This window comes from Sphingomonas sp. GW821-FHT10F11 (assembly GCF_058809095.1).
Genome location: NZ_JBXASH010000001.1, coordinates 336,597 through 563,715 on the forward strand (window position 1 = coordinate 336,597; position 227,119 = coordinate 563,715).

Consider the following 227,119-nt stretch of genomic DNA (forward strand, 5'->3'; position numbering starts at 1 on the left):
GGCCGCCGCGGGCGCATCGAGCAGGATGACGCTGCCGTCGCACAAGGTGGCAATCGCGACCGGGGCGGTCGCCGCGCTGACGTCGATGGTGACAAGCTCGGCGCGGAAATGATCGGCCTTGGGATCGGCATCCTCGGGCGCGAAGGCCGGCGCGTGATCCTTGACCGGTTGCGAGGCCAGGCGAAGATCGGAATCGAGCCGGAACAGGCGCGGGCTGGCGGCATCGAGCAGCCACACCCCCCGGTCGCAGGTCGGGGCGAGCGATGCGGGGAAGATGCCGGAGGGCAATGTCATGCGCTCCGGCGCGCCGCCGCCGACCAGGTCGAAGCGGAGCAGCCCGCCAGCCTCCGCGCCGATCGTGCCGACGACCAGGAAATCGCCGGTGGTGACCGCAAGGCCGGCAAGGACCTCGTCAACCGGGGTATCCGGGGCTGCATCGGTGAAGGCGCGGGTGACGCGGCGGGCGCGCGACGCGGACGGCCAGAAGGGCGTGACCCGGCCGTCGCCAGCAGAGCGGACCAGCAAACCGCGGCGGTCGTCGGCGACGACATAGAGATTGCCGTTGCGATCGGCGGCGGCGTCGCGGTGGTCGGCGGCGGTGAAGCGCTGCTCGCCGGGGGTGTCCGCGATTGGCTGTACCATGGGCAACAAAGTGAGCTGGCCGCTCACCTTGTCGAAGGCGGGGAAGAGTGAGCTTGCGGTGAGCTCTTCCCATTGATCCTTTAGCGGCACGGCATCGGGCGTGGCGCTGGTGCACACGCCCCAATCGTCCTTGCCGAGCAGCAGGTGGAAGCGGGAGCCGTTGACGTTCATCAGCAGGTCTCCGCCAGGATCGGAACCGGCAGGCGGCCGACACCGATCGACGGCGTCGCAGTGGCGCCGCGCAGCACGTCGAGGGGAAGCGGCGGGCCGGCGACTACGGAGATGCCGAGGATCTCGGGCAGCTGGAGACCGGACAGATCGACCGAATCCGTGCCCGGCTTGCTACCCTGGGCGAGGAGCACATCGGCGACTTCGACCACGCCGGCGGCACGCGCGACCTCGGCGAGGAGCGCGCGGGAGTGGACCGGGCGGGCGAGCGGCCAGCCGCGCAGCGCCGGGTCGATATCCGGGCCGTAGAGCATCGGCAGTTGCGGCATCGGCGTGGTCGGTGCGGGCAGCGGGCTGAGATAGACCTTGATCCGCGCCTTCACTGCCTCAACCACCTCGGCCACGGCATAGCCGCCAGCGACCTCGATCCCGATCGAGATCCAGATACCGACATAGTCAGGGCCGCGCAGCACCAGCTCGGTGGTGACCAGCCGGCGCGGGTCGAGATAGCTGCACAGGGCGTTGAGGAACGGCCGATCGGCGCGGGGGGCCTCGGGGTGGTTGGGATCGCGCGTCGGGATCGCCATCAGCGTCACCGCACCCGGGGCGGAGCCGATCGTCAGCGGCGCGATGTCGGGATGTGCGGCCGGCAGGATCTCGACCCGGCCGATCGCCACGCCGGGCGTGCGCCAGGCGATCGCGCGGAAATCGTCGGCGGTGACCAGCCGGTCGCGGTGCGTGATGAAGCGCGGAATCTGCTTTTCGGCGGCGGCGACGCTTTCCGCTTCGGCGCCGCCCCAGGTGGGAGCCGGATTGGTCGCGCTGACGCCGGCGGGGAGCATCGGCCCGGCCTTGAGCATGTACGCCGCGACATTGCCCTCGGCACCTTCGGTGCAGGCATAGCTGGCGTAGAGCGCTTCGCCGAGGCGCGGGCGGCGGCCGGTGAGGCCATCGCCGAAGCGGATCAGGCCCGCTTCGGCGTCGCAGGAGAAGACCTCGACCGGATCGCCCATGTCGGGCGCGCCGGTAATGGGCAGTTCGGGCCCGGCGGCGCGGAGATCGTCGATCTCCTTCCAGTCGTGCCGGTCGTTGTTCTCGATGCTCGTCACCATCACCGATCCGGCGAGCACGGGTGACTGGCGAAGCTGGCGTGCCTGGTCCGGCGTACCGTCGCCCGGGGCGAGCTGTTCGGCGCTGATCAGCAATTGCTGGCGAATCTGCGCTGCGTTGACTCCAATCCAGCGGAGCTTGACGTCGGTGCTGCTGCCGGAGCGGACACGCAGCCAGGTGACCAGTCGGCCGGACACGTCGGGTGCGTCGACTGCCGGTGGCAGATCGCCGACGCCGGCCTCGAGCGGATCGAGATTGTCCCAATAGTCGATGCTTGCGCCGGCACCGGGCAAAGCCAGCTCGACGATGCCGGGTTGAGTCAGCGGATCGAAATCGGCGCGCGCGGTGAGGCGCACATAGGTGGGGGCAGGGCGGCCGGTTTCGTCGAGCGTCACCGGACCGGGACTCGGCACTTCGAAGCGGAGCAGGCCGTCGGCAGCGGGCGGCGGGGTGCCGGGGCGGGCGACGATCTGTTCGGCGCCCTGATCGGGCATGAGGCCGAGCGAGAGCGTGCGGCCGGCAAGCTTGCCGCGCAGATCGTCCCAGCCGCCGGGGTCGGCCTGGGTGACCTTCTGGTCGTCCTTGCGGCCGAGCAGTGCGACCCACAGGCTGTGATCGACCGTCTGGGCAAGATCGACGCCTTCACCGTTCACCACCTCGACCGTCTCATAAAGGGTTAGGGTCTGGGGTACCGGCTTGTCGTAGGAGGCGTAGAGCAGGGCGTAATAGTCCGTCTGCTCCTGGGTCGGCGTGATCGGCCGGCGCACATAGAATCGGGCCTCGACCGGCAGCACGTCGAGCGACGTCGCGGTGCGGAAGGGGATGGTGCCGGCGAACAGCTCGCTGCCGCGCGGGACCATCAGGGTCTCGGCCGGTGCGCGTTCATTGACGAAGGCGGCAAGGCCGCGTGCTTCCCGTGCCGGGGCGAGCGGCACGCCGAGCAGCTGGAGGAATTTGGCGCGGTTGCGCTCGGGGATCTGGTTGGTGCGGTAGAGCAGGCTCTCGGTGACATGGGCGAAGAGCTGGATCAGCGTGACGCCCGGATCGGACTGGGTGAAGTTGGTCCACTCCGGGGTGTGCGACGGAATGCGCGCGATGAGCTCGTCGACCAGCGCCTGGTAGCGCCGGTTGTCGGTGGGGGGGACGGGGAGCGGCATCCGATCCTCCTCAGCTCGTGGCCAGCGGGACGTCGATCGCGACGCGCTGGGCAGCGCCGGTCGCGACGAGGCGATAGGTGATGGTGGCGATCGCCGTCTCGGTCGCCTTCGCGTCGGCGGCGACATCGACTGCCTCGACGGTGATGCGCGGCTCCCATTTCTTCAGCGCGGCATCGATGGCGTGCGCGATACGGGCATGAGTTGCGGCATTGTTCGGTTCGAACAGGAAGGCGTTCAGGCTGGTGCCGAAACCGGGCAGCTGGACGCGCTCGTTCAGATCGGTCCGGAGGATGACCGCGATCGATTCCTGGATGTTGCGCTCGCCTTGCGACCAGAGCATCCGGCCGGCGGCGTCGACGCGCGGTGGGAAGGCGATGCCTTTGCCGAAGGGACTGCTCATCCGCCGCTCCCCTTCCCCTTGAACTTGGGCACCGGGAAACAAAAGGCGAGGAACGGCATCCAGCGGAAGATGAAGTCGAGCAGGCTGACGATGATCATCAGCAGGATCAGCGCGCAGAGCGTGACGATCGGGATCGAGAGCGAGCAGATCATGCCGATATCGATGCCGTTGCCGTTCTTGCAGCCGCCGCCGTCGCCGGTGTCGATCTCCTTGTGCAGCGGCCAGGGCAGGACCTGCAGAACGAGGTCGATGAACCCCATGCCCTTGGCGCGCTGGACCTGGCCGCAGAGCATGTCGGACAGGACGAAGGCAGTGCCGCGCGCGTGCTTGCGCAGGCCCGCGGGGCTGGTGTCCATCGGCAGGCTGATTCGCACCGGGCGCGCCGGGGCGTCGGGATCGAAGAAACTGGCCAGCTCGAACGGGGTGCTGGGCTGGGAGAGCACCGGCGGGTGGACCGGGCCGCAATCGGCGTTGAGATGGACGAAGCGCAGGCGGAACTGGCCGGTATCGCCCACGCTTTCCGCCATGGTCTGGGCGAGCTGCTGAGCGAAGGGTAGCGGGCGGGCGGTTACCTCATCGCCAGTGTCGAGCGCGCGGGCGACGAGGACCGTGAGCTTGTCGACCATGTTGACGTCGAACGGGCCCGGCACCGGTGGCGACACCAGCGATACGGTGAGCGCGTCGATCTCCGCATCCGGCGCGGCGCCGGGATTGGCTGGCGGTAGGCGACGAAAAGCGCCGGCGGCCTCTAGCCCGTTACCCAACCCATCGCTGGCGATGCCGCCGAGGAGATAGTGGAAGGCGGGCCATTTGGCGCGATCGTCCTTGTGATCGCGATATTGCGTCTCGACGCCTTCGAGCAATGCGGCGACGCCCGGCTTGTCGATCTGACGGAGCGCCTCGGCGAGGCTGCGGACATGTTCGGGGCGGCCAGTGTTGAACGCTTCGTTGGGCTTGAAGCCGCTGTCGAGCTTGTCGCGCTCGGCGGTCGACATCTGGCCCGAGAGCCACGTGTAGAGCGCAAGCTTGTCGCCGGAAAGCGAGCCGGGCGATGCCTGGCGCACGGCTTGGGCGACGCTCGGGAGATGGCGGTCGAGAAAGGCCATCAGGTCCAGCAGGAGCAGCCAGCTCTGCGACTGGTAACCCCAGTTGCGCTTGCGAATGCTGAGCTGTTTGTTGGTCGGCGTCGCCTTGCTGTCGGTATCCAGGATGAGGTCGCTGGCCGCTTTCATCGCCGCCTGGATCAACGCCTTCCACGGTTCGGCGAAGTCGATCTTGAACTCGGTGGTGCGCGCCAGCTTCGAATTGCGTGGCGGCACGGACGCAGCACCAGCGAGCGCCTCGGCCTGGCCTTCGACCAAACGGCGTGCGGTGCGGGTGATCGTTGCGCTCAGATATTGCTCTCGGCGGCCGACCGGGATGAGGCCGCCCCACATCGTCCGCTTCAGACCATGGCCGTCCTGATGGGCGAGCGGAAAAGCGGGCAGGCGCTCCTCGCCCGGCACGAGCACACCCTCATCGCCTTCGGCGACGCGCTGCCAGCGCGCGCCGGTCGCGTCCTTGACGAAACCATATTCGTACAAGGGGCTGCCGGGCTGGGCGTCCTTGGTCGCTGGCATCAGGCGGCGCAGCACGAAACCGACCTGTTCGTGGCTGCCGGCGAGCTTGCGATCGGGAAGGCCGGGGATCGCGCACGCGAGCGTCGCCGCAGCGACATAGAAACGCTGATGGGCGGGCTGATAGAGTTTCAGGCGCGGCGTATTGGCCGGGACTGCCGCGATCGGCTTCGGCGCGCGGCCGAGGCGGGTCTTGAGCCGGGCGAGCTTCAATGGCGCGGGAAGCGGCACGCGCTCGACCAGATCCTCGGTCCGATGGTCAAACTGGGGCGAACGCCAGGTTTCGTGGCGGGCGACATGATCGGTCAGCGCGCCGGGATCGGTTTCGAGCAAGCCGAGCAGCTGCTCCATGAACTCGTCATTGGCGAAGCGCAGGATGGTCGGCGCCCGGCCGGGCGAGGCGGCGCCGCGCCACATCGGCCGCGGCGCGGCCCAGGTGAGCGGATGGGCGAGCGCGGTCACCAGATATTCCCCGCGCCCGGCGTGTAGCTGGCCGAGACGATACTGTTGGTGATGATGGTGTCGGCCTGGAGCACGCCGGAGAATTTGGACATGCCGGCATCGACCTGGACCATGCCGGCCGAGATCGCGACCTGCGAGGCATTGACCGTCACCTTGGCCGCCGCGGTGACGGTGATCCCCGCGGTTTCCAGCTTGATCGAATTGCCGTTCGAATCCTCGATATCGACTGCGCCGGGGCCGTCCTTCAAGGTGACCTTCTGGCCGCCAGGGGTTTCGAGGATCAGCTTCTCCTGCCCATTGCTGTCGTCGAGCGTGACGGTGACGCCGTTGCGCGACTTGATGACCTTGTGGTTGTTCTGGCTGCTTGCGCTTTCCGGCGGGGAGTCGGTGCCGTTCCACAGGCCGCCCAACACGTATGGGCGCGCGGGATCGCCATGTTCGAACGCGACAAGCACTTCATCACCGACATCGGGCATGAACCAGCTGCCGCGATCCTTGCCGGCGAACAGGGTAGCCATGCGCGCCCAGGCCTCGTACCGGCCGCCGGCTGAATCGGGGCACCAGGGCAGGGTGACCTGTACGCGGCCGGTGCCATCGGGATCGGAGATGTCGATCACCGTCGCGGGCGCGACGCCGTACCAGATGCCGCCCAGGCCGAACGGCATGCGCTCGTCGAGCTGGGCCTGGCGGCGGTCGCCTTCGAGGAGGGTCAACGCGTTCACAGCGGCTTGATCCCCGGGCGGTTGCAGCGGAATTCGGTGCGCGCGCCGTGCTCCGGGTCGTAGAGATGGGTGACCGAGATCGCGCGGTAGCTGCCGTCGAACAGCGGGCCGAGGCCGGTCAGGTCGAGCTTCACGCCGGCGCGAAGCTTGGGATCGGTCTCGCAGGAACCTTCGCCGGTGACGAACCCCCGCGCCATGTGGCGGTAGCTGGCCTCGGCGAGTTGCTTCGCCTCGTCGGCCGAGCGCGGAACGCCGTGCGCCAGGGTGTCGACTCTTTCGCCGAGCGCCTTGACGAGGATGTCGCCGCCGGCGGTGTCGCCGTTGAGTTCGGACTCGATCGCCGATTTGGCGCCCTTGTGACTGACGCCCTTCTTCTCGCTCACGTCCCAGCCAGAGACGACGACGCCGCTCCGCTGATGCGCAAGATCGGCGAGCACGCTGAACGAGCGTAAAGTGCCCGCCCAGGCGAGCTTCACGCCCTCCTGGGTGCGCGCCGGGGCGGCATGGAGCGCCGCGCCCTGGATAAAGATGTCAGCGTCGAAACGCCGCGCGATATCGAACAGGAAAGCGAGATCGGTCTGGTTGAGCTGGGCGAGCAGCGGCACCGCCGGGGCCTGGGTATCGACCTGGGCATCGAGGCCGTGTTCCCGGGCGACTTTCCGCACCACATCGCCGAGCGAGGATTGGGCGAAGCAGCGCGTGCGCCGGGTCATGCGCAGATCCTGCAGCCGGTCCTCGGCGAAGACGGTGATGCGCGCGGCTTCGCCTTCGGGGAAATCGGCGGCGATGCCGGTGATGCGGCCTTCGAACAGGACATCGGAATCGCCGATGCCGACCTTCAGCTTCTTGCCGAAATCAAGGGTCTTGCGATCGAAATACTGGAAGCCGGGCTTGTCCTCGCCACCCCAATTGCCGAATGAAATCTCGGCCCGCGCCATGCCTTCGATGCTGTCGCTCAGCTCATAGCGGAGCAGGCTGGCCTCGAGCTGCGCATTGCGCTTGCCCTCGATGAAGATCGAGGGCCGCGCAGGACGCATCGGCAAACGGGCGACGTCAGCGCTCATCGCGGCCAGACACGGGCGGCACGGATGGCGACGGCACGCATACGCCGCCGGGTTTCATGCGGGCGCGGTTCCTGCTGGGGGCCGGCATCGCCCTTGGCGTCATTGGCCGGTTCCCCGGTCGCTTCGAATTCGTCGATGACGACCGCCATTTCCCGCTCCTCAATTGATCGACAGTTTCGGGGACGACAGCGAAACCGCGGCGCCTATCTCGAAGCTTGGCGGCGCAATCGACGCGCTGACGCCGAAACCCACTCCGACACCGAAGCTGGCACCGCCACCAAAGCCCACGCTGCCGCCCACGCCGACGCTCGCGTCGAGATCGATCAGCGCACCGGGCGACATGCGCAGCGGATCCTCGACATTGTTGGCGGCGGCGACGCCCTGCCAGTCATCCTTGCCGGCCGCGCCCGCCATGTTCTGGAGGCTGGTATTCTGCGGCGCCGGGGTGAAAGGGCGCTGGCCGGGGCGCGACGGCACCGTGCCGGGGTCGTCGAACTTCGAAACCAGGATCTTCTGCTGCGCGAGCGTCAGCGTCACGCTGGCGCGCAACGGCTTGCCCGAGGGCGAAAAGAATTCGAGGCTTTCCTCGAGCCCCTCGACCATGCCGTCGAAGATGAACGAGCCCCAGGAGAAGCGGGTGCCGGGCGGCGCGAGCTTCTTCTTGTCGGTTTCAGCCTCCTGGGGCGTCATGAAGAACAGGATGTCGGCGGTGAGGCGGCGGACATCATCGACCGGGTTCTGGGCCATCGCGGTCACATCGAACCAGAGCGTCAGGGCCAGTTTCGTCGTGCCCGCGCCGACGAACTGGCGGCCGGCGGTACCTGCCTTCTGGTCACCGCCCTTGGGCTCGGCGACCTGGTTGGCGAAGGTGACCTTCATCGATTCCGGATTGAACTGGACGAAGACCTTCTTGCCGCCGGGCTTCTCGATTGAGAGGTCCTGCTTGAGTTCGATCATCTGGGCCCTGACGAGAACCTGCTCGCTCATTTGGCACCTCCCGCCGGTGCCGGCATGGCGAGCTGGAGCTTTTCATAGGCCATCGCGAATTCCTCGATCGCGATGGTGCCGTCCTTCGCGTTGAGTGCGGGGGCCTTGATCTTGGCGGGAATGCAGCGGCTGAGCTGGAAGCGCGCGCGTTCGGTGCTGCCGTCCTCGGCCAACATCACGACCTCGGCATTGGCGCGCAGGAAAGGATCGGCGATCGAATCGGCAAACCATTTCCAGAGATCGAAATTGTCGGTGAAGCCGCGCTTCAGGGTGAGGTTGGCGTAGCTGATGGTGCCGGGCACGCGGTATGCGTGATCATTGGCGCCACCCGAGCGGATCGTCTTGAATTCCTGCGTGATCTCGAGCCCGTCGCACTCGGCGAAGCTTGCCTTGACGAGCGGATCGCTTTTGCCGTCGGGATAGATCTCGACCGCGAAGTTGAAGGCTGTGAAGGGGCGCACTGCGTCGACCATCACGCCTCCTCGAGAATCGAAAGCCGCGCGCCCTGCTGGACGAGGCGGAGGGTGAGGAAACGGATCGGCTGGGACGGAGCGACGCCGACCTCGACGACCAGGCGGCCCGCGTCCATATCGGCATCGCTCTGCTGCACGGCGACGCGGAAGGATTTTTCAGAACTGGCGCCAGCAAAGGCGCCGCGCTGCTGCAGGTCGTCGAGCGTCTCGATCAGGCTGCGCTCGACCGCGCGGCGCAGCGCCGGGCCATTGGGTTCGAACACATAGGTCATGCCGCGGCGGAGCAGGGTGCGGCGGAGCAGCATCATCAGTCGGCGGACGTTGATCGGGCGCCACTCGCGCTCGGGCGAGAGCGTATCCGCGTCGTGCAGCGTGAAGCCAGCCGGTAAATGGCGGATCATGTTGACGCGGGCGTGGTCGAGCGCGAGCAGCTCAGGTTCGGGCAGCGATGGATCCAGCCCGACCACGTCCATCAGCGGATCGTTGGCGGGGGCGATCCAGGCGCCGCGATGGCGCGCGCGCGCCGCCATCAAGCCGGCGACGGCACCGTCGGGTGGCGCGGACAACAGGCCAGTGCCAGTCCGCGCGACGAGCCAGGGATGATAGACCGCGCCATGCGAGAGAAGGCGGGCTTCGTCCGCACCGAGCTGGCCCGTCGACCCGGCACCCGGCGCGAGCGTGGCGAGCGCGCGGGCATGGCCGGCGGCATCGGCGGTCCGGAAATATGCGGGGAGCGACAGGATCGCGAAGAAATCGCCATTGGCGGCGGCGATGCGCAGGATGGCCGTATGGAGCGCGGCGAGGCGCGGCGATTTGAGCCCGGCCTTGGCCGCCGCGAAACGTGCCTTGCGGAGCACCGCCTTGACGGCGGCATAGGCCGATACGTTTCCGTCGAGTTCGAAATGCAGGCGATAATAATGCACTCCCTGGGCGCGTCCGGTGACGGGATAGGATGAGACGTTCTTCTCGCGGAGCAGCTCGACCGCGTCAGTGAACTCCGGCTGGGCGGCCTCCTCCAGCACCGCGACACTACCGGCCGGTCCAGGAGACCAGGACAGAGTGAAGTCGTCGGTGGCGACCGGATTCTGCAGCGGATCGAGTTCGGGTGCGGCGAGCAGGCGGGTCGTGCAATCCAGGAACCCGCTGAAATCCGGCTCCGCCAGCTCGGGTACCGCGGGGGGCGGGCATCCGCCCGAATGATTGCGCCAATTGGCGAGGACCGGGGAGCCCGGCGCGGGCGGCGGGAAACTGTCCCCCATGCTGTCGAGTTCCCAGCCCGGCTGGGTGGCGTCGGGAACGGCGAGCAGGCTCGGTTCGGGGAACAGGTCGCCCTCGATGTCGAAGGCGGCGTGAATACCGAACACGCGTTGTTCGCCGAGATCGCGGATCGCCTGGACTCGTTCGACCAGTGCAGGACCGCGCAGATCGGCGAGGCGGGGATCGAGGAAGATTCGCTCGTCGAAGCGCGACAGCCCGTCGCGGACCAACGGGTCCTCGGACCGGGGCAAGGGCCCGCACGGCTCGGCAAAGTCGGCATCGAGCCCGACCGGCAGCCAGGCGGAGCGCAGCGCCAGGCGATCGGTCGCGGTAAAGGCGGGCGTGCCGAACCGCGCGGCGATCTCGGCGAAACCTGAATCGCCATAGGCAAGGGCGATGCGATCGCTTTCTTCGCCGGTGATGGCGAAGCCGGGGCGGATCGCCGCGGTACGGTTGGTCCGCTCCCGATGGAAGAGATCGGCATCGACAAGGTCCTGGATCGCTCCGGCCGCCTCAGGGGCCAGCCCGAGTCCGGTATGGACTCGATCCGCGCCGGGGCGATGCTCGGCAATGTCGATCATGACCTTCGACGCAGCGAGCGGCCCGCCCGGCATCCGCGACGCCACCTGCTGCCATGCGGGGCCGAATGCCTTGTTGTCCTGGACGGCATCGACACGCAGGGCATCGATGCGCAACCAATCGGCCTCGCCCTGATGCTGGAAACGCACCCATTGGCCGCGCGCCAGCGGTATATTCTTGTCGGCGAAGCTGAGCGTACAGACCGTGCCCTCGGTAAGGCTCGCTTCAAAGCTGCCCGCCTCGCCTGCGATCATGGCATGGCCCTGCTTGACGACCGCCGGACCTTCTTCGGCCTCGACGATGCGGGCGAACGAGGCGATCCACATCGCCATGACATCGCCGTCCGCCAGGCGCACCACCTTGGCATAGCGTTTGACGAGGCCGCTACCGCCGGTCAGCTCGATCAGATCGCCGGGGGCCAACACGCCTGGATCGGCGAAACGCAGGCCGTAGCGCAGCTTGCCTTGCCCCGCGACGGCGACTGGTCGGCGCGAGAGGCGCGCCGCGAGCCGCATCTCATCCGACCAGGAGCCGAGGCTGGCGGCGCTCAGCCTGGCCGGCAGGATGATGCTGGCATTGTCGTCGATGACGGGGAGCCGGCAGAGCAGACCGGGCATCAGGAAGCTGCCCGCGGACGCGGGACGCGATCCCGCATCAGGAGCGCCCAGCTCGGCGGCGCGGCTATCGGCCAGCTCGGTCGTCTCGGCGAGGCGGATCGCCCAGCAGCGTGTGCCGCCATTGGAGAAGAAGGCGCGGACCGCAGGCGCCAGGTTGCCGGTCAGCCGGCGACCGCCTTCCTCGTCATAGGCAAGTGGGCAATCGCCACCGAACACCGCCTCGTAGGCGGCGACGCTCGATACGGCGATCGCGACGTGGCAGGGCCCGCGCTGCGCGAACCCCGCGAACACGGCGACGTCCATGCGCGGCAGCGCCTCGGCAATTGGAGCCGGGGCGATGTCGACGCGGATGCCGGGAAGGGCGTCGCCGGCGAACATGGGTTATTCCATCTCCAGCCGCTCGTAGGCGATGACCAGCTCTTCCATCGCCACGTCGGTGCCCTTGGCGTTCAGCGGGCCGCTGGTGTGCTTGATGATGCGCGCGCGCAGCAGCTTCCACACCTGGACGTCCTGGGTATGGTCTTCGTTTTTCAACGTGATGGTGACCGTACGCAGCGCTTGCTGATCGCCGTTGCGGATCTGATCGAGCCATTTGTAAAGGTTGAGCGAGCCGATCACGCCGCGTTTCATGGTGACGTCGGTCGACTTGTTCATGCCGGTGATCTTGACCACCGAATTTTCCTTGCTGTTGCCAAGCCGAAATTCGGAGACGGTGACTTCCATCCCGATGCCACTGATTTCCTGGAAGCCTGCTTGCGGGCTTTCGGGGTTGCCGTCGCCCAGGTCGACCAGGAAGTTGAACTGGACATATGGGCGATCTGCTCTCAGCACTGCCATGACAATGACCCCTTATGACTTGCGGTCGGCCGTCCACTGGCCGATGCGGAAGATGACGAATTCGGCGGGACGCAGCGGCGCGACCCCGACCAGGCAGATCAGCCGGCCGTTATCCAGGTCGTTCTGGGTCATGGTGGAGCGGTCGCATTTCACGAAATAGGACCGTTCGGGCTTGTCGCCGAGCAGCGCGCCGGACTGCCATTCGTTGAGGAGGAAATCCTCGATCGTGCGTCGCACGTTCGCCCAGAGCCGTTCGCCATTGGGCTCGAACACCGCCCATTGGGTGCCCTTGTCTATCGAGCGTTCGAGATAAGCGAAGTATCTGCGAAGGTTGACATATTTCCACTCAGGATCGGAACTCATGGTGCGCGCGCCCCAGAGCCGCATGCCGCGCCCCTCGAAGAAGCGGAAGCAGTTGATCCCTTCGGGATTGAGCACTTCCTGCTGGGCCTTGTTGATCAGCTTCTCGAAGCCGAGCGCCAGGGTCACGACCTCGTTGGCCGGCGCTTTGAAGACCGCGCGCTCGATGTCGTTCCGGGCATAAATGCCCGCCACGAAACCCGATGGCGGGAAGTAATTCTCCTGCCCGGTGTTCGGATCGATGGTCCGGATCCAGGGGTAATAAAAGGCCGCGTGACTGCTATCGAACATGGCGCGATAGGCTCGAACATCGGCGATCGACTGACCCTTGATGCTGTCGAGCACCGCGATGCGATATTGCATGTGCTCGGCATGGCCGATCAGCGCGTTGGCGATCGCCTGGGCGTTGGTCTTGGCCGCTAGCGCGTAGGTCGATCCGGGGGCGGCGACGATCGAGATATCCTCGACATCCTCGAACGCCTTGAGCCCCGACTTGCGATTGGTCGTCTGATCTTCCTCGCCGGCATAGGCATCCAGGCCCGGTACCTCGCCGTCCTTGCCCCCGGCCAGGAAGAACACCGCATCGAGGAAGGGGGCCTTGCCTTCGCTGCGCGCCTTGGCCGCATCACTGCCAGTGCCCTCGAGATCGGCAATGACGAAGCGGTTGTCCGCCTTGTTGGCCGAAAGATAATCGGAGGCGATCTTGGCGCCGTTGCGCGGTGGATTGTCGTCGCCCGCAGTGGCGAAGATGTCGGCCGCGGCCTTGGCGCGCTCGGTCGCCTCTACAAGCGCGGCGGCGGTCGCCGCCTTCGCGTCGATCGCAGGCTGCACCAACGGGAGCGCCAGATCGATCTTGGCCTGGGCGGCGTCCACCTCAGCCTGGGCGGCGACGACGGCCGCGTCGAGATCGGCCTGGACGTCGCCGGGTTGAGGATTGGCCTGATGATCGAGCGCGGTGGTCAGTTTGCCGTCCGCAATACCCTTTTCGGTTTCAGCGTCGGTGACCGCCTTGTTGGCGGCGTCGAGCGCCTTCTTCGCGTCCTTGTCGGCCTTGTCCGCGTTGGTCTTGACCAGATCGGCCGCCGTCTTCTCCTCCTGAGCCTGGGCCAGGGTCAATGCGGCGATGACGATCGGGATCGAGCGCGAGGCTGACAGATTGGCCGGCTCGGCCGCGAAATAGTCGAAGATCGAATCGGGCGCACCGGCGGTCTTGTGACCGCGGTCGAGCGCCAGATTGGCCACGGCGAAGAAGGGAAGGCCGGGCTCGCTCGGCTCGACATAGACGCTTGCCGTAATGGTACGGATGGTGGCGTTGGTTTCGGCGAGATCCTGCAGTTCGAACTTGCTCGAGCCGTCCTTGTTCTCGAAATTCCACAGGTCTTTCTGAATGTCGTAGGAGATGAAATAGATGCCCTTCTTGGCATCGTTGCCGACATAGACGGTATCGCGGTCGAACGACGAGCGCAGGATCGCCTTGTGCTTGCCGCCACCGATGGGCTCAAGCACCAGCCGGTTCTGGCTCACCCAGAATTGCAGCCGCACCCGGGCCTCACCCGCCTTGCCGGGGAAGCGGGCGCGGATGGCGACATTGGCCGGCGGGACCAGCTTGCCGGCAACTTTCGCGCAGGCGGTGTCGAGATCGCCCTGGAACGCGCGGGCGACATAGAGCCGCTTGCCGCCTTCCTCGAAAAAGGCGCGGACCGCGCTCCACATGTAATTGTCGAGGGTCGTACCGACGAACTCGAGCTGCTGGCGACCGCCATAGATCCGCTCGAACTCGACGAGCGAGGTGATGACGTCAGGCTCGATGTCGATCGGCCCGTAGCGCGTCGCGCCGACGAACCCGGTGGTGGTGGTGCTGACACCTTCGATCGACTTGGCCCGGTAGGAGACTTCCTCCACGAAGACGCCGGGGGCGAGATATTCAGGCATGGGCAGTCTCCTCGATCAATTCGGCTTGAGGTAGAGCGTTGAGAGACGCACGTTCGCCGACTTCAGCGACACGAGCGTGAGCGGGCGGCCGAGCGTGAGCGGCTGGCCGGGCAGGGGATCGTCCTTCCCGAGTTGCTTGAGGGCGATGCGGGGCGGGCTGGAAAGCTGGCCCAGGATTGCGTCCAGACCGGGCTGATCGTCGGCCAGCTCATCCCAATAGACGGCGATCTCGGCAGTCCAGGTGACCTCGTCCCGACCCTTGGCCGCTTCCACAGGGGTCTGGGTGGGAAGCGCGGGATAGGCGCCGACCGCGGCGATCGAGCCGTTCGCGCCGGCGATGCCCAGCGCGATGATCCTGCTGTCGACGGTGACCGTCATCGCGGCCCAGGCGGCGGGCTTGTCGGACCCATCGGCCTGGCGCTCGGCAAGCTGGGCGCGGACCGTGGAACGCGGCCCCGATGCGGCCCGGGCGATCGTTGGGAAGAGCGGCAGATAGTCGGGCTTGTAGGCCGCGGGTGCGTCGGCCGGCAGCAGGGGAGCGATCTTCGCCTGGTCAAGTGCCGCCCAGCCCGGCCAGACCAACCGACCGCGCACCGGCAGTTTCGCCTCGAACCGGATCGGCAGGAAGCGGCGGAACGGATCGTCGACTGATATCTTGAAGCTGCGCGCCTTGGCGGGCCAGTCGGCGGGAGTTCCGGCGAGCTCCAGACCAAGTCCGGGCAAACGGGGTGTCATCCAGGTGCCGCTGGGCGTCGGCCCGAGCGTCGCACTGCGAAAGGGACGTTCGGCATCGACGATGCGCACTTCCAGCCCGTCGCCGACAAGGCCGAGGTCCGACGTGTCGCGGAAGGCGAAACCAAGCGGGACATGCCGCACCAAGCGATCGGGCGAGACGAGGACGAGCGTCATATCGCCTCCTCGGCCATGCCGACGCCGAAGCCGCGTTCCAGCACCTCGCCATTGTCGTCGAGCGCCTGATTGCTGTCGATCAGCACCATGCGGACGAGATAATTGACGAACAGCGGGTGCTTGCGGATGCGATCCCACATGTTCAGCTGGTCGGCGAGGGCGAGCGGATCGCAGACCAGGTCGACATCCTCCTCGACGGTGAAGATGTCGTCCTCGGTGAGATAGTCGTTGAGCTGGGCGGCGGTGATCGTCCCGGCATCTTCCAGCGCGCGCATCAGCCAGCCGAGCATACGCAACTGCTTTTCCGCCGAGGAAGCGACCGGGATGATCAGGAAGCTGAGATCGATCGGCAGCGAGGGCCTGAAACGGCGCCCGAAAATGTCGACCCGTGGCCCGCGGGCGCGGCGCTGCGTGTTGATCGTCACGCGCCAGGGCAGGATCGCGAAGCCGTCGCCGGTCAGCCCCTTCTCCACCTCCTTGGCCTGGTACATCTCGACGGTGAGCGTGTTGAAGGCATCGCGCGGATAACGTTCGCGGATCAGGCCGCGGATCGCGGCGGCAACCGCGGCGATGGCCTGATGCTGGGCCATCAGCCGGCCCGCGCCACGGCGCGGATCGCATCGGCGAGCCCATGCTCGCCCCCGGCGGTGAAACGCCATCCTTGCCGGTCGACCCGATACAGGCTGCCCGCTTGCCCATCTTCGCCGATCGCGACCACGCCGATATGCGGCGCCTCGACGATCGCCCGCAGCGCGACCGGGAAATCGCGCATCGCCGCCTGATGAAGGACGACAACATCCACGTCCTCGATCCTTGTTTCGGCATCGGGGGTATCGGGCGAGGCGACGGGCTGAATCAGTTCGATATCCTCACATCCGGCGAGCGCGCCGTGCAGCGCTGACCTGACCATCGCGGTGGAGGCGCCGAGCAATACGCGGATCGTCATTGCGCACCCCTTCGAGGTCAGGGAGGCAAATTAGGCCGATGTCGGCGCGGCGCGCATGATCCCAAGGGTGGGGAGGAAGGCCCGGGTCGACGGGCCGGGACAAGGACCTGGGAGGAGGTCCGGGAGGGGGCCCGGGAGCGGGGCCGGACCTGCGCCCGAACCGATGGTCCAGTCCATTTGGTCTATAATGTCGCATTCATGCAATTGGTCGACGGAGAGTCGACGGCATCGCGACAGAGAATCGTCGAAAACACCGTATTGATCTTAAATCCAGTTTCCGAATGCCCGGATCGGGACTATAATCGCCGTTGCCTAGTTGCTGGGAGTTTCCTTTGCTCTTTCGTGACAGCCAAGGCTTGTTCTTGGCTCGGTAGGCCGTGCGCTGCGTGGACAACTCAGCGTTAATCGCGATGTTGGGGGACAGGATTTTCTCTCCCGGCGAGTATTGGTCCGGCCCGCCACGGCCGATCGGCATTTTCGAAAGCCGGCCGGAGCGGCGCAATATAAAGGAGTTCACGGATGGAGCGCCATCGCGACGGCGACGCAGGCAGCGGGAGGCGACCGGCCGCGCTCGTGGTGAGCGACGTCCTGATCTATCGCGACGGAATTGCCGCGGGACTGACGCGGATCGGCGACCTGGAGGTGGTGGGCGCCATCTCGGCCGAGGACCTTTCCGGCGCGCTCGCCCTGAACAGGGTGGAGATCGTGTTCGTCGATATTTCCCGTGAACGCTCGCGCGAGGCGGCGCGGGCCGCACGGGCATTGTCGCCGCCTGTGCTGGTGATCGGCTTCGGCATGACCAGCGAGGATGAGGGCCTAGCGGGGGCGGAAGCGGGCGTGACCGCGTTCGTCGACCATGATGGGACGATCACCGACCTGAACCAGGCGGCCAAACGCGCGCTGAGCGGGATCCCGGTTTGTCCGCCGCAGCTCACGACGCGCCTGTTGCAACGCGTCGCGCAGGTCGCGGCGCGCGGGCGGCCCGAAGGCGACGCGCATCTGACGCGCCGCGAGCGCGAGATCGCCTCGCTGGTGGAAGAGGGGATGTCCAACAAGGAGATCGCCTGCGCGCTCAACATCAGCCCGGCTACGGTCAAGAACCATGTACATATGATCCTGGACAAGCTGAACCTGCCGCAGCGGCGCATGTTGATGCTGTCGCAAGTCGCGCGGGGCGGCCGGGCGGGGCAGGGGGTGTACGATTCGACCGTGGCCTGATGTGGCGCGGTTCGGTCAGGGCGCCTGTGGGGCGGGATTCCCATAGGCGGCGAAGAAGACGCGGACGCCCTCGGCCGCGTGGCGGCGGAGCGCCACCGGCCCCGGGATCGCGGCATCGCCCAGGAACATGGCCCGGTTCACCGGTTCGCCCATCAGCAGCCAGTTGAGGTGAGAAGCGGCGGCCTGCGGATTCTCGATCGACAGCAAGCCGCGATCGGTCCAGCGGGCAAGGGCTGACGCCAGACCCGCCACGGCGCGCCCGGGTCCGCCCTCCTGCAACGCGCGGCCAAGTTCCGGGAAACGGCCCGCTTCGCCGATGACGAGGCGGCGGAGCTGCATCAGCCGCGGGGTGAGGACCACGAGGAGCTGCCGCTCGGCATAGGCTCGTAGCTGTTTCTCGGGATCGTCCAGCTCGCCCATATCCGCGATCTCGCGCTGGACGATATCGCCGGCCGCGCCGGTCATGCTGGTGACGATCGCGACGAACAGCGCCTCCTTGCTCGCGAACTGCTTGTAGACCGTCTGTTTCGACACCGCCGCCCGCGCGGCGACCTCGTCCATGCTGGTGCCGAGATAGCCCCGGTGCAGGAATATCTCGGTGGCGGCATCGAGGATCGCCACACGTTTGCGATCGGTGCGGCTCACCGGGTCGATCTCGGTCGGTTCAGTCGTACGCGCCATCGTCTCCAGCCAATCGGGTTCGGTTGACTCTTGGTACTAGACAGTCCAGTTCTATACAAGATCGGAATGGAGAGTTGGATGAGCGTGAAACAGCCGGAGCCCCTGACAATGTCGTGCCGGTGCGGTGCGGTTGAATTCGAAGGCATAGGCAAGCCAATCATGAGCGCCGCCTGCTATTGCGCGAGCTGTCAGGAAGCGGGCGCGCGGATCGAGCGGCTGGCCGATGCCCCGCCGGTGCTCGAAGCCGATGGGGGCACTGCTTTCGTCCTGCACCGGAAGGACCGCATTCGCTGCACCAGGGGCGGCGAGCGGTTGGAGGATCATCGCCTTTCGCCCGCCGCGCCGACCCGGCGGGTAGTGGCGACCTGTTGCAACTCGGCGATGTTCCTCGAATTCAGCAAGGGCCATTGGCTGAGCCTGTATCGCAGCCGGGTCTCGGGAGATGCGCCGCCGCTGGAGATGCGGGTAATGACCCGCGACCGGCGCGAGGGCCTGGTGCTGCCCGACGACTTGCCCAATTACGCGACCCATTCGGGCAAGTTCATGTGGAGGCTGCTGGCCGCCTGGGCCGCGATGGGCTTCCGCGCGCCTGCCGTCGCGGGTCTGCGATCGTGACCGCGTCGGCCAAGGTCCCGATGGAGAACCCCAACAGCCCTGACCGGCCGATCCGGGTGGATGCGGACAAATATCAGGCGATGCGCGACGCCATCCTGGCGGTGCTGCCGGCGACGGTGCCCGGCCTGACGGTGGCCGAAACGAAGGCGCGGCTTCTGCCCTTGTTGCCGGAGGCGCTGTTCCCCGGCGGGGACAAGGCCGGCTGGTGGCTGAAGGGCGTGCAACTCGATCTCGAGGCGAGGCGCCTGATCGCGCGGGAAGAGAGCAAGCCGCTGCGCCTGCACCGGCTGTAGGGCGACCCGCGCCCTCGTCGCCATTTCTGGATATGGTTCTTCATTGCCCTTTTGCCGGTACGGCTGCAGCGGGCTGAGGGCTTTTTGCGGAAGTTATGGTGGACGCACTTGGGCTCGAACCAAGGACCCGCTGATTAAGAGTCAGCTGCTCTACCAACTGAGCTATGCGTCCATACCGGGCAGCGAAAGTGGCGCGTTGGAAGGCGCCGCCGCATCGGGGAGGGCGCCCGTTAGCACCCGTCGCCAGAGTTGCAAACCCTTTTTTTGCCCGCTCGTCTCGCTGGCCCTACCAGCGCACCGTCTGGCGGTTCTGGCGATCGATCGACATCAGGATTCCGATGCACAGCATGATCGTCATCTGCGACGATCCGCCGAAGCTGATCAGCGGCAGGGGAACCCCCACCACCGGCGCCAGGCCCATCACCATCGCCATGTTGATCGCGACATAGAAGAAGATCGTGGTGGCGATGCCCGCCGCGGTCAGCCGGGCGAAGCGGCTTTGCGCGCGGAGCGCGACCATCACGCCCCATTGGATGATGATCATGAAGGCGATGATCAGCCCGATGCCGCCGATCAGGCCCCACTCCTCCATCATCGTCGCCAGCGCGAAATCGGTATGGCCCTCGGGCAGATAGTCCAGATGGCTCTGAGTCCCGTTGAGGAATCCCTTGCCCAGGATGCCGCCCGATCCGATCGCGATCTTCGACTGGCTGATATGATAACCGATGCCGAGCGGGTCGCTCTCCGGGTTGAGGAAGACGAGGATTCGGTTGCGCTGATAGCCGTGCAGCACGAAATTCACCGCGAGCGGGATCGCCGCCCCAAGCGTCAGCGCGGCGCCGATGAACAGGCGCAGGGGCACGCCGGCGAGGAACATCACGGTCGCGCCGCCGACCACGATCATCAGCGCGGTGCCGAGATCGGGCTGTTTCATGACCAGCGCGGCCGGGATCAGGATCAGCACCGCTGCCGGCCAGATCGCGCCGAAACGCCGCGTCTCGTTGGGCGGCAGCGAATGGTAGAAGCGGGCGGTCGCGAGCACGATGAACACCTTCATCAGCTCGGACGGCTGCAGGCGGATGATGCCGAGATCGAGCCAGCGCTGCCCGCCGCCGCGCACCGCGCCGATCAGCTCGACCAGGATGAGCATGACGATCAGGCCGACATAGGCCGGGATCGCCAGCGCCTGCCATGTAGATTCGCGCACGCGCGACAGCACGACCGCGCCTGCCAGGAAGACGAAGAAGCGGATGCCCTGGATCAGCGCCCAGGGGCGTAAGCTGCCGCCTGCCGCGGAATACATCACGAGCAGCCCGAACACCCCGATCCCGAGCACCAGCAGGATGATCTTCCAGGGGAGCTGCGCCAGCGGCTCGGGAACGAAGTTGAGGCCGCTCACCGATCGGTCTCCGTCGATCCGGTCTCGGCGACGCCCGCGCCGGCCCGGGTAGCATTGGCAAGCGCCTCGGCGCTGGCATCGGCGGCTTCGGTCGCGGCCTCCACTGCAGGGGCGTCGGTCGGCGCCGTGGCGTTGATCTCGGTCGCTGCGCCGACGGTCGGCGGAGGCGCGTTGGCGGCCTCTCGATAGGCGGCGCCCTGCGCGGCCATGCGAGTCTTGATGTCGCCACCCCAGGTCGGTTCGACCTCGGCGAGACTCGCCACCGCGCGCTCGCGGTCGAGCAGATAGGTCAGGATGTCGCGCCCGATCATCGGCGTGTCGAGATTGCGGATGAGATGGGCATTGTGCTCGAGCACGACCGCGGCGGCATAACGCGGCTTGTCCGACGGCGCGAAGCAGATGAACAGCGCATGGTCGCGCATCTTGAAGGGCAGGGCGGCATTGTTGAGCACGCCGCTGCGCCGCTCCGCCATCGAGATGCGGCGGACCTGCGCGGTGCCGGTCTTGCCCGAAATGGTCATGCCCGGAATCTGGAGCCGCGACGCGCCGCCGGTCCCGCCATCGTTCACCACCGCGAACATCGCGTCGCGGATGATGTCGAGGTGCTCGGGCGCAACGTCGAGCGGGGCAGCGGGGTGGACCTTGTCCATCAGGATGCTCGGGGTGAGCGCGCGGCCCGAGGCGATGCGCGAGGCCATCACCGCGAGCTGAAGCGGATTGGCGAGGACATAGCCCTGGCCAATCGACGCGTTGAGCGAATCCGCGACCGTCCAGTCCTGCTTGTAGCGCTTGAGCTTCCAGTCGGGATCGGGGACCGTGCCGTAGCGCTGCGATCCGAACGGCAGGTCGTATTTCTGCCCCAGGCCGAGCTTGCGCGCGACCGGCGCGATGCGGTCGTAGCCGATGTCGCGCGCCATCTGGTAGAAATAGATGTCGCAGCTCTGCGCGACGGCACGGCGCATGTTGACTCCGCCATGCCCACCGCGCCTCCAGCAATGGAAGGTGCCGTTGCCGACCTTCAACGCGCCCGAGCAATTGACCGACTGGTCGGGATGGACGCCCGCCTCGAGCAAGGCGAGCGCGTTCATCGGCTTTACGGTGGAGCCTGGCGGATAAAGCCCCTGCAGCACCTTGTTCATCAGCGGCACGTGATCGTCGTCCGACAGCATCTTCCATTCGAGATGGCTGATCCCGTCGGAAAAGCTGTTGGGGTCATAAGCCGGCATCGAGACCATCGCGAGCATCTCGCCGGTCGCGACATCGATCACCACCGCCGAGCCGGAATTGGTGCCGAGGCGGCGCGCGGCATATTCCTGCAAGCCCGCATCGATCGTCAGGCGGGCCGTCCTACCAGGCTCGTCGGGCCGGGTCGCCAGCTCGCGGACCAGCTTGCCGCGAGCGGTCACCTCGACGCGCTTGGCGCCGGGCTTGCCGCGCAACTCGGGCTCGAGCGTCTTCTCAAGGCCGTCCTTCCCCAGCTTGAAGCCGGGGGTGACCATCAGCGGGTCCTTGGTCTTCTGATATTGTTCGGCCGAGGCGGCGCCGACATAGCCGGTCAGATGCGCGACCGCGGCGCCCGCCGGATAGCTGCGCGCAAAGCCGCGCGACGGCGCGACGCCGGGCAGCTCGGGCAGGTGCACGCTGACCGCGGCGAACTTCTCCAGGTCGAGATTTTCCGAAACCTGAACCGGCTGGAAGCCGACCGCGCGTTTCAGGTCGGTCCTGATCCGGTCCATCTCCTCGGGCGGGAGATTGAGGATGTCGCGAAGCAGGCCGAGGGTGCGGTCCTTGTTCTCAAGCCGGTCGGGGATGATATCGACGCGGAAATCGGTGCGGTTGTTGGCGATCGGCACGCCGTTGCGATCGACGATCCAGCCACGCCGCGGCGGGACCAGAGTCATGTTCACGCGGTTGCTTTCGGAGAGCAGGCTGTAATGCTCGTTCTCGGCGACGGCGAGCCAGGTCATGCGGCCGGCGAGCAGCAGCCCGACCGCTGCCTGGCCGGCGCCCAGCACCAGCGCGCGGCGCGAGAAGCTGTAGGTCTGCGTCGCCTCGGTGATGACGCGTGTTGGCTGGTTCATTCGCCCCCGCGCTTGTAGTCAAGCCAGGCGCAGAACCGCGCTACCAGAGGGAAGAGCATCGTCGAGATCACGATCTGGAGCAATAGCACGGTATCGACATGAGCGCCGATAGGGGCAGCGACGAGCCGTCCCGCGATGAGGCAAAAGCCGATCGCGCCCGATGCGATCAGCCAGTCCTGCCAGAAATCGCGGAACACCAGCCTCTGGTCGATCAGGTCGATCATGAAGAAGCACAGGGTCCAGAGCAGCATCGCATTGCCCAGCGGCTGGCCGCTGACCAGGTCGTCGAAGAAGCCGAGCGGCAAGGGCGCCCAGATGCGGAACACGTCGGGCCGGGTCAGCCGCCAGCCGAGCAGCATCATCAGCCCGAGCGGCGGCAGGAACGGGAAGGTCGCGACGAACGGCCAGGTCGTGATCAGCGAGGCGAGCAGCACCGACAGCGGCGGCAGCAGCCGCGCGGCCGCGGGCGGTGGCGCGGCGTCGAAGGGGCCGCGGGCGGGCTGCCTCATGGCGCGGGCGTGGCCGCCGGGGCCGCGACGGGCAGGAAGGCCTGCTGGACGAGCGCGAAATCGAGCGTGTCGGGCTGGGCAAAGGTGCGGGCGAGCGCCGTGTCGCGCGCCCGCTTCAGCACCCGCGCGACCGGGATGTTGGGCGAATAGATGCCGCCGGTGCCCGAGGTGACGAAGATGTCGCCTGGCTCGAACCCGACATTGGCGAGCGAGGCCGAGCGGATGTCGAGCAGCCCGTCGCCGCGGCCCGCGGCCAGCGCGGGCAGGCCGTCACGGGTGCGGCGCACCGGCACGATGCTTTCCGGATCGGACAGGAGCAGGACTCGGGCGGTATTGGGTCCGGCTTCAAGGATGCGGCCGATCAGGCCCTCGGGGCCGCGTACCGGCTGGCCCGGCTTCACGCCCTGCCACGACCCGGCATTGAGCACGGCGAAACGCCGCGTGCTCGATGCCGAGGAGCTGACCAGCCGCGCCGCCACCACCGGCTCCGGCGAGCGCTCGCGCAGCCGTAGCAGTGCCTGCAGCCGGCGGTTATCGTAGGAGAGGGTCCGGGCGCGCATCAGCAACGCATGATTGTCTTCCAGCTCCTTGCGGAGCTGCGCATTCTGCTTGCGCACGCCGATATAGTCGGAGGCCGAGGAGGGGATTGAGGCGATGCCCCGACCGATCGCCGCGATGCCGGACGAGATGGGGGTGGTCACCTCCGCCACGGTTGCGCGGAGCGCGGCGAAGGCGGGGGGATCGAGAGTCGCCAGGGCAAGCAGGACCGCGCCGACAAGCGAGCCCGCCACGGCGATCACATATCCCAGGAATAGGCTGTATTGCGCCCGCCGCGAAAAACCCGGGCGCCGGTTACGAGACGGCGCCATATTCCCCCTCACAGAAGGCCCGGCGCCGCCCATCGGCACCGGGGCCTCATCATCTGATCACGCGCTGTGCAGCACACCACGGAACACCGGATCCTCGAGCGCGCGGCCCGTGCCCAGCGCAACGCAGGTCAACGGGTCGTCGGCGATCGTGACCGGCAGGCCGGTTTCGTCGCGCAGCACCTCGTCGATGCCTTTGAGCAACGCGCCGCCGCCGGTGAGCACGATGCCCTGATCGACGATGTCCGCCGCCAGCTCGGGCGCGGTGTTCTCGAGCGCGATGCGCACGCCTTCGACGATCTGGCCGACCGGTTCCGAGAGCGCTTCAGCGATCTGGCCCTGGTTGATCTGGATTTCCTTCGGCACGCCATTGACCAGGTCGCGGCCCTTGACGTGGATGGTGAGGCCGATGCCGTCTGGCGGCGGCTTCGCCACGCCGACTTCCTGCTTGATGCGCTCCGCGGTCGAATCGCCGATCAGCAGGTTGTGGTTGCGGCGGACATAGGAGACGATCGCTTCGTCCATCTTGTCGCCGCCGACGCGGACCGAGGTGGTATAGGCGAGGCCACGCAGCGAGAGCACGGCGACTTCGGTCGTGCCGCCGCCGATATCGACGACCATCGAGCCGATCGGCTCGGTGACGGGCATGTCGGCACCGATCGCGGCCGCCATCGGCTCCTCGATCAGCCAGACCTGCGAGGCGCCGGCGTTGGACGCAGCGTCGCGGATCGCGCGGCGCTCGACCGAGGTCGAGCCCGACGGCACGCAGATCACGATCTGCGGCCAGCGCATGAAACGCCGCTGCCCGCCATGAACCTTGTGGATGAAGTGCTTGATCATCTGCTCGGCGACATCGATGTCGGCGATGACACCGTCGCGTAAGGGGCGGATCGCCTGGATGCTGTCCGGGGTCTTGCCCATCATCAGCTTGGCGTCGTCGCCAACCGCCTTGACGCGCTTGACGCCGTTGATCGTCTCGACCGCGACGACCGACGGCTCGTTGAGGACGATGCCGCGTCCGCGCAGATATACCACCGTGTTCGCCGTCCCGAGATCGATCGCCATATCGTGCGACATGAGTCTGAAGAAACGCGAGAAGAAGGCCATTGATCGTTCCGTTCCAGGCCGGCCGCTTCTAACGGTCCGGCAGTTCGCACTGTCCGCTTGCTGCACCTGTGATGGCCCGGCCAGAGTGGGAAATTCCACGCTCTGTTTGCCGAGTAGATGCGGGTCGCGGGATGCCGTCGCTTGGGCTACAGCCACATCCATGTCAATACGCCGTCTGCCCGAACATCTCGTCAATCGTATCGCCGCCGGTGAAGTGGTGGAACGCCCCGCCAGCGCGTTGAAGGAACTGGTGGAAAACGCGATCGACGCGGGCGCCCACCGGATCGCGATTCGTCTCGTGAGCGGGGGCACCGACCTGATCGAGGTGACCGACGACGGATGCGGCATGACGCCCCCCGATATGGGCCTTGCGCTGGAGCGGCACGCGACCTCCAAGCTGCCCGACGAAGCGATTGAAAACGTTGCAACGTTGGGATTTCGCGGCGAGGCGTTGCCCTCGATCGCGAGTGTGGCGCGGCTGACGCTGGAAAGCCGGGTGCGCGGGGCGGAAGGCTGGTCGCGGGTGGTCGATAACGGCGTGCTGGTGTCGGAGGGGCCCGCCGCGATTCCCCCGGGCACGCGGGTTCGGGTCGAGGCGCTGTTCGAGCGGGTGCCGGCGCGGCGCAAGTTCCTGCGATCCGCCCGGTCCGAATATGCCGCGAGCCTCGATGTGGTGCGCCGGCTCGCCATGGCGCGGCCTGACATCGCCTTCAGTCTCGAGCATGACGGCCGCCGATCGCTGTCGGTGCCGGCGGGCGAGAGCCTGCCCGACCGGGTCGCCGCGCTGACCGACCGGGCGCTGATCGACAATGGCGTGCCGATCGACCTGGAGCGCGAGGGGCTGAAGCTGGGCGGGGTCGCCGGGCTGCCGACCTTCAACCGCGGCGTGGCGGATCATCAATATCTGTTCGTCAATGGCCGGCCGGTGAAGGACCGGCTGCTCGTCGGCGCGGTGCGCGGCGCCTATGCCGAATTGCTCGCGCGCGACCGGCATGCAGTGGTGGCGCTGTTCCTCGAGGTGCCGGCCGACATGGTCGATGTGAACGTCCACCCCGCCAAGACCGAGGTGCGCTTCCGCGAGCCGGCGATGGTGCGCGGCATGATCGTCAGCGGTCTGAAGCGCGCGCTCGACGAAGCGGGGCATCGCAGCGTGCAGCGGCCGAGCGAGACGGCTTTGGCCGCGTGGCAGCAGGAGCCGATGGCACCCGCATCGCCGCAGCTCTGGGAAGACCGGCAGTGGGACAGCAGGCCGGCAGCCGGCCAGCATGCGGTGTTCGAACGCCGCCCAAGCTTCATCGCCCCACCGATGGCGCGGGCTGAGCCGGCTTATGCGCCGCCGCCCGAGACGATATCCTTCCCGCTCGGCGTGGCGCGCGGTCAGGTCGCCAAGACCTATATCGTCGCGGAAGCCGAGGACGGGCTGGTGCTGGTCGACCAGCATGCCGCGCATGAGCGGCTCGTGCTCGAGCGGATGCGCAAGGCGATGGCCAATGGCGGCGTCGCCGCCCAGGCGCTGCTGCTGCCCGAAGTGATCGAGCTGGACGAGCCGGCCTGCGATCGGCTCGAAGCGCGCGCCGCGGAGCTGACCGAGTTCGGGCTCGACCTTGAGCGCTTCGGCCCGCGCGCGATGCTGGTGCGCTCGGTGCCGGCGATGCTCGGGCAGAGCGATGTTACCGGCCTGGTCACCGACCTTGCCGACGAGCTGGCCGCGTTCGACGAGGCGTTGAGCCTGAAGGAACGGCTCGATCATGTCGCAGCGACCATGGCGTGCCACGGATCGGTGCGGGCAGGGCGCATCCTCTCGGTCACCGAGATGAACGCGCTGCTGCGCGAAATGGAGATCACACCGCATTCGGGCCAGTGCAACCATGGCCGCCCGACCTGGGTGAAGCTGGCGCATGGCGATATCGAGAAGCTGTTCGGACGGAAGTAAACGCACCGGAAGGGGGCACGATTCTTCCAGCATTAAAGCTAATGTGAGAGTCGATCAACGCTATCAATCGCGTTACGATATTTACCACCGATTCAGCCGTCAGGCTATCGTTTCCGATCAACGCTCTCGTGGCAAAGAGCAGACGGTTGAATAGTGTGGCAGGCAGTATTTCACGATTTCTTGCGCAATGTGAGAGTCGCTTAAGTAATGCTCTATATATCTTGGCGATTGTTTTAGTCTCTGAAATCTGAATCGTCATGTCATGGCCTTCGGAATCGCGAACCCGCATCTCGGGGCAGGCATGATATCCGACCGGGCGGCATGTTGAATCGGAGGACTCAGGTCCTTCGTCTCCGCGATCGACTGGGCCCTCCGATACCCGTAGCCTGCCGGCCTGGCCGGCGAACCGATATGGCGGTACGACGAACGCCTATCGGTCGGACAAAAGGGGATAGCGTGTCGACCTTGAGGAAGCTCTGGCAGGCCCTCCGCGGCGCCCGTGCGATGCGCAAGGCGGGAATCGGGCCCGAGCCGCATGACCGCAGGCTTCCGAAGCCGAATTGGGTGAGGGACGCAGCCCAGCTCGATGCGTTGATCGACAAAACGGGTTTTGCCGCTTCAGCGCCAGAGATCCGTCGCCGGGCCGAGCCTTGCCTCTATCTCTTCGAGACAGGCAGGGCGCCGGACGCGCCGATCGGCGCGACCCGGTTCGGTGGCGTGCCCGATCTTCCTCCGGACATGCCCTGGCCGGGCGATGCTGCCGGCAACCCGTTGCGCTTCTACGCGCAGATCGCTCTGTCGGGCCTAGCCGGAACGGTGGTCGCGGACATGCTTCCGGCATCGGGTCTGTTATCCTTCTTCGTGAGCCCGCTTGACCTCGATCCGGATCCGATCGCCGTGTCGGCCTTGCTGACCCCCGACGGCAAGCCGCTGGTGCGGCGAGAGCCGCCCGCGGACCGCGAGAAATTCGACTATCCGAGCGTCGTGACATTGAATCCCGTGTCGGTCGCGTTCGAACCGGGGCTGTCCTTTCCCACCTTCGATTTGCGGTGGCTGGAAACGCTCGAACGGGCCAATCCCGATGGCGATATCGATGCCCTCACCGAAGGGTTGCAATCGCCGGTCGGTGTGGTGGGACAGATGCTGGGCTATCCAAGCTGGAGCGAGGACGATCTGCGCGAGGAGCTGTATTTCGACGACGTCGGTCGTCCTGGCGCGCAACGCCTCCGGCTTTGGACCAGTTGGGAGGATTGGGAGCAAGCGAAGACGATGAGCTCCAGGTTGCGCGGCGGCACGATCTATCGGCCCTGGCAGGCGAAAGACGACGGGAACATGCGCTGGATTTTGGAGAATGAGGCCGAGATAACCGAGGGCGTTGAGCAATGGCGCGCGCTGTTGAGCATCGAATCCAACAAGACGATGGACCTCTGGATCAACGACGCCAACGCGATTTATTTCCTGACACGTGCCGAGCGCCTGCGCGAAGGCGATTTTTCAGCTGTTCGCGCGACGACGGCCCAAAGCTGATCGCGGCGATCGTTGCACCGTTGCGACAGGGGCGCAGAAATCCTGCCCAAGCCCGCTTTCGTTCTGAGGATCAAACGCCTACATCGCCCGTCCCATGTCCCGCCCCAAGCCCCCTGTCTTCGAGAAAACCAAGATCGTCGCCGAGAACCGGCGGGCGCGGTTCGATTATGCCATCGACACCGTCTATGAGGCCGGCATCGCGCTGACCGGCACCGAGGTGAAGTCGCTGCGCAGCGGCACCGGCTCGATCGCCGAGAGCTATGCCGAGGTGAAGGACGGGCAGGTCTGGCTGATCAATTCGAACGTGCCCGAATTCAGCCATGGCAACCGATTCAACCATGAACCGAAGCGCGCCCGTAAATTGCTCCTTCATGAGCGCGAGATAAACAAGATGCACGGCGCGGTGGCGCGCGAGGGCATGACCCTGGTGCCGCTGATGATCTACTTCAATTCGAAGGGTCGCGCCAAGGTGGAGCTGGCGTTGGCGAAGGGGAAGAAGGATCACGACAAGCGCGCGACGATCAAGGAGCGCGACTGGAAGCGCGAACAGGGGAGGATCATGCGTGATCGTGGCTGACCGGCCCGGCCTTTCCTCGCGCGTTGCCGAATGGTGGCGGCGCACCATGCCGACGCGTGAGAGCATGGAGCAGAATCGCCTGCTCCGGCCGGTGGCGCACCGCGTGCTCGCGCCTGCGCTGTGGCGCTTCACCCGCCGCTCCGTGCCGCGCGGCGTCGCGCTCGGCATGGTCACTGGCATCCTGTTCCCGGTCGCCCAGATCGCCTTTTCGGCGGTGCTCGCGCTGCCGATCCGCGCCAATATCCCGGTTGCGGCGGCGATGACCTTCATCACCAATCCGTTCACCACGCCGCCTTTGTGGGTTGCCGCCTATTGGATCGGCAAATGGGTGCTGCATCTCGATGCGCAGGTACCGGGCGCGCCGATCGCCACGCAGGTGGCGGCCAATTCCGGCTGGCTGCACTGGCTGCTCTCCACCGCCGGGCCGGCGACGATCGTCGGCCTGTTCATCATCACGCTGACCTTCGCCGTGGTCGGCTATGCCGTTGCGGCGCTGGGCTGGCGCTGGCGCGTCGCGCGCAAATGGCGGAGTCGCGCGCACGCTCGGCGGAAATAACGGACGGCCTGCTGTCCTGAAATTGACTGGGCGTGTTATCGACTTAGAACACGACGCATTCCCCTCCTTTTCAGGATGCGACATGCGCAGATCGTCCTTCGCCGTATTTCTCCTCTCCGCGACCATGCTGGCCGGCCTCTCCGCGGCGAGCCCGGCACCGCAACCCCAGGCTGCCGCCGAGGCCGCGGCAGCACCGGTGGCCAAGCCCGCCTTTGGCGATTTCGGCGTCGATGAAGCCGGAATGGACAAGCGGGTCCTGCCGGGCGACGACTTTTACGGCTATGTGAACGGCATCTGGGAGAAGAACACCCCGATCCCGGCCGACAAGGCGAATTACGGCGCGTTCGACGGGCTGCAGGACATGTCGCGCGAGCGCACCCATGAAATCCTCGAGGCGGAGAAGGCTCGGCCGGAGTCGAAGATCGGCGCGGCCTATGCCGCCTATCTCGACACGGTGGCGATCGAAGCGAAGGGCCTGGCGCCGATCAAGCCCTGGCTCGACCGGATCAAGGGGCTGAAATCCAGATCGGGCTATGCCGCGCTGGTTGCCGAGGCCGATATCAACGGCGTGCCCGTGCCCTTCCTCGCCGGGGTGGGTCAGGACGCCAAGGACCCTGAGCATTATGCGCTGCAGATGCGCCAGGGCGGCCTGGCGCTCGACCGCGACTATTATCTCGCGACCGAGGGCAAGCTGGCCGAGGCGAAGACGGCCTATCAGGCGCATATCGCAAAGATGTTCACCCTGGCGGGCGAACCCGATGCCGAGGCGCGCGCGAAAGCGATCGTCGATTTCGAGACGGCCATCGCCAAGGTGAGCTGGAGCAACATCGAGAATCGCGACGCCAACAAGACCTATAACAAGATGCCGGTCGCGAGCCTGAAGAGGATCGCCCCGGGCTTCGACTTCGCCGCCTATTTCAAGGGCGTCGGCACCCCGGTCGATACCGTGATCGTGGCGCAGCCGACCGCGGTCGCCGGGATCGCGAAGCTGATCGCGGAAGCGCCGATCGGCGTGCTGCGGGATCAGCTGCTGCTGCGCTCGCTCGACGGCTATGCGGCGGTATTGCCCAAGGCGTTCGACGACGAACGTTTCGCGATGTTCGGCACGGTCATTTCGGGCACGCCGGAACAGGCGGACCGCTGGAAGCGCGCGGTCGACCATGTCAGCGGTATCCTGACCGACGATGTCAGCAAGCTGTACGTCGCGAAATATTTCCCGCCCGAGACCAAGGCGGCGGCCGACGCGATGGTAAAGAACATCATCGCGGCGATGAACGTCCGGATCGACAAGCTGGAGTGGATGACGCCGGAGACCAAGGTCAAGGCGCACGCCAAGCTGGCCGCCTTCACGCCGCGGATCGGCTATCCGAGCCAGTGGCGGGATTATTCGGCGCTGAAGATCGTGCCCGGCGACGCCTTCGGCAATGCGCTGCGCGCCAACCAATGGGCGCATGAGTATAACGTCAAGAAGCTCGGCAAGCCGATCTATCGCTGGGAATGGGGCCTGACCCCGATGACGGTGAACGCCCAGGCCAACCCGACGCTGGTCGCGATCACCTTCCCGGCCGCGATCCTGCAGCCGCCCTTTTTCGACCCCAAGGCCGATCCGGCGGTCAATTATGGCGGCATCGGCGCGGTGATCGGTCATGAGATGAGCCATCATTTCGACGATCAGGGCGCGAGCTTCGATCTGACCGGGCGGCTGACCGAATGGTGGACGCCGCAGGATGTGGAGAATTTCAACAAGCGCACCGACGCGCTGGTCGCCGAATATGACGCCTATGAGCCGCTGCCGGGCATGAAGCTGAAGGGCAAGCTGACGCTTGGCGAGAACACCGCCGATCTCGCCGGGCTCAGCGCCGCGTACGACGCCTATCATGCCTCGCTGGACGGCAAGCCGGCACCGGTGATCAACGGCTATACCGGCGACCAGCGATTCTATCTGGGCTGGGCACAGGTGTGGCGGCGCAGCTATCGCGAGGCGGACATGCGCAACCGGCTGCTGACCGACCCGCACGCCCCCTCGCAACAGCGCGCCTGGATCGTGCGCAACCTCGATCCCTGGTATGATGCGTTCAAGCCCAAACCGGACGAGAAACTCTATCTGACGCCGGAGCAACGCGTTCGCATCTGGTAGTGTTTCGGCAAGGTCGGAGCGATGGCCGCTTCCAGGTCATCGTCGATTCCTCTCCCCGTCATGCCGGACTTGTTCCGGCATCCACCGTTCCGCGGGCTCGCAAGCCGTTATGGTTGCGGAACCGTGGACCCCGGAACAAGTCCGGGGTGATGGAAGGGTAAGCCGTTCGAATTCCACTCTAGCCCTTGACGGCTCGCCCGCGCGGTCCAAGACAAATCTCGATGGCAAGCCTTCCCGTTTCCTCCGCATCGACGCTCTCGCCCGCGCGCGGCGCGGCGCTGATCGCGGGCGCGTGCGGGCTGGCGGCCGCGTTGCTGATCCTGGCCGTGGTCGGCAATCTCCCGGTCGCCGCCGGCTTCCTGGCGACGAGCCTGGTGATTGCCGGCGCACTGCTGCTGTTCCGCCGGCTCTTCCTGGCCGGCCGGGCCGAAGCCACCGAGCCCGACTGGAGCGTCGCGCGCGCTCTCGCGGCAAGCAGCCCGGAGGCGGTGGCGATCACCGACCGCGCCGGGCGGCTGGTGTGCGCCAACGACCGCTACGAAAGCCTGTTCGCCGGTTTCCCGACACCGCCCGCCTTGCCGGTGGACGAGGCGGGGATCGGCGACCTGAGCGCCGCCGGCCGCGCGGCCTGGCGTGACGGCGCTGCCTCGGTCGGCCGGCTGCTCGCGCGGGGCACGCCGCTCAGGGCCGAGATCGAGCGGGCAGGGGCTGACGACGACCTGCTCGTCTGGCGGTTCCGCGGCGTCGAGGCACTCGATCTCGCGAGCACCGTCGAGGGCGTGATCGGCGGCCCGACCGGCGACCGGCTCGCCGCGGCCGGCATCATGGCGGCGTTGATCGGTCCCGACGGCCGGATCCGCGCGGCGAATCGAGTCCTGCGCGCCCGGGCGATGGGGCATGAGGAAGGCGCGGTCGCCGGCCGCGATTTCGCGCGTTTCCTGATCACCGACAGCCATGGCCTGGTGCGGTTCGAGCGCGAGGGGTTGAGCGGCAGCCCCTTGCGCGTGCTGCAGGTGCCGTTCCTCGACGGCGACGACGCGCCGATGCTGGTGGTGATGCTCGACGAGGAAGGCGGCGCGAGCGAGCCGGCGATCGGCGCGAGCGCCAGCGCGCATGTGCGCAGCCTGGTCTCGCTGATGCCGTTCGGCATGGCGCTGGTCGATCGCGACGGCCGCTTCCTGCAGATGAACGACGCGTTCGCGCGCGCCGCGCAGGTCGATGCCGGATCGCCGCCGCTCTATCCGGGCGATCTGCTGGTCAAGGAGGACAAGGGCGTGGTCGCCGACGCGATCCGCCGCTTCGCCAACGGGGCGACTCATTCGACCGATCTCGCGGTGCGGCTGAAGGACCATCCCGACGAGCCGGTCGCGCTATCGATCGCCGGCGCTCGGGGCTTGGGCGATGCGGCGGTGCTGCTCAGCCTGAAGGATAACAGCGAGGAGACGCGGCTGAAGCGCGAAGTCGCGCAGGCGACCAAGATGCAGGCGGTCGGCCAGCTCGCCGGCGGCGTCGCGCACGACTTCAACAATATCCTGACCGCCATCATCGGCCATTGCGACCTGATGCTGATGCGTCATTCGCCCGGCGACAGCGATTATGACGACATCCAGCAGATTCGCGCCAATTCCAACCGCGCGGCGAGCCTGACGCGGCAATTGCTCGCTTTCTCGCGCCAGCAGACCCTGGTGCCGCAGGTGCTTCAGCTGCCCGATGTGATCTCCGAAGTGTCACAGCTGCTCAAGCGATTGCTCGGCGAGACGGTGACCCTGACGGTGAAGCATGGCCGCAACCTCGGCCCGGTGCGCGCCGATCCGGGGCAGCTCGAACAGGTCGTGGTCAATCTCGCGGTCAATGCGCGCGATGCGATGCTGGCGAAGGATCCCCGCGGCGGCGGCACGCTCTCGATCCAGACCATGGCGGTGACCGCAGTCGATGTTCGGCGCATGGGCTCCGACATCCTGCCGATCGCCGATTATATCGCGCTCGAAGTGGCCGATACCGGCGGCGGCATTCCGGTGGAGATATTGCCCAAGATCTTCGAACCCTTCTTCACCACCAAGGAAGTGGGCAAGGGCACCGGGCTCGGCCTGTCGACCGTCTATGGTATCGTCAAGCAATCGGGCGGCTATATCTTTGCCGACAATCGGGACCAGGGCGCGGTCTTCACCATCTACCTGCCCGTCCACACCGCGCCGCAGCCGGCCAAGGCGGCAACACCCGCCAAGAGCAGGGACAAGCCGACCGATCTCTGGGGCACCGGCACGATCCTGCTGGTCGAGGACGAGGACATGGTGCGCACGGTTGCCGAGCGGGCATTGGCGCGGCAGGGCTATACCGTGCTGACCGCGGAGAATGGCGAGGTCGCGCTCGACCTGCTGGCGCGCAACGAGCGGCCCGACCTGCTGATCTCCGACGTGGTGATGCCGGTGATGGACGGGCCGACCATGGTCCGCCAGGTCCGGTCGCGCTATCCCGACCTGCCGATCCTGTTCATGTCGGGCTATGCCGAGGAGCAATTGCGCAGGTCGATCGACCTCGACAATGTCTCCTTCTTGGCCAAACCCTTCTCGGTTCAACAGCTTGCCGAGGCCGCGCGGGACGTGCTGGCGGCGAAATGACTTGGCGGCGGGGCGCGGGGACGATTATGGAACGGCGATGAGCGGGCCGCAGAATATTCTGATCGTCGAAGACGAACCCCTGATCGCGATGATGCTGGAGGATTTCCTCGACGTCCTCGGCAAGACCATGGCCGGCACCGCCGACACGGTCGCCGACGCGCTGGCGCTGATCGAAGCGGGCGGGGTGGACGCCGCGATCCTCGACGTGAATCTGCGCGGCGGCGAGAAGAGCTGGGCGATCGCCGATGCGCTGACCGCGCGGGGCATTCCCTATATCTTCGCGACCGGGGGCTCGACCGACAGCCTGTCGGAAGCCTATCGCGACCGGCCGACTCTGCCCAAGCCCTTCACCATGGACGCGGTGTCCAAGGCGCTCGATTCGCTGGGTTAAGCGATCCGTTCCGGCACTGCCGCCGCATCCTCGACCAGCGACTGGGCGGGCGCAACCGCTTCCCAGGGGAACACGAACCAATCCTTGTTGAAGGTCCGGTCGATCGTGCGGGCGCGGTACTCGACCTGTTGCGCCGAGCTGACATTGTCGATCAAGGTGGCGAAGCGGATGCTGCCGGGCACGGCGCCGGCCGCGCTCAGCACCTCGCGCAGATGGCCGATGGTACGACCCGAATCGTTGATGTCGTCGAGGAACAGCAGCCGCTCGCCGGCCTGGGTACGGCGTGCCAGCCTGGCCAGCGGTTCGTCGGCGAAATCCTTCACCTGGCTCGAATAATCGACCGAGAGCATCGGCATGCCGGTCGCATGGCTGAGATAGACCGCGGGGGCGAGGCCGCCACGCCCGATGCCGATGATGAAATCGGGCTTCCAGTCGTCATCGGCCAGCAGCGCGGCGAGCGTGTGGACAGCGGCGACGAAGTCCTCGTGCGGGATATCGGTGAAGACGGTCATTGGCTTGCCTCCATATAGGCGTCGAGACTGGCCAGATGCGCCGCCACCGCATCGTCGGGCAGGAAGGAACCGAGGAACGAATTGCGCGCGAGCAGCGCCAGGTCCTCGCGGTCCAGCCCGCGCGCCGAGGCGGCCGCGCGATAATTGTCGGCGATATAGCCCCCGAAATAGGCCGGATCGTCGGAATTGATCGTGGCGCGGAGACCCACCCTGAGCATGCGGTCGATCGGATGATGGGCCATGTCGTCGACCACGCAGAGCTTCAGGTTGGACAGCGGGCAGACCGTCAGCGTCATGCCGGTACGGGCAAGGCGCGCGGTGAGCACCGGATCCTCCAGGCTGCGATTGCCATGGTCGAGCCGGTCGATGCCGAGCAGGTCGAGCGCCTGATAGACATAATCGGGCGGGCCTTCCTCGCCGGCATGCGCGACGAGGCGCAGGCCCCTGGCGCGGGCGGCGGCGAACACCCGGGCGAATTTCTCGGGCGGATGGCCGAGCTCGGACGAATCGAGCCCGACCGCGTCGATCCGGTCGAGCCAGGGCTCGGCCGCTTCGAGCGTGGCAAAGGCTGCCGCCTCGTCGAGATGGCGCAGGAAGGAGAGGATCAGCCTGGAGGTCATGCCGTGCCGGGCCTTCGCCTCGGCCATGCCGGCGAGCAGCCCCTCGATCACCGTGCCGAAGGCGATGCCGCGATCGGTATGGGTCTGGGGATCGAACATGATCTCGGCATGGACGACACCGTCGGCCGCGGCGCGATCGAAATAGGCCAATGCCAGGTCGTGGAAATCCTGCTGCGTCTGCAGCACGTTCGCGCCGGCATAATAGATGTCGAGGAAATCCTGCAGGTTGGAGAACGCGTAGGCGGCCCGCACCTCCTCGACGCTCGCAAACGGGATTGCGATACGGTTGCGCTCAGCCAGCGCGAACATCAGTTCGGGCTCGAGACTGCCCTCGATATGAAGGTGGAGCTCGGCCTTGGGCAGGCCGGCGATGAAATCATGGTCGGTCATGCTGCTTCATTGCCCGGGGCGGGCAGGGGGGCAAGCGCGGTTTTCGTCTCAGCCGCGGTATCCAGTGCCGGCAATGCGCAATGTGAAGTCGTCGCAGAGATAGGTTTCCTGGACCTGGCGATCAAAGCGATCATGCACGCCCCAGAAAGCCTCTTTGCTGTTCACTCGACTATATTCCGCTTTGATGTTTCTGAAACACATCATGCTGCCGATGAGGCCGCTGCCATATGGGCTATAATCGGAATATTGACAGAAGAGACAGCTCTTGATGCTGGTTCCAGCGGGAAGCTGGCGCGCGAGATCAAGCAACTCATCTTCAAAAAAACCGGTATTGCCGGAAGATAGCAGGCGAAGATCGGAGAAGGTCAGTGCCAATTTCAGCGATTCGTTGCTGATCCCGCCATGCGGTGCCGGCTTTCGAGCACCCAAATGGAGATCGACCTTCAGGTCAGCCACTGTGTCGATTCCCTCCACGAGGATCGGAAGCGGCATCGTCAGCGAGATATCGCACGCGCAGAGACTATTGGAGGCGGCGAATCCAAGCAGCGACGCGGCGGGAATCTCTGGATCCGGATCGAGACTATCGAATGATTCGCCGCGAAACGTCACACCGAGGACCGTCATGGTGAAAGCTTCACCGTCATTGGTGAAAACGGCCGGAAATGTGCCACGCTCATCGGCATAGGAGCCTTGATAGATAGCGAATGGGGCTTCCTCAGGATGTACACCGCCAGCCATGTCGTTCCATCGCGCCTGATTGCTGAGGAGGCGAGCCTATTCGGCGCACCCCGGTGGCGGCCTAGCACGGATTAGTCGCGATAGCGGAACGATGAATGCGCGTGCCCCACGCCTGCTTACAGGCTTGATGAACGGCGGAACAAAAAAAACTCGTTCCCCACTTGTTCCAAGAGAACAAACCATATACGGAGCTTCCAACACGCATTGAATGCACGATGTGATCAGTCTAGCGACGGAGGCTCCAGTGGCGGCATCTTTGAAGGTCATCGACAACAAAATGGCAGTCTCCAACGACAAGGCGAGTTCAGAGCGCGCCAAGGCACTCGACGCGGCGCTCGCACAGATCGACCGCGCTTTCGGCAAGGGCTCGGCCATGCGGCTGGGCTCGAAGGAAACCATGCAGGTCGAGGCGATCTCGACCGGTTCGCTCGGGCTCGACATTGCGCTCGGCGTGGGCGGCCTGCCGCGCGGCCGCGTGATCGAGATCTACGGGCCGGAAAGCTCGGGCAAGACGACGCTGGCGCTCCACGTCATCGCCGAAGCGCAGCGGGGCGGGGGCACCGCGGCGTTCGTCGATGCCGAGCATGCGCTCGACCCGGTCTATGCCAAGAAGCTCGGCGTCAACATCGACGAGCTGATCGTGTCGCAGCCCGACACCGGCGAGCAGGCGCTCGAGATCGTCGACACCCTGGTCCGTTCGAATGCGATCGACGTGCTGGTGGTCGATTCGGTCGCGGCTTTGGTGCCGCGGGCGGAAATCGAGGGCGAGATGGGCGACAGCCATGTCGGCCTTCAGGCCCGGCTGATGTCGCAGAGCCTGCGCAAGCTGACCGGCTCGATCAGCCGTTCGCGTTGCATGGTGATCTTCATCAACCAGCTGCGCATGAAGATCGGCGTGATGTACGGCAACCCGGAGACCACGACGGGCGGCAACGCGCTGAAATTCTACGCCTCGGTCCGTCTCGACATCCGCCGCACCGGCCAGATCAAGGACCGCGAGGAGATCATCGGCAACACCACCCGGGTGAAGGTCGTCAAGAACAAGGTCGCGCCGCCGTTCAAGCAGGTCGAATTCGACATCATGTACGGCCAGGGCATCTCGAAGATCGGCGAGATCCTCGACCTCGGCGTGAAGGCCGGGCTGGTCGAGAAATCGGGTGCATGGTTCAGCTACGACAGCGTCCGCATCGGCCAGGGCCGCGAGAATTCGAAGACCTTCCTCAAGGAAAATCCGGAAATGTCCGATCGCCTGGAAAAGGCGATCCGTGCCCGCACCGACAAGGTCGCCGAGGAGATGATGGCCGGTCCCGAACCCGAGGACGATGACGGCGATCTCTGAGACCCGACTTCACGCGGCGTTCCCCCGTCGCAAAACCCGGAAAGGCCCGCCCGCGTCGGCGGGCCTTTCATATTTCGGGGCCTGAGATTTCGGACTGGGGCGCGCCCCTTCGCCATGCTGGTTCGCCCGGGGGATGCGGGATAGAGCGGTTCCAGCGTGGCTTGATCGCGCTGGCGTGGAGACAAAAGCATGACGAGCGCGAACGACTGGTCGGGTTCGATCGGCGATGTCTGGGCGGAGGAATGGCCGCAGACCGATCGCTGCCTCGCCGGGCTGGCGGTGCATCTCAACGCGGCGATCCTCGACATGGCGGCCCCGGGCAGCGTAACGATCGTCGATATCGGCTGCGGCGCGGGCGCGACGAGCCTGGCGACCGCCACGGCACTGCCCGATCGGCCCGTGGTCGGGATCGATATCTCGCCCTCGCTGGTCGCGATCGCCACGGAACGCGCTGGCGGCCTGGGCAATCTCTCCTTCCGATGCGGCCCGGCAGAGGATCACCTCGCCGATCTTGCGCCGGTCGACCTCATCGTTTCGCGCCACGGCGTCATGTTCTTTCCCGATCCGGTCGCGGCCTTTTCGGCCTTGCGGTCCGGGACGGTGCCGGGGGCCGGCCTGGTCTTCTCCTGTTTCCGGCCGCCCGCGCTCAACCCATGGGCAACCGAACTCGTTTCCGCCGTCGCGGGGGAAATGCCGCCGCCTCCCACAGGCTATGTGCCAGGACCTTTCGCCTTTGCCGATCCCGATTTCGTGCGGGCTGTACTGGGCGCGGCGGGATGGTCGCGGATCGACGCCAGGCCGGTCGATTTCGCCTATCGTGCCGGGCAGGGGCCCGATCCGGTCGGCGCCGCGCTGCGCTTCCTGCAACGGATCGGCCCGGCCGCGGCGCTGCTGCGTCAGGCCCCCGTGGAAGAGCGCGCGGCAATGCTGGCGCGCGTCGAAGCGGTCATCGCGCGCCATCGTTCCGGCGATGCCGTGGATTTCCCCGCCGCGGCGTGGTTATGGTCGGCACACAACGACATATGAGAGAGGATCGCCCGTGACGATCATCGTCCACCATCTCGAAAATTCCCGTTCGCAGCGGGTCCTGTGGATGCTCGAGGAGCTCGGCATGCCCTATGAGGTCAAACGCTATGAGCGGAACAAACAGACCATGCTTGCCCCGCCCGAGCTGAAACAGGTTCATCCGCTCGGCAAATCGCCGGTGATCGAGGACAGCGACGACGGGAGGATCATCGTCGAGACCGGCGCGATCATCGAGTATCTGGTCGAGAAGGCCGATGGGCAGCTCGGCCCGCAGGCACACCGCGATTCGGTGCTCCGCTACCGCCAGTTCCTCCATTATGCGGAAGGGTCGATGATGCCGCCTTTGCTGGTGCTGCTCGTGGTCAACCGCATTCCGTTCTTCGGCAAGAAGGCAGCGAAGCGCATCCGACCGATGATCGACGTGCATCTCGACTATGTCGAATCCGAGCTGGCGCAGCGCCCCTGGTTCGCCGGCGAGGAGATCAGCGGCGCCGACATCATGATGAGCTTCCCGCTCGAAGCCGCGCGCAGCCGCGCCGGGCTCGACGGCTCCCGCCCGCACACCATCGCCTGGCTCGACCGGATCCATGCCCGGCCGGCCTATCAGGCGGCGCTCGCCAATGGCGGACCTTACGCATACGCCTGAGCGGATTGATTCAACTTCCCGCGGGATCGTTGCAGAATAGGGGCTGCTCGGAACCCTCGGGAACCGGCGGGCTCTTTCTCATTGCGATAGGTTCCGAATTCCCTGTTCGGCCCGGGATTTTCCCTGTTATCCGGGTGCCAATTCCCTGTTATCGGCCCCGGAACAGGGAATTTACCCGCCGCTACAGCACGCCCTTTGACGGTGCGTGCGGCGGTTCGATCTCCGCCGGCTCGACCGGATCGAGATCGCCCTCCCATTTCGCCACGACACTCGCCGCGATCGCGTTGCCGACCACGTTGGTGGCGGAGCGGCCCATGTCGAGGAAATGGTCGACCGCGAGGATCAGCAGCAGCCCGGCCTCCGGGATCTTGAACAGCGACAGGGTCGCCGCGATCACGACCAGGCTGGCGCGCGGTACGCCGGCGATGCCCTTCGATGTGACCATCAGCACCAGCAGCATGGTGATCTGCTCGCCGATCGAGAGATGGATGCCGTACGCCTGGGCGATGAACAGCGACGCGAAGGTCATGTACATCATCGAGCCGTCGAGGTTGAACGAATAGCCGAGCGGCAACACGAAGCTGCCGATCTTGGGCGGCACGCCGAACCGGTCGAGCGCCTCCAGGGTGCGCGGATAGGCGGCCTCGGACGAGGCGGTCGAGAAGGCCAGGATCAGCGGATCGCGGATATAGCGGACGAGGAGCGCCGTGCGCTTGCCGATGAACAGGAAGCCGATACCGATCAGCAACAGCCAGAGCAGCACCAGCCCGATGTAAAAAGTGAGGATGAAATAGCCGAGATCGGCGAGCACGCCGGGGCCGCGTTCCGCCAGCGTGCTGGCGACGGCGGCGAACACCGCGAAGGGTGCGAACCGCATCACATAATTGGTGATCTGCAGCATCACCGCGACCAGCCCCTCGAGCGCGCGCACCAGCGGGGCTGCCTTGTCGCCGACCGCCGTGATCGCGACGCCGACGAACACCGAGAAGACCACGATCTGGATGATCTCGTTGGTCGACATCGCCTCGATCATCGAGGCGGGCACGACGTGCGTGACGAAGTCCTTCAGGTTGAAGGCGGTCTTCACGATCCCGGCATCGGCGGTCGCGGGCGGGATCGGCAGGCCGAGTCCGACGCCGGGCTGAAGCAGGTTGACCAGGATCATGCCGAGGGTCAGCGACAACAGGCTCGCGCAGATGAACCAGGCAAGCGAACGCAGCCCGACCCGGCCGAGCGCCCCGGTATCGCCCATATGCGCGATGCCGACGACGAGGGTGGAGAAGACGAGCGGCGCGATGATCATCTTGATCAGGCGCAGGAACAGCGTGGTGATGATCGAGAAATAGCCGGCGATCTTTTCGAGCGACGCGGCGGAAGCCGGCGTGCCGTCGTCGATCGCAAGATGCAGGCCCCAGCCCACGACAAGGCCAAGCACAAGGCCGATGATGATGTAGAGCGTAAGGCGCTTGGCCATGAAGATGTCCCCGGAATTTGCGCGGCAGGGAAGGGGATTGCAGCGGCGCGGTCAAGCGTCTTATGTCGGTGGATGGCGATATCGAAGGAACCGCGCGCATGAGCCTGCTCCTCTTCGCCTTGCTGCAGGCAGCGCCGCTGCCCGCCCCGGAATACACGCTTTCCGTGCAGCCTGACGGTATGGTCGGCATCGTCATCGAAACCCTGCCCGAGAGCAAGCTGGCCGAAACGGAGATCGAACTCGATGTCGCTGCCGAGAAATATTGCGCCGACAAGAAGGCGGTCAGGGGCGAGCTGAACTACGATCAGGCCATCGACAGCAACGGCAACACCAGCCCCACCATCACCAACCTGCACGTGACCTTCCGCTGCGAAGCGGTCGCGCCGAAACCATAACCGGACCCGACACATCATGCTGATCACACGCCGCGAGATATTGGCCGGGGCCGCCGTCGCGATGCCCCTGCTCGCCACGCCATCGATCCTGCGCGCGGCGGAGCCGGATCTTTCCGCCCTGAATAATATCACCAGCGGCACGGCACCAATCGGCACTGAGGAGCGCAGGGCGCGAATCGCCCGGGCTCAGGCGCTGATGAAGGCGAACGGCATCGGCGCCGTGCTGATCGAGCCGGGTTCGTCGCTGATCTATTTCACGGGTGTGCGCTGGGGCCGCAGCGAGCGGCTGACCGCGGCCGTGCTGCCGGTCGAGGGCGATCCGTGCATCGTCACGCCGTTCTTCGAGGAGCCCTCGGTGCGCCAGACGCTCGGCGTGCCGGCCGAGGTGCGGGTGTGGCAGGAGGACGAGGATCCGCTGAAAGTCGTCGCCGGCTTCCTGAAGGACCGCAAGGTCGCCGCGCGCCCGATCGGCATCGAGGAGACGCTGCGGTACTTCGCGGTGAATGGCCTTGCGAAAGCGTTGCCGGGCGCGAAGCTCGTCTCCGCCAATCCGGTCGTGCGCGGCTGCCGCATGATCAAGACCGCGCCCGAGATCGCGCTGATGCAGACCGCGACCGATGTGACGATCGCGGCTTATCGCTGGACTCACAAGCGGATCGAGAAGGGTATGAAACCGGCCGACATCGGCGCCCTGATGAACGCGGCGACCGAAAAGCTCGGCGGCGACCCGGAATTCGCGCTGATCCTGATCGGTGAGGCGGCAGCCTATCCGCATGGCAGCCGCGCGCCGCAAGTGGTGGCCGACGGGCAGATCGTGCTGATGGATTGCGGCTGTACCGTGCAGGGCTATCAATCCGACGTCTCGCGCACCTTCGTGTTCGGCGCCGCGAACGCCGAGCAGCGCACGGTCTGGGATCATGTCCACCAGGGGCAGGCGACCGCCTTTGCCGCCGCGACGCTAGGAGCGCCGGCAGGCAGCGTCGATGATGCGGTGCGCCGCCTGTACGAAAGCCTGGGCTATGGCCCGCGCTACAAGCTGCCGGGCCTGTCGCACCGTACCGGCCATGGCATCGGGCTGGACGGGCATGAGCCGGTCAACCTCGTCCATGGCGAGACGACGCCGCTGGCGCCCGGCATGTGCTTCTCCGACGAGCCGGGGCTGTATCTGCCGGGTAAGTTCGGGGTTCGGCTGGAGGATTGTTTCCACATGACCGAGGCCGGGCCGAAATGGTTCTCCCAGCCACCGCCCTCGATCGAGCAGCCGTTCGGATAGGGCTCAGGTTCAGCCGGAGACGAGATTTCCCTCCTTCCGTTCGTTTCGAGCGTAGTCGAGAAACAGGCCGCAAAGGCTGAGCAAGGTTTCTCGACTGCGCTCGAAACGAACGGGGAGGGAGAGGCTCAGGCGAGCTTCGCCGAAAGCCCCGCCTTGTCGCCGTGCCAGCCGCGTTCGACCAGCGCCCGGTCCTTTGCCGCTGCTTCGGTCAGCCCCAGCGCGATCTCGGCGTCGGCACGAAGCGAAAGAGTAACCGGATCGTTCGGCCGCCGCGCCAGCACCAGATCGGTCTGCTTCAGCGCTTCTTTCGGCTTGCCGGCCACGAGCAGGGCGGCGGCGTAGCTGCGGCGGACCGGGTACCACCAGGCCGGCGGGTCGACCAGCACCTGCATCATGGCCGATTCGTCGAGCTTCGCGGCCTTCTCGAAAGCGGCAGCTGCACGCATCGGCTTGCCCTCGATCATCGCCGCGCGCCCTTCCAGCACCAGCCGCGCAATGCGGATCAGCCGAGTGGTGTGGGCGGTCATGTCGTCGAACCTGACCGGTCCGACGCTGTTCGGGATCAGCGCTATCTCGGCCCGCACGCCCGTTGCATTGCCGAGCCGCGCCTGAGCTTCGCCCCGGGCATAGTGACGGAAGGCCTGGGCGAACTTCACCTTGTCGCCGGGATCGGGCAGCGCGAGCACGTCCTTCGGATCGGCGAAGCGCCCCTCAGCGGCATAGGCGGTGCCCATCGCCATCTGGACATAGACGCCGGCACCGTGCGGATCCTTCGGTCCGTCTTCGAGCATCGGCCCGCTGAGCGCGAGCGCTGCCTTCGCATCGCCCGAGATCAGCGCGCCGCCCGCGCCGTACTGGACGTTATGGCCATGATAAGGGAGCTGCCATTCGCCGCCCGGCTGGGGCAGGCCCTGACGCTTCGCATTCTCCACACCCATCGCGACCGCGCGAACATTGGCGTCCGCCGCATCTTGATAGCGCCCGACCCAGTAGAAGGTATGCGACGGCATATGGATCAAATGGCTCGCACGCGGCGCGAGGCTCGGCAGCTTGTCCGCGAAGCGTTCGGCGCGGCCGGGAAAGCCGCTCATCTCGGTCGCATGGATGTAGAAATGGATCGCCGGGGTATAGTCGGGATCGCGCTTGAGCACGATCTCTAGCAGCGCCACCGCGCGGGGCAGGTGCGTAGGGGTGTTGGTCAGCGAGGCGGGCACCATCCAGGCGTCGGCGGCGATGGTCGCGATCTCGTTGTCGTCGGGATAGCGCACAGCGAGCGCGTCCATCGCCCTGGCGAAAGCGGTATCGCCCGCCCCGGTACCGCCGCCCTTCTGGTAGCGCAGCTTCAGCGCCGCGATCAGCTCGCGCTCCTTTGCGGGGGATATTGGCGTGAGCAGCTTTTCGGCTGTGGCGACCTTGGCGGCTGCCGCCGCGCTCTCTTTCGCGTCGATCGGGTAGTTGATCGTCGGCCCGTCGCTCCACGCCGCGCCCCATTGGCACATGGCGCAGGACGGATCGATGCGCACCGCTTCGGCAAAGGCCGCCGTCGCCGCCTTGTGCGCAAATGCGTGGGCGAGCTGCATGCCATTGTCGAACCAGGCCTGTGCCTCGGGCTTTGCCGTGACGATCGGGAAGCCGCCATTGCCATAGCCGGGCAGCAACTCGGGCTTCGCCGCGAGCGGTCCATCGTCCCCGCTGCAGATCGTGACGCCCGCGAGCAGCACCGACAGGGGCGGCGCAATTGCACCGTCGTTCACGGATGCCGGAAGCAACGCCATCAACGGCATCAGCAGCAACGCACGCATCGGCCTTTTCCCTCGCTCGATCGCATCAGCCTACCGGATCGTCGTGCGGCAAACCACTGCGATCCGCTTGAGTAGCGCCGTTCCCTCGCCTAAGTCGCCAGCATGACATCGACCAACGACATCCGCCGATCCTTTCTCGACTATTTCGAAGCCGAGGGGCACGCCCGCGTTCCGTCCGCGCCGCTGGTGCCGCATAACGATCCGACCTTGATGTTCGTCAACGCCGGCATGGTGCCGTTCAAGAACGTGTTCACCGGCCTGGAAACGCGCCCTTATGTGACCGCGACCTCCTCGCAGAAGTGCGTGCGCGCCGGCGGCAAGCATAACGACCTCGACAATGTCGGCTACACCGCCCGCCACCACACTTTCTTCGAGATGCTCGGCAATTTCTCCTTCGGCGACTATTTCAAGGAGCGTGCGATCTCGCTCGCCTGGAATCTGATCACGAAGGAATGGGGCATCTCGGGCGACCGGCTGACCGTCACCGTCTATCATACCGACGACGAAGCCTATGACCTGTGGCGCAAGATCGCCGGACTGCCCGAAAGCCGCATCATCCGCATCGCGACCTCCGACAATTTCTGGTCGATGGGCGACACCGGACCGTGCGGCCCGTGTTCCGAGATCTTCTACGATCATGGCGACCATATCCCCGGCGGCCCTCCCGGCAGCCCGGACGAGGATGGCGACCGCTTCGTCGAGATCTGGAACCTCGTCTTCATGCAGTTCGAGCAATCGGCCGACGGCACGCGCACCAACCTGCCGCGCCCATCGATCGACACGGGCATGGGGCTGGAGCGCGTCGCCGCCGTGCTGCAGGGCGTGCATGACAATTACGACACCGACACGTTCAAGGCGCTGATCGCCGAATCGAGCGCGCTGACCCGCACGCCGAGCACGGGCGACACCCAGGCGAGCCACCGCGTGATCGCCGACCATCTGCGCGCGTCGGGCTTCCTCGTCGCTGACGGCGTGCTGCCGGCGAATGAGGGCCGCGGCTATGTGCTGCGCCGGATCATGCGCCGCGCGATGCGCCATGCGCATCTGCTCGGCGCCAGGGAGCCGTTGATGCACCGCCTGGTGCCCTCGCTGGTGACCGAGATGGGCTCCGCCTATCCCGAGCTGCTGCGCGCCCAGGCCTCGATCGAGGCGACTTTGCTGCAGGAGGAGACTCAGTTCCGCCGCACGCTGACAAACGGCCTGCGCCTGCTCGACGAGGCGACCGCCGGCATGGGGCCGGGCGCGACGCTCGCGGGCGAGACGGCGTTCAAGCTCTACGACACGTTCGGCTTCCCATACGACCTGACCGAGGATGCGCTGCGGGCGCAGGGCTTCGGCGTCGATCGCGCCGGCTTCGACGAGGCCATGGCCGAGCAGAAGCGCAAGGCGCGTGCCGCCTGGAAGGGCTCGGGCGACCGCGCGTCGGACGATATCTGGTTCGACATCACCGAGGAAACCGGCAGCACCGAGTTTCTCGGCTATTCGGCCGAGGATGGCGAAGGCCAGGTGCTCGCCCTGATCAAGGACGGCCAGCGCGTCGATCGCGCCGGGCCGGGCGACACCGTCGACCTCGTGGTCAACCAGACGCCCTTCTACGGCGAAAGCGGCGGCCAGGTCGGCGATGCCGGATCGATCGCCAGCGAGAAGGGTCTGCGCGGGACGATCCAGGATACGCAGAAGCATCTCGGACGCCTCTGGGCGCACCGGCTCTATGTGGAGGCCGGTGATGTCTCGGTGGGCGACGCCGTGCGGCTGACCGTCGACCACGGCCGCCGCGGGGCGATCCGCGCCAACCATTCGGCGACCCATCTGCTGCACGAGGCGCTGCGCCAGCGGCTCGGCCTGCATGTCGCGCAGAAGGGCAGCCTCGTCGCACCCGACCGCCTGCGCTTCGACTTCTCCCAGCCGACCGCGATCGAGCCGGTGCGCATCGCCGAGGTCGAGGCCGATGTGAACCGCCATATCCGCGAGAATGGCGACGTCTCGACGCGCCTGATGACGCCGGAAGAAGCGATCAACGAAGGCGCGATGGCGCTGTTCGGCGAGAAATATGGCGACGAGGTTCGTGTGGTCTCGATGGGCCGGGAGGGCGACAGGATCTATTCGCTCGAGCTGTGCGGCGGCACGCATGTGAAGCAGCTCGGCGATATCGGCCTGTTCAAGGTCGTCGGCGAGAGCGCGGTGTCGAGCGGCATCCGGCGCATCGAGGCGCTGACCGGCGAAGCCGCGCGGCAATGGTTCACTGCCCGCGACGAAAAGCTGCGCGAGGCGGCGGCGGCGCTGAAGGCGTCGCCCGACGAGGTGCCGGCCCGTGTCGCGGCCTTGGTCGAGGACCGGCGCCGGCTCGAGCGCGAACTGGCCGAGGCGAAGAAGGCGCTGGCGCTTGGCGGCGGCTCGTCCGCTGCGGCCGGGCCGGAGCAGGTCGGCGGCGTCAATTTCGTCGGCCAGGTCGTGCAGGATTTCGACGCCAAGGGCCTGCGCGGCGCGGTCGACGAAACCAAGCAGCGGATCGGGTCGGGTGTCGCGGTGATGGTCGCCGTCAATGAAGGCCGTGCGTCGATCGCGGTGGGCGTGACTGACGATCTGGTCGGGACCTATAGCGCGGTCGATCTGCTGCGCCGCGCCGTCACGGTGCTGGGCGGGCAGGGCGGCGGCGGCCGGCCCGACATGGCGCAGGGCGGCGGACCGGACGGGTCGAAGGGCGCGGAAGCCGTCGAGGCGATCAGGGCAGCGCTGGCCGAGCAGCCCGCGACGGCCTGAAGCATCGGATCATCGGGGCCAGGAAAAGTCCAGGCTCGTCCTGCCCGTCTCGCTGGCGTCTGTTGAAAAACGCCGTTCCATGATGACGCCTCGGCCCTTGGTGTCGATCGCGACGACGGTACTGCACCGCGTGCCATAGACCGGGTTGCGGATGAAGATCGGCGACTGAAGCGGTTCCTGCGGCACGTCCGACGGCGAGCGCGGTTCCACGCCGATATCGGGCAGGACCTGTTCGTGGAGACCATCGAACAGCAGCTCCGGGTCAGTCGCCTCGCCGGTGATCCAGTCGAGCAGGCATGATTTGATCCGCATCGTCTTGGGCCATGGCTCGTCAAGCCTGCCGTTGGAAAGCCCATACAGGCCCGAGGCGAGGGCGCTTCGCGTGATATCCGGCCGGTTCGACAGGAAATGCGCGTCGCGCTGGTCCGCGACGATCAGGTTGACCGGGTTGAAGATCGACAGGTCGGCCGTGAGCGGATCGGCATGGGCGCCTCTGCCTTCCAGATAGTCCGTCACCAGAGCGCCGCGCGAGGCGAGACCAGGCACCGGCGCACCGAAGCCGCGCAGATTGGTGACGACGGCCAGCCGGCCCTGCTCGGACACGCCCAGCCAGGTCCCGCCCGACTGGAGATCGCGGCCGGCGAGCAGATGGTCCGGCTCCGTCCATCGCTCCAGCGGCTGCGCCGGCCTGGCATGGAGTTCGTCGCGGTTGCCGGCCAGCAAAAGCGGCCAGCGGGGATGCGCTTGCCACGCAAAGGCCAGGACACACATGCAGGTCTCTTAGAACGGCGCGGGCGGCTTTGACATCGTCTCGACAGCGTTCGTGCGGTGGCGCATGACATCGTCCGAGAGCGCCGGCGCCGAGCGACCGCGCCCGATGGGGAGGGAAAGATGGACAGCCAGCAGGATTCGGCCGATCTCGATTCGTCCCCGGCGGTTCGCCGGTGGCCACGCTGGTTGCTGGCGGCGATCGGCTTGGCGATGATCCTGGGAGGCGCACTGCTCGCCAGCGCGATCCAGACTTCCGGCGGCACCCGGGTCAGCGATATCCGCTTCAGGGGCGCCGACGGCACCGAGATGAGCGCGCTGCTCTATGTCCCTGCGAATGCGAGCCCGGCCAGCCTGGCGCCCGGCGTGCTCGCGGTGCACGGTTATATCAATTCGCGCGAGATGCAGGACGGCTTTGCGATCGAATTCGCCCGGCGTGGCTATGTCGTGCTGGCGATGGACCAGACCGGCCATGGCTATAGCGGCGGCAAGGCCTTTTCGAACGGCTTTGGCGGGCCCGACGGGCTTGCCTATCTCCGCTCGCTGCCCTTCGTCGACAAGGACCAGATCGGGCTCGAAGGGCACAGCATGGGCGGCTGGACCGTGCTCGCCGCGGCAGCGGCGATGCCCGACGCCTACCGCGCGATCGTGCTCGAAGGGTCATCGACCGGCGCGCCTTATGCGAAGGAGGGCACGCCCGAATGGCCGCGCAATCTCGGGCTGGTCTATAGCCGCTACGACGAATTCTCACAGCTGATGTGGGGCGCCGGGCGGGCCATGGATGTCGGTCAGAGCGCCAAGCTGAAGCAGCTATTCGGTACCTCAGAGACGGTGCAGGCCGGAAAACTCTATGGCTCGATCCCTGCGGGGACGGCGCGCTATCTGGTGCAGCCCTCCACCACGCACCCGGGCGATCACATTTCGACAGCGGCGATCGGGCGCGCGACCGACTGGTTCGCTCGCACCCTTGCTGGAGGCCATCCGCGCCCGGCCGGAGACCAGGTATGGTTCTGGAGGGAGATCGGAACGGGTATCGGCCTGCTCGGCTTCGTGCCGCTGGTGCTCGGGCTGTTCGAGTTGTTGCTGGCGTCCCGCTTCTTCGCCTCGCTGCGGGGCAATGCCGTCGCGGCAGGGCCGGGTCGCGATGTTCGATGGTGGCGTAGGGCCATCGCCGCCGCCGCCGTGCCAATGCTTACCTTCTTCCCGGCATTCATCGCGATCTTCCTGCTGGTACCGGCGACAATGATCTTGCCGCAGACGGTGACGACTCAGGTCGCCGTTTGGGCGCTGGTCGGGGCAGGGCTCACGTGGCTCTTCGGGCGGCGCGGCCTTGCTGGGCAGGAGCCGGGAGCGGATTGGTTGAAGACTATCCTGCTCGCGTTGGTGGTAACACTGGCTGCCTATCTGCTCCTGGCGCTGGTGCAGCGTTTCCTGCTGACGGACCTCCGCTTCTGGGTCGTGGCGGTGAAGCCGCCGAGCGCGCGGCAATGGCTGATCGCGCTGATCTATGTCGTGCCGATCACCCTGGCTTTCCTGATGACCGGGCGCGTGCTGCGCTCGCTGACGGTCATGCGCGACGGGGGCCTAGCGCGATACGTCTCGGCCATGCTGATACTATGCGGCGGGTTCGCCGTGCTGCTCGGCGTCGTTTACGGCGCCTTCTTCGCCACGGGCACACTGGTGACGGGCTTCGATCCGCTGACAACCGTCATCGCGATCCAGTTCGTGCCCGTGCTCGCTGCCGCGGGCGCGATCATGACCTTCGCCTGGAGCCGCACCGGCAGCCATCGGCCCGGCGCGGTGCTGGCCGGGCTGCTCGTCACCCTTTATGTCGTGGCCGGAACGGCGACCCAGGGCTGATGGGCTCAACGATCCGCGGCTACGAGTGCCGCGATCGCCTGGTTGATGGTGATGCTGCCCTTGCGAGCATGGGCACCGCGCTCCGCGAAATCGATCCAGCCCTGGTTGAAGCCGTCGATCATCCGCATGCGGGGCAGCGGGTTGACCATGCCCTGATCGTGGAAGATCCGTTCCCAGTCCGCACGGGGCACGGCATCCGCGACGACGGGCCGGCCGAGCGCGCTGGCGAAAGCTGCGGCGATATCGCTCGGACTGGTGCGTGTCGGCCCTTCCAGTTCGACGATGCGGTGCCCGCTCCAGTCTTCCTGCAGCAGCGCCGCCGCGACCCGGCCGACATCGTCGGTGGCGACCATCGCGATGGGGCGATCGAGCGGCTGGAGATAGCTGTGGATCACACCCTCGTCGCGCGCGGAAGGCAGATCCCAGGCCGCGTTTTCCATGAACCAGGCCGCGCGCAGGAAGGTGATCGGCAGGTCCAGGTCCGCCAGCCCCTGTTCCAGCAGGCGCAGCGCGTTGAGCAGGTTCGGCTCCGCGGCGTCGGCGCCGATCGTTGACAACACCACCGTCTTTGCGGGTCGGGCCTGATTCAACGCTTCCCTGATCGCGGCTATGCGCATTCTGGTCTCGATAAAGCTGGGGCTGGGATCGAATACCGGCGGAAGCAGGATGAAGGCACCTTCCACATCCTCCAGAGCGGTCGCGAGCGGCCCCGCATCGTCGGCATCGGCGATGGCCATGTCGCAACCGCGTGCGATCCATGGCGCCCCCTTCTCCGCGTCGCGCACGATGGCGCGGACGTTCTTGCCTTCGTTGAGCAACGCGCGCGCCACGGCGCCGCCGACTTTTCCCGTAATGGCAGTGACTGCGAACATGATGCGTCCTTTCGAATATCCGTCGAAAGGCGATCTAGCGATGCATCACTGTTGATTCGAACGCCGATATGTCAAAACAGTCGAGACTGAGAATCGGGAATTGTCATGGCCTATGATGCTCGGCTGCTGTCCGGCGTGACGGTGTTGATGGCCGTCGTCGAGGCGGGGACGATGGTGCGCGCCGCCGAGGCGCTGGGCCTGTCACCTTCCGGTGTCGGCCGCGCCATTGCCCGGCTTGAGGCGCGGGTCGGTATCCGGCTGCTCGAACGCACCACGCGCTCGATGCACCTCACCGACGAGGGCCGGCGCTTCTACGAACGGATCGGTCCGCATCTCGACGGGATCGAGGAGGCGGCCATCGAAGCATCCGGGTCGGCCGCAGTGGTCCGCGGGCGGTTGCGCGTCAATGTCGACCCCTTCTTCTCGCAGGTCGTGCTGGCCGAGCAGGTCGCCATATTCCTGGAACGGCATCCTCAGCTGACGCTCGAGCTGATCATGCGCGATTCGGTCGGCGATCTGGTCGCTGACGGTTTCGATCTGGCGCTGCGTTCCGGCGAGCCGTCGACCGGCTCTTTCGTCGCGCGAAAGCTGATCGAAACGCGTGTGCTGACGGTTGCCTCGCCTGCCTATGTCGCGCGGCGCGGGCGGCCGACGCACCCCTCCGACCTGATCGATCATGACGCGATCGATTTCTGGGATGCGGCGCATGGCCGGGCCTATGACTGGGAGTTCCGCCGGGGTGCCGAAGTCCTGCCGGTCAAGATCAGGGCACGGCTGATGACATCCGACAGCAGCACCATGCTCCGCGCGTGCATCGCAGGTACCGGGATCGCGCAAATCCTGGCGCTGGGCACCAGCGACGCGATCGAGCAGGGCCGGCTGATCGAGTTGTTCCCCGATTGGCCGGGCGAGGTGTTTCCCTATTATGCGCTCTACCCGTCCCGGCAGCAGCGGGCCGCCAAGGTGCGCGCCTTTATCGATTTCGTGGTCGAGACGCTTTCCACGCATCAATCGGGCTGACCGACAGGCGCTTCAGATCTTGGCCGGCATCCTCGCGCGGCGCAGCCTCGGTTCATGCTGCATGTCGGCCGCTTCCTTGATCTCCTTGCGCAACTCGTCGCGCTTCTCATGGATCGACGCGATCACCGGACCGACCGCGATGCCGAGATCGACCAGTAGCGCCTCCGACAATTGCAGCGAGCTTTCCAGCGTCTCGGGCACGGCATCGGTCGCACCGGCGCGGTAGAGTTCGGCGGCATGGGCGGTGTCGCGGGCGCGGGCGACGATGGTCAGGTTGGGCACCCAACCACGCACCCGGCGCGTCAGCTGCACCGACAGCACGGGATCGTCCATCGTCAGGATCAACGCCTTGGCGCGGCCGAGATTGAGGCGATCGACCAGTTCCGACCGGGCGACGTCGCCGAAGATGACCGGATAGCCGTCGGCGCGCGCCGCCTTGACCGCGTCGATATCGGCCTCGACCGCGATGAAGGGCTGGCCGTGGACCTTGAGCATGTCAGCCACCATGCGGCCGACGCGGCCGAAGCCGATCACGACCGTGCCGGGCCCCTCGGCGGATATCTCGGTATCCGGTTCATTGCCGCCGGCACGCAGCTCGATCCGGCGCGCCACCTTCTGGCCGAGCCAGGCGAGCAGGGGCGTGATGGTCAGGCCGATCGCGGTGACCGTCTGCCAGAAGCTTGCCGTCGCTGGCAGGATCAGGCCCGCCGCCGCCGCCGTTCCGAGCACGATCAGCGTCGTCTCGGACGGGCTGCCCATCAGCAACCCGGTTTCCGCCGCGACGCCGTTGCGGATGCCGGCCAGCTTGAGCAGGCCGAAGGTGACCAGCGCCTTCACCGCCACCACCGCGACGATCGCGCCGGCCAAGGCCGGCCAATTCTCTAGGATCGAGCCTAGGTCGAGGCTCATGCCGACGGTGATCAGGAACACGCCGAGCGCGAGGCCCTTGAACGGGGCGGTCATCACCTCGACTTCGCTATGATAGTCGGTCTCGGCGATCAGCAGGCCGGCGAGCAGGGCGCCAACGATCGGCGACAGACCGACCGCGGCGGTCGCGAGGCTGGCGATGATGACCACGAGCAGCGAGGCGGCAAGAAACAATTCCGGGCTCTTGGTCCGCGCGGCCTGGGCGAAGAGGCGCGGCAGGACGAAACGGCCGCCGATGAACATCGCGGCAATGGTCAATACGCCGCCGCCGATCACCCGGACGACCGGAGCCCAGCCCTCGCCGGCGCCGGGGCCGAGCGCCGCCAGCACGAAGATGATCGGGACCAGCGCGAGATCCTCGAACAACAGCATCGCGAAGGCCGATCGTCCGACCGGGCTGGTCGTGCCGGCGATCGGAAGGACGAGCGCGGTGGAGGAGAGGGCGAGCGCGAAACCGAGGCCGAAGGAACCGGCCCAGCTCAGGCCGGTCAGATGGATTGCGAGGCCGATGATGAGGCCGGAGCCGATCAGTTCGGCGGCGCCGGTGCCGAACACCAGGGTGCGCATCGACCAGAGACGCTTGAGCGACAGCTCGAGGCCGATCGAGAAGAGCAGCAGGATGATGCCGAATTCGGCGAAGGGCTCGATCGAATGCGGGTCCGAGATCGTGATGTAATAGAGCCACGGATAGTCGCCGACGAGCGCGCCGAGGGCCGAGGGGCCGACCAGCAGGCCGACCAGGATGAACCCGATGACCGGGCTGATCTTCAACCGCGCAAAAGCCGGAATGACGAGGCCGGCGGCCCCCAAAATTACCAGGGCGTCGCTGAAGCCCTTATTGTCTAATCCCATCGCCATGGGGGGTACTTAACCACCCCGCGAACAGTTTGTCAGCCGGTGAAGGGCGTTGAATTGTCGATTGTCCGCGCCTGCCCTCAACAAAAAACACCGCCCGCCACACCCTGTCGGATGTAGCGGGCGGTGATAGCGCCTGCGGCAGGTGCCGTTATTTCGAAGCGCCCATGGCCTGTTCGAGGTTGATGCGGACTTCCTCGAAGAACTGCTCGGTGGTCATCCAAGGCTGGTCCGGGCCGATCAGGATCGCGAGATCCTTGGTCATCTTGCCGCTCTCGACCGTGTCGACGCAGACCTTTTCGAGCAGCTCGGCGAATTCGGTCACCTCGGGGGTGCCGTCGAACTTGCCGCGATATTTCAGGCCGCCGGTCCAGGCGAAGATCGACGCGATCGGGTTGGTCGAGGTCGCCTTGCCCTGCTCATGCATGCGGAAATGGCGGGTGACGGTGCCATGCGCCGCCTCTGCCTCGACCGTCTTGCCGTCCGGCGTGAGCAGCACCGAGGTCATCAGGCCGAGCGAGCCGAAGCCCTGCGCGACCTGGTCGGACTGAACGTCGCCGTCGTAATTCTTGCAGGCCCAGACGAACTCGCCATGCCATTTGAGCGCCGAGGCGACCATGTCGTCGATCAGGCGGTGCTCATAGACGATGCCGGCTTCCTTGAAACGGTCCTTGAACTCGCTCTCGAACACCTCGGCGAACAGATCCTTGAAGCGGCCGTCATAGGCCTTGAGGATGGTGTTCTTGGTCGAGAGATAGACCGGCCAGCCGAGATTGAGGCCGTAATGCATCGAGGCGCGGGCGAAATCGCGGATCGAATCGTCGAGATTGTACATCGCCATGGCGACGCCCGAGGACGGGAACTGGAACACTTCCTCGTCGATCACGGTGCCGTCGTCGCCTTCGAACACCAGGCGCAGCTTGCCGGGGCCGGGAACGCGGTAATCGGTCGCGCGATACTGGTCGCCGAACGCGTGGCGGCCGACGACGATCGGGTGAGTCCAGCCCGGGATCAGGCGCGGGACGTTCTTCATCACGATCGGCTCACGGAACACGACGCCGCCCAGGATGTTGCGGATCGTGCCGTTGGGCGACTTCCACATCTTCTTGAGGCCGAATTCCTCGACGCGCGCCTCGTCCGGCGTGATCGTCGCGCATTTCACGCCGACGCCATATTTCTGGATCGCCTTGGCGCTGTCGACGGTGATCTTGTCGTCGGTCTCGTCGCGCTTCTGGATGCCCAGATCGTAATAATCGAGGTCGATATCGAGATAGGGAAGGATCAGGCGTTCGCGAATCCATTGCCAGATGATCCGCGTCATCTCGTCGCCGTCGATCTCCACGACAGGCGTCTTCACCTTGATCTTCGCCATCGATACTCGCTTTCAAGAGGGGAGGTTTCGGAGGAGCGTCTAGGAGGAAGGCACGCCCGGATCAACATCGACGTGGCGACCTTTTCTGATCGGTCGTCCACAGCGGATGGCGACACGCATCATTGTCTTGAGGGGATGCACCGGATAGACCGCGCCGATGGCTTTACACGACACACCGCCAGAGGCGCCTCCGACGATTAAATGGCGCTTTCCGGACATGCACCCCGAAGGGCGCAAATATGTTCTGATCGCGGGTGCGATCTCCCTCCTGGCCCTTTGGTGGTTCGGCTGGTTCATCGCCTGGCCGCTGGTCGGCGTAACCCTGTGGGTCGTATCCTTCTTTCGCGATCCGGTACGCGTGACGCCGCAAGGGGAGGGGTTGATCATCGCGCCCGCCGACGGGCTGATCACCATGATTCGGCGCGTGCCGGTGCCGCGCGAACTGGCCGGCGAGAACGGCCTGGGCGACGCGCCGCTGGTGCGCATTTCGATCTTCATGTCGGTGTTCGACGTGCACATCAATCGCACGCCGATCGCGGGCACGATCCGTCAGGTCGTGTACATCTCCGGCAAGTTCCTCAACGCCGATCTCGACAAGGCGAGCGAGGAAAATGAGCGTCAGCACATCGTGGTCGAGGGCCGCGACGGTCGTCGCGTCGGCTTCACCCAGATCGCCGGGCTCGTCGCGCGGCGTATTCTTGGTTTCGTGAAGCCCGGCGACATGGTGGCGACTGGCCAGCGCATCGGCCTGATCCGTTTCGGCAGCCGGGTGGACGTCTATCTTCCCGACGATATCGCGCCCCAGGTCGCGCTCGGCCAGCGCAGCGTCGCGGGCGAGACCGTCCTCGGCCGCCCTGGCGTGAGCGCGGCGACCGGCATCGCCCAATGACCGGTATCCGATGAGGCGCCCGCTCCCGAGGCGAACGCCCCGCGGCCTGCCGCTACGCGCGGTCGCGCCCAATGCCGTCACCGCGCTTGCACTTTGCTTCGGCCTGACCGGCATCCGCTTCGCCATCTCGGCGAACTGGGAGACCGCGGTGACGATGATCATGATCGCCGGCGTGCTCGACGGTCTCGACGGCAGTGTCGCGCGTCTGGTGCGCGGCGAAAGCCGGTTCGGTGCCGAGCTCGATTCGCTGTCGGATGCGATCTCGTTCGGCGTGTCGCCGGCGCTGATCCTCTATCTCTGGTCGCTGAAGGAGATGCCGCGGGTCGGCTGGCTCGTCGCGCTGGTGTTCGCTGTGTTCTGTGCACTGCGCCTCGCCCGCTTCAACGCCAATATCGACGTCACCGAGCAACCGCATAAATCGGCCGGCTTCCTGACCGGCATTCCCGCGCCGGCGGGGGCGGGGCTGGCGATGCTCCCGCTCTACCTGTCCTTCTGGAACGATCTGCCGTGGCTGCGCTCGCCCTTGCTGGTGGCGCCCTGGGTCGGGCTGGTCGCGACCCTGATGGTGTCCAGCTTCGCGACCTATAGCTGGTCGTCGCTCAAGCTGCGCAACAACATCCGGTTCGAGGCGATCGTGATCGTCGTGATCCTGGGGGCCGCGCTGATCTCGGCGCCGTGGCACACGCTGTCGGCAATCTGCATCGCCTATCTCGCGACGATGCCGTTCAGCGTCAGCGCGTACCGTCGGGTCAGGCGGCTACGCGGAACGCCTGCGGTCGAGCCGCAATTGCCATTGCCGACACCGGACGAACGCGGGCGCGAAGCCGGCGATCGCTGAGGATCAGCATCGGCGCGGTGACATGAGCCGGATCGGCCTCGCCGCGAAGCAGGGCGATGATTCGCGGCAGCGCCGGAACGAGCGTGAACGCGAATACGGACAGGGCGGCGGCAAGGGCGCCGGCGAAAACCAGGATACCAAGAACCGTCATCATCGCCCAACTCCCTGATTGCGTGGGCAGAAACCGAAAGCGAAAAACCGGGGAAGCCCGTGTTCCGTTCCATGTCCCTGTTGCGGACACTGTATGTTCTCTTAGTGTTCCTGTTGTCAACGCTTGATTTAAACGAAGGGCTTCGCTAGAGGGCGCGCCTTCACACCGCATGGGAAGCACACATCGCCGGTGTCCGGAGCAATCCGGATTACTCGCTTCCCAGAGGCACAACCGGAAAGGAACTACCTTATGGCGGCACCAGTCGTCACCATGCAGCAATTGCTCGAAACGGGCGCGCACTTCGGCCACCAGACCCACCGCTGGAACCCGAAGATGAAGCCTTACATCTTTGGCGACCGCAACGGCGTCCATATCCTCGATCTCTCGCAGACCGTGCCGCTGTTCGCGCGCGCGCTCGAATTCGTGAACGCCTCGGTCGCAGCCGGCGGCAAGGTGCTGTTCGTCGGCACCAAGCGCCAGGCTCAGGAGCCCGTCGCCGACGCGGCGCGTCGTTCGGGCCAGCATTTCGTCAACCATCGCTGGCTGGGCGGCATGCTCACCAACTGGAAGACCATCTCCAACTCGATCAAGCGCCTCAAGACGCTCGAAGAGCAGCTTTCGGGCGACACGCACGGCCTGACCAAGAAGGAAGTGCTTCAGCTCACCCGCGAGAAGGACAAGCTCGAGCTGTCGCTCGGCGGCATCCGCGACATGGGCGGCATCCCGGACGTGATGTTCGTGATCGACGCCAACAAGGAAGAACTGGCGATCAAGGAAGCCAACACCCTGGGTATCCCGGTGGTCGCGATCCTCGATTCGAACGTGTCGCCGGACGGCATCGCTTTCCCGGTTCCCGCCAATGACGACGCCAGCCGCGCCATCCGCCTGTATTGCGAGGCGATCGCGATCGCCGCGACCCGTGGCGGCAACGAGCAGGTCGCTCGTCGCGGCGTCGACGTCGGCGCGATGGACGCACCGCCGGTCGAGGAAGCGCTGACCGTCGAGCCGGCGCCTGCCGCCGAGCCGGTCGAAGCGATCGACTTCACGCCGGCAGCCGAAGCTGCGGCCCCGGTTGAAGAGGCCGCTCCGGCAGCCGACGACGCCGTGGCGTCCGAGGCGGCCGCCGAGGAAGAGCGTCAGCTCGACGCCTGAGCGTCGCTGAACTGAAATACGGGCGGGGTAGGGCGCAGGCCTTTCCCCGTCCGAACCCATATCCGAAGCACAAGAGGACAAGAGACATGGCCGAGATCACGGCAGCAGCGGTGAAGGACCTGCGCGAGAAGAGCGGCGCCGGCATGATGGACTGCAAGAAGGCGCTGACGGAAAACAACGGCGACATGACCGCCGCGATGGATTGGCTGCGCACCAAGGGTCTGGCGGCCGCCGCGAAGAAGTCCAGCCGCACAGCGGCCGAGGGCCTGGTCGGCGTCGAGGTTTCCGGTACCAAGGGTGCCGCGGTCGAAGTCAATTCCGAGACCGATTTCGTTGCCAAGAATGCGCAGTTCCAGACGTTCGTCCGCGACGTGACCTCGGTCGCGCTCGAACTGGGCGATTCGCTCGACACGATCAAATCGGCTCAGCTCGGCGACAAGACCGTCGAGGAGATCCTGACCAACAACATCGCGACGATCGGCGAGAACCAGACGATCCGTCGTGCGAAGCGCCTCGAAGTGACCTCGGGCGCGGTCGTCCCCTATGTCCATAACGCGGCCGCTCCTGGCCTCGGCAAGATCGGCGTGCTGGTCGCGCTCGAGAGCGAGGCCGGCGCCGACATACTCGAGCCGCTCGGCAAGCAGCTGGCGATGCACATCGCCGCCGCTTTCCCGCTGGCGCTGAACGAGGACGGCCTCGACCCCGAGATCGTCGAGCGCGAGCGTGCGATCGCGACCGAGAAGGCCGCCGAATCGGGCAAGCCTGCCGATATCGTCGCCAAGATGGTGGAAGGCTCGATCGCCAAGTACCGCAAGGAAAACGCGCTGGTCAGCCAGTTGCTGGTGATGGACGGCAAGACCAAGATCTCGGACGTCGTCGCCAACGCCGCCAAGGCGGCCGGCAAGCCGATCGTGCTGAAGGACTATGTCCGATTCCAGCTCGGCGAGGGCATCGAGAAGGAAGTCAGCGATTTCGCGGCCGAAGTCGCGGCCGCAGCGGGCGTCTGATCGCGTCGATACCGTGTCGGAGGGGCGAGGTTCGGCGTTGCCGGCCTCGCCCTTCTCACATGTTGCGATTTAAGCACCTGTGATATAACGATTTCAGGTGAACGGTGCATTGTATTTGCACCGTTCCCGAGCGGTATCATCGCTTGGCATCGCGCTGGCGCGCTACTAAGGTCCGCGCCGCCCAGACCCTCAGCATGTTGGAACTTGTGACGATACCGCGCTTCAAACGCATCCTGCTGAAATTGTCTGGCGAGGTCCTTATGGGCCCGAACCAGTTCGGTATTGACCCGGCGACCGTCGATCGCGTCGCGGGTGAGATCAAGGCTGCCAAGGAGGCTGGGCATGAGTTGTGCCTGGTCGTCGGCGGCGGCAACATCTTCCGGGGTCTTGCCGCGGCGGCCAAGGGCTTCGACCGGACCAGCGCCGACTATATGGGCATGCTGGCGACGGTGATGAACGCGCTCGCCGTGCAGAACGCGCTGGAGAAGATCGGGGTGCAGACCCGGGTCCAGTCGGCGATCCCGATGGCCAGCGTGTGCGAGCCCTATATCCGCCGGCGCGCCGAGCGGCACATCGAGAAGGGCCGGATCGTGATCTTCGCGGCCGGCACGGGCAATCCGTTCTTCACTACCGACACGGCCGCCGCGCTCCGTGCCGCCGAGATGAATTGTGACGCGCTTTTCAAGGGCACCAGCGTTGACGGCGTGTATAATGCCGATCCCAAGATCGTGCCGACCGCGACGCGCTATGAAAGCCTCAGCTTCGGACGTGTCCTGGCCGACAACCTCAAAGTGATGGACGCCGCCGCCGTGGCCCTGTGTCGCGAGAACAATATTCCGATCGTCGTGTTCAACATCCGCGGCGAGGGCAATCTCGCAGCCGTCCTGCGGGGCGAGGGAACGTCGACGATCGTCCGCAACGAAGAGGAGGAAGCCAATGGCCGCCTATGACAAGGCAGATCTCGAGCGCCGCATGGCTGGCGCCGTCGAGGCGCTGAAGCACGATCTGGGCGGCCTGCGCACCGGCCGTGCCTCGACCTCGCTGCTCGATCCGGTGACCGTCGAGGTCTATGGGTCGCACATGCCGCTGAACACCATCGCGACCGTCTCTGCGCCAGAGCCGCGCATGCTGTCGGTGCAGGTATGGGACAAGTCGAATGTCGGCCCTGCCGACAAGGCGATCCGTTCCGCCGGCCTCGGTCTCAACCCGATCGTCGACGGTACCACGCTACGCCTGCCGATCCCGGACCTGACCGAGGAGCGCCGCAAGGAGCTGGCCAAGCTCGCTGGTCAATATGCGGAAAAGGCCCGTATCGCCGCGCGCAACGTGCGCCGCGACGGCAATGACAATCTGAAGACCGACGAGAAGAAGGGCGTATTCTCCGAAGACGAGCGCAAGCGCCACGAGACCGAGGTGCAGAAGCTGACCGACAGCACCATCGCCGACATCGATGCCGCAGCCGCCGCCAAGGAAAAGGAAATCCTGGGCAAGTGAGCTCGTCGCCCGCCATGGCACCGATCCCGGCCGGAGGCGCGGCGGTGCTGCCGCGCCACATCGCGATCATCATGGACGGCAATGGCCGCTGGGCGAAGAAGCGGCATTTGCCGCGGATCGCCGGACATCGCCAGGGCGTCGAGGCAGTCCGCCGCGTTTCGCGCGCTGCGCGGGCGATGGGCATCGAGGCGTTGACGCTCTACGCTTTCTCGTCCGAGAACTGGCGCCGGCCCGAGGACGAGGTCAGCGATCTGATGGGCCTGTTGCGGCTGTTCATCCGCACCGACCTGGATGAGATGGCGAGCGAAAATGTCCGGTTGCGCGTGATCGGCGACTATCGCCGCTTCTCCGCCGACACCGTCAAGCTGGTCGATGATGCGATCGCGCGCACCGCGGCCAATACCGGGCCGATCCTGGTGATCGCGCTCAACTACGGCGCCCAGGCCGAGATCGCTGCGGCGGCACGGCGTCTCGCCGAAAAGGTGCGCGACGGTGCGATCGACCCGTCCGCGATCGATGAGGCGGCGCTGGAGGCCGAGCTGGACACCAGCGACCTGCCGCCGCTCGATCTGCTGATCCGCACTTCCGGCGAGATCCGGTTGTCGAACTTCCTGCTGTGGCAGGCGGCCTATGCCGAATTGCTGTTCGTCGACACGCTATGGCCCGATTTCGACGCGGCCACCCTTGCCGATGCAGTCGCGGCGTTCGGCAACCGCCAGCGTCGCTTCGGGGGCCTGTGATCACCGAATCACCGACCAAGCGACCGTCCGACCTGGCGCTCCGCACGGTCGTGGGTCTGGCCATGGTCGCGGTCGCCATCGCGGCCTTGTGGTTCGGCGACATCGTCTTCTGGATATTATGCTCGGTTCTCGGGCTGTTCATGATGGCCGAATGGGCCGATCTCGATGGCGCGTCGTCGTCGCAGAAGCGTTTGGCCCAGTTCGCCTTGTCGGTGCCGCTGGCGATCATGGCACCGGTGGCCGCGGGGCCCGACTTCTTCGCCTTGGGGCTGATCGCCGCGGCGGCTTTCTTCATCGTCATCGTCCAGCGGCGCCCGACGCTCGCGCTCGGCGCGATCTATGTCGGATTACCGATCCTCGCCCTCCTGCTGATCCGCAAACAGGAGGAAGGCATCGTCTTCACCTTCTGGGCGCTCGCCCTGGTATGGGTGTGCGACATCGGCGCCTATTTCAGCGGTCGCGCCATCGGCGGCGCCAAGCTCGCCCCCGCGATCAGCCCGAACAAGACCTGGGCCGGCCTGGCAGGCGGCGTCCTGCTGGCGAGTGCGTTCGGCGCCGCGATGCATGTCTTTTATGGCCTGCCCTGGCGGCTGACCCTGGCAACGCCGGTGCTCGCGATCGCTGCGCAGGGCGGCGACCTGTTCGAGAGCTGGCTGAAGCGCCGTGCCGGCGTAAAGGACAGCGGCAATTTGCTGCCCGGCCATGGCGGCATCCTCGATCGCCTCGACGGGTTGGTGCCGGTCGCCCCGCTCGCCGCGTTGCTCGTCATCCTGCCGAAATTCTACCCATGGTAAAAACCGTCACCATTCTCGGCGCGACCGGATCGGTCGGCGGTTCCACCCTCGACCTGATCGAGCGCGAACCCGAACGGTTCGAGATACTGGCGCTGACCGCTAATCGCGATGCCGCCAAGCTTGCCAGCGCGGCGATCCGTACCAATGCACGCCGCGCCGTGGTGGCCGACGAATCCTGCCTGGACACGCTGCGCGCCGCGCTGGCCGGGACTGGCATCGAGACCGCCGCCGGTGCTGCCGCGGTGCGCGAGACGGCAATGATGGGCGCCGACTGGACGATGGCGGCGATTGTCGGTTGCGCGGGGCTCGAGCCGGTGATGGCGGCGGTGGAGCAGGGCGGAACCGTCGTGCTCGCCAACAAGGAGCCGCTGGTTTCGGCGGGCAACGTGATCCTCGCCGCAGCAACCCGACACGGCGCGATTCTGCTTCCAGCTGATTCGGAGCACAACGCGATCTTCCAGTGCTTCGATTTCACCCGGCCCGAGCGCGTCCGGCGCATCATCCTGACCGCCAGCGGCGGCCCGTTCCGCGACTGGGCGACGGAGCGGATGCGCGGCGTCACGCCCGAACAGGCGGTGGCCCATCCCAATTGGTCGATGGGCGCCAAGATCTCGGTCGATTCGGCGACGATGATGAACAAGGGGCTCGAACTGATCGAGGCAGCGCGCCTGTTCCCGGTGCCGTCCGACCGGATCGAGATCATCCTGCACCGGCAATCGGTGATCCATTCGCTGGTCGAATATATCGACGGGTCGACCCTTGCCCAGCTTGGCCCGCCCGACATGCGCACTCCGATCGCCCATTGCCTCGCCTGGCCCGACCGGATGGCAACGCCGATGGCGCCGCTCGACCTGGTCGCGATCGGCCGGCTCGATTTCGAGGCGCCGGATCCCGTGCGCTTCCCGGCCATCGCCCTTGCCCGCCAGGCATTGGAGGCAGGCGGTGCCCGTCCCGCGATCCTCAACGCGGCGAACGAGATCGCCGTGGCGGCATTCCTGGAGCGGCGCGCTGGCTTCCTCGAAATTGCCGCAATCGTCTCCGATACCCTCGATCGCTACGACCCGCCCGCCCCCGACACGCTTGATGACGTCCTCGCAGTGGACGCGGAAGCGAGAAGGCTCGCGGGCGAGCGTGTAAAGGACTGCGTCGCTTGATCCATAGCCCCGGCCTGTTGCTGACCATCCTCGCCTTTGCGCTCGTCATCGGGCCGCTCGTGTTCCTTCACGAGATGGGCCATTATCTTGCGGGCCGCCTGTTCGGGGTGAAGGTCGAAGCGTTCTCGATCGGTTTCGGCCGCGAGGTCTTCGGTTTCACCGACAAGCGCGGCACGCGCTGGAAATTCGGCTGGCTCCCGCTCGGCGGTTATGTCCGCTTCGCCGGCGACATGAATCCGGCGAGCGTGCCCGATGCCGACTGGCTGATGCTGCCGCCGGAAGAGCGGTCTCGAACCTTTCCGTCCAAGCCGGTATGGCAGCGCGCGATCATCGTGGCGGCAGGGCCGATCACCAATTTCGTGATCGCGATCCTCATCCTTGCCGGTTTTGCATTCGCTTATGGCGACAGCCGCACGTCGACCGTGGCAGGCCCGATCGCGGCAAACAGTGTTGCGGCAAAGGCAGGCCTCCAGGAGGGCGATCGTATCGTCGCATTAAGCGGTCGCTCCGTCGAAACCTTCGACGACATGGTCCGCTATGTACGGATTCGTGCGGGCGAGCGGGTAACGATCGATTTCGTGCGCGGCACCACCCGCATATCGCGCGACGCGGTAATCGGCACGGAACTTGAGCGTGACCGGTTCGGTAACGAATATCGCATTGGCAGGCTGGGGATTCCTCCGGCGCAACCGGTGCTGGTCACAGTAAGCCTCGTCGAAGCCCCTGTCGTCGCGGTGCGCCAGACCGGCGAGATCGTCAGCATGATGGTCGAAACGCTTGGCCAGGTCGTCAGCGGGCGACGCTCGGTAAAGGAGCTGGGCGGGCCGCTCAGCATCGCCAAGGTCTCCGGCGAGCAGCTTTCCCTCGGTCTGCCGGCCTTTGTCTGGCTGATCGCCCTGGTGTCGATTAATCTGGGATTCATCAACCTCTTGCCAGTCCCGATGCTGGATGGTGGTCATTTGTTCTTCTACGCGATCGAGGCGATACGGCGTAAACCGGTCGGGCCCGATGTGCAGGAGTGGGCGTTTCGCGGTGGCCTTGCGGCGTTGCTTGCCCTGATGCTGCTCGTGACGTTCAACGATCTCGGGTCGTTCGGCTTGTGGAACAATTTGGCTGGGTTGATCGGCTGACGTGGTTGAGGCAGGGCAGGCAGATATGCGGCCCGCGTAATTTCTCCGACTGGGGTGGGATAGTGACAGCGATCAAGGTTTCAAGTTTCGGCGCCCGCGCCACCGTCCTGCTCCTCGCAGGAACGATGCTGTCAGGCGTGCCGATGGCCGCGAGCGCCCAGACGGCTCCCGCGCCTGCAACACCCCCCGCCGCGGCGCCGGCCCTGCCGGACGTGCAGGTCGCTCCGCCGGTGACGCGGACGATCAAGACGCTGCGCGTCGAGGGATCGCAGCGTATCGAGGCCGATACCGTGCTGTCCTACACCAAGCTCCGGGTAGGTACCTCGTTCACCAACGAGACGCTCGATCAGGCGATCAAGGATCTCTATGCCAGCGATCTGTTCGCCGACGTGTCGATCAGCGGCGCCGAATCGGGCGATATCGTGCTGCGCATCCGCGAGAATCCGGTGATCAACCGCGTGCTGCTCGAAGGCAACAAGCGGCTGAAGGAAGACAAGATCAAGAAGGAGATCAAGCTCGCGCCGCGGCAGATCTTCACCCGCACCGCCGTCCGCCAGGATGTCGGCCGCATCATCGAACTGTATCGCCGCCAGGGCCGCTTCGCCGCTGTCGTCGAGCCGAAGATGGTCGCGCTCGACCAGAACCGCGTCGACGTGGTGTTCGAGATTACCGAAGGGCCGAAATCCAAGGTCCGTCAGATCAACATCCTCGGCAACGAGGTGTTCTCCGACGGTAAGCTGCGCGGCGAGATGGCGACCAAGCAGGCCCGCCTGACCACGATCCTGAGCTCGAACACGAGCTATGATCAGGATCGCATGGCCTATGACCAGCAGAAGATGCGTCAGTTCTACCTGACCAACGGCTATGCCGATTTCCGCGTGACCTCGGCCGTCGCTGAACTGACGCCGGACAAGAAGGACTTCATCATCACTTATGTGGTGGAGGAAGGCCCGCGCTACAAATTCGGTGACGTGACCGTCGACAGCGACATCCGCGACTTCGACAATAAGCGGCTGGCCGCCACGCTGCCGATGAAGAAGGGCGATTTCTACAACGCCAAGCAGGTCGAGGATTCGGTCGACAATCTGAGCGAGTCGACCGGCCTGTTCGGCTACGCCTTCACCGAGGTGAATCCCGAGTTCAATCGCGACAAAGACACGCTGACGATGGGGATCAACTTCCACATCGCGGCGGCGCAACGCTCCTATGTCGAGCGCATCGAGATCAACGGCAACACCCAGACCCAGGACAAGGTGATCCGCCGCGAGATCCGCCTGTCCGAAGGCGACGCCTTCAACAGCTTCCAGCTCAAGCGCTCGCAGGACCGCATCAACTCGCTCGGCTTCTTCCAGGAGAAGTTCGAGATCAAGAAGACGCAAGGGTCCGCGCCTGACCGCGTGGTGCTGGAGGCGAACGTCGAAGAGAAGTCGACCGGCGAGCTGTCGCTCTCGGCAGGTTATTCGAGCCTGGAGAAGTTCATCATCCAGGCCTCGGTCCGCCAGCGCAACTTTCGCGGCAAGGGCCAGGAGCTGCGCGCCAGCGTCAACTATTCGAGCTATTCGAAGTCGGTCGAGGTCGGCTTCACCGAACCTTATCTGTTCGACAAGAACATCGCGGTCGGCGGCGACATCTTCCGCCGCGATTACAACGCGTTCAACTATATCGGCGACGATCGCCAGACGACCTACACCCAGGTCTCGACCGGCTTCCAGATCCGTGCCGGCCTGCCGCTCACCGAATATTGGTCGCTGTCGGGCCGCTACGGCCTGTCCTATGACGAGGTAGGCCTCGACGAAGCGACCTATTTCACCGCCGGGGTCTGCGATCCGCTGCGCGCCGGCCGCTATCTGTGCGACGCGATCGGCAACCGTGCGACCTCGTCGGTCGGCTTCTCGCTGATTAACGACAGCCTGAACAGCCGCCTACGGCCGAGCGCCGGCAAGCGCCTCGTGCTCAGCGCCGATTTCGCAGGGCTTGGCGGCGACGTGAAATATGTCCGCACCCGTTTCGAGGGCGCGAAATATTGGGGCCTCGGCAGCGGCTTCATCCTCTCGGCGAACGCCGAGGGTGGCTATATCAAGTCGCTCGAGGGCAGCCGCGGCGCCGGCATCGACAAGGTCCGCATCACCGACCGCTTCTATCTCGGCGAGCCCGATTTCCGCGGCTTCGACATTCGCGGCGTCGGTCCGCGTGTCCAGCGCATTGGCTACACCACCGACACCGCCGGTAATCAGGTGCTGGTGACCGACCGCACGCAGTTCGTCGACGACGCGCTGGGCGGCCGGGCCTATTATCTCGGCCGGCTCGAACTGGAGATCCCGCTGGGCGCCGGTGCGCGCGAGATGGGCCTGCGACCGTCGATCTATTTGCAGGCCGGCGCGCTGTTCGGGATCACCCGGCCGCTGCCGACCGCGACCTTCCCGACCGTGACCGATCCGGTCACGGGCCGGACGACCGTGCTGCCGCTCCAGACCCAGGTATTCGATGGCAACGGGCATCCGCTGTACCTGGTGCCGTCGACCGATGCGGATCACGCCGGCCTCGCCACGACCTGTACGGTGGGCTATTCGGCCACGCTTGGCGGCACCGATTGCGCCGGCAGCTCGGTCAACACCGCCTATACAAGCACGACGGCACCATTCCTGGAACGCTTCGGCGGGGATTCCGCCAAGCCCCGGCTTTCGGTCGGCGCCGGTGTCAACTGGAACTCGCCGTTCGGGCCGCTTCGCATCGATGTTGCGTATGCGCTGTTGAAGGACCCGAGCGATGATACGAAACTCGTCACATTCAACGTAGGGACACAGTTCTAATGAAGACGTACAAGAAGGTTCTGCTTGCCACGGTGCTCGCCGCGCCGGGCCTGATGGTCGCTGCTACGGGGGCTCAGGCCCAGACCGTCGCGATGCTCGACCCGGAAGCTGCCATGCAGAATTCAAAGGTCTGGACCACCACCTGGACGACGATCGACACCACCTACAAGGCGCAGCTCGATCAGGCGAAGGCGCGCAATGACGCGATCAATGCCGAGATCCAGCCGCTGCTGAAGGCGCTGGACGCGAACAATGACGGTCAGCTCTCGCAGGACGAGATCCAGCGCGCGCGCGACAGCAAGCGTCCGGAGCTCGCCCAGATCGAGCAGAAGCAGACTGCCGGCCAGACCGAGCTCGGCCGCATGCTGCAGCCCGTCACCCGCGCGCGTCTGTATCTGCAGGAGCAGGTCGGCTCAAAGCTTCCCGATGCGGTGACCAGCGTCGTCAAGACGCGCAAGATTGGCGTCGTCGTGAAGCCGGACGCCGTGCTGATGTTGGGCGATGCCGCAGGCGACCTCACGCCTGCCGTCAGCGCCGAGATCGATCGCACCCTGACCAGCGTCGCCGTGCCGCCACCGGTATCATGGCAGCCCAAGCCGCAGGGCCAGCAGGGCCAGGCCGCACCCGCCGGAGCTGCTCCCACACCGGCAGCGCCCGCCGGCCGGCCCGCGCCGACGACGCCGAGGCCGCAGGGCCGGTGACCGACGCGGTGACGACGGGAACGCTGGGCCCGCTCGATATCGGGCAGGTCATGGCGGCGCTCCCCCATCGTTACCCGATGCTGCTGGTCGACCGTGTCGAGGAACTCGTCCTCGACCGGTCGATCGCGGCGATCAAGGCGGTGACGATCAACGAGGGCTTCTTCCAGGGGCATTTTCCTGGCCGCCCGATCATGCCCGGCGTGCTGATCGTCGAGGCGATGGCGCAGGCCGCCGGCATTCTGGCGGTCGAATCGCTCGGCCTCGCGGGCTCCGGCAAGCTCGTCTATTTCATGTCGATCGACGAGGTGAAGTTCCGCAAGCCGGTCGAACCCGGCGTGCTGCTGCGCCTCGAGGTCGAGATCGTGCAGAAGAGCGCCCGCGCCACCAAGTTCGCGGGCCGTGCGACGGTCGACGGCAAGCTTGCCGCCGAGGCCAAGTTCATGGCGATGATCACGGATCCGCCCAAGCCCTGAAAGTCCCGCAGGTTGCACTCACTGGCCGGCTCTGTTAGGGGCCGCGCCTTCGCTGCTGGTCGGAAACCAGCGGCTTTCCCGGAGATTCGCACGTGAAGAAAGATACCCATCCCGATTATCACACCATCAAGGTGCAGATGACCGACGGTACCCAGTTCGAGACCCGCTCGACCTGGGGCAAGGAAGGCGATTTGATGACGCTCGACATCGATCCGCTCGCGCATCCGGCATGGACCGGCGGCCGCGGCCAGATGCTCGATTCGGGCGGCCAGGTCGCGCGCTTCAACAAGCGCTTTGGCGGGCTGACCCTCAACAAGAAATAAGGTGGCGCGCGTCGTTAATGGCGCGTTAGCTATCGAGGACTAGGCTTTCCCTCTTCGCAGCAACGCGAGAGGGAAGCCATGTTCGCCGCCGAATTCGAACCAGCCATGAGCAACGGACGCCGGCGCAGCCCGCGCGCGCCGGTGTCGCTCGATGCGCGCCTCGGGCGCGGCGGCCTGGACCGCGCGCTGTGCAAGGTGACCGACATCTCGCTCCACGGCGCGCGAATCCACACCTATTCGGGCCTGCGCAAGGGCTCGATGATCTGGCTGACCCTGCCGCGCCTCGGGCAGATCGCCGCAACGATCATGTGGGCGGACGATTTCGAGGCTGGCTGCCAGTTCCAGCACCCGCTTGACGACGGCGCCTTCGCCACCCTGGTCGATCAGGGGTTACAGGCCCAGCCTCGGGCGGCCTGAGCTTTATTGGCGGAGAGGGTGGGATTCGAACCCACGGTGAGCTTGCACCCACGGCGGTTTTCAAGACCGCTGCCTTAAACCACTCGGCCACCTCTCCGCTCGAAACGCGCTTAGTGCGGGTGCGCTCTTTTGTGCAAGGCCTGCGACTATAGGGGTTCATGTCGTGCGGGGGCTGTGGCAAAGTCACGCGATGCGGGGGTTTTCCACATATGTAAGCAGGACGGGCGCGACACTCGCCACGATCCTGTGCCTTTCCGCCAGCGGCTCGGCCGCCGCGCAGGACGAGGCAGGCTTCCAATCCTATCTCGGCACGTTGCGCAGCCAGGCCGAAGCAAGGGGCGTGAGCCGTTCTACGCTCGATGCGGTGATGCCCGGGCTGACGCTCAACACCCGCGTGATCGAACTCGACCGGGCCCAGCCCGGCGCCGCCAACAATCCGTCGGCTGTCCCCAATTTCGCGCCCTACAAGGCGCAGCATGTCGATACGGCGCGGATCACGCGCGGACGGCAGGCCTATCTCGCCCAGCGTGGCCGGCTGGCGCGGATCGAGCGCGAGACCGGCGTGCCCGAATCGATCATGGTCGCGATCTGGGGACATGAGACCAATTATGGTAAGGTGATGGGCGGGTTCGATCTGCCGCGCGCGCTTGCCACGCTTGCCTATGAAGGGCGCCGGCGCGACCTGTTCGCCGACGAGTTCATCTCGGCGCTGCTGATGGTCGACCGCGGCGTGCCGATCTCGCAGCTGAAGGGCAGCTGGGCGGGCGCCACGGGCGGCCCTCAATTCCTGCCGTCGATCTACCTCCGCCTCGCGCGCGACGGGGACGGGGACGGCCGCGCCGATATCTGGACGAGCGAGGCGGATACGCTGGCGTCGATCGGCAATTATTTCGCCAATGCCGGCTGGCGGCCGGGCCAGCCCTGGGGGCTGGCGGTGAGCGTGCCGCCGAGCTTCGACCGCAACCTCGTCGCCAACCGGACGATCTCGCCGCGCTGCCCGCGCGTGTTCGCGCGGCATAGCGGCTGGAAGACGATGGCCGAATGGCGCGCGATGGGGCTGGTGCCGCAGACGCGCGGCTGGGCGGGGGATAACGTGCAAGCCACGCTGATCGAGCCCGACGGGCCAGGCAAGACCGCTTATCTGCTGACCGGCAATTACCGGGTGATCCTCGATTATAATTGCTCGAATTTCTATGCGCTTTCCGTGGGGTTGCTCGCCGATGCCGTTGAACAATAGCGGCGTGGTCGCCCTGGTCCTCGCGCTTGCCGGATGCGGCGGCGGGGGCGGTTATGAGGAAGCACCGTACATCGCGACGCCGCCGACCGAGGGACAGCGCGTCGTGCCCGGGGTCGGGCCGATGGCGCCGCAATATGATCCGCCGCGTACGAGGGTGCCGGTATCGACGCTCGACCAGGAGCCGCCGCCCGCCGATCTGCCGCAAAGCAGCGGGCCGCGCGGGACTTCCGGGCAGGAGCAGCGCTATGACGCGGTCGGCTATGCCGGGTCGTTCGGTGGCGGTGCCCCGCAATATTCGACCGCAGCGGTCAGCGTCGGACATGCGACCCTGCCGATGGGGACCTATGTCGAGCTGACCTCGCTCGACACCGGGCGGACGATCGTCGCGCTGGTCGCCGGGCGTGGAACCGGCAGGAGCATCGTCGACCTGTCACCGGCCGCGGCGCAGCAGCTCGGCGTGAGCGAGGGTGCCCCGGTACGCATCCGGCTGGTGACGCCGACGCCGCAGGACCAGATGGCGCTGCGCTCGGGCCAGACCGCCACCGCGCGGATGGATGCGCCGCAATCGCTGCTGACCGCGCTTCGCAGGAAGCTGCCCGGCCGCGCCAGCTATACGCCCCCTCAGCCCACACGCCCCGTGACGCCGCCACCCGGCGCGCGGTACACACCGCCGCCGGCATCGGAGCCCGTACAGGCCGCTCCGGCCCGGTCGGGCTATCTCGTTCAGGTCGCCGCCTTTTCGACCCGCGAGCGCGCCCAGGCAGCCGCCCGGCAAGTCGGCGGGCGGATCGCGGCGGCGGGCGGCCTGTTCCGGGTCCAGATCGGCCCGTTCGTCGACGCCGCGAGTGCCCAGCGCGCGCGTGACGAGGCGGCCCGGCACGGCTATGCCGATGCCCGCATCCTGCATATCGAGTAACCCCTAGCGTCACGGACTATTGTCATGAAGAAACTGCTCGCCGCCTCCGCCCTTGCGATCGTGATGGCCTGCCCCGGCGTCGCCGCCGCGCCCGATTTTCCGACGCCCGCGCCCGTCGCCTTCCTGACGGACCTGTCCACGGGTGCGATCCTCTATTCGAAGGATGCCGATCGCCGCATGCCGCCGGCATCGATGGCGAAGATGATGACCGTCTATGTCGCGTTCGACCTGATCAAGAGCGGCGAGCTGAAGCTCGACAAGCAGATCGAGGTGAGTCCCGATACATGGAAGAAATGGCATGGTCCGGCAGCGGGTTCGACCATGTTCCTCTCTCCCGGTGAGAAGGTCAGCGTCGAGAATCTGCTCAAGGGCATCGTCACCTTGTCGGGCAACGACGCCTGCGTCGTGCTGGCCGAGGGTATTTCCGGGACCGAGGAAGCCTTTGCCAATCTGATGAATCAGCGCGGGGCGAAGCTTGGCCTCACCAACAGCCATTTCGGCAATTCGAACGGCTGGCCGGATAACGGCGTAACCTATGTCACCGCGCGCGACCTCGCGAAGCTGGCCGCAGCGACGATCCAGGATCATCCGCAGCTTTACAAGAAGTTCTACTCCCTGCCGAGCTTCACCTGGGGCAAGACGCTGGGTGCGGGCGCCGACATCACTCAGGCCAATCGCGATCCGCTGCTTGGCCGTGTTGCCGGCGCCGACGGGCTGAAGACGGGGCACACCGAAGAAGCGGGCTATGGCTTCACCGGCTCCGCCGAGCAGAATGGCCGCCGCCTGGTGATGGTGATGGCCGGCCTGACCAGCGCGAACCAGCGGATCGAGGAATCGGTCAAGTTCATGAACTGGGGCTTCCGCGCCTGGCAGGCCAAGCCGATCGTGGCGAAGGGCCGCAAGGTCGAGACCGCCGAGGTCCAGCTCGGCAGCTCCAGCACGGTCGGCCTGGTCGCCCCCGCGAACCTGACCGCCACCTTGCCGGCGGGCGTCGCGCCCGACATCCAGCTCCGCGTCGTCTATGACGGGCCGATCAAGGCACCGATCAAGGCCGGCCAGCATATCGCCGACCTGATCGTGATGACCCCCGACATGCAGCCGCAAAAGCTGCCGCTGGTCGCCGAGACCGATGTCGCCGAGGCCGGCTTCTTCGGCCGTGCCTGGGCCGGGTTCAAGGGCCTGTTCGGCGGGTGACGGCGGGTCGCTTCATCTCGCTCGAGGGCGGGGAGGGGGCCGGCAAATCGACTCAGGCGAAGCGGCTGGCCGAGGCGCTGGGCGCGCGCGGCATCGAGACGCTGGTCACGCGCGAACCCGGCGGCAGCGAGGGCGCGGAGGCGATCCGCGGCCTGCTGATGCAGGGCGATGTCAGGCGCTGGAGCCCGCACAGCGAAGCATTGCTGTTCGCCGCCGCCCGCGCCGATCATGTCGAGAAGATGATCCGCCCGGCGGTCGGCGCCGGGACCTGGGTGATCTGCGACCGGTTCATCGACAGCTCGCGTGCCTATCAGGGCGTGGCGGGCGGGATCGACGATGCCGCCGTGCTGGCGCTGCACGCCTTCGGATCGCGCGGGCTGCTGCCCGACCGGACCTTCGTGCTCGAGGTGGCGCCTGAACAGGGGCGCGCCCGGGCCGAGGTGCGCGACGGAGCGGGCGCGGATCGCTTCGCGGCGCGCGGCGATGCCTTCCATGCCGATGTCGCGGCGGCGTTCCGGCGCTTCGCCGAGCATGAGCCCGAGCGGGTGCGGCTGATTGACGCTTCGGGTACGCCCGACACGGTGACGCAGGCCTTGCTCGCCAATCTGGAAGACCTGCTGCCGTGACGCTGCCGGTCGGCAATGACGCAGCGCACGCTGCTTTCGCCTCGGCGATGGAGAGCGGCGTGCTGCACCATGCCTGGCTGTTCGCCGGACCCGAAGGCGTGGGCAAGGCGAGCTTCGCCAAGGCCGCGGCGCTGCGCCTGCTCGCCGAAGGCGCCTCGCCTGGTACCCTGCCGCCGGGGTTCGACGTGCCCGAGGGCGACCGCACCCGATCGCTGATCGCGGCGGGATCGCACCCCGATTACCGCGAGATGGCGCGCCAGCCCAAGGATGCCGACAAGCCGGGACAGGATCTCGCGCGGAGCATCACCATTGCGCAGGTCCGCTCGCTCCAGCCGATGTTCGCGACGACGCCGTCCATGTCCTCGCGGCGCGTCGTGCTGATCGACGCGATCGACGATCTGGAGCGTGGCGGGGCGAATGCGCTGCTCAAGAACCTGGAGGAGCCGCCGGCGGGCACGATCTTCCTGCTGATCAGCCATGCGCCGGGCCGGCTGCTGCCGACGATCCGCTCGCGCTGCCGGCTGCTGCGCTTCGATCCGCTCGACGACAAGGTGATGAGCGGCGTGCTGCGCGCCGAACTGCCGCAGTGCGACGATGTCGAGATCGCCGCGCTGGTGAAGGCCGGGCAGGGCGCGCCGGGTCGGGCGCTTGGCTTTGCAGGGCTGGAACTGGCCAAGCTCGACGAAGCGATGAGCGCCATCGCGCGCGACGGCGACCCGGGCAATGCGCGCCGGACCAAGCTCGCCAAGCTGCTCGCCCCCAAGGCCGCGCAGCCGCGTTACGAAGCGTTCCTCGACCGGGCGCCGGCGTTCATTGCCTCGGCGGCACCGTCACGGCAGGGCCGGCAGCTGCAGACCGCGCTCGACAGCTATGATGCCGCACGGGCGCTGGCGGCGAGCGCGCGGGGCCTGTCGCTCGATTCGCAGGCGACAGTCTACGAGATGGCTGGGCTGGTGGCGAAGCTCGGCGAGGCCTGAGTTTCTCCAACATTTCGCGGATTTTCGCGCAACTTTTTTTCTTCCGCTGTTATGTTGGATTTCGAACGCGAAATCAGCGAATGTTTCCAAGCGGTTGGTGCGCCTTTCCGCTGTTATGCATAACAGCGGAAAAATCACCGGAAACAGCGGAAAAAGCCGCTGCTTTTACCGCTGTAACGACGAAAAAATCGTCCAACATTCTAGACAGTGGAAAGAGCCGGTCGGGACCGGAATTGCCCCGACCGGCCGGACGCTGCGACGACGAACGGCAAAGTTGAATCAAAACCGCCGGTGATCGCGGCCGTCGATCACGTCGCAGGTGCCCCGGAAGCCGTAATTATAGGACCCCTGGACGGTAATCCGCCCGCTGCGGCGATCGATCGTGATCCGCGGCTTGTTCAGGCCGTTCAGCCGGTAGGTCGCGTTGATCATGTCGGGCCGGACCGACACATCGTACAGGTCCCACCAGCCGTCATTGCCGCGCGAGTTGATCGGCGGGATCAGTTTTTTCGGCAGCCGGACTCGCCCGCCGCCGTCCCATAGCTGGAGCATGATCGAGGCGTCGAACTGCTGCGTGGTCAATTCGGTACGGTTGCCGAAATCATAGCGGTCGCTGCGATCGTTCCAGGTCCAGCCATAGCGCGTCGCCACCGAGGGCCGCTGCCCATCACCGAAACAGATCAAGCCGAGATCGACGCGGCGGCCACCCACCTGGAAACCGCCGTCATCCGGCTGGACATAACCGGGGCGGCCAGGACGGTCGGGCTGCGGGCGATAGCCCGGGTCGGGCCGATATCCGGGATCCGGGCGATTGCCGCCCGACGTCGGGCGCTGACCGCAATCGGGTGCCGGGGTGGCGACGATCGAGTCGTAGCGTCCGTTCACCGTCGCGATCGACACGCATTGCCGCCGCGCGTCATTCCACCAATAGCTCCATTTGCGGTCGTCTCCGGTAGTCGTGCGGATGAAACGATAGCCGCGCGACTGCAGCGCGCCCTCCGCCTGGCCCGCACGAGCGCCGACCATGTCCTCAAGGCCGGGAGCCGTCTGCGCGAAACCCGGTGCGGTCAGCAGGCACAGCCCAAACAGGGCGGAACCCTGCATCCATGGATGATTCGTCATCACGATTTCTCCTTGTTTCAAAGAGTGAACAGCCAGGCGACTCCGGTCGCAATGACGATACTCTCGACCATGCCGAACGAGGCATGGATGAAGGCTCGGCCCCGGGACACATTCAGTTGCACGGCAAACCAGCGAGTCTGCACGATGCCATAGGCCAGCAGCGCGACGACCATGACAACCACGCCGGCAAGGCGAACCCGGTCCCATGGCTGAGTCAACATCGTCGCGCCGATACCGAGGGTCAGCGCGAAGGGCGCGGCCAGATAGCATTGCGCGTAGAAGGGCGGCTTCAGCGCCTTCCGATCGAGCCCGGCCCCGCGCTTGCGCACCAGCCGGGTGGCCATGAGCAGCGGGAAGATGCCGAACAGGATCAGCCGGAGCAGCAACAGGCTGGTATTGTCGTCGACCAGGCTCGCCAGCCCATGGCGGCTCCGCACGATCGCATTGGTGCCGACCAGCGTCAGCTCGAGCGCCTGCGACAGCAGGAGCGACAGGACGAGGAAGATCGGCGGGCTCAGCGCGTCGCCATATTGATCGTCCTCGGGCAGGGCGAGCTGCGCCTCGGCATAGGCCATCATCGACAGCGGGTGGCGGATGATCCGCCACAGGGTGATCGGGAAGAAGATCACCCAGCTCAATATCTCGAAGAGCAGTTCGTCCAGCGAGTTGAGCCATTGCATGAAATTCATGGGGGCGATGTCCCGTTGCCGACGTCTTGCTGCGCCGCCGCTGTACGCGGTTCAACCGCAATTGGAACCGGAACGTCCCTAGCGGGCGATCGAATCAGCCTCGATTCCAAGGAGCTGGGCGAAGACCGGCGCCAATATCCCGACCAGCACTTCGGGATCGGCATCGGTGAGCGCATCCAGCGCGATCATCTGGCGCATCATCTGGACGCCGGCGACCAGCGACAGCAGCAGCGCGGCGCGTTCGGGCGCGTGCGCGACGCGGACTGCGTCGGTTGCGGTCTTGTGGTGGATCCGCGCAATCTGTTCGCGCGCGATGCGGGCTGCCGCGGAGCTGGAGGAGGAGCGGAACAGGATCAGGAAGCCGTCGAGCGGCCCTGCGCCAACCGCAGTGAGGCCGACCAATGCAGAGGCGAGGTCGCACGCGATGGTGGGGGAGGCGAGATTCTCCGGCGCCAGAATCACCGGATCGGCCATCGTGTCGGCGACGACCTCGGCAAAGAGTTGTTCCTTCGAGCCGAAATAGCGGTTGACCAGCATCGCGGTCACGCCGGCACCGGCGGCGATCTCACGTACGCCTGCCCCGTCATAGCCCGAGGCGGCGAAGGCACGGCGCGCGGAAGCCAGGATCGCAGCCCTTGTAGCGACGGCATCGCGCCGGCGTCGCCCGGCCGTGATTTCCATTACCGATACCTCCCATATCTACGGGTGTAGACTCTTGCTTCGCCACTAAGTATACGAGTGTAGATATATTCACAAGACTCGTCGCTACGGCCCGACAGGGAGCGGCGCAGAAGGGCAGACATGAGCAAGACCATCCTCGTTACCGGCGGTACCGGCTTCGTCGCCGGCTGGTGCATCGTCGATCTGTTGCGACGCGGGCATGCCGTGCGCACCACGATCCGCAATCCCGCGCGGGAAGCGGTGGTGCGGGCAGCGGTCGAGTCGCAACTGGACCCGGGCGACCGGCTGTCCTTCGCGATCGCCGATCTGACCGAGGATGCGGGCTGGGACGCAGCGATGGCGGGATGCGACGGCGTGCTCCACATCGCCTCGCCTTTGGGGCGCGAGGCGCCGCGCGACCGGGATGCGCTGGTCGCGCCGGCACGCGACGGCACCTTGCGCATTCTGCGCACCGCCGTCGCGGCCGGGATCGAGCGGGTGGTGATGACCTCCGCCGCGGCGACGGCGCGGCCGCCGCGCGGGTCCGGGCTGGTGAGCAACGAAACGGTGTGGGCCGATGCCGAGGACCCGATGCTCGATCCCTATCGGCGATCGAAGATCCTGGCCGAGCGCGCCGCATGGGATTTCATGGCTGGCACCAGCGGCCCGACCCATTTGACGACGATCCTGCCCGGCGCGGTGTTCGGCCCGTTGCTGGGCAATGGGGAGGCGGCATCGGTCTGGGTGATCCAGGGGCTGCTCGACGGCCGGCCGCCGCGGCTGCTCGACCTGGCGCTGTCGGTGGTCGATGTGCGGGATCTCGCCGCGCTGCATGTCGATGCATTGTTCGAGCCCGCCGCGGCCGGGCAGCGCTTCCTTGCGACGGGCGAAACCATGTGGATGAAGGATATCGCGGACATCCTGCGCGCCGGCCTCGGGGCGCGTGCCGCGAAGGTGCCAACACGGGTGCTGCCCAATGCGCTGGTGCGGGTGATCGCGCTGTTCCTGCCGCGGCTGCGCATGTTCCTGGGCGACCTTGGCCAGCGCCGGCCGGTGAGCAACGACAAGGCGCGCCAGATACTTGGATTCGCGCCGCGCCCCGCGCGCGAAACGATCCTGGACTGCGCCGAAAGCCTGTTGGCGTCGCACCCCGCACGCGCCGGTTGAGATCGGCTGCACAAAGGATATGGGAGGGTATCACCGACTTCCCATCGAGGGCCGACAACATGCGACTTCTGGTCGTGGAGGATGATCCGCGCGCGGCGAAACAGCTGGTCGCCGACCTCGAGGAACTGGGCCATGAAACCATGGTCGCGGCGGACGGCCGGGCCGCGATCGTTGCCGTGACCGACGGCAAGTTCGAGGCCGTGCTGCTCGACGTGATGCTGCCCTATGTCGACGGGGTGGGGGTCGCCAAGCTGCTGCGCGAGCGTGATATCGACGTGCCGATCATCATGCTGACGGCGCTGGCCGATCTGGACCAGCGGCTGACCGGGCTCGATGCCGGTGCCGACGATTATCTGATCAAGCCCGCGGCGCCGGCGGAGATCGATGCGCGGCTGCGCGCGATCGTCCGGCGTGCTGCCCGATCGGGCGATTCGGGCATCATGCGGGTCGGCGATATCGAAGTGAACGAGATCAAATACCGCGCCACGCGCGCCGGCCGCCAGCTCGTGTTGCCCAAACTCGAGTTCCAGGTGCTGTGCGAGTTGGTCCGCAACGCGAACAGCATCGTCACGCGGCAGATGTTCTACCAGAATGTCTGGAAATATGATTTCGAGCCGACCACCAACATCATCGAATCCTATATCCGCCACCTCAGGCTGCATCTCAACAAGCCGGGCGAGACCGATCCGATCGTCACGGTCCGCGGCGTCGGGTACATGATCACCGACAAGAGCTGATGCGGCCCCGGTCCCTCCGCGCGATCATGACGATCTATGTGGTCGTCTTCCTGGTCGCGCTGGTGGCGATCCGTTTCGTCAGCTACACGCTCGACAGCGATGCCCTGCGCCGGCAGGTCGACCGCCGGCTGGCGAGCGAGGCGAGCGCGATCAGCGGCAGTGGGGAGATATCGCGGGCGGCGATGATCGACCGTATCGAAGCCGCGCAGAACGACCATGACACGGCCGATCTGTTCTACATGCTGATCGACGCGCGCGGGCGGCAGATTGCCGGCGAATTGCGGCTGAAGAGGCCGCCCCCGATCGGCTATTCCGATTTCGGCGACGACGCCGCAGTCGAGGGCGTCGCCCATGGCCGCGCGCTGGCGCGCAGGGTCACCGGCGGCGATACGCTGGTGGTGGTCTCGGACAATGACCTGGTCGACGATTTCGACCGCATGCTGTTTCGCGTGCAATTGATCGGGCTGGTCATCACCGCGCTGATCGTGATCGGTGGCGCCATCGGCATCATGATGGTGATCGGCGGGCGGATGCACGCGATGCAGCGCACCGTGGATGCGGTGATGGAGGGCGATTTGAAGAGCCGCGTGCCGCTCGACGGATCGCGCAGCGAGTTCGACCAGCAGGCAGCGGCGTTCAACCGCATGCTCGACCGGATCGACGAACTGATGGCCAATATCAAGCATGCGGCGAAGGACGTGACGCACGAGCTGAAGAGTCCTCTGGCCCGATTGCGGGCACGCGTGGCGGCGATTGCCCGCCGAACGGAAGAGGAGGCAATCGGCGCGGACATTGCCGATGTACTGGAGCAGACCGACCAGATCATCGACCTGTTCGGCAGCCTGTTGCGGCTTTGGGAGATCGAGGGCGGGCATCGGCGCGAGCGCTTTGCCGATGTGGAGATGAGCGATCTAGTGCGCGACGTGGGGGAAGCGTTGCTGCACGTCTCCGAGGATGACGCGCATCCGCTGCAGCTCGACATCCTGGATGGCCTGAGCGTGCGCGGGGACCCGAACCTGCTGCGCCAGATGCTGGTCAATCTGGTGGAGAACGCCATCCGGCATACGCCGTCCGGCACGCGGATCGCGGTTGGTGTGGAACGGCGCGGGAATTCAGTTGCGGTGAGCGTGGCCGATGACGGGCCGGGTATCCCGGCGACCGATCACGACACGGTGATCCGGCGGTTCGGGCGGCTGGAGTCCGAGGGCAAGCCGGCGGGGCAGGGGCTGGGGCTGACCCTGGTCGATGCGATCGCGCGACTGCATGACGGCACGCTGGTGCTGGAGGATGCGGGACCGGGGTTACGGGCGGTGGTGGTGTTGCCGCTGCATCGGTGAGGCCGCAAATGCCGTCCCCGGCGAAGGCCGGGGTCAGTCGGAAAGGCTTCAGTGATGGAGCGAGCGGCCAGATGCCAGATGGGAGACTCATAAACCGCGAACGGCAGGAACTGGTGGAACACGGACGTTCCGACGAGCGACTTCATCGTCCGACTTTGGGCTGAATCCTGGTGTGACCGAGCGATATCTGGATCCTCCGGTCGATCTGGCTTCAGACCATCGCGGTATTGGCGCTCATTTCTTGACCACGGGCGTGATTTCCAGCCCACCCGGTTCGACGATATTCACGCCCGAGAAGACGATCATCCCGCCACGGAATTCGATCAGATTGTAATCCTTGTAACGGCCCAAATCAAATCCCCGCCACTTCAAAGGCTTGCCGACGAACGGGAGCATGCCGTTGGTGGCGACCTTGGCCTCATCGTTCCGCGCGAAGGGCTGCGAACGATCGAGCAGCATCACGTTGATGGCGGTCTCAAGCTCGGCCGTCAGGAGTTCCTTAAGGCCAGCGCCGTTATTCTCAGTCAGGCTCGCAAGCGGCAGCGCCTTACCTTCGCAGCAAAAATATTTGATCGTCTTGCCAGAGTCGCCGCCGGTCGCGACCTTCGTCTTCAGCACGATATAGGGACGGACATCCTCGGTCTTTTTGACGAACGTAAGCACCACATACGGCGTCACCGTCATCGTGCTGCCGCCCGGCTGGGGCGTGAGCGTGAAGGCCGTCCGGAACTTGTCGTCCCCCATGATCGTGTTGGTCATCTCGATCGCCTTTGCCCGGACGTCGAAGCGTAGGTCGTCCTCGACATTGCGGACCTTGCCCGTGCCTGCCTCGGTGTTGATCGAACTTTGCACCAGCATGCCGACCACGCCGAACAGCATCCCGATCCCGCCGCCGCCCTGATGTCCCGAGATAACGACGTTGCTGTCGGGGATTCGGTGGACACCCATGGGCAGATCGCTCATCCCGTTCGCGCCCTTCTCCGAAAAGACGATGGTCGTCGGAGCCGGTGACGGTGTCGATGCTGCGCCGGCCGGTCCTTGCGGGGCAGTCGTTTGCGCCATCAATAGGGGCGCACTCGCGACCATTGCGAGAATGGCTGTACGCTTCATCTTTATATTCCCCCCAGAACCTTCGCTCAAGATGTCGCCCCCGGCTTTTGCTCAGCCGGAGCACCGATTGTTTGCCCGCAGCCTTAGTCAAAAACAACCTTGTAAACGATTGAGCGCTGATGCGGTTCGCGCTTCAATATATGAGGTGGACGATCTTTTGCCGAGCGTCGATCCGGATGACGGCCCTGCACGACGGTGACAATTTGCGCAAAGCGGCCGCAGGACGAATGTCCGCTATTGGGGCGATAGCGGCCCTTCGCAGTTATGGGTTCACCTAGTTACGAACGTTCCCCAACTGGACCCCGGCCTTCGCCGGGGAAGGAAAGAAGAGGCGAGAGCTTTCGCCTTTTTCTACACTCGAAACAGATCGACCCGGACCGACGCGATGGTCGGTCCGGGTCGGCTGTTTTCCGGCCATTCCGGGCACCGCTCGGGCGCCCGGACAGTCGATCAGAAGTTGACGCTCACCTCGCCGCCGAAGGTGCGCGGCGGGTTGAAGTTCGCATAGCTGCCGAGCACGGCGTCGTTGGCGCCCGAGCGGCGATAGATATGCTGCTCGTCGAACAGGTTGCGCGTCCAGATCGAGAAAGTCGCCTTGTTGGCTTCGCCAATCCGGACGTCAGCCAGCGCGAGACGGCCGTTCACGATGAAGCTGGAGTCCGTCTTCACATTTTCCGCCTGGAAGCTGTAGTCCGCATCGGCATAGTTGGCGTCGAGGTGAAGGCGGACCTTCATGTCGTCGCCGCCGACCGGCATTTCGTAATCCACATAGCCCGAAGCAGCGTTGGGCGGGGTATAGACGACGAACACCTGGGTCGGCACGCCGAACGTCGGCCCCGGGTTGGGGTTGGGCGTCAGCGGCACCCTGGTGTAGGTATAGGCATAGGACGCGCCAAACGTCAGGTGCTCGATCGGGCGAACGATAATGTCCGCCTCGACGCCCCGGATCTTCGAGATGCCCGGCGCATTCGCGGTATTCTCGGTGTGCAGGTTGAAGTTCGGGTTGAGCGTCGTGGTGCCGGGCAGGAACTGGTTGGTGTCGACATTGTCGAAGTCGATCTGAGTCCCCGACCGATCCATGATATAGCCTGCCAGGTTCACGCGAACCTTGTGATCGAGCAGGTCCATCTTGGCGCCGATCTCGTACGCCTTCACCGATTCCGGACCGAAAGGCGAGAAGTTCGACGAGCGGTCGTTCGCGCCGCCGGCGCGGAAACCGGTCGAATATTTGGCGTAGAGATTGACGTCCGGCGTCGCGTCGAACGCCAGGGTGACCATCGGATCGAACCGGCCGCGATCATAGTGCAGCTGATACGGAGTCGGCACGCCGGACACGATGTAGAGGGCGCCGTCGCGCTTGTCCTTGGTGTAGCGGCCGCCGACCGTCAGGTGCAGCACGTCGGCGAAGTCCGGCGTGTAGGTCGCCTGGCCATAGGCGGCGTAGCTGCGCGTGCGGGCGAAGCTGGCGCGCTGCAGGAAGCGCGAATTATAGTCCCAGCCCTGATTGCCCGAGTTGATCGCGCCGAACACCTGGGAAGGCAGGATCGTGTAGCTGGTGCCGGTCGCGTTCCACTGGTTCGACGACGGGGTCGCCGCCGATTCCCGGGCCTGTTCGTTGAAATAGTAGAGGCCCGCGACATAATCGAGCTGCGGGATGCTGCCGACTGCCTGGAATTCCTGGCTGAACTGGCTCTGATAGAGGTCCGAAAGGCTGTAGCGGCTGAACTTGCCGTTGGGCACGAACGGGACGCGCTCCGGGCCGCCCGAATTGTCCCACTGGTTGGTCGACACCTTGCGCCACGCCGTGATCGAGCGAAGCTCGATCGCCGGCGAGATCTTCCAGGACAGCTTGGCGCTTTCGCCGCTGGTCTCGTCGACGCTGTATTGCTGCGGCACGCCGACATCGGCCACCGACTGGCGATCCGGATGAACGCCGACCAGCGGCGGCAGCGGCGCGATGCACGCCGGGGTGCAGGTGCCGCCGGGAGGCGGCCCAAGCGTGGTGCCGGTGTACACGCCGACAGTGCGGCCGAGCGGATTATAGTTGATCAGCTGGCTGTAGAAGGGCGTGTTCTCGTCCTTGGCCTTGTCGAACGAGAAGTCGGCGGTGAAGCCGTCGAACGGCTGCCAGCGCGCTGCGATGCGGCCGCCGACGCGGTTATACGCGTTCCAGCCGATCTGGCCCGCGAGCGGATCCTTGACCATGGGATCCTGGTGCTGGATCACGCCGTCGAGCTTGACCGCGAAATTGTGAAAGGCGGGGAGGTCGAGATGGACCTGCCCGTCATATTCCCCGTAATTGCCGACACCGGCCGAGACGCGGCCGTCGAACTCGCCGGTCGGGGCCTTGGTGACGATGCTCAGCGCGCCGCCTTCGGTGTTGCGACCGAACAGCGTACCCTGCGGGCCGCGCAGCACTTCCACACGCTCCACATCGAACAGGGCGGCATTCAGGCCCTGCTGACGGCCGAGATAGACGCCGTCGATATAGACGCCGACGCCCTGGTCGCGCGCGGTCTGGTTCGCGTCGAACGGCACGATGCCGCGGATGCCGACAGTCAGCGCCGACTGACGTGCCTCGAAGGTGGCGATACGCAGCGACGGAATCGCGCCGTCGGCTAGGTCGATCAGGCTCTGCACATGGCGGTCGGCAATGACCGTCGGGCTGATCACCGAGATCGCGATCGGGGTCTTTTGGAGGTTGGTCTCGCGCTTGAGCGCGGTCACGACGATATCGGCGATCTGGCCGCTATCGGCGTCGGGCGCGTCGGCGGGCTTTGCCTCATCCGCGGCCGGAGCGGGTGCAGGCGCGGTCTCTGCGAAAGCCGGCACTGCCAGGGTTGCCAGCAGGGCGCCGCCCAGCAGCAGCTGGACCCGGAAGGCTTTGCGATCATGCATGTGTAGAATCCCCTTAAGCGGGACATCCCGTCCCGGTATCGAGGCCGCTACAGATGATGATGGTCAGAAATGTTACAATGACTGTAACACAACCAATACAGTCCTGTCATTTTCACATCATTTTAATTTAATATGGCCGGATATCTTCATGAACCTGTGGATAAGCCTGACGATATGCCGGGTGATTTCACGGTATTGTCTCGAATAACATTCGTATCCGATAGTGGATTTAATATCTGTTCGTCAGGTTGCCCGATATCAACATGACGACGACTTGATCCGATGCCTGCGGGCGCCAAGGGCCGTTGGGTGTTCTAATCGCCCGGCAACCGCGCTAGGAGGCCGGGCATGGGTCAGCCTTATTACATCACCACCGCGATCAGCTATCCGAACGGGCGGCCGCATATCGGCCATGCCTATGAGGCGATCGCGACCGACGCGATCGCGCGCTATCATCGCCAGGCGGGGCGCGACGTGCGATTCCAGACCGGCACTGACGAACATGGCCTGAAGATGGTCCAGACGGCGCGCGACCGGGGCGTCGAGACGCGCGCGCTGGCCGATGAAATGTCCGGTTATTTCAAGGAAATGGATGACCGACTGAATATCTCGTACGATCGGTTCATCCGCACGGTCGAGCCGGGACACCATGCGGCGAGCGCGGCGATCTGGCAGGCGATGGAAGCCTCCGGCGACCTGTACATGGACAAATATGAGGGCTGGTATTCAGTCCGCGACGAGGCGTTCTACGACGAGAAGGAACTGATTCCGGACGGGGAAGGGGGCAAAGTCTCTCCCCAGGGCACGCCGGTGGAATGGACGGTCGAGGAGACGTGGTTCTTCCGGCTGTCGAAATATCAGCAGCCCTTGCTCGACCTGTACGAATCCCAGCCCGACTTCATCCGGCCCGACGCGCGGCGCAACGAAGTGATGCGGTTCGTCGAGGGCGGGCTTTCCGACCTGTCGGTATCGCGGACCAGCTTCGACTGGGGCGTGAAGGTGCCGGGCAGCCCGGGGCATGTGATGTATGTGTGGGTCGACGCGCTGACCAATTACCTGACCGGGGCGGGCTATCCCGACAATGACGCCGACATGGCGCGTTACTGGCCGGCCGATCTTCATGTGATCGGCAAGGACATCGTGCGATTCCATGCGGTTTACTGGCCGGCGTTCCTGATGTCGGCGAAGCTCGCGTTGCCGAAACAGGTGTTCGGCCACGGCTTCCTGCTCAACCGCGGCGAGAAGGAATCGAAATCCCTCGGCAACGTCACCAATCCGATCGATCTGGTCGATCGCTTCGGCGTCGATGCGCTGCGCTATTTCTTCCTGCGCGAAGTGAGCTTCGGCCAGGACGGGAGCTATTCGGAAGAGGCGATCGTCACGCGGTGCAATGCCGATCTCGCCAATAATTTCGGCAATCTGGCGCAGCGTTGCCTGTCGATCATCGCCAAGAATTGCGGGGGTATCGTCCCCGAGGCTGGCCCGCGGACCGAGGCTGACGAGGCGCTGATGGAAAGCATCGTAGCGGCCGAGGCGGGCTTGCATGACGCAATGAAGGATCTGGCGATCCACAATGCGCTGGAAGCCGTCTGGGCCGCGGCGCGCGATACGAACCAGTATTTCGCCGATGCGGCACCATGGAGCGTGCGCAAGACCGATCCTGCGCGGGCGGATGCGATCCTGCACCTGACGACGGAAGCGATCCGGCGAATCGCGATCATGGCACGCTGGGCGATCCCGGACGGTGCCGACCAGCTGCTCGACTTGCTGGGTCAGGACGGCGCGGCTCGGGACTTCGATGCGCTGGGCGTGCCGATGGTGGCGGGCACCGTCTTGCCGGCGCCGAGCGGCGTGTTCCCCCGGCTGGAACTGACGGAGGCCTGATGTTCGCCGACAGCCATTGTCACCTGAACTACAAGGGGCTGGCCGAGCAGCAGCCCGAGATATTGGCGCGGGCGCGGGCGCGGGGCGTTTCGGCGATGCTCAATATCTCGACGCGCGAGAGCGAATGGGATGCGGTGATCGGCACCGCGGAGCGCGAGCCGGACGTATGGGCGACCGTCGGCATCCATCCGCATGAGGCGGACCAGCATCCCGATGTCGGCACGGCGAAGCTGATCGAGCGCGCGGCGCATCCGCGGGTGGTCGGGATCGGCGAGAGCGGGCTCGATTATTATTATGATCACAGCGACCGCGACCGGCAGCGGGCGAGCTTTCGCGCGCATATCGCCGCCGCGCGCGAAACCGGGCTGCCGATCGTGGTGCACACACGCGATGCCGAGGAGGATACGGCCGACATCCTGCGCGAGGAGATGGGGAAGGGCGCCTATCCGGGCGTGATCCATTGCTTCACGGCGAGCGGGGCCTTTGCCGACATCGCGCTGGACCTGGGGCTGTATATCTCGATTTCGGGAATCGTGACCTTCAAGAACGCCAAGGACCTGCAGGAGACCGCGGCGCGGCTGCCGATTGAGCGGCTGCTGATCGAGACCGACGCGCCTTTCCTTGCGCCGGTGCCGAATCGTGGGAAGACGGGTGAGCCCGCGTTCGTGGCGGATACGGCGGCCTTCCTGGCGACGTTGCGGGGCGAGGAATTGGCCGTGCTGGCCGAGAAAACGGCCGCGAACTTCCACACATTGTTCGCCAAGACGCAGGCGTGAGGAGGGGGGCGTGAAAGTCCGGATCCTCGGGTCCGGCACTTCGTCGGGCGTGCCGCGGATCGGCAATGACTGGGGCGATTGCGATCCGGCCGAGCCGCGCAACCGGCGCTTGCGCGCGTCGATCCTGGTCGAGACCGACACGACGCGCATCCTGGTCGATACCAGCCCGGACATGCGCGAGCAGTTGCTGGCGGCTGAGGTCTCGACGGTCGATGCGGTGATCTGGACTCACGACCATGCGGATCACTGCCACGGGGTCGACGATCTGCGGCAGGTCTATCATGCGATGGGCCATCCGGTGCGCGGGCTGGCGCGGTCGATGACACGGGACGCGCTGGTCGAACGCTTCGCTTATGCCTTTCTCGGGCGCGACGGCTATCCGCCGACCGTGGAGATGGAGACTTTGCCCGACGCGATCTCCATCGGCGACATCGCGATCCGCGCCGTCGACCAGCCGCATGGGAATATCCTGTCGGCCGGACTGCGTTTCGATACGGCGGCCAGATCGATCGGATATGCCACTGATTTCAACATACTGACTAACGATATGCGTGCGCTGTATCAGGATCTGGACGTGTGGATCGTCGATGCGTTGCGCTATCGGCCACATCCGACTCATCCCGATGTGCCGACGGTGCTGCAATGGATCGAAGAACTGAAACCGCGTCGCACCGTCTTCATCCATATGGACCAGTCGATGGATTACGCCACCTTGCGCGCCGCGCTTCCGGCCGGGGTTGAACCCGGTTATGACGGCATGGAGGTGACGCCGTGAACGACCAGTCCGCCGACGTGATATTCTATGCGCTGCTGCTGATTCTGCCGGTGTCGGCGCTGATGGCGCGGCGGCTGCCGATCAAGGACATATTCAAGATGGGGCTCGCCTGGGTCGCGATCTTCGGTGTCGCGTTCATCCTGGTAGTGCTGTGGCAGAAGGCGACGGGCACCGGCGCCGCCATCGGTAGCCTGTTTGGCTGAGAAACGCCGCGGGTCTTGTACTGGGGGGACTGTTTTGAGCATATCTGAATTTAACATAATGTATATTATCGAACTGACGGATATGGCCGGGGCGGGACTCCCCCGTTCGTGAGCGGCCCTTCCGATATCGCCCCTTCCAACATCGAGCGTCTCGTCGCGATCATGGAGCGGTTGCGCGATCCGAAACGCGGCTGCGACTGGGATGTCGCGCAGGATTTCTCGACGATCGCGCCGTACACGATCGAGGAAGCCTATGAGGTCGCCGACGCGATCGCCCGCGGCGATATGGCCGATCTCAAGGACGAGCTTGGCGACCTGCTGTTCCAGGTCGTGTTCCACAGCCGCATGGCCGAGGAAGCCGGGCTGTTCGCGTTGCCTGACGTCGTGGCGTCGATCAGCGACAAGATGGAGCGCCGGCACCCGCATGTCTTCGGCGACAGCGGTGGCGGCCATGAGCAGCATTGGGAACGGCTGAAAGCGGTCGAGCGCGCGGCCAGAGGCGATGCCGGCGCGCTGGACGGCGTGGCGGTCGGCCTGCCCGCCTTGCTTCGCGCGGAGAAGCTGCAGAAGCGCGCGGCGCGCACCGGGTTCGACTGGCCCGATCCGTCGGGCGCCCGCGCCAAGATCGACGAGGAGATCGCCGAGATCGAAGCCGCCTCTCCCGCCGAGCGCGAGGAAGAGATCGGCGACCTGTTGTTCGCGGTGGTGAACTGGTCGCGGCATCTCGGCGTCGACCCCGAGACCGCGTTGCGGCTCGCGAACGCCAAGTTCGAGCGGCGGTTCAAGGCGATGGAAGCCGAAGCAGGCGATGCGTTTGCCGGGCTGGATCTGGAGGCCAAGGAAGAGCTTTGGGTAAAAGCGAAAGCCTCCACCAAGGCCTGAGGTTCAATCGTTGCGCTGGTTGAACCGTTCGAAATCGCGTTCGGCCATGCGGACTTCGTAGACCGCGCTGTCGTCGTCGATTTCCTGCGAGATCACTTCGCCATGCTGGTGCAGCCAGGCAGCGCCAGCCCCGTCGGATGCCGCGAGCTCGATGCGGTAGCGGCGATGGGCCTGAGTCAGTAGCGCCGCGACCTTGTCGATCAGGGAGTCGACCCCTTCCCCGGTCATTGCCGAGAGCGCCACAATGTCGGGACGATGCGCCGCCTCCCCCACCCGTTCCGTGCGGTCGTCCTCGACGAGCAGGTCGAGCTTGTTCCAGGCCTCGATCCGTGGCGTGGTGATGGCGACGCCGATCTCGGTCAGCACGGCCTCGACATCGGCCTTTTGCGCGGCGCTGTCGGGATGCGCGATGTCGCGGACATGGATCAGCAGGTCGGCCGAGATCACCTCTTCGAGCGTCGCCTTGAAGGCGGCGACGAGTTGGGTAGGCAACTCGGAGACGAAACCCACCGTGTCGGAGAGGATCGCCTTGTCGATGCCGGGCAACGAGATCTGGCGCAGGGTCGGGTCGAGCGTGGCGAAGAGCAGGTCTTCCGCCATGACGTCAGCGCCGGTCAAGCGATTGAAAAGCGTTGATTTCCCGGCATTGGTATAGCCAACCAGCGCGATCACCGGCCAGGGCGCGCGCTGGCGGCGGTCGCGGTGCAGGCCGCGGGTGCGGGTGACCTGGTCGAGTTCCTTGCGCAGCCGCGCCATCCGGTCGCGGATCAGGCGGCGGTCGGCCTCGATCTGGGTTTCGCCCGGGCCGCCGAGAAAGCCGAAGCCGCCGCGCTGGCGCTCGAGATGGGTCCAGCTGCGCACGAGGCGGCCGGCCTGGTAATCGAGATGCGCCAGTTCGACCTGCAGCCGCCCTTCCGCGGTCGCAGCACGTTCGCCGAATATCTCGAGAATCAGGCCGGTGCGGTCGATGACCTTGGCTTCAAGGGCCTTTTCGAGATTGCGCTGCTGGATCGGCGTCAGCGGGGCATCGAACACGACGAGCCCAGCCTCCTCCATCCTGACCGTGGCGGCGAGTTGCTCGACCTGACCCGAACCTATCAGGGTCGCGGGCTTGGCCTGACGAACGCGGAAGGCGACCTTTTCGGCCACGACCACGCCGATCGCCTCGGCGAGGCCGGCCGTCTCTTCGAGACGCGCAGCGGCGTCGCGCGAGGACACGCCATGTTCGGGATAGACCACGACGGCCCGCGCACCCCGCGCGAACTCGTCGCGATCACGTTCGAAACCTGTGGTCAATCGTCGTCCGAACCTGCTGTTTCATCAGCCAAATTCAGCGGGTGCGCCGGCTGGATCGTCGACACCGCATGCTTGTAGACGAGCTGCGACATGCCATCGCGCTGGAGCAGCATGCAGAACAGGTCGAACGCCGCAATCTGACCCTGAAGCATGACGCCGTTGACCAGGAACATGGTGACATTGTCGTCCGACTTGCGCACCGCGTTCAGGAAGATCTCCTGGAGCAACGGCTGCTTCTTCTGCGCCTCGCCCACCGCATTGACGATCGCCGCCACATCGACCGTGGCCGAGGGCATGATCGTCGAGATGGCGTGCTTGTAGATCAGCTGCGACTGGCCGTCGCGGCGGAGCAGCACCGAGAAATTGTCGAACCAGGTCACGATACCCTGGAGCTTCACGCCTTTGACGAGGAACATGGTCACCGGCGTTTTCGAGCGCCGGAGGGCGTTGAGGAAGAGGTCTTGCAGCGAAGTCTGCTTGTCGGCCATCGGTCGATCCTTTGTTCTTGGCGGGTGGTTTTTCCCGCGATGCGCCGGGTTCCCGGCGTCGGATGCGCGCCTGTCTGGCGCGGTACATCCATTTAGGAGCGAAGGCCGGTTTCGTCCACTATTCGTCGCGCGTTTCCGTGATTCCCAACAGCTTCAATTTGCGATGGAGAGCGGAGCGCTCCATTCCGATGAAGCTCGCGGTACGCGAGATGTTGCCGGAGAAACGGCGGATCTGGATGCGGAGATATTCGCGCTCGAACGTCTCGCGCGCCTCGCGCAGCGGGGAACCCATGATCGCATTGGTACTGCCGCCCATCTCGCCGGGATCGCCGAGCACCTCGGCCGGCAGCAGATCGAGGTCGATCCGGCCGATCCGGTCGCCCGGCGCCATGATGACGGTGCGTTCGACCACGTTGCGGAGCTGGCGGACATTGCCCGGCCATTCATAGCTCTGCAGCGCGACCATCGCGTCAGGCGCGATCTCCGGCGTCGGCACGCGGCGTTCCGAGGCGTAATGCGCGATGAAATGGCCGACCAGTGCCGGAATGTCCTCGCGCCGCTCGGCGAGGCCCGGGATCAACACCGGCACGACGTTGAGGCGGTAATAAAGGTCCTCGCGGAAGCGCCCCTCGGCGATCTCGTGAGTCAGGTCGCGCGCGGTGGCGGAGACGACCCGGACATCGACCTTGACGACTCGCTGGCCGCCGACCCGCGTGAAGCTCTGGTCGGTCAATACGCGCAGGATACGCGCCTGGGTCGCGACCGGCATGTCGGCGATCTCGTCGAGGAACAAGGTGCCGCCATGCGCCTGTTCGAGCAGGCCGGAGCGGACGAGCTGCCCCCCCTCCTCCACCCCGAACAATTCCTCCTCGACTCGCTCAGGCGTCATCCGCGCGGCGCTGACGATGACGAAGGGCGAGTTGGCGCGCTGGCTCCAGCCATGGAGCAGGCGGGCCGCGACTTCCTTGCCGACTCCGGCCGCGCCCATCACTAGCACGCGGCTGCCGGTCGAGGCGACTCGCTTGAGGGTGGCGCGCACGCCGTTGATCGCGGCCGAGCTGCCGGTGAGATCGTTATTGGTGCCGACCGAGGCACGCAGCGACGCCACTTCGCGCCGCAACCGCTCGGTTTCGGTCGCGCGGGCGACCATCAGCAACAGGCGTTCGGCCTCGAACGGCTTTTCGATGAAATCGGCTGCACCGCGGCGGATCGCGGCGACGGCAGTGTCGAGATTGCCATGGCCTGAGATGACCAGCACCGGGATCGACGGATCGCGGCGCTTCAGTTCGTCGAGCAGCTCGAGCCCGTCGAGGCGAGACCCCTGCAGCCACACGTCGAGCAGCACCAGTGAGGGACGCCGGGCCGAGATCGCCTCGAGCGCGGCATCGCTGTCCGCCGCGCCGCGCGTTTCATAGCCTTCGTCTTCCAGCACACCCGCGACCAGTTCGCGGATGTCGTGCTCGTCGTCGACGATTAGGATGTCGAGTGCCATGATTCAGGTCCGATTTCGCGTGAGTTCAGGAGTGCGGCGGTCTTCCCCCTCGATGGTATCGCGCCCTCCGGTATCCATCGCCGCCAGCGATGCCGTGTCGAAGATCATCATGACCACCGTGCCGCCCCCTTCGCGGTCGGTGAAGCCGATCGTGCCGCAATGTTCCTCGACGATCTTCTTGACGATCGCGAGGCCGAGGCCGGTGCCGCGGGCGCGCGTCGTCACATAGGGTTCGACCAGCCGCTCGCGGGCGGCGGGCAGGCCGACACCGTCGTCGGCGACCGTGACGATCACCGCATTGTCCTTCTGGGCGAGCGTCATGGTGATGGCGCCTTCGGCCCCCTCCCCGCGCGCGTCGATCGCCTCCACGGCATTCTTGACGATGTTGGTGAAGGCCTGACCGATCTGGCGACGGTCGCACACCAGCATCGGCCCGGTATCCTCATGAACGAGGTCGAAGCGGATCGAGGGATGCGCGACTTCGTGCAGGAACAGGGTCTGGCGCGCGATATCGAGCAGCGATTCGTCGTGGAAGGTCGGCTTCGGCATGCGCGCGAAGGACGAGAATTCGTCGACCATCCGCCGGAGATCGCCGACCTGGCGAACGATCGTCTCGGTCAGGCGGGTGAAGGTCCCGTCGTCGTTCGGCAGTTGCTTGTTGTAGCGGCGCTGGAGGCGCTCGGCGGCGAGCTGGATCGGGGTCAGCGGGTTCTTGATCTCGTGCGCGATGCGGCGCGCGACATCGGCCCAGGCGGCACGGCGCTGGTCGAGCAACTGGCCGGTGATGTCGTCGAAGGTCAGGATCGGCCCCTCATCGGCGCGCGCGATCTTCACCGCCAGGGTGCGCGCCTCACCATCGACATCCACCTCGACGATCGATTCGCGCGATTCGCCGCGGATCAGCGCGTCGAGCTCGGGCGAGACATCGCCGAGCGGGCGGCCGACCAGATCTTCATCGCCGGTGTGAAGCAACATCGCGGCGGAACGGTTGATCAGCCGGATCCGGCCGTCGCCGGTAATCGAGATGACACCGGCGGTGACGCCCGACATCACGGCCTCGATCAGCGCGCGGCGACTTTCGAGCGCGCCGGTCTGTTCCTGTAGCCGGCCGGTCATCTGGTTGAACGCCGTGCCCAGCGTGCCGACTTCGTCATCGGTCCGTGGCGTCGGCACGCGTGCTGACAGGTCGCCCGTCGCAACCCGGTGCGCCGCGGCGACCAGTTCACCCACGGGGCGAACAAGGCGATCGGCAACCTCCAGCGCGATCCACACGGCAATGGCGACGATCAACAACGAAATGAGCAGCAGGGCCGCGTTGAATTTGAGCTGCAGCGAGCGCGATCGAGTCTGGAGCGTCCGATAATCGTTCAGGATAGTCTGGCCGCGCTTCAACTGGGCAGCGATACGGGGCTCGAACACGCGTGCGGCGTAAAGATAAGTGTTCTTGCCATAAGCGAGCTTCACGACGGCCGCAGCGCGATCGCTGTTCTGAACAATGACGCTCGGCGCGCCATGATCGATCGCAGCGATCATCTGGGGGGTGATGACCTTGTCGAGCGGCCGGTCGTAGGGATTGACCAGCGCCAGCGCCTGCATCTGCCCGTCGGGCATGACGCGAGTCATCACTGCCTCAGACAGGTTGCGACGGAACACCTGAAAGCCGAATCCCTTGGCGAACTCATCGCTGTCGATCGAATAGCCTTTGAGATAGCCGGCGAGATCGCCGCTCATCGTCAGCGTTTCCTCGCTGACGCGGTTCAGCTCCGCCTTGTAGTTTTCCTGTGCCAGCGACGTCGCATTCTCGAGCATGCCGCGCGCACGATCCGAGAACCAGAATTCCACGCCATACTGGAACAGTAGCGACGCGAAGATCACGACCAGCAGGGTCGGCACCGCCGCGATCACCGAGAAGAGTGCGACCAGCCGCACATGGAGCCGCCCCCGTCCCCCGATGGGCGAGCGGGCAGCACGCCGCATCGCGATCCGCCGACCGACCAGGACGAGCAGCGCGACGCCCGGCACGAGATTGGCGACGAGCAGCAACGCGACGAGCAGCGGCGTGAGCAGAGTCGGCGACGCCTGGCCGCTTGAGATGATGAAATAGCTCACTGTCGCGATGGCCGCCGCACCGGCCAGCACCAGCAATTCGACAAACGGCGTCACGCTGAAGCGCAAACCCAGCGGTTTCTTGATTTTCGCGGGAGCCGCGTCGGCCATCATCGTGTCTTCAATACAACGTTTTGTTGCAAGGAAAACACACAAATGTGAACAGGTCAGCCCGTATCGCTACCGCCCGACCGCCCCGCATCGGGATCGATGCCCAAGGTATCGAGTCGTTTGCGCAGGGTGTTGCGGTTGATTCCCAGCGCCCGCGCAGCCCTCAACTGGTTCTGGCCGTGGCGCGCAAGCAGCGCCTCGATCAAAGGGCGTTCGACCTCGCCGATGATGCGATCGTAAAGGCTGCCATCGTCGAGCGCTGCTGGCTCCTCGCGGGCCAGCCGTTCGAGCCGGGCGTGCACGGCCGCCTCGATGCCGGGATCGCCGGGCATGGCCGGAAGCGATGACGACGATGCGCCGATCATCGCCCGCACCTCGTCCGCACCGATCCTTTCGTCGCGGCTGAGCACCGCGATGCGGCGCATGATATTCTCCAGCTCACGGACATTGCCCGGCCAGTCATAGCTTTCGAGCGAGGTGATGGCGGCGGCGTCGAGCTGCTTGCGCGGCAGGCCGCCCTCCGCCGCGCGATCGAGGAAGTGGCGTGCCAGGAGCGCGATATCCTGACGTCGCGCGCGGAGGGCCGGCAGGCTGACCGGCACCACGTTGAGGCGATAGAACAGATCCTCGCGGAACTGGCCGGTCGCGACGAGTTGGGCGAGATCGCGATTGGTCGCGGCAACGATGCGCACATCTGCGCGGATCGTGCGCGCCCCGCCGACGGTGGTGAATTCGCCCGACTGGAGCACGCGGAGCAACCTAGTCTGCGCCTCCATCGGCATGTCGCCGATCTCGTCGAGGAACAACGTCCCCCCTTCCGCCTGCTCGAACCGGCCGGCAGAGCGCGCCTGGGCACCGGTAAAGGCGCCGCGTTCATGGCCGAACAGCTCGGCCTCGATCAGCTCGCGCGGGATCGCCGCCATATTGAGCGCGACGAAGGGCGAGCGTTTGCGCGGGCCGAGATCATGGATCGCGCGGGCGACAAGCTCCTTGCCGGTGCCCGATTCGCCCGAGATCAGCACCGTCAGGTCGTTCGAAACCACGCGTGCGATGATCCGGTAGACGTCCTGCATCGCGGGCGAGCGGCCGATCAAGGGGAGCGCCGAATCGACCTCGTCCGGACGTTCTTCCGGTGCGCCGGGCCCGCGGGCGAGCGCCCCTTGCACCGCCCGGGCGAGCACATCGAGATCGAACGGCTTGGGCAGATAGTCATACGCCCCGACCTCGGTCGCGCGCACCGCGGTGGTCAGGGTATTGCGGGCGGAAAAGACGATGACCGGCAGGCCGGGATATTCCGCGGTCAGCCGCTCGACCCGGTCGAGGCCGTTGCCGTCGGGCAGCACGACATCGGTGATCAGCACATCGGGCAAGCCGGCCGCAAGCTGCACGTCGAGCTCGGCAAGGCTCGCGGCGGTGGTGACGCGGTGGCCGTCGCGGCGCAGCGCCTGGGCGACGACGGTGCGGATCGCCGAATCGTCGTCGACGACCAGGATGGTGCCCTGGTTCTTCATTGAGCGCTCTTCATGCTGATCCTCGGGGCAACAGGATGCGGAACACCGATTGGGGCGGCGATCCTTCCCGGGCATATTGCACGATCCCGCCCATGTCGCGCACCAGCTTGTCGACGAGCGCGAGGCCGAGTCCCTGCCCCTCAGGCTTTCCCGAGACGAACGGATCGAACAGATGATCGGCAATGTCTTCGGGCGCGCCGGGACCGTTGTCGATCACGCAGATCTCGATCGGCAGCGGCTGGCGTGGCCGGCCTGGCGCCGGGCTGACCGCCATGCCGTGGCGATAGGCGGTGGCGAGCGTGATGCGCGCATCGGCCTGTTCGACCATCGCCTCGGTCGCGTTCTTGATCAGGTTGAGCACGACCTGAAGGATAGCGTCCCGATCGGTCATCACCGGGGGCAGCGAGGGATCGAAGCGCTCATCGATCGTCACGTGCCGGGCGAACCCCGCCAGCGCCACGCGCCGGGCATGATCGAGCAGCGGATAGATATTCTCGGGGTTCAGGCTGAGCGGACGGGTGTCGGTGAAGTCCTGCATCCGATCGATCAGCGCGGCGATTCGGTCGACCTCGGTGGTGATGAGGGTGGTCAGTTCCTCGGTGCCGTCGCCGTCACCGGCGATGAGTTGCGCCGCACCGCGGATACCCGAGAGCGGGTTCTTGATCTCATGCGCGAGCATCGCGGCCGCGCCGATCGCGGCGCGGGCGGCGGACGCGCGGTCGACCGACTGGCCCATCCGGCGCGAGGTGGCGCCATGATGCAGGGTGATCGACCGCCAGCCGGCATGATCGGGCACCCGCGCCTCGATATAGTCGACCATGATCCGGCCGCTCCGGGCGATCTCGATCTCGGCATCGAAGGCCGAAAAGCCCTGATTGTCGCGCCGGCTCGGCTCGCCGGGGGGCGTCAGCACGCTGTCGAGCGGCTGGCCACGCATCGCGCGCTCGGACAGGTTGAGCAATGTCTCGCATTCGGCATTGGCAAAAGCGATCCGCCCCTCCGGATCGACCACCATGACGGCGACCGGCAGAGCGGCGAAGAGAGCGGCGAAGCTTGGCCCCGCCTTTTCCGTCATGGCGTCACGCCGCCGCGCGGCTGCGCCACGGCGCGTAGAATTCGGCGAGCATCGCCTGGACGGTCTTGGGATCGGGAATCTGATTCACGCGGTTGCGAAACTCGGCCGAGCCGTGCAGGCCTTTGGTGTACCAGCCGATATGCTTGCGGGCCATGTTGACGCCGACTTCATTGCCATAATGAGAGAGCATTGCTTCATAATGCTCTGTGATCAGGTCATATTGCTGTTCGATGCTCGGATCGGCGATGCGCCGGCCGGTGGCGAACCACTCCATCACCTGGGCGAGCAGCCAGGGGCGACCATAGGCGCCGCGGCCAATCATCACGCCGTCGGCGCCGGATTGCTCGAGTGCCGTCTCGGCATCCTCGATCGAGCAGATGTCGCCATTGGCGATGACCGGGATCGACACAGCGTTTTTCACCCGGCGGATGAAGGCCCAGTCGGCGGTGTCGCGGTACATCTGGTTGCGGGTGCGGCCATGGACGGTGACCATCTTCGCCCCGAGATCCTGGGCGATCTTCGCAAGGTCGGGCGCGTTGAGGCTGGAATGATCCCAGCCCATGCGCATTTTGACCGTCACCGGCACGCTGACCGCGTCGACCGTCGCACGGATGATCGCCCCGGCATTGTCGAGATCACGCATCAACGCCGACCCGGCATCGCCGCTGGTCACCTTGCGCACCGGGCAGCCCATGTTGATGTCGATGATCGCGGCGCCGCGATCCTCGCTCAGCTTGGCGGCCTCCCCCATTTCGTGCGGCGTGCAGCCGACCAGCTGCATCGACACGGGCTCCTCGACCGGATCCCAGGCCGCCTTTTGCAGGGACTGGCGCGTCTCGCGGATCGCAGCCTGACTGGCGACCATCTCGGTCACGTTGAGCCCCGAGCCGAAGCGCCGCACGACCGTGCGGAACGGCATGTCGGTGACGCCCGTCATCGGCGCGAGAATCACGGGGCGCTCGATCCGGACGGGTCCGATCTGGATGGGGGCGAGTGTCTGGGTCATGTGCCTGAAAAACGGGCAGCCTATAGGCGAGGATGGGCTTGGCGGCAAGGCTGGCGGTCGCCGGCCGGTTCGGCTAGGCGGGCGCGATGACGCGAGGGGGCACCGCAGCGCTGATCGTCGCCGCCGGACAGGGCGTGCGAACCGGGGGAACCGCGCCCAAGCAGTTCGCCCTGCTCGCCGGCAAGCCGATGATCGCGCATAGTTATACGGCTTTGGCCGCGCATCCCGATATCGCGCGGGTGATCATCGTGATCGGACCAAGCCAGGAGGAGGCGTTGGCGGCCGCCTTGGGCGATGTCGCCCATGTCACCGGCGGCGCGACTCGACGAGCGTCGGTGCGGGCAGGACTGGAAGCGCTCGCCGGCGACAGGCCAGACCGCGTGCTGATCCATGACGCGGCCCGTCCCTTCCTGAACAATGCTGTGATCGACCGGCTGCTCGCCGCGCTCGACACGCAGGAGGGCGCCATCCCCACCCTGCCCGTCGCCGATACGCTGGCCCGCGGCGCAGGAACTTTGGGCGAGATCGTGCCGCGCGAGGGCGTGTACCGCGTACAGACGCCGCAGGCATTTCGTTTCGATGCAATATTCGCCGCGCACAAGGCGTGGCAGGGCGAGGAACCGACTGACGATGCCCAGATGCTTCGCGCATCGGGCGGCAGCGTCGCACTCGTCGAGGGGGACATGATGCTGGAGAAGATCACCTATCCGGCCGACTTCGCCGCTGCCGAGGCGCGCCATGCCGCCGGCATGCGCGTGCGCAGCGCGACCGGGTTCGACGTGCACCGCTTGGTCGAGGGCGAGGAATTATGGCTCGGCGGCGTGCTGATCCCCCACGACAAGGGGCTTTCCGGGCATAGCGACGCCGATGTCGCGCTCCATGCCATCACCGACGCATTGCTCGGCACCATCGCCGATGGGGATATCGGCATGCATTTCCCGCCGAGCGAGCCGAAATGGCGCGGGGCGGATTCAGCACAGTTCCTCGAACATGCCGCCTCTCTGGTCGCGGCGCAGGGCGGGATCATCGACTTCATCGACCTGACGTTGATCTGCGAGGCGCCCAAGGTCGGGCCGCACCGCGAGGCGATGCGCACCCGGATCGCGGCACTGTTGCGGCTCAAGCCGAATCAGGTCAGCGTGAAGGCGACGACGACGGAACGGCTCGGTTTCGCCGGTCGCGGCGAGGGCATCGCCGCGCAGGCGATCGCCACCATCCGGATTGCAGGGGATTGGGCATGAGCATGGATACCATTCTCCCCGCCGAACTGGTTGCTGCCGCGCAACGGGTGGTCGACGTGAACAAGGCTATCGGGCGCCATATCTCGGTCGCGGAAAGCTGCACCGGCGGGCTGGTCTCCGCCGCGCTGACCGAAATCCCGGGATCGTCCGAGATTTTCGAAAGCGGCTTCGTCACTTATTCGAACGATGCCAAGATCAGCATGTTGAAGGTAAGTTCCGACGTGATCGAAACCTTCGGTGCGGTCTCGATCGCAACGGCGTGGAGCATGGCGCAGGGCGCGCTGGAAAAGAGTGGTGCTGATGTCGCGGTGGCGATCACCGGCGTGGCTGGCCCCGGCGGCGGTACGGATAAGAAGCCGGTCGGCACCGTGGTGTTCGCCCGGGCGGAAAAGGGCGGCGACCCTGGGCATGTCGTGGCCGATCGCAAGGATTTCGGCGATCTCGGGCGCGGCGGGATCCGGCTTCAGGCAGCCCTATGTGCGCTCGAATTGCTGCTGCCGGTGTCCGAAGCACCGTAGAGCTTCGATGCGCGTTCCTCGAACGCGCCGATCATCTTGCGCAACGCGGCGCCGAACACCTGCCCCGCCAGCATCTCGAACACGCGGTTCTTGAAGGCGAAATCGACGCTGAAATCGATCTGGCAACCGGCACCGTCGGGTCGGAAAACCCAGTCGTTGCGCAGATATTTGAGCGGACCGTCGAGATAATCGACATGGATATGCTCGGGCCGCCGCTTCTCGACCTTTGAGGTGAAGGTCTCGCGCAGGCCCTTGAAGCCGACGATCAGGTCCGCGACCATCTCGATCTCGCTGTTCGACCGGATGCGGACGGCGGTGACCCAGGGGAGGAACTGGGCATAGCTGCCGACATCGGCGACGAGATCGAACATCTGTTCGCGCGAATAGGGAAGCCGGCGGGTTTCCGAGTGGCGCGGCATCAGCCCCTCGCCAGCTTCGCCTCGCGCGCGGCCCGCATCTTCGCGAAATCGTCGCCAGCGTGATAGCTCGACCGGGTCAGCGGCGAGGCGGCGACCAGCAGGAACCCCTTGGCGCGGGCGATGGCCGCATAGGCATCGAACGCCTGGGGCGTGACGAAATCCAGCACCTTGGTGTGGCGCGGTGTCGGCTGGAGATATTGGCCCATGGTCAGGAAATCGATGTCGGCCGAGCGCATGTCGTCCATCACCTGATGGACCTCGAGCCGCTCCTCGCCAAGGCCGACCATCACGCCGGACTTGGTGAAGATCGACGGATCGTGACGCTTGACCGATTCGAGCAGGCGAAGCGACGCATAATAGCGGGCGCCGGGGCGGATCGTCGGGTAGAGCCGCGGCACGGTTTCAAGATTGTGGTTGTAGACATCGGGGCGCGCCTCGACGATCGACTCGACCGCTGCCTGGGCCTTGTTGCGAAAATCGGGGGTCAAGATTTCGATCGTGGTCTTCGGCGTGGTGCGGCGGAGCGCCTGGATCACCTTCACGAACTGCGACGCGCCGCCATCGGGCAGGTCGTCGCGATCGACCGAGGTGATGACGATATGTTCGAGGCCAAGCTCGGCGGCGGCATCGGCGGTGTGCTGCGGCTCGAGCGCGTCGACCGCGCGGGGCATGCCGGTCTTCACGTTACAGAAGGCGCAGGCACGGGTGCAGGTATCGCCCAGGATCATCACCGTCGCGTGCTTCTTGGTCCAGCACTCGCCGATATTCGGGCAGGCCGCTTCCTCGCACACGGTATTGAGGTTGAGACGGCGCATCATCGCCTTGGTCTCGGCGAAGCCGGTGCTGGTCGGGGCCTTCACCCTGATCCAGTCGGGCTTGCGCTGGCGGGGGGCTGGGCCGGGGATGGGGTTGAGCGGCGTCATCTCGTTCATGAGCGCCAGATAGCGACCCGCGCCCTCCCCCACAACCGTCGCAACCGAGCTTGTCGAAGCCCGGCATGATCTTCTAACGCGGGCGCGGGAACGTCCAGGCCCGCTTTGCCGGGATTTGCGCGCGGCGGCCCGGAGGCGATCGGAGGTTCAGTGAGCGGTTTTTGGGATTTGCTCGACGGGTATCGGCGCTTCCGCGCCAATGACTGGGCGCGCCAGCGCAGCCGTTGGGCGGAATTGGGCTCGGGTCAGAATCCACGTGTCATGGTAATCGCCTGTTCAGATAGCCGAGTCGATCCGGCCCAGATCTTCGATACGTCGCCAGGGGAGATCTTCGTCGTTCGCAATATCGCCAATCTGGTCCCCCCGTTCGAACTCGACGGCAGCCGCCACGGCGTTTCAGCCGCGCTGGAGTTTGCGGTAACCCAGTTGGAGGTCTCCGACATCGTCGTGATGGGCCATGGATCGTGCGGGGGCGTCGAGGCGGCGCTGTCACGGCGTTTCGTGGGCCGCGCGCCCGGCGACGGCGGGTTCATCGCGCACTGGGTCGACATGCTCGACGAGGCGCGGGACCGGATCGTGGCGGAATATGGCGTAGGCCCCACCGCCGTGCGCGAAATGGAGCATGAGACGGTCAGGGTGAGCCTGCGCAATCTGCGGACCTTCCCGTGTATTCCGGAGCGCGAAAAGGCCGGATCGCTCAGGCTGCACGGCGCCTATTTCGCGATCGCCGACGGGAAACTGCACCTGATGGACGAACTCGGCCATTTCGGGGCGGCGTGAACGCGCCGTCGGTGGTTCTGCCTATTTGATCCCCAGCGCCTTGCGCGCGAGCTTCTCCACCTCGGGGTCGAGCGGCGGGGCATCCATCGGTACCGCGGCCTCAAGCCGGTCGGCGATGACGGTCAATGCGGCGATGCGGGCCGCCTTTTTATGGTTGCCGTCGATCGCGTGCCAGGGTGCCCAGCGCGTATCGGTGCGACGGAACATCTCGGCCATCGCATCGAGATACTCACTGCGCTTGTCGCGGTTGCGATAGTCCTCCGCGCCGGTTTTCCAGCGCTTCCAGGGATGTGCGAGCCGGGCCTTGAGCCGCTCGTCCTGTTCCTCCTGGGTCACATGGACGAACAGCTTGACGATGGTCGTGCCCGAATCGCCCTGCTGCGCCTCGAACTCGTTGATCTCGTCATAGCCGCGGCGCCATTCCGCTTCCTTGGCGAAACCCTCGACGCGCTCGACCAGGACGCGACCGTACCAGCTGCGATCGAACACCGCGATGTTGCCATTGGCGGGCAGCTTCTTCCAGAAGCGCCAGAGGAAATGATGGCCGAGCTCGTCCTCGGTCGGCGCCTTGATCGGCCAGACCTGGAAGTTGCGCGGATCCCATTCGGTGGTGAGGCGCTGGATGATGCCCCCCTTCCCCGCCGCATCCCAGCCTTCGAGCAGGACCAGCGCGCGGCGCTTGTGGACGATATGCGCGACCTGGATATGGGCGAGCCGCTCCTGCAGCTTGGCCAGGTCGTCGTCATAATCGCCACCGTATTTGGCGCCGGATTCATAGTCCGAGAGATTGATCGTCATAACCTGCCAATTCCGTCATGCCGGACTTGTTCCGGCATCCAACGCGCTGCACCAACTGCGAGCGCGATTCATGCGGCACGGTGGCCCCCGGAACAAGTCCGGGGTGACGGGAAAGCTGGTTACTCGGGGCGCACCGCCTCGACCGTTGGCTTGGCCGTCGCGACCTCGACCGTGCGGATGTTGAGTTCGCGCAGCTGCTTCGCGGTGGCGAAGTTGGGCGCGCCCATCATCAGGTCCTCGGCCTTCTGGGTCATCGGGAAGACGATGACTTCGCGGATATTCGGCTCGTCGGCGAGCAGCATCACGATGCGGTCGACGCCCGGCGCCGAGCCGCCATGCGGTGGGGCGCCGCATTTGAACGCGTTGATCATGCCGGCGAAATTGGTGTCGACATCGGCGCGGGTATAGCCGGCGATCTCGAACGCCTTGTACATGATCTCCGGCTTGTGGTTCCGGATCGCGCCCGACGACAGCTCCACGCCGTTGCAGACGATGTCGTATTGATAGGCGAGGATCTCGAGCGGATCCTTCGTCTCCAGTGCTTCCATCTCGCCCTGCGGCATCGAGAAGGGGTTGTGGCTGAAATCGACCTTCTTCGCGTCCTCGTCATATTCGAACATCGGGAAGTCGACGATCCAGCAGAATTCGAAGCGGTTCTGGTCGATCAGGCCGAGCTGGTCGGCGACTCGGGTGCGGGCGAGCCCGGCGAGCTTGGCCGCCTGGCCTTCCTTGCCGGCAGCGAAGAACACGCCGTCATCTGGGCCGAGGCCGAGCGCTTCGGCAATCTTCGCCATGCCCTCTTCGCCATGATTGTTGGCGATCGGCCCGCCGAACACGCCGCCTTTCCGCGTCGCATAGCCGAGACCGGCAAAGCCTTCGCCCTGCGCCCAGCTGTTCATGTCGTCGAAGAATTTGCGGCTCTTGTCGGCGGTGCCGGGTGCCGGGATGGCGCGGACGACGTCGCCGCCCTCGACGATCGCGGCGAAGCGGCCGAAGCCCGAACCCTTGAAATGGTCCGACACGTCCGAGATCAGGATCGGGTTGCGCAGATCGGGCTTGTCGCTGCCGTATTTCAGCATCGATTCGCGGTACGGGATGCGCTTGAACGGCAGTGCCGAGACAGTGCGGCCCTTGCCCTGCCAGTCGGCGAATTCCTCGAATACGCCGTGCAGCACGGGTTCGATCGCGGCGAACACGTCGTCCTGGGTGACGTAGCTCATCTCGAAATCGAGCTGGTAGAATTCGCCTGGGCTGCGATCGGCGCGGGCATCCTCGTCGCGGAAACACGGTGCGATCTGGAAATAGCGGTCGAAGCCGGCGACCATCAGCAGCTGCTTGAACATCTGCGGCGCCTGGGGGAGTGCGTAGAACTTGCCCGGATGGACACGCGACGGGACGAGATAGTCGCGCGCACCTTCCGGCGAGGACGCGGTCAGGATCGGCGTCTGGAATTCGGTGAAGCCCTGGCCGATCATGCGCTGGCGGAGCGACGTGATGACCTGGCTGCGCAGCATGATGTTGGCGTGGAGCCGTTCGCGGCGCAGATCGAGGAAGCGGTAGCGAAGGCGGATTTCCTCGGGATATTCATTCTCGCTGGCGACAGGCATCGGCAGGTCGTGGGCGACCGACTGGACGACGGCCGCGGCGGCGCGGACCTCGATCGCGCCGGTCGCGAGGTTGGGGTTCACCGCCTCGGCAGCACGCGCGACGACGGTGCCGGTGATGGTGACGACCGACTCGTTCTTCAGCGACTCGATCACGTCGAATACGGGGCCGCTGATGTCGGTGACGATCTGGGTGATGCCGTAATGATCGCGCAGGTCGACGAACACGAGATCGCCATGGTCGCGCTTCTTGTGGACCCAGCCGGAAACGCGGACTTCCTGCCCGACCTGTTCGGGGCGCAGCTCGGCGCAATGATGGGTGCGATAGGCGTGCATGATCTGTCTTTTCGAACGAGTGGATGCCGATGGGCGTGAGCCCGCGCGCTTCCCCGTCATACGCCGCTTTGTCAAGGCGGCGACACATGTCTATGGCGTTGCGATGCATATCCATCCGTTAATCACCGACAGCGCCGCCCTCGCCAATCTCTGCACCCGACTCGGCCAGGCGGACTTCGTCTGCGTCGACACCGAGTTCATGCGGGAGAACACCTTCTGGCCGGAACTCTGCCTCATACAGATCGCCGATGTGAACGAGGCGGCGGCGATCGACCCGATGGCGCCGGGACTCGACATGACCCCGTTGCTCGACCTGATGGTCAAGAACGAGGACGTGCTGAAGGTCTTCCATGCCGGCGGGCAGGATCTCGAGATCATCTATAATCTGACGGGCAAGACCCCTCACCCGCTGTTCGACACCCAGGTGGCGGCGATGGCGCTGGGGCAAGGCGAGCAAGTGGGCTATTCCAACCTGGTCGACGCCTATCTCGGCATCCAGGTCGACAAGGGGGCGCGCTTCACCGACTGGAGCCGGCGGCCGCTCGACGCGCGGCAGATCGAATATGCGATCGGCGACGTCACCCATCTCGCCAAGATCTTCCCCAAGATGCTCGAACGGCTGCGCAAGACCGGCCGCGGCGCGTGGCTCGACCAGGAGATGGAGCGGCTGGGCGATCCGAAAAACTATGCCAACGACCCCGACGAGGCGTGGAAGCGCGTGCGGATCGCGGGGCGCAAGCCAGATGTGCTCGGCCGGCTGAAGGCGCTGGCGCGGTGGCGCGAGCTGGAGGCGCGGGGCAAGGACCTGCCCCGCGGCCGAATCGTCAAGGACGAGACCCTGGCCGATCTCGCCGGCCATTCGCCACGCAAGCAGGCCGATCTCGCCAAGGTGCGCGGGCTTTCCGCGACCTGGGCGGGCAACGATATCGGCGCGCGGCTGATGGCAGCGCTGGAAGCCGCGGTGCCGATGAGCGCCGAGGAAATGCCGGCCCGCGACGATCGCAAGCCGGGGCTCGGCAAGGACGGCGCGCTGGTCGCCGACCTGCTCAAGCTGCTGCTCAAGATCCGCTCCAAGGAAATCGACGTTGCCGCGCGCCTGCTCGCGCGGAGCGAGGATCTGGAAGCGCTGGCCGCGGGCCAGCGCGAGGGGATCTCGATCCTGGAGGGCTGGCGATTCGATCAGTTCGGCCGGGATGCGCTCGATCTCGTCGAAGGGCGGCTTGCCTTTGCGGTGGTCAATGGCAAGCTGAAGATGACCCGGACGGAGGATGTCGAGGCATGAGAGTGCTCATTCTGCTCGCCGCGCTGACGGCCTGCGCACCGGTTCCGCCGGCAGAGACGCCAGCCGAGACACCTGCGCCGGGCAATTGCTCTGCCGGGGCCGCGAACGGCCTGATCGGCAAACCCTATTCGGCCGACGCTGTCGAAAAAGCACGACTCGCGACTGGATCAGGCACCGTGCGGGTGATCCGGCCAGGCATGGCGGTGACGATGGATTACCGCATCGACCGGCTGAACGTCGATCTCGACGAGAAGGACATCGTCACCCGCGTTCATTGCGGTTGATCGGGGCGGCTGACGATCAGGCGGTAACGATCGGCTTCCTGCCCAACGCGGTGCATAGCGCCGCATGGCGGCGTTCGACCGCCTCGCCATAGAGCGCGAGGTCGTCCGGGTTGACGTGGAGCGTCACGATCTCCCCATCGTCCGCCAGGCGCGAGCGGCGCAGCGGGCCAGCGAGACCACCGCTGAGTCGCTGGCCCAGCCGCATCGCCAGGCCCCAGGTGATCGCGCGCTTCAATTCGTCGACCGGCGCCAGCGATTGCAGCGGGGCCGGAATGTCGGTGCCGCCGCCAAGGCTGGTGAACAGCGCCTGGGCGACGATCGCGCGACCTCTGGCGTCGATCGCCACCCAATTGCCGTGCAGCGCGATCTCCACGCCGCGTTCGGCGCGGAATTCGGGATTGGCGCGCCAGCCCACATCGGCGAGCAGGCACGCCGTGAGCCGCAACCGTGCCTGGGCAGGCGTATCGCGGGTGAACAGGGGCGCGATCCAGTGATCGAGCAGGTCGCCATGCTCGGCAAAACGACCGTGACGCTGCCCCTCGTCGCGCGCGGCGACGATCAGAGGATCCTGCGCGCGAACCTGCTCGTCCAGCGCGCCATAGAGCAGGCCCTCGCGCAGGCCGAAGGCGGAGACGATCGTGGTGTCGGCCTGAAGATGCTTGAGCAGCACCGCAAGCAGCGCGGCGGCATCCCCCAGAGTGGTCGCGCGGCCCGAGGAGAGGCCGGGGATGGCGCGCAGCCAGCTTTTCGGCACATGGCTGATCGTCCGGCCCATGCGTGCGATCGCAGGCAGCGCCATGGAATATTGGTGGATCACCGGCAGCGGGTAGTTGTTGAGGTGCATGTCGAGCCGCGCAAGCGCCCGCCACGACCCGCCAACGAGGTAGAGCGGCAACCCCTCGCCCCGCCCGAGCCAGCCGGGGCCCTTCAGCGCCTTGTACACCTGGCGTTCGAGCGCGCCCTGTCCCTTGGTGCGGAAGGCGCCGATGCGGAGGACTCCGAGCGGGAAGGACGCGCGATCACGCACCTTGCCGCCCGAGATGCGGACCAGTTCAAGACTGCCGCCGCCGAGGTCGCCGACGATTCCGTCTGCGTCGGGAATGGCGGACAGCACGCCGTGTCCGGCGGCCGTCGCCTCCTGTTCGCCCGAGAGCAATTCGACGTCCAGCCCGAGCCCGTGCGCCGTGTCGAGCAGCACCTGCCCGTTGGACGCCTCACGCACTGCGGCGGTGGCAACGGTGCGCAACCGGGTAATCTCCATTTCGCGCGCGACGGCGGCGAAGCGCGCCAGCGCTTCGGCCGCGACGTCGAGCGCCGGCGCGCCGATCGCGCCAGTCTCGGCCAGGCCGCGGCCGAGGCCGGCCATCACCTTTTCGTTGAACAGGATCGCAGGCAGCCGTTCCGGCCCCTGATAGACGACGAGGCGAATCGAGTTGGACCCGATATCGATGATGCCGGTGCGCGGCTCCATGGCCGTGTCGGCCCTGGGCTTGCGGAAAAGAAGGGTGGCCACGCCCCCTAACGCCTCCGGCTCAACGAAAGTTTTGGGACGGCATCGCTGGCCGACAGAGCCGCACCACGGCCGGACAGCGACGGGTTGGTCATGAAGTAGCGGTGCAGGTTGAACGGCCGATCGCCGGGCTGCGCCCGCACATAGCTGCCATCGGCCTGAAGCTCCCAGCTTTGTTCATTGTCGATCAAATTGGCGACCATCACCTGGTCGAGGATCTGGTCGTGCACCGTCGGATTCTCGATCGGCAGCATATATTCGACGCGGCGATCGAAATTGCGCGGCATCCAGTCGGCCGAGGAGATGAAAATCTTCGCCCCGTCATTGGGCAAAGCCTTGCCGTTGCCGAATGCCCAAATCCGGCTGTGCTCGAGGAAGCGGCCGATCACGGATTTGACTCGGATATTCTCGGACAGGCCGGGCACGCCCGGCTTCAGGCAGCAGATGCCGCGGATGATCAGATCGATCCGTACGCCCGCTGCGCTTGCCTCGTAGAGCTTCTCGATCACCGCCGGGTCGACCACCGAGTTCATCTTGGCCCAGATCGCGCCAGGCTTGCCAGCCCTGGCGAAGTCGATCTCGGCATCGATCAGGCTCATCAGCCGCGGGCGAAGGTCGCGCGGCGACAGGCTGACCAGCGCCATGTCATGCGGTTCGACATAGCCGGTGACGTAGTTGAACATCTGCGCGGCATCGCGCCCGATACGAGGATCGGCCGTGAAGAAGCTGAGATCGGTATATATTTTTGCCGTAACCGGGTGATAATTGCCGGTGCCGAAGTGGCAATAGGTACGGAACTGCCCCGCCTCGCGCCGGACGACCATCGAAACCTTGGCGTGGGTCTTCCACTCCATGAAGCCATAGACGACCTGCACGCCAGCCCGTTCCAGCGCGGAGGCCCAGAGCAGGTTCTGCTCCTCGTCGAAACGTGCCTTGAGTTCGACCACCGCGGTGACCGACTTGCCCGCCTCGGCCGCGGCGATCAGCGCGTTGATGACGGCGGGTTGCTTGCCAGCGCGGTAGAGCGTCTGCTTGATCGCCACGACATCCGGGTCGCCCGCCGCCTGGCGCAGGAACGCCAGCACCACGTCGAACGTCTCGTACGGGTGGTGGATGACAATGTCCTTGGCGCGGATCGCGGCGAAACAATCGCCGTTGAACTCGCGGATCCGCTCCGGAAACCGCGGGCTGTAGGGCGGGAATTTCAGGTCCGGGCGATCCTCGTCGACGATCGATTCCAGATCGCCCACACCGAGAAAGGCGCCGCTTTCGGTCACGAACGCATCCGCGCCACCCAATTCGTCGCGCAAGGCCTTGGACAGGCCGTCAGGCATGCCGCTTTCCAGCTCGAGCCGGATCACCCGGCCGCGGCGGCGGCGCTTGATCGCATTGGCGAAGTAGCGGACCAGATCCTCCGCCTCTTCCTCGATCTCGATATCGCTGTCTCGCAGCACGCGGAACTCGGCCCCGCCCTCGACCCGGTAGCCGGGGAAGACCAGCGACGAGAAGCGCTTCACCAGCGATTCGACCGCGACATAACGCGCCATCTCGCCCGGCAGCCGGATGAACCGCGCCATCGGCGCCGGGAGCATGACCAGCTCGCGGATCGGCTCGTTATCCGACAGGCGGACGAGGTCGAACATCACCGCCAGGCCCTTGTTGGGCATGAACGGGAACGGATGCGCCGGATCGAGCGCCTGAGGTGTCAGGATCGGGAAGATCTGTTCGCGGAAATGGGTTTCGAGCCAGGCCATCTCCTCGGGCGTGACCGCAGCGTCGATGGTCTTGGAGCCGAGCACGACGATTCCGGTTTCGGCCAGTTCGTGGCGCAGATCGCGCCAGACCGAGCGCTGGCTCTCGACCAGCTCGTCGGCCTCCGCCACGATCGCGGCGAGCTGCTGGCGCGAGGACATGCCGTCGGCCGAGAGGCGATCCACGTCCTGGAGCTGCTGTCCCTTCAGCCCGGCGACGCGGACCATGAAGAACTCGTCGAGGTTGGAACCCGAGATGGACAGGAAGCGGACTCGCTCGAGCAGCGGGTGCGCGGGATTGCACGCCTCCTCAAGCACGCGGCGGTTGAACGCCAGCCAGGAAAGTTCCCGGTTGAAATAGCGTTCGCTGCCCTCGCCGGACGCAAACGGATCGTCGTCATCGTCCAGACGCACGATATGGGCGGGCCGTGTCATAGGTTCTCGATCGGTAATTCGGGTGCGCGGCCGGCGATCAGCCCCACTTCCGCCAATGTGGCGCGCGCGAGCGGAATCGACAAGCGTTTGTGGCGTTCGAGAACCGCCTGATCGAGCACATCGACGGTGCGCAGGAGGGCGACATGGCTCCGCTCGACCCGAAGAATCAGCCACTGGATCAGATCGGGGCGGGCATCCAGGCCGCGCCGGAGGAACTGCCGCTCGAACAGGGCCTGCATCAGCGTCTCATCCGGGGGACCGATTCGCGCGGTCGGGCTGGCGGTGAGGCGCGAGCGAAGGTCGGGCAGCTTGACCGTCCATTCGGGCGGCGGCACGTCGGCGACGATGACCAGCGGGTGCCGGGTTTCCTGCGCGCGGTTCCAGGCGTGGAAGATCGCCGTCTCGCTCTGGCGTTCGGCATCGTCGATGATCTCGCCGCCGCTCTTCGCCGCGAAGATGCGCGCGAGCAGGCTGCGCCCCGACTTGCGGGGGCCCGTGAGCACCACGGCCATCACCGGCCATGTGCTCCAGCGTTCGAGCTGCTGGACGGCGCGTGCGTTCGAATCGCTGACGAGGAATTCGTCGTCGCGCGGGTCCGGCGGCCAATCGAATGGCAGCGCGATCTGGCTCATCAGTTAGTCGCGTTTTCCGGTGGCGGGGACGGCGGCGGCGTGCTGCCCTGCGACGGCGCTCCCGCCCGGCGGATGCGCAGGGTCGTGCCGGTGCCCTGGACCGTCCAGCCCCGAGCTTCGAGCAATGGCCGGAGCGCCGCCGGATCCCCATCGAAGCTGACGCGCATCACCGAGACGCCGCCCAGCGCAAGGCTGGTAGTGAGCGCCGAGCGTACGCCCGGGATGCCCCGGAGCGCGGCCTCGGTCGCCGAGACGGAGGAGGCACCGGGCGTATCGACCTGGATGCTGATCGCGGTGCCGGTGGTGACCTGAACCGCGTCGGTGGTTTCGACCAGAGCCTCGCCCGGCGTTTCTTCCTCGACGACCGCGGTCGGCTCGGGCGGGCGATTGTACAGGCCGGGATCGGTGCGGAGCACGCCGCTACGCAGCGCCGCCTGATAGGCATCGTCGAGCCGCTTCACCCCGGCATCGAGCAGTACCGGCAGGGCATCGCCATTGCCGACGCGCAGGGTGAAGCGCGCGATAATGTGATTGTCGGGGCCGTGCCGCGCCTCGAACACACCGATGATCGGGCCGCCCGGCCATTGGCGGGACAGCCGCACCACGGGCGTGAGAATGTCGGACGCGCCATATTGATCGAGGATCGTGCGCCACCAGATGCGGCTGGGCCGGCCGGTCTGCCCCGCATTGAGCAGCAGCGAATCGGGCCCCGAACCGGCGGGCCGGACATAGTCGATCGCGCTGTTGCCGGTGCGATAGCGGTTCCACGCCTCCTGCCACTGAGTCTTCTGCTCGAACGCCTGCCCCGCCCCGCCCGACCATTCGATCGGGATGGTGAGCATCGGCGCCGAGCGCGTCGTCCGTCCGGCGACGCCGAGCAGCGCGCCGGCACGTGCGCGGCTGAACAGCACGCCCAGGCGGGCGACATAGCGGTTGGGGCCGATCTGCTCATTCTCGACGACGATGCCGGACACCATCGAATCGAGCGTGCCGTCGGAAACCAGGCCACCACCACCTCCGAGGCGCTGCGAGAGCATCTGCCAGCCCTTGCGCTGGGCAATGCGCCAGCCGCCGGTACGCGCCGCGTCCGCCGTCTTCGCGGTCACGTCGACATCGATGCCGCCGACCTCATAGCTGCCCGAGCCATCGCCCGGCGATACGCCGCGGCTGCCATCTTCATCATCCTGTGCCGCGACGATTCCGCCGGTGACGGCGATCATCAGGGCGATCGGGAGCAGGCGGACAAGGCGGCGGGCAATCATTGCGGGCCCTTTTGGCGAAGCAGGCGTGGAAATCCAAGCAGGATATGGCGAGGGTCCGCATTCAATATTCGCAACGGCCGCGACGGAGCGGATTTTGGCGTGAGGCCAGGAGCAAGGAGGGAGCGATGGATTTCCATCGTGACCGACGCGCGACGCCGCTTCACGCCAAAATCCGCCCGCCCCGAAGGGGTCGCCCGGAGAGGCGCGCCGGACTGCGTCGCGTGGCTTGGACGGGCTGCCCGGCCCGCCCTGCGCCACGCTCCTTGCCGGCGCCCCTCTCCGGGCGATCGCGACCATTGCGAATATTGAATGCGGACCCTAGTGCGCACGCAATGAGCGACACTGAACCCTATACATATGCCCAGGCGGGCGTCTCCATCGCGGCCGGCAACGCGCTGGTCCGGGCGATTGCGCCCCTCGCGAAGTCGACACGCAGGCCCGGCGCGGATGCCGATCTGGGCGGCTTTGGCGGCTTTTTCGATCTGAAGGCCGCAGGGTTCAAGGATCCGCTGCTGGTTGCGGCAAATGACGGGGTCGGCACCAAGCTGAAGCTCGCGATCGACCATAACAGCCATGACGGGGTCGGGATCGACCTGGTCGCGATGTGCGTCAACGACCTGATCGTGCAGGGCGCAGAACCACTGTTCTTCCTCGATTATTATGCGACCGCGAAGCTCGATGCGGCAGTGGCGGAGCGGGTCGTCGCCTCGATCGCCGAAGGCTGCAAGCAGGCCGGCTGCGCCCTGATCGGCGGCGAGACGGCCGAGATGCCGGGCATGTATGCCGAGGGCGATTACGATCTCGCGGGTTTCTGCGTCGGCGCGGTCGAGCGGGATCGGGTGCTGACCGGCGCGGCGATCGCGCCGGGCGACGTATTGCTCGGCCTGGCCTCGTCGGGCGTCCATTCGAACGGTTTCTCGCTGGTGCGCCGGCTTGCGGCCGACCGGGGCTGGAAGCTCGACCGCCCTGCCCTGTTCGACCAGGAGGTGATGCTGATCGACGCGCTGATGGCGCCGACACGGATCTATGTGAAGTCGCTGCTGCCGTTGCTCGCCCAGAAACGGATCAAGGGGCTGGCGCATATCACCGGCGGCGGGCTGCTGGAGAATGTCCCGCGCGTACTGCCCGAGGGCGTGCATGCGCGAATCGATGCCGATACGTGGCCGCAGCCGCGGCTGATGGCGTTCCTGCAGGGCCAGGGCGCGATCGAGCCGGAGGAGATGGCACGGACCTTCAATTGCGGGATCGGGATGGTCGCGGTGGTGGCTGCGGATGAGGTCGAGTGCGTGAAGCAGGGGCTGGAAGCCGCCGGCGAGACGGTGTTTGCGATCGGGGCGATCGAGGCCGGGACGCGTGGCTGCACGGTGTTCGGGAGTGATGAGGCCTGGAGTGCCAGGGCTGCCTGGTCGGCGACGCATGAGGCCTGATCGCTTTTTATTCCCCTCCCGCTTGCGGGAGGTGGAGTCGTGAGGCGCAAGGTCGGCATTCTGATTTCGGGCCGTGGTTCAAACATGATGTCGCTCGCCGAAGCCGCGCGTGATCCCGCCTGCCCGTACAAAATCGCCATCGTCGCTTCCGACAAGCCCGACGCGCCTGGCCTGGCCTGGGCACGCGACGCCGGCCTCCACACCTTCGCGCAATCGCCCAAGGGCATGCCCAAGGCCGAGTATGAAACCGCGATCGATACCGCACTCCGCGATGCCGGCGTCGAAGTGATCGCGCTCGCCGGCTATATGCGCCTGCTCTCCGACGATTTCGTCGCGCGCTGGCGGGGCCGGATCGTCAATATCCACCCCTCGCTGCTGCCCAAATACAAGGGTCTCGACACGCATCAGCGCGCCATCGACGCGGGCGATGCGCTCGCGGGGTGCTCGGTGCATATCGTTACCGAGGAGCTCGATGGCGGCGAGGTACTCGGCCAGGCCGAGGTGCCGATCCTTCCCGGCGACACCGTCGATACCCTCTCGGCGCGCGTGCTCGCCGAAGAGCATCGCCTTTACCCGAAGGTTCTGGCAGACTTCACGGTGCGATGAGTCCAGATCCAGAGCCAGTCCTCGCCAAGATCCGCGACATCTGCATGGCCATGCCCTGCGCCGCCGAGAAGATTTCGCATGGCGCGCCGACCTTCTTCATCGAAAAGGGCAAGGTCTTCGCCTATTTCTCGCACAACCATCATGGCGACGATCGCACCGCGGTGCAGGTCAAGACGAGCGGGCTGGAGGAGCAGGCGATGCTCGTCGAGATGGACCCAGACCTTTATTATGTGCCGCCCTATATCGGCCATGCCGGCTGGATCGGCCTGCGGCTCGACACCGGCGAAACCGACTGGGACCATGTCGGCGATCGGATCGCGATCAGCTGGGAACTGGTGGCGCCACGCAAATTGCTGGAGGCTGGCGGACGATGAGCGACGAAACCCCGGTTCAGCCCGTCCCTGAACCCGATCCCGTTCCACCTCCCCCGCCCGCGCCCGACCCCGTGATCCAGAGTGCCGCGCAGCAGGCGGTCGACAGGGCCGAGGCGGCGGCGACGCGGCGGCGTTGGGTGACCCTGGCGGAAGTGGTCGGCGTGGCCGGCCTGATCATCGCGGCGCTCAGCCTGTGGATGAGCTGGTCCGATCGCCGTGCCGACGAGCAGGAGAAGCAGGCCGAAAAGGCGAGCGAGAGCAAGGCACGCACCCTGGTGCTGCTGACGGCGACGCCGGAACATGGCGGCGCGCGGCTGGTGCTCAAGGACGAGGCGCATCCGATCCAGAGCATCGACGTCCGCTTCCCCGCCGCGCTTGGGGTGAGTGCGCAAACCAGCGTGCTGGAGCCGCATATCCAGGCTGACTGGTTCGCCGATGCGATCCTGAAAGCGACTGACGATGGCCCGGATGCCCGGGAGGGCCGCCTGCCGGTGCTGATCACCAGCAGCTATTGGGATGCCGACACGCAGCGCAGCGACAGCGCGATCTATGACGTGGTGTGGCAGACCGAGGGTCGCGTGCTGCGCGGGCGGGCGCTTCGGCTCAAGGGAGTGATATTGCGCGAGCGGACATCGCAGCCGGCGCGGCTTGAGGCGATCTGGGCTCGGGAGAAGCCGAAGCCGTCCGGTTAGCAGTCGGGATCAGATGTCCCGCGCGAAGACCACGTCATCGTGCAGGGTGCTGCCGACGAGGAACTGCCGCGCGCCGATCATCTGGAAGCCCTGGCGTTTGTAGAAGCTGTGAGCGCGCAGATTCTTGCCATAGACGCCGAGCAGGATGCGCTTGCGGCCGAGCCGGGCGGCATCCTCGACCGCGGCTTCCATCAGCGCCGGGCCAAGACCGGTGCCGTGCATCAGCGACAGGGTGTAGATGCGCTTGAGTTCGATGTCCGCGGGGCCGGGAGCGACCGGCAGGTCGGGGTCGGTCAGCACCGCATAGCCGACCGGGGCAAAGCCATTCTCGACTTCGGCGATGGTCACCGCGCCGAGCGGATCGTTCGCCCAGGCGACGAACTTTTCGGGATCGTTGCTCGTCGCGCAATGCGCGACGATGTCGTCGCCGCCGAGCAGACCGGCAAAGGTTTCGAGGAAAGTGGCGGAGGCGACAAGCGACAGGGCGGCGGCATCCGCTGCTCCAGCCTGTCGCACCCGCCAGCTCATCTCAGCCGACGATCTCTTCCGGCTTGAAGAAATAGGCGATCTCGATCGCCGCATTCTCGTCCGAGTCCGAACCATGGACCGAGTTCGCCTCGATCGATTCGGCCAGTTCCTTGCGGATCGTGCCGGCATCGGCGTTCGCCGGGTTGGTCGCGCCCATGACGTCGCGGTTGCGCTGAACGGCGTTCTCGCCCTCGAGCACCTGAACGACGACCGGGCCGGAGATCATGAACGACACCAGGTCGTTGAAGAAAGGGCGCTCACGATGAACGCCGTAAAAGCCCTCGGCCTGGTCCTTGGTCATCTGAATGCGCTTGGAGGCGACGACGCGGAGACCCGCGTCCTCCAGCATCTTCGTGACGGCGCCGGTGATGTTGCGGCGGGTGGCATCGGGCTTGATGATCGAGAAGGTACGGTTCGCGGCCATGACGGTCACGGGCTCCTGTATTTGAAAGGGCGGAAAAGTCGCGGCTCCCCTAGGCGGGAGCGGGCCGGGATGCAAGCATGCTGGGCCGGACGGCAGGCCCAATCAGGCGGCCTGTTCCCATTTGCCGGAGTCGCTCTGTTTCCAGTAACGGCGCTCGATCCCGTCGCGATCGGCGAGCGCCTTCCAGGCCAGCCGCGCCTCGGCGATCCGGTCGCCGTCGAAGAAGTGGAAGACGCGGTCGAAGCCAAGCGCTTCCTCGCGCCAGACACCGTCGGCCAATGCGATGTTGCGCGCGTCATTGGCGGCGACCGGCGCGCCCGCGATTAGAATCGGCTGGAGCGAATCGCCCTCCCCGCCGGCCTGGCCATGGGCGAGGAAGCTTTCCGGGGAATAGGTCCAGAGCAGCTTGTCGAGCGCGATCCGCTGGATTTCGCTCTCCGCGACGACAAGCAGGCGCCCGCCGCCCTCGACCACGCGCTCGGCGATGCGCGGCAGGACCCGATCGAGCGGCTGGACGGTCAGATGATAGAAGTCGACCTGCATTCCCGTTTCCGTCATGCCGGACTTGTTCCGGCATCCACTGTTCCGCAAAACCGCGGACCGCTGATCTGCGGCACCGTGGACCCCGGAACAAGTCCGGGGTGACGACCATATGGCTCAGCCCTCGAAATTGTCCGCCACGAACCGGTCGAGCAGGCGGACCCCGTAACCGGTTGCGCCCTTGTCCCAGGTCGCACCGGGCTTGTCGGCCCAGACCATGCCGGCGATGTCGAGATGCGCCCAGCGGATGCCGGTATCGATATAGCGCTGCAGGAACTGCGCGGCGGTGATCGAGCCGGCTCCGCGCGGGCCGACATTCTTCATGTCGGCGATCGGCGAGTCGATCAGCTTGTTGTACGCATCGGACAGCGGAAAGCGCCACAGCAGGTCGCCCGACGCCTTGCCGGCGGCGAGAAGCTGCTCGGCCAGCGAATCGTCGTTCGCGAAACAGCCGCCATGCTCGTTGCCGAGCGCGATGATCATCGCACCGGTGAGGGTCGCGAGATCCACGATCGTCTTCGGATGGTGAGTCCGCTGGACCCAGGTGAGCGCGTCGCACAGCACCAGCCGCCCTTCGGCGTCGGTGTTGAGCACCTCGATCGTCTGGCCCGACATCGAGGTGAGCACGTCACCCGGCCGGATGGCGTTGCCGTCGGGCATGTTCTCGACCAGGCCGCACACGCCGATGACGTTCGCCTTCGCCTTGCGCAGCGCGAGTGCCTTCATCGTGCCGACGACCGCGCCGGCGCCGCCCATATCCCACTTCATGTCTTCCATGCCGGCGCCGGGCTTGAGCGAGATGCCCCCGGTATCGAAGGTCACGCCCTTGCCGACCAGCGCGAGCGCGGGGTCGCCGGGCGCGGCGCCAGTCCATTTGAGCGCGAGCAGGCGCGCATCGCGGGCCGAGCCCTGGCTGACGCCGAGCAGCGCCCCCATGCCGAGTTCCGCCATCTCGGCCTCGCCGAGCACGGTCACTTCGAGGCCCAGCCCCTCGATATCGGCCAGCACGCGTTCGACGAAAGTCTCGGGATAGATGACGTTGGGTGGCTCCGCGACGAGCGTGCGGGTCAACTCGAGCCCCTCGGTCAGCGCCTTTTGCGGTGCCCAGGCGGTCTCGCTGCCCTCGGGCGTGTTGAGCAGGGCGATAGAGGTGAGCGTCGGCTTCGACTTTTCGGGCAGCTTGGTGCGGTAGACATCCAGCCGCCACGAGCGCTGCGCCGCGCCGGCGGCGAAGCGCGCCACCGCCTTGGGCGCCGCCCCGGCCGAACCGAAATCGACGGCGGCTGCATCGACGCCGGAGGTGAGCAAGCGCGCGGTCAGCGCGCCGCCAGCGCGTTCATACTCGCTCTCGCTGCCACCACCGGTGCCGAGCAGCAGGACACGACGCACCCCGTCGGGCTGCGACACGAACGCCTCGACCAGGCCGCCGGCCTCTCCCTCGAAGCGGCTCGCGCGGGCAGCGCCCTTCACCACGGCCAGCGCATCGCTATCGAGCGCGGTCGTGGTCAGCCGATCGAGACCTTCCTTCTCCACGGGAAACGCGAGCGCGGCGGTGGAAGGAGCGGCGGAAAAACTGATCTGCATGGGAACCTCAGGTTTCGGCTTTTGGGGTTTTCGACTTCTTGGGCGTGAGTCGTAGCCCTCTAGGCCACCGGCGGCGTGCTGGCAAAACACGCCCCCGATTGCAGGGCGGGGCGTCGGGTGCGATAGGGCGGCATCATCGCGACCGCATCCGGCGCGCTGGGAGGTGTTTTTTCCAACGTGAAGCGTTCCGATCTTCTCGCGACCTGCGCCCTCCCCTTCGCGCTGTGCCTCGGCACGGCCGCGTCTGGACAGGACATGCGAATCCCCGCCGTTCCGCTGCCGCCGCCCGCCGAGACCCAGGCGGCGGACGACCAGGTGCAGTTCAGCGCCGCGCAGCTCGAATATCTCAATGACAGCGACACGGTCATCGCGACCGGCGACGTGCGCATGTATCGCAGCGGAGACCGGCTGCGCGCCGACAAGGTCACCTGGAACCGCACGACCGGCAAGGTCATGGCGTCCGGCAACATCGTCGTAGTCAATCCGGGCGGTGACACCGCCTATGGCGATTCGATCGAGCTGACCGATTCGCTGAAGGACGGTGTGGTCGACAACATGCTGGTCGTGCTCGAGCGCGGCGGCAGGCTCGCGGCGCGGCGCGGCACGCGCGCGCTGGACGAGACGGTGACGCTGGACGACGCGGCCTATACGCCGTGCACCGTGACCACCGCCACGGGTTGCCCCAAAGAGCCGTCCTGGAAGATCACCGCCGTGCAGGTGGTGTACCGGCCGGAGAAGAACCGGATTTATTACAAGGACGCGCGGATCAACCTGTTCGGCCTGCCGACCCTGCCCTTGCCCAAATTCTCGCACCCCGCCGGCGGCGAGAGCGAGACCGGACTGCTCAGCCCCACCTTCCGCTACAACGGCGTCAACGGTTTCGAATTCGCCCAGCCCTATTTCTTCGAGCTCGGCCCCAATCGCCAGCTCACCGTCACGCCGCGCGTGTTCACCAACGTGCTGCCGATGCTCCAGGCGGATTACAGCGCGCTCGACGAGAAGGGCGCGTTCAAGATCAGCGCCTATGGCACGGTCAGCCGCCGCAGCGACGACCTGCTGACGACCGATCCGACCAGCACCGAACAGGCGTTTCGCGGCTATCTCGACGGGGTCGCGCGCTATCAGCTCGATCCCAATTGGAGCCTCAGCGGATCGCTCCGGCTGACCACCGACCGCACCTTCCTGCGCCGCTACGACATCTCCAACGACGATCGCCTGCGCACGACGGCGAAGATCGAGCGGATCGACCCCAACAGCTATTTCGCGGTGACCGGCTGGTTCGTTCAGACGCTGCGCGTCAACGACCGGCAGGGCCTGCAGCCGATCGCTCTGCCCGAGATCGATTATCGCCGGCGCATGGACGACGGCCTGCTGGGCGGCAAGTTCGAGTTCCAGCTCAACAGCCTGGCGATCACGCGGACGGCCGGCCAGGACACGCAGCGCGCCTTTGCCAGTGCACGCTGGGACCTGCGCAAGCTCACGCCCTGGGGCCAGGAAGTGACCTTCACCGCCTATGCCCGCGGCGACGTCTACAATGCCAACGACACGCTGACGACCGCGGTGACCAGCTATCGCGGCGACGAGGGCTTCCAGGCCCGGGCGATCGGCGCGCTGGCGGTGGACATCAAATACCCGCTGATCGGATCCTTCCTGGGCGGCACCCAGCGGCTGACACCGCGCTTCCAGATCGTCGCCGCGCCGAAGACCGAGAATCTCGGCATTCCCAACGAGGACGCGCGGGCGGTGGATCTGGAAGATTCCAATCTGTTCGCACTCAACCGCTTCGCCGGGTACGACCGGTTCGAGGATTCGACGCGATTCACCTATGGCGTCGACTGGGCAGTCGACCTGCCGGGCTTTTCGCTGGATGCGACGGTCGGGCAAAGCTATCGCCTGGACAGCCGCCCCGCGATCTTCCCGCAGGGCACCGGTCTCAGCGACCGCACCTCCGATATCGTCGGTCGCACCGAACTCAGATTCCGCGATTTCGTGTCGATCACGCACCGCTACCGGCTCGACAAGGACAATTTCGCGGTACGCCGCAATGAGATCGACGCGACGATCGGATCGCGCAGCACCTATGTGCTGCTCGGCTATCTCCGGCTCAACCGCGACATCGCGACGACGGCGGAGGATCTGCAGGACCGCGAAGAGGCCCGCGTCGCGGGTCGCGTGCAGTTGGCGCGCTTCTGGTCGGTGTTCGGTTCCACCGTGATCGACCTGACCAACCGCGCCGAGGATCCGCTGTCGCTGTCCGACGGATTCGATCCGATCCGGCACCGCGTCGGCGTGCAATATGAGGATGATTGCCTCAGGATCGGGCTGACCTGGCGGCGCAATTACGAAGACACCGGCGACGCCAGGAGCGGCAACAGCTTCCTGTTGTCACTGGCGTTCAAGAATCTGGGGCGCTAGACGATACTCCAGCAAACTGAGCTTCAAGAAGATCGGACGGCGATCTGGCCCGCTAAGCGCGGGTTCAGCAACGATGGACGATAGCCGGGTCGCAACGGCGCGGGATGGGATTTTGAAAACGTGATGACTTCGATGAACAAGGCGGCCGGTATCGGCCGCAGGATCGGCCTGGCCGGCGCGGGATTGCTGGCGATCGTCGCGACAACCAGCGGCCTGCCGGCGCAGACGGTGAGCGACAACAGCGTGCCTGCCGTGGGGCTCAACATCCCCGAGAACATGCAGATCTTCGGCAAGCTCGATCCGAACGTCCGCAAGGCGACCGCGATCGTCAACGAGACGGTGATCACCGGCACCGATGTCGATCAGCGCATCAACCTGATCGTCGCGGCCAACCAGCTCAAGCTGAGCCCGGAAGACCAGGAGCGCCTCAAGCTGCAGGTGCTGCGCAGCCTGATCGACGAGACGCTGCAGATCCAGCAGGCCAAGACCAACGAGATCACGATCACCAAGGACGAGATCGACCAGAGCTTCGCCCGCGTATCGCAGCAGTTCGGCAAGTCGGTGCCCGACATGCGCGCCTATCTGCGCAGCATCGGATCGTCCGACCGATCGTTGCGGCGCCAGATCGAGGCCGACCTGGCCTGGAACCGCTTCCTCCGCCGCCGTGTCGAGCCCTTCGTCAATGTCGGCGAGGAGGAGGTCAAAAGCACCATCGACCGCATCAATGCAGCCAAGGGCACCAACGAATATCATCTGAAGGAGATCTATCTCTCGGCCGGTCCTGACCGCGCCCAGCAGGTCTTCGACAATATGCGCCAGATGATTCAGGATATTGAAAAGGGTGGAAAACCCTTTGAATATTATACCCAATTTTCCGAAGCCTCGACGCGCAGCACCCAGGGCGATCTCGGCTGGCTCGGCACCAGCCAGCTTACCTATCTGCCCGCGAGCCTGTCCGAAGCCTCGCAGAAGATGGGCGTCGGCGAAGTCGCCGGGCCGATCGAGGTGCCGGGCGGCTTCTCCATCCTCTATCTGGTCGACAAGCGGCAGGTGCTGATGGCCGATCCGCGCGACGCGCAGCTCACCCTGAAGCAGCTCACTGTGAAATTCCCGGAAGGCACCACCCAGGCATCGGCAACCAGCCGGGTGTCGGCGCTGGAAACGGCGACGCGCGAGATGCGCGGGTGCGGCAATGTGGCGAAGGTCGCGGCCGAGCTGAACGCCGAAGTGGTCGACAACGCGTCGGTCAAGGCGCGCGACCTGCCGGTGCGCCTGCAGGAGATGATCCTGAAGATGCAGATCGGCGAGGCGACCCCCTGGTTCGGCTCGCCCACCGAGGGCGTGCGTACGCTGGTGCTGTGCGGCCGCGACGATCCGCAGACCGCCGCCGCGCCCCAGGCAGAGCAGGTTCAGACCCAGATCGAGCAGGCGCGTGTCAATTTGCGCGCCCAGGGCGTGCTGCGCGATCTTCGCCGCGATGCGGTGATCGAATATCGCTAAGGGGGTATCCTCGCGATGATCGCCCCGCTCGCGGTTTCCATGGGCGATCCTGCCGGAATCGGCCCCGAAGTGATCGCCAAGGCCTGGGCCGCGCGCGAGAAGGAGCAGCTCGCGCCCTTCTTTGCGGTGGGCGATGCGCGCGCGATCGGCGCGGTGTGGTCCGGGCCCGTCAAACGCATCTTCGATCCGGCCGAGGCGAATGAGGTGTTCGCCATCGCGCTCCCGGTGCTCAATGTCCAGGATGGCGGCGAGATCACGCCCGGCACGCCCGATGTCGACGGCGCGCGCTGTGCGCTGCATGCGCTTGAGATCGCTGCCGGGCTCGCCCGGTCAGGCACTGCCCGCGCGCTGGTGACGGGGCCGGTTTCCAAGGCCCAGCTCTACCAGATCGGCTTTACGCATCCGGGCCAGACCGAGTTCGTCGCCGAACGTTGCGGCATTGCCGGCGAGAATGCCGTGATGATGCTGGCGGGCCCAAGCCTGCGCGTCGTGCCGATCACCACGCATGTCCCGCTGTCGAGCGTTTCCGGGCTGCTCTCGATTGACCTGATCGTCGCCAAGGGCCGAGCCACGGCGCGCGGACTGATCCGCAATTTCGGGATATTGATCCCGAGGCTCGCCTTTGCCGGCTTCAATCCGCATGCCGGCGAGCGCGGCGCGATCGGGCGGGAGGAAATCGACTTCATCATCCCCGCGATCGAGATATTGCGCGAGGAAGGGATCGACGCGACCGGCCCGTTCGCCGCCGACACCATGTTCCACGGCCGCGCCCGCGCCACCTATGACGCAGCGCTGTGCTGCTATCACGACCAGGCGCTGGTGCCGCTGAAGACGCTGCATTTCGACGAGGGCGTGAACATCACGCTCGGCCTGCCGATAGTGCGCACCTCGCCCGACCATGGCACCGCCTTCGGGATCGCCGGCAAGGACCAGGCCGAACCGGGCGCGACCATCGCCGCGATCCGCCTTGCCGCAAGCGCCGCGGAGCGCCGCGCCGCAGCGGGGGCGTGACCCCTCCCCCCCCTTCGTTACCGCCGTTACGGGACGTCATTGCGCGTCACGGGCTCAATGCGAGCAAGGCGCTTGGGCAGAATTTCCTGCTCGATGCGCAGTTGCTGGCGCGGATCGCGCGGATCCCGGGCGACCTGACCGATGCGGAGGTGCTCGAGATCGGCCCGGGGCCGGGCGGCCTGACCCGGGCATTGCTCGCGGCCGGCGCGAAGGTGACGGCGATCGAGCGCGACCGGCGCTGCATCCCGGCGCTCGCCGAACTCGGCGAGGTCTATCCGGGCAGGCTGCGCGTGATCGAGGGAGATGCGCTGGAGATCGACGCCGCGCCCTTGTTCGAGAGCAAGCCGCATATCGCCTCCAACCTGCCGTACAATATCGGCACGGCCTTGCTGGTGCGCTGGCTGTCGGCCGACTGGATGCCATGGTGGCGGAGCCTGACCCTGATGTTCCAGAAGGAGGTCGCCGAGCGAATCGTCGCGAAGACCGACGACGACCATTATGGCAGGCTGGCGGTGTTGGCGCAGTGGCGCAGTGGCGCAAAGCTGGCGATGCCGGTGCACCGGTCGGCCTTCACTCCCGCGCCCAAGGTGATGTCGGCGGTGGTGCACATCACGCCGGACGAGGCGCCGCCGGGGGTGGATTTCGGCGTGCTTGAGCGGCTGACGGGCGCGGCGTTCGGCCAACGGCGCAAGATGCTGCGGCAGAGCCTGAAATCGCTGCATGGGGCGCTGGATGCGCTGAAGACGGTGGGGATCGAGCCGACTCGGCGGGCCGAGACGGTCAGCGTGGCGGAATTCGTGGCGCTGGCGAAGGTGCTGAGCTAGGCGTGACTTCATCGCCGCGGTTATTTCCACCTCCGTTCGTTTCGAGCGAAGTCGAGAAACCTGGCTTAGCGCTCCATCAATGTTTCTCGACTTCGCTCGAAACGAACGGTGAGGGAATCATCAATCCCGAAGCCGCAGCCTTATTCCTTACCCGCCGCCTTTACCGCTGGCACCTCGACCGACGCAGTCGCGATCGGCGGGCCCTTGGCGATCGTCGCGGCCAGCACGGTCGCGTCGGCGCAGCCGGTCTTGCCGCAGATGGTGCGGATTCTGGCGAGATTGTCCTTCGCCCGGGCGACGGCTCCCTTGGCGACGAGCGCCTCGCCCTGCCCCTTCAATGCCGAGACGTCATTGGGTTCGAGCAGCAACGCCTCGCGGTACAGGCGGATCGCCTTGCCGGGCAGGCCGCGCGCTTCGGCAACCTGGCCCAAGGTGATGAAGGCGACGCGGTTGCGCGGATCGACCGCCAACGCGGATTCGAGCGCGTCGGTCGCGGCGTCGAGATTGCCGGACGCCTGCGCCGCCTTGCCCTTGGCGAGCAGCGCCATCGAGCGCGGGTCGATCTGATCGTCGGGGCGCTGGCCGTGCAGGGACGTGGAGATCGCAAGAAGCGTCAGCGCGGCAGCGGCGGCGACGGACGAATAACGCATGATCAACTCCAGCTTCGGCACAATGCGCTTGGCTAGCATGCGCGTTGCAGTCTTGCGACAAAAAATCCGTCCGTGGCGTCGTGCGCCGGGGTGAGCCGGACACCAGCGCCATGCGTACGGCCGGCGGGAAGTGCGAGCGTATCGGCGGTCCATTCGGGATGGTCGACGAGGAACGCCGAAACCTGCCCCGCCCCTTCCTCATCGAGCAGCGAGCAGACGATATAGACCAGCGCGCCGCCCGGCTTCACCAGCGCAGCGCCGATGTCGAGGACGTGGCGCTGGGTGCGGGTGAGCCGTTCGATCCGATCCGGGGTTAGCCGCCAGCGTGCCTCGGGGTTGCGGCGCCAGGTACCGGTGCCCGAACAGGGCGCGTCGATCAGGACGCAATCGGCGCTCTCCGACCAGTCCGCCAGCATCTCCGTCTCATGGCCGGGGTTGAGCAGCCGGGTCTCGACGATGGTGGCGCCTGCGCGCGCCGCGCGCGGTGCCAGGCGCGAGAGGCGCGCACGATCGGTGTCGGTCGCGAGAAGTGCGCCTTCGTTGCCCATCAGCGCCGCGAGCGCGAGGGTCTTGCCGCCCGCGCCCGCGCAGAGATCGACGACGCGCATGCCCGGGATGGCCTTGGCCGCGAGCGTGACGATCTGGCTGCCGGCGTCCTGCACCTCGATCGCGCCGTCCTGATAGGCCTGGAGCGTCTCGATATTGGTGCCCGATGGCAGGCGCAGAGCATCGGGCAGGCCCGGGATCGGCTCGGCGCCCTCGATCGGGTCCGGTGCGTCCCTGAGCCAGTTGATCCTGACATCGAGCGGCGCGCGATCGATCAAGGCGGGAAGCTCCTCGCCGTCGAGGCCTGACTCGCGCAGCTTGGACAGAATCCATTCGGGCGCCGTGCCGGGTGTGGCCGCCTTTTCGGTCACGCCGATCGCCGCGGGGCCGTGGCCGACACCATCGAACAGGGCAGCAATCTCCGGATCGGTCGCAGCGAGCGCCAGCATCGCCGCGCGACCGCTCTCGGGCCGCTCGCCGAGCCGTCGGATCGCGGCATAGACCAGTTCGCGCACCGCGCGCCGGTCCTTGCTGCCGGCATAGCGGCGTTCGGCGAAATAGCGGGCGATCAGCGTATCCGCCGCCGCGCCGGAATCGCGGGCGGCGGCGGCGATCGAGTCGAGCAGGTCGATCGCCGCCTGGACGCGGGCCGATGGGGTCATGGTGTCACTCCTTCTCGTCTCTATATCCGAAGAGACGATCAGCGCCCCAGCTCAGGCGACCCCGGATGGGGTCAGTTTCCCGCCCCCACCCATTTCGCCACGTCGGCCCGTACACGGTCCGCGCCCTGCTTGCGCACCGAAATCGCCGAGAGCGCCTTGGCGGCGCCGGCGCGCGACGCCTCGGGCAGGTTCTTTTCGGCATAAGCGGTGATCTTCGCCGGCATCGCCGGATCGTTGGACGGCGCGCCCAGCGACACGATGAAACCCGGACGCGCCCCTGCCTCGATGAACCCGTTGACCAGATCCATGTTGGCGGCCCCGTAATCGAACGCCATTTCCGGATGCCGAGTGGCCACGGCACGGATCAGCGACGCGTTTTGCGGCGCGGTGAAGGTGTCGGTCTTCAGCAGGTCGAGCGCCCGCTGCGCAAGGGCATCGTCGCGCGCATTCCCGAGCAGGCGGACATAGGTGTTCTTCGCCACCGGATTCTTCTCGGCCTTGGCGATGGCGAGCAGCGCCTCCCACTCGGCCGGCGTGGCATTGGCGGCGTAGACACCCAGGATCGGGGTGCGGATCGCCGGCGGGATCGCGTTCGGATCGGTCGCGAGCGCTGCCACATAGGCGCGCGCCCTGGCCGCAACGTCGGGATCGCCGCTGAAGCCGAGCCGCCCGACCAATGTCTCGCGCAAATTGGTGACGAGCGGCGATTCGCCCGGCTGCACCTCGAAGCCGACTCGCTTCATCACCGGTGACAGCACCTGGATGGTGCGGGCGCGGAGCGGCGCTTCGAGCGGGGTCCCCTGGAACAGATTGTTGATCGAGCCGAGATCGCCCGCGATCACCGACCAGTCGAGCGGGCTCGCATCGACCGGCACGGCCGCCAGTACCGCGAAATAACGGTCGAGCGACTGGTCGCCGCTCAGCCCGAGCGCGAAATCGTCGCCGAGCGTGCCGACCTGGTCGGTCAGCGCCATCTTGCTGAAATCCTTGACGATCGCGGCATGGCTCGCATCGTCATACTGAACGCGGACATAGCTCCCCTTGTCGCGATTGAGGACGAGCGTGCCGCAGCCCTGCACCGCGACATTGGTCGGCGCCGCGCCCTGCACGATCGTGCTGGTCGCCGGGCCGCCGATCGGGCCGAGCGTCAGCGGCACGCGCCACGTCTGCGGCTGCTTCGACGGGGCGTCCAGCCCGAACCGGCCTTGAGACAGGGTCGCCTGGGTGGTGGTGCCGGTGCAGGTCGCGCCGGTCAGCTTTACCAGCGGTACACCGCCCTGCAGCGTGAAATCATGAGCGATGTCCGCAACGGGCTTGCCCGCCGCGGCGGATAGCTCGGCCCAGAGCTGATCCGTCACCGTATTTCCGTATTTGTGCTTCGCCATATAGCTGCGGATGCCCTTGCGGAACACGTCGCTGCCCAATGTCGATTCGAGCATGCCGATCACCGCCTGCCCCTTCTGGTAGGTGATGGTGTCGAACGCATCGCCGAGCTGATCGACCGTCTCGATATGGCGGATGATGGGATGGGTGGCGGACGTCGCATCGAGGCCGAGCCCGGCTTCGCGGTCGAACGCCACCGCGGTCGCGGCTGCGTCCCAGCTCGGGTTCAGGTCGCGGCTCGACCGGCTCTCCATCCAGGAGGCGAAGCCTTCGTTGAGCCAGAGATCATCCCACCAGGACATGGTGACGAGATCGCCGAACCATTGATGCGCCATCTCGTGCGCGACGACGGTGAAGATGCGCTCGCGCCCGCTCTGCGTCGCGCGCTTCGGGTCGAACAGCAATTCGGGCTCGAAATAGAAGATCGCACCCCAATTCTCCATCGCGCCGAAGGTCTGGCTCGAGCCGGGGCCGGCAATCATGTCGAGCTTCGGCAACGGATAGGGTTGGCCGAAATAGTCGTTGTAATAGGTCAGCAGGCGCTTCGCCTCGGCCAGCGCATAATCGCCCTGGTCGACCACGCCGCGCCGGGTGATGACGCCGATCTCGGTCTTGCCCGACATCACCGTCTTGCGCTCGACATCGCCCATGCCGAGGAACAGCAGGTAGCTCGACATCGCCGGCGACTGCTGGAAGGTATAGCGTTTGGTGCCGTCGGCGAGCTTGGTCACCGTGGCGGCGGGCATGTTCGAAAAGGCCGTCTGGTCGCCCGGGGCGACGGCGCTGAGCGTGAACTTTGCCTTGAACATCGGCTCGTCCCACATCGGCGCGAAACGGCGCGCGTCGGGCGCCTCGAACTGAGTCGCCAGCATGCGCGAGGTCGATCCGTCCTCGTTGCTGTAATCGATCGCGAAGAGGCCGGCGGGGGTGGTGCCGATCTTGCCGTCCCAGGCGAAGGTCATCCTGTGCGTGCCAACCTTCGCGGGGGCCGGCAGGGTCACGGTCAGTTGCTGACTGGTGTCGTCGATGGTGAAGGGCATATCCTTCCCGTCGAAGGTGACCTTGCCCAGCTTCAGATCGACCGCGTTGAGCACGATCGTGGCGGTCGCCTGCTTGACCTGGATCGTCACCGTCTCGGTGCCGCTGAAGGTCATCGCTTTCGCGTCGGGCTTGACGGTGATGTCATAGGCGATGGGGGCGACATTGGCGGGGAGCTGGCCCACCGCGAGGGCGGGCGTGGAAACGCCGAGCAGCAGCGACGCGATAACGAATTTCATGAAAAGGGACTCCGAATGCAGATATAATGTATCCCGGTGTGTTGGCCTAATAAGGCATTGGCCGGTGAAGGCAAATCGCGCCTCGCTGGACAGCGAAATCAGTTGCGCTATGAAACGCAGATGAGCCTTCCGCCCTTGTTCGATCGCCTGCGGCTGCCCGTGATCGGGTCCCCGCTGTTCATCATCTCCGGTCCCGAATTGGTGATCGCCCAATGCAAGGCGGGAATCGTCGGGGCCTTTCCGGCACTCAACGCCCGGCCACAGGGTCTGCTTGACGAATGGCTGCACCGCATCACCGAGGAGCTGGCGCAGCATAATCGCGACCATCCCGATCGACCGGCGGCGCCCTTCGCGGTCAACCAGATCGTCCATCGCTCCAACGAGCGGCTCGAGACCGACCTGGCGACCTGCGCCAAATGGCAGGTGCCGATCGTGATCACCTCGCTCGGCGCGCGCGAGGATCTCAACCAGGCGGTGCATGGCTGGGGCGGGATTACGCTGCATGACATCATCGATGACCGGTTTGCCCGGAAAGCGATCGAAAAAGGCGCGGACGGCCTGATTGCCGTCGCAGCCGGCGCGGGCGGGCATGCCGGACGGCTATCGCCCTTCGCGATCATCCAGGAAATCCGCCAATGGTTCACCGGGCCGCTCGCGCTGTCCGGGTCGATCGCGACCGGTGACGCGGTGCTGGCGGCGCAGGCGATGGGCGCCGACCTCGGCTATATCGGATCGCCGTTCATCGCGACCGAGGAAGCCAATGCGGAAGACCGCTACAAGCAGGGTATCGTCGAGGGCAAGGCGGCCGACATCGTCTATTCGAACCTCTTCACCGGGGTGCACGGCAATTATCTGCGCGGATCGATCGTCGCGGCCGGCATGGACCCCGACAATCTGCCCGAGGGCGATCTGAGCACGATGAACTTCGGCGGCGGCAATGGCAGCAAGGCCAAGGCGTGGAAGGACATCTGGGGATCGGGCCAGGGCATCGGCGTGGTAGACCGGGTCGAATCGGTCGCGGTGCGCGTTGACCGGCTCGAGCGGGAGTATCTGGCGGCGCGGGCAAGGTTGGGGGTTTGAGTTAAGCGCACTCTACCTTTTCCCTCTCCCCTTGTGGGAGAGGGAGTTTAGGTCAGAAAGCCGCCGCCAGGCGCTCCAGCATGGAGCGGGCCGGGCTGTCGGCGGCGTCGTTGGCGGCCTGGGCCTGATCGAGCCGCGCGACGCGGCGATAGAGTTCGGTGCTCGCCTCGATCAGCGCCTGCGCGGTCAGCGGCATCGCCTCGACCGCTTCCTTTTCGCTGACCGGCGCCGGGCCGAGGCGCCGGGAAGGGTCGAGCGCGTCGCGCGGCGCCATCTCGCCCGAATCGACCGCGCGCTGAGTCAGCAGCCAGGCGATGACGTGCATCAGCCGCGTGGTGACCTTGAGCGATTCGCAAGAGAAGGAAACGCGCGCCATCGGATCCAGCTGGTCGCGATCCGCCTTGCCGCCCTGGTCGAAATACCCGCGCGCCTCGTCGGCCAGCACCATCGCGTCGATGTAGAGCGTGTCGATCAGCCGTCGATGGATGCGTGGTTCGCTCATGTTCCTCCCGGTCATGGTCGAACTAGGTGCCATAATGTTCGCGTCAGCGACACCGCTATTGATCGAGTCGGGTGCGCTGCCGTCCCAATTAAGGATCGGCGCCCGAGTCGTTGCGACTCAGGCGATGATGTCGGGGATCATCTGGTCCTCGAGCATGGCGATCTCGTCGCGCAGACGCAGCTTGCGCTTCTTCAAGCGCGCGATCTGGAGTTGATCGCTCGAGCCGGTCTCCAATAGCGCGGCGATCGCTGAATCGAGGTCGCGATGCTCGATACGCAGGATTTCCAGACGCTTGGCGATTTGCGTGTCGTCCATGGGTTCCCCGTTCACACAACCGCCCTTAGCAAATTGCACCACCCCCGCGAGCCGCAAAAACATGCCGTCGCGGAAATACCTTCGGCATGTCGATTCCGTCCAAATATGGGGAAGACAATTAAGGACGAGCGTGTTCTACTCCATACCCCGCCCAGCAATGTAGGAGGAACGCTTCCATGCAGACCGCGCATTTTTCGGCCCTCGAGGCCAAGCATGCCGTGCTCGATCGCAAGATCAGTGCCGAGTCGCAGCGACCCTTGCCCGACTTCGCGACCCTGGCGGCGCTAAAGAAGCAGAAATTGCGCGTAAAAGAGGAAATGTCGGCGCTGTAAGGCATCGAGCGCCTCGCGCGGGGATACCCGCGCGGGGCTTCCGACGGCCATCTATCGGCGGCGAAGCACCGGCTTCACGAAGACCGGCGTCTGTCCGCCCAACCCAACCGGTTTGCGGGCCAGCATCGGATCGATCTGCCGATCGAACGCGACTCCGATACGCCCGGCGGCCGACCAGGCTACCCGGCCAGGCACCCAGCCAATTCCCCGAACATCGAATTCGACCGGCGTCCCTTGATCAAGGCCGCTGGGGAACTCGGCCATCAGCCCGCCGGCAGACAGGTTACGCACGCGCACCTGGATCGGGTCGGGCGATCCCGGCACGCGCATGTCCGCCATCAGGAAGAGGCTGTCACGCGCCTCGTTCCGATTGTGCGCGCCGTCTTCGCCGGCAACCGCGTTGTAAGGATCTTGAGAAAATTGGTCCATCGTAACGCTCGAAACGACCTCCGTTCAGCGGACGATAGCCGCCGAACCGTATCCAATCGCTTAAAGAACGGCAGGAGAAATCAATCTTCGCGAGAAACTTTCTCGTGCCGTTCGTGGCGTTCCTGCGCCTCGACCGTCATCGTCGCGATCGGCCGGGCCTCGAGGCGGGCGAGCGAAATAGGCTCGCCAGTTACCTCGCAATAGCCATATTCGCCTTCCTCGATTCGCCTGAGCGCCGCATCGATCTTGGAGATCAGCTTGCGCTGGCGATCGCGGGTGCGCAGCTCGATCGACCAGTCGGTCTCGCTCGACGCGCGATCGGTCAGGTCGGCCTCGCGCAGCGAATCGACCTGGAGCTGCGAGAGCGTGCCCGCGGCTTCGCGCAGGATCGCTTCCTTCCAGGCTTGCAGCTTGTCGCGGAAATATGCCTGCTGACGCGGGTTCATGAAGGGCTCCTCGGCATTAGGCCGATAGCCGTCACCACCCTCGCCCGCGGGCGGCTGAAACTTTTCGGATTCGTCCAATCGATTCAAGACCGTCGCCATCCCACTCTCCCAGCGGCGATCGATGCCATGGAGCACCTTCACCGCCGTCCCATCCCGAGCGGGCCTATAGCCATGCCGCCCGGGCATCACAAGCAAGGCCTTTCAAAACTATGGCCGACCCTGCCGGAAACGCCCTTAGCCATGCGCACATTGCACTTTCGTGAATTGGCCTGCTCTCCTCGCGCCAGGAGTCGAAAGTGTTAACGCTCACCCAGATAGACCAGCGGCCTTAACCATGAAGCCGTACCATCACGGTACGTTAACCAAAACAATGGCGAGGTAACCGCCGAAAATCGTCCAAAGCCCCTCTAAAGCTTGGTTAATGCGCTTGAACTTAATTCTTTGTTCGGCACTTTGCTGAATAGCGACACGTCAGGTGCCGGGATGGCCAGATGATTTGGCTCATCTTGGGACCGATAGCGAAAGAGTGACGAACATGTCCGTGCGGATGGCCTTGGCTAAACTATGTGCCTGCACATGCGGCGGTGCCCTGGTCGGCGGCGGCGCGGTGCATGTCGCCGAACAAACCCAGACCCGTCAGGTCTATCAGCAAAAGGCGGCCAAGCGAGTCGTTCGCACCAAGGTAGCCGCGCGCAAGGCGAGCCGCGTCCGCCGAGTCGTGACTCAGACCCGCGCGACCTGCCCGCCCGCGGTCGTCACGGTCACCAGCCAGGGTGCCCCGATCCCCCTGCCCCCCAGCTTTGCCGGCTCCAGCGGCGAGATGCCGATGGTTTCGGGCGGCGGTGGCGGCGGTGCCGCGGCGGTGGTCGGTGGCGGCGGCGGTTTTGGCGGCGGTGGCGGCTTCTTCGCGGGCGGCTTCTTCGGCGGCGGCTCTTCGGGCGGTGGCAGCAGCGGCATCATCATCTCGTCGACATCGAGCGGCGGCTCCACCTCGACCTCGACCGGCGGTTCCTCGACCGGTGGTTCATCCACCTCGACCGGCGGCTCTTCGACTTCGACCGGCGGTTCGTCGACCTCGACCAGCACCGGCGGCGTCTCCAGCACCAGCACGTCGTCGACCGGCGGCTCCTCGTCGTCCACCTCGAGCGGCGTCTCTTCCAGCACCTCGAGCGGTGTCTCGTCCTCGACCTCGTCGAGCACGTCGAGCGGCGTTTCCTCGTCGACCAGCACGTCGAGCGGCGTGTCCTCCTCCACCTCGTCGAGCACGTCGAGTTCGTCGAACGGATCGAGCACCAGCACGTCGAGCTCCTCCAACGGGTCAAGCACGAGCGGCAGCACCAGCTCTTCCAGCTACGGCTCGTCCAGCCATGGATCGAGCAGCAAGGGCTGGAGCACGAGCAGCGGCTGGAGCTCCAACGGCGGCTGGAGCAGCAGCGGCCATCATGGCAGCAGCGGCTCGACCGGATCGAGCGGTGGCCCGCCGGCACCGGTTCCCGCTCCGCCGATGGTCCTGTTGTTCGGTGCGGCGGCGGCGGCCCTGGTTGCGCGCAAGCGCTTCGCCAAAAAGGACGTTGCTACGGCCTGATCTTCAGCCTCGGTATTCGGAAAGGCCCCGGTTCGACCCCGGGGCCTTTTTGTTTGTTAGGCGACCTTGATCGCTGGCGCCACGGGTTGCGCGCGCGCCGAGCCGTCGCCATAGCCTGCCGCCATGCACGACATCCGCCTGATCCGTGAAAATCCCGCCGCCTTCGACGCCGCCCTTGCCCGCCGCGGGGTTGCGCCGGTGGCCGACGCCCTGGTCGCCCTGGACGAACGCCGCCGCGCGCTGATCACCGAGGCGCAGGCCGGCCAGGCCCGCCGCAACGAGGCATCGAAGGCGATCGGCGCCGCCAAGGCGTCGAAGGACGAAGCGACTGCCGCCACGCTGATGACCGAGGTCGCCGCGCTCAAGGAGCGCCTGCCAGCGATCGAGGCCGAGGAGAAGGCGCTGGGCGACGAATTGCACGGCAAGCTCGCCATCCTGCCTAACCTGCCGCTCGCCGACGTGCCCGATGGCGCAGACGAGGACGACAATGCCCTTGTCGCCGAGCGTGGCACACCAGGAACCTTCGCCTTCGCGCCGAAAGAGCATGATGCGATCGGTCCGGCGCTGGGCCTTGATTTCGAAACCGGCGTCGAGCTGGCCGGTGCGCGCTTCACTCTGGTGCGCGGCGCCGCGGCGCGGCTCCACCGTGCACTCGGGCAATTCATGCTCGATCAGCTCTGCGACGGCCATGGTTACGAGCAGGTCGTGCCGCCACTGCTGGTCAAGGACGAGATCGTGTTCGGCACCGGCCAGTTGCCCAAGGCGGCGGAGGACATGTTTCGCACCACCGACGGCCGCTGGCTGATCCCGACCGCCGAGGTGTCGCTGACCAACATCGTCCGCGAGAAGATCCTCACCGAGGCCGAGCTGCCGCTGCGCTTTGCCGCGCTCACCGCCTGTTTCCGCTCCGAGGCGGGCGCCGCGGGCCGCGACACGCGCGGGTTCATCCGCCAGCACCAGTTCGAGAAGGTCGAGATGGTCTCGATCGTCACGCCAGACGCCTCCGAGGCCGAGCATGAGCGGATGACGGCGTGCGCCGAGGGCATCCTGACCGCGCTCGGCCTGCCCTTCCGCCGCATGAAGCTGTGCACTGGCGACATGGGTTTCACCGCCGCGCGCACCTACGACCTCGAAGTGTGGCTGCCCGGCCAGGGCCGCTATCGCGAGATTTCGAGCTGCTCGACCTGCACCGACTTCCAGGCGCGGCGCATGAATGCGCGCTACCGGCCGGAAGGCGAGAAGGCGACTCGGTTCGTCCATACACTCAACGGATCGGGCCTCGCGGTCGGGCGCACGCTCGTTGCCGTGCTGGAGAATTACCAGCAGGAGGACGGGTCGGTTGCGATCCCCGACGTGCTCCAGCCCTATCTGCGCGGTCTCAACCGGCTGGAACCTGCCTGATGCGGATCCTCCTCACCAATGACGATGGGTATCACGCACCCGGTCTCAAGGTGCTGGAGGAGATCGCCTCGGCCTTTTCCGACGATATCTGGATCGTGGCGCCGGCCGAGGAACAATCGGGCGCTGGCCATTCGCTGACGCTGACCCGGCCGATCCGGGTACGGCGCTTCTCCGACCGGCGATTCGCCGTTTCGGGCACGCCGACAGATGCCGTAATGATGGCGCTGGCGCGGATCATGAAGGACAGCCCGCCGGACCTGATCCTGTCGGGCGTCAATCGCGGCGCCAACCTGGCCGAGGACGTCACCTATTCCGGCACCGTCTCGGCGGCGATGGAGGGCGCGCTTGCCGGCGTGCGCTCGATCGCGCTGAGCCAGGTCTATTCGCGCGAGGGCATGGGCGACACCGTGCCGTTCGAGGCAGCCGCCGCCTGGGGCGAGCGTGCGCTGCGCCCGCTGATCGATGCCCCACTCGCGCCGCGTACCCTGGTCAACGTCAACTTCCCCGCCGGACCGGCCGATGCGGTCAAGGGCATCCGCGTCGCGAACCAGGGCCTGCGCGATTACGGGCGGCTGCAGATCGTCACCAATCGCGATCCGCGCGGCTATGAATATCACTGGTTCGCGCTTGGACCGACGGTAGAGACGCCGGCGCATTCGACCGACCTCGAAGCAGTCGCCGACGGCTATGTCGCAGTGACGCCGCTGCATCTCGACCTGACACATGTGGAATCACTAGCTATGCTTGAAGCCGCCTATAGCTAAGGGGGGCGCATGGGGGGATTTCACGACAGTCGCGCGCGCCACGTCATGCCTGTGATCCTGCTTGCGCTTCTCGCCGGCTGCATCCCGCAAAGCCAGTCGGCCGATCCCTCCTACGGACCGCCGCCGATTCCCTATGAGCGCCAGAGCGTCGATGACGATGTGCGCAGCCCCGTCACCGCGCCGCCTGCCTGGCAGGCACGTCCAGTCAGCGCCACGGCGCAGACGATCGGTGCCAGCACCTATGTCGTCCAACCCGGCGATACGCTGCGCGGCATCGCCGACCGCACCGGTGCCGGATCCGAAGCGATCGCCCGCGCCAATGGCCTGGCCGCGCCGTTCGTGATCCGGGCGGGCCAGCGCCTCGCCATTCCGGCCGGCCGCTATCATCTGGTCCGCGCGGGCGAGACAGGCATTGCGATCGCGCGCGCTTACGGGGTCGATTGGTCGCGGATCATTTCCGCGAACGACCTGAGCGAGCCCTATACGTTGCGCGTCGGCATGCGCGTGTTGATCCCGGGCGGTCCGCAGACGGTGGCGGAGCGCGCCGCGGCCTTCCGTCTCGACGTCGACGATATCGTGACCGGCGGCGAGCCGGCGCTTGCCACCAACCAGCGCCCGGCCAGACCGACCAGCTCGCCGGCTCGAGTCCTCCCCTCATCCGCCGCCCTGGCCGAGCCGGCGCGGCTGCGCGGCGCCTTTGCCTGGCCGCTCAGGGGCAATATCGTCGCCCGCTTCGGGCCCGGCGCGAGTGGCGAGCGCTATAACGGCATCAAGATCGCAGCGCCGCTGGGCACGCCGATCCTCGCCGCCGCCGACGGCGTGGTCGCCTATGCCGGCAATGAGGTGGCCAATCTCGGCGGGCTGGTGATCCTGAAACATGGCGATGGCTGGACCACCGTCTACGGCCATGCCAGCCAGCTGCTCGTCCAGCGCGGCCAGTCGGTGAAAAAGGGCCAGACGATCGCGACTTCGGGCGATTCGGGTCTGGCGGACCGGCCGGAACTGCATTTCGAGATGCGCAAGGGGCGCACGCCGGTCGATCCGCTCGGACAATTGCCGCCGCGCTAGCGACATGCGCCCACCGATGCTAAGCGCCGCCGCATCATGACCGACTTCTCCTCCGATCTGCTCCGCCTGCTCTCGACGCGCGGTTACATCCATCAGCTCACCGATGCCGCCGGCCTCGATGCGCTTGCGAGCAAGCAGGTCGTGCCCGGTTATATCGGTTTCGACGCCACCGCGCCGTCGCTGCATATCGGCAGCCTGGTTCAGATCATGATGCTCCGCCGCATGCAGCAGGCCGGACACAAGCCGATCGTGCTGATGGGTGGCGGCACCACCAAGGTGGGCGATCCGTCGGGCAAGGACGAATCGCGCAAGCTGCTCGACGATGCCGCGATCGCCGGCAACATCGCCTCGATCCGTGGCGTGTTCGAACGCTTCCTGACCTTCGGGGACGGGCCGACCGACGCCGTCATGGTCAACAATGCCGACTGGCTCGACGCGCTGGAATATATCCCGTTCCTGCGCGACGTTGGGCGCCATTTCACGATCAACCGCATGCTCGCCTTCGATTCGGTGAAGCTGCGGCTCGATCGCGAGCAGCCGCTGACCTTCCTCGAATTCAACTATATGATCCTCCAGGCCTATGATTTCCTGGAGCTGTCACGGCGGATCGACTGCCGGCTTCAGCTCGGCGGATCGGACCAATGGGGCAATATCGTCAACGGCATCGAGCTGACGCGTCGCATCGACGGCAGCGAGGTGTTCGGGCTGACCACGCCGCTGATCACCACTGCCGACGGCGCGAAGATGGGCAAGACGGCGAACGGCGCGGTCTGGCTCAACGCGGATCAGCTCTCTGCCTATGATTACTGGCAGTTCTGGCGGAACACCGACGACCGCGATGTCGGCCGCTTCCTGCGCCTGTTCACGGACATCCCGCTCGACGAGATCGCCCGGCTCGAGGCGCTGCAGGGCGCCGAGATCAACGATGCCAAGAAGATCCTGGCGGATGCCGCCACCAGCCTGTGCCGCGGCGCCGAAGCTGCCGTCGAGGCGGCCGAAACCGCGCGCCGCACTTTCGAAGAGGGCTCGGCTGGGGGGGCACTGCCAACCCATATGGTCTCGGGCGGCGAGATCACGCTTGTCGATGCCCTGGTCGCGCTCGGCCTGTGCGCGTCGAAGGGCGAGGCGCGGCGGCTGATCAAGGGCGGCGGGGCGCGCGTCGGGGCGGACAAGGTGACCGATGAGGCGCTGAGCATCCGGGTCGGTGCCGAGCCGGTGCGTATCGCCGCAGGCAAGAAGCATCACGGGATTCTTGTCGCGGACGAGGGTTAATACCTAAGCTCCCGGCCCAAGCCTTTGAAACACAAGCGCTTCGTGAACGGCGCAAGGTGTCGTTAAACAGTTTCGTTTCGAGCGGATTTACTCCTGCGGTGTAGCCTTGGTGCTCGTAGGGAGTGAGCAATGGCGGCATTCGGGAATGCGAGACCGGTGGACGAGCGCGGCACGCCGCGTGACGAGGTGCATTTCCGTACGCGCGCCTTCGGTCCCGATGCGCGCCCGGTGAACCTGCTGATCGTCAATATCTCCGCGCTGGGCCTGATGGCGCGGTGCGATGCGCCGTACAAGATCGGGGACCGGCTGACGATTACGCTGCCGGTGGTGGGCGTCGTCTCGGCCGAGATTCGCTGGCTGCTCGGCGGCAGAATCGGTTGCGAACTCGACGAGACGATCGAACTGGCCGATTATTACGACCTGCTCGCGGTGCTGCTGCGCGGGCGGTGATGCGCGGTTGAACCGCGCATGCCGGCGTGCGACCCAGGGCCGATCATGCGGCTCTTCCCGATGAAACGACCGATCCGGTGGCTGGTGCCTGGCCTTGTCACCCTTTGCGCAGTCGCGCGGGCGGACGATCTCGGACCGGCTCCCGCACTGAAGCAATCGTTCGACCTCTCCGTACCGCAACCGCCGACGCCGGTACCGCTCCAGGGCGAGAGTCAGCTTACCTACGAGCTGCATCTCACGAATTTCAGCCGCGATAGCCTGACGGTGAAACGAATCCGCGTCGTCGATCCGGCAGGCCGGATCCTTGCCGACTTCGTGGGCGCCGCACTTGACCAGCGCCTGACGCTGGTTTCAGGCCAGAAAGGCGCCATCGCGCCGGGGCAGCGCGCCGTGCTGTTCGTCGAGGCCAATGTGCCATCAATGGCAGTTCCCGGCGCGCTTCGCCATGTCGTCGATTATGGCGTGGCAGGGAGCGATGCCGTTTTCACGACCGGGAGCGCGGCGCTGAAGGTCGAGGCTGCGCCGCCCGTCATGCTCGGACCACCCCTGGCGAGCGGCCTCTGGGCCGCGATCCATGACCCTGACTGGCCACGCGGTCATCGGCGGGTCTTCTACACGATCGATGGGCAGGCCCGCCTTCCCGGCCGCTATGCGATCGATTTCATCAAGCTCGACGCTCAGGGCCGCACCACCGCCGGAGACGCGGACAGAACAAGCGAGGCGTTCGGCTATGGCGACACTGTGCTCGCGGTGGCGGATGGCGTCATCGTCGGTCAACGCAACGATGCGGCCGAGAGCGCGCAGATCTCGCGCAACTCACCCCACCCCCTTGGCGAGGGAGCCGGCAATTATATCGCGCTGCGCCTACAGGGCGGCCAGATCGCCTTTTACGAACATCTGCGCCCCGGCAGCGTGCGGGTCAGGACGGGCGAACGGGTTCGCCGGGGGCAGGTGATCGGCGCGCTCGGCTTCACCGGTGATACGACCGGGCCGCATCTTCATTTTCACCTGGCCGGGGCCAATTCGCTGCTCGGTGCCGAAGGCGTGCCGTTCGTGTTCGACCGCTTCACCCTGCTCGGGCGCGTCGGCGACATGACGCGCTTCGGCAAGGAACCCTGGCGGGCGACGAAGGACCTCGCGCCCGATCGTCGCAAGGAATGGCCCGGCTTCAACACGGTGCTTTCCTTCGACACGGGGAAATCCCTTAGTCGCAGGACAACACGGCGTTAAACGCGTCCGGACCAAGCCATTGAGGGTACGCGGCCGTGTATTCGCCGCCGTCCCGAGGACATATCCATGGGTTTGGAACGCTATAATATCCCCGACAAACGTGTCGACGAGCGTATTTCCGTCTGCCACCGCACCCGCGCCGTCGGGCCCGCCGGCCAGCCATTGTCACTGGTGATCGTCGATCTCTCCTCCAACGGCCTGATGGCAAGATGCGAAACCGTGCTTGCCGCGGGGGTGCGCATCCAGGTGCTGTTGCCCGTCATCGGCATGTGTCTGGCCGAGGTCCGCTGGTCGCTCGGCGGCCGGATCGGGTGCGAGCTGGAACAGCCGATCAGATTGGAAAGCTATTATGAGCTGGTGACGATGCTGAACCGGGAAACCACCGCCCGCTGAGATCAGCCCGAACGCAACAACGCCACGCCCGCGTCCCGCTCGAACAGGTACAAGGCAGTCCGCGCCGCCTGACCGCGCGGTCCTTCAAGTCCGCCGTCGCGATCGATCAGCAGCCGCGCATCGGCCGCCGCCGCCGGCAGCAGGGCCTCGAGCGTTTCCGCCGTCGCCAGCCTGAACCCCGCCTCGCCCGATTGCTTCGTCCCGAGCAGCTCGCCTGCCCCGCGCAGCCGCAGATCCTCCTCGGCGATGCGGAAACCGTCATTGGTCTCGCGCATCAGCGCCAACCTTGCGCGTGACGTCTCGCCGAGCTGATTGCCCCGGATCAGCAGGCAGATCGACCGCCCGCTCCCACGTCCGACGCGCCCGCGCAACTGGTGGAGCTGAGCCAGCCCGAACCGGTCGGCATGCTCGATTACGATCAAAGTGGCGTTGGGTACATCGACGCCGACCTCGATCACCGTCGTCGCGACCAGCACGCCGGTCCGCCCGCCGGCGAAATCCGCCATCACCGCGTCCTTTTCCGGCCCCTTCATCCGGCCATGCACCAGCCCGACCCGATCGCCGAACCTTGCGCGGAGCGTCTCCGCCCGGTCTTCGGCGGCGGCGAGGTCGCTCTTCTCGCTTTCCTCGACCAGCGGGCATACCCAATAAGCCTGCCCGCCATCCGACAGATGCCGCGCCAGCGCATCGACGATCTCGGGCAGTCGCTCCTCGGAGATGACGCGCGTCTCGATCGGCTGACGCCCCGGCGGCATCTCGTCGAGCTGGCTGACGTCCATCTCGCCATAATTGGCCAAGGTCAGGGTGCGCGGGATCGGCGTCGCGGTCATTGCCAGCAGGTGCGGCGGCCTGTCGGCCTTGGCCTGGAGCATCATGCGCTGCGCCACGCCGAAACGGTGCTGTTCGTCCACGACGACCAGGGCAAGGTCCTTGTAGGTCACTGCCTCCTGGAAGATCGCGTGGGTGCCGATCAGGATGTGGATCGCGCCCGAGGCAAGCCCCATCAGCGTCGCCTCGCGCACGCGCCCCTTGTCGCGCCCGGTCAGCACCGCGATCTCGACCGACAAGCCGCCGAGCTGGCGACGGAGCGTGTCGTAATGTTGGCGCGCGAGGATCTCGGTCGGCGCCAGCAGGGCGCCCTGCGCCCCGGCTTCGACCGCCATCAGCAGCGCCATCGCCGCGACCAGCGTCTTGCCCGAACCGACATCGCCCTGCAGCAGGCGCAGCATCGGCTGGGACTGTTGCAGATCCCCCTCGATCTCGCGCACCGTCCGTGCCTGCGCGCCGGTCAGCGTGTAAGGCAGCTCCAGCGCATCGCGCAGCCGCCCGTCGCCGGCGAGCGCCCTACCCCGCCGCGCCTTGGAGGATTGCCGCACAAGCATCAGCGCGAGCTGGTTGGCGAACAGCTCGTCATAGGCCAGCCGCTCCTTCGCTCTGGCGTCGGAGGGATCGGCGTGGACCCGGGCCAGCGCCTCGCGCCACGACGGCCAGCCATGTTTCGCCAAAAGCCCCGGCTCGATCCACTCAGGCAAATCGGGTGCCCGTTCTACCGCCTGGGCGGTCAACTGCCCCATGCGCCGCGAGGTGATCCCTTCCGATAGCGGATAGATCGCCTCGCGCTCGCCCACATCCGGCGCCTCGTCGAGCGGCAGCACATAGTCCGGATGGACCATCTGCAATTCCTGCCCGTACATCTCAAGCCGTCCCGACACGCGGCGCGGCTCACCGGTCGGCAGCAATTTCTTCGACCAGCCCGGATGCCCGCCGAAATAGACCAGGCTGATATAGTTGCCCTTGCCATCGACCGCCCGCACTCGGGCCGGCCCGCGTCCGTTGCCCGACCGGTGTTCGACCGCGGTCAGGGTGATTGCGATCGTCCGCCCGGCATCGGCCATGTCGAGCTCTTCGCGCGGCACCCGGTCGATCCAGCCGGTCGGCAGATGGAAGGCCATGTCGAGCACGCGGTGCAGGCCGAGCTTGTCCAGCGGCTTGGCCAGCCCGGGGCCGACGCCTTTCAATGCCGTGATCTCGGCGAACAATGGATTGAGGATATCGGGCCGCATGACTATCTGGGCCTTACCTAGTCCCAGCCGACGGTTGCTCCAAGCACCGCCGGCCAATTGCCGTTGGAAATATATGGATCGAGAGACCCGCCTGAAACGCTTGCACTTCCGTGCATGGCACCGCGGCACCAAAGAAGCCGATTTGCTGATCGGCGGTTTCTGCGACGCCGCCTCGTCCGGATGGAGCGACACGGAGATCGATCTGTTCGAGGAGCTGCTTGAGGAACAGGATGTCGATATCATGGCCTGGGCGATCGGCACCGATATCTGCCCGGCGCGGTACGAAGGGCCGATCATGGAAGCGATGCGTGTTCTGACGTACGTGCCGATTTCCCGCTGAACCAGTAAAAGCCCCTCCCCCTTCGGGGAGGGGTTGGGGGTGGGGCAGCAAGGCTCGATGCCTCGAACCTTGCTCCAACGAAGCGCCCCTGAGTCTTTAGTAGGCGCGCAGACGCGCGCACCCACCCCCGGCCCCTCCCTTTCAGGGAGGGGGGAGATAGAATGCCCGACCTGAACAAGATTCTTTCGGCCAGGACGCCCCTCACCCTTGCCGGCGTGCCGACGGGGTTCGAGCCGTGGCTGCTCGCTGACCTCGCCCGCGCCGCGAAAACCCGTGCGGTCTTCATCGCGCCCGACGAGGCAGCGATGCGCGCCATCGCCGCGACAGCGACCGTGTTCGCGCCCGAGCTTGAGGTCCTGACCTTCCCCGCCTGGGACTGCCTTCCCTATGACCGCGCCTCGCCGACGCTTCATGTCATGGCCGAGCGCATGGCCACGCTGCATCGCCTGCAGCAACCGGCCAAAGGCCCACAGCTCCTCCTCACCACCGCCAACGCCGCCGCCCAGCGCACCCTCACCCCGTTCCGCATCCGCCAGCTCGTCGCCACCCTCGCCCCCAAGGAGCGCATCGGCCGCGATCGCCTGGCCGAGCAGCTTCAGGCGAATGGCTATGTCCGGGTGGAAACCGTCGCCGATTCGGGCGAGTTCGCGGTGCGCGGCGGGCTGGTCGACCTGTTCCCCTCGGGCGCCGAACAGGCGCTTCGCCTCGATTTCTTCGGTGACGAGATCGAATCGGTGCGCACCTTCGACCCCGCCGACCAGCGCACCACCGGCCGGATCGAGGGCTTCACCCTGCTCCCCGCCTCCGAGACACTGCTCGACGAGGACAGCATCAAGCGCTTCCGCAGCCGCTATCGCGAGCGCTTCGGCGCCACCGCGACGGGTGATCCGCTCTACCAGGCGATCAGCGACGGCCGCCGCCTTGCCGGCATGGAGCATTGGCTACCGCTGTTCGAGGAGAAGATGGCGACGCTGTTCGACCACCTTGGCACCGATCCCGTCGTCGTCCGCGACGCGGGCGTGCTCGGTGCGGCGGAGCAGCGTTTCGAGGCGATCACCGATTACCATGCCAATCGCGTCAAGGCGCAGTCGAGCGATCCCGGCAGCTACCGGCCGCTTCCGCCAGACGCGCTGTATTTGACCGCGAAGGACTTCGCCGAGCGGCTGGAGCAAACCCCGGCCCATCTCACGACCCAGTTCCATGAGCCGGAAAGCGCCACCGTCCTCGACTTCAACGTCGACGGTCCGCGCGATTTCGGTGCGGAACGGTCGAGCGGTGCGAACGTCTATGAAGCCGTCGTCCATCACATCGCGACACTCCGCCGCGATGGCCGCAAGCCGATCCTCGCCAGCTACTCGACCGGCGCGCGCGAGCGGCTGTCGTCGCTTCTCGCCGATCACGGGCTGAAGGCCGGAACCAAAGTCGATACCTGGCAGGAAGCGCTCGGCGCGGCGGACAAGGGAATCGCCCTGATCGTCCTGCCGCTCGATCACGGTTTCACCACCCCCGACGTCGCGCTGCTCACCGAGCAGGATATGCTCGGCGATCGCCTCGTCCGCCGCGCCAAGCGCAAGAAATCGGCCGATGCTTTCCTCGCCGAGCTGGCGATGCTCACGCCCGGCGACCTGGTCGTCCATGTCGATCATGGCATCGGCCGCTATGAGGGCCTGACCTCGATCCCGGTCGGCCAGAGCCCGCATGATTGCGTCGCACTGACCTATGCCGGCGGCGACAAATTGTTCGTGCCGGTCGAAAATCTCGAAGTCCTGTCGCGCTACGGCTCGGACAGCGAAGGCGCGAGCCTCGACAAGCTCGGCGGCGAAGCGTGGCAGCGCCGCAAGAGCCGCATGAAGGAGCGGATCCGCGAGATTGCGGGCGAGCTGATCGCGACCGCCGCCGAACGCGCGCTTCGTCCCGCCGATGTGATCGAACCCGACCAGAGCGGCTATGCAAGCTTCGTCGATCGTTTCCCGTACGAGGAAACCGAAGACCAGGATCGCGCGATCAACGACGTGCTCGGCGATCTTGCCACCGGCACGCCGATGGACCGGCTCGTCGTCGGCGATGTCGGCTTCGGCAAGACCGAGGTGGCGCTCCGAGCTGCCTTTGCCGCGGCGATGTCCGGACTGCAGGTCGCTGTGGTCTGCCCGACCACCCTGCTCGCGCGCCAGCATTTCCAGAATTTCACCGCGCGCTTCGAGGGCTTCCCGCTCAACATCGGCCGCCTCTCGCGCCTCGTCCCCACGGCCGAGGCCAAGGCGACGCGCGAAGGCCTGGAGAACGGCACGATCGACGTGGTGATCGGCACCCACGCGATCCTCGCCAAGTCGGTCGCGTTCAAGCGCCTCGGCCTCGTCGTCGTCGACGAGGAACAGCGTTTCGGTGTTACGCACAAGGAGCGGTTGAAGGCGCTCAAGACCGATGTGCATGTGCTCACCCTCACCGCGACGCCGATTCCGCGCACCTTGCAGATGGCGATGTCGGGCCTGCGCGAACTCTCGGTGATCCAGACCCCACCGGTCGATCGCCTGGCGGTGCGCACCTATATCATGCCTTGGGATCCGGTCGTGCTGCGCGAGGCACTGCTGCGCGAGCATTATCGCGGCGGCCAGAGCTTCTTCGTCACGCCGCGCGTCGCCGACGTCCCCGATATCGAGCAGTTCATGCGCGAGCATGTGCCGGAGGTGCGCGCCGTCACCGCGCACGGCCAGATGTCCCCGACCGAAGTCGAGGAGCGCATGTCCGCATTCTACGACAAGAAGTTCGAGGTGCTGATCTCCACTACCATCGTCGAGAGCGGCCTGGATATCCCAAGCGCCAACACGATGATCATCCACCGCGCCGATCGCTTCGGCCTGGCCCAGCTTTATCAGCTGCGCGGGCGCGTCGGCCGGGCGAAGACCCGCGCTTATGCCTATCTCACCACCCCGCCGGATCGGATCGTCACCGAGACGGCGGAGAAGCGCCTCAAGGTCCTGTCAGATCTCGACAGCCTCGGCGCGGGGTTCCAGCTCGCCAGCCACGATCTCGACATCCGCGGCGCCGGCAATCTGCTCGGCGACGAGCAGTCGGGGCATATCAAGGAAGTCGGCTACGAACTCTACCAATCGATGCTGGAAGAGGCGATCATGGATGCCAGGGCCGGCGGCCTTGCCCAGCGCCCGCGCGACTTCTCGCCGCAGATCACGGTCGATGCGCCGATCCTCATCCCGGAGGACTATGTCCCCGATCTGGACCTGCGCATGGGTCTGTATCGGCGCCTGAACGATCTCGACGAATCCCAGGCGATCGAGGCCTTCGCCGCCGAGCTGATCGACCGGTTCGGCCCGCTGCCCGATCCGACCGAGAATCTGATCCGCCTCATCGAGATCAAGCTCAACGCGAAAAAGGCGTGTGTGGCGAAGATCGATGTCGGCCCGCGCGGGGCACTGGTCAGCTTCCACGACGACAAGCCGCCCAACATCGACGGCCTGCTCGCCTGGATCGCCCGCCTCGACGGGGTCGCGAAGCTGCGGCCCGATTCCAAGCTGGTGATCAACCGCACCTGGGGGGATCCCAAGGCGCGGCTCAACGGGGCGCTGCAACTGTCGAAGGGCCTAGCCAAGGCCGCGGGGTAGCCCTTCAGTCCGTCATGCCGGACTTGTTCCGGCATCCACCGTGTCGCACATTCTCCGGTCATTGAGATCGCGGCACAGTGGACCCCGGGGACAAGCCCGGGGTGACGACCCTTGATTGTGCGATCACATTTCGAAAGTGATCTTCACGGAGGGCGCGCTGCGCTCGGCCTCGCCATGGAAAACCGCCTCGATATTGTTGCCGTCCGGATCGATCAGGAAAGCGGCGTAATAGCCGGGATGATAGGGCCGCTCGCCCGGCGCGCCATTGTCCTTCCCGCCCGCGTCCGACCCCGCCTTGTGAAAGGCCTCGACCATCGCGCGGTCCGCCGCCTGAAAGGCAAGGTGATGCCGCCCGGTCAGATGCCCCTGCGCCGCCTGGCTGTCGGCGGTCGAGACGAACAGCTCGTCCGCCCAGAAATAATCATCGGCCACGCCGCCGATCGGCACGCCCAACACCTCGAACACCGCCTCGTAGAAGCGGCGGCTCGCCGGCAGATCGCGCACCACGAGCTGGATATGGTCGATCAGCCGGCCACGATGAAGTTCCTGCGCTTCCATGCTCTTCTCCTCGGTCAGCAGACCGAACGGAAAAGCCGTCCCGCCAGTTCCCAACTTCGCGTTGATTTATAGGCCTGATGCGGCATATCGGCCCGGCATGAATCTGGTTATCGCCACGCAATCCATCCGCGGGAGACGGTGGCCGGGCTATTTGCTCGCCGTGGCGCTCTGCTTCTTCGCGCTGTGGGTCAGGCTCAGGATCGGCGGTACGCTCGACGGATATCCCTTCATCACCTTCCTGCCGGCGGTCGTCATCGTGGCGTTTATGGGCGGGTTCGGGCCCGGCGTTCTGGCAGCGATACTCTCCGGCATGCTCGCGAAATATTATCTGATCGAGCCGCTGGGATCGCTCGCCCCGTCCTGGCCGTCGGGCTGGATCGCGATGGCGCTCTACTTCTTCACGACAGCGATCATCATTGGCCTGACTCACGGCATGTTCGCCGCCCATGCATCGCAGCTCCGGACCGAGGCCGAGCTGCAGGCGCTGAACCATCAGCTCGAGGATCGCGTGGCCGAGCGTACCGCGGCACTTCAGGCCGAGGTGACCGAGCGCGGCCAGGTCGAAGCCCAGTTGCGCCAGATGCAGAAGATGGAATCGATCGGCCAGCTCACCGGCGGCATCGCGCATGATTTCAACAACATGCTGGCGATCGTCATCGGGTCGCTCGACATGGCGAAGCGGCGGCTCGGCGGGTCCGAGCACCCCAAGATCCTCGAGTGCATCGACAATGCGAGCCAGGGTGCCCAGCGCGCCGCGACCCTGACGGCGCGGCTGCTCGCCTTTTCGCGCCAGCAGCCGCTCGCCCCGCAGGCGGTGCAGGCGAACCAGTTGGTCAGCGGCATGTCCGAGCTGCTGCGGCGCACCATCGGCGAGCATATCCGGGTCGAAACCATCCTCGCGGGCGGCCTGTGGCACGCCTTTGCCGATCCCTCCCAGCTCGAAAGCGCGATCCTGAACCTCGCGGTCAACGCCCGCGACGCGATGCCCGACGGCGGCAAGCTGACGATCGAGACGGCGAATACCGAACTCGACGATCGCTATGCCCGCAGCCATGCCGAGGTCGAGCCCGGCCAATATGTGATGATCGGGGTCAGCGACAGCGGCACCGGCATGCCGTCCGAGGTAGTCGAGCGGGCCTTCGACCCCTTCTACACCACCAAGGGCGTGGGCAAGGGCACCGGACTCGGGCTCAGCCAGGTGTTCGGCTATGTCAAACAGTCCGGCGGCCATGTGAAGATCTATTCGGAGACCGGCCAGGGCACGACCGTCAAGATCTACCTGCCGCGCCATCTCGGCGCGGCCGGAGCGGTGGCCGAGTCCGACAAGGGCCGCGGCGAATTGCCGACCGGAACAGCGGAGGAGATCATCCTGGTGGTCGAGGATGAGGAGCAGGTCCGCCACATGACCGTCGATGCCCTGCGCGACCTCGGCTACACGATCGTCCAGGCGGCCGATGCTAATCAGGCGCTTGAACAGCTCGCCGTCCAGCCGCGGCTCGATCTGGTGTTCACCGACATCGTCATGCCCGGCATGAACGGACGCGAGCTGGCCGACAAGGTGCGCGCCGAGCGCCCCGAGATCGCGATCCTGTTCACCACCGGCTATACCCGCAACGCCGTGGTGCATAACGGCATGCTCGACGCCGGCGTCGCGTTCCTGCCCAAGCCCTTCACCATCGCCCAGCTCGCCTGGAAGGTGCGCGAGGTGCTCGACGGCGGCGGCGCCAACCGCGGCTGAGGCAGCGAGGCTGCCAGAAACATCCGATATGGATCGTTCGATTACCGATCCTTCACAATGGCTTGCGACAAGGCCCCAAAGAGGGGGGAACTCATGGCGCAGATTGCCTATCTGCAGCGGTGGAACGCGCTGCACGACACGATCGCCCGCATGCAGGGGGCCGGATCGATCGAGGGCGCGATCGAGGTGGTGCGGGAAACCGCGCGTCAGGTGACCGGCGCCGACGGCGTGGCGGTCATCCGCCGCGTTGGCGACGAGGTCGCCTATATCGCGGAGGATGCGATCAGCCCGTTATGGACCGGCCGGCAATTCCCGATCGAGCGCTGCATCTCCGGCCTCGCCATCCTGCATAACCGGCCGATCGTCATCCCCGACATCGAGCATGATGCGCGGGTCCCGCTGAACCTGTATCTGTCCACCTTCGTCCGCAGCATGGCGATGTTTCCCGTCGGCACGCCGATTCCGACCGCCGCGATCGGCGCCTATTGGCGCAGCCGACACGATATCGACGGCCGGTCGATCATGCTGCTTTCCGCCCTGGCCCGGGCGCTGGGCAATATGCTCGATATCCTGCCAGCCACTGCATCGGCCGCGCCGGAGCTGCGCCGGGCAAGCTGACCGCGCTTAACGTGCGGCCGGCAGGACCCTCGGATTGCGCAGCAGCGCAGCCGACACCAAAGCGACGAGCAGCCCGACCGGGAACATCTCCATGAAGGTCATCGGGATGCGGTATAGCGGGTTGCGATAGCTCACGCGGACCTGCTCCCACTCGGCCATTTCCCTGGCGATGGTGGCGGCTGGAACCCCCGCGGCCTGCTTCGCGCGGGCAATGCCGGCGATGTAATTGTCCATGAACACATAGTTGGTCTTCGCCAGATAGACCTCCCACACCCCGGCATAAGCGAGGCCCGCCACCAGCGCGATCGACAGCCCCAGGCCGAGGGCCGGCCAGAATTTGATCACACCGCCCCGCTCGACATCGCGATAGCGCTTTACCCCGACGAAGATGAAGGTCAGCGCGACCAGCATGACGAGATAGCCGAACCATTCCGAGCTGAAGAAGCTGCCTCGCTCGCTGAACACGATGCCGGCGAGCATGGTCAGGATGATGACGAGGCCCGACAGCAGCCCGTAAGTGAAAGCGTATCTCACGATTCTCGACTCCCGCTGTTAACGGCTCGACAGGACAGGAAAGCGCCCGACCGGCCCATCGCCCGAACGGGTGATTTTCGCGAAATCGCCCTTACGCCCGATCCGCCGGCGGGATCAGCGCGAGCCAGCGCGCCTTCTCCACCGCCGGGATACGCCGCTGCACCTCCAGCTTCTCGTAGAGGCGCGCGACATGAGTCTTGATCGTGTGCGGCGAAATGCCGAGCGTGCGCGCCATCTCCTTGTTCGACTGGCCCGAGGCGAGCAGCTCCAGGATCTCGCACTCCCGCGCGGTCAGCCCGAGCGATCGGATCGCCGCATCGTTACGCTGGAAGTCCCGCCGCGCCGGTCTCGGCGTCAACTGGCGCCCGACCCAGATGCCCAGGGCAATGAACCCAGCGGCCAGCAGCGCGATATAGAACTCGGTCGAGAAGGCACGGGTAAGATAGCGATATTGCAACCATTCGAGCGCACCGACCGCGGCGGCCAATGCGATCGCGTAGAGAATGACCGTCCTCGCCATGCCGCCCCTTCACCTCAGCTGCTGTGATCCGCGACGATCTTCCAGCCTTCCCGCTTCTTCTCGAACAGCAGCGAGGTTGAGCCCGTCTGGTCAGCCGTGCCGTCGATCTTCAATCGGTACCGTGCGACGAGCAGGGCGTGCGACGGGTCGATCGGACGGAAATCCACTTGCTCGAAGGTCAGCGCGCCGCGTTTCGCCGATACTTCCGGCGCGAAGCGGGGCGCATAACGCGCGGCGATCGCCGCCTTGCCCCGGATCACCCCGTCGCCGACCACGAAGGTCGCATCGTCCGCATAGACCGTCATGAAGCGGTCGAGGTCGCCCGCCGTCCAGCCGGCCGCACTGTCCTGTATCGCAGCCATGATCGCGACATGCGCATCGTCTCGCGGCGCTGCGGCGACCGGCATCGTCAACGCAACCGCGGCAATGGCTGCGATCGTCCTCATGAAACGGGTTCGATCAATGCCACCAGCGCTTCGGTCGAGATCGGCTCGGAGCGGAGGAAGCCCTGATAGATCTGGCACCCATCCTTGGCGAGGAGATCGAGCTGCTGCTGGGTCTCCACCCCCTCCGCAATGACGACCAGGCCGAGCGAGCGCGCCATGTCGATCACGCCGCGCACCACCACCCGGTCGCGCGTCGTGCCGGTGATGTCCTGGGTCATCTTCTTGTCGATCTTGAGATAATCAAGCGGCAGCGACTTGAGATAGGCGAGGCTCGAATAGCCCGTCCCGAAATCGTCGATGGCGACCCGCACGCCCGCGCTGCGCAAGGTCGCGAGCAAGGTCGACGCGATGCCCAGATCCTCGATCAGCCCGCTCTCGACGATCTCCACGGTCAGGCGCGACCGGGGGAACCCGCTGGCATCGACCCGGTCGAGGAACAGATCGGCAAAGCCCGGCCGCGCGATGTCGCCGGCGGTCAGGTTGATCGACAGGCGCAAGGCGCACAGCGCCGCCGGCCAGGCCGCGCCCCGCTCCAGCGTGATGCGCTGGATATGGTCGGAGAGCCCGATCTCGAGATCGGCGCGCGCGGCCGCCGCGAACAATATTTCGGCGCCGATCGTGCCCAGCGCCTTGTGGTCCCAGCGCGCCAGCGCCTCGACGCCGACGATCGCGCCGGTGGTGACCGACACCTGGGGCTGGAAAAGGATGTCGATCTCGCCCCGCTCCATCGCGTGGCGCAACTCGACCGCGAGGGCATCGATCGACTCCTCACCCCCGCCGGTTTCGGCGACACGCACCGTGGCACTGTCCGAGGCGCGCGCATCGGCCAGCGCCTCGCTCGCCCGGCGGAGCAGGGTCGCGGCGGTATCGCCCAGCTCGCCCCCGGCAATGCCGATCCGGCAACCGAGCACCGCGATCGTGTCCCCGGCCACGAAAGGCCGCGCCAGTTCCCCGGCGATCCGTTCCGCCGCCAGGTCGACACGGGCGCCCACATCCTCGATCGCGACGAGAAATTCGGATCCGCCGAGCCGCGCGACCAGCGCGCCGCCGGCCGCCTCCTCGATCCGCTTGAACGCCGCGCGAAGCAACGCGTCGCCCGCGGCGCGGCCATAAGCGGCGTTGACCATGTCGAAGCGGTTGAGCGCGATCAGCATCGCGGTCAGTGGCCGTCCGTCGGGATCGGCCAGCCGGCGCTCGATCCAGCGCCGGGCGCTCCCGGCGTCGCGGGTGCCGATCAACGCGTCGCGCAGGACCGCGGCAGGTTCGGGCGCGCTGCCCAGCGGCTCGATCAGAGCATCGATACGCCCGGCCTTCGCGTCATATTGGAGGTGCTGGACGATCCGGCCGAGGCCCGCCAGATCATGCGCGAAGGCGGTCGCCTGCCGTGTCGCCGACAGTCGCCGGATCGAGGCCATGGCCGCCCGGCGTTCGGTCGGGTCGATCCGACGCCACAGCGCGACCAGCTTGGGGTGCTCGTCGACATCGAGCAGCCGGGCAAAGGCAGGCGTGAGCAGCAGCGCGCGGGTCGCCACGTCGAGCCGCCAGCCGAGCGGTTCGGCCGGCCCGGTCGCGCGCCAGTCCCCCGCCATGCGCTCGGCATGGCGTGCGGCATAGCGCAACGCCTGGAGGAACTCAGCCTCGCTGAACGGGCTGGCGAGGAAATGGGTCGCCCCCGCATCATAGAAATCGCCGATCGCGGTGGTGTCGCCGCGCGAGACCAAAGCGAGCAAGGCACCGCCATTGGCGGCGATCGCCCCGCCCAGCGCCGACGCCGCCTCCCGCCCCTCGCCAAGCGCGCCGCGCGCGTCGATCACCGCCACCGCCGCGCCGCTGGTCACGAACCGCCGTTCGGCCCCCGCCGCGCGGCGCGCCGCCACGACCTGCCAGCCCGCGCCCGCCGCAAGCTCGGCAAGTTCGTCACGCTGCCTGAACGACAGGATGAAAAGGGGCGCAGGGCCATGGCTGGGCTCGGCGTCGATCAGGGTCTCTTTCTCCGTTCGTGCTGCGCTTGTCGTTGGACCGTTCCGCCCTTCATCACGGCTTTGGCGGCGAAGAACAAGGCTTGGCCGGTCCCGAAGCCGGACGGAAATGCCAAACGGGGTTGTTAGCGCCCCCGCGAAGGCTTAGCTCCTGCACATGGCCTGCGCCCCCGCCCTGATCGACCGCCATGGCCGCACGATCAGCTATTTGCGGATCTCGGTGACGGATCGCTGCGACCTGCGCTGCCGTTATTGCATGGCCGAGCAGATGACCTTCCTGCCCCGCGCCGCCCTGCTCAGCCTCGAGGAGATCGCGCTGATCGCCGAGCGCTTCATCGCACGGGGCATCACCAAGATCCGCCTCACCGGCGGCGAGCCCCTGGTGCGCCGCGACGTGGGCGATCTGGTGCGCCGTCTCGGGCGCCATGTCGGGGCCGGGCTCGACGAGCTGACCATGACGACCAACGGCAACCGGCTAGCCGATCATGCCGACGATCTGGTCGCGGCCGGCATCCGCCGCATCAATGTCAGCCTCGACAGCCGCGATCCCGAGACCTTTCGCTACATCACCCGGCACGGCGATGTGGAACGCGTGATCGGTGGCATCTTCGCCGCGCGGGATGCCGGGCTTGCCGTCAAGATCAACATGGTCGCACTGAAGGGCCTGAACGAGGCAGAGATCGCGCCGATGCTCGACTGGTGCGTCGAGCATGGTTTCGACCTGTCGCTGATCGAAACCATGCCGCTCGGCGCAATCGACGAGGACCGCACCGACCGTTTCCTGCCGCTCACGGCGGTGTTCGACGATCTCGCCGCACGCTTCCCGCTGGCTCGTGACACGCATCGCAGCGGCGGCCCGGCGCGTTATTGGCGTGTCTCGGGCAGTGACACCCGGCTCGGGCTCATCTCGCCGCTCACCGCCAATTTCTGCGACACCTGCAACCGTGTGCGCCTGACGACCGAGGGTGTGCTCTACACCTGTCTCGGCCATGACGATCAGGTCGATCTGAAGCAGGCGCTGCGCGACGGCGGCGTGTCCGGGCTGGACGCAGCGCTCGACCGGGCGATGGCGACCAAGCCCGCCCGCCATGATTTCGACATCGCCGCGGCCGCGCCGGCGGTATCGCGCCATATGAGTGTCACCGGCGGATGAGACTGCCTCGATGAGCATTCGCCGGGCGCTCGTCGCCTCCCCGACGCCACCCGCCCAGGCCGCGGCGGAAGAGCTTGCCGACGCCTATGACTGGGTACCGGTCGAGGATGCCGAGATGATCGTCGCGCTCGGCGGCGACGGCTTCATGCTGCAGACGCTCCACCAGATGCTGGAGCGGCGCAAGCCGGTCGTGCCGGTGTTCGGCATGAACCTCGGCACGGTCGGCTTCCTGATGAACGAATGGCGCCGCCACGGCCTGGACGAGCGGCTGTCGCGTACCAAGGAATTCAAGGTCATCCCGCTCAGCATGACGGCGGAGACGGCCAGCGGCGAAGTCTTCAAGCTCCCCGCGATCAACGAGGTCTCGCTGCTCCGCGAGACCCGCCAGACGGCCAAGCTCGAGGTTACGGTGAATGAGCGCGTCGTGATCGACGAACTAGCCTGTGACGGCATCCTGGTCGCCACGCCCGCGGGATCGACCGCCTACAACCTCTCCGCCCAGGGTCCGATCCTGCCGCTCGGCTCGGCGATGCTGGCGCTGACCCCGATCAGCCCGTTCCGCCCGCGGCGCTGGCGCGGCGCCATCCTGCCCGACAAGGCGCGCATCTCGCTGCGCGTGCTCGAGCCGGCGAAGCGCCCGGTAAGTGCCGTCGCCGATCAGCGCGAGATTCGCGAAGTGGCGAAGGTGGATATCGCGATCGACCGCGCGCGCGAGCTGACGCTTTTGTTCGATCCGGAGCATGCTCTGGACGACCGGATAACGATGGAACAATTCATTGCGTGACGGGGCCTGATGGGGTTGCATCGTCTGAATCGCAGGTTATACAGCGCGCCTCCGCACGGTGTTCCCTGATAGCTCAGCGGTAGAGCTCTCGACTGTTAATCGAGCGGCCGTTGGTTCGAATCCAACTCAGGGAGCCATTTTTCGACAGAGACATTATCGGGTCCTGTCGGCGGGGTAAGCGGATCGCTGATGCTGAGCCAGCTTGAACAGGCCGCCCAGAATCTGGAGCAAGCGCGGGACCTGCGCGCCTCCGGCACCTCCTATCGCGCGATCGGACGCCAGCTCGGGCTCAGCTCAGGTCAGCTCGGCCATATCCGTCGGGCGCTCAAGCGGGAGAAAGGCGCCCGGACGAGGCTGCGCTCGACGCGGCCCGACGCGACGGACCGGGATCTCCCGGTGAGCCGGTCAGTATTGCCGGCGGGCTTGCGGCAGCGCCTGACCGCATCGGGATACCGGACGCTCGGCGACCTGGCGGACAGGCTGGCCGATCCGGACTTTCCTGGCCTGGAAACCGTGCCGGGAATAGGTCCTCACCGCGCGCGGCTGGTGAAGGGCGTTCTGGACCATTTCGGCCTGCTGCCCGGCCCGAGCGATTTGCAGGCGGCCGTCGAGCGCCTCTTCCCCGAATTCCGCGACGAATCCTGACTTTACTGACCCTCCGGCTCGGCAGAACCCAGATCGTGCGACAGCGCGGCGGCAGCGCCCCGAACGGCATGCTCGAGCGCTTCACGACGGGCATCGTCGACGTCGACCGCGGGGCTCGAGACCGCAATCGCGGCGATGACGTTTCCTGCGACATCGTACACGGGCGCTGCGGTACAGAAGATTTGATGCCCCTCTTCCTCGCCACTGGCGAACTCGGCGCCTAGCAAGGCTCGCCCGATCGCTGACTCGAACGACTCCCCCTCCCCGACACGGCGCGCGACGATGGTGCGCCGCCTGCCCGGGATCACGTCGAGGTGCATCGCCTCCGCCCCGCTCAGGACCACGAGGCTCACGGTGTCGCGCGTCGCGGCGGCAAGCGCGTCGAGATGTGGGCGTGCGGTCGGAACCAGGTCGAGCTGGCGCTGTGCCTCGAAGCCGATCTGCAACGCGGTCGGACCGAGGCGGTAGCCGCCGCGTCGGATCGGGACGAGATAGCCCCGCTCCACCAGCACGCCGGCAATGCGATGGGTCGTGCTGGTGGGGAGTCCGGTGGTGGCGCTCAGATCAGTCGGATAGACATCCCCTCGCGCCACGGCCTCGATCAGATCGAGGCCGCGTTGCAGCGTCTTGGACGATGCGCGCGCAGCCACCGCATCGACATGCTCGATCTGGCCTTCGATGTCGGTCATCTGGATACGGTGATCGTACTGGTCAGCCGCAGGTCTTCCGACGAGGAGCCGACCATCAGCCTGTATTCGCCCGGCCTGATCTGCCAGCTTTTGGAGGCGACATCGTAGAAGGAGAAGGCACGAGGATCGAGCGTCAGGTCCACGCGTCGCTTGCCGCCCGCCGGGATCTCGACCTTCGCGAAGGAGCGGAGCTGCTTTCCAGCCTCATTGGCCACCGGAACGACCGGCGCCACATAAAGCTGCACGACCTCCCTGCCGGCGCGGGAGCCGCTGTTCTGCACGGTCAGTCGCACCTTCAGCGACGTGCCGCCGCGTGCCTGCCGGGGCGCCTGCAGCCCGGAATAGGCGAAGCGCGTATAGGAAAGGCCGTGACCGAACGGGAAGAGCGGCTTCACCCCGCGCGCCTCGAAACCCCGGTACCCGACCTGCAACCCTTCCGAATAAGCGCTCTTCGGATTCTTCAGATCAACTTCATCGTCTTCGGTCCGGGCGAGGAACGACACAGGCAGTTTGCCCGAGGGATTCACCCGGCCGAACAAGATGTCCGCCAGCGCCGCCGAGCCACCTTCGCCGGGTAGCCACATGTCCAGGATGGCGGGCGCCTTGTCGCGCCACGGCATGGTCATCGCGGCGCCGGCGTTCACCACCACCGCGGTGCGCGGATTGGCGGCGACCACAGCCTCCACCAGCCTGTTCTGCTCACCGGGCAGGTCGAGTGACGTGCGGTCATAGCCCTCGCCTTCGGTCGTCGAGGACGATCCCACCAGCACGATCGCAGCATCGGCTGCCCGAGCCACGGCCACGGCCGCATCGAGCGAGGGGCGCGGTTCGCGCATGCCGAAGCTGAGATACTCATACGGCGTCTGACCGGTCTTATAGTCGAGGTGGATAGGGTAGCTGCGGCCCGCCACCAGATCCACGGTGACGGTCCGCCTTGGAATGGGGAAACCCAGCACGTCCCGAATATCCGGCGTGGAGGCCGTGCCCTTGTCCAGGATGGTCTTGCCATCGAGCGTGATGATCGCATTGCCCGTGCCGCGGACGCTGAATTCATGCGGCCCGGAGGTTTTGGGCCAGAAGAACCCCTCCCACCGGAGCGCACTGTAGCCGGTGACCTGCGGCCCCGCGACATTGCCGCTGATCCGTTTCAGGAAACTCGTGGCGCGCTCGCTGCGCACCGGCGTTCCGGAGGCGTCGGCGGTGGCATAATAGCTCGCGGCCATGCCGGTTTCAGCCCGGTCCAATCCCGGGCTGAACATCGCGGGCAAAGCGGCGGGCGGCGTCTCCTCATTGTCGACGCCCTTGGCATAGGTCACTTCGACGCCCGGCAGGGCTGCCTTGAGCGCCTGGAGCGGTGTGGTCAACGCATCGAACGGCTCGACGGCGGAGCTGCCGCCGCCCTGGATGCGCGAGACATCGGCATTCGGGCCGATCACAGCGAGCGAGCGGATCGACGGGTCGAGCGGCAGCACGCCGGCGTTCTTGAGGAGAACGATCGCTTCCTCCGCCGCCTTACGCGCGACGGCGGCATGATGCTGCGCGCCCGGCTTCGCCTCGGGTGTGCTCGCGCGATCCAGCGCGCCGCTGCGCACGATCAGGCGCATCATGCGGCTGGCATTGTCGTCGATCTGCGCAACGCTGACCTTGCCCGCATCGACCGCTGCCTTCAGCTTGGCACCGAAATTGGACGGCGGACCGGGCATCTCCAGGTCCATGCCTGCATTGGCGGCTGCCGCCGTCGAATGCGTCGCGCCCCAATCGGACACGACGAAGCCCTTGAAGCCCCATTCCTTCTTGAGCACGTCCGTCAACAGCCAGTGATTGTCGGTGGCGTAGGTGCCGTTGAGCCGGTTGTAGGACGCCATGACCGACCAGGGATCGGCCTGTTTCACCACGGTTTCGAACGCCGGCAGATAGATTTCGCGCAGCGTCCGCTCGTCGACGATCGAGTTGACGACGAAGCGGTTGGTCTCCTGGTTGTTCGCTGCGAAATGCTTGATCGACACGCCGATCCCGGTGCCCTGCGCCCCGCGGACATAGCCGAGCGCGATCTGGCCGGTGAGCCAGGGATCCTCGGAATAGGTCTCGAAATTGCGCCCCCAGCGGGGCGTCCGCACGATGTTGACCGTCGGCGCGAGCAGGACATCGGCGCCGTGCGCGCGTGTCTCCAGGCCGATGGCGGTACCCACCTCGCGTACGAGATCGGGATTCCAGGTCGCGGCCAGCGCCACGCCGACGGGGAAGACGGTGGCCGGCTTGCCTTCCGGCGACCGGACTCCGGTGGGCCCATCCGTCATCCTGATCGAGGGAATGCCCAGGCGCGGAATCGCGTTGAGCGTCATCGACGTCTCCCCCGCCAGGAGGAGAATCTTCTCGTCGAGCGTCAGCCGGTCCATCAGGTCAGCGACGCGCTTTTCGATCGGCGCACCGCGGTCCTTGTAGGCCGGCGTTTCCTGCGGCGGCGCCGCCATGGCCGGCACGGTGCCACCCATCAGTACGAGTACCGCAACACAACCACCAAGATACCGGGCGCCTTTCTTCATTTGATCGCCGCCAGATCGGCTTCGGCCTTGGCGAGGATCTCGTCGGTGAGCTTGCCGTTCGAATAGGGCTGGACCTGATGCAGGCTCAGCGCCTTGAACATCTCATATTCCGGGAGGGCGGTCATGCCCGGGAAATTCTTCTCCATCACGACCTTGCCGCGCTCGTCCGCCACGATCTCCTGGATCGGCGTATCGAGGGTGAACTTCGCGCCAGTGGCCGGAGCGGTCGCAGGGGCCGGGGCAGCGGGCGCTGCAGGCGTGGTCTGTGCACCAGCGCTCGAAACGGTGGCGAAGGCCGCCAGGGCAGCGCCGATCAGGTATAGCTTCATCATTTCACCTCTTGCTTGGGATTGGTTGGCGATGGGGCGCCGGCGGAATCGCCGAGCCCGAGTTCCGCGATCATCGTCTCGCGGATCAGATATTTCTGGATCTTGCCGGTCACCGTGGTCGGGAAGGCATCGACGACCCGGATGTAGCGCGGGACCTTGTAATGGGCGATCTGGCCACGGCAGAATTCCCGCAGCGCCTCGGGATCGGCATCGGCGCCCGGCCGCAGCCGCACCCATGCGCAGAGTTCCTCGCCCATGCGCTGGTCAGGCAGCCCCACGACCGCGACATCTTCGATCCCGGGATGGCGATAGAGGAAGTCCTCGATCTCGCGCGGATAAATGTTCTCGCCGCCGCGGATCACCATGTCCTTGAGCCGGCCGACGATATTGCCATAGCCCTCAACGTCGATCGTCGCGAGATCGCCGCTGTGCATCCAGCCGTCGCCATCGATCGCCTCGGCCGTCCGCTCCGGATCGTTCCAATAGCCGAGCATCACCGAATAGCCGCGCGTGCACAGCTCGCCCGGCTGGCCGACCGGCACGACTTCGCCATCGGCATCCACCACCTTGCATTCGAGATGGGGCAGCACCCGTCCGATCGACCCGACCCGCTGCTCGAGCGGATCGTCGAGCCCGGTCTGGAAGCTGACCGGGCTGGTCTCGGTCATGCCATAGGCGATGGTCACGTCGCGCATGTTCAACCGCCCGATCACCTCGCGCATCAGCGGCTCGGGGCAGATCGCGCCGGCCATGCAACCGGTGCGGAGCGAGGACAGATCGAAACTGTCGAAATCGGGATGCGCAAGGACCGCGATGAGCATCGTCGGCACGCCGTACAGCGCGGAGCACCTCTCCGCCGCGACGGCATTCAGCACGGCCGCGGCATCGAATCCCGGGGACGGATAGACCATCGCCGCGCCGCGCGTGAGGCTGGCCAGATTGCCGAGCACCATGCCGAAGCAATGATAGAGCGGCACCGGGATACAGATGCGATCATCCGGCCCCAGCGCCATGCCCCGACCGACAAAATAGCCATTGTTGAGGATGTTGCGATGGGACAGCGTGGCGCCCTTGGGCAGGCCCGTGGTGCCGCTGGTGAACTGGATGTTGATCGCGTCGTCGGGGCCGAGGCCGATCTCGATCCGGTCCATTTGCGCGCGCGCGTCCGGGCGCGGCGCGGCGATGTCGCCGAACTGCACCCAGCCGAGCCGCGGCTCTCCGTCGATCTGGATCGCGCAGCGCAGCGACGGCAGCCGTTCGGCGTTCAACCGGCCCGACCTGCTGCGGCTCAGCTCGGGCGCGAGCGCCTCGATCATCTCGACATAGTTGCTGGTCTTGAACGTCTCGGCGGTGACCAGCGCGCTCAACCCGACATGGTTGATCGTGAACTCGACCTCGGACAGACGATAGGCCGGGTTGATCGTGACGAGGATCAGGCCCGCACGCGCAGCGGCGAACTGGGTCAGGGTCCATTCGGCGCAATTGGGCGACCAGATCCCGATCCGGTCGCCCGGCTCGAGCCCGAGCGAGAGCAGGCCGGCCGCCAGCGCGTCGGCGCGTGCCAGCAGCTCGGCGAAGCTCCAGCGCACGCCCTGCGCCACCGAGACCAACGCATCGCGCTCGCCCCAACGATCGGCCGCGCGAACCAGCGCTGCGCCGATCGTCAGGTCAAGCAGCGGCGGCTCTGTGGGCCCCTGGACGTGACTGAGGGAGAGCGGCGCCATGATCAGCTGTTCGGCGCCGAGCAGACGAAGCTCGCCGCATCGTCAGTCGAGCCAGTGCCGTTCCAGCGCGCGACCTTGGGATAGGCGCAGAGCGGCCGGGTGCGGATCGGCTTCGACGGAAAGCCGAGATAGCCGAACAGATCGCTGTCGAACTTGGTAGCGGTCACCCGCTCGGGCGCCACCCCGCCCTGCCGCCAGCCATCGAGCGTGCCGAGCGCGTCGAACACATTGGGGCCCGGGCCCATCAGGCAATGCGACATGCCGGGCACCATGAACAACCGCACCGAGCTGGCCGCGCCCCTCGGGTTCGCGCGCTCCACCCGCTGATAATAGTCGATCGTGTTCTCCGGCGGGATCGCCGCGTCCTGCCAGCCATGATAGAGGATCAGCTTGCCGCCGTGGCGGAAGAAACCCCGCAGATCGGGATTGTCGGCGTCGAGATTGGCACCCTGCAGCCGCTTGGCCAGCGGATAATCGTGCGCCAGATCGAAACTCGATATCTGCCATTCGGGGTTCGAATGGACCATGTACCGCATGAACTCGGTCGCGAAGCGGCCGTGCTGCGCCTTGGGACCGGTCAGCCACAAATCCCAGGTGCCCGCCACCGCCTCGGCGCCGGGCTGAAAGCCGAAATAGAAGGGCTTGCCGTCGGGCCCGACGGGACCATGATAGAGCGCTCGGGCCGCCTCGACTTGAGGCGCGGTCATGCAGTCCGGACCGTCACTCGCCTTGCACTGAAGCTCGGCCGGATCGAAGCGGCACTGGCGCGGATCCTCGATCACACCGTCGGCCACGCCATCGAGCTTGTCGCACTTCGCCAGCGAGGCGGTCTGCAGCAACTTCAGCTTGGGGTTGGGAATGCTGGATTCCGGGCGGGCGAACACCGCCAGATGATTCATCGCAAAGGCGCTGGTCATCCGCGTCCAGGGAATGGCGGGCGCACCGGCGATGATCGCGTCATAATCGTCGGGGTAGCGCTGCGCCTCGGTCAGCGCCTCGCGACCGCCGTCCGAGCAGCCATGGAAATAGCTCGCGGCAAGCGGCGCGGCATAATAGGCCGCGACCACCTTCTTCGCCGTTTCGGCCGCGAGATGATTGGCGCGCCAGCCGAAATCCTTGATCTTTTCCGGGGCGTTCAACGCCCATTTCGCGTCGACGTCGCTTTCACCGAAATGGCCCATGTCGGTGCCGACCGAGGCATAGCCCTTTTCGACCCCGCCGCGCATCAGCAGCGACGGCACGGTCAGGTTGCTCCCGAACCCGCCATTGCCCGCGCCGAGCAGCTTGCCATTCCACGCCGCGCGCTCGGGCAGCCAGACCTCGACCTTGATCGACGATCCCGGCACCGGGGTCAGCACCGCCTGGACCCGGCAAAAGGCGCCTGCCGAGGGCAGGCCCGGTTTGCCGGCCTCAGTCGAAACCATCGCGCCCTTGGCGACCGGCACTGCCGCCTCGATCCGCCCATTGCCGAGCGGCAGGCCGACCAGCGCCTCGCAAGTGGCGATCTTCTGCACCGCGACCGCGGGCGGCGCGCCGTCGCTCGCCGAGCATCCCGCCAGCAGCGCGACGGCCCCGAGCGACCCAAACCTGACAAGATCGCTCATTTGGTCAGCACTCCCTGAGATTGCAGCCAGGTGCGCATGCGCGCGGTCCAGTCGTCGGTCGGCTTGCCCTTTGGCTCCATGCCGAAGCCATGGCCGCCTTTGGGATAGGTCACGAATTCAGTGCTGGCCCCGCTTGCCCGCCAGGCGGCTTCGAGCCGGCCGCTGTCGCCTCGCGCAATCGTGTCGTCATCGGCCACCAGCACGAACAAGGGCGGCGCCTTTTTCGGTGCGACGATCGGGTCGGGCAGCAGGCCCGGGTAAATGGTCGCGGCGAAATCCGGACGGCTGTCAGGGTGGTTTGCGAGCATCGTCCAGACCGTGACGGCGCCGCCGGCCGAGAAGCCCATCATGCCGATGCGGTTGGGCTTCACGCCGAAACGAGCGGCATTCTTGCGGACATAACGGACTGCGTCCTCGCCATCAGCGGTGGCGGCCGGGCGCAGCGGCTCGACGGCAGTGGCCAGTTCGGGAAGATGAGTCAGAAGCCGGAAGAAGTGCGGCACGAAGCCGTCATCGGTCTGCACCAGCCGGTATTTCAGTACGAACGCCGTAATGCCCATGCCGTTCAGCCAGCGTGCCGCCGCAACGCCTTCATTCTCGATCGACAGCATGTGGAAGCCGCCGCCCGGCGCGACGATCACCGCAGTGCCGGTCGCGATCTTCGGATCGGGCAGATAGGTGGTGAGCGACGCGTCTGAGACGTTGCGCACGATCTTCCCGAAGGGGAAGCGAGTCTCGGTTACCTCGGGCTGGGGCGTTGCGGGCGCGCCGGAGCGGAGGCGGATCACCTCCTGGGCATCGCCCGAGGCCGTCACCGAAAGCAGGGCGAGCACGACAAGCAAGCTGCGCATCTGGAATACCTTCATTGGGCTGTATCGCGGGCGGCGGCGATGGCGTCGAGCGCCGGGCTCGAGGCCGGCGCCATGCTTGTGCCCGTGATGCCGATCTCGAGCATCGTTGGCGTCTTGGGATCGACCCGACCCCAGGCGGGGATGCCCTTTCCGTTCGGATCACCGGTCTTTGCGAAATTGGTCCAGGCTGTCGCCAGCAGATTGGCTGCGGCCTGGTCGGCGGCGGTCGGCGCGACATCACCCTTCGCCAGATCGTCGAACTGGAAGATCACGTCAGTCGCATGACCGGCGCCGATGCCGTCCTTGCGCTTGGCTTCCGCGACATAACCAAAGCGATAGAGCCAGGTTGGCGATCCTGCCCGGGCATGGCGGATCGCCAGCGCCAATGCCGGCTCGGTGAACATGATGTCGGCCGCGACATGGCGCTCGGCCTTTTCGGGCGAGCCATAGGCCGCAGTCACCGCCTTGGCGCCTGCCCCGAGGCCCGCCAGCGCGGGCGTGTTGACCATCGGCAGGAAAGGTGCGGGCACGAAGCCGAGTTCGTCGTCGTTATTGCCGATAATGTAGGGGATATGCGCCTGCTTGCCGTCGGCGAACGACTGATCCGCGTTGCCGGGAATGATCGCACCGTCCGTGATCGGGCCCGAATAGCGATCCTCTTCCTTGCTCAGCATATTGATGCCGCCGATGACGGTTGCGGTGGGAAGCGCGCGCAGGGCCGCGGCGTCCTTGCCGGCGGCAAAGGCGCTTCCCTTGGCCTCGGCCGCGGCAAGCGTCGGCCATTTGTCGCGACCGCCGCCTGACGCGGTGATTGCCTTGGCGAACAGCCCCTTGGCGGCAGGCGAGGTCATCAGCCGCACGACCGATTCACCGCCGGCGGATTCACCCAAGATCGTCACATTGGCCGGATCGCCACCGAAGGCGGCGATGTTCCTGCGCACCCATGTCAGCGCTGCGATCTGGTCCATCAGGCCCCAGTTTCCCGTTGGCTTTCCGCCAGCTTCCGCGGTGAGTGCCGGGTGCGCGAAGAAGCCCAGCCGGCCCAGCCGGTAGTTGAAGCTCACCAGCACCACGCCGCGGCTTGCGAGCCGGGCGCCGTCGGTCTCGGCAAGCGCGCTCGATCCGCTGACGAAACCGCCACCATGGATCCACACCATCACCGGAAGCTTCGCGCCGGCGACTGCCTTGGGTGTCCAGACATTGAGGAACAGGCAATCCTCGCTGGTCGGCTGGCCGCTGCCGGTTGCGCCGGGAAAGGCGTTCTGCGGGCAATCCGCCCCGAATTTCGATCCATCCCGAACCGCGCTCCAGACGGCAGGCGCAGCCGGTGCGCGCCACCGCAGATCGCCTGTGGGGGCCGCCGCATAGGGGATGCCCTTGAAGGCGACCACTTCATCCACCGCGACGCCATGGACCGGCCCTGACTCGGTGCGGACGTCCTGCGCCGACACCGGCAACGCCGCCATCAGCAGGGCCAACCCGGTCAGGGTCCGGATCATCGCGTCTCTCCTCCATGGAATTCATAGCTGCCGGGGCCGGTGCGATAGACTTCATATCCAGCCTCACGGCGGTCCAGCGTCGCGCCGGCGGGCGCCGTCACGCCGCCAAAGCGAGTGGGCACCCAGATTTCACCGTTGGCATTCGGCGGCACCTCGGCCTGCAGGGTCAGCCTGCCCTGCTCGACCCGCCAGCGCGACGCGGCATGGCCAAGCACTGTCTCCATCGTCGCTTCCGCGCTGGCGAGCCCGGTCGGGATCGCCGGCTTGACCAGCACGGTCTTGTAGCCCGGCGCCCCCGGCCTCAGCCCGGCAAGCCGCTGGCGCATCCAGTCGCCGATCGACGCGAAATAATGATGATCGCGGGAACGGCTACCGAGGCTCCAGCTCTCGAACATCGTCGAATGGCCGTTCGCGATCCACCAGCCCCAGCTCGGTTCGTCAGTGCGGGTCGCAGCGCGATAGGCGAGATCGGCATGGCCATGGTCGCTGAGCACCTCCAGCACATAGCGCGTGCCGAACACGCCCGTGCGCAGGCCCTGTTTCTCCACATCGCGCGCGATCGCATCGGCGACACTCTGCTCGCGGCCTTTGGGGGCCATGCCGAAGGCAAGCGCCAGGACATTCTGGATCTGGAGCGGTGGGCCCGCCACGCTTTTGGCGTCGATCGTCCGGTACCAGCCGTTCTTGTCGTCCCAGTAGCGTGCATTGTACGCCGCGCGGATCGCCTCGGCGAGCGTCCGGTAGCGCGCAGCGTCCTGCGCCTCGCCGATGACCGCGGACGATGTCGCGAGCAGATCGGCTTCATGGAAGAAATAGGCGGTGGTCACCGCATCGACGCCGCCGCCGCGGGCGTTGAAGAAGTCCAGGCTTCCTGGTGGCGACCATTCGCTCAAACCCTTGGCGCGGTAATAATCGGGCGCCGTGATGACGGTCGCGGTGTAATCGACCAGCCGCCGCTGCATCTCGTGGTTGCGCGCGAGGATGCGCGTGTCGCCATAGCTGGTGTAGAGTTCCCATGGCAGGATCAACGCCGCCACGTCCCACGGCGTGGTCGGCCCTGAAATCAGGCCCCAGCCCGGCGTATCCTCATAACCATAATAGGGCGTCGCGGGCACGATCTCGGGGATTTCTCCCTTCGGCGATTGCGCATCGCGGAAATCGCCGAGCCATTTGGTCCAGACCCGCGCCACATCCAGGCTGCGCGCCGCCGCGCCCGCCGATGCCTGGGCGTCGCCGGTCCAGCCATTCTTCTCATAGGTCGGCGTGTCGGTCTGGAAGCCGTGCATGTTGTTGAGGATCGTCGCGGTGCCCGCCGCATCGATCTTCCCGAGCAACGGATCGGCGCTGGCGAAACTGCCGGTCCTGGCGACGGCGGAATGAACCACGCGGGCCGTCAGCGTCGCGGCGTTGGGCGTACCGGGAAAGCCGTCGAGCTGGACATAGCGGAAGCCGCGATAGCCGAAGCTCGGCTCCCAATGTTCGTGGCCCTTGCCGGCCAGCGTGTAGCGGTCGGTCTGGAGTTGCGCGTCGATCAGGCCGGATGCGGGGATGACCCGGCCCTCCGCATCAATCTGCTCGCCTGCGACCATCGACACGGTGATACCCCGCGGCCCTGCGACATCCAGTGCGGTCCAGCCGGCGATGATACGGCCGAAATCATAGACCCAGATGCCTGGTGCGGCCTGCTTGACCGAGACCGGCGCAATCGTCTCCACCGGAGCGATCGGCTCGGAGTTCGCGGCGACCAGCGCGCCTGTCGGCCCGGCGACGACCCGGGCAGCGCTCCAGCGGGCGGCGCGAAAGCCGGGCTTGTCCCAGCCGCTGGGCAGCAGGCGCGCGTCATAGCGCTCGCCGCGATGGACGGAGTCGCCGATCGTCGGACCCGACACTGTCTGCCAGTCGGCGCCGGTCGCGATCCGCTGGGTCGTGCCGTCGGCATAATCGATGTCGAGCTGCGCCTTCAGGGCCGGCTCGGCGTGCCAGGGCGCGACGTGGAAATACCATTCATTGGGATCGGTCAGGCCGTACCAGCCCCGGCCGAGTTCGGCGCCAAGCACATTCTGGCCGGGTCGGAGCAGCGCAGTCACGTCATAGGCGTAGGTCAGCACGCGCTTGTCATAGGCAGTGAACCCCGTGCCCAGCGGCGAGCCGACCGCGGTGCCGTTCAACACCGTGCGCGGCATGCCCGCACCGGCCAGATAGAGACGGGCGCGCGCGATCTTGCCGGCGACCTGGAAGGCGCGCCGGACGAGCGGTGCCGGCGCTTCGATCGGCAGGACCAGGTCGACATTCTTGACGCCGCTGGCGACGACCAGCCCTTCGGCCGAGACGCTGCCGCCAGTGAAGGGATTGTCGTTGCGCGCGAAATCGGTCCGCGCCGCGGGGCTGCCGGTGCCGGAAACCGCGACCGCATGGATCACCGCCGCGCGTTCTTCCTTGCCGCTGAAGCCGATCGTGCCGTGGCCGTGCGTGCGGTCCTCGACAGTGTCGATCGCCTTGCCGTCCAGGCTGGTGACGATCGTCGCGCCGGTTGCGCGGATCGTCAGCTGGTGCCGCTGGCCCTTGAGCGGCATTGTCAGCGGTACGCGCTTGAGCACCGCCGACTTGACCGCGGAACTGGTGCCGCCCGGATAGGTCCGCACGGACTCGATGAGGACAGCGCCGTCCTTGCCCTCGCTCAGCGTCCAGACATAGGCATCGCCATAGGTCTTGCCGTGCGGCAGCGCGCGAAACAGGATGTCGACTGCGTTACCCGTAAGCGTCAGATCCACATCGAGCGTGACGTCGCTCCAGTCGTGATCGCGCCGCTCGGGGCCGGAAATCCACTTCGCCTGCCAGTCGGCCGGCGCGAGCAGCCCCATCTCCCACCAGCCGGGCGTGCTCCAGCCGCTCGCGCGACCTGCATCGTCCCAGACCTGTACCTGCCACGAGTAACGCCCGCGCGCCTTCAGCGGCTGGCCGGCATAGGCGATCTGCACGTTCGCATCGGACGCGACCTTGCCGCTGTCCCAGACCAGATCGCCCGTCTCCAACGCCTCCGGCGAGGCAGCGACGCGGATGCGATAGGCGGTCTGCCTCCCCACCGGCGACCGCCAGGCGAGACGGGGCGCCGGCTCGTCGAGCCCGAGCGGCGTAGCGCTATATTCGACCGCGAGCTTCGACGGCACAGGGTCCGGCTCGGCCTGCACAGGCTGAATCAGGCAGAAAGACACCAGCACGGCTGACAGGAACGGGAGCAAGCAGGCGCGTCGAACAGGTGTTGGAGATGGCACAGGGTTGTGGAAAAAGGGCGTGAATTCGACCGAATGTGAGAGTCGGTTTACGCTATTTTTTCGACGACTCTTCTTCGAGTCCCCAACAGCAATTTCTGAGTCGTCTTCCCCTCTGTCTGCACCAATAGCCATAGTTCGCGCCGAACAGGCCCGATCCGTGCTTTGGCTATAGTGACCTGTTACTTGCATAATGTGAGAGGGCCTTAATTTCGTCTTTCGCTCAATCACCGCCCCGACCCGCCTCTGGAGGAGACGGGCCGAGGGGTTCCGATGGATTTCAGCAGAGATCGCGCCTGGGTTGAATCGACGGAAGCGGCAAAACCTTCTCCCTAGAATTTGGTGCGGACACCGACCGAGACCACCCGCCCGAGCGTGCTACCATTGGTATAGCCGCTGGCGCTGTTAAGGTAGGGCGGGTCCTGATCGAAGACATTGTCGACATTGAGCGTCAGCAAGCTGTTCTTGAGCAGGCTGCCGAGATCGTAGCTGAAGAACAGATCGACGGTCTTGAACGAGGAGACATGGGGCTGCGACGGAATGCCGAGGATGGGATATCCACCCCGATAGTTCAGCGTCGCCCGTCCGGTGAGGTCGCCGACACGCGCGCCGATGCCCGCGGCAAGGGCCGTGCGCCCGACGCCGTTCTTCAGATTGTCGCTGAACGGCCCGCCCGCCACCGCGGAGGATTTGCGGTTGAGCGTATAGGTGCCGGAGACGGTCGCGTTGATCGACCCGAAGCCCGTGTCATGTACATAGCCGACATTGAAATCGATGCCGTCGGTATGGACCGACCCGAGATTGGTACGCCGCGCATTGAACAGCACATAGGGTATCGTGCCACCGGCATAGAGGCTGGCGAGACTGGGTGCGCCGGTGACGATGAGATTGCCCGCCGCCGCCTGCGCCTGGGCCAGGGTTGGGCTCAGGATGTAGTAGCTGGCATAGTTCGGGTCGGAATAAAGCACCGGCGAGGTGATCGGCGGTACCGAGATCGAGTCAGTGAACTTCACGTTCCAATAGGTTGCGCTGGCAACCAGGCCAGGCACAGCCCTGGGCACCCAGTCGAAACCGACCGACCAGGTGTCCGCCTTTTCCGGCCGCAGATCGGGATTGCCGCCAGCGATAACGATCATCGGCCGCAGGATGTCGAGCGGCGAGCTGTTGGCCGCGCGATAGGGACTGAACAGGAAGACCTGAACGCGTGAGTCAGCCGTGCTCGTCGTGTCGGCAAGGCTCGCCGCATGGAACGAGGTCCCGTAATTGCCGCGCAGGGTGAAATCCTCGAACGGCTTGTAGGTGATGCCGACCTTCGGATTGGTCGTACCGCCGACGTCGCTGTAATCGTCATGGCGGACCGAGCCCGAGACTTGCAGGCTGCGCATGCCCGGACCGCCATTGCCGGCCCCGAAGATCGGGATCAGCAATTCGGCATAGGCCGATTTCACATCGCGATTGGCCGACGAATTGATTGCGTTGGTGAAGACGTTGCGCCGGTCCTGCGCGATGCGGGAATCGAGCTGCTCGTAATGATATTCGGCGCCGACCGCGAGCCGGATATCGCCGCCGGGCAGGCTGGCCAGCGAGCCGTCCAGGATCAGCCGCCCTTCCGCCAGCGCCTGGGTGGCATCGCCGAAATTCTCGAAATCGGCGATCGTCGCCAACACGGCCGGGTTGGTCGCCGACAGATTATAGGGATTGAGCGCGGTCGCGGTCGTCGTGCCCGCCAGCGCCAGAGTGGCCGCGGTCGAGTTGATCGTCTGCTCGCGCACCAGATTGTAGCTCTCGCCGAAATTCGCCATCGCGCGGAGCTGCCAGTTGCCGCCAAGGCCGATCGAGATGCTCGGCGTCACACCATAGGAATCGAACCGCGCCTTGCTGGTCGCGCTCTTGCCGAAGACATCGGCGAAGGACAGCGCAATGCCCTGGATCGGCGAGAGGCCGATCGGGCGGAAATAGGGGTTGGTGAAGAGGATGTTGCCCGTGAAGCCCGATTGCGAGCTGAGCGTCGTCGTGTCGCGCCGCGACCAATAGGCCGACATGTCGAAATTGACGCTGTCGCTCAGCTTCTGGGTCAGGCTGGCATAGACCGAATGCCGCCGCTCGCGCGGATAGATATCGGCATAGTCGTTGCTGTCGCAGAGATTGCTCGTGTTGGGCAAAAGACCCGGCAAGGCATAGCTGACGCCCGCGGCGGTGATCGTGCCCGGCGCGCAGGTGGTGGTGCGGAAATCGGTGCCGCCCTTCGCCCGGTTGTCGGCCGTGACATAGTCCCGGTCGATGCCGAGGATATTGTCGTGCCAGGCATAGGCATAAGACACAAAGAGCGATCCGCTGCCCCAGTCGCGCCCGACCGTCACATTGCCGTCCACGCCCTGATAATCGTCGCCGAAGCTGTACCGGGCGCTGGCGCCGACACCGTTGAAGCGCTTGCGGGTGATGAAGTTGATCACGCCGCCGATCGCATCCGAGCCATAGATCGCCGATCCACCGTCGGGCACGACCTCGACGCGTTCGATGATGTCCGGCGGGATCGCCGACGGATCGAATGTCGTCTGGAGAACGCCGGCGCCGACCATGCGGTGACCGTTGACCAGTACCAGGGTGGTCACGCCGCCCGAAGAGCCGAGGTTGCGGATATTGGGCCGCACCACCGGAATGGCGAAGCTCGCCGAGCCGACCGGAACCGTTCCGAAATTGCCGACCTGCGGGATCGAGGCGAGCAGGTCGTTCGACGACGCGGCGCCACTGACGAGCACATCGTCCCGGGTCACGGCGATGACGTTGGTGCCAGTGGGGGCAACGCCGCGCAGCAACGTACCCGTGACGACGATATCAGGGCCCTCGGCGGCTTCGGCCGGATCTGGGAGGTCAGTCGACTCGTTCGGGACCGAATTGATCTGTGCCACGGTCAGCGGAGTCGTCTGAGCCTGCGCCAGGCCTGCCCAGGCCAGCCCGCTGGTCAGCGCCGCAATCGAAACGCCCAGGCGCAGCGACCGAAATCCAAAAGCTGAAAAATCGCCCCTCATCTCATCCTCCCCGATGCGCCGCTGGCGGGCGCTTGATCCGACTGGAGGCTGGCGAGGCACTGGCCGTCGCTTCCCCAGACACAGACCGTTCTTCGACGGCTTGCGTGATGGGGCAGTACGAGTTCGAAACGCGCCCGTCAATATTTTTAAAAGAATGTACCGTTATATGGTATTCGCGATGATCGCACTCCTGAACTCGCCCCGGGCAAGGGCGAGATGCGCCAGCGGGGAGCCGGTGGAGAGAGCGCGAACCTGCTTGCCGATGAAGACGGCCTGCATCCGCATCGCCGCGAGTTGACCGGCCTCAGGGACCAGCAATTCAAGCCGGCGCTTCCACGCCTTGGTCTGGTCCATGATGACGCCCCACACCGCTGGCCGCAGCTCGAGTCGCCGCGACGATTCGAGGCCGATCGAATAGATGGCGATCGCGGCCCGGCCATGCTGAGTGACTTCGCGGACGAACACCGCGGCGGTCAGGTCGGCCAGCACATCCAGGGGTTCGCCCGTCACCTGCGCCGACGTCACCATGTCGCGATACCGCCCCTTGGAGCGCGCGAAGAGTTCGGCTTCGGCCGCCTTGAGCAACCCTTCGATCGATCCGAAATGATAGGCCGGCGCCGCGGTAGTCAGCGCGCTCTGGGCGGCCACGGCGTTGTAGGTGATGGCGCCCGCGCCCTGAGCGATAAGCACGTCGATCGCGCCGCCCAGGATCCGCTCCCGCGTCTCCCGGGCCTTGTTGGTCCGGCGAGTCGGCGACGGCATGGCGATGACCGGCGGTGCGCCGGGCGGGGCCCATTCGCTGGCGGGATCGCCGCCGCCGCTGAGCACGGCGCGCAATCGCGCCGAGGTCAAATCCAGCGGCAACGTGATGAACAACAGGCCGATCATCGTATCGATCGCCGACTCGACCGCATGGTCGCCGCGCTCGCCCGGCATCGCGCCGGCGAGATCGCCCCACACCTCGAGCAACTCGCGAAACCAGCTATCCGCGAGCGCATGCCCCTCCGCGCTGCGGGCGGCATCGAGCATGATCTCGCACCAGGCGAGGGCGTATTTGCGATGGCGGCCGGTGGCGTTGATCAGGAGCCTCGCCGCGAACCCGTTCAGATCGGTCGCGACGCCGTCACCGCGCCGCTGCCGCTCGGCAGCGCGCCGGAAGGACCGGGCATAGCCGTCGAGCAGCCGGCTGGCCGCGTCCGCGATCATGTCGCGCTTCGTGGCATAGTGATAGGTCGTGGCGGCAAGCGATACGCCCGCCGCGGCGGCCACGAGACGATGAGTCAGCCGGCTCGATCCGGCATCGGCAAGCACGGTGATGACCGCATCCGCGATCCTGGCCCTGGTTCGCGCCGACCGCCCTCCCTGCCTGGCCTGCCCATCCTGCCTGACCTGTTCGCCCTGGCGCGCCTGCCGAACGCCAGTGGTCTTCGTCGATGCCACGATTATTCTTTTCCTCTTCCGGCAATCCGCCGCCCCTGCCGCGAAACGCCCCGTTCTGACGCCCATCCCGACCCGTTCGGCAAGTGCGATACCGTACCCTTGGCACAATAGCCGCCTATCGCGATGCGCTCGACCCCATGGATGCCGGTATCGTTTCGCGTGCAAGCCAAGAAAGGCGCCCAATCCACTGTCGAACTATTCCCTTCAGCCCTCGGCAAGGCCATGCTGAAACGCCATTCCGGCAGCGCCGAAAGGCTTGTGTCCCGGACGAATCGACTTCAATACTTCCATCGAGCGCGATTCATCATGCCCCATGTCGCGGAAAGCACTCGCCACCCGCCCATGTCTCATCCCCTTCGCAGAACGCTGAATATAGTATTTTAAAGGGTTGTACAGGATATCTGTGGAAGCGCTGAGCGGCTTGCCCTGCCTGATCGACACGTCGCAAATCCAGACCGCCTCAACGTGCGGTTTGCCCTCGGGCATATTTTCTTCCTAATGCCTACTCAATTAGGGGGTTATCGTCTCAAGGCGGATATCGCGTCGGACGTTGGAGGCATTGGATGGTCCTGAGGCTGCTCGAACAGGTATCTGCGATCAGGCCGATGCGCGCTGCCACACGCCCTGCCGGTCTCGCCCCGTGAGCGCACCCTTTTTTCCGCGCGGGCCCGCCAGGCCGAGCAAGCCCGTCATCGGGGTGCTGTGCTGCAACGAGATCGCCGAGCGTCCCATTCAGGCGGTGGCCAGCCGCTTCATCGAACCCCTCTCGCGGATTTCCGGCGCGACGGTGCTGCTCGTCCCGGCGCTGATCGACGTGCTCGATGCGGCCTCGTTGACCGATCGTCTGGATGGGCTGCTGCTCACCGGCTCGCGCTCGAACGTCGCGCCGATGCGCTACGGCGCAACCCCCTGCGCTGAAGATCGCGTGGACGAGGAGCGCGATCAGGTCGCCTTCGCGCTCGCCGGGCATATGATCGAGCATGGCAAGCCCGTCTTCGGCATCTGCCGTGGGCTGCAGGAACTCAATGTGCTTTTCGGGGGCACCTTGACGGCGGAACTCGGCGGCGGGACGCATCACGGCGATGAGGACACGCTGTCGTTCGAGCAATTGTTCGAGCATTGCCACGATGTGAGGCTCGTCGATGGCGGCGTGCTCGCCAGTGCCGCAGGCGCGCGCCGGCTCAAGGTGAACTCGGTGCACCGCCAGGGCATCGATCGCCTCGGCACGGGCCTGGAGATCGAAGCTCTGGCGGTTGACGATGGCTTGATCGAAGCCTTCTCCGCACGGCCCTGCGGCGGCGACGTCGTGGCCGTGCAATGGCACCCCGAATGGAACAGTGCGAAGAGCAAGGCGAGTCAGGGTTTTTTCGGACTAATCGGCTCGGCGTTGCGCGGTGGAATCGTCCCTATCGCAACATCTCGGTGAAGCTCGCGGGACGGGGCAGATCTGCAGCGGCATGCGATACGTGATGCGTTCCCACCACGCCGTGCTCGAAAGCGCGAATTCCCATCAGTTGCAGATCGCGCTTCTCGGTCAGCGTCGAGAACCAGGACTCGCCGGGCGACACGATCGGGTAGGTGAAGAAGTAGAACTCATCGACCAGGTCCAACGCGACGACCGATTGCGCGAAACTGGCGCCGCCCGACACATGGATATCGCCTCCGGGCTGCGCCTTCAGATTCTTCAGATACGCCGCGAGATCGGCGTCCGTGGCCGCCACGACCGGTTCCACATTGTTCCAGGGCGTCAGCGCGGCGCTGCCGGACCGCGAGAAGACGATCTTGCGATAGTCGTTCATCCGCTGCGCCATCGCCCGGTTGGTCTCGGTCCCGACATCGTCGGAAAGCGCGCCCGGCCAATAGGCGGCCATCTCCTCATAGGTCGTCCGTCCGACGAGAACGGTATCGTATCCGGCATAGATCCGGTCGATCTCCCGATACTGGTCGTCCGCGACCCCGGAAAGCCAGGCCATCGGGTCATCCAGGCGGCCATTGAGGGTCGTCATCATCTGCAGAATGATCTTGCGCATGGGCAGCGTCCTTGTGTGTGTTGAAGTCTATTCGACGAATGTCGCGAGCTGCCCCATCACGGTGCCCCAGCCATCATTGAAGCCCAGATTCAGGTGCATGGTCCGATCGGCATTGTTCCGATGCATGACATGGGCGGAATAGTCGGTGCCGAGCGGATGATCCTTGAAGGTGATGATCGCCGTCATGAAGGGGTTTTCCGCCGGCCGCCAACCGCCGAGCAACGCGTTGGTGAAGACGATGCGCTCCTGGGGGTCGACCGCGAGGAAACAGCCGCTCACATGCGGTCCGAAGGCACCTCCATCCTCGCTGATCCGGGTCACGAACGCACCGCCGGGACGCAGGTCCATGTCCGCGACCTGGCAGAGGGCCGGTTCGGGAATCCACCATTTCTCGAACTTCGCCGGGTCGGTCCAGGCGCTCCACAGGGCAGATCGCCGGGCCTTGATGATTCGCGATATGGTGAGGTCGAGTTCGGGGTTGAACGCGGGCGTCATTGGGCATCCTCTTGCTGGTTGGTGACGAACTGTTCGAGCCGGTCGGTGCGCTCCTCCCAAAGCGCGCGCTGATCGGCGAGCCAGTCGTCGATCGCGGCGAAGGTCGCCTTCTCGATCGAACAGGTGCGCACCCGGCCCTGTTTGCGGGTCCGGATCCAGCCGCTCTCCTCGAGCAGGTGGATGTGTTTCATGAAGGACGGCAGCGCCATGTCGAACGGCTGCGCCAGCTCGCTGATGCTGGCCGGCCCCCTGCCCAGCCGCCCGATCACCGCGCGGCGGGTCGGATCGGCAAGCGCCTGGAAGACGGTGTTCAGCTGCGCGTGATACTGTTCCATAAGGCTAAGTATCACGAGCCATCACTTAGCTCAATAGCTAAGTTTACGGATCGAAGGGTCTGTCGGCGTCTTTTCTTTGTGGTGCCGGGCACGTCCGGTCCGGCGCAGCGGTTCAGCTTTTGGCCATCATCGATCGATGACGATCGTCTGAAGCCTTTGTCACGGACACTTGGGCTGAGTCGTACGTTCCACATTTGACGGCCGATGCAGCACGCTTTGTCGCATCGGAACGTGCTGGAGGAAGAAAATGAAGACAGGAACCTCGCGGGCCGCACTTCTCGCAGTGCTGGGCACCGCAACCTTGATGACGGCTGGCTGCGCCACCGAAACCGCCTATCGCCCGGCAACGGGTACGGGCTTCGCGCGCGCCGGCTATAGCGACCGGATGATCGAGGCCAACCGCTACACGGTGAGTTTCGCCGGCAACACCTACACCTCGCGCGATACGGTCGAGCGTTACCTGCTCTACCGCTCGGCCGAGCTGACGGTGCAGCACGGCTATGATTATTTCATCCTGGCCGATCGCGACACCGACAAGCGGACCCGCACCTATACCACGCCGAGCGCCTTTGGCCCCGGACCCTATGGCTATTGGGGCGCGAGCTGGCGCTATCGCGGCCGCGGCTTCGGCTGGCGCAGCTGGGATCCGTTCTGGGGCGATCCCTTCTGGGACCGCAGCGTCGATATCAACACGGTCGACAAATATGAGGCCAATGCCGAGATCGTGCTCGGCCGCGGTCCCAAGCCGCGCGACAATGTCCGCGCCTTCGACGCGCGCGAAGTGATGAACAATCTCGGCCCGTCGATCGTGATGCCCAAATAAGCGAAAGGCTCCCCCGTATCAGCGGGGGAGCCTCTTTCTCACGCGACGCCGACGGCGCCGTGGCAATGCTTGTACTTGCGCCCCGAACCGCACGGACATGGTGCGTTGCGGCTCACCTTGCCTTCCCATTCAGCCGGATCTTCGCCGACCTCGTCGCCCATCGGTCGCGGGATCGACAGCGGCGGCAGGGTCGTGGTCAGCAGACCGCGCGTGCCCGCATCGAAATCACTGCTGTCGTCGTCGCCGCTGAACGGGTCGAAATGCGTCGTGATGAAGTCGGGCAGGTCGGGCAGCGCCGGCCGCTCCTCGATCTGGAACTGGGCATGCGCGATGGTGCGGGTCACGTCCTCGCGGATATTGGAGAGCATGCGCTCGAACAGCGAAAAGGCTTCCTGCTTGTACTCGTTGATCGGAGTCTTCTGCGCATAGGCGCGCAGATGGACGACCTGGCGCAGCGCGTCGAGCGTCGCCAGATGCTCCTTCCAGTGATGGTCGAGATTCTGCAGCAGGATCGACTTCTCGACCTGGATCCATTGTTCCGGCTCGAGCATCTTGGCCTTTTCGTCGACCATCGCATCGGCCGCCCGGCTGACGCGCTCCTCGACCACCTCCGGATCGATCGCCTCTTCCTTCAGCCAGTCGTCGATCGGCACTTCGAGCGCGAGCGTCTCGGCGAGCTTCGCGCGCATGCCTTCGACGTCCCATTGCTCGGGATAGGAGTTGGGCGGGCAGGCCTCGCCGACGATCGAATTGACCAGTTCGGTGCGCATGTCCTGCACGACATCGCCGACCGTGTCGGCATCCATGATGTCGGCGCGCTGCTCGTAGATGACCTTGCGCTGGTCGTTCATCACGTCATCATATTCGACGACCTGCTTGCGGATGTCGTAGTTGCGCGCTTCGACCTTCTTCTGCGCGGTCTCGATCGCCTTGGAGAGCCATTTCGACCCGATCGCTTCGCCGTCGCCGATGTTGGAGCGCATCATGCGCGCGAACAGCGTGTCCGGCCCGAAGATACGCAGCAGATCGTCATCGAGGCTGAGATAGAAGCGGCTGAGACCCGGATCGCCCTGGCGGCCCGAACGGCCGCGCAGCTGATTGTCGATGCGGCGGCTCTCATGCCGCTCGGTGCCGAGCACGAACAGGCCGCCCGCGGCGAGCACCTCCGCCTTCTCGGCCGCGATCTCTTCCTTGATGCGGGCGATCGCGGCGTCGCGCTCTGGGCCCTCGGGTATCTCGGCGAGTTCGTCGTTCACGCGGAATTCGAAATTGCCGCCGAGCTGGATGTCGGTGCCGCGGCCCGCCATGTTGGTCGCGATGGTGACGACGCTCTTGCGGCCAGCCTGCGCGACGATATGCGCCTCGCGCTCATGCTGGCGCGCGTTCAGCACCTCGTGCTTCACGCCTTCCTTGACCAGGAACTCGGAGAGCAGCTCCGACTTCTCGATCGAGACCGTACCCACCAGCACCGGCTGGCCCTTTTCGGCGTGCAGCTTGATCTTCTTGGCAATCGCCTGGAACTTGTCGGCGGTGTCCTTGTAGAATTCATCTTCCTCGTCGACACGCTGCACCGGCACGTTCGTCGGGATGGTCACGACGTTCATCTTGTAGATGTCGTAGAATTCGGCCGCTTCGGTCGCGGCAGTGCCGGTCATGCCCGAAAGCTTGGGGTACATGCGGAAATAATTCTGGAAGGTGATCGAGGCCATGGTCTGGTTCTCGGGCTCGATCTGCACGCCTTCCTTGGCCTCAACCGCCTGGTGCAGGCCATCCGACCAACGCCGGCCGTCCATCATGCGGCCGGTGAACTCGTCGATGATGATGACCTTGCCGTCCTTTACGATGTAATCGGTGTCGAGCTTGAACATCATGTTCGCGCGCAGCGCCTGGTTCAGGTGATGGACGACCTGGGTGTTCTCGAAATCATAGAGGTTCGCGCCCTCGAGCAATCCGGCCTTTTCGAGCATGCGCTCGACCTTCTCGGTACCATCCTCGGTCAGGATGATCGACTTCTGCTTTTCGTCCTTCTCGTAATCGATCGCATCGAGCTCCTTCACGACCAGGTCGACGCTGCGATACAGGTCGGACTTGTCGTCGGTCGGGCCGGAGATGATCAGCGGGGTGCGGGCTTCGTCGATCAGGATCGAGTCGACCTCGTCGACGATCGCGAAGTTGAAGGCGCGCTGGACCATCGAGCTGCGCTCATATTTCATGTTGTCGCGCAGATAGTCGAAGCCGAACTCGTTATTCGTGCCGTAGGTGATGTCGGCATGATAGGCGTCGCGGCGCTGCTGGTCGGTCAGGTTCGGGATGATCACCCCTACGGTGAGGCCGAGGAAGCGATAGACCTGGCCCATCCAGCCCGCGTCGCGCTCGGCGAGATAGTCGTTGACGGTGACGACATGCACGCCGGTGCCCGGCAGCGCGTTGAGATAGGTCGCGAGCGTCGCGACGAGCGTCTTGCCCTCGCCGGTACGCATCTCGGCGATCTCGCCGCGGTGGAGCACGATGCCGCCGACCATCTGCACGTCGTAGTGGCGCTGCCCCAGGGTCCGTTTCGCTGCCTCGCGCACCGTCGCGAACGCTTCGGGCAGCAGATCGTCGAGCTTGGTGCCGTTGGCCAGCCGCTCGCGGAACACGATCGTCTGGTTGGAGAGCTCGGCATCGGTCATCGCCGAGATGGTCGGCTCGAACGCCGCGATCTTCGCGACGATGGTGCCGAGGGATTTGACGTAACGGTCGTTCGAAGAACCGAAAAGCGATTTGGCAAAGCCGCCGAGCATGGAGAATTCCCGATCTATAAAGGCATGGCCGCCGGGTCGTGCCGGGCGGCGGAATGAACGTGACAAGTGGAGCCGGCCGCAGCCGGATCAGGCGGTCGCGCTATTCGCGACGGCGCTCCGCATAGAGCGGAATGACGGTATCGAGCGCGAAGACGGCCTTCACGCCGAAGGACGAGGCAGCGACGAGCGTCGGCAGAGCCTGGACGATCGGCCGAGCCGCGACGCGCGCGGCGGCCGGTGCGCTGGCCTGGACCGCCGACGCCTCGACCACTGCCTGATGCAACCGCACCTCGGGTGCCCGCACGCCGGAAATCGCGCCGGTCAGCGCGCTCAGCAGTGCGGAGAGGATGAGAAGCAGTTCCATTGCGGCGTGCGATGTAGTGGCTCGCGGTGCGGGCGTCCAGCAATTGCTCATGGAAGAAGACCGTTCAATTCTCGGGCAATACCCAGCGGACGGGCACCGTGTAGTCGCCAACGGTCGCCACGCCGTTTCGATCCCGTGCCGGTTTGAAGGTCGCATGCGCCATGAGGATCGAGCAGGTCGTCCCGTCCAGGCTGTTGGAACGGCTGCTGGTGGCGATGGTGCATTCCGTGGGCGATCCGCTCGGATCGATCGAGAGTTTCGCCACCACTCGCCCTTGCTGACTCTGGCGTATCGCTTCGACCGGATAGGCATCGCTGCCGAACCAGGAAGCCGGGCTCGTTTCGAACGTTGCCCTGGCCCCGGCGAGCGCGCGATCGGGCGGCGGCACGCGCCTGACCAGCGCCGTCGGGTTCTCCATCCGCATCGATCCGAAGTCTATGAACGAGCGGTCGGGCAGCTTCGGTTCGGTCGCCTCGGCCCGGTTTTCGATCGACGCCGCTCTCCTGTCGGCGACCGTCCGCGCCGGCTCCGGCCGGGTGCCTCCGAGGACGGACCAGAGTTTCGGGCCATATTCCTCGAAGCCCATTACGACGACCACGGTCAGCAACAGGAACAGGGTAAACACGATGGCCATCACCGCGAGGGTAATGCCCCTGCCTTCTCCGATGATCATGCCGCCTCCATCGCTATCCCGGTGATGATACAGGGGAATTGCACCGAGGCCATGGTTTTGACGGTCATGCCATTTGCCTGGCGCACGGCGGGCCTTATGAGGGCGCGCATGTCCAGCACCCGCTCCCCGCTCGCGCCCGAAGGCTTCCCCGTCCTGCCCGCGATTCCCGGCGTCACGCCGCGCATCGCCCGGGCGCGCTACAAGACCTGGGATCGCTGCGACCTGACCTTCGTCACGCTTGATCCGGGTACGGCGGTGGCCGGTGTGCTGACGCAGAGCCGCTGCCCGTCGCCCGAGGTGGAATGGTGCCGCAAGGCGCTGGTGCTCGGCCAGGCGCGCGCGCTGGTGGTCAATGCCGGCAATTCCAACGCCTTCACCGGCGACCGCGGCCGCGAGGCAGTGGAAAATCTCGTCGCGCGCGTCGCCACGCGGCTCGGTTGCCAGCCCTCGGACGTGTTCGTCGCCTCGACCGGCGTGATCGGCGTGCCGCTGCCGATCGACAAGAGCGAGGCCGGCCTCGACGCCGCCTTCCAGGCCGATCCCTGCAGCTGGGAAGACGCCGCCGCGACGATCATGACCACCGACACCTTCGCCAAGGCGGCGGTCACGCGGGCCGTGATCGGCGACAGGACGGTCAACCTGGTCGGCATCATCAAGGGATCGGGCATGATCATGCCCGACATGGCGACGATGCTCGGTTTCATCTTCACCGATGCAGCGGTCGAGCCCGCCTTCCTGCAGGCGGCGCTGTCCGATGCGAATGTGAAGAGCTTTTCCTGCATCACCGTCGACAGCGATACCTCGACCAGCGACACCGTGCTTGCCTTCGCCACCGGATCGGCCGGCAATGCGCCTTTGACCTCGCCCGACGATGCCGGTGCCGACGCCTTCCGCGCGGCGCTGGCCGATCTCTGCCTGCAACTCGCCCATCTCGTGGTGCGCGACGGCGAAGGCGCATCGAAATTCATCACCGTCGAGGTGACCGGCGCCGAAAGCGACCGCAGCGCACGGGTCATCGCCCTGTCGATCGCCAATTCACCGTTGGTGAAGACGGCCATTGCCGGCGAGGACGCCAATTGGGGCCGGGTCGTCATGGCGGTCGGCAAGGCCGGCGAGCCCGCCGAGCGCGACAGGCTGTCGATCCGCTTCGGCGAAACCCAGGTCGCGCGCGATGGCCTGGCGGTGACGGGCTATGACGAAACCCCGGTCGCAGCGCATCTCAAGGGCAGCGAGATCGACATCGGCGTCGACATCGGTCTCGGCGACGGCCGTGCGACGGTTTGGACCTGCGACCTGACCCATGGCTATATCGCGATCAACGCGGATTACCGGAGCTGAGCCGGTGCTGACCATCTGGGGCCGCCTCAACTCGCACAATGTGAAGAAGGTCGCGTGGTTTGCCGAGGAAGCGGGCCTTGCCTATGTGCGCCACGATGTCGGCGGCCAGTTCGGCATGGATGCCGACTATCTCGCGAAGAATCCCAACGCGCTCGTCCCCACCGTCGACGACGGCGAGGTCACCCTGTGGGAATCCAACGCGATCCTGCGCTACCTCGCGGCACGCCACTCCCCCGATCGTTTCTGGCCGGCCAGCCCGGCGGCGCGAGCGATGGCCGATCGCTGGATGGACTGGCAAATCGACTATGCCGAGGTCCAGCGCGACGCGTTCATCAACCTCATCCGCCGCCCCGAAGGCCAGCGCGACACTGAAGCGATCAAGCGTTCGGCCGAGGCCTGCGCGAAGAAAATGGCCGTGCTGGACGCACATCTCGCGCAGAGCCCCTGGCTGTCGGGCGACGCCTTCGGCATCGGCGACGTACCCATGGGCGTCTATGTCCACAGCTGGTTCACCCTGCCGATCGAACGCCCCGACCTGCCCAATGTGGCCGACTGGTATGACGGCCTGCAGGCGCGCTCCGGCTATGCCGGCAATGTGATGATACCATTGACTTGACGGCGGTCTCCTCCCGGAGCATCCGGCCTGCGTCGCGCTCTGGCGACGTTATGACAGGAGGCCGTCATGCACCGCATCGACCAACTCGCCGACCTGCCCTGCTTTCGAGGTCAGCTCGAAGCGGCGTAAGGGATATCCGTCCGAAACGCAGGTGAAGCGGGGTCTCCGCTTCGTGCACGGCGATATCGAACTCATCGAAAAGCTGGGTCGCAACGACCCCTGCCCCTGCGGGTCCGGGAAAAGATTTCCGCGCGCGCTGCCTGCAGGGAGGCCGCTTTCGATGGCGCGGAACGCCATGATTATTATCGCTGAATAGAAAAAGGGGCCGCGCGGCAGATGCCGTGCGGCCCCAATCGGTCAGTTGGCGGCGGTGTCGACCGACGAGTTGAGCTCGCCCTCGAGCCATGCCTTGATCCGGCCCTTGGGCTCGGCGCCGACCTTGGTCGCGGCCGGAGCGCCGTTCTTGAACAGGATCATCGTCGGGATACCGCGCACGCCGTATTTGCCCGGCGCATCGGGGTTGTCGTCGATGTTCAGCTTGGCGATGGTCACCTGCTCGCCCAGTTCGTCGGAGATTTCCTCCAGGCTCGGGCCGATCATCTTGCACGGGCCGCACCACTCGGCCCAGAAATCGACGAGCACCGGCTTGTCGGAGCTGAGGACGTCGCTCTGGAAGCTGTCGTCGGTGATGTGCTTGGTTGCCATGTCGGGAATCTCCTGTGTTGGCCGCAATCTAGGGAGCCCGGCCCAAGCACTCAAGCCGGCAGGTCGTAGCTTTGTTGCGCGGGTGCATAGCCGGGCTTGTGCCGTGCGAGGAAGCTGTCCGGCACGCTCAGCAGCTTTGGCCCATTGGTGTAGAGCAAGGCAGCCTCGATCGTACGGCCGGGGAAGATCACCCCGAGCGCATCGACATAGGCCGCCATCTGCCGCGCGTGATAAGGCGGAATCTCTTCGGGCGTCAGCGGGATCTGGCGGCCCGTCTTGAAATCGACCACCTGGATCCGCTCGGGCGTCACGCGCAGCCGATCGACCGTGCCCGACACCACGACACCGTCGCCGATCACCGCCGCGATCGGTGCCTCCGCCAGCGAGTCCGGCCCGAACAGGGCGGCGAAGCGCGCATCCTCGAGAACCCCGAGCACCGTCCGTGCGATATCCGTCCGCGCATCGGGGTCGGCAACGCCTCCGACCCGCTCCAGCCAGCGATCCGCTGCAGCCTTGCGCTCTTCAGGCGCCACGGCCGGCAAACGTTCGAACAGCGCATGGATCAGCTTGCCGCGTTCGGCGGCAACCCGCATCGCCGGAGAGGGGGGCGGATCGGCCACCGCGTCCTCGCCCAGCGACGACGGCGAAAGCGGACGTGGAGGACGGGCTTCGACGGGCGCAGGCTGCTGTGTCCAGTCGGGGAGCCTTGTCTCATCCTCTGATTCCGCCGCCTTCCTGCCCGACACCGGTACCGCCCGTTGCGGCACGATCCCGGTGAAGCTCCGCGCCTCCGGAGAGGGCGGCACCTCAAGCGCGGTCATGGCGCGATCGGCGGCGGCGTACCAGCTCGACGGCGGTGGCTCGCCCTTGGCCAGCGGACCCAGCGCCCCCGCGATCACCAGCCGCTCCTCCGCGCGCGTCGCCGCGACGTAGAAGAGTCGCCAATGCTCCTCCAGTTCGCGCTGCGCATCGGCATCGAGCACCTCGCCGAGCGGCCCGCCGCGTTCGCTCGCGCGCGGCCGGAAGATCGGCAACGCGTTCGCCATACCCTCAGGCGTCCAGTTTAGGGTCGAGCGCGGCGACTTCGTCGGGTCGACCGCTGCGTCGGCCAGGATCACCAGCGGCGCCTGCAGGCCCTTGGCGCCGTGCGCGGTCATCACCCGCACGGCATCGAGCGGCGCGGAAGGGTCGCGTTTGATGTCGACATCGCCGCGATCGAACCAGTCGAGGAAGCGCTGCAGCGACGGAGTCCCGAGCGATTCGAAATCGAGCGCCGCGTTGAGCAGTTCCTCGATCGGATCGCGCGCTTCCTGCCCCAGCCGGCGGATCAGCTTGCGCCGCCCGTCGAGCGGGCCGGACAGCATCTCTTCCAGGAATTGATAGGGCGTGGCGATATCCGCCCGGTCGAGCATATTGTACAGCGGATCGAGCGCCTCGCGCGGCTGGGTGCGCGACAAATGCCGCCACAGGCTGCCGGACTCGCGCGGCGCCGCTTCCATCAGCTTTTCCTGGCTCCAGCCGATCAGCGGCGAGACGAGCAGGCTGGCTAGCGACAGGTCATCCCCGGGCTGAAGCACGAACCGGATCGCGGCGAGCAGGTCCTGCACCGCGAGCGGCGCGTTGAGCCGGAGCCGGTCGACGCCCGCGACCGGCACATCCTCGGCATAGAGCCGCGCGACGATCAGCGAGGCCAGTTCGCCGCGCCTTTTGACCAGGATCATGACATCCTCGGGGCGCAAAGTGCGGCCCTTGCTCTCAAGCACCAGCGTGCCGATCCATGCCTTGATCTGCTTCGCGATCCGGCTGGCGAGTTCGCGGGTGGAATCGGCGATCCAGCCTTCCTCATCCTCCTCGCTGCCGCCGGCGATGGTCAGCGGCCAGAGCGTGACCGTGCCAGGGCCTTCCACTTCGCTGGCATGAGGCTCGCGCAGGGCGATGGCGCCCATGCCGGGCTCCGGAATCGTTTCCAACGCGGCGTCGACAAACTCGAGAACGGGTTTGGTGGAGCGGAAAGAATGAGTCAGCGACAATCGGTCAAAACGAAGCCCACGATCCTCAGGCGCAGTGTCTTCATCACCCTGCGTCTCTTCCGCCATCCTGCTGAACCGCAGCTCATAGGCAGCAAAATGGGCGGGGTCAGTGCCCTGAAAACCGAAGATCGCCTGCTTGTAGTCACCGACGGTGAACAGGGTGCGCGACTTGGGAGAGTAGAGTCCTTGCCCGGTAAAGAACTCGTCTGCCAACGTCCGGATGATCTCCCATTGGTCCGGATTGGTGTCCTGCGCTTCATCGATCAGGATATGCTCGGTCACCTGGTCGAGCTTGTAGCGCACCCATTCACCCATGCCCGGCTGGCGGAGCAGGTCGATCGTGGCTTTGATCAGGTCATCGAAATCGACCCCGCCCACCCGGCGCTTCGCCCGTTTATAGCCGGCAGCATAGTCGCGCCCGACGTCGAGTGCGTCGGCGAGCAGGTCAGCGTAAACCGCACGAACTCTGAGATCGAGCAACTCGGCGCACCAGCCGTAAAGCCCGCCCGCCAGCTCGGCATAATCCTCTTCCTGTGGCGCCTGCCCCTTGCCGAAAGAGCGCATGTCGCCATCCGCCTTGGCCCAGACCTTGTGGATATCCGCAAGCGAGGCAGCACGTTCCGCGACCGGCTTTTCCAGCCAGCCATAGATGATCCCGGCCCGCTCGATCCCACTCTTGGTGCCCCAGCCGCTGTTCATGCCGCCGATCGCGTCGAGCGCTTCGTGATCCACCGCATCGTCGCCGCATGCGCTGAGGATCACACTCTCGATGTCGCCGGTCGGCAGGTCAAGCGCGCGGCGGATGCGAGGCCGCAGCCCATCGCCGAGCGGCAATTCCTCCATCGCGGCCGGCGCGCGGGCGCAGGCGCGCAGGAAATTCTCCGCCTCGCCCTCGCCGAGCCGCACGCTCAGTCGCCCGATAGTGTCGATCGGCTTGAGCCGCCCGTCGCGATCCGCATCGACCAGCATCTCGGCCAGCGCCTCGCGCGCCAGTACCGCCTCCTCGCGCCCTTCGAGCGGCCGGAAACCGGGCACCAGCCCCGCCTCGACCGGAAAGGCAGCGAGCAGCCCCTGGCAGAAGCTGTGGATCGTCTGAATACGAAGCCCGCCGCCTGGCGCGTCGAGCACCTTGGCGAACAGCGTGCGGGCATAGGCGATACGGCGCGGATCGAGATGATCCTCGCCCAGCGCGTACAAATCCTTCTTCAGGTCGTTCTCGGGCATGCGTACCCAGGCGGCGAGCCGGGCGCTGATCCGCCCCGCCATTTCCGCCGCACCTGCCTTGGTGAAGGTCAAACACAGGATCGCGCCCGGATCGACGCCGCGCAGCAACAGGCGGAACACGCGCGCCGTCAGCACCTGCGTTTTGCCGGTGCCCGCCGAGGCCGACAGCCAGACATGCGCATCGGGCGCGCTCGCAGCGGCCTGGTTGCCTTTCAGGTGTGGAAGGGGCCGGTTATCCCCGCTCACGGCCATACCATTCGTCGCGGCGCATCAGCTGGTCATATTCGGCATAAGGCGCATATTCGGGGTGGAGCTTCGCGGTGAACGCCTCGCTGCCGGTCAGCCAGGCAGCGACCGCTTCGGTGAAATGATGCGCGGCCAATGCGGGAAAATCCTCCGGGCGCACCTTGTCACCCTTGCCCGCAGGATCCGTCGGCGTCGTGATATAGCCGAAACTGTCGTTGCGCTTGCCCAGCGACCAATATTCGAAGCCCCGCGCCTCGCCCCGAATGCCATCGAACCCGCCACGTTCGGCGATGAGCCCGAGCAGCCCGAGCTGAAGGCTGAACCCGGCACGCACCGAGGCCGGCGATGGCGCCTTGCCGGTCTTGTAGTCGATCACCGCGAGCGTCCCGTCGGGCAGCCGGTCGATCCGGTCGAACTTGCCGGTCAGGGTCACGCCGGCAATGTCGATCCTGCCTTCGCGCTCGACCGCCAGCACCTGCCGACCAAGCGCCGATCCGCGCGCGATTTCCGCCGCGATCCAGTCAATCGCTTCCTTGAGCCTTGGCTGCCAGAGTGCCCGCATCATTGGCGAGGTACGCGGATCATGCAGCATCGCCTCAACGAGATCACGCAACGCCTCAGGAGTGGGTCCGTCGAGCTTCGCCCAACGCTCAAGAACGTCATGCACCGCCGTGCCACGCCATGCCGCGCTGGGATCGGCATCGACCGGATCGAGCGCCATCAGTCGCAAGATTCGCTTGGCGTAGAAGGCGTAAGGGTCGGCCTTCAGCCGGTCGACATCGGTGACGGCAATCCGCTTCGGCCGCAGGATGGCGGCGGGCGACGGCGCGGGCTGGTCGGCCGGGTCATGCGTGTCCGGGCGGTCGAGCGCCCGGGTCCAGCGTTCCAGTGTCCGAGCGCGCTCGAAGCGCTCGCCCGCCAGTGCCTGCAACCGCAGCCAGAAGCGCGAGGCGATGGCCGGCTGGCTCGCATCGCGACGCGCTCGGGTGATCAAGGCCTGCGGCGCGCCCAGCGCGCCGGCCAGATCGTGCGCCGAGACGCCGACGCGTCGTTCGAGGCCTGGCAAGCCAAGCTCGGCACGGATGCGCGGCGCCAGCCATGGGTCGGGCGCTGGCTGGCCGGGCCAGGTACCTTCGTTCAGCCCGCCAAGGATCATCAGGTCGGCGGTCTGCAACCGCGCTTCGATCAGGCCGTAGATCGCCAGGCGCGGATGCCCGCCCTGCGGCGGGCGAACCGCAGCCTCGTCCATCAGCGTCTTGAGCAACGGTGCGAGACTGGCGGGCTCGACGCTTGCCGGACCAGCATCGGCTTCCGCTTCAAGATCGGCGAGCAGTTCGGAAGCGGCGCGCCCGGCCGGGCCACCCCACAGCGTATCGCCGCACAGTGCCTGCGCCGCCTCGCGAAGCGCGGCGACCAGCGTAGCCAAAGGCTGCGCACCACCCTCGAACACGGCTTCGATGGGCGACAACAATGCGCGGGTCTCAGGCCACCAGGCGGCCGCCTCACCGAACAACCGCCGCTCTCGCTCCGACGGATTGGTGAGATGATCGTCGATCCCGGTCAGTCCCGCCCCCGGTCGCGGTCCGCGCAGCACTCGGTCGAGCGCACGCGTGCCCTCCAGCCACGCACCACGCCCCTCACCGAAACGCACTAGCGGATGCTTGAGCAGAGTCAGCAGCGCGAGCGGTGCAAAACGCTGTGTGGCAGCCTCGGCCAGCGCGGTGAGCAAGGTGCCGGAAGGCAGGATCGACAATGGCCGACCAGCGGAATCGTCGATCTCGATCCCCCAGCGCGCCGCATGCGCCGCCACTCGGCGCGCGAGCCCGCGATCCGGCGTCACCAGCGCCGCGGTACGGCCCGGCATCTCAAGCACTTCGCGCAATGCCAGCGCGATCGCCTGCGCCTCTTCGGCCGGCGTCGCCAGTTCGGCGGCGGCGATGCCCGACAGGCGGCGATCTTCCGCCTCGAGCCCGGTCCATTTGCCGGTGAATTCGGCCGGGGCGAGCGCATTGGCGATGGCGCGCCCCCGTGCGGCCGTGGCGTCATGCCCGCCACCGTCGCGCCAAGGGAGGAATTCGTCGCGGTTCACGCCCATCCGTTTGAGCAACAGTTTCAGATGGAATTGCGGATGAGTCTCGATCGATCGCCGGCGGAATCCGGTGACGGGATCAGGCTCGTGCGGGCCGAGCGCCTGCCATTCCTCCTCATCCATGCCGGTCGCCAGATCGGCCAGCACTACCATGCCCTGCGGCAGCTCAGATACGCGCCGCAGCAGCAACCCCACCGCTGGCGCTGAATCGGTGATGCCCGCGGCGCAGACGAAGTCCTGTGGCGGAGCCTGCTTCCACCGTGCCGCCAGCCGGCGCAGCAATCGCCCGCGCCGGTCCGCGAGGTCGATCCTGCCCAGCCGCTTCAGTTCGTCCGGCCAGCGATCCAGCACGATCCCGAACAGCGCCAGCGCCCCGCGCCAATGGTCCGACAGCTCCTCGCTCAATTCGAGTTCGCGCAGCCTGGCCGGCGCCACTTCCTCGATCAGTAGCTGGTCGAGAGTCCGCGCCAGATCGCCAGCCAGCCGCACGGCCTCAGCCGCATCGACCGGCTGACCGGTTCGCGCGCGCTCCTCGGTCACCAGCCGCGCCAGGATCATCCGGCGCTGGAGCGGCGGTACCGCAGGCGGGACCGGATCATTGTCGTCAGCCGGATCGAGCGCCGCGCCGGTTGCCTCGTCCAGTTCGCCGATCGAAACCAGCCGGGGGAGCAGCAGCCCGCCCTCGCTGGCGCGCACGAACGCGTCGGTCATCGCCCGCTTGGCGCGATTGTTGGGCAGCAGCACCAGCCCGCGCGCGAGCCCGAGCGGTTCCCCGCCGAAGCGCCGGATCAGCCCGGCGGCGAGCGCGTCGGCGAATGCCCGGTGCGCAGGGATGGTGAAGAGTGCCGGTTTGACGGCCTCAGCCATCAGCGAGGATCGCCTCGGTCTGTCCTATCGCGGCCGGCGTGCCGACATCGAACCACAGGCCCTGATGGACCAGGCCGTAAGCGCGGCCCGCCGCGATCGCGCGTTCCCAGAAGATCATGGTCGAGAACGGCCCCTCCGGCCAGTCCTGGATTACGCGCGGCGACAATATCTGCACGCCGGTATAGACGAACGGCGCGGGCCGCCCGGGCTGGCGGCGCTTGGTGATGCGGCCGTCGGGCGCGAGGTGGAAATCGCCCTGCCCCCCATGGTTATACGCCCTGGCGAACGGCACCATCAGCAGCAGCGCGTCCATCGTCGTGTCGTCCCACCGCGCGGCGAGCAGCCGGATCGCATCCGCCGGCCCATCGATCCACAGATTGTCGCTGTTGACGACGAGGAACGGCTTGTCCCCGATCAGGTCGCGCGCCTGGACGATGCCGCCGCCGGTCTCCATCAGCCTGCCGCGCTCATCGGAGACAGCGATTTCAATGCCTTTTACCCGATTCATCAGATGCGCTTCGAGCGCATCGGCGAGATAATGGACATTGACCACCGCCCGCTTCACGCCAGCGCTGCGCAGCCGGTTGAAGACATGATCGATCAGCGGCCTGCCCGCCACCTCGACCAGCGGCTTGGGGCGCGTCGCAGTCAGCGGGCGCATGCGCTTGCCGAGTCCGGCCGCCATCACCATCGCGGTTTCCGGCACGTCGCCACCGGGATCGGGGCGAATCGCAAGGGTGCGCTTGGTCGTCATTGGCCGGAAATCACCATCGGGTCACCGCGCATGCCGGCAGGGATATTGGCATCGAACCACGCCTTGACCGGCGCCAGCGCCGGGTGTGCGAGGTCGCGCTCGAGATAGCGCCAGACGCGCGGGCATAGCGCCGAATAGCGCAGCTTGCCGTCGCGCTTCCACAGGCGGGTGAAGATACCGACGATCTTCGCGTTCCGCTGCGCGCCAAGGACATGATAGGCGATATCGAAATCCTCCCCGGCGCCGGTGATATGCTTGTACCGCGCGAGCATGACGCTTTCGAGCGCCGGATCCACATCGCGCCGCGCATCCTGCAGCAGCGAGACGAGATCGTAGGCGGGGTGGCCGGCCAGCGCATCCTGGAAGTCGAGCAGGCCGAGCGTGTCGGTCCCGCCGATCAGCATCAGGTTCTCGGCATGATAGTCGCGCAGCACCGTCACGACCGGCCCGGCGAGCGCTGCGTCGAACACCTGGTCCCATGCCGCGTCATAACCCGCCTGATCGGCCTCGATGCCGACCGCCGGGCAATACCATTCGGTCAGCAGGTTGGCCTCGCGGTGCAGCACCGGACGATCATAGGGCGCCAGCGGCCCCGCCTCATGCTTGTGCAACGCGATCAGGATGTCGATCGCCGCTTCGTACAGGCCGGTCGCACGGCCGGCCTGCTCATCGACCGTCTCGCGCATCCGGATGTCACCGAAATCATCGAGCAGGACGAGGCCCCGATCGAGGTCGACGCCATGGATCGCCGGCGCCGCGAACCCGCGCTCACCCAGCCAGCGCGCAATCTCGATAAAGGGCCGCGGGTCCTCTTGCGGCGGCGGCGCATCCATCAGGATCGCACTGCGGTCGCCGGCGACGACGCGGAAATAGCGGCGGAACGAGGCGTCGCCCGCCACGGGCAGGATCTCCGCCCCTTCCCAGCCATTCGCCGCGAGGAAATCGGCCGCGGCGGCCGGCGGAATCATATCTGCTGCCATCGCGCCCTCCAAGCCGCCGGCACCCCCGCTGTCAAGGCGCGGGTGCCGTCGGGCTCGATCGTCAGGCTCAGCGCCAGCGCCTCGGGCCACAGACCGGGCGCGCGTTCGGGCCATTCGACGATCAGCAGCGAATCGGACAGCGCTTCGTCGAGCCCAAGTTCCTCGATCTCGTCGGGGTCCTCGATCCGGTAGAGATCGATATGGAGAACCGGAAACCGCACCTCTGGCGGCGCATAGGGCTGCACGATCGCGAAGCTCGGCGACGGCGCTTCGCCCTCCAACCCGAGTGCCGCGAGCAGCCCGCGCGCGATGCTTGTCTTTCCCGCGCCAAGCGGACCGGTCAGTGTGACTATGTCGCCGGGTCCGGCGAACTCGGCGAGGCGTGCGCCAAGAGCCTCGGACGCGGCAGGGTCAGCCAGTCTCATCGGTCAATAACCGATCAGAAGCATGTCGATGGCATTCATGATGGCGGACTGCTCATCGGCTAGTGATGTGACGCGCTGACCGATTGAACGGACCGGGATGGTAGCAGCCGACTGAGTCGCCATGATCATTGTTTGCCCGCCAACCTCGAATGTCGGATTCAGCCGCGCAAACGTCCTGCGGAACATGATAGCCGGCAACAATGGCACGACGAAGCGGCTGTCCAGTTCGTCCAGCACATCCGCCTGGCAATCAAGCAGCAATTCGTCGCCATCCTTCGGACGATAGACGTCGAAGCGCGCCATCAGAATTGACGGAAACGCTCAAGCGGCAGCCCATGTTCTGCGACATAAGCGTTCCACTCGGCAGTCGCCTCGCGATTCTCTTCCTTCCAGCGCCGTCCACGCTCCTCGGAGATTTGTTTCGCCAGCCCCTCCTCGCAAGCGCGCGAAATGTTGATGCCCAGTTCCCTGGCATCCTCGATCATCGCAGCATCAAGCGAGACATTGGTTGGCCGCCTGAACGGCGCCTTTGCTTCACGGACGGTCGATCGCGCCATGGCACCTCCAGTCTATGCGCATATACTATGCGCATAATCATGCACGTTCAAGCTAGCGTCGCGGCAGTTTGACGGTGATGAAGGTCCCCTCGCCCGGTTCCGACACCAGATCGATCGTGCCGCCATGCGCCTCGACGAACTGCTTGGCGAGCGGCAGGCCAAGCCCCAGCGACCGCTCCCCGCCCCGCGTCACGCCGGGCTCGGCGAAGCGATCGAACGCATGGGCGACGGCCTGGCGTGTCATGCCCACTCCATCGTCCGACACCACGATCCGGGCGGCCGCCGCGGTGCCATCGACATGGAGCAGAATGCGCCCACCCTGTTCGGTGCCGCCCACCGCGTGGCGCAGGAGGTGCTCGACGACCTGGCGCAGGCGCTTCGCATCGCCCTTCATACTGCCGGTCGAGGGCAATATCTCGACCGCGAAATCCAGCTTCTTGCGTGCCGCCAGCGGCTGGATCGCATCAGCCGCCTCACGCGCCACGATATCCAGATCGACTTCGAGCGACTCCAGCGCCGGGGTGCGCCCCTCATTCTGGGTGAGATCGAGCACCTCGTCGACGAAGAAGCCGAGCCGTTCGACCGATTCGAGGATTGCTGCGACATAGCCGTGCGCATCCTTGCTCAGCTTGCCGGCATAGCCCTCCGACAGCATCTCGGCGAAGCCGCTGATCGAGGTGATCGGGGTGCGCAGCTCATAACTCATATTGGCGACAAAGGCGGTCTTGATCCGGTCGGCTGCCTCCAGCGCTTCGTTGCGGTCACGCAGCGCGCGCTGGATCCGGCGGCTGTCGGAAATGTCGAGCATCGTGAACAGCCCGTTGCCGTCGGGCAGCGGCACCGCGGCCAGTTCGAAGAAGCGTCCGTCAGCGAATTCGAGTTCGCCGCCGCGCTGCTGCCGCTCGACCGTCGCCGCGCGCACCAGATCGCCGATCAGCGTGGCGCGCCCGGGCTTGGCGAGTTGGCGCGCCGCCGCATCCGCCAGCGCGTCGACGCCCGGATGGCTGGTCAGGAACTCCTCCTCGAAACCCCATAGAGCGCGGAACTTGTTGTTCCACAGCTGCAGCCGCCCGTCCGCCGCGAACACGCCCAGCGCCTCGTAGAGATTGTCGAAAGTCGCGGTGCGCACGCGCAGCAGCGTGTCGCGCGCGCTGGCGAGCTGGACCTGCTCGGTCCGGTCCTCGAAGATCAGCAGCAGCCCGCCATCGGGCAGAGGCTGCGCCACGACGCGCAGATGCACGCCGCCGGGCAGATGCCATTGTTCCTCGATTGCGCCGCCCGCCTCCAGGAACCAGTCGCGCCGCTCAGCCTTCCAGCCCGGGAAGTCGCGCACCTCGGGCAAGCGGTTCGCCTCGCGCATCCGTTCGAGCACGCGATCGAACTCCGGCCGGTCGGCCAGCCACTCGCTCTTCATCGCGAACAGCCGGCGGAAAGGCTGGTTGCAAAAGGCGAGCGTGCGATCGGGCGCGAACTGGACGACGCCCGCTGAAAGCCGGTCGAGCATCGCGCGCTGCGCGTCGGCGAAACGTTTGATGCCGCTGCGCGCCTGCTCCAGTTCCTCGATATCGACCGCGAAACCCGCCACGCCGCCGGTCGGCAAGGGCACGTCATAGACGCGCAGCATCCGGCGCATGGTGCGGATCGTCGCCGGCATGGTCTGCATCTGCGGCTTGCCCGTGTCGCGCGCGATGACCGCGCTCGCCAGCGGCCCGCCAATGCCCGATCCCTCGACCAGCTCCACGCCGCGCCGGATCACGTCGGCGGCATCGGGCGCCTCGACCGCCTCGACATAGGCGGAATTGACCATCGCGAGGCGCAGATCGGGGCCGCGATACCACATTGGCAGCGGCGCCGCCTCGATCAACCCGGTCAGCGCTTCGAACGCGTCGAGCGCTTCCGCCCGTTCCTCGCCGAGCCGGGCGATCTCGGCCTCGCTATCGGTCGCATCGAACACCCACAGCACCACCCCGCCCGGCGCCTGCAGGTCGCGCGGCGCCCGTTGCCCCTTGATCATCAGCGCACGCGAGGATCCCCGCGCGCGGATTGCCCGCGAGAAGGTCCGTCCAGCCTTTTGCGCCGCGGCGACATCGGCGGCGATCGCGCGCGCATCTTCGGGCGTGAGACCGCCGTCCCGCCCCGCCAGATCGTCGAGATAGCGCGGCGGCGGCGACAGACCGAGCCAGTCCGCCAGCCGATCGGGCAGCTCGAGCCGGCCATCCGCCCGCACGATCATCGCGAGCGCGGGCGCGGAACCGATCAGCGCCTCGAGCCTCAGATTCGCCCCAAGGACTTCCGCCGCATCGCGGCGCGCCTTCAATCCTAGATACAGCAGCCAGACGGCCGCGCCGACGAACAGCGCCAGGACGGCGCCGACAATGACCATGGAAAGCGCGCTATCGTGCACGTCGTCCCTCGCGCGACTGCGCCTTGCCTGTGCCGCCCGAATTCATGTTCGATCCTTAGGGCAATCCGCCGACAATAAGGAAGCGTCCGCACCACAAAAAAGGCCCGGTCGTCGACCGGGCCTTTTCGCGCCTGGGTTTCGAACGATCAGAACTTGGGCAGGTTCACCTTCACGCCGGCATAGAGGAACCGCCCGACCGAGCTTACCGGATAGGTGTTGGTGCCGATATCCGGCTTCTGCCCGAACACATTGTTCACGCCCGCGTAGAATTGCATGCCGCCTTTCACATCGACGCTCGCGAAGATGTCGTGCTGCCAATGCTGCTTCAGATAGACATATTCCGGAGCGACGATGTCGGTGTTCGTCGCCATCTCCTGGTTGGTGTAGCGCAGCGTCTTGTCGAACCACAGCAAGCCGTAGTTCACCGTGAACGCGCCGAGCTTCCACGTCAGGTCGGCATTGACGGTATATTTCGGCGAAAAGGCCTCCCCGCGCTGATTGGTGACCGGAGCGCCGGGCGAGCTGATAAACTCCAGACGGTCAAGATAGTTGGCCATGACATTCAGATTGAAGGTGCCGACCTTTGCCGTCTCCACCCGGTAGCTTACATTGACGTCCAGGCCCGCCGTGCGGAACTGCGCGACGTTGAACGGTCGCAATGTGAAGTCCACGATGTTGCCCGCATCCGCCGTGCCCGCCGCGCCGTTCTGGCGAACGATGCCCGCGCAATATTGGTTGGCGAGCGTGGGCTGATCGACACAGAGCCCGGCCAGTTCGGACGCCGTCGCGGTGTTGATCGCACCCTTCAGCTTGATGTCGTACCAGTCTGCCCGGATCGACAGGCCCGGCACGAAGCGCGGCTGCAGGATCACGCCCGCCGTCCAGGTGGTCGCCTCTTCCTCGCTCAGATTGGGATTGCCGCCTTGGAGGCCGGGGATGTTGGTGGACCGGAAATCGCGATAGGTGCCCGGATCCGTCACGCCCAATGAGGTCAGCAGCGCCTGACAATTCGCCGCGCGATACTGCGTGCCGTTTTGGATCTGGTTGGTGTTGCAGGGATCGGTGATGAAGTTGAACGTCTGGGACTGGCCGGCGAACAGCTCACCGATGTTCGGGGCGCGAACCGCCTTGGAATAGGTGCCCGTAAAGGTGATGTCCCGTACGGGCGCCCAGGAGCCATCGACCTTCCAGGTCGTGGTGTTGCCGATCGTCGAATAATCGGAGAAGCGGACCGCCGCACCAACCTCAAGCCGATGGGCGAAGGGCAGGTCCTTCAGCAGCGGCGCACGCAGCTCACCGAACCCTTCCTTGACCTCATATTTGCCCGCGTCGTTCGACAGGGAATTGGTGAAGGTAAGCCCCTGCGCGGCGAGCGGGTCAGCGGTGAAGCTGCTCGTTTCCCGCCGATACTCGCCACCGATCGCGAACCCGACCGGGCCGCCGGGCAGCGAGAAGAACTGCCCGAAATCGCCCGAGATCGACCCGGAGATCACCTGTTGCTCGAGCCGGGCGCGATCGACAGTGTTCGCCCGGATGAAGTCGAGCGCCGCCTGGGAGGGCGCGCCTTCGCCGAACAGGTTCAGCGGCACGCACTGGCCGGGCTGGAACGTCGTCGGCGCGAAGACGCCGCGCGTATAATTATAGGGCTGATCCGGCGTCCAGCTGGGATCCAGGTTCACCCGGCAGGTCGGCTGGCCATTGGCCGGATTGGTCACGACATCGATCGCGGCGTAGTAACGATCATCCAGGATGTCGTTGACATATTTGCTTTTGATGTCGGTACGCCCCCAGGTGTACGACAGCTCGTAATTGGCATGCTCGCTGATCTCGCCGCGCGCACCGACGACGAAACGGTAGGTCTGCCGGGTGACGTCCTCACCGCGCTGTCCGAAGTCGAAATTGTCGCGATTGATCAGCAAGGGGCAATTTTCAACGCCAGGCGTACCTGGGTCATCGCATGCACCAGCCGCGTTGGATGCGTTGAAAGCCGACAGGATTGCCCCCGGGATATAGGGGTTATCCGGCTGGATATTGAGATAATAGTCAAAGGTCGGCTGAGCGAGCGAGAAGCTGCGGATATTCGCGTATTTCCCTTCGGCAAACAGCGTCAGTGCGGGCGCTACGTCGAAATGCGTGATCGCATTGACCACGTGCCGCCTGATCTGGGGCAACAGATCGTTGCCATAGTCCGAAACAAGTGTCGCATTGCCGCCTTGCTGATAGAAATCCGGCACGAAGGTGCCCGGGTCGAACGGGACGATTCCGCCGCCCGTCCCGACAAAATAGTCCGGAAAACCGTCGAAATTGATATCGACGCCGCCCTGTCGGTTGGTATCGAAATAGCGGATGTTGTTGAGCGGGATATTGTCGGGAATCCCATTGTCGGCAGGGCCGGTATAGCCGCCCTGGTTTTCGGGATCGTCAGGATTGAGATAGAAGGCGACCCTGTTCGTGCCGGAAAGGCTCTTGCGATCCTTGGTCTGGAGCCGATCTTCCTCGCCATATTCATAGGCGATCGCGAAATTGCCGCGACCTTCGGCGAAATTCTTGCCCGCGGTCACCGAAATGAAGCGCTTGCCGGCGTCGCCATATTCGGAGATCCCGGCCTGGGCGTGCGCCGAGATGCCCTCGAAATTCTTCTTCGTGATGAAATTGACCACACCGGTGACGCCGTCGGCGCCGTAGATCGCCGAGGCACCCCCCGTCAGGATCTCCACGCGCTCGACCAGGTCGTTCGGTATCGTGTTGATGTCGATCGCCTGGCTGCCCGGAAGGGCCGCGACATGGCGACGGCCATCGACCAGGACGAGCGTGCGCTCCGTCCCCAGATTGCGCAGGTTCAGCAGGTTGAGGCCGGTCGCCCCGATGCCCGCTTGGTCACCCGAATTGTCAGCCGAGGTGGAGGAACCCTGCAGGGCAGGATAGCCGGTCAGGAAATCGGTCAGGTTGGTCGAGCCCGATTGCTGGATCTGGGCCGCACTGATCGAGAGAACCGGGTTCGGCGTGTCGAAATCGGGACGGCGGATACGCGACCCTGTGACAACAACGTCATTTTCGCCTTCATCCGGCGCATCGGCGGCGACGCTTTCCTGCGGATCCGGCGGCGTCTGCGCCAGAGCGGGCGACGACAGGCTGGCGAGGGACAGGGCGAAAAGCGAAGCGGTGAGCGAAAGGCCGGCACCACGCTGATGCGTGCGAATTGACATGGGAACCCCTTTGTCTTTTGCCCCCCGGCCCCTTCAAATCATGACAAATTGTTCAGATAGGCAACCCCATGGCGGGGGCAGTTCGCGACTTTCGCGTTACTATGTTGCAACCTTGCAACAAAAAGGCCGCGCCGGCCCAGAAGGCAAGCGCGGCCAGTTTTCAACGAATGAATGCTTGATGTCTCAGTAACGATAATGATCAGGCTTGTACGGACCTTCGACCGGCACGCCGATATAGCTCGCCTGTTTCTCGGTCAGCTTGGACAGCTTCACGCCCAGCTTCTCAAGGTGAAGCGCCGCGACCTTCTCGTCGAGATGCTTCGGCAGGACGTACACGTCGTTCTTGTAGTTCTCGCCCCTGGTCCACAGCTCGATCTGAGCGAGCGTCTGGTTGGTGAAGGAGGACGACATCACGAACGACGGGTGACCGGTCGCGCAGCCCAGGTTCACCAGGCGGCCCTTGGCCAGCACGATGATCTGCTTGCCGTCCGGGAACTTCACCAGGTCGGTGCCCGGCTTCACTTCGGTCCACTCGTAATTGCTCAGCGCCGCGATCTGAATCTCGCTGTCGAAATGGCCGATGTTGCAGACGATCGCCATCGGCTTCATCGCCTTCATGTGATCGGCGGTGATCACGTCGGCATTGCCGGTCGCGGTGCAGAAGATGTCGGCGCGGGTCACCGCTTCTTCCATCGTCACGACCTCGAAGCCCTCCATCGCCGCCTGCAGTGCGCAGATCGGGTCGATCTCGGTCACGAGAACGCGCGCGCCGCCGTTGCGCAGCGATTGGGCCGAGCCCTTGCCGACGTCACCGAAACCGGCAACCGCGGCAACCTTGCCGGCGAGCATCACGTCGGTGGCGCGACGGATCGCGTCGACCAGCGATTCCTTGCAGCCATAGAGATTGTCGAACTTCGACTTGGTCACGCTGTCGTTGACGTTGATCGCCGGGAAGGGCAGTTCGCCTTTCTTCGCGATCTCATACAGACGGTGGACGCCGGTGGTGGTCTCTTCCGAAACGCCCTTCAGGTTCTTAACGGTCTCGGTCAGGTAACCCGGATATTTCGCCACGAACGCCTTCAGCGCGCGCTGGAACTCGACTTCCTCGTCATTCTCCGGCTCGCCCAGCGTGTGGCCGGCCTCGAGCTTCGCACCCCACAGCGCGAACATGGTCGCATCGCCGCCATCGTCGAGGATGATGTTGGCGGTTGTGCCGTCAGTGCCGGCGCCCCAGTTGAAGATGTCGCCGACATAGTCCCAATAATCGGCCAGGCTCTCGCCCTTCACGGCGAACACCGGCACGCCGGTCGCGGCGATCGCGGCGGCGGCATGGTCCTGGGTCGAGAAGATGTTGCAGGTCGCCCAGCGGACATCGGCGCCGAGCGCGGTCAGCGTCTCGATCAGCACCGCGGTCTGGATCGTCATATGCAGCGATCCGGTGATGCGCGCGCCCTTCAGCGGCTGCGATGCGCCGAACTCCTCGCGGAGCGACATGAGGCCGGGCATTTCGGTCTCGGCAATGTTGATTTCCTTGCGGCCGAATTCGGCGAGCTCGATGTCTGCGATGACATAGTCTTGGCGTTCGGCGGCGAGTGCGGTGGCCACGTAATAGTCTCCGGAATTGGGAATTGGATGGGCGGCACATAGGGCCTCGCCGCCCTCAAATCAAATATAAAGATGTCTTTATATGTGGGCCTTTCGGTCGCGGCCCGCCGGTTGACACGGTTTCGAACGACTGCCAGTCCACGGGCGGTAAACGGTCTTTGGGGGGATGCCGTGAAGTTTTCGTCGCGCCTGCGTCATGGCCTTGCGATCATGGCGATCTTCATTCTGCCGTCGAACCAGGCCGCCAGCGCCGCGCCGCTCCAGGCAGCCGAGGAGAAAGCAGGTTCGCTCTACGTCCAGTGCGACGGCATGCCCAACAATATGAGCACCGGCGAAAGCGCCGCACGCCTGCTCGGTGCGGTCACCTTGCTCGCTCTGCTTGCGCCGCCGCCGGAAAGCCCCGACGCGTCGAAGCGCAAGTTCGGCGCGGAGGGCGTCGCCGCCTGTACCGCGATCCTCGATGGCGAAAAGAAGGAAGGCAATGTCTCCCGCCGCATCGGCCTGATCCTTGCTCGCGCGATCCATCAGATAGAGCAGAAATCCTATGACGCGGCGATCGCCGATGCCGGCCTCGCCCGCACCGAAGCGACAACCGCAGGCCTGATGGCCGATCCCTATTATGCCCGCTCGCAGGGGCGCGCCTTCGACCTGATCGAATCCGCCGCCCTGTACCGGCTGGGACGCCCGGCGGAGGCGCGCGACGCGGCGCTGCGCGGCACGGCCTCGGTCAAGCACAGCTTCCTCAGCCTGATGAGCGCGCCCGACTATCTCGACTCGGTCAAGGCCGGCTCCGAGACGGAAGAGCATTATCTGACGTGGCGGACGCGCACGGCGGCCACCACCGCCGCCGGCGAGGCCAATCGGCTCGAGGAGCTGGGCCGCTTCGCCGACGCCGCTCGCCTTCGCGACGGGCTGGTCGATTATGACCGCTCCAGCACGCCGGACCTGGTCAGCTCGACCTGGCTTGCCAGAGCCGCCGTCTCGCATGCGCTTGCCGGCGACAAGGCGCGGGCGGCCGAGCGCGCCGCCGCCGCCAGGGCGAATTTCGACAAGCGCACGGCGGACGGGAAACCCGAGAGCAACGCCGCCGAATATGTCGAGTTGATGGATCTTTACGGCATCGTCGACATGGCCAATGCCGGCGACCTGAAGGGTGCGCGCCGGCTGTTCGCCGCACGGTCGCAATGGGTGGCTGCCTCCTTCGGCAGCGTGCTCGAAGTGACCCGGCGCCTGCGCACCGGCGCCGCGCCGGACGAGATGATCGGCGGCCTCGCAAAGGACGCCGACCAGATGTGGAAGGAACGCTCCGAGGCCAGGATCGCCGAGCGGATCGCCAAGGACAAGGACAACAAGACCCTCTTCAACCTCATCCCACGGCTTGTGCCGGCCGCCAGCTATGAGGCCGCGTCGAAGAATGTCTGGCAGGCTGAAAAGTCGAAGCTCCTGCTCAAGGTCAAGAAAGAACCGACCAACACCTCGAAGCTCGAGACCCTGTTCCAGTACGGCATCGATCCGGTGACCGCGCTCGAGGCCTATACGCTCCACGCGGCGTTGCTGGCCAAGACGCGCGGACAGCAGGGCTTCGTGATCATGCCGGTGTTCACCCGGGAGATCCTCGCCGCCTGGATCTTGACCGGCAATAGCGGCGATCCCGGCCTGCCCGCTGCACTGTTCAACAATGCCGACGAGGTGATCGCCGACCTGTCGCCGATCATTCCCGATCCGGTCGCCCTGAAGGCGCGCCGGGCGGCAAAGCGCTGATCGGCGGCATGCGTCGTGACAGGCGCGCCCGGTCCCGGCATATCCTTATCCATGGAACTGATCGATACCGGGCGTGAGGTCCCCGCATGAGCGGCAATGCGCCCGTCTTCATCCGGCACGACTTTCTCGACGACGCGACGGCGGACGCCCTGCTCGACCATGCCATTGCCCACCGGGAAGCGTTCCAGTCGACGCGTATCGGCATCCAGGATCGCGCGCGCGAGGATCCGCAAAACCGCATCTCGGTCGCCACGCGCGATCTCGGCCCGTTCAAGCCGCTCCTGAACGACAGGGTGGCGGGCGGCGTGCCGGAGATGCTGGCGGCCCTGGCGATGACGCCGATCAGCGTCGCGAAGATCGAGATCGAGCTGGTCGCGCATGGCGACGGCGCCTTCTACGGCCGCCACATCGATCTCAACCCGCATCGCCAGGCGGAGACGATCCGGGCGCTCAGCGGCGTCTATTATTTCCACGCGCGGCCCCGCGCGTTCAGCGGCGGCCAGTTGCGGCTCTATCCGTCAGCGACCGGCGCGACCGACAGGTTCATCGACGTCGATCCCGAACACAACAGCCTCGCCGTCTTCCCCTCCTGGGTGACCCATGAGGTCATGCCGGTGCGCTGTCCCACCGACCGGTTCGAGGATTCGCGCTTCTCGGTGAATTGCTGGGTCCACGTCCTGCGCAAGCCGCGCTGATCGCGCCTGCCGTAGGAAGCGACCGGCGTGCGGAGTCAGGCCGTTCCGGTGCTGGTCGCCAGCAGGCGCGGGTCGATCCCCGCCTCGGCGAATCCGAGTTCCCAGCGCGTCGCAGCTTCGGTGTCGTAGAGCAGCTCGATATCGCCCTGCACGTTGAACCAGCCATGCCGGGTCAGCTCCTCGTCGAGCTGCCCCTCGCCCCAGCCGGCATAGCCCAAAGCGACCAGCCAGCGGCTCGGCCCCGATCCGTCGGCGATCGCCTTCAGCGCGTCGATCGTGCCCGACAGCGCCCAGCGGCCGGCGACGTCGATCGTGTCCTGCCCGCTCCAGTCGTTGGAATGCAGTACGAAGCCGCGACGCTGCTCGACCGGGCCGCCCGAATGGACCGGCGCGTCGGGCGCTGCGCCCGGATCGATGCCGAACTGCGCCAGCACCTCATGCAGCCCCAGCCCGCGAATCGTCTGGCCGATCCCGATGCCGATCGCGCCCTTCGGATCATGCGCGCAGATCGCGATGACCGCGCGCTCGAAGCGCGGATCGCCGATTCCGGGCATGGCGAGCAGAAGCTGCCCCGTGAGATTCGCCGCTTTATCCATCATCCGCCATCATAGCGCAGCCATCCGCGCTCGCCACGCTTGAAATCCGAACGCGCCTGCACGAGGTAGGCTCCGTCGCAGTCCTGCGGCATCAGAACCCCGCCGCGGTTCAGCGGCAAAACGACAACAACGCGCCCAAGGCGGCTCCAGGAGGATTCCAACATGACCATCAGCGTCGGCGATCGGCTGCCCAGCACCACTCTCGTCAAGGCGACGGCGAACGGCCCCGAGCAGGTCAGCTCGGACGAGTATTTCGCTGGCCGCAAGGTCGCCCTGTTCTCCGTGCCCGGCGCCTTCACGCCGACCTGTTCGGCCAAGCACCTGCCCGGCTATCTGGACAAGGCCGAAGATCTGAAAGCCAAGGGCATCGACGAGATCGCCTGCACCGCGGTCAACGATCCGTTCGTGATGGGTGCCTGGAGCAAGGCGAACGACGCCGATGCGGTGACGATGCTCGCGGACGGCAACGGCACCTTTGCGGAAGCCGTCGGCCTGACCATGGACGGCTCGAAGTTCGGGCTCGGCAAGCGTGGCCAGCGTTACTCGATGGTCGTCAATGACGGCGTTGTCGAGCAGCTCAATGTCGAGGCTCCGGGCGAATTCAATGTCTCCTCGGCTGAGCACATGCTAAACGAACTCTGAGGTCTGAGACTCGGGTCGCAACTCGGCGGGACGCGGGCGGGCAACGATCCGCCTCCCCGCCGGGAACTCGCAAGCCAGTTCCCCCGTTCCGGGGCCGCGATCGACCATGGAGGCATAAATGACCGACGAGACCAACACCCCCGCTGTAAAGACCGAGGAGAAATCCTTCTTCGAACGCGCTCAGGACGCGATCGAGTCAGCGGTCGAATCGACCGTCGAAGCAGTGAAGGAGCATCCTGCGGCAGCCGCCGCGATTGCGGCCGGCGCGACCGCAGCCGTCGCCGGTGCGGCTTACGGCATCAGCAAGCTGCTCGACGATGACGACGACGACGCCAAATCCTGATCTGATATGAACGGGGCGCCCTCACCGGCGCCCCGTTTCCTGTTTCCTGCGGCCGTCTTGCCAGAGTCATGCGCGTGCTTTAGCCACGGAGGATGACGACTGCCTCCGATATCGTCGCCCAGCTCGATACCCTCTACCGTGCATCGGTCGAGCGGCTGCAGGCGGCCCTTACAGCCTATCTTGCCGACGGTTCGGTTCCCTCGCGCGATGCGCGCCATGACGGCAGCTTCGCCTATCCGGAGATCAGGTTGCGCTATCGCGGCGTCAATGATCGTCCGACCCCGCTTCGCTCCTTTGGTCGTCTCGTCACGCCGGGCGAATACCGCATCAGCGTCACCAAGCCGTCGATCTTCGCCGATTACCTGACCGAGCAGCTTACCCTGCTCATCGAGGATTATGACGTGCTGGTCGAGGCAGTGCCCGGCCGGCAGGAAATCCCCTTCCCTTATGTGCTCGATGCCGGGCACGCGATGAGCCTCGATGAGGTCTCGGCGCTCGAACTGGCGCGCCATTTCCCGGCGACCGAGCTTGCCTATATCGGCGACGAGATTGCCGACGGCCTCTACGCCGATGCAGACGGCACGCGGCCACTTGCCCTGTTCGACGGGTTGCGTACCGATTTCTCGCTCGCGCGCCTGCGCCACTATACCGGCACCCCGCCCGAGCATGTCCAGCGCTATGTGCTGTTCACCAACTATCACCGTTATGTCGACGAGTTCGTCCGTTGGGCCTGCGCGCAGCTTGGCGAAGGCAGCCGCTTCACCGGCGTGTCGGGCGCGGGCGGCACGATGATGCGCGCCGGCGACGATGTCGAGGCGATGCTGGCCGACAGCAGCGCGTGGCGGCGCCACCAGATGCCGGCCTATCATCTGATGGCGGACGACCGCACCGGCATCACCCTCGTCAATATCGGCGTCGGCCCGTCCAACGCGAAGACGATCACAGATCACCTCGCGGTGGTCCGTCCCGAAGCGTGGATGATGATCGGCCATTGCGGCGGCCTGCGCCCGAGCCAGCGCATCGGCGACTATGTGCTCGCGCACGCCTATCTGCGCGACGATCATGTGCTCGACGACGTGCTGCCCCCGGAAATCCCGGTGCCCGCCATCGCCGAAGTCCAGCTCGCGCTCGCCCGCGCCGCCGAGACGGTTTCGGGCCAGTCGGGCGAGGAGTTGAAGCGCCGCCTGCGCACCGGCACGATCGTGACCACCGATGACCGCAACTGGGAGTTGCGCTATGCCCGCTCGGCGCTGCGTTTCTCGCTGTCGCGCGCGGTCGGCATCGACATGGAATCCGCAACCATCGCCGCGCAGGGCTATCGCTTCCGTGTGCCTTACGGCACCCTGCTTTGCGTGTCGGACAAACCGCTCCACGGCGAGCTCAAGCTGCCCGGCCAGGCCAACCGCTTCTATGAGCGCGCGATCAGCGAACATATGCGCATCGGCATCCAGGCCTGTGAGGAATTGCGCCGCGAGGGTGCCAAGCTTCACTCCCGCAAATTGCGCGCGTTCAACGAGCCACCTTTCCGCTGAGCGGAAACCCTGCGCGTCTCGTGCGTTACGGCTGCTCAATATTCTTGAGGAGCATGTGATGGCTACCGCCGCAAAGAAGCCGACCGCACCGCGCAAACCCGCTGCGGCCCGCAAGCCCGTAGCGCGCAAGGCGCCGGTGCGCGCCAAGGACGGCACCTTCACCAGGAAGTCGGCCAGCCATTGGGGCACGGCCGCGATCGTCGGCGGCGTCGCCGCGGTCGGCGCTGCCGCTACCGCCGCGCTCTACGTCTTCCGTGACCGGATCCCGACCGACCTGGACTCGCTGCTGCACCGCGATGGTGCGCATCAGGCCGACGGCACGGATTCCTCGGCCTCGTTCGAAGCACGGATCGCCGACGAAGGCACGATCCCCAACCGCATCGTGGCTTAACCACTTCCCTTCGGAAGTTTTGGCGGGCGCCGGGTCGAAATGCCCCCCGGGCATTTCTAAAACATGCCGGGGGCATGTTTTACCGGGCGACCGACAAAACTGGTGGCGCGAAGCGCCGGATGAGGGTGACTATGGATGGCGCTGACCCCGAGCGTCACCCTCACCCTTCCGTCGCTTCGCTCCTCCCTCCCTCTCCCGCCAGGAGAGGGATTCCGGAACTCACCAGCCGGTCGGCTTGCCCTTGTTCTGCTCGTCGAGCCATGCCTTCAACGGCGCGAAATATTCGACCATTGCTTCGCCCGACATCTCGCGGCTGCCGGTGAACGCTTCGAGCGCATCGGGCCAGGGCTTGGACTGCCCCAGTTCCAGCATCGCGTTCAACTTCGCGCCGACTTCCTTGTTGCCGTAGAAGGAGCAGCGATGCAGCGGGCCCTTCCAGCCGGCCTGGTCGCACGCCGCCTTGTAGAATTGGAACTGCAGCAGCCGCGCCAGGAAATAGCGGGTGTAGGGCACGCTTGCCGGGACGTGATATTTCGCGCCGGGATCGAACTTTGTCTCGTCGCGTGCGACCGGGGGCGCGATGCCTTGATATTGCAGCCGGAGCGCATTCCATGACGCCTCGTATCCGCCCGGCTTGATCGATCCCGAGAACACGCCCCAGCGCCATTTGTCGATCAGCAGGCCGAACGGCAGGAAGGCCACCTTGTCCATCGCCTGCTTCAACAACAGGCCGATATCCTTGTCTGCGCTCGGCACCTTGGTCTGGTCGAGCAACCCGATCTGGACGAGATAATCGGGCGTAATCGACAGCGCGACGAAGTCGCCGATCGCCTCATGGAACCCGTCATTCGCGCCGTTGAGGTAGAGAAAAGGCTGCTTGTTATAGGCGCGCTGGTAATAATTATGCCCCAGCTCGTGATGGATCGTGACGAAGTCGTCGCCGTTCACCTTGGTGCACATCTTGATGCGCAGATCGTCCTTGTTGTCGACGTCCCAGGCCGAGGCGTGGCAGATCACTTCGCGATCGGCCGGTTTGGTGATCTGCGAGCGGGTCCAGAACGTCTCGGGCAACGGATCGAAGCCGAGCGAGGAATAGAAGCCCTCGCCGGTCTTCACCATCTTGACCGGATCATAGCCCTTTTCCTTGAGCAGCTCTCCGGTGTCGAAACCGAGATCGCCGGCGCCCTTCGGCGCGACGAGATCGTAGATATTGCCCCATTCCTGCGCCCACATATTGCCGAGCAGGTCGGCGCGGATCGGGCCGGTCTTCGCCTGCACCGCATCGCCATATTTCTCGTTGAGCTTCCAGCGGACATAGGTGTGCAGCGACTGGTAGAGCGGCTCAACCTGCTTCCAGAGCGTGTCGGTCATCTTCGCGAAGGCGGCCGGATCCATGTCGTACCCCGAGCGCCACAGCGCGCCGGTGTCCTTGTAACCGAGCCCAACCGCCCCCTCATTGGCGATCGCGACCATGCGCTGATAATCGCCGCGCATCGGCGCGCCGACATTGTCGTGCCAGCTGACCCACATCTCCTTCAGCTTGGCGGGGTCGCGCTCGGTGCCCATCGCGGCCTCGATGTCGCTGCCGTTGATCGGCTTGCCGTCGAGCGTCCCCTTGCCCTTGCCATAGGAGGAGGACATGCCCGTCACCAGCGTCTGCAACGTGTCGGCCGCGCCGGGCCGGGTCGGCGCCGGCAGGGTGATGGCGTTGCGCATCAGGTCGAGCTTGCGCCGCGTATCGGGCGAGAGCCCCGCGACCTTGTCGTACTTCGCCGCTTCCAGCGCGGCCTTCACCTGAAGCTCGGTCTGCTCCGCATTGACGCGCGAGGCGATCGCGTCGGTGTCGTCGGTGATGTAGGTCGCGTTGACCCATTGGACCTGGTTCGCGTTGATCGAGAAGTCAGCGAGTTCCTTCTCGGTCTTCGCGACGAAGGCGTCGGCATCGGCAGCGGTAAGCTTGGTCTGGGCGAGCGCCGGCGTCGCGGCGAGCGACAAGGCCAGGGCAAGCGTCGAAATTCCAGTGCGGATCATGCGAAAGGGTCCTCGATAAATCGGGTGATGCGCCACGTTGTGACGCCCCTGCTCCGCGGTCAAGCGGCGAGGAAGTCGGCAATCTCCTGCCCCAGTTCGGGCTTGGTCACCGCGCTCATATGGCCGCCCGGCGTGGTCCGCAGAATGGCATTGGGCAGCGCCGCCGCCAGCTCCGCCGCCGATCCATTGTCATTGTCCTCGTCGCCGGTCAGGACCAGCACCGGCTCCTCGATCGCCACGACATCGGCTTCGTCGGTGTTGACGAAGGTATCGATGATCCGGAGCAGCGCGACCGGATCGCCCTTGGTCGTCTTCAGGAATGCTTCGGCCAACCATTCCGGCGTGCCGCGCTCATGCTTGCCGAGATTGGTGAGGATATGCCGGAAATGATCGCCGCGCCGCGCGGTGCCGACCAGGCCCGACAGGCCCATGCCCGACAGGATGACTTTCCGGGGCTTGGCGCCCCTCATCAGCATGCGCACCGTGGTCCGCGCCCCGAGCGAATAACCGCCTAGATCGTAATCGGTGAGCCCGAGATGCGCGATCAGCGCGAACTGGTCCTGCGCCAGCACATCGGGCGGATAGCTCGCCGCATCATGCGGCCTGGCGCTCGATCCATGCGCGCGCAGGTCGGGCATGATGACCCGGAAGCCCCTCGCCGCGATCGTCGCCGCATGGCCGTAGCGGATCCAGTTGGTAAAGGCGTCGGAGAAGAAGCCGTGGATCAGGACGACCGGCCGCCCCTCGCCTGTCTCCCGCCACGCGATGCGTGCGCCGTCGAAGCTTTCGAAGAAATCCGGTTCAATCGGGGAGCTTGCCAATGGCGTCCATCCAGCGTTGCACGAGGCGGTGGTTCTGGTCAGTCCGTTCGGCGGGCAGGCCCGTCGTGTCAAGCCACGCCTCGTGCCAGCTTTCCGCCCCTGAATGCTGGGTCGGCGTGAAACCGAACGGATCGTCGAAGCTGCCGACCGTGAGATCGAGATACTCGCTGTCATGCGCTTCATAGGTCAGCGGCGTCCCGCAGGTAGGGCAAAAGCCGCGAACCGCGATCGGCGATGAGGCATATCGGTCGGGCTGCCGCTCCCAGGTCACATCCGCCTTCAGCACATATTTGAAGGCGATCGACACCCCGCCGGTCGCGCGCTGGCACATCCGGCAATGGCAGAGATAGGCGTCGCGATCGTCGACCAGCGCGCGGTAGCGCACCCGCCCGCACTGGCATCCGCCGGTCATTTCCTCCCGCATTTCCGCCTCCTGCATGTTGCGATGCAAAATTATCACCCGGCCGGGGCTGGAATTATATAAGCATGCTTATTATATGCGCGGCCATGAGTGACTCGATCGGTTTCATGATTAGCGATGTTTCGCGCCTGATGCGCCGCCGTTTCGACGAGCGCGCGCGCCTGATCGGTGTGACGCGCACGCAGTGGCGCACGCTCACCACGCTCAAGCGCCATGAAGGCATCAACCAGGGCGGCCTTGCCGATCTGCTCGAGGTCGAGCCGATCACGCTCTGCCGCATGATCGACCGGCTCGAGGAAGCCAATCTGGTCGAGCGCCGCCGCGATCCCGCCGATCGCCGCGCCTGGCAGATCTTCCTTACGCCCAAGGCCCTGCCCCTTCTCGATCAGCTCCGCGGCCTTGCCGAGGGCATGATCGAAAACGCACTCTACGGCCTCGACACCGCGCAACGCGAACAACTGATGGCGTCGCTCGCCACCATCCGCACCAATCTCAACACCCCTACCGAAAGCGACGAGGCCAACCATGGCTGATGCAGACCCCAAGATCGATCGCCCCAAGCTCGACAACCGTGCCGAGACGATCGCCATCAACCCGATCGAGGAGGTCGCGGCGCCCCCGGCGAAGCGCCGCAACTGGCTGCGTCCGGCATTGATGCTCAGCGTGCCGCTGCTGCTCGCCGCGCTTGGCGGCTATTTCTACCTGACCTCGGGCCGCTACGTCTCGACCGACAATGCCTATGTCGACCAGGACATGATCTCGGTCAGCCCCGACGTCACCGGCCGTATCGTCGCGGTGAACGTGAAGGAGAACCAGCGGGTCAAGGCAGGCGACGTGCTGTTCCGCATCGACCCCCAGCCCTTCCAGATCGCGCTCGCCCAGGCCGATGCCGCGCTCGCCAATGCGCGGGTACAGGTGAACACCATGTCGACCGATATGGGCGGTGCCGCCGCCGATATCGAAAGCGCCCGGGCCGATATCCAGCTCGCCCAGGCGACCTATGACCGTCAGGCGGCGCTGATGAAGCAGGGCTTCACCACCCGCGCCAGCCTCGACGCCGCAAATCACGGCGTGGCCGCCGCCAAGGCGCAGCTCGCCAAATACGAGGCGGATGCGGCGCATGCCCGCAACCAGCTCGGCAGCGGCACCGTCGCGTCGAACTCGCCCGCCGCGGTCCAGACCGCGCTGGCGCAGCGCGCCAAGGCGGCGCTCGATCTCGCCCGCACCGAGGTGCGTGCGCCCAAGGACGGCATCGTCAGCCAGACCGGCCGCCTCCAGGTCGGCAACATCATGCCAAGCGGCGTGCCGGTGGTCAGCATCGTCGTCAGCCAGGCCGCCTGGGTCGAGGCGAACTACAAGGAAACCGATCTCAACCATATGGCGGTCGGCCAGCCCGCCGAGATCAAGCTCGACGCCTATCCCGGCCTGAAGGTGCGCGGCCATGTCGCCAGCATCGGCGCCGGCACCGGCTCGCAATTCTCGGTGCTGCCCGCGCAGAACGCCACGGGCAACTGGGTCAAGGTCACGCAGCGCGTGCCGGTGCGCATCGCGATCGACGGCACGCCGGCCCGCGCCATGATCGCCGGGCTCAGCGCCGACGTCTCGATCGATACCAAAGCCGGCCGTGAGTGATCATCCCGCCGGGAAGGCGATGCTGCCCGTCAGGAACCGCGGGCTCCTGACGGTCGGCATCATGGGTGCGATGATCATGCAGATCCTCGACACCACCATCGCCAACGTCGCCCTGCCGCACATGCAGACCAGTCTCGGCGCGACCGGAGAGACCGTCACCTGGGTGCTGACCAGCTATATTGTCGCCTCGGCGATCGCGATCCCCGCGACCGGCTGGCTCTCGGATCGGCTCGGCTCGCGCAACCTGTTCCTGTTCGCGGTTGCCGGCTTCATCGTCGCCTCGATGTTGTGCGGCACCGCTATCAGCCTCGAGGAGATGGTGCTGTTCCGCGTCGCGCAGGGGGTGTTCGCCGCCTTTATCGGCCCGCTCTCCCAAACCGCGATGCTCGACATCAACCCGCCCGAACGCGCCGCCAAGGCCATGTCGGTCTGGGGCATGGGCGTGATGGTCGGCCCGATCATGGGCCCGGTGATCGGCGGCTGGCTGACCGAGAGCTATAACTGGCGCTGGGTGTTCTACGTCAATCTGCCGGTCGGCCTGCTGACCTTCGCGATCCTCTGGTTCCTGCTGCCCTCGCGCCCGAAGGCGAAGCGCTCGTTCGACGCGATGGGTTTCGCGATGATCTCGATCGCGGTCGCCTCGTTTCAGCTGATGCTCGACCGTGGCCAGCATGACGACTGGTTCGCGAGCTGGGAGATCATGATCGAGGCGCTGGTCGCCGCCGCCGCCTTGTGGATGGCCATCGTCCACCTCGCAACCGCCGAGAAGCCGCTGTTCGACCGCGCCATCTTCAAGAACCGCAACCTGGTGATGGGCATGATCTTCATGGTCGTCATCGGCATCTCGACCATGGCGCCGATGGCATTGCTGCCGTCGATGCTGCAGCAATTGTTCGGTTATCCCGTGGTCGATACCGGCCTGATGCTCGCCCCGCGCGGAGTCGGCGTGCTGCTCACCATGTTCCTGGCCGGCCAGATGATGGGCAAGGTCGATACCCGCCTCGTGATCGTCGTCGGCCTCATCATCTTCTCCTATTCGCTGCACCAGATGGCGACCTGGTCGCTCGAGATGGATTTCTGGCCGGTGATCATCAGCGGCTTCGTCCAGGGGCTTGGCATGGGGCTGGTGTTCATGCCCTTGAACTCGCTCGCCTTCGCGACGCTCAGCCACCATTACCGCACCGACGGCGCCAGCCTGCTCAACCTGATGCGCAATGTCGGCCAGTCGGCGGGCATCTCGATGGTGACGGTGCTGCTCGCGCGCAACATCCAGACCAGCCATGCCGACCTGGCCAGCCACGTCACCGCGCAGACCATCCCGTCGCTCGATCTCAGCGCGATCGACCGGTTCGGGTCCCTGTCGGACAGCGTGTTCGGCTATGCCGATGCGATGATCAATCGCCAGGCGGCGATGGTCGCCTATATCGACGATTTCTACCTGATGGCCTGGATCTCGATCGCGGTGCTGCCGCTGGTGTTCTTCCTGAAGAAACCCAAGGGCAAGGTCGAGGCGGTCCTGGCGGAGTAGCGGGCGAGTTAATCTTCCCCTTTCCGTTCGTGCGGAGCTTGTCGAAGCACTGTACTGTCCTCTTTACCTCAGAAGAGAAGAACAGCCCTTCGACAAGCTCGGGGCGAACGGTGGGCTTAGCGTAACAGGATCGCCACAAACTCCGCCGGCGAGGCGCTTTCCTCGAACGCCGGCACATCCTCGGGCAGCACGATCCAGGGCTGCTTGCGCTTCACCCAGATATGCAGCTTCGGCTCAATCCCGTCGCTCGCATCGAGCGTCCCCGCCCGCACCACCGCAATTCCAGGCCGGGCGCTGTTCGTGTTCCACAAGCGCGCATGACAGGTCCCGCACAGGCGCTGGTGCGATTCCGATCCGCTCGGGGTGGTGAAGCGATAGTCGACAATCGGCCCGGTCGCCGCGATCGCGTCCTCACGCACCACGCCCTGTTCGCTGAAGGCGCTGCCCGACCAGGTCTGGCAATCGAGGCAGTGGCAGCAATAGACCGGGGGCAGCTGCTCCATGGCCAGCGTGTAGCGACACGCGCCACAGCGGCAGCCGCCCTCGATCACCGGCTCAGGCCGCCTTTTGCAGGTGCCGCCGGCCGAGCAGTTCCGCGATCTGCACCGCGTTCAGCGCGGCGCCTTTGCGCAGATTGTCGGACACGCACCACAGGGCCAGCCCGTTCTCGACCGTCGGGTCCTCGCGCACGCGGCTGATGAAGGTCGCATATTCGCCGACGCACTCGATCGGGGTGACGTATCCGCCGTCCTCGCGCTTGTCGATCAGCATCACGCCCGGCGCCTCGCGCAGAATCTTCTGCGCGGTCTCGGCCGAGATCTCGTTCTCGAACTCGATGTTGATCGCTTCGCTATGCCCGACAAATACGGGGACACGGACGCAGGTCGCGTGGACCTTGATCGTCGGGTCGAGGATCTTCTTGGTCTCGACCACCATCTTCCACTCTTCCTTGGTCGATCCGTCGTCCAGGAAACTGTCGATGTGCGGGATCACGTTGAACGCGATCTGCTTGGTGAACTTCTTCGCCTCGGCCGGATCGCCGACGAAGATGTTGCGGCTCTGCTCGAACAGCTCGTCCATGCCCGCCTTGCCTGCGCCCGACACCGACTGATAGGTCGCGACGACGACGCGCTTGATCCGCGCCACATCGTGCAGCGGCTTCAGCGCGACGACCATCTGCGCGGTCGAGCAGTTCGGGTTCGCGATGATGTTCTTGCGGGTATAGCCGTTGATCGCCTCGGGGTTCACCTCGGGCACGATCAGCGGCACGTCCGGGTCCATCCGGTAGAGCGACGAATTGTCGATCACCGTGCAGCCGGCCGCGGCGAAGCGCGGGGCATGGATCTTCGTCGCTTCGGATCCGATCGCGAACAGCGCCATGTCCCAGCCCGTGGGATCGAAATGCTCGATGTTCTGGATCTTGAACTGTTTCCCGGTTTCGCCATAGTCGACCATATCGCCCGTCGACCGCGACGATGCGACGACGGCGATCTCATCCGCCGGAAACTCGCGCTCCGCCAGGATGTTGAGCATCTCGCGCCCGACATTCCCCGTCGCGCCCGCGACTACTACCCGGTACCCCATATCCATCTTTCCAAAAATTGCGCCCATGCGGCGGGCATGGCCATTTAGGCATCATGCCGGCGAATGGAAGCGAGTTTTTGTGTCCTGCGCACCAGCCTCGCTTGCTGCACCGCGTTTCCTGTTCCGCCCAGGCGGAGTTCGCACAAACAACATCTCGATCGGCACGTCATTTCGAAATGTTTTCCGATATTCAGCATTGTATCGCACGCGTTACGAAAATCGCCGCGAAAATGGTTCGGACTCCCCTTGCAATAAAATGCTGGGCGTCAATGAATGCAACCCGTCGAATAGATTTGGTGGCAGCGGTCGCGGTAGCACAAGCTCTCCGCACCTCAGGCGAATATCGCTGCCATCCTCGTTGGCCGGGGCGGGGATTCTCCCTTGAACCCGCCCCGGTCAACGCAGTTTCGATTTATTGTCCAAGCTTCTCGTCGAGGAAATCGAAGATCGTCGTCCAGACATGCACGTCCTTGCCCGCGCTGTGGGTCTTGCCCGGGTAGAACATCATCTGGAACGGCACGTTTTGCGCCTGCATCTTCGCGGCAAAGGCGGTCGAATTGTCGAGCACGACATTGTCGTCCGCCATGCCGTGGATCAGCAGCAGCGGATCCCTGATCTTCGCCGCATCGTCGATCGCATCCGACGTCGCATAGGCCTTCGCGTCCTTCTTCGGATCGCCCATGTAGCGCTCGGTATAATGGGTGTCGTAGAGTTCCCACTTGGTCACCGGCGCGCCTGAGATGCCCGCCGCATAGACACCCGGATTTGCCTCAAGCATCTTCAAGGTCATGTAGCCGCCATAGGACCAGCCATAGGTCGCGACCCTGGCCGGATCGATGAAGGGCTGGGTCTTGATCCATTTCGCCGCGGTCAGCTGGTCCTCGACCTCCACGCTGCCCATCGCGCGATAGATATGATCCTCGAAGACCTTGCCGCGGTTGTTCGAGCCGCGATTGTCGATGCGGAAATACACATAACCGCGCGACACGACATATTGCGCCAGCGGGTTCTGCCAGGCGCGCGTGACCTGCTGGCCGGTCCCCGGGCCGCCATAATGCTCGAAGAACACCGGATATTTCTTGCCCGGCTCGAGCGCCGGTGTGATCATCTCATACCAGAGCGTGGTGCCGTCCGCCGCCTTGAAGCTGCCGAAGGTCTTGGCCTGATGGTTGGCGAGATAGGGGTAGTAAGGATGCCCCGGAACCACCGCATTCTCATTGACCCAGGCGATACGCTTGCCGGTCGTATCGGCGAGGAAGGTCTGGGGCGGCTGGGTCGGGTTGGAGCGGGTGACGATGAGCCGGCTCGCCGCCTTGTCCATCTTGCCATAGTTCCACCAGCCAAGCTCGGTCAGCCGGGTCAGGACGTTCGGCCGCGCGATATCGACCGAATAGACATGCTGCTCGAGCGCGCCGTCCTTGTTGCCGGTGAAGAAGATCCGGCCCTTCGCCTCGTCCACCCCGTTCAGCGCCTGGACGGTCCATTCGCCCTTGGTCAGCTGAGTCCATTTGCCCCTGGCGAAGCGATAGAGATGGCCATAGCCGTCACGCTCGGAACGCCAGATCAGGCTGCCGTCCTTCATCGGCCAATAGGCGTCGGACAGGTTGATCCAGCTCCGCTCGCCCGACTTCTCGGTGAACAATATGCTGCTCTTGCCGGTCGCGGGATCGACCTTGAGCATATCCAGCGTCTTCTGGTCGCGGCTCTCGCGCTGGACCAGCAGGGTCTGGCCATCGGGCGTCCAGTCGACCCGGGCGAGATAGATGTCGGGATCACTGCCCAGATCGACCTTTACCTGGCCGGTGCCGTCGGCGTTCATCACATGGAGCTCGACCAGCACGTTGGGCGTACCGGCGGCGGGATAACGCTGGTTATAGACCTTCGTGCCGTCGGCGCCGATCGCGGCGCGCGTGACGATGCCGACCGGCGCCTCGTCGAACCGCTCGACCGCGATGCGCGCGTCGGTTGGCGACCACCAGTAACCGGTGGTGCGATCCATTTCCTCCTGGGCGACGAACTCGGCCTCGCCCCAATGCACGGTGCCGGCACCAGTGGTCGTCATCTGCTTCGCGGCACCGCCACCGAGCGGCTGGACGAAGAGATTCTGGTCGCGCACGAAGCTGACGAAGCCGCCTTTCGGGCTGACCACCGGATTCAGCTCGCCATCGGGCGTGTTGGTCAGGCGCGAGACCTTGCCGTCGAGCGTGGCGAGATACAGGTCGCCGTCGAGCGGCACCAGGATCGACTTGCCGTCGGGTGCCCAGTCATAGGCGACGATGCCGCGCGTACCGCCGATGCGCGCGCGCTCGCGCTGCATCTTCTCGGCCTCGGACAGCTCGGCGCCGGTGCCGACCTTCTTGGAATCGACCAGCATGCGTTCCTTGCCGGTCCTGGTGTCGAGCGCCCAGAGGTCGAGCCGGTCCTTGTCGTCGGGCCGCGGCTTGAGCGAGGTCAGCAAGGTCCCGTCCGGCGACAGCTTCAGCGCGCGAGGCTGCGCCCCGGCAAGGTCGGGGCTGGAGAAGAGGCGTTCGAGCGTCAGCTTCTTCGCCGTCGCATCGGCGGGTGCGGCCGCCACCGGCACGGCGCCGGGCTCAGCGGCCATCACAGGGGTCGCCAGTGCGGCGAGCATGACGCCCGCCAGCAGCCAGGATTTCGGCATCGATCATCTCCAGTCCCGATAATTTTCAAGCCCGGCGAATGCGGGCGCATGCCGTCGCTTATTGCGGGGTGTGGCAGTGTCGTAAAGGGCCCAGCTACCAGCGGAAGATCGCGATCGGATGGAGCCGGTACGCGGCCAGCCCCTGCCCCAGCCATATGGTGGATGCCGGAAGGAGCCCGGCGTAACGCCTAGATCTTCACCCGCCGGAAACACCCCGCCGCATGATCGTCGACGATCCCCACCGCCTCCATCCAGGCATAGACGATGACCGGCCCGACGAACTTGAACCCGCGCTTCTTCAGCGCGACCGATATCTCCTCCGACAGCGGCGACTTCACCGGCAGATGCACGCCGTCGCCGACGATCGGCTCACCGCCCGCCATGCCCCAGACGAACCCGGAGAAATCCTCGCCAGCATCGCGCATCGCCAGATAGGCCCTGGCGTTGCCGATCGTGGCCTCGATCTTCGAGCGCGACCGGACGATCCGCGCATCGCCGAGCAGCCGCACCACATCCGCTTCGCCGAACCGCGCGACCAATTCGGGATCGAAGCCCTGGAACGCCTCGCGAAACGCGTCCCGCTTGCGCAGGATGGTGATCCAGGCGAGCCCCGCCTGGAACCCGTCGAGCATCAGCTTCTCCCACAACGCCCGGCTGTCGCGCTCGGGCACACCCCATTCCTCGTCATGATAGGCGCGCATCTGCGGGTCGTTGCCGGCCCAGGCGCAGCGCTGAGGGGGCGTCACGATCGGGGCCCAGCGAAAGTCATCGGCTCAAACGGGGTGGCGCGCCATAGCTGTTGGCCCCCGGCTGGCCCGGAATCACGCCAAGCAAGACGATCGCGCCAGCCACCAGAACAGCCGAGAGGATGCCCACAATCAAGGCCCCGGCAAAAACGTCGTCGAGGCCGGGCACGAACAATTGCTGAGCGAAGACGCACGGAACGAAGAACCCGAGGGACCATGAGCCCGTCCTGCCGATATCGTGCAGCCGGGGTACGGAGATCAGCAGCGCAGCCACGCCAATCTGCGGAGGCCAGGGCGTAAACAGCCATGCTGCAGTGAGCAGCACGCCCGCACCCGCCATGAGCGCCCAGTATCCGGTGCGATCGATCCGATCCATGAGGTCATCCGACGTTTTGCGACGGGTATCCCCCGTTGCCTATCGCCATCTTAGGGCCCAGGCCGCACATCGCAATATGCCGGCCGGGGCGTGGAGCCAGCTTTACGTCGCCACCTTGCGAAACGGCAGCCGCCTTCCCTCCACGATCGATCGCCACGCCCATTCGACCGGCGCGATGCGGAAATGGCGGACATAGGCATTGGCCAGCCACAACAGCCCGGCATCGATCACCAAAGACACCGCCATCATCGCCGCCCAGCCCTGCGTGCCGTAAAGGGCAAGCGCGAAGGGCGGATAGAGGATCCACAGGCAGATGATCGTCTGCAGCACATAGATCGACAGCGCGGTTCGCCCCGCGGCGACGAACGGCCGCACCAGCTTCGCGCCGAACGCGCTCGTCACCAGCAGATTGACCAGCCCGACATGGCCCAAGGTCATCGCCTGCCGCGCGATCTCCTGAGTCGCCCAGCTGATATGCGGCGCATCGTCGAAGCGCATGATTTCATCCGCACCCAGGATACGCAGCGACCCGCCGATCAGATAGGCGATGATCGTCATCCGCCAGTAGAAGCGCCGGGTTCGCTGACCTTGCAGGATGCCCAGCTTGAACAGCGCCGCGCCGATCAGCATCACGCTCGCCGATTCCCAGACCGCGAACAGCTCGCCGAACCCGAACAGGCGTTCCGCGCTCATCCGCACCTGCTCGGTCACCCAGCGCGTGGTCGTGCTCGACCGGTCGGCATCTTCCTTCGCGATCTCGGCCTTGCGCTCGGCGCGGTTCTTGGCGCGCTCGGCTTCGGATTTCCGGGCCTTCTCCAATGTCGCCTTGTCGGCCGCCGTCAGCGCCTGGCCCGCGGCGCTCCGCGCTTTCAGCTCGGCAACCTGGGTTTGCTGCTGAATACCGCGATAATAGCCGAAATAACCGGCGCCCCCGAGCTGCACCACCGCCATGATCAGCCCGATAGCGATGAGCCAGCGCGGCCCGAGCTTGCGGAACCAGAACACCACCAAAGCGGCCATGCCATAGGTGTGCAGGATGTCGCCGCCCCAGAGCAGGATGAACATATGCACCAGGCCGAACGCCACCAGCACGATGTTGCGCCAATAATAGCGGCGCATCACCTGCCACCGCCCGGCCGCCTCCACCGCGCGGCTGGTCAGGATCACCATGCCGGCGCCGAACAGCATCTCAAGCAGGCAGCGCGCGGTGCCGTTGGCGAACACCTCGCGCAGCCACCAGGCAACCTGGTCGATCGGCGCCCAGCCGAAATGCCGCACATCGCCGCCGGCGCGGAACGAGGCGCCCATGTCGTTGATGTTCATGAACAGGATGCCGAGGATCGCGACCCCGCGCAGGATATCCAGCACCGCGATACGCGGCGCGCCGTCCGGCTCTTCCACGCTGGCTATCGTTTGATCGGTCATCGCCTGCTCCCCGGACGGCTGAAGGTGCCTGGATAACGCAGGTGCAGGTGTATTGCAATTATAATACACGCTGGCTCGCTGGCGATTCATCCCGCGCGGGAATGGGCGTGGTCGAGCGCGAGTGGCTCGGGCGCCGCCAGCGTATAGCGCGGCCCCGGCCCGGTCAGGCCCGCCCGGTCGTCGCGATTATACAGCGCGCATTTCTTCAGTGAGAGGCAGCCGCATCCGATGCACGCGTCGAGCACGTCGCGGGTCCGCTGCAGCACGGCAATCCTTTGGTCGAGCGTGTCCTTGAAGATACCGCTGATCCGCTTCCAGTCCGCCGCGCTCGGGGTGCGCCCCTGGGGCAGCTTGTCCAGCTCCGCCACGATCTGCTGGAGGGTGAAGCCGAGCTGCTGGGCGATCAGTGCGAAGGACAGCCGGCGGATGTCCGACCGGAGGAATCGCCGCTGGCCGCCATTGGTGCGCAGCGCCTGCACCAGCCCCTTTGCTTCGTAGAAGCGGATCGCCGATACCGACAGGCCGGTGCGCGCCGCCAGTTCGCCGATCGGCAGCAACTCGTCTCCGCGCCCCATCCGAGCCTCCAAAATAAAGCTTGACCTCAACTTAGGTCGAGGTTGCATCAGGCGGTGCATGACAGTCAACACAAGGACGACATTCATGGCATCTCCCTTTATCGAGCACGTCAATCTCACGGTCCGCGAACCCGAGCGCTCGGCCAGGCTGCTGCTCGACCTGTTCGGCTGGAAAGTCCGCTGGATGGGCCCGGCGCGCGACGGCGGCCGCACCATCCATGCCGGCGACGATCGCTTCTACATCGCGCTCTACACCCCGCCCGCGGGCACGCCCGCCTGGGATGACTTCTCCAAGGGCGAGCCGCTTAACCATGTCGCGATCGTGGTCGACGACCTGGACGAGATCGAACGCCGCGTGGTCGCCGCCGGACTCGAGCCGTTCGCGCATGGCGATTACGAACCCGGCCGGCGCTTCTATTTCTTCGATTACGACCGGATCGAATACGAGATCGTCAGCTACGCGTAATCAGGAGGCTTCACGCTTCCTGCGCCTGAACTCCGCGACCTTGGCCTTGTTGCCGCACCCGGTCATCGAGCACCAGCGGCGATCGCCACCCCGCGAGGTATCGAGGAACAGCAGCGCGCAACTGTCGGATTCGCATTGCCGCAGGCGGCCGGCCGGATCTGCGCCGAACAGCTGGATCGCGTCGCGCGCGAGCGTGGCGAGGAAAGCGCCCGGCGGCCCATCGAGATGGAAGCGACCATCGTCTCCCAGCTGCGGCACGGCCGACGGTGCCTGGGCGATCCGGTTCAACGTCGCGACCGCGTCGGGAAGCAGGGGCGCGCCGGCGATCATCGCAGTGGAGAGCGAATAGATCGCCTCGCGAAGCGCGCGGGCGCTGGAAAGGTCTTCCACGGTCGACGGCAGCCGGGAGGCCAGGCCAGCGGCCACCAGCCATCGATCGAGATCGGCCGGGGTCGCGAGCAGTTCGCGCGGGGACGGCTTCATCCGGGCCGCCAGCGTCGCAGCGAAATCGAGCGCCGCATGACCGCCACGGAAACGGAACCCGTCGCGCAGTTCGGATGTGGCCAACGCCGGAGGTCGCATCTTCTGCCCGCTCATGAAACCCCATTGACAGGTTACCGACAACGCCGCAACACATGTTATGTAACCCGCTGAGTCGGTTACTCACTGAAAGGCGATGATCATGTCGACACCCATCACGATGCTGCTGGCGAGCGGACTCCTCCTGGCACCGACCTCCGCCGTTTCGCCTCCCGATCCCGCACCGCTGTCCCTGACCGGCACCTGGACGATGGAGTCCGCCTACGAAATCCTCGCCGACGGCAAGCGCGTGACGGGCTATGGCGAGCATCCCCAGGGGCTGCTGACCGTCGATGCGTCGGGCCGCTACAGCCTGCAGATCTTTCGGGTCGACCGCCCCAAATTCGCCTCGGGCGACAAGACCAGCGGATCGCCTGACGAATATCGCCAGGCCGTATTGGGATCGAGCACCCATTTCGGCCGGGTGACGGTCGATCAGGCGCGGCACCAGCTCCAGTTCGAGATCGAGGCAGCGTCCTTCCCCAATTGGGAAGGCAGGAAGCAGGTCCGCGACTACACCTACGCGAACGACCTATTGTCCTATGCCGTCCCGGCGAGCGCTTCGGGCAATGGCACCATCGCCTATTCGGTCTGGAAACGGGCGCGTCCGTGACGAAGGCCGCGGCCATGCACGATGATTTCCACAGTGCCGCCTGGGCCGGGCATCATACCCGGCTCTCCATGACGATCGCCGCGATCGTCACGCGCGTGCGTCAGGCGGTCTGCGCGGCACGCAAATGGGGCTCGGATCGGATCGAATACGAGACCGTCGGCTCTGCTTGATTCAATCCACGGGCGCGGCGTGGCAGCAGGCGCGGCCGGTGCGCGGCATGCGCGCCGGCCTGCTCCTTCTCATCGTGATATTATTTCAGCGATGTTTTCACGCGTTATCAGCGGAAAACAGCGGCGGTTTACCGCTGTTATCCGCCAATTTTACCGCTGTTATTCATAACAGCGGTATCGCCTCGCAAGCCACTGGGAAGATTGCGGAAATTCGGCCGCAAAATCCAACATAACAGCGGAAAGAAAAAAGTAGCGCAAATGCCCGTTCTTTGTTGGAGATCGCGGGCGATTCGACAACGAAAACGGGGCGCGGAGACCATCGTCTCCACGCCCCGTTCGAAATATCGGCAAAAGCGCCTGACCGATTACTCGGCAGCGGTAGCCTTGGCCGGACGCGTGTCGCGGCGCTCGGCGATACGCGCCGACTTGCCGGTGCGACCACGCAGATAATAGAGCTTCGCGCGACGCACGGCGCCCTTGCGGACCACTTCGATCGAATCGATGTTCGGCGAATAAAGCGGGAAAACGCGCTCGACGCCCTCACCGAACGAAATCTTCCGCACGGTGAAGTTGGAGCCCATGCCCTTGTTCGAACGCGCGATGCACACGCCTTCATAGTTCTGAACGCGGGTGCGCTCGCCTTCCACGACCTTCACGCCGACCTTCAGCGTGTCGCCCGGGCGGAATTCTGGGATCTTCTTGTTCTCGAGAAACTTGGCAATGTTCTCGGCTTCGATCGTCTGGATGAGATTCATCTCATTCGTCCTTCGTCTGTCGCCGCGCACCAGAGGGCGACCTGACCCGAGCGCCCTCATGGCGCTCCCAAAGGTCCGGCCGCCTTAGCCGTGTATCGGTCTCGGCCATGAGCTTTCGCCATGCCTCGATCCTCGCATGATCCCCCGATCGCAGCACTTCGGGGATCGTGCGCCCTTCCCATTCAACAGGTCGGGTATATTGCGGGTATTCGAGCAGCCCCGTTTCGAAGCTCTCGTCCACACCGCTGGAAGCCGCGCCCATTACGCCGGGAAGCAGCCGAATGCAAGCGTCGAGCAGCACCAGCGCGCCCATCTCCCCGCCGGAGAGGATATAGTCGCCGACCGAGACCTGTTCGACCTGCCGCCCCTCGAAGATCCGCTCGTCGAAACCTTCGAAGCGGCCGCAGACTATGGTGACACCAGGCCCTTCCGCCAGCGCTCGAACACGCTCCTGGGTCAGCGGCACACCCCGCGGCGTCATGGCGAGAATGGGCCGGTCGTCCGCGACGCTGTCGATCGCCGCGGCCAGCACATCGGCGCGCAGCACCATCCCCGCCCCTCCCCCCGCCGGCGTATCGTCGACGGTACGGTGTTTGTCCGCCGCGAAGTCCCGGATATTGACCGCGTCGAGCGACCACTGCCCCTCGCCCAGCGCCCGCCCGGCCAGCGACACGCCGAGCGGCCCGGGAAACATGTCCGGGTAGAGCGTCAGGACGGTGGCGGCGAAGGTCATAGGGTCCAGTTCTCGATCTTGAGGCCGGGGATGTCGGCGAAATCGCGTTCGTTGTTGGTGATCAATGTCAGGCCGCGACTGAGGGCGTGGGCCGCCAACAGTCGATCGAAACGGCCGCGACGGAACGGCAACCGCGCATAGGTCTCGGCGGCGGCCTGATCGAACGGCTGTACTGGCATCTGCCCGATCAGCAAGGCGAGCCGCTGATCAGTCCCCTCGTGCTGCAGCCCCAGCGCAAACTCGGCGAGCACGATGGTCGAAAGGCCGATCTCGCCCGCCACCGTGTCGGCAATGCGCCGCGTCAACGCCGGGTAGGTATCGGCGAAAAGGTAGATGCAGCAATTCGTATCGATGAAGTACCGCACCTATCGGCCGCTCTTCCGATCGAGCAAATGCCAGGGCCGATCTTCTTCCTCGAATTCGCGATCCTCGGAAGTCAGCGGCTTCAGCCCCGGGATCGATCCATAGATGCCGGTCAGGTCGATCTTGCGCGGTTCAGTCGCGACCGGCTCGACGATGAACCGCCCCTTCTCCTCGCGCACCGTCATCTCGACCCCGGCTTCGATGCCGAGCGACTTGGGCAGCCTCAGAGCAACCGAGTTACCCGATTTGAAGGTGCGCGACTTGCGCGGGGCGGTCATATCGATCTCCGTATATACCGAATGTATATACATTCGAGCACCCACAGCGTCAATCGCCCGCCCGCCGGGAACCATCCTCGCCGCCGACCTTTGAGGCTGGACATGGAAGACTGCATCATCATCGGGGCCGGCCCCGCCGGACTGACCGCCGCGATCTACCTTGCCCGCTTCCATCTCTCGATCCGGCTGTTCGACTGCGGCTCCAGCCGCGCGGCGCTGATCCCGCGCACGCACAACCATGCGGGCTATCCCGGCGGTATTTCCGGCAAGGACCTGCTCTCCCTGATGCTCGACCAGGCCGAGAGCTTCGGCGCGCAGCGCGAGCTGGCGACGGTGACGGCGATCGTACCGGTCGGCGACGCGTTCGAAGTCCATGTCGGCGATGCCGACCGCATCGTGCCGGCGCGGACGGTGTTGCTGGCAACCGGGGTGGAAAACCACCGCCCCGACATGCCCGGCGATGCGCATGATGCGGCGCTGTCACGCGGCCTGATCCGCTATTGCCCGATCTGCGACGGCTACGAGGTGACCGACAAGCGGGTCGGCGTGATCGGCACCGGCGACCACGGCATGCGCGAGGCGCTGTTCCTGCGCGGCTTTACCCGCGACATCACCCTCATCGCCCCGGGTGCCGCGCACGATCTCGATGAGGAGTGCAGGCGGAAGCTCGACGATGCCGGGATCGAACATGTCGATGGCCCCTGCACCCCGCTCCATGCCGACGGGGATACGATCATCGCAACGACGCCAGGCGGTGATCTGGTCTTCGACAGCATCTATCCCGCCCTGGGCTCACGCATCCGCTCGAAACTCGCGGTGGCGGCCGGCGCACGGGCCTCGGAGGACGGGTGCCTGGAGGTCGACGCCCATCAGCGCACCTCGGTCCCCGGCCTGTTCGCGGCGGGCGATGTGGTGAAGGGGCTGGATCAGATCAGCCACGCGATGGGCGAGGCCGGCGTCGCCGCGACGACGATCCGCAACCTGCTCGACGAGCGCCGCCCGATCAGGCGGTGACGAACTCGGCGGCGACGACCATCCGCTCGCCGTCCCACTCAGGCACCGCCTCGGGCCGCATCGGCACCATGAAGCGCTTGCCGTCGGGCCGCTCGATCTCGATCACGTCGCCCGCCCCGAAATCGTCGATCGCGACCACGCGGCCGAGGTCCTCCCCCGTCGTCGAGACGGCCGGCAGGCCAAGCAGGTCGGTATGGTAATATTCGCCCTCTTCGAGCGGGGGCAGCGCCGATCTCGGCACCGTCAGTTCCGTGCCGCGCAGTGCCTCGGCGGCGTTGCGGTCGTTGATCTCGGCAATGCGCGCGATCGCGCCATTGCTGCCCGGGCGCACCGACTTGAGCGTCAGCGTGCCGTCGTTGAAGCGTTGATAGCTTTTCAGGTCCTCGGTGAAGACCTTGAGACGGACCTCCCCCGTCACGCCATGCGCGCCGATGATGACGGCGAGCGTGACGGGGGCATCCTTAGGCATCAGCCCTCGGCCGGAGCCTGAGCCGACTTGCCCTCGGCGGTTTCGTCGGTGTCGCCGGCATCGCTGTCCGGGGTCGCCTCGTTAGCTTCGGCGGCGGGAGCCTCCTCGGCTGCTGCCTCGGGAGCGGCTTCCTCGGCAGCGGCTTCAGGAGCTGCCTCGGCTTCGACCGGCGGGGTCTGCTCGGCGACTGCCTCGGCAACCGCTTCGGCTTCCGGCGTCGGCTCTTCGGTCGCTGCTTCGACCTCGGCGGCCATCACGGCCTCGGCTTCCTCGTTGCTGTCCTGCGCGGGCGCTTCGGCAACGGGCTCGGGCTCGGCAACGGGCTCAGGCGCCGGCGCGGCTGCCGCTGCAGCCTTCGCCTCTTCGGCCTCGGCCAGCTTGGTCGCATGCTCTTCGGCGCGCTCGGTGGCCTTCTCGCCGGGCTTGCCCTTGTTCGGGTTGTTGCGCGCCGGACGCTCACGGACACCCGCGACGTCGAGGAAACGGGCAACGCGGTCGGTCGGCTGCGCGCCGACGCTCAACCAATGCTTCGCACGCTCGCCATCGAGCACGATGCGCTTGTCATCGTCCTTGGCGAGCAGCGGGTTGTAGGTGCCGAGCTTCTCGATGAAGCGGCCGTCACGGGGCGAACGGGCGTCCGCCACGACGATGCGGTAATAGGGACGCTTCTTGGAGCCGCCACGCGACAGACGAATGCTGAGTGCCATTACTTCTTCTTCCTTCTTTCGATTACGTTATTTCTTCTTGATCAAATTCTCGAAACCGGGGGGCAGATTGGCCTGCCCTCCGCCAAGACCGGGAAGGCCGGGGCCGCCGACCGGGCCGTTGCCGCCCAGCATGTTGCCGAGCCCCGGGCCGCCAAGGGCATTGCCCAGGCCGCCCATGCCGCCCTTGCCGAGCATCGCCGCCATGCCCTTCAACCCGCCCATCTTGCGGATCTTCTTCATGGCAGTGGACATTTCCTGGTGCATCTTGAGCAGCTTGTTCACATCCTGAACGGTCGTGCCGCTGCCCTTCGCCACGCGGATCTTGCGCTTGGCATTGATGATCTCCGGCTTGGCCCTTTCCTTGGGCGTCATCGACGTGATCATCGCATCCATCCGGAGCAGGATCCGCTCGTCGACCGCGCCTGAGGCCATGGCCTGTTGCGCCTTCTTCATGCCCGGGATCATGCCGGCGAGCGCGCCGAGCCCACCCATCCGGCGCATCTGGCCGAGCTGGGCGCGCAGGTCGTTCATGTCGAACTGGCCCTTGGCCAGCTTTGCCGCCATCTTCTCGGCGTCTTCCTGCTGGATCGCCTCGGCCGCGCGCTCGACCAGGCCGACCACGTCGCCCATGCCGAGGATGCGGCCAGCGACCCGGCCCGGATGGAATGCCTCGAGCGCGTCGAGCTTCTCACCCATGCCGGCGAACTTGATCGGCTTGCCGGTGACGGCACGCATCGACAGCGCCGCACCGCCGCGCGCATCGCCGTCCATGCGGGTCAGCACCACGCCGGTCAGCGGCACCTGCGCCGAGAAGCTGCTCGCGACATTGACCGCGTCCTGACCAGTCAGCGCGTCGACCACCAGCAGGATCTCGGCCGGCCTGGCGACATCGGCGACGGCGCGCATCTCGTCCATCAGCGCCTGGTCGACATGGAGTCGGCCGGCGGTGTCGAGCATCAGGACGTCATAGCCCTGCAGCTTCGCCGCCTGCAGCGCGCGCCGCGCGATATCGACTGGCTGCTGGCCCGGCACGACCGGCAGGGTCGCGACCTCGGCCTGGGTGCCGAGTGTCGCCAGCTGCTCCTGCGCGTTCGGGCGATTGACGTCGAGCGACGCCATCAGCACCTTCTTGCGCTCGCGCTTCGCCAGCCGCAGCGCGATCTTGGCGGTAGTGGTCGTCTTGCCCGAGCCCTGAAGGCCGACCATCATGATCACGGCCGGCGGGGTGACACCCAGCTCAAGCTCCGACGCGTCCGAGCCGAGCATCTCGACCAGCGCATCGTTGACGATCTTCACGACCTGCTGACCCGGCGTGACCGAGCGGAGTACATTCTGACCGACGGCCTTCTCGGTCGCCTTGTCGACGAAGTCGCGCGCCACCGGCAGGGCGACGTCGGCCTCGAGCAGCGCGACGCGCACCTCGCGCATCGCCGCGCGCACGTCCGCCTCCGTCAGCGCACCGCGCCCACGCAGTCGATCGAACACACCGCCAAGACGGTCGCTCAGGCTCTCGAACATCAACAACCTTTCATTCCGGGATCGACACCGGCCCTAAGAAACGCAAAGAACGCCGGCGGACGAAACCTCGTCGGCCGGCGCAGCCCTATGGGCACCCCTTCACGAATCCCATGACGGAAACGATCGCGGCGGCCCTTAACGCACGACGCACGATCGCGCAACCTCGGCGCTTCCTGCGTTTTGCATGCACGGGGCTTAACCCGATCTATACGGCTGTCATGGGATGAAGGCCCCATGGGGATCCGTGGGGCAAGTCGGCATGGTGGGTGAAATCGGCGACGAATCGAAGGTGGAGCCGCCGAAGGTGCGTAGCGACATGCTCAGCGGGGCGATCACCGTCGCCTCGATCCTGTTGTTCGTCGGCACGGGCAGTTCGGTGCTGTCCTCGACACTCCAGCATTATTTCTCCGGCGGCGAAGGCACCGACCAGACCTTGGTCATCGCCCTGCTGCTCAATGTCGCGCTGATCCTGTTCGGCTGGCGCCGCCACCGCGAACTCGCCCGCGAAGTTTCGATCCGCGCCGCCGCCGAGGAGCGCGCGCATCAACTTGCCGCCAAAGATCCGCTGACGGGCTTCCTCAATCGCCGCAGCCTCGGCGAGGAGGGCGCGGCGATGTTCGTCCGCGCCCAGCGCCGCGGCAAGGCCATGGCGATGATGATGCTCGATCTCGATCACTTCAAGACGATCAACGACATGCATGGCCACGCGACCGGCGACGCCCTGCTGCGCGAGGTCGCGGTCGAGATCGCCGCGGCGATGCCCTCGATCGCGCTGACCGCACGCTTCGGCGGCGACGAGTTCGCCTGCGCCTTCCTGTTCGATCCGGCCCATCCCGACACCGTCGAGCGCATCGCGGAACGCCTCGTCTCGCGCCTCGCCCAGCCGTTCAGGGCGGAGGGGCTCCAGCTCCATATCAGCGTCTCGCTCGGCATCTCGCGCTCGGACTTCGATTGCGCCAGCATCGATGCGCTGATGCGTTCGGCCGATATCGCCATGTACGCGGCGAAGAATTCCGGCCGCAACCGCTTCGCCTGGTTCGATCTGTCGATGGAACGCGAGCTCCAGGCGCGCAACGAGCTGGAGGTCGGCCTGCGCGGTGCGATCCCGCGCCAGGAGATCGTCCCCTATTTCGAGCAGCAGATCGATCTCACCACCGGCCGCCTCGGCGGGTTCGAGGTGCTGGCGCGCTGGGAGCATCCGCAGCGCGGCCTGATCGGCCCCGACATCTTCATTCCGATCGCGGAGGAGACCGGCATGATCGCCGATCTCTCTCTGTCGATCATGCGCCAGGCCTTCATGGCGGCGAAGGACTGGGATCCGGCGCTGTCGATCTCGGTCAACATCTCGCCCTGGCAGCTCAAGGACGCATGGCTCGCGCAAAAGATCATCAAGGTCCTGACCGAAACCGGTTTCCCCGCCACGAGGTTGGAGATCGAGATCACCGAAAGCTCGCTGTTCGATAACCTCGCGCTCGCCCAGTCGATCGTCGGCAGCCTGAAGAACCAGGGCATCCGCCTCGCGCTCGACGATTTCGGCACCGGCTATTCGTCGCTGGCGCATCTCCGCGCCCTGCCCTTCGACAGGATCAAGATCGACAAGAGCTTCATCATGTCGATCAACGAGAATTCGGAAAGCGCCGCGATCGTCAATGCGATCACCCGGCTCGGCGACAGCCTCAACCTGCCGATCACCGCCGAAGGCATCGAGGATGCCTCCATCGAGGAGCGGCTACGCACCCTCGGCTGTTCCAAGGGCCAGGGCTATCTCTATGGCCGTCCGATGAGCATCACCAACACCCGCCGCCTGCTCGCCGAGAAGCGCCTGCTGCTCCAGCCGGCTGCCGCTGATACCAAGGAAGTCGCTACCAACCAGCGCCTGGCCGGCTGAGATAGGTTTCCTCTTCGGGGGTCGATTGCCGTCCAAGCGCCGCATTGCGC

Annotated in this window: 212 protein-coding genes, 3 tRNA genes and 1 pseudogene (2 of these 216 only partly in view); 97 read left to right on the forward strand and 119 right to left on the reverse strand. The window is 65.9% G+C overall.

Annotated features, from left to right (window positions below):
* The 15 genes in view from AC1RT8_RS01570 to AC1RT8_RS01640 are tightly spaced (at most 23 nt apart) and all read right to left on the reverse strand, a layout consistent with a single transcriptional unit that may run on beyond the window.
* On the reverse strand, positions 1-813 hold the 5' end (the start) of the coding sequence (locus tag AC1RT8_RS01570; protein WP_493073781.1) for a phage tail protein. It extends 1,953 nt beyond the left edge of the window; only the first 813 of its 2,766 coding nucleotides appear in the window; it begins with the start codon at positions 811-813; its stop codon lies off the left edge, out of view.
* Entirely contained in the window at positions 813-3,077 is a 2,265-nt protein-coding gene (locus AC1RT8_RS01575) for a baseplate J/gp47 family protein (protein WP_493073785.1), read from the reverse strand. The genes AC1RT8_RS01570 and AC1RT8_RS01575 overlap by 1 nt, the downstream gene beginning before the upstream one ends.
* Before the next feature lie 10 nt (positions 3,078-3,087).
* A complete protein-coding gene (locus AC1RT8_RS01580) occupies positions 3,088-3,477 on the reverse strand; it encodes a GPW/gp25 family protein (protein ID WP_493073787.1) in 390 nt (129 codons plus the stop codon).
* A complete protein-coding gene (locus AC1RT8_RS01585) occupies positions 3,474-5,555 on the reverse strand; it encodes a hypothetical protein (protein WP_493073789.1) in 2,082 nt (693 codons plus the stop codon). Before AC1RT8_RS01585 ends, AC1RT8_RS01580 begins: the two co-directional genes overlap by 4 nt.
* Positions 5,552-6,268, reverse strand: a complete 717-nt coding sequence (locus AC1RT8_RS01590) for a phage baseplate assembly protein V (protein WP_493073792.1) — start codon at positions 6,266-6,268, stop codon at positions 5,552-5,554. The genes AC1RT8_RS01585 and AC1RT8_RS01590 overlap by 4 nt, the downstream gene beginning before the upstream one ends.
* Positions 6,269-6,273: 5 nt before the next feature.
* The gene (locus AC1RT8_RS01595) at positions 6,274-7,314 is read right to left on the reverse strand and encodes a phage late control D family protein (protein WP_493073797.1); all 1,041 of its coding nucleotides are present in this window, start codon (positions 7,312-7,314) and stop codon (positions 6,274-6,276) included.
* 23 nt (positions 7,315-7,337) lie between these two features.
* Entirely contained in the window at positions 7,338-7,490 is a 153-nt protein-coding gene (locus AC1RT8_RS01600) for a hypothetical protein (RefSeq protein ID WP_493073800.1), read from the reverse strand.
* Positions 7,491-7,500: 10 nt separating this feature from the next.
* Entirely contained in the window at positions 7,501-8,328 is an 828-nt protein-coding gene (locus tag AC1RT8_RS01605; RefSeq protein ID WP_493073805.1) for a CIS tube protein, read from the reverse strand.
* On the reverse strand, positions 8,325-8,801 hold the full coding sequence (locus AC1RT8_RS01610) for a phage tail protein (RefSeq protein WP_493073809.1): 477 nt from the start codon (positions 8,799-8,801) through the stop codon (positions 8,325-8,327). Before AC1RT8_RS01610 ends, AC1RT8_RS01605 begins: the two co-directional genes overlap by 4 nt.
* Positions 8,801-11,632 carry a phage tail sheath C-terminal domain-containing protein gene (locus AC1RT8_RS01615; RefSeq protein WP_493073814.1) on the reverse strand — a complete coding sequence of 944 codons (2,832 nt, stop codon included), beginning with the start codon at positions 11,630-11,632 and terminating at the stop codon, positions 8,801-8,803. Before AC1RT8_RS01615 ends, AC1RT8_RS01610 begins: the two co-directional genes overlap by 1 nt.
* 3 nt (positions 11,633-11,635) lie before the next feature.
* Positions 11,636-12,091 carry a phage tail protein gene (locus AC1RT8_RS01620; RefSeq protein WP_493073818.1) on the reverse strand — a complete coding sequence of 152 codons (456 nt, stop codon included), beginning with the start codon at positions 12,089-12,091 and terminating at the stop codon, positions 11,636-11,638.
* Positions 12,092-12,103: 12 nt separating this feature from the next.
* The gene (locus tag AC1RT8_RS01625) at positions 12,104-14,383 is read right to left on the reverse strand and encodes a phage tail sheath family protein (protein ID WP_493073823.1); all 2,280 of its coding nucleotides are present in this window, start codon (positions 14,381-14,383) and stop codon (positions 12,104-12,106) included.
* A gap of 15 nt (positions 14,384-14,398) precedes the next feature.
* On the reverse strand, positions 14,399-15,292 hold the full coding sequence (locus AC1RT8_RS01630; RefSeq protein WP_493073827.1) for a hypothetical protein: 894 nt from the start codon (positions 15,290-15,292) through the stop codon (positions 14,399-14,401).
* Positions 15,289-15,882, reverse strand: coding sequence for a Pvc16 family protein (locus AC1RT8_RS01635; RefSeq protein WP_493073828.1), 594 nt, complete (start codon positions 15,880-15,882; stop codon positions 15,289-15,291). Before AC1RT8_RS01635 ends, AC1RT8_RS01630 begins: the two co-directional genes overlap by 4 nt.
* Entirely contained in the window at positions 15,882-16,238 is a 357-nt protein-coding gene (locus tag AC1RT8_RS01640; RefSeq protein ID WP_493073829.1) for a hypothetical protein, read from the reverse strand. The genes AC1RT8_RS01635 and AC1RT8_RS01640 overlap by 1 nt, the downstream gene beginning before the upstream one ends.
* A gap of 519 nt (positions 16,239-16,757) precedes the next feature.
* Between AC1RT8_RS01640 and AC1RT8_RS01645 the strand changes: the two genes are divergently transcribed.
* On the forward strand, positions 16,758-17,456 hold the full coding sequence (locus tag AC1RT8_RS01645; RefSeq protein ID WP_493073832.1) for a response regulator transcription factor: 699 nt from the start codon (positions 16,758-16,760) through the stop codon (positions 17,454-17,456).
* A 15-nt stretch (positions 17,457-17,471) separates the two neighbouring features.
* Here AC1RT8_RS01645 and AC1RT8_RS01650 read toward each other — a convergent pair whose 3' ends face one another.
* The gene (locus AC1RT8_RS01650) at positions 17,472-18,137 is read right to left on the reverse strand and encodes a TetR/AcrR family transcriptional regulator (RefSeq protein ID WP_493073835.1); all 666 of its coding nucleotides are present in this window, start codon (positions 18,135-18,137) and stop codon (positions 17,472-17,474) included.
* Positions 18,138-18,245: 108 nt separating this feature from the next.
* Between AC1RT8_RS01650 and AC1RT8_RS01655 the strand changes: the two genes are divergently transcribed.
* Both AC1RT8_RS01655 and AC1RT8_RS01660 read left to right on the forward strand, forming a co-directional pair.
* Positions 18,246-18,752, forward strand: a complete 507-nt coding sequence (locus AC1RT8_RS01655; RefSeq protein WP_493074654.1) for a GFA family protein — start codon at positions 18,246-18,248, stop codon at positions 18,750-18,752.
* On the forward strand, positions 18,749-19,045 hold the full coding sequence (locus AC1RT8_RS01660; RefSeq protein ID WP_493073838.1) for a DUF6958 family protein: 297 nt from the start codon (positions 18,749-18,751) through the stop codon (positions 19,043-19,045). Before AC1RT8_RS01655 ends, AC1RT8_RS01660 begins: the two co-directional genes overlap by 4 nt.
* Positions 19,046-19,141: 96 nt before the next feature.
* On the opposite strand, the gene AC1RT8_RS01665 is transcribed toward AC1RT8_RS01660, so the two are convergent.
* The 6 genes from AC1RT8_RS01665 to AC1RT8_RS01690 all read right to left on the reverse strand — a co-directional run bounded on the left by AC1RT8_RS01665 (position 19,142) and on the right by AC1RT8_RS01690 (position 25,007).
* Positions 19,142-19,217: transfer RNA gene (locus tag AC1RT8_RS01665), tRNA-Lys, on the reverse strand.
* A gap of 114 nt (positions 19,218-19,331) precedes the next feature.
* On the reverse strand, positions 19,332-20,444 hold the full coding sequence (gene rodA / locus AC1RT8_RS01670) for a rod shape-determining protein RodA (RefSeq protein WP_493073843.1): 1,113 nt from the start codon (positions 20,442-20,444) through the stop codon (positions 19,332-19,334).
* Positions 20,441-22,525 (reverse strand): penicillin-binding protein 2, encoded by a 2,085-nt coding sequence (gene mrdA, locus AC1RT8_RS01675; protein WP_493073845.1) that lies wholly within the window; start codon positions 22,523-22,525, stop codon positions 20,441-20,443. The genes rodA and mrdA overlap by 4 nt, the downstream gene beginning before the upstream one ends.
* Entirely contained in the window at positions 22,522-23,034 is a 513-nt protein-coding gene (gene mreD / locus AC1RT8_RS01680) for a rod shape-determining protein MreD (protein WP_493073846.1), read from the reverse strand. Before mreD ends, mrdA begins: the two co-directional genes overlap by 4 nt.
* Complete coding sequence (locus AC1RT8_RS01685) at positions 23,031-23,903, reverse strand: rod shape-determining protein MreC (protein WP_493073847.1); 873 nt, start codon at positions 23,901-23,903, stop codon at positions 23,031-23,033. The genes mreD and AC1RT8_RS01685 overlap by 4 nt, the downstream gene beginning before the upstream one ends.
* Before the next feature lie 57 nt (positions 23,904-23,960).
* Entirely contained in the window at positions 23,961-25,007 is a 1,047-nt protein-coding gene (locus AC1RT8_RS01690; RefSeq protein ID WP_372854148.1) for a rod shape-determining protein, read from the reverse strand.
* A 160-nt stretch (positions 25,008-25,167) separates the two neighbouring features.
* On the opposite strand from AC1RT8_RS01690, the gene mutL reads away from it, so the two are divergent.
* The 7 genes from mutL to AC1RT8_RS01725 all read left to right on the forward strand — a co-directional run bounded on the left by mutL (position 25,168) and on the right by AC1RT8_RS01725 (position 34,746).
* Positions 25,168-26,940, forward strand: a complete 1,773-nt coding sequence (gene mutL, locus AC1RT8_RS01695) for a DNA mismatch repair endonuclease MutL (protein WP_493073854.1) — start codon at positions 25,168-25,170, stop codon at positions 26,938-26,940.
* Positions 26,941-27,405: 465 nt separating this feature from the next.
* A complete protein-coding gene (locus tag AC1RT8_RS01700; protein WP_493073856.1) occupies positions 27,406-28,467 on the forward strand; it encodes a DUF1963 domain-containing protein in 1,062 nt (353 codons plus the stop codon).
* Positions 28,468-28,561: 94 nt separating this feature from the next.
* Positions 28,562-29,044: an SsrA-binding protein SmpB gene (gene smpB / locus AC1RT8_RS01705; RefSeq protein WP_372854156.1), complete on the forward strand. Its 483-nt coding sequence runs from the start codon at positions 28,562-28,564 to the stop codon at positions 29,042-29,044.
* A 46-nt stretch (positions 29,045-29,090) separates the two neighbouring features.
* A complete protein-coding gene (locus tag AC1RT8_RS01710) occupies positions 29,091-29,600 on the forward strand; it encodes a DUF2062 domain-containing protein (protein WP_493074655.1) in 510 nt (169 codons plus the stop codon).
* An 82-nt stretch (positions 29,601-29,682) separates the two neighbouring features.
* The gene (locus tag AC1RT8_RS01715) at positions 29,683-31,737 is read left to right on the forward strand and encodes a M13 family metallopeptidase (protein ID WP_493073861.1); all 2,055 of its coding nucleotides are present in this window, start codon (positions 29,683-29,685) and stop codon (positions 31,735-31,737) included.
* A 221-nt stretch (positions 31,738-31,958) separates the two neighbouring features.
* Entirely contained in the window at positions 31,959-34,355 is a 2,397-nt protein-coding gene (locus AC1RT8_RS01720) for a hybrid sensor histidine kinase/response regulator (RefSeq protein WP_493073864.1), read from the forward strand.
* A gap of 37 nt (positions 34,356-34,392) precedes the next feature.
* On the forward strand, positions 34,393-34,746 hold the full coding sequence (locus AC1RT8_RS01725; RefSeq protein ID WP_493073867.1) for a response regulator: 354 nt from the start codon (positions 34,393-34,395) through the stop codon (positions 34,744-34,746).
* On the opposite strand, the gene AC1RT8_RS01730 is transcribed toward AC1RT8_RS01725, so the two are convergent.
* Genes AC1RT8_RS01730 through AC1RT8_RS01740 form a run of 3 tightly spaced genes read right to left on the reverse strand, consistent with a single transcriptional unit; the run spans position 34,743 to position 37,006 of the window.
* Positions 34,743-35,258 (reverse strand): phosphoribosyltransferase, encoded by a 516-nt coding sequence (locus tag AC1RT8_RS01730; protein ID WP_493073870.1) that lies wholly within the window; start codon positions 35,256-35,258, stop codon positions 34,743-34,745. The genes AC1RT8_RS01725 and AC1RT8_RS01730 overlap by 4 nt on opposite strands.
* Complete coding sequence (locus AC1RT8_RS01735; protein ID WP_493073872.1) at positions 35,255-36,268, reverse strand: adenosine deaminase; 1,014 nt, start codon at positions 36,266-36,268, stop codon at positions 35,255-35,257. Before AC1RT8_RS01735 ends, AC1RT8_RS01730 begins: the two co-directional genes overlap by 4 nt.
* Before the next feature lie 48 nt (positions 36,269-36,316).
* Positions 36,317-37,006, reverse strand: a complete 690-nt coding sequence (locus AC1RT8_RS01740; protein ID WP_493073874.1) for a DUF6304 family protein — start codon at positions 37,004-37,006, stop codon at positions 36,317-36,319.
* Between the two features lie 244 nt (positions 37,007-37,250).
* On the opposite strand from AC1RT8_RS01740, the gene recA reads away from it, so the two are divergent.
* From recA to AC1RT8_RS01755, 3 genes are all read left to right on the forward strand, one after another.
* The gene (gene recA, locus AC1RT8_RS01745; protein ID WP_372854166.1) at positions 37,251-38,345 is read left to right on the forward strand and encodes a recombinase RecA; all 1,095 of its coding nucleotides are present in this window, start codon (positions 37,251-37,253) and stop codon (positions 38,343-38,345) included.
* A gap of 189 nt (positions 38,346-38,534) precedes the next feature.
* Entirely contained in the window at positions 38,535-39,371 is an 837-nt protein-coding gene (locus tag AC1RT8_RS01750; protein WP_493073876.1) for a class I SAM-dependent methyltransferase, read from the forward strand.
* 13 nt (positions 39,372-39,384) lie between these two features.
* Positions 39,385-40,017 (forward strand): glutathione S-transferase family protein, encoded by a 633-nt coding sequence (locus tag AC1RT8_RS01755; protein WP_493073877.1) that lies wholly within the window; start codon positions 39,385-39,387, stop codon positions 40,015-40,017.
* 181 nt (positions 40,018-40,198) lie between these two features.
* Here the strand turns inward: AC1RT8_RS01755 and AC1RT8_RS01760 are convergent, their stop codons facing one another.
* Positions 40,199-41,491, reverse strand: coding sequence for a dicarboxylate/amino acid:cation symporter (locus tag AC1RT8_RS01760; protein ID WP_493073879.1), 1,293 nt, complete (start codon positions 41,489-41,491; stop codon positions 40,199-40,201).
* Positions 41,492-41,589: 98 nt separating this feature from the next.
* On the opposite strand from AC1RT8_RS01760, the gene AC1RT8_RS01765 reads away from it, so the two are divergent.
* Positions 41,590-41,886: a hypothetical protein gene (locus tag AC1RT8_RS01765; protein WP_493073881.1), complete on the forward strand. Its 297-nt coding sequence runs from the start codon at positions 41,590-41,592 to the stop codon at positions 41,884-41,886.
* Between the two features lie 16 nt (positions 41,887-41,902).
* The gene (locus AC1RT8_RS01770; RefSeq protein WP_493073883.1) at positions 41,903-43,159 is read left to right on the forward strand and encodes a M24 family metallopeptidase; all 1,257 of its coding nucleotides are present in this window, start codon (positions 41,903-41,905) and stop codon (positions 43,157-43,159) included.
* A gap of 125 nt (positions 43,160-43,284) precedes the next feature.
* Here the strand turns inward: AC1RT8_RS01770 and AC1RT8_RS01775 are convergent, their stop codons facing one another.
* A complete protein-coding gene (locus AC1RT8_RS01775) occupies positions 43,285-44,961 on the reverse strand; it encodes a hypothetical protein (protein WP_493073885.1) in 1,677 nt (558 codons plus the stop codon).
* 102 nt (positions 44,962-45,063) lie between these two features.
* Here AC1RT8_RS01775 and alaS point away from each other — a divergent pair, with 102 nt between their 5' ends.
* Positions 45,064-47,721, forward strand: coding sequence for an alanine--tRNA ligase (gene alaS / locus AC1RT8_RS01780; RefSeq protein ID WP_493073887.1), 2,658 nt, complete (start codon positions 45,064-45,066; stop codon positions 47,719-47,721).
* 9 nt (positions 47,722-47,730) lie between these two features.
* Here alaS and AC1RT8_RS01785 read toward each other — a convergent pair whose 3' ends face one another.
* A complete protein-coding gene (locus AC1RT8_RS01785; protein ID WP_493073888.1) occupies positions 47,731-48,492 on the reverse strand; it encodes an NRDE family protein in 762 nt (253 codons plus the stop codon).
* 120 nt (positions 48,493-48,612) lie between these two features.
* Between AC1RT8_RS01785 and AC1RT8_RS01790 the strand changes: the two genes are divergently transcribed.
* Positions 48,613-50,349: an alpha/beta hydrolase family protein gene (locus AC1RT8_RS01790; protein WP_493073889.1), complete on the forward strand. Its 1,737-nt coding sequence runs from the start codon at positions 48,613-48,615 to the stop codon at positions 50,347-50,349.
* Positions 50,350-50,354: 5 nt separating this feature from the next.
* Here the strand turns inward: AC1RT8_RS01790 and AC1RT8_RS01795 are convergent, their stop codons facing one another.
* On the reverse strand, positions 50,355-51,221 hold the full coding sequence (locus AC1RT8_RS01795) for an NmrA family NAD(P)-binding protein (protein ID WP_493073890.1): 867 nt from the start codon (positions 51,219-51,221) through the stop codon (positions 50,355-50,357).
* 105 nt (positions 51,222-51,326) lie between these two features.
* Between AC1RT8_RS01795 and AC1RT8_RS01800 the strand changes: the two genes are divergently transcribed.
* Complete coding sequence (locus tag AC1RT8_RS01800) at positions 51,327-52,241, forward strand: LysR family transcriptional regulator (RefSeq protein ID WP_493073891.1); 915 nt, start codon at positions 51,327-51,329, stop codon at positions 52,239-52,241.
* 12 nt (positions 52,242-52,253) lie between these two features.
* On the opposite strand, the gene AC1RT8_RS01805 is transcribed toward AC1RT8_RS01800, so the two are convergent.
* Entirely contained in the window at positions 52,254-54,026 is a 1,773-nt protein-coding gene (locus AC1RT8_RS01805; protein ID WP_493073892.1) for a cation:proton antiporter domain-containing protein, read from the reverse strand.
* Positions 54,027-54,174: 148 nt separating this feature from the next.
* Positions 54,175-55,395 (reverse strand): NADP-dependent isocitrate dehydrogenase, encoded by a 1,221-nt coding sequence (locus AC1RT8_RS01810; RefSeq protein ID WP_493073893.1) that lies wholly within the window; start codon positions 55,393-55,395, stop codon positions 54,175-54,177.
* A gap of 157 nt (positions 55,396-55,552) precedes the next feature.
* Between AC1RT8_RS01810 and AC1RT8_RS01815 the strand changes: the two genes are divergently transcribed.
* The 16 genes from AC1RT8_RS01815 (at position 55,553) to AC1RT8_RS01890 (ending at position 69,468) form a co-directional block, all read left to right on the forward strand.
* Positions 55,553-56,284: a phosphatidylserine decarboxylase gene (locus AC1RT8_RS01815; RefSeq protein WP_493073894.1), complete on the forward strand. Its 732-nt coding sequence runs from the start codon at positions 55,553-55,555 to the stop codon at positions 56,282-56,284.
* A 10-nt stretch (positions 56,285-56,294) separates the two neighbouring features.
* Positions 56,295-57,122 carry a CDP-alcohol phosphatidyltransferase family protein gene (locus AC1RT8_RS01820; protein WP_493073895.1) on the forward strand — a complete coding sequence of 276 codons (828 nt, stop codon included), beginning with the start codon at positions 56,295-56,297 and terminating at the stop codon, positions 57,120-57,122.
* Positions 57,123-57,144: 22 nt separating this feature from the next.
* Positions 57,145-57,291 carry a hypothetical protein gene (locus tag AC1RT8_RS01825; protein WP_493073896.1) on the forward strand — a complete coding sequence of 49 codons (147 nt, stop codon included), beginning with the start codon at positions 57,145-57,147 and terminating at the stop codon, positions 57,289-57,291.
* A 231-nt stretch (positions 57,292-57,522) separates the two neighbouring features.
* Positions 57,523-58,425, forward strand: coding sequence for a 30S ribosomal protein S2 (gene rpsB / locus AC1RT8_RS01830; RefSeq protein ID WP_493073897.1), 903 nt, complete (start codon positions 57,523-57,525; stop codon positions 58,423-58,425).
* Positions 58,426-58,511: 86 nt separating this feature from the next.
* A complete protein-coding gene (tsf, locus tag AC1RT8_RS01835) occupies positions 58,512-59,432 on the forward strand; it encodes a translation elongation factor Ts (RefSeq protein ID WP_493073898.1) in 921 nt (306 codons plus the stop codon).
* A 206-nt stretch (positions 59,433-59,638) separates the two neighbouring features.
* Positions 59,639-60,382: a UMP kinase gene (gene pyrH, locus AC1RT8_RS01840; protein WP_493074656.1), complete on the forward strand. Its 744-nt coding sequence runs from the start codon at positions 59,639-59,641 to the stop codon at positions 60,380-60,382.
* The gene (frr, locus tag AC1RT8_RS01845; RefSeq protein ID WP_493073899.1) at positions 60,369-60,926 is read left to right on the forward strand and encodes a ribosome recycling factor; all 558 of its coding nucleotides are present in this window, start codon (positions 60,369-60,371) and stop codon (positions 60,924-60,926) included. The genes pyrH and frr overlap by 14 nt, the downstream gene beginning before the upstream one ends.
* Before the next feature lie 14 nt (positions 60,927-60,940).
* Positions 60,941-61,666, forward strand: a complete 726-nt coding sequence (locus tag AC1RT8_RS01850) for an isoprenyl transferase (protein ID WP_493073900.1) — start codon at positions 60,941-60,943, stop codon at positions 61,664-61,666.
* Positions 61,663-62,460, forward strand: coding sequence for a phosphatidate cytidylyltransferase (locus AC1RT8_RS01855; RefSeq protein ID WP_493073901.1), 798 nt, complete (start codon positions 61,663-61,665; stop codon positions 62,458-62,460). Before AC1RT8_RS01850 ends, AC1RT8_RS01855 begins: the two co-directional genes overlap by 4 nt.
* The gene (locus AC1RT8_RS01860) at positions 62,454-63,614 is read left to right on the forward strand and encodes a 1-deoxy-D-xylulose-5-phosphate reductoisomerase (protein WP_493073902.1); all 1,161 of its coding nucleotides are present in this window, start codon (positions 62,454-62,456) and stop codon (positions 63,612-63,614) included. The genes AC1RT8_RS01855 and AC1RT8_RS01860 overlap by 7 nt, the downstream gene beginning before the upstream one ends.
* Positions 63,611-64,744 carry an RIP metalloprotease RseP gene (gene rseP, locus AC1RT8_RS01865; RefSeq protein ID WP_493073903.1) on the forward strand — a complete coding sequence of 378 codons (1,134 nt, stop codon included), beginning with the start codon at positions 63,611-63,613 and terminating at the stop codon, positions 64,742-64,744. Before AC1RT8_RS01860 ends, rseP begins: the two co-directional genes overlap by 4 nt.
* A gap of 62 nt (positions 64,745-64,806) precedes the next feature.
* Entirely contained in the window at positions 64,807-67,554 is a 2,748-nt protein-coding gene (bamA, locus tag AC1RT8_RS01870) for an outer membrane protein assembly factor BamA (protein ID WP_493073904.1), read from the forward strand.
* A complete protein-coding gene (locus tag AC1RT8_RS01875; protein WP_493073905.1) occupies positions 67,554-68,255 on the forward strand; it encodes an OmpH family outer membrane protein in 702 nt (233 codons plus the stop codon). The genes bamA and AC1RT8_RS01875 overlap by 1 nt, the downstream gene beginning before the upstream one ends.
* Positions 68,252-68,728, forward strand: a complete 477-nt coding sequence (gene fabZ / locus AC1RT8_RS01880; RefSeq protein WP_493073906.1) for a 3-hydroxyacyl-ACP dehydratase FabZ — start codon at positions 68,252-68,254, stop codon at positions 68,726-68,728. Before AC1RT8_RS01875 ends, fabZ begins: the two co-directional genes overlap by 4 nt.
* A gap of 92 nt (positions 68,729-68,820) precedes the next feature.
* The gene (rpmE, locus tag AC1RT8_RS01885) at positions 68,821-69,051 is read left to right on the forward strand and encodes a 50S ribosomal protein L31 (RefSeq protein WP_372854215.1); all 231 of its coding nucleotides are present in this window, start codon (positions 68,821-68,823) and stop codon (positions 69,049-69,051) included.
* Positions 69,052-69,156: 105 nt separating this feature from the next.
* The gene (locus tag AC1RT8_RS01890; protein WP_493073907.1) at positions 69,157-69,468 is read left to right on the forward strand and encodes a PilZ domain-containing protein; all 312 of its coding nucleotides are present in this window, start codon (positions 69,157-69,159) and stop codon (positions 69,466-69,468) included.
* A gap of 7 nt (positions 69,469-69,475) precedes the next feature.
* Here the strand turns inward: AC1RT8_RS01890 and AC1RT8_RS01895 are convergent.
* Positions 69,476-69,565 (reverse strand) — tRNA-Ser (locus tag AC1RT8_RS01895).
* 93 nt (positions 69,566-69,658) lie between these two features.
* Between AC1RT8_RS01895 and AC1RT8_RS01900 the strand changes: the two genes are divergently transcribed.
* The 5 genes from AC1RT8_RS01900 to AC1RT8_RS01920 are packed head-to-tail and all read left to right on the forward strand — an operon-like array spanning position 69,659 to position 74,418.
* A complete protein-coding gene (locus AC1RT8_RS01900; RefSeq protein ID WP_493073908.1) occupies positions 69,659-70,705 on the forward strand; it encodes a lytic murein transglycosylase in 1,047 nt (348 codons plus the stop codon).
* Entirely contained in the window at positions 70,689-71,621 is a 933-nt protein-coding gene (locus AC1RT8_RS01905) for an SPOR domain-containing protein (RefSeq protein ID WP_493073909.1), read from the forward strand. The genes AC1RT8_RS01900 and AC1RT8_RS01905 overlap by 17 nt, the downstream gene beginning before the upstream one ends.
* Positions 71,622-71,645: 24 nt before the next feature.
* Positions 71,646-72,815 carry a D-alanyl-D-alanine carboxypeptidase family protein gene (locus AC1RT8_RS01910; protein ID WP_493073910.1) on the forward strand — a complete coding sequence of 390 codons (1,170 nt, stop codon included), beginning with the start codon at positions 71,646-71,648 and terminating at the stop codon, positions 72,813-72,815.
* A complete protein-coding gene (gene tmk / locus AC1RT8_RS01915; protein ID WP_493073911.1) occupies positions 72,812-73,441 on the forward strand; it encodes a dTMP kinase in 630 nt (209 codons plus the stop codon). Before AC1RT8_RS01910 ends, tmk begins: the two co-directional genes overlap by 4 nt.
* Positions 73,438-74,418 (forward strand): DNA polymerase III delta subunit-related protein, encoded by a 981-nt coding sequence (locus AC1RT8_RS01920; RefSeq protein WP_493073912.1) that lies wholly within the window; start codon positions 73,438-73,440, stop codon positions 74,416-74,418. Before tmk ends, AC1RT8_RS01920 begins: the two co-directional genes overlap by 4 nt.
* Positions 74,419-74,697: 279 nt before the next feature.
* Here the strand turns inward: AC1RT8_RS01920 and AC1RT8_RS01925 are convergent, their stop codons facing one another.
* The 3 genes from AC1RT8_RS01925 to AC1RT8_RS01935 all read right to left on the reverse strand — a co-directional run bounded on the left by AC1RT8_RS01925 (position 74,698) and on the right by AC1RT8_RS01935 (position 76,910).
* The gene (locus AC1RT8_RS01925; protein WP_493073913.1) at positions 74,698-75,540 is read right to left on the reverse strand and encodes a hypothetical protein; all 843 of its coding nucleotides are present in this window, start codon (positions 75,538-75,540) and stop codon (positions 74,698-74,700) included.
* A 17-nt stretch (positions 75,541-75,557) separates the two neighbouring features.
* A complete protein-coding gene (locus AC1RT8_RS01930) occupies positions 75,558-76,229 on the reverse strand; it encodes a hypothetical protein (RefSeq protein WP_493073914.1) in 672 nt (223 codons plus the stop codon).
* Between the two features lie 78 nt (positions 76,230-76,307).
* Positions 76,308-76,910 (reverse strand): TetR/AcrR family transcriptional regulator, encoded by a 603-nt coding sequence (locus AC1RT8_RS01935; protein ID WP_493073915.1) that lies wholly within the window; start codon positions 76,908-76,910, stop codon positions 76,308-76,310.
* 120 nt (positions 76,911-77,030) lie between these two features.
* Here AC1RT8_RS01935 and AC1RT8_RS01940 point away from each other — a divergent pair, with 120 nt between their 5' ends.
* From AC1RT8_RS01940 to AC1RT8_RS01950, 3 genes are read left to right on the forward strand one after another with little or no spacing between them, the layout of a single operon-like run.
* Positions 77,031-78,056 (forward strand): NAD-dependent epimerase/dehydratase family protein, encoded by a 1,026-nt coding sequence (locus tag AC1RT8_RS01940; RefSeq protein ID WP_493073916.1) that lies wholly within the window; start codon positions 77,031-77,033, stop codon positions 78,054-78,056.
* Between the two features lie 59 nt (positions 78,057-78,115).
* Complete coding sequence (locus tag AC1RT8_RS01945) at positions 78,116-78,793, forward strand: response regulator transcription factor (RefSeq protein ID WP_493073917.1); 678 nt, start codon at positions 78,116-78,118, stop codon at positions 78,791-78,793.
* Positions 78,793-80,130, forward strand: a complete 1,338-nt coding sequence (locus AC1RT8_RS01950) for a HAMP domain-containing sensor histidine kinase (protein ID WP_493073918.1) — start codon at positions 78,793-78,795, stop codon at positions 80,128-80,130. Before AC1RT8_RS01945 ends, AC1RT8_RS01950 begins: the two co-directional genes overlap by 1 nt.
* 234 nt (positions 80,131-80,364) lie before the next feature.
* On the opposite strand, the gene AC1RT8_RS01955 is transcribed toward AC1RT8_RS01950, so the two are convergent.
* Both AC1RT8_RS01955 and AC1RT8_RS01960 read right to left on the reverse strand, forming a co-directional pair.
* Positions 80,365-81,240 carry a hypothetical protein gene (locus AC1RT8_RS01955; protein WP_493073919.1) on the reverse strand — a complete coding sequence of 292 codons (876 nt, stop codon included), beginning with the start codon at positions 81,238-81,240 and terminating at the stop codon, positions 80,365-80,367.
* Positions 81,241-81,690: 450 nt separating this feature from the next.
* A complete protein-coding gene (locus tag AC1RT8_RS01960; RefSeq protein ID WP_493073920.1) occupies positions 81,691-84,138 on the reverse strand; it encodes a TonB-dependent receptor in 2,448 nt (815 codons plus the stop codon).
* A gap of 348 nt (positions 84,139-84,486) precedes the next feature.
* Here AC1RT8_RS01960 and metG point away from each other — a divergent pair, with 348 nt between their 5' ends.
* From metG to mazG, 5 genes are all read left to right on the forward strand, one after another.
* Positions 84,487-86,022, forward strand: coding sequence for a methionine--tRNA ligase (gene metG / locus AC1RT8_RS01965; RefSeq protein ID WP_493073921.1), 1,536 nt, complete (start codon positions 84,487-84,489; stop codon positions 86,020-86,022).
* Positions 86,022-86,798, forward strand: a complete 777-nt coding sequence (locus AC1RT8_RS01970; RefSeq protein ID WP_493073922.1) for a TatD family hydrolase — start codon at positions 86,022-86,024, stop codon at positions 86,796-86,798. The genes metG and AC1RT8_RS01970 overlap by 1 nt, the downstream gene beginning before the upstream one ends.
* Before the next feature lie 10 nt (positions 86,799-86,808).
* A complete protein-coding gene (locus AC1RT8_RS01975; RefSeq protein ID WP_493073923.1) occupies positions 86,809-87,573 on the forward strand; it encodes an MBL fold metallo-hydrolase in 765 nt (254 codons plus the stop codon).
* Positions 87,570-87,776 carry a hypothetical protein gene (locus AC1RT8_RS01980; RefSeq protein WP_493073924.1) on the forward strand — a complete coding sequence of 69 codons (207 nt, stop codon included), beginning with the start codon at positions 87,570-87,572 and terminating at the stop codon, positions 87,774-87,776. Before AC1RT8_RS01975 ends, AC1RT8_RS01980 begins: the two co-directional genes overlap by 4 nt.
* Before the next feature lie 108 nt (positions 87,777-87,884).
* A complete protein-coding gene (gene mazG / locus AC1RT8_RS01985; protein WP_493073925.1) occupies positions 87,885-88,658 on the forward strand; it encodes a nucleoside triphosphate pyrophosphohydrolase in 774 nt (257 codons plus the stop codon).
* Positions 88,659-88,661: 3 nt separating this feature from the next.
* Here the strand turns inward: mazG and hflX are convergent, their stop codons facing one another.
* From hflX to dusB, 7 genes are all read right to left on the reverse strand, one after another.
* Positions 88,662-89,954: a GTPase HflX gene (gene hflX, locus AC1RT8_RS01990; RefSeq protein WP_493073926.1), complete on the reverse strand. Its 1,293-nt coding sequence runs from the start codon at positions 89,952-89,954 to the stop codon at positions 88,662-88,664.
* A complete protein-coding gene (hfq, locus tag AC1RT8_RS01995; protein WP_493073927.1) occupies positions 89,951-90,442 on the reverse strand; it encodes an RNA chaperone Hfq in 492 nt (163 codons plus the stop codon). Before hfq ends, hflX begins: the two co-directional genes overlap by 4 nt.
* A gap of 118 nt (positions 90,443-90,560) precedes the next feature.
* Complete coding sequence (ntrX, locus tag AC1RT8_RS02000; protein ID WP_493073928.1) at positions 90,561-91,934, reverse strand: nitrogen assimilation response regulator NtrX; 1,374 nt, start codon at positions 91,932-91,934, stop codon at positions 90,561-90,563.
* Between the two features lie 3 nt (positions 91,935-91,937).
* Positions 91,938-94,151, reverse strand: a complete 2,214-nt coding sequence (locus AC1RT8_RS02005) for a sensor histidine kinase (protein WP_493073929.1) — start codon at positions 94,149-94,151, stop codon at positions 91,938-91,940.
* 56 nt (positions 94,152-94,207) lie between these two features.
* The gene (gene ntrC, locus AC1RT8_RS02010) at positions 94,208-95,662 is read right to left on the reverse strand and encodes a nitrogen regulation protein NR(I) (protein ID WP_493073930.1); all 1,455 of its coding nucleotides are present in this window, start codon (positions 95,660-95,662) and stop codon (positions 94,208-94,210) included.
* Positions 95,663-95,672: 10 nt separating this feature from the next.
* Positions 95,673-96,737, reverse strand: coding sequence for a two-component system sensor histidine kinase NtrB (locus AC1RT8_RS02015; RefSeq protein WP_493073931.1), 1,065 nt, complete (start codon positions 96,735-96,737; stop codon positions 95,673-95,675).
* A gap of 4 nt (positions 96,738-96,741) precedes the next feature.
* The gene (dusB, locus tag AC1RT8_RS02020; protein ID WP_493073932.1) at positions 96,742-97,743 is read right to left on the reverse strand and encodes a tRNA dihydrouridine synthase DusB; all 1,002 of its coding nucleotides are present in this window, start codon (positions 97,741-97,743) and stop codon (positions 96,742-96,744) included.
* Positions 97,744-97,829: 86 nt separating this feature from the next.
* Between dusB and AC1RT8_RS02025 the strand changes: the two genes are divergently transcribed.
* Together AC1RT8_RS02025 and AC1RT8_RS02030 are read left to right on the forward strand one after the other, a co-directional pair.
* On the forward strand, positions 97,830-98,984 hold the full coding sequence (locus AC1RT8_RS02025) for a bifunctional 2-C-methyl-D-erythritol 4-phosphate cytidylyltransferase/2-C-methyl-D-erythritol 2,4-cyclodiphosphate synthase (protein WP_493073933.1): 1,155 nt from the start codon (positions 97,830-97,832) through the stop codon (positions 98,982-98,984).
* Between the two features lie 2 nt (positions 98,985-98,986).
* Positions 98,987-99,502 carry a CinA family protein gene (locus AC1RT8_RS02030; protein ID WP_493073934.1) on the forward strand — a complete coding sequence of 172 codons (516 nt, stop codon included), beginning with the start codon at positions 98,987-98,989 and terminating at the stop codon, positions 99,500-99,502.
* Here the strand turns inward: AC1RT8_RS02030 and AC1RT8_RS02035 are convergent.
* Both AC1RT8_RS02035 and lipA read right to left on the reverse strand, forming a co-directional pair.
* Positions 99,448-99,921 carry a type II toxin-antitoxin system RatA family toxin gene (locus AC1RT8_RS02035; protein WP_493073935.1) on the reverse strand — a complete coding sequence of 158 codons (474 nt, stop codon included), beginning with the start codon at positions 99,919-99,921 and terminating at the stop codon, positions 99,448-99,450. The genes AC1RT8_RS02030 and AC1RT8_RS02035 overlap by 55 nt on opposite strands.
* Positions 99,921-100,853 (reverse strand): lipoyl synthase, encoded by a 933-nt coding sequence (lipA, locus tag AC1RT8_RS02040; protein ID WP_493073936.1) that lies wholly within the window; start codon positions 100,851-100,853, stop codon positions 99,921-99,923. Before lipA ends, AC1RT8_RS02035 begins: the two co-directional genes overlap by 1 nt.
* Before the next feature lie 150 nt (positions 100,854-101,003).
* Here lipA and AC1RT8_RS02045 point away from each other — a divergent pair, with 150 nt between their 5' ends.
* Positions 101,004-101,633: a carbonic anhydrase gene (locus tag AC1RT8_RS02045; RefSeq protein WP_493073937.1), complete on the forward strand. Its 630-nt coding sequence runs from the start codon at positions 101,004-101,006 to the stop codon at positions 101,631-101,633.
* Between the two features lie 21 nt (positions 101,634-101,654).
* On the opposite strand, the gene AC1RT8_RS02050 is transcribed toward AC1RT8_RS02045, so the two are convergent.
* Positions 101,655-102,431, reverse strand: a complete 777-nt coding sequence (locus AC1RT8_RS02050) for a polyphosphate kinase 2 family protein (RefSeq protein ID WP_493073938.1) — start codon at positions 102,429-102,431, stop codon at positions 101,655-101,657.
* Positions 102,432-102,550: 119 nt separating this feature from the next.
* A complete protein-coding gene (gene aspS / locus AC1RT8_RS02055; protein ID WP_493073939.1) occupies positions 102,551-104,371 on the reverse strand; it encodes an aspartate--tRNA ligase in 1,821 nt (606 codons plus the stop codon).
* A 103-nt stretch (positions 104,372-104,474) separates the two neighbouring features.
* Between aspS and rnd the strand changes: the two genes are divergently transcribed.
* Both rnd and AC1RT8_RS02065 read left to right on the forward strand, forming a co-directional pair.
* The gene (gene rnd / locus AC1RT8_RS02060; RefSeq protein ID WP_493074657.1) at positions 104,475-105,653 is read left to right on the forward strand and encodes a ribonuclease D; all 1,179 of its coding nucleotides are present in this window, start codon (positions 104,475-104,477) and stop codon (positions 105,651-105,653) included.
* A complete protein-coding gene (locus AC1RT8_RS02065) occupies positions 105,650-105,937 on the forward strand; it encodes an I78 family peptidase inhibitor (protein WP_493073940.1) in 288 nt (95 codons plus the stop codon). Before rnd ends, AC1RT8_RS02065 begins: the two co-directional genes overlap by 4 nt.
* Positions 105,938-105,953: 16 nt before the next feature.
* On the opposite strand, the gene AC1RT8_RS02070 is transcribed toward AC1RT8_RS02065, so the two are convergent.
* Genes AC1RT8_RS02070 through AC1RT8_RS02085 form a run of 4 tightly spaced genes read right to left on the reverse strand, consistent with a single transcriptional unit; the run spans position 105,954 to position 111,527 of the window.
* Positions 105,954-107,408 (reverse strand): Ppx/GppA phosphatase family protein, encoded by a 1,455-nt coding sequence (locus tag AC1RT8_RS02070; RefSeq protein WP_493074659.1) that lies wholly within the window; start codon positions 107,406-107,408, stop codon positions 105,954-105,956.
* A gap of 47 nt (positions 107,409-107,455) precedes the next feature.
* Positions 107,456-109,633: an RNA degradosome polyphosphate kinase gene (locus tag AC1RT8_RS02075; protein WP_493073941.1), complete on the reverse strand. Its 2,178-nt coding sequence runs from the start codon at positions 109,631-109,633 to the stop codon at positions 107,456-107,458.
* The gene (locus AC1RT8_RS02080) at positions 109,630-110,265 is read right to left on the reverse strand and encodes an HdaA/DnaA family protein (protein ID WP_372854287.1); all 636 of its coding nucleotides are present in this window, start codon (positions 110,263-110,265) and stop codon (positions 109,630-109,632) included. The genes AC1RT8_RS02075 and AC1RT8_RS02080 overlap by 4 nt, the downstream gene beginning before the upstream one ends.
* A complete protein-coding gene (locus AC1RT8_RS02085; RefSeq protein ID WP_493073942.1) occupies positions 110,265-111,527 on the reverse strand; it encodes a heavy-metal-associated domain-containing protein in 1,263 nt (420 codons plus the stop codon). Before AC1RT8_RS02085 ends, AC1RT8_RS02080 begins: the two co-directional genes overlap by 1 nt.
* A gap of 332 nt (positions 111,528-111,859) precedes the next feature.
* Here AC1RT8_RS02085 and purM point away from each other — a divergent pair, with 332 nt between their 5' ends.
* From purM to AC1RT8_RS02105, 4 genes are all read left to right on the forward strand, one after another.
* On the forward strand, positions 111,860-112,954 hold the full coding sequence (gene purM / locus AC1RT8_RS02090) for a phosphoribosylformylglycinamidine cyclo-ligase (RefSeq protein ID WP_493073943.1): 1,095 nt from the start codon (positions 111,860-111,862) through the stop codon (positions 112,952-112,954).
* Between the two features lie 84 nt (positions 112,955-113,038).
* On the forward strand, positions 113,039-113,560 hold the full coding sequence (gene purN / locus AC1RT8_RS02095; protein ID WP_493073944.1) for a phosphoribosylglycinamide formyltransferase: 522 nt from the start codon (positions 113,039-113,041) through the stop codon (positions 113,558-113,560).
* Positions 113,557-113,934 (forward strand): MmcQ/YjbR family DNA-binding protein, encoded by a 378-nt coding sequence (locus AC1RT8_RS02100; RefSeq protein ID WP_493073945.1) that lies wholly within the window; start codon positions 113,557-113,559, stop codon positions 113,932-113,934. The genes purN and AC1RT8_RS02100 overlap by 4 nt, the downstream gene beginning before the upstream one ends.
* Entirely contained in the window at positions 113,931-114,626 is a 696-nt protein-coding gene (locus tag AC1RT8_RS02105; protein ID WP_493073946.1) for a hypothetical protein, read from the forward strand. Before AC1RT8_RS02100 ends, AC1RT8_RS02105 begins: the two co-directional genes overlap by 4 nt.
* A 9-nt stretch (positions 114,627-114,635) precedes the next feature.
* On the opposite strand, the gene AC1RT8_RS02110 is transcribed toward AC1RT8_RS02105, so the two are convergent.
* The 4 genes from AC1RT8_RS02110 to AC1RT8_RS02125 all read right to left on the reverse strand — a co-directional run bounded on the left by AC1RT8_RS02110 (position 114,636) and on the right by AC1RT8_RS02125 (position 117,702).
* Complete coding sequence (locus AC1RT8_RS02110) at positions 114,636-115,142, reverse strand: GNAT family N-acetyltransferase (RefSeq protein WP_493073947.1); 507 nt, start codon at positions 115,140-115,142, stop codon at positions 114,636-114,638.
* Positions 115,143-115,155: 13 nt separating this feature from the next.
* Positions 115,156-115,578, reverse strand: coding sequence for a nucleoside-diphosphate kinase (ndk, locus tag AC1RT8_RS02115; RefSeq protein ID WP_493073948.1), 423 nt, complete (start codon positions 115,576-115,578; stop codon positions 115,156-115,158).
* Positions 115,579-115,680: 102 nt separating this feature from the next.
* On the reverse strand, positions 115,681-116,121 hold the full coding sequence (locus tag AC1RT8_RS02120; protein WP_493074660.1) for a DNA polymerase III subunit chi: 441 nt from the start codon (positions 116,119-116,121) through the stop codon (positions 115,681-115,683).
* A gap of 114 nt (positions 116,122-116,235) precedes the next feature.
* Positions 116,236-117,702, reverse strand: a complete 1,467-nt coding sequence (locus AC1RT8_RS02125) for a leucyl aminopeptidase (RefSeq protein ID WP_493073949.1) — start codon at positions 117,700-117,702, stop codon at positions 116,236-116,238.
* Positions 117,703-117,879: 177 nt separating this feature from the next.
* Between AC1RT8_RS02125 and AC1RT8_RS02130 the strand changes: the two genes are divergently transcribed.
* The 4 genes from AC1RT8_RS02130 (at position 117,880) to rsmA (ending at position 123,452) form a co-directional block, all read left to right on the forward strand.
* Positions 117,880-120,117: an LPS-assembly protein LptD gene (locus AC1RT8_RS02130; protein ID WP_493073950.1), complete on the forward strand. Its 2,238-nt coding sequence runs from the start codon at positions 117,880-117,882 to the stop codon at positions 120,115-120,117.
* Positions 120,118-120,240: 123 nt separating this feature from the next.
* Positions 120,241-121,617 carry a SurA N-terminal domain-containing protein gene (locus tag AC1RT8_RS02135; protein WP_493073951.1) on the forward strand — a complete coding sequence of 459 codons (1,377 nt, stop codon included), beginning with the start codon at positions 120,241-120,243 and terminating at the stop codon, positions 121,615-121,617.
* 15 nt (positions 121,618-121,632) lie between these two features.
* Positions 121,633-122,628, forward strand: a complete 996-nt coding sequence (gene pdxA, locus AC1RT8_RS02140; protein WP_493073952.1) for a 4-hydroxythreonine-4-phosphate dehydrogenase PdxA — start codon at positions 121,633-121,635, stop codon at positions 122,626-122,628.
* Complete coding sequence (gene rsmA / locus AC1RT8_RS02145) at positions 122,625-123,452, forward strand: 16S rRNA (adenine(1518)-N(6)/adenine(1519)-N(6))-dimethyltransferase RsmA (RefSeq protein WP_493073953.1); 828 nt, start codon at positions 122,625-122,627, stop codon at positions 123,450-123,452. Before pdxA ends, rsmA begins: the two co-directional genes overlap by 4 nt.
* A 140-nt stretch (positions 123,453-123,592) precedes the next feature.
* Here the strand turns inward: rsmA and AC1RT8_RS02150 are convergent, their stop codons facing one another.
* The 3 genes from AC1RT8_RS02150 to AC1RT8_RS02160 all read right to left on the reverse strand — a co-directional run bounded on the left by AC1RT8_RS02150 (position 123,593) and on the right by AC1RT8_RS02160 (position 127,970).
* Positions 123,593-124,102 (reverse strand): tetratricopeptide repeat protein, encoded by a 510-nt coding sequence (locus AC1RT8_RS02150; protein ID WP_493073954.1) that lies wholly within the window; start codon positions 124,100-124,102, stop codon positions 123,593-123,595.
* Between the two features lie 32 nt (positions 124,103-124,134).
* Positions 124,135-125,310: an RsmB/NOP family class I SAM-dependent RNA methyltransferase gene (locus AC1RT8_RS02155; protein ID WP_493073955.1), complete on the reverse strand. Its 1,176-nt coding sequence runs from the start codon at positions 125,308-125,310 to the stop codon at positions 124,135-124,137.
* A 71-nt stretch (positions 125,311-125,381) separates the two neighbouring features.
* Positions 125,382-127,970, reverse strand: coding sequence for a M1 family metallopeptidase (locus AC1RT8_RS02160; protein ID WP_493073956.1), 2,589 nt, complete (start codon positions 127,968-127,970; stop codon positions 125,382-125,384).
* 120 nt (positions 127,971-128,090) lie between these two features.
* On the opposite strand from AC1RT8_RS02160, the gene AC1RT8_RS02165 reads away from it, so the two are divergent.
* Positions 128,091-129,050 carry an NAD(P)H-dependent flavin oxidoreductase gene (locus tag AC1RT8_RS02165; RefSeq protein ID WP_493073957.1) on the forward strand — a complete coding sequence of 320 codons (960 nt, stop codon included), beginning with the start codon at positions 128,091-128,093 and terminating at the stop codon, positions 129,048-129,050.
* Between the two features lie 52 nt (positions 129,051-129,102).
* Here the strand turns inward: AC1RT8_RS02165 and AC1RT8_RS02170 are convergent, their stop codons facing one another.
* Together AC1RT8_RS02170 and AC1RT8_RS02175 are read right to left on the reverse strand one after the other, a co-directional pair.
* Entirely contained in the window at positions 129,103-129,552 is a 450-nt protein-coding gene (locus AC1RT8_RS02170) for a DUF1465 family protein (RefSeq protein ID WP_493073958.1), read from the reverse strand.
* 117 nt (positions 129,553-129,669) lie between these two features.
* The gene (locus AC1RT8_RS02175; RefSeq protein ID WP_372854323.1) at positions 129,670-129,867 is read right to left on the reverse strand and encodes a YdcH family protein; all 198 of its coding nucleotides are present in this window, start codon (positions 129,865-129,867) and stop codon (positions 129,670-129,672) included.
* Positions 129,868-130,043: 176 nt separating this feature from the next.
* Between AC1RT8_RS02175 and AC1RT8_RS02180 the strand changes: the two genes are divergently transcribed.
* Positions 130,044-130,199 carry a YdcH family protein gene (locus tag AC1RT8_RS02180; RefSeq protein ID WP_493073959.1) on the forward strand — a complete coding sequence of 52 codons (156 nt, stop codon included), beginning with the start codon at positions 130,044-130,046 and terminating at the stop codon, positions 130,197-130,199.
* A gap of 51 nt (positions 130,200-130,250) precedes the next feature.
* Here AC1RT8_RS02180 and AC1RT8_RS02185 read toward each other — a convergent pair whose 3' ends face one another.
* The 3 genes from AC1RT8_RS02185 to AC1RT8_RS02195 all read right to left on the reverse strand — a co-directional run bounded on the left by AC1RT8_RS02185 (position 130,251) and on the right by AC1RT8_RS02195 (position 132,412).
* Positions 130,251-130,628, reverse strand: coding sequence for a PilZ domain-containing protein (locus AC1RT8_RS02185; protein ID WP_493073960.1), 378 nt, complete (start codon positions 130,626-130,628; stop codon positions 130,251-130,253).
* Between the two features lie 80 nt (positions 130,629-130,708).
* Positions 130,709-131,173 carry an RNA polymerase-binding protein DksA gene (gene dksA / locus AC1RT8_RS02190; protein WP_372854328.1) on the reverse strand — a complete coding sequence of 155 codons (465 nt, stop codon included), beginning with the start codon at positions 131,171-131,173 and terminating at the stop codon, positions 130,709-130,711.
* A gap of 624 nt (positions 131,174-131,797) precedes the next feature.
* On the reverse strand, positions 131,798-132,412 hold the full coding sequence (locus AC1RT8_RS02195; RefSeq protein ID WP_493073961.1) for a hypothetical protein: 615 nt from the start codon (positions 132,410-132,412) through the stop codon (positions 131,798-131,800).
* A gap of 370 nt (positions 132,413-132,782) precedes the next feature.
* Here AC1RT8_RS02195 and serS point away from each other — a divergent pair, with 370 nt between their 5' ends.
* The 7 genes from serS to AC1RT8_RS02230 all read left to right on the forward strand — a co-directional run bounded on the left by serS (position 132,783) and on the right by AC1RT8_RS02230 (position 139,237).
* Positions 132,783-134,060: a serine--tRNA ligase gene (gene serS / locus AC1RT8_RS02200; protein WP_493073962.1), complete on the forward strand. Its 1,278-nt coding sequence runs from the start codon at positions 132,783-132,785 to the stop codon at positions 134,058-134,060.
* Complete coding sequence (gene surE / locus AC1RT8_RS02205; protein WP_493073963.1) at positions 134,060-134,824, forward strand: 5'/3'-nucleotidase SurE; 765 nt, start codon at positions 134,060-134,062, stop codon at positions 134,822-134,824. The genes serS and surE overlap by 1 nt, the downstream gene beginning before the upstream one ends.
* Before the next feature lie 45 nt (positions 134,825-134,869).
* Positions 134,870-135,892, forward strand: coding sequence for a peptidoglycan DD-metalloendopeptidase family protein (locus tag AC1RT8_RS02210; protein ID WP_493073964.1), 1,023 nt, complete (start codon positions 134,870-134,872; stop codon positions 135,890-135,892).
* Between the two features lie 36 nt (positions 135,893-135,928).
* Complete coding sequence (tyrS, locus tag AC1RT8_RS02215; RefSeq protein ID WP_493073965.1) at positions 135,929-137,164, forward strand: tyrosine--tRNA ligase; 1,236 nt, start codon at positions 135,929-135,931, stop codon at positions 137,162-137,164.
* A 129-nt stretch (positions 137,165-137,293) separates the two neighbouring features.
* Positions 137,294-137,614 (forward strand): PilZ domain-containing protein, encoded by a 321-nt coding sequence (locus AC1RT8_RS02220; RefSeq protein WP_493073966.1) that lies wholly within the window; start codon positions 137,294-137,296, stop codon positions 137,612-137,614.
* Between the two features lie 60 nt (positions 137,615-137,674).
* Positions 137,675-138,844, forward strand: a complete 1,170-nt coding sequence (locus AC1RT8_RS02225; protein ID WP_493073967.1) for a M23 family metallopeptidase — start codon at positions 137,675-137,677, stop codon at positions 138,842-138,844.
* 66 nt (positions 138,845-138,910) lie between these two features.
* Positions 138,911-139,237 carry a PilZ domain-containing protein gene (locus AC1RT8_RS02230; protein ID WP_493073968.1) on the forward strand — a complete coding sequence of 109 codons (327 nt, stop codon included), beginning with the start codon at positions 138,911-138,913 and terminating at the stop codon, positions 139,235-139,237.
* Positions 139,238-139,239: 2 nt separating this feature from the next.
* Here AC1RT8_RS02230 and recG read toward each other — a convergent pair whose 3' ends face one another.
* Positions 139,240-141,300 (reverse strand): ATP-dependent DNA helicase RecG, encoded by a 2,061-nt coding sequence (gene recG / locus AC1RT8_RS02235; protein WP_493073969.1) that lies wholly within the window; start codon positions 141,298-141,300, stop codon positions 139,240-139,242.
* A gap of 73 nt (positions 141,301-141,373) precedes the next feature.
* Here recG and AC1RT8_RS02240 point away from each other — a divergent pair, with 73 nt between their 5' ends.
* Positions 141,374-141,640 carry an FAD assembly factor SdhE gene (locus AC1RT8_RS02240; protein WP_493073970.1) on the forward strand — a complete coding sequence of 89 codons (267 nt, stop codon included), beginning with the start codon at positions 141,374-141,376 and terminating at the stop codon, positions 141,638-141,640.
* Between the two features lie 161 nt (positions 141,641-141,801).
* The gene (gene mfd, locus AC1RT8_RS02245; RefSeq protein ID WP_493073971.1) at positions 141,802-145,257 is read left to right on the forward strand and encodes a transcription-repair coupling factor; all 3,456 of its coding nucleotides are present in this window, start codon (positions 141,802-141,804) and stop codon (positions 145,255-145,257) included.
* Between the two features lie 123 nt (positions 145,258-145,380).
* Here mfd and AC1RT8_RS02250 read toward each other — a convergent pair whose 3' ends face one another.
* Complete coding sequence (locus tag AC1RT8_RS02250; protein WP_493073972.1) at positions 145,381-145,815, reverse strand: VOC family protein; 435 nt, start codon at positions 145,813-145,815, stop codon at positions 145,381-145,383.
* A gap of 97 nt (positions 145,816-145,912) precedes the next feature.
* Between AC1RT8_RS02250 and AC1RT8_RS02255 the strand changes: the two genes are divergently transcribed.
* Together AC1RT8_RS02255 and AC1RT8_RS02260 are read left to right on the forward strand one after the other, a co-directional pair.
* Positions 145,913-147,553 carry a response regulator gene (locus tag AC1RT8_RS02255; protein WP_493073973.1) on the forward strand — a complete coding sequence of 547 codons (1,641 nt, stop codon included), beginning with the start codon at positions 145,913-145,915 and terminating at the stop codon, positions 147,551-147,553.
* A 93-nt stretch (positions 147,554-147,646) separates the two neighbouring features.
* Positions 147,647-148,171, forward strand: coding sequence for a GAF domain-containing protein (locus tag AC1RT8_RS02260; protein WP_493073974.1), 525 nt, complete (start codon positions 147,647-147,649; stop codon positions 148,169-148,171).
* A 6-nt stretch (positions 148,172-148,177) separates the two neighbouring features.
* On the opposite strand, the gene AC1RT8_RS02265 is transcribed toward AC1RT8_RS02260, so the two are convergent.
* From AC1RT8_RS02265 to AC1RT8_RS02280, 4 genes are all read right to left on the reverse strand, one after another.
* On the reverse strand, positions 148,178-148,705 hold the full coding sequence (locus tag AC1RT8_RS02265; protein WP_493073975.1) for a DUF4199 domain-containing protein: 528 nt from the start codon (positions 148,703-148,705) through the stop codon (positions 148,178-148,180).
* Between the two features lie 91 nt (positions 148,706-148,796).
* Positions 148,797-149,225 (reverse strand): response regulator transcription factor, encoded by a 429-nt coding sequence (locus tag AC1RT8_RS02270; RefSeq protein ID WP_493073976.1) that lies wholly within the window; start codon positions 149,223-149,225, stop codon positions 148,797-148,799.
* Between the two features lie 14 nt (positions 149,226-149,239).
* The gene (locus tag AC1RT8_RS02275) at positions 149,240-149,671 is read right to left on the reverse strand and encodes a YybH family protein (RefSeq protein ID WP_493073977.1); all 432 of its coding nucleotides are present in this window, start codon (positions 149,669-149,671) and stop codon (positions 149,240-149,242) included.
* Complete coding sequence (locus tag AC1RT8_RS02280) at positions 149,668-151,653, reverse strand: putative bifunctional diguanylate cyclase/phosphodiesterase (protein WP_493074661.1); 1,986 nt, start codon at positions 151,651-151,653, stop codon at positions 149,668-149,670. The genes AC1RT8_RS02275 and AC1RT8_RS02280 overlap by 4 nt, the downstream gene beginning before the upstream one ends.
* Before the next feature lie 154 nt (positions 151,654-151,807).
* On the opposite strand from AC1RT8_RS02280, the gene moaA reads away from it, so the two are divergent.
* From moaA to AC1RT8_RS02300, 4 genes are all read left to right on the forward strand, one after another.
* Positions 151,808-152,803, forward strand: a complete 996-nt coding sequence (gene moaA, locus AC1RT8_RS02285; RefSeq protein ID WP_493073978.1) for a GTP 3',8-cyclase MoaA — start codon at positions 151,808-151,810, stop codon at positions 152,801-152,803.
* Between the two features lie 10 nt (positions 152,804-152,813).
* Positions 152,814-153,587 carry an NAD kinase gene (locus AC1RT8_RS02290; protein WP_493073979.1) on the forward strand — a complete coding sequence of 258 codons (774 nt, stop codon included), beginning with the start codon at positions 152,814-152,816 and terminating at the stop codon, positions 153,585-153,587.
* Positions 153,588-153,649: 62 nt separating this feature from the next.
* Positions 153,650-153,724, forward strand: a tRNA-Asn gene (locus AC1RT8_RS02295).
* 52 nt (positions 153,725-153,776) lie between these two features.
* Complete coding sequence (locus AC1RT8_RS02300; protein WP_493073980.1) at positions 153,777-154,232, forward strand: hypothetical protein; 456 nt, start codon at positions 153,777-153,779, stop codon at positions 154,230-154,232.
* A 2-nt stretch (positions 154,233-154,234) separates the two neighbouring features.
* Here AC1RT8_RS02300 and AC1RT8_RS02305 read toward each other — a convergent pair whose 3' ends face one another.
* From AC1RT8_RS02305 to AC1RT8_RS02355, 11 genes are all read right to left on the reverse strand, one after another.
* On the reverse strand, positions 154,235-154,921 hold the full coding sequence (locus tag AC1RT8_RS02305) for an IclR family transcriptional regulator (RefSeq protein ID WP_493073981.1): 687 nt from the start codon (positions 154,919-154,921) through the stop codon (positions 154,235-154,237).
* Positions 154,918-157,464 carry a glycoside hydrolase family 3 C-terminal domain-containing protein gene (locus AC1RT8_RS02310; RefSeq protein ID WP_493073982.1) on the reverse strand — a complete coding sequence of 849 codons (2,547 nt, stop codon included), beginning with the start codon at positions 157,462-157,464 and terminating at the stop codon, positions 154,918-154,920. Before AC1RT8_RS02310 ends, AC1RT8_RS02305 begins: the two co-directional genes overlap by 4 nt.
* Positions 157,461-157,796: a hypothetical protein gene (locus tag AC1RT8_RS02315; RefSeq protein ID WP_493073983.1), complete on the reverse strand. Its 336-nt coding sequence runs from the start codon at positions 157,794-157,796 to the stop codon at positions 157,461-157,463. The genes AC1RT8_RS02310 and AC1RT8_RS02315 overlap by 4 nt, the downstream gene beginning before the upstream one ends.
* Entirely contained in the window at positions 157,793-159,517 is a 1,725-nt protein-coding gene (locus AC1RT8_RS02320) for an AMP-binding protein (RefSeq protein WP_493073984.1), read from the reverse strand. Before AC1RT8_RS02320 ends, AC1RT8_RS02315 begins: the two co-directional genes overlap by 4 nt.
* A gap of 2 nt (positions 159,518-159,519) precedes the next feature.
* Entirely contained in the window at positions 159,520-161,121 is a 1,602-nt protein-coding gene (locus AC1RT8_RS02325) for a tannase/feruloyl esterase family alpha/beta hydrolase (RefSeq protein ID WP_493073985.1), read from the reverse strand.
* Positions 161,118-161,972 carry an alpha/beta hydrolase gene (locus tag AC1RT8_RS02330; RefSeq protein ID WP_493073986.1) on the reverse strand — a complete coding sequence of 285 codons (855 nt, stop codon included), beginning with the start codon at positions 161,970-161,972 and terminating at the stop codon, positions 161,118-161,120. Before AC1RT8_RS02330 ends, AC1RT8_RS02325 begins: the two co-directional genes overlap by 4 nt.
* 11 nt (positions 161,973-161,983) lie before the next feature.
* Positions 161,984-163,471 carry a carboxylesterase/lipase family protein gene (locus tag AC1RT8_RS02335; RefSeq protein WP_493073987.1) on the reverse strand — a complete coding sequence of 496 codons (1,488 nt, stop codon included), beginning with the start codon at positions 163,469-163,471 and terminating at the stop codon, positions 161,984-161,986.
* Complete coding sequence (locus AC1RT8_RS02340; RefSeq protein ID WP_493073988.1) at positions 163,468-166,689, reverse strand: family 78 glycoside hydrolase catalytic domain; 3,222 nt, start codon at positions 166,687-166,689, stop codon at positions 163,468-163,470. Before AC1RT8_RS02340 ends, AC1RT8_RS02335 begins: the two co-directional genes overlap by 4 nt.
* 383 nt (positions 166,690-167,072) lie before the next feature.
* Positions 167,073-169,769, reverse strand: coding sequence for a TonB-dependent receptor domain-containing protein (locus tag AC1RT8_RS02345; RefSeq protein ID WP_493073989.1), 2,697 nt, complete (start codon positions 169,767-169,769; stop codon positions 167,073-167,075).
* Positions 169,770-169,931: 162 nt separating this feature from the next.
* Positions 169,932-171,209 (reverse strand): hypothetical protein, encoded by a 1,278-nt coding sequence (locus AC1RT8_RS02350; RefSeq protein WP_493073990.1) that lies wholly within the window; start codon positions 171,207-171,209, stop codon positions 169,932-169,934.
* A 204-nt stretch (positions 171,210-171,413) separates the two neighbouring features.
* The gene (locus tag AC1RT8_RS02355) at positions 171,414-171,695 is read right to left on the reverse strand and encodes a hypothetical protein (protein ID WP_493073991.1); all 282 of its coding nucleotides are present in this window, start codon (positions 171,693-171,695) and stop codon (positions 171,414-171,416) included.
* 64 nt (positions 171,696-171,759) lie between these two features.
* Between AC1RT8_RS02355 and AC1RT8_RS02360 the strand changes: the two genes are divergently transcribed.
* On the forward strand, positions 171,760-172,635 hold the full coding sequence (locus AC1RT8_RS02360; RefSeq protein WP_493073992.1) for a gamma-glutamyl-gamma-aminobutyrate hydrolase family protein: 876 nt from the start codon (positions 171,760-171,762) through the stop codon (positions 172,633-172,635).
* Here AC1RT8_RS02360 and AC1RT8_RS02365 read toward each other — a convergent pair.
* The 3 genes from AC1RT8_RS02365 to AC1RT8_RS02375 are packed head-to-tail and all read right to left on the reverse strand — an operon-like array spanning position 172,616 to position 174,069.
* Entirely contained in the window at positions 172,616-173,239 is a 624-nt protein-coding gene (locus AC1RT8_RS02365; protein ID WP_493073993.1) for a dihydrofolate reductase family protein, read from the reverse strand. The two genes, AC1RT8_RS02360 and AC1RT8_RS02365, sit on opposite strands and share 20 nt — an antisense overlap.
* Before the next feature lie 27 nt (positions 173,240-173,266).
* Positions 173,267-173,734, reverse strand: coding sequence for an SRPBCC family protein (locus AC1RT8_RS02370; protein WP_493073994.1), 468 nt, complete (start codon positions 173,732-173,734; stop codon positions 173,267-173,269).
* Entirely contained in the window at positions 173,731-174,069 is a 339-nt protein-coding gene (locus tag AC1RT8_RS02375) for an ArsR/SmtB family transcription factor (protein ID WP_493073995.1), read from the reverse strand. Before AC1RT8_RS02375 ends, AC1RT8_RS02370 begins: the two co-directional genes overlap by 4 nt.
* A 247-nt stretch (positions 174,070-174,316) precedes the next feature.
* Between AC1RT8_RS02375 and AC1RT8_RS02380 the strand changes: the two genes are divergently transcribed.
* Positions 174,317-174,892, forward strand: coding sequence for a CC0125/CC1285 family lipoprotein (locus tag AC1RT8_RS02380; protein WP_493073996.1), 576 nt, complete (start codon positions 174,317-174,319; stop codon positions 174,890-174,892).
* A 38-nt stretch (positions 174,893-174,930) separates the two neighbouring features.
* On the opposite strand, the gene secA is transcribed toward AC1RT8_RS02380, so the two are convergent.
* The 3 genes from secA to AC1RT8_RS02395 all read right to left on the reverse strand — a co-directional run bounded on the left by secA (position 174,931) and on the right by AC1RT8_RS02395 (position 178,712).
* A complete protein-coding gene (gene secA, locus AC1RT8_RS02385; RefSeq protein WP_493073997.1) occupies positions 174,931-177,675 on the reverse strand; it encodes a preprotein translocase subunit SecA in 2,745 nt (914 codons plus the stop codon).
* A 100-nt stretch (positions 177,676-177,775) separates the two neighbouring features.
* On the reverse strand, positions 177,776-178,039 hold the full coding sequence (locus AC1RT8_RS02390; protein WP_493073998.1) for a hypothetical protein: 264 nt from the start codon (positions 178,037-178,039) through the stop codon (positions 177,776-177,778).
* A gap of 64 nt (positions 178,040-178,103) precedes the next feature.
* Positions 178,104-178,712: an energy transducer TonB gene (locus AC1RT8_RS02395; RefSeq protein WP_493073999.1), complete on the reverse strand. Its 609-nt coding sequence runs from the start codon at positions 178,710-178,712 to the stop codon at positions 178,104-178,106.
* A 108-nt stretch (positions 178,713-178,820) separates the two neighbouring features.
* On the opposite strand from AC1RT8_RS02395, the gene argJ reads away from it, so the two are divergent.
* The 3 genes from argJ to AC1RT8_RS02410 all read left to right on the forward strand — a co-directional run bounded on the left by argJ (position 178,821) and on the right by AC1RT8_RS02410 (position 180,982).
* A complete protein-coding gene (gene argJ, locus AC1RT8_RS02400) occupies positions 178,821-180,050 on the forward strand; it encodes a bifunctional glutamate N-acetyltransferase/amino-acid acetyltransferase ArgJ (RefSeq protein WP_493074000.1) in 1,230 nt (409 codons plus the stop codon).
* 4 nt (positions 180,051-180,054) lie between these two features.
* On the forward strand, positions 180,055-180,666 hold the full coding sequence (locus tag AC1RT8_RS02405) for a glutathione S-transferase family protein (protein ID WP_493074001.1): 612 nt from the start codon (positions 180,055-180,057) through the stop codon (positions 180,664-180,666).
* A gap of 172 nt (positions 180,667-180,838) precedes the next feature.
* Positions 180,839-180,982, forward strand: a complete 144-nt coding sequence (locus AC1RT8_RS02410; protein ID WP_493074662.1) for an SEC-C metal-binding domain-containing protein — start codon at positions 180,839-180,841, stop codon at positions 180,980-180,982.
* A gap of 41 nt (positions 180,983-181,023) precedes the next feature.
* Here the strand turns inward: AC1RT8_RS02410 and trxA are convergent, their stop codons facing one another.
* The 11 genes from trxA to ahcY form a co-directional block, all read right to left on the reverse strand.
* Complete coding sequence (gene trxA, locus AC1RT8_RS02415) at positions 181,024-181,371, reverse strand: thioredoxin TrxA (protein ID WP_493074002.1); 348 nt, start codon at positions 181,369-181,371, stop codon at positions 181,024-181,026.
* 50 nt (positions 181,372-181,421) lie between these two features.
* Positions 181,422-184,877: a double-strand break repair helicase AddA gene (gene addA, locus AC1RT8_RS02420; RefSeq protein WP_493074003.1), complete on the reverse strand. Its 3,456-nt coding sequence runs from the start codon at positions 184,875-184,877 to the stop codon at positions 181,422-181,424.
* On the reverse strand, positions 184,858-187,827 hold the full coding sequence (gene addB, locus AC1RT8_RS02425) for a double-strand break repair protein AddB (RefSeq protein WP_493074004.1): 2,970 nt from the start codon (positions 187,825-187,827) through the stop codon (positions 184,858-184,860). The genes addA and addB overlap by 20 nt, the downstream gene beginning before the upstream one ends.
* On the reverse strand, positions 187,820-188,581 hold the full coding sequence (locus tag AC1RT8_RS02430; protein WP_493074005.1) for a nucleotidyltransferase family protein: 762 nt from the start codon (positions 188,579-188,581) through the stop codon (positions 187,820-187,822). Before AC1RT8_RS02430 ends, addB begins: the two co-directional genes overlap by 8 nt.
* The gene (locus AC1RT8_RS02435; protein ID WP_493074663.1) at positions 188,578-189,549 is read right to left on the reverse strand and encodes an aminoglycoside phosphotransferase family protein; all 972 of its coding nucleotides are present in this window, start codon (positions 189,547-189,549) and stop codon (positions 188,578-188,580) included. Before AC1RT8_RS02435 ends, AC1RT8_RS02430 begins: the two co-directional genes overlap by 4 nt.
* Positions 189,546-189,986 (reverse strand): tRNA (adenosine(37)-N6)-threonylcarbamoyltransferase complex ATPase subunit type 1 TsaE, encoded by a 441-nt coding sequence (gene tsaE, locus AC1RT8_RS02440; protein ID WP_493074006.1) that lies wholly within the window; start codon positions 189,984-189,986, stop codon positions 189,546-189,548. The genes AC1RT8_RS02435 and tsaE overlap by 4 nt, the downstream gene beginning before the upstream one ends.
* Before the next feature lie 3 nt (positions 189,987-189,989).
* Complete coding sequence (locus tag AC1RT8_RS02445) at positions 189,990-190,289, reverse strand: CcdB family protein (RefSeq protein WP_493074007.1); 300 nt, start codon at positions 190,287-190,289, stop codon at positions 189,990-189,992.
* A complete protein-coding gene (locus AC1RT8_RS02450) occupies positions 190,289-190,543 on the reverse strand; it encodes a type II toxin-antitoxin system CcdA family antitoxin (protein ID WP_493074008.1) in 255 nt (84 codons plus the stop codon). Before AC1RT8_RS02450 ends, AC1RT8_RS02445 begins: the two co-directional genes overlap by 1 nt.
* 52 nt (positions 190,544-190,595) lie before the next feature.
* The gene (locus AC1RT8_RS02455; protein WP_493074009.1) at positions 190,596-192,926 is read right to left on the reverse strand and encodes a sensor histidine kinase; all 2,331 of its coding nucleotides are present in this window, start codon (positions 192,924-192,926) and stop codon (positions 190,596-190,598) included.
* Between the two features lie 167 nt (positions 192,927-193,093).
* Complete coding sequence (locus tag AC1RT8_RS02460; protein WP_493074010.1) at positions 193,094-196,153, reverse strand: TonB-dependent receptor plug domain-containing protein; 3,060 nt, start codon at positions 196,151-196,153, stop codon at positions 193,094-193,096.
* Between the two features lie 183 nt (positions 196,154-196,336).
* A complete protein-coding gene (gene ahcY, locus AC1RT8_RS02465; RefSeq protein ID WP_493074011.1) occupies positions 196,337-197,758 on the reverse strand; it encodes an adenosylhomocysteinase in 1,422 nt (473 codons plus the stop codon).
* A 171-nt stretch (positions 197,759-197,929) separates the two neighbouring features.
* Here ahcY and AC1RT8_RS02470 point away from each other — a divergent pair, with 171 nt between their 5' ends.
* Positions 197,930-199,519 (forward strand): hypothetical protein, encoded by a 1,590-nt coding sequence (locus AC1RT8_RS02470; protein ID WP_493074012.1) that lies wholly within the window; start codon positions 197,930-197,932, stop codon positions 199,517-199,519.
* A gap of 86 nt (positions 199,520-199,605) precedes the next feature.
* On the forward strand, positions 199,606-200,214 hold the full coding sequence (locus tag AC1RT8_RS02475; RefSeq protein ID WP_493074013.1) for a 2OG-Fe(II) oxygenase: 609 nt from the start codon (positions 199,606-199,608) through the stop codon (positions 200,212-200,214).
* Positions 200,215-200,249: 35 nt separating this feature from the next.
* Here the strand turns inward: AC1RT8_RS02475 and AC1RT8_RS02480 are convergent, their stop codons facing one another.
* Together AC1RT8_RS02480 and AC1RT8_RS02485 are read right to left on the reverse strand one after the other, a co-directional pair.
* Positions 200,250-200,810 (reverse strand): YqgE/AlgH family protein, encoded by a 561-nt coding sequence (locus AC1RT8_RS02480; protein WP_493074014.1) that lies wholly within the window; start codon positions 200,808-200,810, stop codon positions 200,250-200,252.
* Positions 200,810-200,980 (reverse strand): hypothetical protein, encoded by a 171-nt coding sequence (locus AC1RT8_RS02485; RefSeq protein WP_493074015.1) that lies wholly within the window; start codon positions 200,978-200,980, stop codon positions 200,810-200,812. The genes AC1RT8_RS02480 and AC1RT8_RS02485 overlap by 1 nt, the downstream gene beginning before the upstream one ends.
* Between AC1RT8_RS02485 and AC1RT8_RS02490 the strand changes: the two genes are divergently transcribed.
* From AC1RT8_RS02490 to AC1RT8_RS02505, 4 genes are all read left to right on the forward strand, one after another.
* A complete protein-coding gene (locus AC1RT8_RS02490) occupies positions 200,973-201,452 on the forward strand; it encodes a peroxiredoxin (protein ID WP_372854678.1) in 480 nt (159 codons plus the stop codon). The genes AC1RT8_RS02485 and AC1RT8_RS02490 overlap by 8 nt on opposite strands.
* A 118-nt stretch (positions 201,453-201,570) precedes the next feature.
* Entirely contained in the window at positions 201,571-201,795 is a 225-nt protein-coding gene (locus AC1RT8_RS02495) for a hypothetical protein (RefSeq protein WP_493074016.1), read from the forward strand.
* Between the two features lie 92 nt (positions 201,796-201,887).
* Positions 201,888-203,327 (forward strand): AMP nucleosidase, encoded by a 1,440-nt coding sequence (locus AC1RT8_RS02500; protein WP_493074017.1) that lies wholly within the window; start codon positions 201,888-201,890, stop codon positions 203,325-203,327.
* Between the two features lie 58 nt (positions 203,328-203,385).
* Positions 203,386-203,718 carry a hypothetical protein gene (locus AC1RT8_RS02505; protein WP_493074018.1) on the forward strand — a complete coding sequence of 111 codons (333 nt, stop codon included), beginning with the start codon at positions 203,386-203,388 and terminating at the stop codon, positions 203,716-203,718.
* Between the two features lie 219 nt (positions 203,719-203,937).
* Here the strand turns inward: AC1RT8_RS02505 and AC1RT8_RS02510 are convergent, their stop codons facing one another.
* Genes AC1RT8_RS02510 through AC1RT8_RS02520 form a run of 3 tightly spaced genes read right to left on the reverse strand, consistent with a single transcriptional unit; the run spans position 203,938 to position 206,994 of the window.
* Positions 203,938-205,749, reverse strand: coding sequence for a M2 family metallopeptidase (locus AC1RT8_RS02510; protein WP_493074019.1), 1,812 nt, complete (start codon positions 205,747-205,749; stop codon positions 203,938-203,940).
* 59 nt (positions 205,750-205,808) lie between these two features.
* Complete coding sequence (locus AC1RT8_RS02515) at positions 205,809-206,570, reverse strand: alpha/beta fold hydrolase (protein ID WP_493074020.1); 762 nt, start codon at positions 206,568-206,570, stop codon at positions 205,809-205,811.
* Entirely contained in the window at positions 206,551-206,994 is a 444-nt protein-coding gene (locus AC1RT8_RS02520; RefSeq protein ID WP_493074021.1) for a GFA family protein, read from the reverse strand. Before AC1RT8_RS02520 ends, AC1RT8_RS02515 begins: the two co-directional genes overlap by 20 nt.
* Positions 206,995-207,077: 83 nt before the next feature.
* Between AC1RT8_RS02520 and AC1RT8_RS02525 the strand changes: the two genes are divergently transcribed.
* From AC1RT8_RS02525 to AC1RT8_RS02535, 3 genes are read left to right on the forward strand one after another with little or no spacing between them, the layout of a single operon-like run.
* Positions 207,078-207,524, forward strand: coding sequence for a MarR family winged helix-turn-helix transcriptional regulator (locus AC1RT8_RS02525; protein ID WP_493074022.1), 447 nt, complete (start codon positions 207,078-207,080; stop codon positions 207,522-207,524).
* Positions 207,517-208,623: an HlyD family secretion protein gene (locus tag AC1RT8_RS02530; protein WP_493074023.1), complete on the forward strand. Its 1,107-nt coding sequence runs from the start codon at positions 207,517-207,519 to the stop codon at positions 208,621-208,623. The genes AC1RT8_RS02525 and AC1RT8_RS02530 overlap by 8 nt, the downstream gene beginning before the upstream one ends.
* The gene (locus AC1RT8_RS02535; protein ID WP_493074024.1) at positions 208,616-210,151 is read left to right on the forward strand and encodes a DHA2 family efflux MFS transporter permease subunit; all 1,536 of its coding nucleotides are present in this window, start codon (positions 208,616-208,618) and stop codon (positions 210,149-210,151) included. Before AC1RT8_RS02530 ends, AC1RT8_RS02535 begins: the two co-directional genes overlap by 8 nt.
* 116 nt (positions 210,152-210,267) lie before the next feature.
* Here the strand turns inward: AC1RT8_RS02535 and AC1RT8_RS02540 are convergent, their stop codons facing one another.
* From AC1RT8_RS02540 to soxR, 7 genes are all read right to left on the reverse strand, one after another.
* Positions 210,268-210,702, reverse strand: a complete 435-nt coding sequence (locus tag AC1RT8_RS02540) for a GFA family protein (RefSeq protein WP_493074025.1) — start codon at positions 210,700-210,702, stop codon at positions 210,268-210,270.
* Between the two features lie 4 nt (positions 210,703-210,706).
* Complete coding sequence (locus AC1RT8_RS02545; protein ID WP_493074026.1) at positions 210,707-211,735, reverse strand: aspartate-semialdehyde dehydrogenase; 1,029 nt, start codon at positions 211,733-211,735, stop codon at positions 210,707-210,709.
* A 412-nt stretch (positions 211,736-212,147) separates the two neighbouring features.
* Positions 212,148-214,394 (reverse strand): S9 family peptidase, encoded by a 2,247-nt coding sequence (locus AC1RT8_RS02550; protein ID WP_493074027.1) that lies wholly within the window; start codon positions 214,392-214,394, stop codon positions 212,148-212,150.
* Positions 214,395-214,582: 188 nt separating this feature from the next.
* Complete coding sequence (locus AC1RT8_RS02555) at positions 214,583-215,140, reverse strand: DNA-3-methyladenine glycosylase I (protein WP_493074028.1); 558 nt, start codon at positions 215,138-215,140, stop codon at positions 214,583-214,585.
* 19 nt (positions 215,141-215,159) lie between these two features.
* The gene (locus AC1RT8_RS02560) at positions 215,160-215,516 is read right to left on the reverse strand and encodes a DUF805 domain-containing protein (protein ID WP_493074029.1); all 357 of its coding nucleotides are present in this window, start codon (positions 215,514-215,516) and stop codon (positions 215,160-215,162) included.
* A gap of 102 nt (positions 215,517-215,618) precedes the next feature.
* A complete protein-coding gene (locus tag AC1RT8_RS02565) occupies positions 215,619-216,941 on the reverse strand; it encodes a DUF418 domain-containing protein (RefSeq protein ID WP_493074030.1) in 1,323 nt (440 codons plus the stop codon).
* 86 nt (positions 216,942-217,027) lie between these two features.
* Positions 217,028-217,516, reverse strand: coding sequence for a redox-sensitive transcriptional activator SoxR (soxR, locus tag AC1RT8_RS02570; protein WP_493074031.1), 489 nt, complete (start codon positions 217,514-217,516; stop codon positions 217,028-217,030).
* An 85-nt stretch (positions 217,517-217,601) separates the two neighbouring features.
* Here soxR and AC1RT8_RS02575 point away from each other — a divergent pair, with 85 nt between their 5' ends.
* Positions 217,602-217,982, forward strand: a complete 381-nt coding sequence (locus AC1RT8_RS02575) for a VOC family protein (protein ID WP_493074032.1) — start codon at positions 217,602-217,604, stop codon at positions 217,980-217,982.
* Here the strand turns inward: AC1RT8_RS02575 and AC1RT8_RS02580 are convergent, their stop codons facing one another.
* Positions 217,983-218,579, reverse strand: a complete 597-nt coding sequence (locus AC1RT8_RS02580; protein WP_493074033.1) for a CGNR zinc finger domain-containing protein — start codon at positions 218,577-218,579, stop codon at positions 217,983-217,985.
* Between the two features lie 85 nt (positions 218,580-218,664).
* Here AC1RT8_RS02580 and AC1RT8_RS02585 point away from each other — a divergent pair, with 85 nt between their 5' ends.
* The 3 genes from AC1RT8_RS02585 to AC1RT8_RS02595 are packed head-to-tail and all read left to right on the forward strand — an operon-like array spanning position 218,665 to position 219,577.
* The gene (locus AC1RT8_RS02585; protein WP_493074034.1) at positions 218,665-219,174 is read left to right on the forward strand and encodes a lipocalin-like domain-containing protein; all 510 of its coding nucleotides are present in this window, start codon (positions 218,665-218,667) and stop codon (positions 219,172-219,174) included.
* On the forward strand, positions 219,171-219,344 hold the full coding sequence (locus tag AC1RT8_RS02590; RefSeq protein WP_493074035.1) for a hypothetical protein: 174 nt from the start codon (positions 219,171-219,173) through the stop codon (positions 219,342-219,344). Before AC1RT8_RS02585 ends, AC1RT8_RS02590 begins: the two co-directional genes overlap by 4 nt.
* Positions 219,341-219,577 carry a hypothetical protein gene (locus tag AC1RT8_RS02595; RefSeq protein ID WP_493074036.1) on the forward strand — a complete coding sequence of 79 codons (237 nt, stop codon included), beginning with the start codon at positions 219,341-219,343 and terminating at the stop codon, positions 219,575-219,577. The genes AC1RT8_RS02590 and AC1RT8_RS02595 overlap by 4 nt, the downstream gene beginning before the upstream one ends.
* 132 nt (positions 219,578-219,709) lie before the next feature.
* On the opposite strand, the gene rplS is transcribed toward AC1RT8_RS02595, so the two are convergent.
* The 4 genes from rplS to AC1RT8_RS02615 are packed head-to-tail and all read right to left on the reverse strand — an operon-like array spanning position 219,710 to position 221,473.
* The gene (gene rplS, locus AC1RT8_RS02600; protein WP_465173517.1) at positions 219,710-220,099 is read right to left on the reverse strand and encodes a 50S ribosomal protein L19; all 390 of its coding nucleotides are present in this window, start codon (positions 220,097-220,099) and stop codon (positions 219,710-219,712) included.
* A 1-nt stretch (position 220,100) separates the two neighbouring features.
* Complete coding sequence (gene trmD, locus AC1RT8_RS02605; RefSeq protein WP_493074037.1) at positions 220,101-220,832, reverse strand: tRNA (guanosine(37)-N1)-methyltransferase TrmD; 732 nt, start codon at positions 220,830-220,832, stop codon at positions 220,101-220,103.
* Positions 220,829-221,197 carry a type II toxin-antitoxin system VapC family toxin gene (locus AC1RT8_RS02610; protein ID WP_493074038.1) on the reverse strand — a complete coding sequence of 123 codons (369 nt, stop codon included), beginning with the start codon at positions 221,195-221,197 and terminating at the stop codon, positions 220,829-220,831. The genes trmD and AC1RT8_RS02610 overlap by 4 nt, the downstream gene beginning before the upstream one ends.
* The gene (locus tag AC1RT8_RS02615; RefSeq protein ID WP_493074039.1) at positions 221,198-221,473 is read right to left on the reverse strand and encodes an AbrB/MazE/SpoVT family DNA-binding domain-containing protein; all 276 of its coding nucleotides are present in this window, start codon (positions 221,471-221,473) and stop codon (positions 221,198-221,200) included.
* A 102-nt stretch (positions 221,474-221,575) separates the two neighbouring features.
* Here AC1RT8_RS02615 and AC1RT8_RS02620 point away from each other — a divergent pair, with 102 nt between their 5' ends.
* On the forward strand, positions 221,576-222,487 hold the full coding sequence (locus AC1RT8_RS02620) for an NAD(P)/FAD-dependent oxidoreductase (protein WP_493074040.1): 912 nt from the start codon (positions 221,576-221,578) through the stop codon (positions 222,485-222,487).
* Here the strand turns inward: AC1RT8_RS02620 and rimM are convergent.
* The 3 genes and pseudogenes from rimM to ffh all read right to left on the reverse strand — a co-directional run bounded on the left by rimM (position 222,477) and on the right by ffh (position 225,181).
* Complete coding sequence (gene rimM, locus AC1RT8_RS02625; protein WP_493074041.1) at positions 222,477-222,956, reverse strand: ribosome maturation factor RimM; 480 nt, start codon at positions 222,954-222,956, stop codon at positions 222,477-222,479. The two genes, AC1RT8_RS02620 and rimM, sit on opposite strands and share 11 nt — an antisense overlap.
* Positions 222,957-223,222: 266 nt before the next feature.
* A pseudogene (rpsP, locus tag AC1RT8_RS02630) lies at positions 223,223-223,663 on the reverse strand (30S ribosomal protein S16); the annotation flags it as partial.
* 27 nt (positions 223,664-223,690) lie between these two features.
* Positions 223,691-225,181 carry a signal recognition particle protein gene (ffh, locus tag AC1RT8_RS02635; protein WP_493074042.1) on the reverse strand — a complete coding sequence of 497 codons (1,491 nt, stop codon included), beginning with the start codon at positions 225,179-225,181 and terminating at the stop codon, positions 223,691-223,693.
* 259 nt (positions 225,182-225,440) lie between these two features.
* Here ffh and AC1RT8_RS02640 point away from each other — a divergent pair, with 259 nt between their 5' ends.
* Positions 225,441-227,069, forward strand: coding sequence for a putative bifunctional diguanylate cyclase/phosphodiesterase (locus AC1RT8_RS02640; protein ID WP_493074043.1), 1,629 nt, complete (start codon positions 225,441-225,443; stop codon positions 227,067-227,069).
* On the opposite strand, the gene AC1RT8_RS02645 is transcribed toward AC1RT8_RS02640, so the two are convergent.
* Positions 227,044-227,119 carry the 3' portion of a DUF924 family protein gene (locus tag AC1RT8_RS02645; RefSeq protein ID WP_493074044.1) on the reverse strand. The gene runs 506 nt beyond the window's last position, so 76 of the gene's 582 nt are visible here — the last part of the coding sequence; its start codon lies off the right edge, out of view; its stop codon occupies positions 227,044-227,046. The genes AC1RT8_RS02640 and AC1RT8_RS02645 overlap by 26 nt on opposite strands.

Bases quoted from the DNA above. Each gene is read 5' to 3' on its own strand.
- AC1RT8_RS01575 (WP_493073785.1), bottom strand. From the start codon at position 3,077: ATGCCGCTCCCCGTCCCCCCCACCGACAACCGGCGCTACCAGGCGCTG.
- AC1RT8_RS01580 (WP_493073787.1), bottom strand. From the start codon at position 3,477: ATGAGCAGTCCCTTCGGCAAAGGCATCGCCTTCCCACCGCGCGTCGAC.
- AC1RT8_RS01595 (WP_493073797.1), bottom strand. From the start codon at position 7,314: ATGCGTCCTGCGCGGCCCTCGATCTTCATCGAGGGCAAGCGCAATGCG.
- AC1RT8_RS01600 (WP_493073800.1), bottom strand. From the start codon at position 7,490: ATGGCGGTCGTCATCGACGAATTCGAAGCGACCGGGGAACCGGCCAAT.
- AC1RT8_RS01605 (WP_493073805.1), bottom strand. From the start codon at position 8,328: ATGAGCGAGCAGGTTCTCGTCAGGGCCCAGATGATCGAACTCAAGCAG.
- AC1RT8_RS01610 (WP_493073809.1), bottom strand. From the start codon at position 8,801: ATGGTCGACGCAGTGCGCCCCTTCACAGCCTTCAACTTCGCGGTCGAG.
- AC1RT8_RS01615 (WP_493073814.1), bottom strand. From the start codon at position 11,632: ATGTTCGCCGGCGACGCCCTTCCCGGCATCCGCGTCGACATCGCCCCG.
- AC1RT8_RS01620 (WP_493073818.1), bottom strand. From the start codon at position 12,091: ATGGCAGTGCTGAGAGCAGATCGCCCATATGTCCAGTTCAACTTCCTG.
- AC1RT8_RS01625 (WP_493073823.1), bottom strand. From the start codon at position 14,383: ATGCCTGAATATCTCGCCCCCGGCGTCTTCGTGGAGGAAGTCTCCTAC.
- AC1RT8_RS01630 (WP_493073827.1), bottom strand. From the start codon at position 15,292: ATGACGCTCGTCCTCGTCTCGCCCGATCGCTTGGTGCGGCATGTCCCG.
- AC1RT8_RS01635 (WP_493073828.1), bottom strand. From the start codon at position 15,882: ATGGCCCAGCATCAGGCCATCGCCGCGGTTGCCGCCGCGATCCGCGGC.
- AC1RT8_RS01640 (WP_493073829.1), bottom strand. From the start codon at position 16,238: ATGACGATCCGCGTATTGCTCGGCGCCTCCACCGCGATGGTCAGGTCA.
- AC1RT8_RS01645 (WP_493073832.1), top strand. From the start codon at position 16,758: ATGGAGCGCCATCGCGACGGCGACGCAGGCAGCGGGAGGCGACCGGCC.
- AC1RT8_RS01650 (WP_493073835.1), bottom strand. From the start codon at position 18,137: ATGGCGCGTACGACTGAACCGACCGAGATCGACCCGGTGAGCCGCACC.
- AC1RT8_RS01655 (WP_493074654.1), top strand. From the start codon at position 18,246: ATGTCGTGCCGGTGCGGTGCGGTTGAATTCGAAGGCATAGGCAAGCCA.
- mrdA (WP_493073845.1), bottom strand. From the start codon at position 22,525: ATGAACCAGCCAACACGCGTCATCACCGAGGCGACGCAGACCTACAGC.
- mreD (WP_493073846.1), bottom strand. From the start codon at position 23,034: ATGAGGCAGCCCGCCCGCGGCCCCTTCGACGCCGCGCCACCGCCCGCG.
- AC1RT8_RS01685 (WP_493073847.1), bottom strand. From the start codon at position 23,903: ATGGCGCCGTCTCGTAACCGGCGCCCGGGTTTTTCGCGGCGGGCGCAA.
- AC1RT8_RS01690 (WP_372854148.1), bottom strand. From the start codon at position 25,007: ATGGCCTTCTTCTCGCGTTTCTTCAGACTCATGTCGCACGATATGGCG.
- mutL (WP_493073854.1), top strand. From the start codon at position 25,168: ATGTCAATACGCCGTCTGCCCGAACATCTCGTCAATCGTATCGCCGCC.
- smpB (WP_372854156.1), top strand. From the start codon at position 28,562: ATGTCCCGCCCCAAGCCCCCTGTCTTCGAGAAAACCAAGATCGTCGCC.
- AC1RT8_RS01710 (WP_493074655.1), top strand. From the start codon at position 29,091: ATGCCGACGCGTGAGAGCATGGAGCAGAATCGCCTGCTCCGGCCGGTG.
- AC1RT8_RS01715 (WP_493073861.1), top strand. From the start codon at position 29,683: ATGCGCAGATCGTCCTTCGCCGTATTTCTCCTCTCCGCGACCATGCTG.
- AC1RT8_RS01720 (WP_493073864.1), top strand. From the start codon at position 31,959: ATGGCAAGCCTTCCCGTTTCCTCCGCATCGACGCTCTCGCCCGCGCGC.
- AC1RT8_RS01725 (WP_493073867.1), top strand. From the start codon at position 34,393: ATGAGCGGGCCGCAGAATATTCTGATCGTCGAAGACGAACCCCTGATC.
- AC1RT8_RS01730 (WP_493073870.1), bottom strand. From the start codon at position 35,258: ATGACCGTCTTCACCGATATCCCGCACGAGGACTTCGTCGCCGCTGTC.
- AC1RT8_RS01735 (WP_493073872.1), bottom strand. From the start codon at position 36,268: ATGACCGACCATGATTTCATCGCCGGCCTGCCCAAGGCCGAGCTCCAC.
- AC1RT8_RS01740 (WP_493073874.1), bottom strand. From the start codon at position 37,006: ATGGCTGGCGGTGTACATCCTGAGGAAGCCCCATTCGCTATCTATCAA.
- AC1RT8_RS01750 (WP_493073876.1), top strand. From the start codon at position 38,535: ATGACGAGCGCGAACGACTGGTCGGGTTCGATCGGCGATGTCTGGGCG.
- AC1RT8_RS01760 (WP_493073879.1), bottom strand. From the start codon at position 41,491: ATGGCCAAGCGCCTTACGCTCTACATCATCATCGGCCTTGTGCTTGGC.
- AC1RT8_RS01765 (WP_493073881.1), top strand. From the start codon at position 41,590: ATGAGCCTGCTCCTCTTCGCCTTGCTGCAGGCAGCGCCGCTGCCCGCC.
- AC1RT8_RS01770 (WP_493073883.1), top strand. From the start codon at position 41,903: ATGCTGATCACACGCCGCGAGATATTGGCCGGGGCCGCCGTCGCGATG.
- AC1RT8_RS01775 (WP_493073885.1), bottom strand. From the start codon at position 44,961: ATGCGTGCGTTGCTGCTGATGCCGTTGATGGCGTTGCTTCCGGCATCC.
- alaS (WP_493073887.1), top strand. From the start codon at position 45,064: ATGACATCGACCAACGACATCCGCCGATCCTTTCTCGACTATTTCGAA.
- AC1RT8_RS01785 (WP_493073888.1), bottom strand. From the start codon at position 48,492: ATGTGTGTCCTGGCCTTTGCGTGGCAAGCGCATCCCCGCTGGCCGCTT.
- AC1RT8_RS01790 (WP_493073889.1), top strand. From the start codon at position 48,613: ATGGACAGCCAGCAGGATTCGGCCGATCTCGATTCGTCCCCGGCGGTT.
- AC1RT8_RS01795 (WP_493073890.1), bottom strand. From the start codon at position 51,221: ATGTTCGCAGTCACTGCCATTACGGGAAAAGTCGGCGGCGCCGTGGCG.
- AC1RT8_RS01800 (WP_493073891.1), top strand. From the start codon at position 51,327: ATGGCCTATGATGCTCGGCTGCTGTCCGGCGTGACGGTGTTGATGGCC.
- AC1RT8_RS01805 (WP_493073892.1), bottom strand. From the start codon at position 54,026: ATGGCGATGGGATTAGACAATAAGGGCTTCAGCGACGCCCTGGTAATT.
- AC1RT8_RS01810 (WP_493073893.1), bottom strand. From the start codon at position 55,395: ATGGCGAAGATCAAGGTGAAGACGCCTGTCGTGGAGATCGACGGCGAC.
- AC1RT8_RS01815 (WP_493073894.1), top strand. From the start codon at position 55,553: ATGGCTTTACACGACACACCGCCAGAGGCGCCTCCGACGATTAAATGG.
- AC1RT8_RS01820 (WP_493073895.1), top strand. From the start codon at position 56,295: ATGAGGCGCCCGCTCCCGAGGCGAACGCCCCGCGGCCTGCCGCTACGC.
- AC1RT8_RS01825 (WP_493073896.1), top strand. From the start codon at position 57,145: ATGAGCCGGATCGGCCTCGCCGCGAAGCAGGGCGATGATTCGCGGCAG.
- rpsB (WP_493073897.1), top strand. From the start codon at position 57,523: ATGGCGGCACCAGTCGTCACCATGCAGCAATTGCTCGAAACGGGCGCG.
- tsf (WP_493073898.1), top strand. From the start codon at position 58,512: ATGGCCGAGATCACGGCAGCAGCGGTGAAGGACCTGCGCGAGAAGAGC.
- frr (WP_493073899.1), top strand. From the start codon at position 60,369: ATGGCCGCCTATGACAAGGCAGATCTCGAGCGCCGCATGGCTGGCGCC.
- AC1RT8_RS01850 (WP_493073900.1), top strand. From the start codon at position 60,941: ATGGCACCGATCCCGGCCGGAGGCGCGGCGGTGCTGCCGCGCCACATC.
- AC1RT8_RS01860 (WP_493073902.1), top strand. From the start codon at position 62,454: ATGGTAAAAACCGTCACCATTCTCGGCGCGACCGGATCGGTCGGCGGT.
- AC1RT8_RS01875 (WP_493073905.1), top strand. From the start codon at position 67,554: ATGAAGACGTACAAGAAGGTTCTGCTTGCCACGGTGCTCGCCGCGCCG.
- AC1RT8_RS01890 (WP_493073907.1), top strand. From the start codon at position 69,157: ATGAGCAACGGACGCCGGCGCAGCCCGCGCGCGCCGGTGTCGCTCGAT.
- AC1RT8_RS01900 (WP_493073908.1), top strand. From the start codon at position 69,659: ATGCGGGGGTTTTCCACATATGTAAGCAGGACGGGCGCGACACTCGCC.
- AC1RT8_RS01905 (WP_493073909.1), top strand. From the start codon at position 70,689: ATGCCGTTGAACAATAGCGGCGTGGTCGCCCTGGTCCTCGCGCTTGCC.
- AC1RT8_RS01910 (WP_493073910.1), top strand. From the start codon at position 71,646: ATGAAGAAACTGCTCGCCGCCTCCGCCCTTGCGATCGTGATGGCCTGC.
- AC1RT8_RS01925 (WP_493073913.1), bottom strand. From the start codon at position 75,540: ATGACGAATCATCCATGGATGCAGGGTTCCGCCCTGTTTGGGCTGTGC.
- AC1RT8_RS01930 (WP_493073914.1), bottom strand. From the start codon at position 76,229: ATGAATTTCATGCAATGGCTCAACTCGCTGGACGAACTGCTCTTCGAG.
- AC1RT8_RS01935 (WP_493073915.1), bottom strand. From the start codon at position 76,910: ATGGAAATCACGGCCGGGCGACGCCGGCGCGATGCCGTCGCTACAAGG.
- AC1RT8_RS01940 (WP_493073916.1), top strand. From the start codon at position 77,031: ATGAGCAAGACCATCCTCGTTACCGGCGGTACCGGCTTCGTCGCCGGC.
- AC1RT8_RS01945 (WP_493073917.1), top strand. From the start codon at position 78,116: ATGCGACTTCTGGTCGTGGAGGATGATCCGCGCGCGGCGAAACAGCTG.
- AC1RT8_RS01950 (WP_493073918.1), top strand. From the start codon at position 78,793: ATGCGGCCCCGGTCCCTCCGCGCGATCATGACGATCTATGTGGTCGTC.
- AC1RT8_RS01955 (WP_493073919.1), bottom strand. From the start codon at position 81,240: ATGAAGCGTACAGCCATTCTCGCAATGGTCGCGAGTGCGCCCCTATTG.
- AC1RT8_RS01960 (WP_493073920.1), bottom strand. From the start codon at position 84,138: ATGCATGATCGCAAAGCCTTCCGGGTCCAGCTGCTGCTGGGCGGCGCC.
- metG (WP_493073921.1), top strand. From the start codon at position 84,487: ATGGGTCAGCCTTATTACATCACCACCGCGATCAGCTATCCGAACGGG.
- AC1RT8_RS01970 (WP_493073922.1), top strand. From the start codon at position 86,022: ATGTTCGCCGACAGCCATTGTCACCTGAACTACAAGGGGCTGGCCGAG.
- hfq (WP_493073927.1), bottom strand. From the start codon at position 90,442: ATGGCCGACAAGCAGACTTCGCTGCAAGACCTCTTCCTCAACGCCCTC.
- ntrX (WP_493073928.1), bottom strand. From the start codon at position 91,934: ATGGCACTCGACATCCTAATCGTCGACGACGAGCACGACATCCGCGAA.
- AC1RT8_RS02005 (WP_493073929.1), bottom strand. From the start codon at position 94,151: ATGGCCGACGCGGCTCCCGCGAAAATCAAGAAACCGCTGGGTTTGCGC.
- ntrC (WP_493073930.1), bottom strand. From the start codon at position 95,662: ATGAAGAACCAGGGCACCATCCTGGTCGTCGACGACGATTCGGCGATC.
- AC1RT8_RS02015 (WP_493073931.1), bottom strand. From the start codon at position 96,737: ATGACGGAAAAGGCGGGGCCAAGCTTCGCCGCTCTCTTCGCCGCTCTG.
- dusB (WP_493073932.1), bottom strand. From the start codon at position 97,743: ATGACCCAGACACTCGCCCCCATCCAGATCGGACCCGTCCGGATCGAG.
- AC1RT8_RS02025 (WP_493073933.1), top strand. From the start codon at position 97,830: ATGACGCGAGGGGGCACCGCAGCGCTGATCGTCGCCGCCGGACAGGGC.
- AC1RT8_RS02030 (WP_493073934.1), top strand. From the start codon at position 98,987: ATGGATACCATTCTCCCCGCCGAACTGGTTGCTGCCGCGCAACGGGTG.
- AC1RT8_RS02035 (WP_493073935.1), bottom strand. From the start codon at position 99,921: ATGCCGCGCCACTCGGAAACCCGCCGGCTTCCCTATTCGCGCGAACAG.
- lipA (WP_493073936.1), bottom strand. From the start codon at position 100,853: ATGAACGAGATGACGCCGCTCAACCCCATCCCCGGCCCAGCCCCCCGC.
- AC1RT8_RS02050 (WP_493073938.1), bottom strand. From the start codon at position 102,431: ATGACGATCAATCTCTCGGACTATGAATCCGGCGCCAAATACGGTGGC.
- aspS (WP_493073939.1), bottom strand. From the start codon at position 104,371: ATGCACGCCTATCGCACCCATCATTGCGCCGAGCTGCGCCCCGAACAG.
- rnd (WP_493074657.1), top strand. From the start codon at position 104,475: ATGCATATCCATCCGTTAATCACCGACAGCGCCGCCCTCGCCAATCTC.
- AC1RT8_RS02065 (WP_493073940.1), top strand. From the start codon at position 105,650: ATGAGAGTGCTCATTCTGCTCGCCGCGCTGACGGCCTGCGCACCGGTT.
- AC1RT8_RS02070 (WP_493074659.1), bottom strand. From the start codon at position 107,408: ATGGAGCCGCGCACCGGCATCATCGATATCGGGTCCAACTCGATTCGC.
- AC1RT8_RS02075 (WP_493073941.1), bottom strand. From the start codon at position 109,633: ATGACACGGCCCGCCCATATCGTGCGTCTGGACGATGACGACGATCCG.
- AC1RT8_RS02080 (WP_372854287.1), bottom strand. From the start codon at position 110,265: ATGAGCCAGATCGCGCTGCCATTCGATTGGCCGCCGGACCCGCGCGAC.
- AC1RT8_RS02085 (WP_493073942.1), bottom strand. From the start codon at position 111,527: ATGATTGCCCGCCGCCTTGTCCGCCTGCTCCCGATCGCCCTGATGATC.
- purM (WP_493073943.1), top strand. From the start codon at position 111,860: ATGAGCGACACTGAACCCTATACATATGCCCAGGCGGGCGTCTCCATC.
- purN (WP_493073944.1), top strand. From the start codon at position 113,039: ATGATGTCGCTCGCCGAAGCCGCGCGTGATCCCGCCTGCCCGTACAAA.
- AC1RT8_RS02100 (WP_493073945.1), top strand. From the start codon at position 113,557: ATGAGTCCAGATCCAGAGCCAGTCCTCGCCAAGATCCGCGACATCTGC.
- AC1RT8_RS02105 (WP_493073946.1), top strand. From the start codon at position 113,931: ATGAGCGACGAAACCCCGGTTCAGCCCGTCCCTGAACCCGATCCCGTT.
- ndk (WP_493073948.1), bottom strand. From the start codon at position 115,578: ATGGCCGCGAACCGTACCTTCTCGATCATCAAGCCCGATGCCACCCGC.
- AC1RT8_RS02120 (WP_493074660.1), bottom strand. From the start codon at position 116,121: ATGCAGGTCGACTTCTATCATCTGACCGTCCAGCCGCTCGATCGGGTC.
- AC1RT8_RS02125 (WP_493073949.1), bottom strand. From the start codon at position 117,702: ATGCAGATCAGTTTTTCCGCCGCTCCTTCCACCGCCGCGCTCGCGTTT.
- AC1RT8_RS02135 (WP_493073951.1), top strand. From the start codon at position 120,241: ATGACTTCGATGAACAAGGCGGCCGGTATCGGCCGCAGGATCGGCCTG.
- pdxA (WP_493073952.1), top strand. From the start codon at position 121,633: ATGATCGCCCCGCTCGCGGTTTCCATGGGCGATCCTGCCGGAATCGGC.
- AC1RT8_RS02150 (WP_493073954.1), bottom strand. From the start codon at position 124,102: ATGCGTTATTCGTCCGTCGCCGCCGCTGCCGCGCTGACGCTTCTTGCG.
- AC1RT8_RS02155 (WP_493073955.1), bottom strand. From the start codon at position 125,310: ATGACCCCATCGGCCCGCGTCCAGGCGGCGATCGACCTGCTCGACTCG.
- AC1RT8_RS02160 (WP_493073956.1), bottom strand. From the start codon at position 127,970: ATGAAATTCGTTATCGCGTCGCTGCTGCTCGGCGTTTCCACGCCCGCC.
- AC1RT8_RS02165 (WP_493073957.1), top strand. From the start codon at position 128,091: ATGAGCCTTCCGCCCTTGTTCGATCGCCTGCGGCTGCCCGTGATCGGG.
- AC1RT8_RS02170 (WP_493073958.1), bottom strand. From the start codon at position 129,552: ATGAGCGAACCACGCATCCATCGACGGCTGATCGACACGCTCTACATC.
- AC1RT8_RS02175 (WP_372854323.1), bottom strand. From the start codon at position 129,867: ATGGACGACACGCAAATCGCCAAGCGTCTGGAAATCCTGCGTATCGAG.
- AC1RT8_RS02180 (WP_493073959.1), top strand. From the start codon at position 130,044: ATGCAGACCGCGCATTTTTCGGCCCTCGAGGCCAAGCATGCCGTGCTC.
- AC1RT8_RS02185 (WP_493073960.1), bottom strand. From the start codon at position 130,628: ATGGACCAATTTTCTCAAGATCCTTACAACGCGGTTGCCGGCGAAGAC.
- dksA (WP_372854328.1), bottom strand. From the start codon at position 131,173: ATGGCGACGGTCTTGAATCGATTGGACGAATCCGAAAAGTTTCAGCCG.
- serS (WP_493073962.1), top strand. From the start codon at position 132,783: ATGCACGACATCCGCCTGATCCGTGAAAATCCCGCCGCCTTCGACGCC.
- surE (WP_493073963.1), top strand. From the start codon at position 134,060: ATGCGGATCCTCCTCACCAATGACGATGGGTATCACGCACCCGGTCTC.
- AC1RT8_RS02210 (WP_493073964.1), top strand. From the start codon at position 134,870: ATGCCTGTGATCCTGCTTGCGCTTCTCGCCGGCTGCATCCCGCAAAGC.
- tyrS (WP_493073965.1), top strand. From the start codon at position 135,929: ATGACCGACTTCTCCTCCGATCTGCTCCGCCTGCTCTCGACGCGCGGT.
- AC1RT8_RS02220 (WP_493073966.1), top strand. From the start codon at position 137,294: ATGGCGGCATTCGGGAATGCGAGACCGGTGGACGAGCGCGGCACGCCG.
- AC1RT8_RS02225 (WP_493073967.1), top strand. From the start codon at position 137,675: ATGAAACGACCGATCCGGTGGCTGGTGCCTGGCCTTGTCACCCTTTGC.
- AC1RT8_RS02230 (WP_493073968.1), top strand. From the start codon at position 138,911: ATGGGTTTGGAACGCTATAATATCCCCGACAAACGTGTCGACGAGCGT.
- recG (WP_493073969.1), bottom strand. From the start codon at position 141,300: ATGCGGCCCGATATCCTCAATCCATTGTTCGCCGAGATCACGGCATTG.
- AC1RT8_RS02240 (WP_493073970.1), top strand. From the start codon at position 141,374: ATGGATCGAGAGACCCGCCTGAAACGCTTGCACTTCCGTGCATGGCAC.
- mfd (WP_493073971.1), top strand. From the start codon at position 141,802: ATGCCCGACCTGAACAAGATTCTTTCGGCCAGGACGCCCCTCACCCTT.
- AC1RT8_RS02250 (WP_493073972.1), bottom strand. From the start codon at position 145,815: ATGGAAGCGCAGGAACTTCATCGTGGCCGGCTGATCGACCATATCCAG.
- AC1RT8_RS02255 (WP_493073973.1), top strand. From the start codon at position 145,913: ATGAATCTGGTTATCGCCACGCAATCCATCCGCGGGAGACGGTGGCCG.
- AC1RT8_RS02260 (WP_493073974.1), top strand. From the start codon at position 147,647: ATGGCGCAGATTGCCTATCTGCAGCGGTGGAACGCGCTGCACGACACG.
- AC1RT8_RS02270 (WP_493073976.1), bottom strand. From the start codon at position 149,225: ATGGCGAGGACGGTCATTCTCTACGCGATCGCATTGGCCGCCGCGGTC.
- AC1RT8_RS02275 (WP_493073977.1), bottom strand. From the start codon at position 149,671: ATGAGGACGATCGCAGCCATTGCCGCGGTTGCGTTGACGATGCCGGTC.
- moaA (WP_493073978.1), top strand. From the start codon at position 151,808: ATGGCCTGCGCCCCCGCCCTGATCGACCGCCATGGCCGCACGATCAGC.
- AC1RT8_RS02290 (WP_493073979.1), top strand. From the start codon at position 152,814: ATGAGCATTCGCCGGGCGCTCGTCGCCTCCCCGACGCCACCCGCCCAG.
- AC1RT8_RS02300 (WP_493073980.1), top strand. From the start codon at position 153,777: ATGCTGAGCCAGCTTGAACAGGCCGCCCAGAATCTGGAGCAAGCGCGG.
- AC1RT8_RS02305 (WP_493073981.1), bottom strand. From the start codon at position 154,921: ATGACCGACATCGAAGGCCAGATCGAGCATGTCGATGCGGTGGCTGCG.
- AC1RT8_RS02310 (WP_493073982.1), bottom strand. From the start codon at position 157,464: ATGAAGAAAGGCGCCCGGTATCTTGGTGGTTGTGTTGCGGTACTCGTA.
- AC1RT8_RS02315 (WP_493073983.1), bottom strand. From the start codon at position 157,796: ATGATGAAGCTATACCTGATCGGCGCTGCCCTGGCGGCCTTCGCCACC.
- AC1RT8_RS02320 (WP_493073984.1), bottom strand. From the start codon at position 159,517: ATGGCGCCGCTCTCCCTCAGTCACGTCCAGGGGCCCACAGAGCCGCCG.
- AC1RT8_RS02325 (WP_493073985.1), bottom strand. From the start codon at position 161,121: ATGAGCGATCTTGTCAGGTTTGGGTCGCTCGGGGCCGTCGCGCTGCTG.
- AC1RT8_RS02330 (WP_493073986.1), bottom strand. From the start codon at position 161,972: ATGCGCAGCTTGCTTGTCGTGCTCGCCCTGCTTTCGGTGACGGCCTCG.
- AC1RT8_RS02335 (WP_493073987.1), bottom strand. From the start codon at position 163,471: ATGATCCGGACCCTGACCGGGTTGGCCCTGCTGATGGCGGCGTTGCCG.
- AC1RT8_RS02345 (WP_493073989.1), bottom strand. From the start codon at position 169,769: ATGAGGGGCGATTTTTCAGCTTTTGGATTTCGGTCGCTGCGCCTGGGC.
- AC1RT8_RS02355 (WP_493073991.1), bottom strand. From the start codon at position 171,695: ATGCCCGAGGGCAAACCGCACGTTGAGGCGGTCTGGATTTGCGACGTG.
- AC1RT8_RS02365 (WP_493073993.1), bottom strand. From the start codon at position 173,239: ATGCGCAAGATCATTCTGCAGATGATGACGACCCTCAATGGCCGCCTG.
- AC1RT8_RS02370 (WP_493073994.1), bottom strand. From the start codon at position 173,734: ATGACGCCCGCGTTCAACCCCGAACTCGACCTCACCATATCGCGAATC.
- AC1RT8_RS02375 (WP_493073995.1), bottom strand. From the start codon at position 174,069: ATGGAACAGTATCACGCGCAGCTGAACACCGTCTTCCAGGCGCTTGCC.
- AC1RT8_RS02380 (WP_493073996.1), top strand. From the start codon at position 174,317: ATGAAGACAGGAACCTCGCGGGCCGCACTTCTCGCAGTGCTGGGCACC.
- secA (WP_493073997.1), bottom strand. From the start codon at position 177,675: ATGCTCGGCGGCTTTGCCAAATCGCTTTTCGGTTCTTCGAACGACCGT.
- AC1RT8_RS02390 (WP_493073998.1), bottom strand. From the start codon at position 178,039: ATGGAACTGCTTCTCATCCTCTCCGCACTGCTGAGCGCGCTGACCGGC.
- AC1RT8_RS02395 (WP_493073999.1), bottom strand. From the start codon at position 178,712: ATGATCATCGGAGAAGGCAGGGGCATTACCCTCGCGGTGATGGCCATC.
- argJ (WP_493074000.1), top strand. From the start codon at position 178,821: ATGTCCAGCACCCGCTCCCCGCTCGCGCCCGAAGGCTTCCCCGTCCTG.
- trxA (WP_493074002.1), bottom strand. From the start codon at position 181,371: ATGGCAACCAAGCACATCACCGACGACAGCTTCCAGAGCGACGTCCTC.
- addA (WP_493074003.1), bottom strand. From the start codon at position 184,877: ATGGCCGTGAGCGGGGATAACCGGCCCCTTCCACACCTGAAAGGCAAC.
- addB (WP_493074004.1), bottom strand. From the start codon at position 187,827: ATGGCTGAGGCCGTCAAACCGGCACTCTTCACCATCCCTGCGCACCGG.
- AC1RT8_RS02430 (WP_493074005.1), bottom strand. From the start codon at position 188,581: ATGACGACCAAGCGCACCCTTGCGATTCGCCCCGATCCCGGTGGCGAC.
- AC1RT8_RS02435 (WP_493074663.1), bottom strand. From the start codon at position 189,549: ATGATTCCGCCGGCCGCCGCGGCCGATTTCCTCGCGGCGAATGGCTGG.
- tsaE (WP_493074006.1), bottom strand. From the start codon at position 189,986: ATGAGACTGGCTGACCCTGCCGCGTCCGAGGCTCTTGGCGCACGCCTC.
- AC1RT8_RS02445 (WP_493074007.1), bottom strand. From the start codon at position 190,289: ATGGCGCGCTTCGACGTCTATCGTCCGAAGGATGGCGACGAATTGCTG.
- AC1RT8_RS02450 (WP_493074008.1), bottom strand. From the start codon at position 190,543: ATGGCGCGATCGACCGTCCGTGAAGCAAAGGCGCCGTTCAGGCGGCCA.
- AC1RT8_RS02455 (WP_493074009.1), bottom strand. From the start codon at position 192,926: ATGGTCATTGTCGGCGCCGTCCTGGCGCTGTTCGTCGGCGCGGCCGTC.
- AC1RT8_RS02460 (WP_493074010.1), bottom strand. From the start codon at position 196,153: ATGTCAATTCGCACGCATCAGCGTGGTGCCGGCCTTTCGCTCACCGCT.
- AC1RT8_RS02475 (WP_493074013.1), top strand. From the start codon at position 199,606: ATGAGCGGCAATGCGCCCGTCTTCATCCGGCACGACTTTCTCGACGAC.
- AC1RT8_RS02480 (WP_493074014.1), bottom strand. From the start codon at position 200,810: ATGGATAAAGCGGCGAATCTCACGGGGCAGCTTCTGCTCGCCATGCCC.
- AC1RT8_RS02490 (WP_372854678.1), top strand. From the start codon at position 200,973: ATGACCATCAGCGTCGGCGATCGGCTGCCCAGCACCACTCTCGTCAAG.
- AC1RT8_RS02485 (WP_493074015.1), bottom strand. From the start codon at position 200,980: ATGGTCATGTTGGAATCCTCCTGGAGCCGCCTTGGGCGCGTTGTTGTC.
- AC1RT8_RS02495 (WP_493074016.1), top strand. From the start codon at position 201,571: ATGACCGACGAGACCAACACCCCCGCTGTAAAGACCGAGGAGAAATCC.
- AC1RT8_RS02500 (WP_493074017.1), top strand. From the start codon at position 201,888: ATGACGACTGCCTCCGATATCGTCGCCCAGCTCGATACCCTCTACCGT.
- AC1RT8_RS02505 (WP_493074018.1), top strand. From the start codon at position 203,386: ATGGCTACCGCCGCAAAGAAGCCGACCGCACCGCGCAAACCCGCTGCG.
- AC1RT8_RS02510 (WP_493074019.1), bottom strand. From the start codon at position 205,749: ATGATCCGCACTGGAATTTCGACGCTTGCCCTGGCCTTGTCGCTCGCC.
- AC1RT8_RS02520 (WP_493074021.1), bottom strand. From the start codon at position 206,994: ATGCGGGAGGAAATGACCGGCGGATGCCAGTGCGGGCGGGTGCGCTAC.
- AC1RT8_RS02525 (WP_493074022.1), top strand. From the start codon at position 207,078: ATGAGTGACTCGATCGGTTTCATGATTAGCGATGTTTCGCGCCTGATG.
- AC1RT8_RS02530 (WP_493074023.1), top strand. From the start codon at position 207,517: ATGGCTGATGCAGACCCCAAGATCGATCGCCCCAAGCTCGACAACCGT.
- AC1RT8_RS02545 (WP_493074026.1), bottom strand. From the start codon at position 211,735: ATGGGGTACCGGGTAGTAGTCGCGGGCGCGACGGGGAATGTCGGGCGC.
- AC1RT8_RS02550 (WP_493074027.1), bottom strand. From the start codon at position 214,394: ATGCCGAAATCCTGGCTGCTGGCGGGCGTCATGCTCGCCGCACTGGCG.
- AC1RT8_RS02560 (WP_493074029.1), bottom strand. From the start codon at position 215,516: ATGGATCGGATCGATCGCACCGGATACTGGGCGCTCATGGCGGGTGCG.
- AC1RT8_RS02565 (WP_493074030.1), bottom strand. From the start codon at position 216,941: ATGACCGATCAAACGATAGCCAGCGTGGAAGAGCCGGACGGCGCGCCG.
- soxR (WP_493074031.1), bottom strand. From the start codon at position 217,516: ATGGGGCGCGGAGACGAGTTGCTGCCGATCGGCGAACTGGCGGCGCGC.
- AC1RT8_RS02575 (WP_493074032.1), top strand. From the start codon at position 217,602: ATGGCATCTCCCTTTATCGAGCACGTCAATCTCACGGTCCGCGAACCC.
- AC1RT8_RS02580 (WP_493074033.1), bottom strand. From the start codon at position 218,579: ATGAGCGGGCAGAAGATGCGACCTCCGGCGTTGGCCACATCCGAACTG.
- AC1RT8_RS02585 (WP_493074034.1), top strand. From the start codon at position 218,665: ATGTCGACACCCATCACGATGCTGCTGGCGAGCGGACTCCTCCTGGCA.
- rplS (WP_465173517.1), bottom strand. From the start codon at position 220,099: ATGAATCTCATCCAGACGATCGAAGCCGAGAACATTGCCAAGTTTCTC.
- trmD (WP_493074037.1), bottom strand. From the start codon at position 220,832: ATGACCTTCGCCGCCACCGTCCTGACGCTCTACCCGGACATGTTTCCC.
- AC1RT8_RS02615 (WP_493074039.1), bottom strand. From the start codon at position 221,473: ATGACCGCCCCGCGCAAGTCGCGCACCTTCAAATCGGGTAACTCGGTT.
- AC1RT8_RS02620 (WP_493074040.1), top strand. From the start codon at position 221,576: ATGGAAGACTGCATCATCATCGGGGCCGGCCCCGCCGGACTGACCGCC.
- rimM (WP_493074041.1), bottom strand. From the start codon at position 222,956: ATGCCTAAGGATGCCCCCGTCACGCTCGCCGTCATCATCGGCGCGCAT.
- ffh (WP_493074042.1), bottom strand. From the start codon at position 225,181: ATGTTCGAGAGCCTGAGCGACCGTCTTGGCGGTGTGTTCGATCGACTG.
- AC1RT8_RS02640 (WP_493074043.1), top strand. From the start codon at position 225,441: ATGGTGGGTGAAATCGGCGACGAATCGAAGGTGGAGCCGCCGAAGGTG.